The organism is Nocardia sp. BMG111209 (assembly GCF_000381925.1).
Taxonomy (GTDB): Bacteria; Actinomycetota; Actinomycetes; order Mycobacteriales; family Mycobacteriaceae; genus Nocardia.
On the sequence record NZ_KB907310.1, the window covers coordinates 169,173 to 399,858 of the forward strand.

Genomic DNA, 230,686 nt, shown 5'->3' on the forward strand with positions numbered 1-230,686 from the left:
CGGCACACCCTCGTAGACGCAGCCGCCGCAGGTCTCGCTCATGCCGTAGGTGCGCACGATGGTGATGCCGAGTTCCCGGGCGTGTTCCAGCACCGGTTTCGGGGTGGCCGCGCCGCCGACGAGGACCGCGTCCAGTGCGGCCAGCGCCGACACGCTCGCCGGTTCCTCCAGCGCCTTGATCAACTGGGTGGGCACCAGCGAGGTGTACCGCCGCGACCCCTTCATCCCGCCGATCGCGGAGGCCAGCCCGTCGGGCAGGAAACCACCGGAGACGTCGAGCACCGCCGGTTCGATACCGGCCAGGATGCTGCGCAACAGCACCTGGATTCCGGCGATGTGATGGGTCGGCAGCGCGAGCAGCCACTGGCCGGGCCCGCCGAGCCGTTCGTGGGTGGCGTCGCCGCTGGCCCGCAGCGCGGCGGCGGACAGCATCGCGCCCTTCGGCACGCCGGTGGTGCCCGAGGTGGTGACCACCAGGGCCACATCGTCCTCGATGGCATCGCCGGGCTGCAATGCGCTGGACAGCCGGTGGGACTCGCGGCGGTCGCCGGTGGGGATGGGGAGCCAGGCCGGACCGCCACCGTCCAGCGCCTCCCGCAGGTGCGGCAGGACTTCACCCACCGCGGCGCCGGTGGGCATGGGGAGGGTCCGCAGGGTGCTGCTCACGTTCGCGATCGTGTCATGTGTCGAGGGGTCACCAGTCAACGGGTCCGTGGTTCCGGTTTCTCGGGAAGGAGATGGATGGAGGTCGGCCAATCGGACGACGGTGTCCCCAGCGGCCATCCACCGGCGGCGAGCCGGGAGGCTACTCGAGCGATATCGTCCTCGCCCGGTTGCTCTTTGGCAACTCGGGCGATCGCGGCCTCCACCTCGTGCCGGGCGATCTCCTCGTCGTCGCCGCGTTGGTGCACCAGTTCCTCGACGATCGAGTGCACCTCGTAGTCGGTCAGCCGGCGATGCAGGACCGCCAGCAGCGCGACATAGTCGGTCTGCGGGATGCCCTGGGGATATCCGGCCCGCAGCCAGGACAGCACCCGGCTCAGGACCGACTGCGATTCGGGATCGGCCGGGGTCGGGTCGGTCACGTCGTCGCCTTTCTGTGGTCCGGGATCAGGACTGCCCGAACAGGTGGATGCCGAACCGGGTGGCGAGGAAGGCCTTGGCCACGAACAGGACTCCCGCGACGGCGATGCCCAGCACCAGCGCGTAGCAGAGCAGCGCACCCGCCCCGGCGGCGCGGCGCGGCGAGCCGGCGGACGCGGGATCGCGATATCGCGATTGCAGCCGCACGCCGATCGCGAACACCGCAGGCAGTCCGGCGCCGAGCAGCAGGGCCGCGAGTGTGACCCGGCCCAGATCCTTCAGATCGGTCAGCAAGGTGTGCACGCGCGGCCCCTACCCGATCGATTCGGTCATCGGCCGCGGACCGGCCGGGGGATTCGACGGGGGATTCGGCGGTTCGGGGCCCTGCCAGTCGTCGTTGACGTTGTTCGCGTGCACCGGATGGCGGTGCGCTCGCACGAACAGATATCCGGCCAGCAGGACCAGCAGCGCGAAGACGACCAGAACCCCGGCGAGACCGCCGATCCCGTGCGCGACCGTCCGGCACAGCGCGCCGGTGAGCGCGGCGGCCGGCAGGGTCAGCAGCCACGCCACCACCATCCGGCCCAGCACGCCCCAGCGCACCTCGGCGCCGGGCCGGCCGAGACCGGTACCCAGGATCGCGCCGGTGACCGTCTGCGTGGTCGACAGCGGCATACCGAAGTGCGCGGAGGTGAGGATGATGGCCGCGCTGGTGGATTCGGCGGCCAGCCCCTGCGGCGGCGCGATGTCGACCAGCCCCTTGCCGAGGGTGCGGATGATCCGCCAGCCACCCAGCGCGGTGCCGGCGGCGATGGCGACCGCGCAGGCGGTGATCACCCACAGCGGTAGCGAATCCGCCGGCGTCCGGGAGCCGTAGGCGATCAGCGCCAGGAAGATGATGCCCATCGTCTTCTGCGCGTCGTTGGTCCCGTGCGCCAGCGATACCAGCGACGCCGAGCCGATCTGCCCCCAACGGAAGGCGTTGTCCACCACCCGCCGATCGCTGGTCGCGGTGATCCGGTAGACCAGCCGGGTGGCGATCGCGGCCACCAGGGCCGCCACCACCGGAGACAGCACGGCCGGCACCAGGATCTTGGTGACGACACCCTGTTTCCCGGCCGACCAGATCACCCCGTCGAAGCCGACCGCCGCCACGGTGGCGCCGATCAGACCCCCGAACAGCGCGTGCGAGGAACTGGACGGCAGGCCGAACAACCAGGTCAGCAGATTCCAGGTGATGCCGCCGACCAGTCCGGCGAACACGATCTCCAGCAGATCCGCGCCGGCGAGATGTTCCAGCCGGACGATCCCCTCCGCGACGGTGGCCGCGACCGCCACGCTGAGATATGCGCCGACCAGGTTCAGCACGCCCGACAACACCACGGCGGCACGCGGTTTCAGCGCGCCGGTCGCGATCGAGGTGGCCATCGCGTTGGCGGTGTCGTGGAATCCGTTGGTGAAATCGAAGCCGAGGGCGGTGATGACGACGATGATCAGGACGGCGAGTTCAGCGGACACGCCCCAAGTGTTCCCCAGAGATTAGCTGGATCGCCGCTGCGGCGCCGAGTTGTCGGCGAACCGATACCGGCCGCGGCGCTCAGTCCCGGACGGACCCGGGCCCGCGCCGCAGCGGATGTTCGGCCGGCACCTGCACCAGCACGATCGGCACGCCGTCCGGATCGTGCACCCACGCCTCGATCAGCCCCCACGGTTCCTGCTGCGGCAGCCGATCGATCTCGACGTGCCGGTCGGCCAGCCGGGCGATCTCGTCGCCGACGTCGCGCACCTGCAACCACAGCGCCCCGGCGAAACCCGCGGGAGCGCCGTCGTCGCGATGGTGCCCGGCCACCTCGATCAGCGACTGCCCGGCGAAGAACACGGTGCCGCCGGGATACTCCCGCGCGATCGCCAGTTCGAGCGCCTCGCGGTAGAAGACCACCGTTTGCTCGTAGTTCACCGGACGCAGGATTATGCGGCTGCTGAGAATGTCCACATCAGCGAGCGTCGCATATGCGCCCGTCCTGCGGCACGGCTACGGATCACACGCGCATACCGATCGGGCCGGGATCGGAGGTATCCGCTCAGAAGTACCAGGGGAACGGGGACCAGTCCGGGGACCGCTTCTCCAGGAAGGCGTCGCGGCCCTCGACGGCCTCGTCGGTCATGTACGCCAGGCGGGTGGCCTCGCCCGCGAACAGCTGCTGGCCGACCAGGCCGTCGTCGGCGAGATTGAAGGCGTACTTGAGCATTCGCTGCGCCTGCGGGGATTTGGCGAGGATGTCGGCGGACCAGGCCAGGGCCTCGTCCTCGAGCCGGTCGTGGTCGACGACGGCGTTCACCGCGCCCATGTGGTGCATCTCCTCGGCGTTGTAGGTGCGGCCCAGGAAGAAGATCTCGCGGGCGAACTTCTGGCCCACCAGCTTCGCCAGATAGGCGCTGCCGTAACCGCCGTCGAAACTGCCCACATCGGCGTCGGTCTGCTTGAAGCGGGCGTGCTCACGGCTGGCCAGGGTGAGGTCGCAGACCACGTGCAGGCTGTGCCCGCCGCCGGCGGCCCAGCCGTTCACCAGCGCGATGACCACCTTCGGCATGAACCGGATCAGCCGCTGCACCTCGAGGATGTGCAGCCGCCCGGACCGGGCCTTGTCGACGGTCTCGGCGGTCTCCCCGCTGGCGTACTGGTAGCCGCTGCGGCCGCGGATGCGCTGGTCACCGCCGGAGCAGAACGCCCAGCCGCCGTCCTTGGGGCTGGGACCGTTGCCGGTGAGCAGTACCGCGCCGACATCGGAGGTCATCCGGGCGTGATCCAGTGCGCGGTACAACTCGTCGACCGTATGCGGCCGGAACGCGTTGCGCACCTCCGGCCGATCGAAGGCGACCCGCACGGTGCCCTGCTCGATGTGCCGGTGATAGGTGATGTCGGTCAGGTCCTCGAATCCCGCGACGGGCTCCCACAGCTTCGGATTGAACACCCGGCCCATTCTGCCGCTCGCCCACCGCGGTTCGTGCGCCGCCTCGGGTGTGATGTTCCGATCTTTCCGGACTGTCCTGTTGACGCCGTAAGAAGCGGGGATAACGTGCAAGTATGAGCGAACGTGTAGAACCTGTTACAGAAACTGGGGTGGCCGGCCCGGATCGATACGAACGGCACGGCGGATTCCCGAAGGTCGTCCATGCGCAACCCGGCCCGAATTTCGGCCCGTTCGTCGAGGCCATGCGCACCCTGCAGGATCTGGCGGTGTCCGCCGACGCACCCGACGAGGTGTTCGGGCAGGCGCGGGCCAAGGCCCGGGAATTGATCGATCTGCTCGAGCTGTACCGCGCGCCGGAGCTGCAGGGCCCGGCCGGCCGCGTGCCGGAGCTACCCGGCCGCGGCAGCCTGCTGATGCCGCCGTGGACCGTGGTGACCGCCGGGCCGGCCGGTGTGCGGATGCGGGGGGAATTCCGCCGCTATCACCTCGGCGGCAACGGCGCGGTGCACGGCGGCGTGCTGCCGCTGCTGTTCGACGACCTCTTCGGCTTCCTGGTGCACTACGCCGGCCGCCCGATCAGCCGCACCGCATTCCTGCATGTCGACTACCGCAAGATCACGCCGCTGTACACGCCGCTGGAGGTCGCCGGCACCGTCGATCGGGTGGAGGGCCGCAAGACCTTCGTGAGTGCGACCCTGCGGGACGAATCCGGCACTGTGCTGGCCGATTGCGAAGGGCTCATGGTGGAATTGCTTCCGTGGCAACCGTAGCCGGGTCGTAGCCGTGTGTCTGGTTCGTCCGGTGCGTATAGTTGCCTGCGCTCGCTCATCGAAAATTTGAACCGGAGGAACCTGAAAGTGGTTGCAGCACTGTCTGAATCCCTGCTGGATGACGCCAAGCGCTCCGCCTTCCTGGCAGATGCACAGGAGGTGCTCAACGCGGAGGTGTCGGACAAGGGAGGCGCGTCCGGACTCGCTGTCAAGGGTGGCTACGCCGCGATCAAGAAGGTCAGCCCGACGATCGTCGCGGACGCGCTGGAGTCGTTCGCACCGAAGTTCGTCGAGCAGCTCGAGCCGTATTGGGCCGAGTACCAGACCGCCGCCGGCTCCGGCAGCTTCGCGGATCTGCTGGTCTCCAAGCAGGACCAGGTCGCCGAGTCGCTGCTCGCCGTGACCGACTCCCGCGCCGACAAGTCCGATCGTCCGGCCCTGAAGAAGGCCTACTCGGCCCTGCGCTCCTCGGCGAAGAAGAATGTCGTCGAGGCGCTTCCGCGGCTGGGTGCTCTGATCCAGCGGCACGCCGCCTAGTATTTCGCGGCTGTCCTCTCGTCGCGGGAATCGCCGCCGCGGCGTTCTCGCGGCATCCGGGGCTCGTCGTTCAGCGGGCGTGCGCGTGCACACGTCTCGCGCATCCCTTGGACGGCGAGCCGGCCGTGTGTGCCGCGGCGAGCCGGCCGAGTGCTCGGTCCCGCACCTCGTCAACAAGGTTAGCAAGCCTAACTACAGGCCGGTGTGATCGGGTCGACGCCCCGGGACGGCCCGCGGTCTGCAAGGCTCTATTACGTGAATCCCTCGACTGCCCAGGCTCAGGTCATCGTCGACGAGCTGGCGCGCGGGGGCGTGCGGGACGTCGTGCTGTGCCCGGGATCGCGCAATGCGCCGCTGGCCTTCGCGCTCCAGGCCGCCGATGCCGCCGGACGGCTCCGGCTGCACATGCGCGTCGACGAGCGCACCGCCGGGTTCCTGGCCCTCGGTCTGGCCATCGCGGACGGCCGCCCGGTACCGGTGGTGATGACCTCCGGTACCGCCGTCGCCAATCTCGGACCGGCCGTCCTGGAGGCCAACTACGCCCGGCAGCCGCTGGTGGTGCTCAGCGCCAACCGTCCCTACGAGATGCTCGGTACCGGGGCCAATCAGACCGTCGAGCAGTTCGGCTTCTTCGGCAACCAGGTGCGCGCGGCGATCAGCCTGGGCCTGGCCGAGCCCGAGGAGGGCTACCGGCAGCAGAACAGCGTGTGGCGGTCGGCCGTGTGCCGGGTGCTGTCCCAGGCCAGCGGCGCGCGTTCGGGTAACGCCGGTCCGGTGCACTTCGACATCCCGCTGCGCGAGCCGCTGGTGCCCGACGCCTGGGCCGGCGATATCGCGGCGATCGGCCGGGCGGAGGGGATGCCGGCGGGCCGGCCCGACGGCGCGGCCTGGACCACCACCGGCTTCGCCGCCCTGGATCTGCCGCTGGACCTGGACCTCGGCCCGGACACCGTGGTGATCTCCGGCCACGGCAGCGGCGTGCGGCCCGAACTCGCGGGCCTGCCGACCGTCGCCGAGCCGACCGCGCCGCGATCGGGCCCGGCCCTGCATCCGCTCGCGTTACCGCTGCTGCGGCCGAAGCAGGCGATCATCACCGGCCGCCCCACACTGCATCGTCAGGTCTCGAAACTGCTCGCGGATCCGGAGGTCCGGGTGCTGGCGCTGACCACCGGCCCGCGCTGGCCCGACGTCTCCGGCAACGTGATCGCCACCGGCACCCGCGCGGTGGTGCACGGTACCCCGCGGCCGGAATGGCTCGAGCAGTGCCGCGCGGCGGACGCCACCGCCGAACGCGTGGTGCGGGAACAGCTGGCCCGGCATCCGAAACCGACCGGCCTGCACGTGGCCGCGGTGGTGCTGGACGCGCTGCGCGCGGGTGATCAGCTGCTGCTCGGCGCGTCGAATCCGGTCCGGGACGCGGCCCTGGTGTCGGCCCCGCGGCCGGATGTCGTGGTGCGCTCCAATCGCGGCGTGGCGGGTATCGACGGCACCGTCTCGACGGCCGTCGGCGCGGCCCTGCGTCACCCCGGCCGGACCATCGCGCTGATCGGCGACCTGACCTTCCTGCACGATGCCTCGGGCCTGCTGATCGGACCCGGCGAGCCGCGACCGGCCGATCTGACCATCGTGGTCGCCAACGACGACGGCGGCGGCATCTTCGAACTGCTCGAACAGGGCGATCCGCAGTACGCCGGCGTCTTCGAGCGGGTGTTCGGCACCCCGCACGGCATGGATCTGGCGGCGCTGTGCGCGGCCTACCGGGTGCCGCACCGCCAGGTGGATCCCGCCCGGCTGGCCACCGAGCTCACCGGCCACGCGCACGGGATGCGGGTGCTCGAGGTCGCCACCGAGCGGTCCAGCCTGCGCGAACTGCACGCCACGGTCCGCGCGGGCATCACCGAGGGCTGAGCACGGCGGTACCCGTCCGCCGGAGCGGACGGGTACCGGATCGAGCGGGTCAGTATTCCGTATCGGCGTAGTCGGCCGGCAGGTCCTCGTAGCCGCCGCCGGATTCGGTGTCGTAATCGTCCGCCAGCGGCACGGCCACGGACTGTTCGAGCACATCCGCGTCGTCGGCCTCGCGGATCGCGTGCGCGTCCGGGAGCGGGGATCGTGGCGCCGTCCCGGTGTCCGGGGCTCCGAGCGGTGCACCCTCCTCCTCGGGGGCATCCGGATAGGCCGGGACGGACTGTTCGAGCAGATCGGCTTCCGGGACTTCGCCGAGCGTGCCGGCAACGACAGTGCGATCGGTCATCGGGGCTCCTTTCCGCGGGCCGGACGGGCTTGTGCGGCCCATCAGTTCGAGGATGCTCCCCCCGGCCGGGACTGGCAACCAGCCGGCGATCCCGCGCGGGTTCCCGCACCCCCTCATTCCCCGGGCAGCGGTCCGTCGTCGGCCGGATATTCGACCAGGGCCAGCGTGCGAGCCGCCATGAAGCGGGCCGTGCGCACCGCCGTACCGCTGCGGGTGATCTCCGCCACCTCCACGATGCCGCGCGCGATGCGCACCTCGACCCGCCGCCCCGCGCGCGTGGCCGCCACCTCGTATGTGTTAGAACCGCCGCCGGTGTCGACGACGATCTCCACCCGATCGCCCTTCATCACCCGATTCTCCTCGCTGCCAGCGGTTTTCACCGGTCACGAGTCGGTACCGTTCGGCCGGTGCACGCACATTCGCGCGTACACCGGCCGGGTGCGGCGAGGGCTCGGTCAGATGCCGAGGCCGGTGGCCAGCACGGGCCACGAGGTGTGCAGATCCTCCTGCCAGTAACCCCAGGAGTGGGTGCCGCTGTCGCGGTACACGAAGGTGGCCGGGATGTGCAGCGAATCCAGCTTCTTCTGCATGTTCTGGTTGGCCCATTCCACCCCGGCCTCGATCACGCTGCCGAGCGCGACCACCTTCGGGGTGTCCGAGGGCGCCTCCAGGCGGAACTTGCCGCCGGGCATGTCGTAGATGCCGGGGATGCCGTTGCCGGTGGAGAAGAACAGGTTGGTGCCGCGCAGCTTCTCGGCGTTCACATAGGGATCGTTCTCGACCCACAGCGGATTGTCGGTCGGGCCCCACATGTTGCGGGTGTCGCCGCCGCCCCAGGTCTCCACGGTCAGCTTGACCATGTCCTGGCCGACGTGGTCACTGGTCTGGGTCAGGCCGCTGTAGACGGCCGCGCTGCGGAACAGGCCCGGATGCGCGATCACCAGATCCAGGACCGGCACGCCCGACATCGACAGGCCCGCAATGGCATTCACCTTGTTGGTGTCCAGCGCGGCGTCGATCAGCGGGGGCAGCTCGTCGCCGATGTAGGTCTGCCACTTGTTGACCCCGAGCACCGGATCGGTCGCGATCCAGTCCGTGTAGAAACTCCACGCGCCGCCGATGACCTGCACGACGTTGATGTTCTTGTCGGACAGGAACTGCAGCGCGTCGGTGCGCAGCTGCCAGGAGGCGTCGTCGACGCCGCCGCCGGCCCCGTTCAGCAGATACAGCGACGGGCGCGGCGACGAGGTGTCGGTCGGCCGCAGCACATCCACGGGGAAGGTCTTGTTCATCGCCGCGGAATGCACCGAGAGGGTGACGTTGCGGCTGTCCTTCACCTCGACCTTCTCGACATAGGAGCCGTCCGGCGAGGTGATGGCGGGAACCACCACACCGGGGCTGTCGACCGGGTCGGCCCCGGCGGGAACGCCCGCGCTCAGAACTCCCGCAATAACCGTCGCCGCCAAAGTCATCAGGCTGCCGAATCCGAGTCGCAACGCCCAACCCTCACAGATGTCCCGAGCCGCCGACTTGACGGCCCGCGACTGTGATCTAAAACTGAGACGGTTATGTTACGCAAGTGCGGGATTCGGCGCTCGAGCTTTCCGCCGCACGCGGCCGTCGCGAATTCCCGCGCTAGGGTGATTCGTCGTGGCGAAAACTGAGTCGTTCCGAGCCTCGCTGGACAAGCAGCCCCGAGAGGTCGCGTCGATGTTCGACGGTGTCGCGCGCCGGTACGACCTCACCAATACCGTGCTCTCCGGGGGCCGGGATCGGTTCTGGCGGCGGGCGACTCGCTCCGCACTGGCGTTGCGGCCCGGGGAGCGGGTGCTGGATCTCGCGGCGGGCACGGCGGTCTCGACCGCGGAGCTGCGCAAGTCGGGCGCCTGGTGCGTCGCCACCGACTTCTCCCAGGGCATGCTGGCCGCGGGCCGGTCGCGGCAGGTGCCGATGGTCGCCGGGGACGCGATGGCGCTGCCGTTCGCCGACGAGGTGTTCGACGCGGTGACCATCTCCTTCGGGCTGCGCAACGTGGCCGACACCGGACTCGCGCTGCGGGAGATGCTGCGGGTCACCAAGCCCGGCGGCCGGGTGGTGGTGTGCGAGTTCGCCACGCCGGTGATCCCGGGCTTCCGCACGATCTACATGGAATATCTGATGCGCGCGCTGCCCCGGATCGCCCGCGCGGTCTCCAGTAATCCGGACGCCTACGTGTATCTGGCCGAGTCGATCCGGGCGTGGCCGAATCAGCCGCAACTGGCGCTGCGGTTGTCGGACGCGGGCTGGTCCGCGGTGAAGTGGCGCAATCTCACCGGCGGTATCGTCGCGCTGCACCGCGGCTACAAATTCGAGTGAGCGGCACCCTCGCAAGGGCTGTTGACCAGGTCTTTCGTGGTGTTCGTCACACCTCACAGGCACGGCCGGCGATCGTGAGGCGCATCGTCATCTGCCGATAACGTCGGGTAAATTCGGCGCAATCGGTACTCGGGATGATCGGACTCATGTCGGAGTCACCCGAGCCCACGAGCACCACCCGCACGGCGTGTTCGTACTGTGGCGTCGGCTGTGGCATCACGGTCGAGACCCGGCCCGGCGCCGACGGGGCCCCGGTCATCGCCAAGGTCCGCGGCGACCGGCTGCATCCGGTCAACGCCGGCCGGCTGTGCACCAAGGGCGCCACCCACGCGGAGCTGATGCGCGCACCCGGCCGGATGACCACCGCGCACCGGCGGGACGCCCGCGGTCAGGCCGCGGTGCCGGTGCCCGTCGACGACGCGATCGCCGAGGCCGCGGCCCGGCTGCGGGCCGTACTGGACGAGCACGGCCCGGACGCGATCGCGTTCTACGTCTCCGGGCAGCTCTCGATCGAGGCGCAGTATCTGGCGACCAAACTCGCCAAGGGCCACCTGCGGACCGTGCACCTGGAGGCCAATTCCCGGCTGTGCATGGCCAGTGCGGGCACCGGCTACAAGCAGTCGCTCGGCGCCGACGGCCCGCCCGGCTCCTACGACGATCTCGACCGCGCCGACGTATTCCTGGTCAGCGGCGCGAATATGGCCGACTGCCATCCGATCCTGTTCCTGCGCATGGTCGATCGGCTCAACGCCGGTGCGAAACTGATCGTGGTCGACCCCCGGCGCACCGAAACCGCCGCGCGCGCAGACCTTTTCCTGCAGGTCGCGCCGGGCACCGACCTGGCGCTGCTGAACGGCCTGCTGTACCTGCTCGCCGAGAACGGGCATCTGGACGAGGAATTCATCGCCGAGCACACCACCGGCTGGGCGGCGATGCCGGAATTCCTCGCCGACTACCCGCCGGACCGGGTCGCGGAGATCACCGGCCTGGCCGAGGCCGACATCCGCACGGCCGCACAGTGGATCGGCGAGGCCGGGGAATGGATGTCGCTGTGGACGATGGGCCTGAACCAGTCCACGCATGGCACCTGGAACACCAACGCGCTCTGCAATCTGCATCTGGCCACCGGCGCCCTCTGCCGGCCCGGCAGCGGCCCGTTCTCGCTCACCGGGCAGCCGAATGCCATGGGCGGTCGGGAGATGGGCTACATGGGACCGGGGCTGCCCGGACAGCGCAGTGTGCTGTCCGCGGCGGACCGGGCCTTCACCGAGGCCGCCTGGGGCCTGGCGCCGGGCACGATTCGCGACGAGACCGGGCCCGGCACCATCGAGATGTTCCGGGAGCTGGCCGCGGGGAAGATCAAGGCATGCTGGGTCGTCTGCAGCAATCCGGTTGCGACCGTGGCCAATCGGCGCAACGTGATCGCCGGGCTGGAGGCGGCGGAACTCGTGATCGTGCAGGACGTCTACACCGAGACCGCCACCACCGCGTACGCGGACCTGCTGCTGCCGGCCACGTTGTGGTCGGAATCCGATGCGGTGATGGTGAATTCGGAGCGCACCCTGACGCTGTTGCGGCGTTCCACCGATCCGGTGGGCGAGGCGCGGCCGGATTGGCTGCTGATCGCCCAGGTCGCCACCGCGATGGGTTTCGCGGGTTTCGACTACGCCTCCAGCGCCGAGATCTTCGCGGAGATCCGCGGTTTCAGCAATCCCCGGACCGGCTACGACCTGCGCGGTATCGACTACGCCGCGCTGCGCGAGGGGCCGATGCAGTGGCCGTGCCCCGATCCGGCGCAGCGCCGCAACCCGATTCGCTACCTCAACGACGGCCGCAGCCGCGAACCGTTCGTCGACGAATCCGGACATCGGCCGCGACTGGTGTTCCCGACCCCCAGCGGCCGCGCGCAGTTCCATCCCCGCCCGCACCTGCCGGCGGACGAACTGCCGGACGACGACTACCCGTTCGTGCTCAATACCGGCCGGCTGCAACATCAGTGGCACACCATGACCAAGACCGGCCGGGTCGCGAAACTGACCAAACTGACCGGTGATCCGTTCGTCGAGATCCATCCCGCCGACGCCGAACGGCTCGGCGTGCGGGCGGGCGATCAGCTCGAGATCGCCTCCCGCCGTGGACGAGCGGTGCTGCCGGTGCGGATCGAGGACCGCGTCCTGCCCGGCAACTGCTTCGCCCCCTTCCACTGGAACGACGAACACGGCGAGTACCTGACCGTGAACGCGGTCACCAACGACGCGGTCGACCCGGACTCGCTGCAACCCGAATTCAAGGTCTGCGCGGTCGCATTGCGCAAGGTGGCCGCGATGCCGGTCGATCCGGCGGCCGCGCTGTATGCCGCGGCCTCCGCGGGCCCGGGGGCCGGTCCGGCCACGGCGGGATCGCGACCGGCGGTCCATCCGCTGGCCGCCGCGCTCGGCCTGGAAACCACGATCGCGCCGACGTTCACCGAGCTGGAACGGGTCTACCTGTCCGGTTATCTGGCCGCGCTGCACGAGATTCCGGTGCAGGGGCAGCCGGTACTGCCGGAATCGGCGCCGCTGTCGCCGTCGCGCCGAGTCTGGATGAACGGTTTGCTCGCCGGGATGTACTCGCGGGCCGCCGCCTCGGAACCCGAGCCCGCCGTGATGGCGGAGGCGGCTCCCGAAGCCCCGCCGGAGCGTCCGATCACCGTGTTGTGGGCCTCGCAGACCGGTACCGCCGAGGAACTCGCGGCGACCGTCACCACAACCCTCGCCGAATCCGGCTTCCTGCCGAAACTTTCGGATCTGGACTCCTGCGATCCGGCCCAGCTCGGGGGCGACACCCTGGTGATCACCAGCACCTTCGGCACCGGCGGCCCGCCGGACAACGGCGCGGCTTTCTGGGACAGCCTGCGCGACAGCGTCATTCGGCTCACCGGCCTGCGCTACGCGGTGTTCGCCCTCGGCGACTCGTCCTACGACGACTTCTGCGGCTACGGTCGCCGGATCGACGACACCCTGGCGAAACTCGGCGGCACCCGGATGCTGCCGCGGGTCGACAGCGAGCCGGACCACGAGGAGCTGTCCGAGCGCTGGCTCGCCGAGGTACTGGCGACGTTCGGCGGGCCCACCGGTGGGCCCGGAGACCCTCGATCGGCCGCATCGGGGACCGCGGCGGGACCCGCTGTGGGCAGGCCCGGATTGCTGGGGCCGACGGCGAGTGCGGCCGAGCCTACGGCGCTACTGGTGGGTACGGCCGGTCCCGTGGCTGGGCCGGTGAATGCGGTCGAGCCTGTGGGGCAGCTGGTGGGTACGGCGGGTCCCTCGGTGGCTGGGCCGGTGAATGCGGCCGGGCAGACAGCGGCGACGGTGGGCACGAGCGGATCGACGAGTGCGGCCGGACCGGCGGCGACTGCGGCCGCGTCGACCGGGACCCGGCCCGGAAAGGCGCCGGCCGCACCCTTCACCCGGCAGGCGCCGGTGCCCGCCCCGCTCGCGCGCAACGAGTTGCTGTCCCGGCCCGGCGCGGCGAAAGAGGTGCGGCAGTTCGGATTCGACCTGAGTGGGCTGGGTGTCGGCTACGAGGTCGGCGATTCGCTCGGGGTGTGGCCCGCCAACGGCGAGGAACTGGTGGCGGAATGGCTCGCGGTCACCGGATTGGACGGTGATCGGACGGTCACCCCGGACGGCCGGGCCGTGACGCTGGCCGAGGCGCTGCGGACCCGCTACGACATCACCAAGGCCGGATCCGATCTGCTGGCCTTCGTCGCCGCCCGCAATCCGAGTCCCCGGCTGGCGAAACTGCTGCGCCGCGACAACCGCAACGAACTCGACAACTACCTCTGGGACAAACAAGCGGTCGACGTACTGCGCGACTTCCCGGTGGAGGCCGACCCGGTGGACTGGCTCGGTGTGCTGAAAAAGCTTCAGCCACGCCAGTATTCGATCTCGTCCAGTCCGCTGGTGACACCGGCGGAGGTGCAGTTGACCGTCGGCGTCGTGCGGTACGCGCAGCGCGGCGGGGTGTGCTCGACCTTCCTCGCCGACCGCTGCGGCACCGAGCCGGTGCCGATCTTCCTCCAGCGCGCGCCGCATTTCCGGCCGCCGCTGGATCCGAACGCCCCGATGATCATGGTGGGGCCGGGGACGGGTATCGCCCCGTTTCGCGGATTCCTGCACGAGCGCCGGGCGCTGGGCTGCCGCGGCCGCAACTGGTTGTTCTTCGGCGACCAGCACGCGGCCGACAATTTCTATTACCGCGCGGAGCTCGAGGATATGTTCCGCAGCGGCTTCCTCACCCGCCTGGATCTGGCGTTCTCCCGGGATCAGCGCGAGCGGGTCTACGTGCAGCACCGGATGATCGAACACGGCGCGGAGCTGTGGTCGTGGCTGCGCGACGGCGGTCATCTGTACGTCTGCGGTGACGCCGCCCGGATGGCCAAGGATGTCGACGACGCCCTGCTGACCCTCGCCCGCGTGCACGGCAAACTCGACGAGGACGGCGCGCTGGCCTTCAAGAAGCAACTCGCCGCCGAGAAGCGGTATCTCCGCGACGTGTACTGATCCCGCTTCGGCCGGTACAGCGAATTACTGGCAAAGAATTCGTATCGGACCGTTCCCGATCGGCTCGAACGCCGATTTTCGCGTCTAGTCTGACCCCCTGTCAGGCGGCGTCAGCCGCGCGTCGCGAAAGGACGGCAACATGTCGGCTACCGCCTCGCCCGTACCGCCGGAATACGCCGTGGCCCCGGCGCCCGGTCTGCTCGCCACCGATCTCGGCCTCCTGGTGCTGCGCGTGGTGATCGGCGTGATCATGGCCGCACACGGTGCGCAGAAATTGTTCGGCTGGTTCCACGGCAACGGCCTGTCCGCCACCGCCCGGTACTTCACCGCCCAGGGCTATCCGGCCGGGAAGACCATGGCGGTGATCGCGGGCCTCAGCGAGGCGCTCGGCGGGCTCGGCCTGATCCTCGGCCTCCTGACCCCGCTCGCGGCGGCCGCGGTGATCGGCGTGATGATCAACGCGATGGCCACCAAACACGGCTTCTTCGCCCCGCGGGGCTACGAATACGAGCTGGCCCTGCTGGCCGCCGCCGTCGCCCTGGCGCTGACCGGGCCCGGCCGTCTCGCACTCGATCAGGCCCTCCCGATCCTGCGGATCCGCCGCCTGGTCTACGGCATCGCCGCGATCGTCCTCGCCGTCGTGGTCGCGGCGGTGGTGCTGGCCGTGCGCAACTGACCGCACGACCGGATACCCGGGGACCGCGATCGGGTCGTCGCGGGCCCCGGGTACCGTGAACGGGCGGCTCCGCCCCGGTTGAGTCGGGGCGGAACCGCTTTTTTCGTTATCGAGCCGCCGGCATCACGCCGTGCGGTCGAACTCCTCGGCCTTCACCCCGGCGGTGAAGGCCGTCCACTCGGCGCCGGAGAAGGTCAGCGCCGGACCGCTCGGGTTCTTCGAATCCCGCACGCCCACACCGCCTTCCGGCAGCCACGAGACCTCCACGCAGTGGGTGGTCTCGCTGAACGAGCTCTTGAACCAGGACGAGTTCGAGATATCAGTGCTCATGATCGTATTCCTTTGCTACCTGCCGGAGCAGGTCTCGTGTTTCGGATTCCGTGAGAGCCATCGCGCGGATGGCCGCGGACAGCTCGGTGTAGCGATCCACCTCATCCGGTCGCTCGATGTAGATGTCGCTACTGGGTGCACCTTCGCGGTACACGATCGATGGTTCCGATGAACCTCCTTTCGGGTCGGGACGAAAGCTCAGGATCACGAACGGGCCGTGCAGGATTCCCCACGTCAGACCCGCCCGGTACGGATGCACGCGCAGCGTGACGTTCGGCAGCGCGGCGAACTTGTCGAGATGCCGCAGCTGGGCGGCCATCAGATCGGCGCCGCCCACCAGGCGGTACAGCGCCGATTCGTGCAGCAGTACATCGAGGATCAGCGGCAGTTTCTTCCGGGTGAGCAGGCTCTGCCGTTTCAGTCGTAATTCCAGGCGCTGTTCGAGTTCCTCCTCGGGAACCCGATCGTGACAGGCGCCGATCATGGCCTCGGCGTAGTCGTCGGTCTGCAGCAGGCCGGGAATGTGTTCGTTGTAGCAGATCATCTGTTGCGCAGCGGATTCCAGATCGAGATACAGGCCGAAGGTCTCGTCGAAGAGATTGCCGAAATCGTGATACCAGCTCCGCTCCCGCGCCTGTTCGGCGAGGGTGACCGCTCGCCGGGTGTCGCGCGCGCCGATGTGGTAGAGCTCGCACAGGGCGCGAACGTCCTGCTTACGGACTTTCTGCACGCGCCCGGACTCGATCCGTTGCAGCCCTGCGGGACTCAGATCGGTGAGGCCGGAAGCCCGGACGATGGTCAGTCCGGCGGCCGTTCGCGCATCGCGCAGAAAACGTCCCAGCTGCCGCCTGGGCAGCGTCGACGTAGGAATCTCGTCCCTCTTGGTACCCATGGTGCCCCCTGGAAAGTGAATATTCGAAAATTGGCTCACCGCAATATAAATATCCATTCCCTAGCTGCAGCAAATCGAGTGACATCCTGGGGTTTCGCACGACTTCCACCTATTTTCCAATTCCACTGGTCTTTTCGTCCCGGCCGTGGTCTGCTTGGTACCGGCGGCCGGGTGGTGCTGCAGGTTCGGGGCCTCGAAACACCCTCTGCCACGGAATGTACGACAACTTCGGCTGCGAGCCAAGGGTTTTCTCCAAAGTCTTCTCGTGTCGGAGTCCGTCGCCCACCGGCCACCGAACACTTCGACGCCGAATATTCAGAACGGGGGATTTCGAATAATGACTCTTGCCACCGCAATGAATCCGCTAACCCCATCGCCGGCTACCCGCGCCACCCCGCCGCGGCAGCCCGTGGTCGGATTCGTCCGCACCGACATATCCGGTCCGAACACCGAGCGGCACGCTCGCGAGATTCAGAGATATGCCTGGCGCAACGGTTTTCGCCTGCTGTATACGGTGCGGCCTCCGATCGACCACGCCGATCCGATCGGTTACGCCCTCGGTCTCGCGGCCGGCCTCGACGTCCCGGTCATCGTCGTCTTCGACCTCGCGCACGTGGACAACCGCCCCGAACTCGTCTGCGACGACTTCGATCTGGTGACCGTCTGCCCGCCCCAGACCTGGGCCCGCACCGCCGCGGCGGGGTGGTGACGATGCGCCTGCCGACCAAGAACATGGTCATCGCCGCCTGCTGCGGCAACGCCGACCTCGCCCATCCGATCCTCCCCGCGATCGCCCGGTTGTCCGCCCTGCATCGCGACCGGCTCGCCGCCGACCCGGTCGATCTGCGCGGAATAGACTGCGCCCGAGGCACTCTGGTGCGCGAGATCGATCACTGGGTGGCGCTGGAACACCGCCAGCGCCCCGCCGCGTACCTGCACACCGAATCCCTGGGTTCCGTCGTGGACCGGATGACCCGGACCCACGCCTGGGCCTGCCAGCTCCTGTTGTCCGCCAGCGGCGCCGACCTGTCGGTCCACTCGGCCTGGACCGTCCTGGCCGAACTCACCGACGCCTACCAGGATCTGGTGACCGAGGTCGAATGCGGCCGCCGCCGCCTCCCGCTCACCCAGCCCTGGGAGATCATCGCCGCCGACAGCACCCGATCGGGATGCTGGTAGCCCGGCCGGGCGAGACCGTGCCGGTGCGGCGATCCGAGCCGGCCCGGTGGGTCTGGCGGAACCGGTGGCGGAGTTGGAACACTCGTGCGGTGCGGGTGAGTGTGCTGGGACCGGTGCGGGTCGACGATGCGGACGGGACGCCGCTGGTCATCGGTGGTGACCGGGTGCGAATGCTGTTGGCGCGGTTGGCGTTGGCGGGTGGGCGGCCGGTGCCGCCGGAGGCGCTGATCGACGGGCTGTGGGGTGAGCACCCGCCGGCCGCCGCGGCCGGGGCGTTGCAGGCGCTGGTGTCCCGGCTGCGGCGGGCGCTGCGCGCGGCGGGCGCGGTCGAACTCGTGGCCGGGGGTTATCGGCTGGCGGAGGTCGAGGTCGACGCGGATCGGTTCGAGGAGCTGGTGCGGCAGGGGCGGCGGGAGCTGGCCGGCGAACGGGCCGCACCCGCGGCGGCCACGTTCGGGCGAGCGCTCGGGTTGTGGCGCGGTCCGGCGCTGGGAGATGTGCTGGACGCCCCCTTCGCCCGTGCGGCCGCGATCCGGCTCGAGGAGCTGCGAACGGCGGCCGAGGAGGATCGTCTCGACGCCGAATTACGGCTCGGGCGACATGCCGAGATCCTGCCCGCGCTGGAGACGGCGGCGGCCGCGCGGCCGCTGAGCGAACGGCTTGCCGCGCTGCGGATCCGGGCGCTGGCGGCGATCGGGCGGCAGGCCGACGCCTTGGCCGCCTTCGACGAGATCCGCGCGCGGCTCGACGACGAGTTGGGGATCGACCCGTCGCCGGGACTGCGCGAGGCCCACCTGGCGGTGCTGCGCGGTGAGGTGCGGCGGCCGGCACCATCGCCGGAACCGATTGCGGCCCTTCCCGTTCCGCTCACCCCGTTCATCGGGCGGGAGCGGGAACTGCGCGAGGTGCAACGACTGTGCGCCACATCGCGACTGGTCACCGTCGTGGGCCCCGGCGGCGCCGGCAAGACCCGGCTGGCGCTACAGGCCGCGACGAGTATGCCGGAGGTCCGGGTGCACTTCGTATCGCTGGCCGAATCCGGCGCGCCGGATCCGCTGGCCGACGCGATCGCCGGTGCGCTGGCCGCCGGATCGCCGCCGGATCGGCTGCTCGGCCTGCTGGATGTCGGTGCGGCGCTGCTGATCCTGGACAACTGCGAACATGTCCTCGACGCCGTCGCGGCACCGGCCGCCCGGCTGCTCGAGCGGCTGCCGCAGCTGACGATCCTGGCCACCAGTCGCGAGCCGCTCGCGGTGACCGGTGAGGCGCTGTGCCATCTGGACTCGCTCGACGTGCCCGCACCGGATGCGGATCTCCCCGGCATCGCGGAATCGGCGGCGGTACGGCTGTTCCTGGACCGGGCGCGCGCGGCCCGGCCGGATTTCGCGCTCGACGAGCGCACCGCCGAACCGGTCGCGGAGATCTGCCGCCGCCTCGACGGACTGCCGCTGGCGCTGGAAATGGCCGCCGCCAAGCTGCGTTCGATGTCCGTCGAGCAGATCTCCGCTCGCCTCGACGACCGGTTCCGCTTCCTGGGATCCGGTAGCCGGGCCGCACTGCCGCGCCAACGCACCCTCCTGGCGCTGGTCGAATGGAGCTGGGATCTGCTCACCGGACCGGAACGAGTGCTGGCCGGACGTCTCTCGCTGTTCCGTGGCGGCGCGACCGTCGAAGCGGCGCAGGCGATCTGCGTGGACGAGTCGCTGCCGGCGGCGGACCTGCCGTACCTGCTCGACGGCCTGGTCGAGAAGTCGCTGCTGCCGGTACCGTCGGGCGACCCGCCGCGCTACCGGATGTCCGAGACGATCCGCGCCTATGCGGCAACACAATTCGACGCGACCGGAGTGGCGGCCGGACGCTTCGCGGATCACTTCCTCGCCTCGGCTTGCCGGAACGAGCCTCGCCTGCGCACCCGCGAACAGTGCACCGCGATGGCGGTTTTCGATGCCGAGCACGCGAATCTGGAATTCGCGCTGCGCACCGCCCTGGACACCGGCGACGCGAGCCGCGCCGCCGAATTCGTCACGGCGCTGTTCTGGTACTGGGGCCTGCGCGGGATGAGCGCCGGATTCGACACCTACCTCACCGCCGTCCTGAACCTGCCGTTGCCGGATCGCACCCGGGCCGCGCTGCGCGTCGTGCACTCGATGACGAGCGGACTGGCCGAAACCGCACCGGCCGCCGATGCGATCCGCGCACTCCTCGGCGACTGTCTCCGCACCGGGGCAACGGAATACCACCCCGCACTGCCGTTGTGGTTGCCGCTGCTGGCATTCCGCGTCGGCGACACCGAGACCGGCGAACGGGTCCGCATCGAGGCCCTGGCCGCCGCGGACCCGTGGGTGCGTGGCAGCGCGCACCTCTCCCGGCATCTGGCCGCCGTCGAGCGCGGCAGCGGCGACCGGTCCGGCGCGCGAGCGGCCGTCCGCGAATTCGACCAGGCGGGCGACCGCTGGGGCCTGGGCATGGCCTGGCTGGCCGTCGGCCGCGAGCACGCGTTGCGCGGAGAGCACGACGCGGCCGTCACGGCCTTCGAGCACGCGGTCGCCGCCGGGACCGAACTCGGACTCGAGGACGATACCGCCGAAGCCTGGGCCGCCCTGGCCGAAACCCGGATGCGCACGGGCGATCTCGCCGCCGCGGCGCGCGATCTCGACGTCGCCGACCGCCGCGCGGCGACACACGGCCTCACTCGCACGGCCGCGCTACTGCGGCTGAGCCGTGCCGAATTGCACCGTCGCGCAGGTGAATTCGACCGCGCCGAGGCATTGCTCACGACGCTGGCCCAGCGACCGCACCGCCTGCCCTATCCCGAACCGATCGCCGCCGACCTCGTCGCGGGAGCCCGCCTCGCGGTACGGGTGACCGCCGGCACGCTCGCCCCGGCCCGGGAACTACTCGCCGCGGCCGCTCGTGGTGCGGCCGCGCGCGGAACCGCGGCGCTGGCCGACCACGCCCGGGTACTGGCCCACCTACACGACCTGGAGGACGCTCCCGCTCTCGCCGCCGAGACCCTCGGTGCCGCCCAATCGATTCGAGGTGTCCCGGATTCCGGCGACCCGGAAATCCGCTCCCTCGCAACCCGTCTCGCCGACCGCCTGGGCCACGAGACCTTCACCGCACACGTCCGGCGCGGGGCCGAACTGCCCCGCGCCGACGCGGTACGCCTGCTCACCGATCCCACTCCCGTCCCGTCCGAACACTGACTCCTACGGACCCCGGCATCCACCGGCGCTGCCATCGCGAGCGGCCGATCGCGTGGTCAGTCGGCTACTCGGGTGAAAAGCCTTCCGGCCAAGTCGATTCCGACCACCGTTCCCGCCGAGTCCCGGGTGAAGAATCCGCGCTGCCCGGTGAACGCGCCACCGGTGACGATGTAGTCGTCCCCGTCGCCCGGCAGCAGTCCGAAGTCGAACGGCGGATAGTCCGCGGGCAGTTCCGTTTTCGAGGTGGCTCGGATCTCCGGCTTCAACCGGGTCTCCAGCGCCATCCCGTCCGCGGTGGTGCGCACGGTCAGGGTCATCACCTCGGTCGCGTAGTGGCCCACCAGTTCCCGGGCCCGGTCACCGTCGAACGGGATCGGCTCCGGATCACGGTCCACCACACCGAGGTAGTGCTCCAGTGCCCATCGGGTCACCGCTCGGGTGAACGCGACCCCGTCCGGTCCGCTGCACATCACCGTCACGGCGAAGTTGCGCTCCGGCACCAGGAGCAGATCCGCGAATTGGCCGTTGCCCGAGCCGCCGTGCCCGACGGTGTGGACGCCCTCGGATCCGACCGCGCGCAGGAACCAGCACAGCCCGAACGCGTCGCCGAGTGAGCTGCCGCGCAGTGCCACGGTCGGCTGCTGCATGCGCCGCCGGACCTCGAGGGGCAGCACGCCCCGCGCGGCGGCGTCGTCGAGGTCGCCGAGATGCAGCCGCGCCCAGCGCAATTGGTCGGTCACCGTGGAGGCGATGCCGCCGCCGGGATTGTTGCCGCGGGTGTCCTTCCACTGCCGGGCCACCACCACACCGCCGTTGCCGTCCGGATTGTGGCCCACCGCAAAGCGTTTCACCATGGCCTCGGCCGGGCGGTAGCAGGTGTCGCGCAGGCCGAGCGGTTCGAGCGCGAGATCGGTGACGGTCTGTTCGAAGGTTCCGCCGGTGACCTTCTCGACGATCCGGCCCAGCAGGTTGTAGCCGGCCTGGCTGTAGGAGGCGCGATCGCCGACCGCGCCGATCATCTCCAGTTCGCGCATGCGGCCCACATAGGCCGCCAGGGCGTCGTCACCGTCGCCGGTCTCCACGATCAGCCGGATACCGAGGCCCGCGGTGTGGTTCAGCAGATTCCGCACCGTCATCTCGGCGGCCGCCCGCTCGTCGGCGAGTATCAGTTCCGGCACGTATCGCCGCACGGGCGCGTCCAGTTCGATCAGCCCCGCGGTGACCAGATGCATGACGACGGTGGCGGTGAAGGTCTTGCTGACCGATCCGAGCGTGAAGAGGGTGTGCGGGTCGACCGGTAGCGGATTCTCGACGCTGGTCACGCCGTGGCATGCGAACGTTTCACGACCGTCGGCCCACACCCCGACCGCGGCGCCGGGAATGCCGAGACGGGTGGCGGTGGCGGCGACGAATTCGGGCAGTGCGGTGGCGGATACGGCGGGTGTGGACATCGACGGTTCCTTTCGACGGGAAGCGCGGCACCCGGTGTCGGTGGTGAGTGCCCGCTGCGCCCATGACATTTCCGTCCACCGCCGACAGCGCACCGACAGCGCGCTGACAGCCGTCCGGTCCGGGCACCGGGTGCCGCGCGCAGTCACGGTTCGGGTTCATCTCCCCGGATCGGGAAGTTTCCGCTGTGCCACACCGCTGTTCACAAGACGCTGAAGATTTGCCCGATGGGAGGAGTTCTCATCATGCGGAGGAATTACGCGCTCGCCGCACTGTCGGCCGCGTTCATCGCGGGATCCGTGGTCACTGCGGGGGTGTCTTCGGCCGGAACCGGGATGTGCAGCTTCGTCGACATTTCCATCCAGTTCTGCCACACCTCGTTCGAGCACGATCCGAATCCGATGTCCCCCGGACACGGTCCGGGCGCCGGCTTCGGCTCGGAACTGGGCGGTCAGCCGCGGATCCTGGTGGACACCGGCGGCGCTCAGCATGTGCCGGACGGCGTCGTACGCCATCTCGACGCCCCGTAGCCGAGCATTCGCTCGAAGGCGCGCGGACCGGCCGAACGGCCCGCGGCACGCTCTGCGGCAACGCCGCTAGGCGCTCTGCGATAACCCGGCGTGGGCCCCGCCGATCACCTCGGTGTAGTGGCCGACCAGTTCGGTGCAGATCGCGGGCCAGGTCCGGTGCAGAACGGATTTCCGTGCCGCCGCGGCGAATCGGATGCGCAACTCCGGATCGCGCAACGCCGCGACCGCGCTGGGCAGCAGTTCGGTGAAACGATCCACCGGCAACAGATAACCGTTGCGGCAGTGTGCGATCAGATCGCGCGGGCCGCCGGCATCCGGGCCGATCACCGGGATGCCCGAGGCGAGCGCCTCCTGCACACCCTGACAGAACGTTTCATGTTCGCCCGCGTGCACCATCACGTCCAGGCTCGCGTAGGCGGCCGCCAGGTCCGTGCCGCCCAGTTCCCCGGTGAAGATCGCCGACGGCATCAGCTCGGCCAGCCGGGCCCGCTGCGGGCCGTCGCCCACGATGACCAACTGCACATCCGGATCGTCGGCGAGTACCGCGAGCCGCTCCACATGCTTCTCCGGCGCCAGCCGGCCGACGAAGCCGACCACCAGCTTGTCCCCGGCCGACCAGGCGGTGCGCAACTCCTCCGAGCGGGCCGCCGGATTGAAACGTGCGATGTCGACGCCGCGCGCCCAGCGGTGCACCCGCGGGATGCCGTGCCGCTCGAGATCCTCCACCGCCGCCGAGGACGGGGCGAGCGTGCGGGCCGCGCGCACGTGGATGCGCCGGGTCCAGGCCCAGGCCGCCCGCCGCGCCGCGCCGAGTCCGTAACTCTGGGCGAAGCCCGCCACATCGGTCTGATAGATCGCGACGGCCGGCAGATCCAGCCGCAGCGCGGCCGCGACGCCGCCGGCGCCGAGCAGGAAGGGGGAGGCCAGGTGCACCACGTCGGCGTCGAACTCGTCGATCGCCGAGGTGATCACCGGCTGGGGGAGACCCACCGGCAGGGAACTGATCTTCGGCACCATCACCGCGGGCACCCGGATCACCGGGAACCGCCCGTGCTCGCGCGGCGCCGGGGGCCGGCCGCGCAGGCTGTCCGGTGCGATCACCAGGGCATCGTGCCCGTTGCGATCCAGATGATCCAGGACCTGCAAGACGGAGTTCACGACACCGTTCATGTTGGGCAGGAACGACTCCGCAACGATGGCTACGCGCACGCTTCGAGTGTGATCAACCAGACACGCCCGTACGTCACCACGACGTGACGCCTACGCGAAAAATCGGCGAACAATTCCGCCGTCGACGGGCTGCCACCGCGGTCGGCGATCAGGCTGCCGCCACAGTGGCCGATCAGGCTGCCGCCCCGATCGGCGTTCAGGCTGCCGCCATCGTGGTGGATCAAGCCGCCGCCTCGGCGGGCCGGCGCATCGGCAGCCGGGAGGCGGGATCGCGGCGTCGCGCGAACCGGCGCAACACGAACAACAACGGCAGTGCCACCACCCAGCAGACCACGATCACCGACAGGGCCGGGATGATCGCCACCCGGGCATCGCGCCCGGCGACCCGGACCAGTTCGGGATCCTTCTTGCTGTACTCGACATTGATGCGTTCACCGGCGGTGAGCCGGGTGGGGTACAGCACCCCGGTCTTGGGATTGTGGGTGACGCCGTCGGGGGTGACATAGGTGACCGCCGATCGCAGCCGGCCCGCCGACAGCACCTCGCCACTGGTGACACCCTTGTCGGAACTGATCAGATAATCGTCGCGCCAGGCCGCCAGCACCAGCAGCACCGCCAGCACGCTCACCGTGACCGCGGCGACCAGAACCCCGATCCGGGTCCGGCGCAGACGCGTCGGGCCGGACGGCCGTTGATCATCAGACTGGCTGGTTTCCGACACTGCACAAGGCTATTCCATCGCTCCGATAGCGTGTGCGGCCATGTCCCGAAAATTCTGCTTCACCGTGTCTTACCGCGTCCCGGTCGAACAGCTGCACCGGGCGATCCTCAGCGAAGAATTGTGGCGGACGAGATTCGCGGCCGCCCCGACCGCGACCGTCGACGTCTCCCGGCCGGAGGGACCCGGCACCGTCCGGATCCACATGACCGAGCGCGCCCGGCCGGACAAGATCCCGTCGGTCGTGAAGCGGGTGATCGATACGGAGCTCGTGCTCGAACGTGTCGACAACTGGGGACCGCTGACCGGCGGGACCGCGAGCGGCACCTTCACCGGCGCCACCAAGGGCATCACCACCGAGATGGACGGCACCTACGTGCTGCGGGCCACCGCCACCGGATCCGAGATCGAGGTGACCGGCCTCGTGGCCGTCAAGGTGCCGCTGGTCGGCGGGATGATCGAGCCGTTGGCCGAGCAGTTGCTGCACCGGGTGCTCGACAGCGAGCGGAAATTCGCCGAACAACAGCTCGAGGCCGCCGCGACGGCCTGAGCCCGCTCGCCGCTGGTCGCCGTATGACTCGTAGGAGATACCGACCGGCCCCCGCCGCATCCCTCCGGCGCGGGCCGGTGGCATATCCGGATCAATCACCCTCGGGGGTGGCCCACTCACCGTTCGACGGGTCGAATTCGCGGCGTTCCACCAGCACCAGCCAGTTCCCGGAGTTGTCGCGCGCCACGGCCTCGACACCGTACGGTCGCTCCGAGGGCGGCTGCACGAATTCCACGCCCTTGGCGGTCAGTTCCTCGTAGGCCTTGTGGCAGTCCTCGGTGCGCAGGCCGAGTCCGCCCATGGTGCCGCCGGCCAGCGCGCGGCTCACCGCGGTGGCCATACCCTCGTCCAGCGGCGGGCCGGGCAGCATCAGCGTCACCTCCAGCTCCGGATGGTCGGGCTGCGCGACGGTGACCCAGCGGAATCCACCCTCGCCCATGGTCACGTCGGAGGTCTCCACGAAGTCGAGCTTGTCGATGTACCACTGCTTCGCGGCGGTCTGATCGGTCACGTAGACGGTGACCAGGGACACATTGCTGATGATTGCCATGGGTTCACGCTAGGCCGACCGAGGTCCCGCCCGCTTCTCCGAAATTGCGGTCTTCACCGAGCCACGGCCCGATCGTCACCCGGGTGGCGGTTTGCGGTCCGACAGCCCGTGCATGAAGACGAAACAACCCGGGATGCGCGGCGCGCCCTCGGCGGAGAACTTCGCCTGATACGCCGACGGCGACATGCCCACCAACTCGGTGAACTTGCGGCTGAACGACCCCAGGCTGGAATATCCGACCAGCATGCACGCCTCGGTGACCGTGATGTTGGTCGCGCGCAACAGATCCTGGGCCCGCTCGATGCGCCGCTCGGCCAGATACGCCGCCGGCGTGCGCCCGTACACCGCCGCGAAACAGCGCAGAAAGTGGAACTTCGAAACCCCCGCCGCCGCGGCCAGGCCCGCCAGATCCAGCGCGTCGGCATAGTTCCGATCGGCCAGGTCGCGCGCCCGGCGCAGTTGGGGGAGCAGGTCGCGGGGTGGCTCGGTACCCATGGCTCTGATCGTCCGCTAGGCGAACGGCGGTAACCCGTCGAATCGCATCGATACCCGCCCGGCCGTCCGCCAGGCGCGGGCGGTGAGATCGGCGTCCTCGTCGGTGACCAGATTGCCCATCACCCGAACGGCGGTGCGCTGCAACAACTTCGAGCGCATGACCGGCGGCCCGCCGACCGGGACCGCGCGCGGGTGGGTGGCCAGCGCCGCCAGCCGCCGGGCCACCGAGAAGGTGCGGCCGTACCGCGCCCGCAGCGTCTGCGGCCACACCCGGGTCAGGTCCGGCTCGTCCAGCAGTTCGGAGAGCATGTGGCCGCCCTCGAGCCCGTAGTCGATGCCCTCACCGTTGAGCGGGTTCACACAGCCGGCCGCATCGCCGACCAGCGCCCAGTTGCGCCCGGCGACGGTCGACACCGCCCCGCCCATCGGCAACAGCGCCGAGGCGACCTCGCGCGCCTCGCCCTCGAACTGCCACTCCGACCGGCGTTGCGAGACATAGTGCTGCAACAGCGGTTTCAGCGCGATGTGCGAGGGCCGGGCCGCGGTCGCCAGGGAGCCGACGCCGATGTTGACCCGGCCGTTGCCCAACGGGAACACCCAGCCGTAGCCGGGCACCAGATCGCCCTCGGCATCGCGCAGTTCCAGGTGTGAGGTGATCCACTCGTCGTCGCTGCGGCCCGAGTCGATGTACGCCCGCGCGGCCACGCCGTAGGCGTACTTCCGATGCCAGGTGCGGCCGAGCAACTTGCCCACCGGCGACCGCACCCCGTCGGCGACGACCAGTGTGCGGCAGCTCACCGGCCGGGTCACGTCGTCGGCCTGCACCGTGACGCCGGTGACCCGGTCGCCGTCGCGGGCGACCTCGGTCACCCGGGCGCCGTCGACCATCCGGGCCCCGGACCGGACCGCCGTCTCGCGCAACTTGTCGTCGAGTTCGGTGCGAGCGACCGCGCTGCCGTAGCGCGGGAACGAACCGTCCGGCCAGTCCAGCAGCGTCTCGGCGCCGAAACCGCACATCCGCAGCCCGCGGTTGACCGTATGCGTGCGGACCCACTCACCCAGGCCGAGATGCTCCAGCTCGGCCACCGCCCGCGGGGTGAGACCGTCGCCACAGGTCTTGTCGCGCGGGAAGACCGCCGAATCCAGCAGCAGCACATCCCGGCCCGCACGGGCCGCCCAGGCCGCCGCCGCCGATCCGGCCGGCCCCGCCCCGACCACCAGCACGTCGACCTGTCCGGGCAGTGCGCGTGCCGGGCCGGCGGCGCGTTCGCGTTCGGTATCGGGGGCACCCATGCGCCCAATACTTCCAGCCGCCACGCGCGGGTGTCGACGTGCCCGCGCCGATCCGCGCATTCGGCGTGGTGAAGCCTGTGCGCGGGTGCGCGGGCCGCCGGATCGCGGCGATTCGCGCATTCCCGGCACTGTCTGATTCGTCGCAGCACCAAGGTGTTCATCCGGTCCCCGACGGGGACACGCTAGGTTCTGTGGTGTGGGGACGGACGCGGCATTGGGAGACGATATGACTGCATCGGCTGTCAGCGAGGAGAGCACGGTGGTCGCCGGGGTCGATCTCGGCGAACCCGAGCTCGCCGAAACCGTGCGCACCGGTTTGGACCGGGTCGAGAAACTGCTGATCAGCGAGCTGTCCGACGGCGAGGAATTTCTCCAGGAGGCGGCGCTGCACCTGGCCCGCGCCGGCGGTAAGCGGTTCCGGCCGCTGTTCACCATTCTCACCGGGCAGCTGGGCCCGCGGCCGGACGACTCGGATCTGATCACCGCCGCCACCGTGGTCGAGCTGGTCCATCTGGCCACGCTGTACCACGACGACGTGATGGACGAGGCGTCGATGCGCCGCGGTGCGCCGAGCGTGAACTCCCGCTGGGGCAACAACATCGCCATCCTGGCCGGCGACTACCTGTTCGCCCACGCCTCGCGGCTGGTCGCCACCCTCGGCCCGGACGCGGTCCGCGTGATCGCCGAGACGTTCGCCGAACTGGTCACCGGGCAGATGCGGGAGACCGTGGGCGCCAAGCAGTCCCAGGATCCGGTCGAGCACTACCTGCGGGTGGTGTGGGAGAAGACCGGTTCGCTGATCGCGACCTCCGGCCGGTTCGGCGGCACCTTCTCCGGCGCCGATCTCGACCACGTGGAGCGGCTGGCCCGGCTCGGCGACGCGGTCGGCACGGCCTTCCAGATCTCCGACGACATCATCGACATCTCCTCGGTGTCCGAGCAGTCCGGTAAGACGCCCGGGACCGATCTGCGCGAGGGTGTGCACACCCTGCCCGTGCTCTACGCGCTGCGCGACGAGGGCGCCGAGGGCGACCGGCTGCGCACGCTGCTGGCCCGGCCGCTGGAGACGGATGCGGAGGTCACCGAGGCGCTGGAACTGCTGTCGCGGTCCCGGGGCATGGTGCTGGCCAAGGAGAAGTTGCAGGGCTACGCCGATATCGCGCACGCTGAACTGTCCGCACTGCCCGCGGGCCCGGCCAACGAGGCGCTGGACCGCCTGGTCCGGTTCACCGTCGAACGGGTCGGCTGACCGAACATCCCGGCGGCACCGCACCGGGCAGTACGGATCGCGTGCGCGGCGAGAGGAACCAGACGTCGGCGCATATCGTTGACCTGGTGTAACGCAGTCGACGAACGGGGGCGCGAGGCCGACAGAGAGGCGGTTCCGTTTTGCACACGCACGGTTTCGGTAACGGGGTCAAGACCTTCGGGCTCATGGTGGGCCTGTCCGCCCTGATCGTGTGCGCCGGGGCGCTGTTCCGCAGTCCGACCATCCTGTGGATCTCGGTGCTGCTGGCCGTCGGCATGAACGCCTACGCGTACTTCAACAGCGATCGGCTGGCGCTGCGGGCCATGCACGCGCAACCGGTGTCCGAACCCGAGGCGCCGGCGATGTACAAGATCGTGCGGGAGCTGGCCACCGCCGCGCGGCAGCCGATGCCGCGGCTCTACATCAGCCCCACCAACGCCCCCAACGCCTTCGCCACCGGCCGCAATCCGCGGCACGCGGCGGTCTGCTGCACCACCGGCATCCTGCAGATCCTGGACGAACGGGAGCTGCGCGCGGTGCTCGGGCACGAGCTGTCGCACGTCTACAACCGCGACATCCTGATCTCGTCGGTGGCCGGCGCGCTGGCCTCGGTGATCTCCGGCCTGGCCAACCTGGCCTATTTCGCGGGCATCTTCGGCGGCGGCAACCGCGACGGGCAGGGCCCGAACATCCTGGGTGTGCTGCTGGTGTCGCTGCTCGGACCGATCGCGGCCACCCTGATCAAGCTGGCGGTCTCGCGTTCGCGGGAGTACCAGGCCGACCAGGACGGCGCCTCGATCACCGGCGACCCGCTGGCGCTGGCCTCGGCGCTGCGCAAGCTGGAGCGGGGCGTCCAGGCGGCCCCGCTGCCGCCGGAGCCGCAGCTGACCGCCCAGTCGCACCTGATGATCGCCAACCCGTTCCGGGCCGGTGATCGCGCCGCTCGCTGGTTCTCCACCCATCCGCCGATGGCCGACCGGATCCGGCGGCTGGAGGAGATGGCCGGCGGTACCCGGCGCTACTAGCGGTAGTTCACGAACTGCAGCGCGAGGTCGAAGTCCGAGTTCTTCAGCAGCGCGATGACCTGCTGCAGGTCGTCGCGGCTCTTGCTGGTGACCCGCAGTTCCTCGCCCTGGATCTGCGCCTTCACGGTCTTCGGGCCCTCGTCGCGGATCTTCTTCGCGATCTTCTTGGCGTTCTCCGTGGAGATGCCCTGCACCAGGGTGCCTGTGATTTTGTACACCTTTCCGGAGGCGGCGGGCTCGCCCGCGTCGAGGGCCTTCAGCGAGATGTCGCGCCGGATCAGCTTCTCCTTGAAGACGTCCAGCGCGGCCTTCACCCGGTCCTCGGACTCGGCGGTCAGCACGATCTTCTCCTCGCCGGACCATTCGATGCCGGCGCCGGTGCCCCGGAAGTCGTAGCGGGTGGCGAGTTCCTTCGCCGCTTGGTTGAGGGCATTGTCGACCTCCTGGCGATCGACCTTGCTGACGACATCGAATGAGGAATCGGCCACAATGCGCTCCTGTCTGACGGTCGGCGTACTGGAGAATTTCTACCCCGATCACCGGCCGCAGTCGCCCCGGCACCCCGAATTCGCCGGTACCGCGGTCGCTGGCCTGGCGGTTTGCATTCCGGCCGGGTGTTCGTTGTATTCTGCTCTCCGCGCTACCGCAGCGCACGGCAGGTTGCCCGAGCGGCCAAAGGGAGCTGACTGTAAATCAGCCGCGCAAGCTTCGGAGGTTCGAATCCTTCACCTGCCACCCTCAGCCCCCGTGGAGTTCGCTCCACGGGGGCTTTCGGTTACTGCGGGCCGGCTCACCGGCGATGACCGTCGCGGCCCGCGCCGCGCCGCTCGCCGGGGAAATGGCCCTTGACCTCCCGGTTTGGTATCGGGGCGGGAGAGTGTGTAACCTCGTTCAAGGCTTCAGCGCCCCGGTTTCACCGGAGCGCCAGTGGCCGTGCCCCCTTAGCTCAGTCGGCAGAGCGTTTCCATGGTAAGGAAAAGGTCAACGGTTCGATTCCGTTAGGGGGCTCGCCGGATTGCCGGTGCGTGATCGACTCGGCACTCTGAGGCTGCAGAACCACAGGGCCGGGACGACCATCACCGCATTACCGCGCAGATGTATGGCGGTGTAGCTCAGGCGGTAGAGCAAACGACTCATAATCGTTGTGTCGCCGGTTCGAGTCCGGCCATCGCTACCCATACTGAATCGACCCTCAGGTTTCGACCCTCAGGTTGACCGGAAAGAAGGCATATCGTGGCCGCGAAGTCCACCGATGTCCGGCCAAAGATCACCTTGGCCTGCGAAGAGTGCAAGCATCGCAACTACATCACCAAGAAGAACCGGCGTAACGACCCCGATCGGCTGGAGCTGAAGAAGTTCTGCCCGAACTGTGGTTGCCACCGCGCGCACCGCGAATCTCGCTAGTACCACCACGCGAACTGCTGCCGCACGCGACGTTCGTGGTGTGTCTGTCGCGAATGTCGTCATAGAAGAGCGCAGAATCTGTGCCGGAGCAGGGTTCGATCCCGCTCCGGCACTTGGTGTAAGTGCGGTAGTGATCCTCCGCCGATCCCGGGTTGCGGGGTCAGATAGGGACAGCCTTCCGTGACAATCAACACCGAGGAAAGTGGCGTCATGACCGACGAGGCGGCCACTTCCACAGAGTTCGATCCGGCGGCGAACGCGGCAGCCGCGGTCGGTCACCACTATCGGGTCGAGGACCACTACGAGGTGGGCCGGGAGAAGGTGCGTGAGTACGCCCGCGCCGTCCAGGACTACCACCCCGTGCACTGGGACGAGAGTGTCGCGAGCGAGTACGGCTACGACGGCCTGCTGGCGCCGCTGAGCTTCATCTCCCTGGTCGGCATCCTGGCCCAGCGGAAGCTGTTCGAGCACGTGGTCACCGGGTACGACCTGAGTCAGATCATGCAGACCGACCAGATCCTGGAGTTCCACCGTCCGATCCAGGTCGGCGACCAGCTGCTCTGCGATGTGTATCTGCACTCGTTCCGGCAGGCCTTCGGCGGCGACATCATCGTCACCAAGAACATCGTGACCTCCCGCGGCGAACTGGTGCTCACCACCTACACCACCCTGATCGGGCGCAGCGGTACCGATATCGACCCCAACCTCACCGACGCCGTGCGCAACGTCCTCATGCAGGGCACGCCGGAGGCGCCGGACGATCCGCACAGCGCGCCGCCGGTCACCGCCGATGTCGAGGCGCTGCACGCGCCCGCGGCGAAGACCTCCGGCCACGCGCTGCGCTTCGACGATGTCGCGGCCGGCCTGGAGCTGCCGCCGCGCACCGTGCGGCTCACCCGGGGCGATCTGGTCAACTACGCCGGCGTCTCCGGCGACCCGAACCCGATCCACTGGAGCGACGGCGTCGCCAAGCTGGTCGGCCTGGACGACTGCGTCGCGCACGGCATGCTCACCATGGGCCTCGGCGGCGGCTTCGTGACCTCGTGGCTGGGCGATCCGGGTGCGGTCAAGGAGTACAACGTCCGCTTCACCAGCCCGGTCTACGTGCCCGCCGACGCGGCCGCGGAGATCGAGTACACCGGCAAGGTGAAGTCGGTCGATCCGGAGACCCGCACCGCCGTCGTCGCCATCGTCGCGAAGTCCGAGGGCCGCAAGATCTTCGGCCGCGCCACCGCGACCGTCCAGCTGAGCTGAGTCGTACGGCTGACCTGCGACAGGCCGTGGGGCTCGGACCCGATTGGCCTTTCGCGGGGGCGGTGACGTAGACTCGGGCATCTGGGGTTACCAGCCGCTGCGCGCTGCTCTGAGGGGCTGGTTCCAGGCGGACTCGATTCGTGGGGTTCTGCTGGGGCCGGCAACCGCCGGGGCGGCGCGTGTGTTGTGTAACACTGGGAATACAACTCGATAAGACGGTGCTGGACACACGAAGACGTCCGGCCCAAGGGGCGTAGCTCAATTGGCAGAGCAGCGGTCTCCAAAACCGCAGGTTGCAGGTTCAAGTCCTGTCGCCCCTGCACTGGATGCCAGCGACGAGAAAGGATCGACGTGAGCGACGAGCGGGATATTCGCCGCGGCGCGCATGCGCCGGACGAAGGCGATGACACCGCCGCGGTGAGTCGCCCGAGCGGCAAGCGGTCCGCTCGGCGGGCTCGCACGCATTCGTCCGCGAACGTCGACACCGGCTCGGTCGCGACCCTCGAGCGCCGGCCGCAGTCGGCCTCGCGAAAGTCCTCGACCTCGGGCAGTGCCAAGACCGAGAAGTCGGGGAAGAGCGGTAAGGGCAATCCGCTCAAGCGCCTGATGCGGTTCCTGCGCGAAGTGGTCGCGGAACTCCGCAAGGTGATCTGGCCCAACCGCAAGCAGATGGTCACCTATACGAGCGTGGTGCTGGTGTTCGTGGTCTTCATGATCTCGTTCATCAGTGGGTTGGACGTGGCGTTCATCAAGGGTGTCAACTGGCTGTTCGGCTAGCTGACCGTCGACGCCGGCAACCGTCCCGCCGCGAGCGAACAAGGTGGACCATCCGCCGGATTCGCCCCGGCACGCAGAGGATGTACGTGACGACACAGGAAGCGAGTGCCCAGTGAGCACCCCGGAGAACGGCACACCCGACGAATTCCAGACCGACGACGTGTTCGTCGAGGAGGAATCCGGCGACGCCGTGGCGTCCGAGCAGGCCACGGAGGAGCCCGCCCCCCCTGCCGCCGATATCGACGAGGATCCGGTCGCCGCGATGAAGGCGGCGTTGCGCCGGGCCCCCGGTGATTGGTACGTCATCCACTCCTACGCCGGTTACGAGAACAAGGTGAAGACCAACCTCGAGACCCGTGTGCAGAACCTCGGTCTCGAGGACTACATCTTCCAGGTCGAGGTCCCGACCGAGCAGGTCACCGAGATCAAGAACGGCCAGCGCAAGAACGTGCAGCGCAAGGTGCTGCCCGGCTACATCCTGGTCCGGATGGATCTCAACGACGAGTCGTGGGGCGCGGTCCGCAACACCCCGGGCGTCACCGGATTCGTCGGCGCCACCTCGCGCCCCTCGCCGCTGTCGATCGACGACGTGGTGAAGTTCCTGGTCCCGGCCTCGCAGCAGCAGAAGAAGCCGGCCTCCGCCTCGGCCTCCGCGGAGAGCACGGGCGAGACCACGATCGTCAAGCCGACCATCGAGGTCGACTTCGAGGTCGGCGAGTCGGTCACCGTGATGGACGGCCCGTTCGCGACCCTGCCCGCCAGCATCTCCGAGGTCAACGCCGAGCAGCAGAAGCTCAAGGTGCTGGTGTCGATCTTCGGCCGCGAAACCCCGGTCGAGCTCGCGTTCACCCAGGTCGCGAAGATCTAGTCCGCCGCCGGGCCCGATTCGGGCCCGCTCGCCGGCTGCGACTACACTTGCCGGGTTGCGCCCGCTGTTCCCGCTCGTCGTCGGACGGGCGAGTGCGGGCGCGCATTCCGGAACAGGCTTACGGGAATCCGTAAGCATCCGAACCGAGGAACCGAACCAAGGAAGAAAGATGCCCCCCAAGAAGAAGAAGGTCACCGGGCTCATCAAGCTCCAGATCCAGGCCGGTGCGGCCAACCCGGCGCCGCCGGTCGGCCCCGCGCTGGGTCAGCACGGTGTCAACATCATGGAGTTCTGCAAGGCGTACAACGCGGCGACCGAGTCGCAGCGTGGCAACGTCATCCCGGTCGAGATCACGGTCTACGAGGATCGCTCGTTCGACTTCAAGCTGAAGACCCCGCCCGCCGCCCGGCTGATCCTGAAGGCCGCCGGTGTGCAGAAGGGTTCGGCCGAGCCGCACCGGAACAAGGTCGCGCAGATCACCATGGACCAGGTCCGGGAGATCGCCAAGACCAAGCAGGAAGATCTGAACGCCAACGATATCGACGCCGCGGCGAAGATCATCGCGGGTACCGCTCGCTCGATGGGCATCACCATCGCGGAGTAGTCCACCCGGACTCACTCAGGTGGGAGGGCCGGCCAGGCCCGACAACCACGTCTGAACTACTCGAGGACAGAGAATCATGGCAAAACGAAGCAAGGCATATCTCGAGGCGGCCGCCAAGGTCGACCGCGACCAGCTCTACGCGCCGCTCGCGGCCACGCGGCTCGCCAAGGAGACCGCGACCACCAAGACCGACGCGACCGTCGAGGTCGCCGTCCGCCTCGGTGTCGACCCCCGCAAGGCCGACCAGATGGTCCGCGGCACCGTGAACCTGCCGCACGGCACCGGTAAGACCGCGCGCGTCATCGTGTTCGCGGCCGGCGAGAAGGCCGCCGAGGCCGAGGCCGCCGGTGCGGACGCCGTGGGCGCCGAGGACCTGATCGAGCGGATCCAGGGCGGCTGGCTCGATTTCGACGCCGCGATCGCCACCCCGGACCAGATGGCCAAGGTCGGCCGCATCGCGCGTGTGCTGGGCCCGCGTGGCCTCATGCCGAACCCGAAGACGGGCACCGTGACCACCGACGTGGTCAAGGCCGTCAACGAGATCAAGGGCGGCAAGATCAACTTCCGCGTCGACAAGCAGGCCAACCTGCACTTCGTGATCGGCAAGGCGTCCTTCGACGAGAAGAAGCTGGTGGAGAACTACGGCGCCGCGCTGGACGAGATCCTGCGCGTCAAGCCCTCCACCGCGAAGGGCCGCTACGTCAAGAAGGTGACGATTTCGACGAACACCGGCCCGGGCATCCCGGTGGACCCGAACCGCACCCGCAACCTCACCGAAGAGGACGCGTAAGCAGCATCCCCTCGGGCCGGTACGGAATTCCGTACCGGCCCTTGGTTTTCACCCGTTTTGGCAGATGGGCAGGGGTTCGGCTATTCTGATGGACGGTCGTCGACCTGTTCGACGACCGAACCCACATCGTTCTACCGAAGACCGTTGGTCGCTGCCGCGAGGCAGCTGAAGGTCCGGCGATATTGCCGGCGGCCCACGCAGGGAGAGCCGAGGTCGGGAAAATGTGGGCCGTGCCCTGGCACGGTGTCGATATTTTCTTCTGCGCCCCGGGACGCCCTGCGTCCGGGGCGTTTGCTTTGTCGCCGGGCAGTCTCCTCCGGGTGTCGGTAGGCCGAAATACGTACCGACACATCCAGAGAGGAGGCGAAGTATGGCAAAACCCGAGAAGGTCACCGCGGTCGCGGAGATCACCGAGCAGTTCCGCAGCTCCACCGCCACCGTGGTCACGGAATACCGTGGTCTGTCGGTCGGCAAGATGACCGAGCTGCGCCGGTCGCTGGGCGCGAACGCCACCTACTCCGTCGCCAAGAACACCCTGGTCAAGCGCGCTGCCGCCGAGGCGGGCGTGGAAGGCCTGGATGAGCTGTTCGTCGGCCCGACCGCCATCACCTTCATCGAGGGTGAGCCGGTCGACGCCGCCAAGACGCTGAAGCAGTTCGCCAAGGACAACAAGGCCCTGATCATCAAGGGCGGGTACATGGACGGCAAAGCGCTGTCCGTGGCCGAGGTCGAGCGGATCGCCGACCTCGACTCGCGCGAGGTGCTGCTGGCCAAGCTGGCCGGCGCCTTCAAGGCCAAGACCGCGCAGGCCGCCGGCCTGTTCAACGCGCCCGCCTCGCAGGTCGCCCGGCTCGCCGCGGCCCTGCAGGAGAAGCTGGCCGCCGGTGCCCCCGCACCGGCCGACGCTCCCGCGGACGCGGAATAACCCCCATTACCTCTCCTCGCCCGGTCCACACCGCGGCGGGGGCATACATCGGAAGGAAACATCATGGCCAAGCTGTCCACTGAAGAACTGATCGACGCCTTCAAGGAGCTGACCCTGCTCGAGCTCGCCGAGTTCGTGAAGGTGTTCGAGGACACCTTCGAGGTCACCGCCGCCGCGCCGGTCGCCATCGCCGCCGGCGGTGCCGCCCCGGCCGCCGCCGAGGCCGTCGAGGAGCAGGACGAGTTCGACGTCGTGCTCGAGGGCGCGGGCGAAAAGAAGATCCAGGTCATCAAGGTGGTCCGCGAGATCGTCTCCGGCCTGGGCCTGAAGGAGGCCAAGGACCTCGTCGAGAGCGCCCCGAAGCCGATCCTGGAGAAGGTCGCCAAGGAGGCCGCCGAGGCCGCCAAGGCGAAGCTGGAAGAGGCCGGCGCCAAGGTTTCCGTCAAGTAGGACGGTTCCCGCACGGTTCGCGGCGGGCGGTTCCCCTCGGGGAGCCGCCCGCCGCGGCATTTCCGGGGCCGCGGATTGCTCCGGTACGGCCGGATTCGGCGGATCGTGAACTCCGGCGCGGCGGATGTGCGACGGGTTTCGGGCCCGCCGTCAACGTGGTCGGAAACAGAACTTGTTCGCCGCCGGTTGTGGCTTTCACCAGTTCAGACCCGGTAATAAAGAGCAAAACCCTAGTACTTACCCGTCGGTCAGGTAGGGATAGGCTTGACGACCGGTATGCGATACAGTGGCCGAACCCAGTGCGGCGCGTCACACCCCCGTTTCCGAGCGGAGCATGCCGATGGCAGCCGCGGGGGGACCGTTGGAACAGTGTGGAGGTTGGCGTGGGCGTCGAGGTCAGAACTGAGGGCGTGACCAAGTCGTTCGGTTCACAGCGAATTTGGCAGGATGTCACGCTGACCCTGCCGTCGGGGGAGGTCAGCGCGCTGCTCGGACCTTCCGGTACCGGTAAGTCCGTCTTCCTGAAGTCCCTGATCGGCCTGCTGCGCCCGGAGCGCGGCTCCATCTACATCGATGGCACCGACATCACCACCTGCTCCAACAAGGAGCTCTACGAGATCCGCAAGTTGTTCGGCGTGCTGTTCCAGGACGGCGCCCTGTTCGGATCGATGAATCTGTTCGACAACGTGGCCTTCCCGTTGCGCGAGCACACCAAGAAGAGCGAATCCGACATCAAGAAGATCGTCATGGAGAAGCTCGAGCTGACCGGTCTGCTCGGCGCCGAAGGCAAACTGCCGGGCGAGATCTCGGGCGGTATGCGCAAGCGCGCCGGCCTGGCGCGGGCGCTGGTGCTGGATCCGCAGATCATCCTCGTCGACGAGCCGGACTCCGGTCTCGACCCGGTGCGCACCACCTATCTGAGCCAGCTGCTCATCGATATCAACGCGCAGATCGACGCCACGATCCTCATCGTCACGCACAACATCAACCTGGCCCGGACCGTGCCGGACAACATCGGTATGTTGTTCCGCCGCCGCCTGGTGATGTTCGGCCCGCGCGAGGTGCTGCTCACCTCGGAGGAGCCGGTGGTCAAGCAGTTCCTCAACGGCCGCATGATCGGCCCGATCGGTATGTCCGAGGAGAAGGACGAGGCGCAGATGGCCCGCGAGCAGGCCCTCGCCGACGCCGGCCACTACGACAACGGCACCGAGGAGATCGAGGGCATCGTCCCGCAGATGAAGGCCACGCCGGGGATGCCGTACCGGCAGGCCGTCGAGCGGCGGCGCAGTCGCGTCCTCGAGATCATGCACACCCTGCCCCACCCGGCCCAGGTCGCGATCCGCGAATCCATGGAGCAGAACGGCGATACGCAGGTACTTCCCGCCTATACGAGCAACCCTTCAGATTATCCGGGAATGATCTAGTAACCCAGGTATGACACAGGGCAACTAGCGGGTAACATACGCAATCGTGAACAATACCCTGACGCGGCTGCGAACCCCCGTCGAGTCGGGTCTTGCTCAGGCCGGCAACATCTTTGCGTTGCTTCTCGATGTGGGGCGCAAGGTTTTTCGTCGGCCGTTCCAGTGGCGCGAATTCATCGAACAGTCGTGGTTCATCGCGAGTGTGTCGATCCTCCCCGCGGCGCTGGTGGCAATTCCGTTCGGCGCGGTGGTCGCACTGCAGACGGGTTCGCTCATCAAACAGCTGGGCGCCGAGGCGTTCACCGGCGCCACGAGTGTGCTGGCGACCGTGCAGCAAGCCGCGCCGGTCGTCACCGCGCTGATCATCGCGGGGGCAGCGGGTTCCGCGGTCGCCGCCGATCTGGGCTCGCGCACGATCCGCGAGGAGATCGACGCCATGGAGGTGCTGGGCATCGACCCGGTGCACCGGCTGGTGGTGCCCCGCGTACTGGGCATGATGCTGATCGCCGTGCTGCTCAACGGTTTGGTGTCGGTGGTCGGTATCTGCGGCGGCTACTTCTTCAACGTGTTGTTGCAGGGCGGCACCCCCGGCGCCTACCTGGCCTCGTTCTCGGCGCTCGCGCAGCTGCCGGACCTCTGGATCGGTGAGATCAAGGCCCTCATCTTCGGCCTGCTGGCCGGCGTCATCGCGGCCTACAAGGGTCTGCACCCGAAAGGGGGACCGAAAGGAGTCGGTGAGGCGGTGAACCAGTCGGTGGTGATCACCTTCCTGGTGCTGTTCTTCGTGAACCTGGTGCTGACACTCGTGTACCTGCAGGTCGTCCCGGCCAAGGGCGGGTGAACATGGTTGCCACCCAACGCACCCCGGTGGTGCTCAGACAGGCCCGCCGGATCGGCCGCGCGCTGCGCGCCCCGATCGACGTCATCGATCGCGCCGGCGATCAGATGTCCTTCTACTCCAAGGCGATCGCGTGGATTCCCCGCACGCTGGTGCACTACCGCAAGGAGGTCACGCGGCTGCTCGCCGAGGTGACCTTCGGATCCGGCGCGCTGGCGGTCATCGGCGGCACCATCGGCGTGGTCGTCATGATGTCGGCCTCGGTCGGCGTGGTGGTCGGACTCCAGGGTTTCAAGGCCCTCGATTCGCTCGGCAGCGGTGTGCTCACCGGCTTCCTCACCGGGTACATCAACACCCGTGAACTCGCGCCGCTGGTGGCGGCGCTGGCGTTGTCGGCCACGGTCGGCTGTGGTTTCACCGCGCAGTTGGGCGCGATGCGCATCTCCGAGGAGATCGACGCGCTCGAGGTGATGGCCGTACCCGGTGTGCCGTTCCTGGTCACCACCCGCGTCATCGCCGGATTCGTGGCGGTGATCCCGCTGTACATCGTCGGCCTGCTGGGCACGTTCCTGGCTTCCCGGCAGATCAGTGTGTGGTTCAACGGGCAGTCCAGCGGTTCCTACGACCACTACTTCAGCCTGTTCCTGCCACCGGAGGATGTGCTCTATTCCTTCGTGAAGGTGCTGGTGTTCGCCTTCGTGATCATCCTGATCCACTGCTACTACGGCTTCAACGCCAGTGGCGGGCCGGCGGGCGTCGGTGTGGCGGTCGGCCGCGCGGTGCGGGCCTCGATCGTGCTGATCAACATCCTCGATTTCTTCCTCAGCCTTGCCATCTGGGGGACCACCACCACCGTTCGGGTCGCCGGATGAGCGGGCCGGGCCGGAGACGGCAGCGGAGCGTCACCACGCAGGCCCGCCGCTCGTCCGTAGGGGGCAGGGCATGAGCGCCGACGGGGTTCGGTTGTGGCGGGCCACGGAGAAGTGGCGGGTCCGCAGCTTGGGTGTGCTGTTCTTCGCGCTGGCGTTCGCGTTCCTGAGCGTGACCGTCGCCGCCTACAACAAGGTGTGGACGCCGACGACGAATGTCGACCTGATCACCGATACGGTCGGGAACGCGTTGACCCGCAACGCCGATGTGAAGGTCCGCGGGGTCACCGTGGGCGAGGTGCGGTCCAGCGAGTCCACCCACGGCAAGGTCACGCTGCATCTGGCGATCGAGCCGGACAAGGCGGCGAAGATCCCGACCAACGTCACCGCGCGACTGCTGCCGAAGACGTTGTTCGGCGAACGCTATGTGGAACTGGAGTGGCCGGCGCAGCCCAGCGGCCGGACGCTGACCGCGGGCACCACCCTCTACCAGGACGCCAGCGGTAACGCCGTCGAGGTCAGCCAGCTGCTCGACAGCATCCTGCCGCTGTTGCAGGCGGTGCCGCCGCAGTATCTGTCGTCCACCCTCGGCTCGCTGTCGCAGGCGCTGAGCGGGCAGGGCGCCGAACTCGGCGACACCATCGACCGGCTCGACAAGATCTTCCGCGGCCTCAACGGGGAACTGCCCGCGCTGCAGGAGGATCTGCGCAGCTTCGCGAAGGCGGCCGACACCTATGCCGACGCGCTGCCGGAACTGGTCGACGCCTTCGACAACCTGCGCACGCTCAATGCCACCGTGGTGCAGAAGCGGTCGCAGATCGACACCCTGTACCAGGTGCTGACGCCGACCTCCTCGAAGACGGCCGATTTCCTGGTCGCCAATCACGACAACATCATCGACGTCGCCGCCGATTCGCGGGAGGCGCTGGAGCTGCTGGCCACCTACTCGCCGACCTACGCCTGCACGATGCGCAACTTCGCCCAGCTGAAGCCGCGCATCGACGACATCTTCGGCAAGGGCACCGATATGCCCGGCTCCCGGGTGTCGATCTCGGTGGTCAACCCGCGCGGCCGGTACCTGCCCAATCAGGACGAGCCGCGCTGGTTCGACACGCGCGGCCCCGCCTGCCTGCCGGAATATCCGCTGGGTGTCGATTCGGGTCAGTACCCGGGCGGTCCGATCAACGACGGTTCGTATCAGCCGCCGACGCGCGTCCCGGGTGATCCGGACGGCGGATCGATGCCGCCGGCCCAGTTCTCGGTGTACGGCGCGGGCGTCTCGCTGGCCGGTTCACCGGCGGAGCAGCACGCGCTCGGCGCGATCTACGGGGCGGCCAACGGGGTTTCGCCCGATCAGGTGCCCGGCTGGGTCACCCGGATCGCGGCCCCGGCGCTGCGCGGGAGCGAGGTGAGCGTCAAATGAAGGACAAAATGCGCGGTCTCGGCGGCCCGCTGACCAAGCTGGCGATCTTCGTCGTGGTGACGCTGTTCCTGACCGCGGTGCTCGGCCTCAGTATCGCCAACTACACCGGCGGCGGCACCGAGTTCCGGGCCCGGTTCAGCGATGTGACGTCGCTGAACACCGGTGACGAGGTGCGGGTCGCGGGCGTCCGGGTCGGCAAGGTCACCAAGATCTCGATCGTGGACCGCGACCAGGCCGAGGTGCGCTTCGAACTCAACGACCGCAGCTCGCTGCCCGCCTCGACCACGGCCACCATCCGCTACCGGAACCTGGTGGGCCAGCGCTACATCGCGCTCGAGCAGGGCACCGGGCAGCAGGGCCGGATCATCTCCCGCGGCGCGACCATCCCGTTGGAACGCACCCGTCCCGCGCTGAATCTGACCACGCTGTTCAACGGATTCCGGCCGTTGTTCCAGACCCTCACCGCCGACGACGTGAACAAGCTGTCGTACGAGATCATCCAGGTCTTCCAGGGCGAGAGCGGCACGATCACCGAACTGGTGTCGAACACCGCGAACCTGACCAACAAGATCGCCGACAAGGATGCGGTGATCGGCCAGATCGTGACCAATCTGAATCAGGTGCTGGACGCGGTGAGCTCACGCGAGGGCGAACTGGACGATCTGATCGTCAACACCGAGGCGCTGGTCTCGGGCCTGAACGCCGAGCGCGGCACGATCGGCTCCGCGGTGCAGTCGCTGGGCAACCTCGCCTCGGCCACCGCCGATCTGCTGGTCCCGACGGTGCCGACGTTGCAGGGATCGATCGCCGGGCTGAACCAGCTCACCGGCACGTTGAACGACCGCTCGGTGGAGGTGAACGAGACGCTGGCGAATCTGCCGATCAAGATGGAGAAGCTCGGCCGCGCGGCCAGTTACGGCTCGTGGTTCCAGTTCTATCTCTGCGGTATCGATATCGTGGCCGGTCCGGGTGACTCCTCGACGGTGAACGTCCCGCCCGGCCTGCCGACGGTGAATCAGCCGGTGTACACCAACCCCGCGCCGCGCTGTCACGGGAAGGGCGGCCGCTGATGGACGACCGCACATTGCTGGGCCGTCGCAGCCCCGCCTTCATCGGCGGTCTGGGACTGGTTCTGGTCCTGCTGATCACGATGTCGGTGTTCTTCGTGGACCGGCTGCCGATCATCGGCGCCGGGACGCTCTACACCGCCGAATTCTCCGAGGCCGCCGGCCTGAAGAAGGGCAACGAGGTGCGCATCGCCGGCGTCAAGGTCGGCTCGGTGTCGGACGTCCGGCTCGACGGTGATCGGGTGCTGGTCGATTTCCGCACCCGCGACGCCTGGATCGGCGACGAGACCACCGCCTCCATCCAGATCAAGACCGTGCTCGGCCAGAAGTACGTGGCGCTCGACCCGCGCGGGTCCGCGCCGGCCGACCCCGGTAAGCGAATCCCGTTGTCGCGCACCATTTCCCCGTACGACGTGGTGGACGCGTTCAGCGACGCGGCGAAGCAGATCCAGCACACGAACACCGATCAGCTGGCCACCAGCATGCGGGTGCTGTCGGACGCGTTCTCCGGGACGCCGCCGCAGATCCGCGGCTCCATCGACGGTGTCGCGCGGCTGTCGGAGACGCTGGCCAAGCGTGACGACCAGCTGCGCAAGCTGTTCGCCGCCACCAACGCCACGACCAAGGTGCTCGCCGACCGCAACGCGCAGTTCGAGCAGTTGCTGGCCAACGGCGGTCAGTTGCTCGCCGAGCTGAACCTGCGGCAGCAGGCCATCGCCCAGTTGCTGACCGGCGCGCAGACGGTATCCGCCGAATTGAGCACGCTGGTGCACGACAACGAGGAACAGATCGGCCCCGCCCTGACCAACCTGCAGAAGTCGATCGAGATGCTCAACGACAATCAGCAGAACATCTCCCGGACGCTCACCCTGGCCGGACCGTTCTATCACCTGTACGCCGACGTGCTCGGCAACGGCCGCTGGTTCGACGCGGTGATCGTGAACCTGACTCCGCCTGCGCTGCCGGCGATTCCGGGCAACCGCCCGCCGGTGCGAGTGATGGGAGGCAGGTGATGGCCGCCGTGCGCAATCCGTTCCGCCGCGACCTGCGCAGCGCGTTGCGGGAGTCCGGCCGCGCCACCAGAATCGGGCTCGCCCTCGGCATCGTGCTGGTGCTGGTGCTCGCCGGGGTGGGCTGGTGGGCCTTCGGCCAGTACAACCGGACCACCATCACCGCCTACTTCGACCGGTCGATCGGTATCTACCAGGGTTCGGACGTCCGGATCCTCGGCGTGCCGGTGGGCAAGGTGGATTCGGTGCAGCCGCAGGGCGAGCAGGTCAAGGTGGTCATGCACGTCGACCGGCGCTACAGCGTGCCCGCCGATGTGAAGGCCGCGCAGATCACGCCGTCGGTGGTGTCGGATCGCTACATCCAGCTCGCGCCGGTGTACAAGGGCGGGCCGAAACTGGGCCGCACCGCGACGATTCCGAAGGACCGCACGGCCACCCCGGTCGAGGTGGACCGGCTGTACAAGAGCATCACCGAACTGTCGGATTCACTGGGTCCCAACGGGGCCAACAAGGACGGCGCGCTCAACGACCTGGTCCGTACCGGCGCGGCGAATCTGTCGGGCAACGGTGACGCGCTGGCCAACAGCCTCACGCAGCTGTCGCATGCGGCCCGGTACTTCTCCGATGCCCGCGGCGATATCTTCGACACCATCAAGAACCTGCAGATCTTCGTGCACACCCTCGCGGTCAACGACGATCAGGTGCGGCAGTTCAACAGTCAGCTGGCGAGCCTGGCCGGATTCCTCTCCGACGAGCGGTCCGATCTGGGCCAGGCGCTGAATCTGCTCTCGATCGCCCTCGGCGACGTGGCCCGCTTCGTGGACAACAACCGCGATCTGGTGGCGAGCAACGCCGACGCGCTCACCAAGCTGACCAAGACCCTCGCCGATCAGAGCGGCGACCTCGCGCAGGCCCTGCCGGTGCTGCCGCTGGCGCTGAGCAATCTGATCAACGTGCACAACGGCGAGACCGGAACCCTGGACATGCGCGCCAATCTGACCCAGTTGCAGGATCCGTTCGGCACCCTGTGCCAGCTGATCGACCTCGGCAAGCTGGTGCCGGGCGATCCGAAGTTCGACGCGCTCAGCCGCCAGCTGCGTCCGGTCCTCGACCAGTGCAAGACGATCACCGATCAGCTCACCGCGGGCGTGCAGACGCCCTCGCTGGTGCTGCCGTTCGGGATTCTCTCCGGGCCGAACGAGCAGCGTAATCCGGTGCCGGGCACGGTCCCGGGCACCCCGTCGGATCAGGCTCCGCCGTCGCAGGGAGGTGGACAGCGATGAGCCTCCGCAAGGACGGCCGGGCGCTGCGGGCCGCCGGTGCGGCCACGGTATTGAGCGTGTCCGCGGCGCTGCTGAGCTCCTGCGCGGGTGACGGGATCTACAGCATTCCGTTGCCCGGCGGCGCCGATGTCGGCGCGCATCCGATGCACATCGACGTGAACTTCGACGACGTCCTGGATCTGGTCCCGCAGTCGACGGTGAAGGTGGACGGCGTACCCGTCGGCCGGGTGCAGTCGATCGGGGTGGCCGCCGACGGCTGGCACGCGGTGGTGCACACCCTGGTCAACGACTCGGTGCAACTGCCCGCCAACGCGCACGCCGAGGTGCGGCAGTCCAATCTGCTGGGTGAGAAGTTCATCGAATTATCCGCTCCCGCAACCGAACCCGCGCAGGGCACGCTGTCCGACCGGGCCACCATCCCGGTCGAGCGGACCCGGACCGCCACCGAGATCGAGCAGGTGCTCGGCGCGCTGTCGCTGCTGCTCAACGGTGGCGGCGTGGCGCAGTTGCAGCCCATCGTGGCCGAGCTGAACAAGGCCCTGGGCGGACGCGAGCAGACAGTCCGCTCGCTGCTGGAGCAGGCGAACACCCTCATCGACGGGCTGAACAAGCAGGTCGAGGACATCAACCACGCGCTGGACAGCCTGGCCACGCTGTCCACCCGGGTCGGCCGGCAGACCGATCAGGTCGCCGCGATCCTCGACGAACTGCCCGCCGGCATCAAGATTCTCGACGAGCAACGGCCGGAACTGGTCGGGCTGCTGGACCAATTGGACCGGGTCGGCAAGGCCGGTTTCGACGTGCTGGACCACAGCAAGGACAACCTGATCCGGGATCTGCAGGCGCTGCGTCCGACCCTGCAGGAACTGGGCCGGTCGGCGCCGGATCTGATCACGGCGCTGCCGCTGATCCCGACCTACCCGTTCTCGGACGAGGCGATCTATTCCTCCTTCGGCGGTTCGGTCAACACCTGGCTGTCGGTGGATCTGCAGATCGGCAACACATTGGCGAATCTCGGTGTGGGCAAACCGGATCCGGTCTACATCCCGCCGCCGTACGGCCCGGACGTGCCGGTCGATCCGAGCAATCCGTACTACAACGGCAACGGCGCGCGACCGGGCTGGCCGACGGTGTCGTTGCTGCCGCCGCTGTTGCCGCCCGGCATGGTGCCGTCACCGCCCGGTACGGCCCCCGCCGCCCGGAGGGATCCGGTCGGCGCGATCCTGGACCAGTTGGGGGTGCCGCAGAGATGAGCCGCCTGGTACGCAACCAGTTGGTCGCCTTCGCACTGATCGCCGTGCTCGGCGTGGTGTTCGTGGGGGCCAAGTACATCCATCTCGATCACATGGTCGGCATCGGCCAGTACCACGTCCGGGTCAAGATGGCCTGGACCGGCAACCTGTCCACCGGCGCCGAGGTGACCTATCGCGGTGTGCCGGTGGGCCGGGTCGGCGCGCTGGACATCACAGCCGACAGCGCTGTGGTGACCCTGGACATGGATTCCGGCAGGCCGAAGGTGCCCGCGACCGCGACGGCGGTGGTGGCCGACCGATCGGCGATCGGCGAGCAGTTCGTGGATCTGCTGCCGACCACGTCCGGCGGTCCGTACCTGCGTGAGGGCTCGGTCATCGACGGCGCCGAGACGCCGGTGCGAGTGGAGGATCTGCTCGGGAAGGTGAACGATTTCGCCAAGTCGACCGATCTGCCGGCGCTCACGACCACCATCACCGAACTGGGCAAGGCCTTCGACGGGCAGGGCGACAACCTGCGCATCCTGGTCGACTCGCTGAACAAGTTCAGCCAGACCGGGGTCGACTCGCTGCAGCAGACCATCGACCTGATCCGCGATGCGCGGACCGTACTCGGTACCCAGGTGGACCAGGATCCGGCGATCCGGAAGTTCAGCACCGGGCTGGACCAGTTGGCCCAGCAGTTGCGCACCAGCGATCCGGACATCCGCCGGCTGATCGGCACCGGTACCGACGCCGGCAATCAGCTCGGGCAGCTGCTGGACACCAGTGGGCCCGCGCTGACCACTGGTCTGACCAATCTGCGGACGCTGTTGCTGGCCGTCTCGCCGAAGTACTACGCGTTGCGGCCGCTGCTGCAGATGCTGCCGGGCCTGTCGATCGGCGGTTCGGCCACCGCGCCGGGCGACCACACCAGCCACTTCGGCCTGGTGCTCGAGGTCAACGATCCACCGGCCTGCACCCTCGGCTACGAGGCCACGCAGCGCACCTTGCAGCAGATGAAGGCGCAGAACCCGGATTTCGACGACACGCGCGACGATTTCCCGTTCGATCCCACCGTGGGTTGCCACGCCCCGCAGGGCAGCATCGCCGACGTACGCGGCGGTGACCGCGCGCCGCAGGCCGATCCGAGCATCGCCCAGCCGTGGGACGGCAAACCGAAGACCGATCCGGACAAGCTGAACCTGGCCCCGCTGGCCCAGCAGCTGGCTCCGCTGGTGGGGGTGACCCCGAAGCGGTGAGCGCAGGGCGAGTCGGCGGAGCCGACGAGACGACGACGCTAGGGTGTTGCTGTGACCGCTGATCTGCCCGATAAGCCCGATCTGCCCGACCCGGCCGAACCGCCTGTCGAGGCGCCGGAGGGCTCCGCGGAGCAGACGGTGGCCGATGACGACGCCGGTGCGGCGGACCGGGCCGCGTCGCCGTTGCGGTCGATTCTGACGGCCGTATCGGCGATCTGGTTGCTGGCCGCGCTGATCGCCGCGGTGTGGTTCGGATTCGGCTGGGTGCGCGCCGCCTACTTCACCGATGCGCCCCGGGCGCAGGCGCGCGACACCGCACTGGATTCCGCCCGGCAGGCCGCGATCAACCTGTCCTCGATGAATCCGAACGATGTCGACGGTTCCATCGACCTGATGAAGTCGTCGATGACCGGGGCGATGCTCGATCAGCTGACCCAGAACCGCGATCGGATCAAGCAGGCCGCCGAACAGTCCAAGACCAAGATCGATGCGAAGGTGCTGGGCGCCTCGCTGAGCTCCCTGAACAGCGAGCGGAACAAGGCGACCGCCCTGGTGGCGCTGCAACTGACCCAGACCGCGCCGAATGTGCCCGCGGAATCGTTCCGGACCACCTGGTCGCTGGACATGTCCAAGGTCGGCGACGGCTGGAAGGCCGAGCAGGCGAATTCGCTGGGACAGCTGGTCCCGCTGGACTCGCCGAATCCGGCGCAGCCCCCGGCCGGAATTCCCGTACCCCCGGCGTCGCCCGGGGCGCCCGCGCCCCAGCCCGGATCGTAGGAGATGTCGATGGAATCCCGACGGCCGGTCAACCGTGTCTCGCCGCGTCTGCGCCCGTCCGGCCGCCCGTCGGCCCCGTCCACGCCCGCCTCGGCCGGTCCGGCGAACGAGCCCGCCGGCCGCCGCGCCGGGCGGTCGAGGTCCGTACGGCCCGCGCGCGGGCGGGTCGCTGCGCGGACCTCCGCCGATACCCCGGACGCGCCGGTCGCGGAGCGCGGCCGGCGGTGGCGCGGTCCGCGGTCCTGGGCGCTGCCGGTCGGGCTGGGCCTGGTGGCCGCGGTCCTCACCGCCTTCGCGGTGGTGGCGGCATTCCGGCCCGGCGTGAGCGACGGTAACGCGGCGTTCGTGGATACGCAGGCGACCCAGCAGGTGCAGGCCGCCGCGGACAACGCGCTGAAGACCATCTTCTCCTACGATGCCGCGACCATCGCCGGCGACAAGGGCGCGGCCGCGTACAAGGACGGCGTGCACAAGGTCGTGACGGGCAAGATGCTCACCGATTTCGACAAATACGCGGACACCACGGTGTCGGCTATCCAGCAGGCGAAATCGACCGCCACGACCTCCGCCGACCCGATCGGCGTGACTTTGCTCACAGGCGATCGAGCCGAACTGCTGATCGACCTGACGGTCAGCGCGACCCGCAACGGCGTACCGCAGGAGAGCGCTTCGGCTCCGATCGTGCTCCGGATGCAGAAGATCAACGGGCGCTGGCTGGCTGCTGAAATCACCGACAGGTAATTTTCACTTTTGCCATTCCCGCAGCTCATCGGCACGATCTACCGTCGCTGTGGCTGCTGGAGGCCTCGTTCGGGAGCGGTTGCCGCAGCGCTGCCACTTGACGAGTTTCGTCCGACCAGTCACGCTATTCACAACAGCGGCAGCTGGGACTGCGGTCGAGGATCCGTGTGTCGAGCGACCGCCGAAGCCCTGATCGCAGCCAGCGCAGACGGGCACGGCGCGCCGGGGGGCCGGAACTCGATCCGGGTGGTACTTTGACACCCCATCTCTATGGGTGTAGGTTTGGACTTTGCGCTGGCTGCCCTCTGTCCATTCCTTGATCGCACTACGAAAGTTCCACCGCTGAGGTGTTTCAAACACTGAGGTGTTACTTCCGTTGTCTGCTGTTCGGGTTTCGTTCGGGGTGTATCCAGCCGGAATCTGAACGCAAGCAGACAAGCGACGGTTCGTCGCGGTGCCACGTACGTACTGGCACCGCACGCCCGCGCGTGAGGTGCTGGAAGGACGCATCTTGGCAGTCTCCACCCAGACCAAGGCCGGTATTCCCGGAGCCCCGAAGCGGGTGTCGTTCGCGAAGATTCGCGAACCCCTCGAGGTTCCAGGGCTTCTCGATCTACAAACCGAATCGTTCGCCTGGCTGATCGGTTCACCGGACTGGCGGGAACGAGCGGCCGCTCGTGGCGACGTCGCCGATCCGGTCGGCGGGCTCGAAGAGGTGCTCGAGGAGCTTTCCCCGATCGAGGATTTCTCGGGTTCCATGTCACTGTCCTTCTCCGATCCGCGCTTCGAAGAGGTCAAGGCCTCCATCGAGGAGTGCAAGGACAAGGACATGACCTACGCGGCGCCGCTGTTCGTCACCGCGGAGTTCATCAACAACAACACCGGTGAGATCAAGAGCCAGACGGTCTTCATGGGCGACTTCCCGATGATGACCGACAAGGGCACGTTCATCATCAACGGCACCGAGCGCGTCGTGGTCTCCCAGCTGGTCCGTTCGCCGGGCGTCTACTTCGACGACAGCATCGACAAGACCACGGAGAAGACGCTGCACAGCGTCCGCGTGATCCCGTCGCGCGGCGCGTGGCTGGAGTTCGACGTCGACAAGCGCGACACCGTCGGCGTCCGCATCGACCGCAAGCGGCGGCAGCCGGTCACCGTCCTGCTGAAGGCGCTGGGCCTGACCGCGGAGGAGATCGTCGAGCGGTTCGGTTTCTCCGAGATCATGATGTCCACGCTGGAGAAGGACAACACCGCCGGCCAGGACGAGGCGCTGCTCGACATCTACCGCAAGCTGCGTCCGGGCGAGCCGCCGACCAAGGAGTCCGCGCAGACCCTGCTGGAGAACCTGTTCTTCAAGGAGAAGCGCTACGACCTGGCCCGCGTCGGCCGCTACAAGGTCAACAAGAAGCTGGGCCTGAACGCCGGCGAGCCGGTGGTGGGTTCGGTGCTGACCCGCGAGGACATCGTCTCGACCATCGAGTACCTGGTCCGTCTGCACCAGGGCGACAAGTTCATGACCGCGCCGGCCGGCGCCGAGGTTCCGGTCGATGTGGACGACATCGACCACTTCGGCAACCGCCGCCTGCGCACCGTCGGTGAGCTGATCCAGAACCAGATCCGCGTGGGCCTGTCCCGCATGGAGCGGGTCGTGCGCGAGCGCATGACCACCCAGGACGTCGAGGCCATCACGCCGCAGACCCTGATCAACATCCGCCCGGTGGTGGCGGCGATCAAGGAGTTCTTCGGCACCTCGCAGCTGTCGCAGTTCATGGACCAGAACAACCCGCTGTCGGGCCTGACCCACAAGCGCCGCCTGTCGGCGCTGGGCCCGGGTGGTCTGTCCCGGGAGCGCGCGGGCCTGGAGGTCCGCGACGTGCACCCGTCGCACTACGGCCGGATGTGCCCGATCGAGACCCCGGAAGGCCCGAACATCGGCCTGATCGGCTCGCTGTCGGTGTACGCGCGGGTCAACCCGTTCGGTTTCATCGAGACCCCGTACCGGAAGGTCGAGCACGGCCGGGTCACCGACGAGGTCAAGTACCTGACCGCCGACGAGGAGGACCGGCACATCCGTGCCCAGGCCAACTCGCCGGTCGCCGACGACGGCACCTTCCTCGAGGACAAGGTCCTGGCCCGCCGCGGCAACGAGGAGATGGAGTACGTCCCGGCCCGCGAGGTCGACTACATGGACGTCTCGCCGCGCCAGATGGTGTCGGTCGCGACCGCGATGATCCCGTTCCTCGAGCATGACGACGCCAACCGCGCCCTGATGGGTGCGAACATGCAGCGTCAGGCCGTGCCGCTGATCCGTTCCGAATCGCCGCTGGTCGGCACCGGGATGGAGCTGCGCGCCGCGGTGGACGCCGGCGACGTCGTGGTCAACGACAAGCCGGGTGTGGTCGAGGAGGTCTCCGCCGACTACATCACCGTCATGCACGACGACGGCACCCGGCGCAGCTACCGGATGCGCAAGTTCGCGCGCTCCAACCAGGGCACCTGCGCCAACCAGCGGCCGATCGTGGACGAGGGCCAGCGGGTCGAGCGCGGCCAGGTGCTCGCCGACGGGCCGTGCACCGAGAACGGTGAGATGGCGCTGGGCAAGAACCTGCTCGTCGCCGTCATGCCGTGGGAGGGCCACAACTACGAGGACGCGATCATCCTGTCGCAGCGCCTCGTCGAGGAGGACGTGCTCACCTCGATCCACATCGAGGAGCACGAGATCGATGCCCGGGACACCAAGCTCGGCGCCGAGGAGATCACCCGGGACATCCCGAACGTCTCCGACGAGGTGCTGGCCGACCTGGACGAGCGCGGCATCGTGCGCATCGGTGCGGAGGTCCGCGACGGTGACATCCTCGTCGGCAAGGTGACCCCGAAGGGCGAGACCGAGCTGACCCCCGAGGAGCGCCTGCTGCGCGCCATCTTCGGCGAGAAGGCTCGCGAGGTCCGCGACACCTCGCTGAAGGTGCCGCACGGTGAGTCCGGCAAGGTCATCGGCATCCGGGTGTTCTCCCGCGACGACGACGACGATCTGCCTCCGGGTGTGAACGAGCTGGTCCGCGTCTACGTGGCCCAGAAGCGCAAGATCCAGGACGGCGACAAGCTGGCCGGCCGGCACGGCAACAAGGGCGTCATCGGCAAGATCCTCCCCAAGGAGGACATGCCGTTCATGCCCGACGGCACCCCGGTCGACATCATCCTGAACACCCACGGTGTGCCGCGTCGTATGAACATCGGCCAGATCCTGGAGACCCACCTCGGGTGGATCGCCAAGGCGGGCTGGGACGTCACCGACGGCACCGGCACCATCCCCGACTGGGCCTCGGCCCTGCCGGAGGAGATGCTGGGCCAGGAGGCGGACACCAACGTCGCCACCCCGGTGTTCGACGGCGCCCGCGACGCGGAACTGCAGGGCCTGCTCGGCGTGACCCTGCCGAACCGCGACGGTGAGCGCATGGTCAACGAGCACGGCAAGGCGACCCTGTTCGACGGTCGCTCCGGCGAGCCGTTCCCGTATCCGGTCGCGGTCGGCTACATGTACATCCTGAAGCTGCACCACTTGGTCGACGACAAGATCCACGCGCGCTCGACCGGTCCGTACTCGATGATCACCCAGCAGCCGCTCGGTGGTAAGGCACAGTTCGGTGGTCAGCGCTTCGGTGAGATGGAGTGCTGGGCCATGCAGGCCTACGGCGCCGCGTACACCCTGCAGGAGCTGCTGACCATCAAGTCCGACGACGTGGTCGGCCGCGTGAAGGTGTACGAGGCCATCGTCAAGGGCGAGAACATTCCGGAGCCGGGCATTCCGGAATCGTTCAAGGTTCTGCTCAAGGAACTCCAGTCGCTGTGCCTCAACGTGGAGGTGCTGTCCTCGGACGGCGCCGCGATCGAGCTGCGTGAGGGCGAGGACGAGGATCTGGAGCGGGCCGCGGCGAACCTGGGTATCAACCTGTCGCGCAACGAGGCTGCCACGGTCGACGATCTGGCGCAGTAAGCCGATTCGGTCCCCGGGGGCGATTGTCCCCGGGGACAGCGGTCAGCGGACCGCACTGGACTAGCGAACTTGCTCGATACTGAACCCGAACAGGGGAAAGGAAGTTACGTGCTAGACGTCAACTTCTTCGATGAACTCCGAATCGGCCTGGCCACCGCCGAAGACATCCGTCAGTGGTCCTACGGTGAGGTCAAGAAGCCGGAGACCATCAATTACCGCACACTCAAGCCGGAGAAGGACGGCCTGTTCTGCGAGAAGATCTTCGGCCCCACCCGGGACTGGGAGTGCTACTGCGGTAAGTACAAGCGCGTTCGCTTCAAGGGCATCATCTGTGAGCGCTGTGGCGTCGAGGTCACCCGCGCCAAGGTGCGCCGCGAGCGGATGGGCCACATCGAGCTGGCCGCCCCGGTCACGCACATCTGGTACTTCAAGGGTGTGCCGTCGCGCCTGGGCTACCTGCTCGACCTGGCGCCGAAGGATCTCGAGAAGATCATCTACTTCGCCGCGTACGTGATCGTGGGCGTCGACGACGAGCTGCGGCACAGCGAGCTGTCCACGCTCGAGGCGGAGATGGAGGTCGAGAAGAAGGCGGTCGCCGACCAGCGCGACGCGGACCTCGAGGCCCGCGCCCAGAAGCTGGAGGCCGACCTCGCCGAACTCGAGGCCGAGGGCGCCAAGTCCGACGTCCGCCGTAAGGTCAAGGACGGCGGCGAGCGCGAGATGCGTCAGCTGCGCGACCGCGCCCAGCGCGAGCTGGACCGGCTCGACGAGATCTGGACCACGTTCACCAAGCTGTCCACCAAGCAGCTGATCGTGGACGAGGTGCTGTACCGCGAGCTGCAGGACCGCTACGGCGAGTACTTCACCGGCGCGATGGGTGCCGAGGCCATCCAGAAGCTGATGGAGAACTTCGACATCGCGGCCGAGGCGGAGCACCTGCGTGAGGTCATCCGCACCGGTAAGGGCCAGAAGAAGCTGCGCGCCCTCAAGCGCCTGAAGGTCGTCGCCGCGTTCCAGACCAACGGCAACTCGCCGATGGGCATGGTCCTCGACGCCGTCCCGGTGATCCCGCCGGAACTGCGCCCGATGGTGCAGCTCGACGGTGGCCGCTTCGCGACCTCCGACCTGAACGACCTGTACCGCCGCGTCATCAACCGCAACAACCGCCTCAAGCGACTGATCGACCTGGGTGCGCCCGAGATCATCGTGAACAACGAGAAGCGGATGCTGCAGGAGTCGGTCGACGCCCTGTTCGACAACGGCCGCCGCGGCCGCCCGGTCACCGGACCGGGTAACCGCCCGCTGAAGTCGCTGTCCGATCTGCTCAAGGGCAAGCAGGGCCGGTTCCGCCAGAACCTGCTCGGCAAGCGCGTCGACTACTCGGGCCGTTCCGTCATCGTCGTCGGCCCGCAGCTCAAGCTGCATCAGTGCGGTCTGCCCAAGCTGATGGCGCTGGAGCTGTTCAAGCCGTTCGTGATGAAGCGGCTGGTCGACCTGAACCACGCGCAGAACATCAAGTCCGCCAAGCGGATGGTCGAGCGGCAGCGGCCGCAGGTGTGGGACGTCCTCGAAGAGGTCATCGCCGAGCACCCCGTGCTGCTGAACCGCGCGCCCACCCTGCACCGGCTGGGCATCCAGGCCTTCGAACCGCTGCTGGTCGAGGGCAAGGCGATCCAGCTGCACCCGCTCGTGTGTGAGGCGTTCAACGCCGACTTCGACGGTGACCAGATGGCCGTGCACCTGCCGCTGTCCGCGGAGGCGCAGGCCGAGGCCCGCATCCTGATGCTGTCCTCGAACAACATCCTGTCGCCGGCCTCGGGGCGGCCGCTGGCCATGCCCCGTCTGGACATGGTGACCGGCCTGTACTACCTGACCCGTCTCGAAGAGGGCGCGAAGGGCGAGTACCGCGAGGCCGCCACCGACGAGCCGGAGTTCGGCGTGTACTCCTCCGCGGCCGAGGCCCAGATGGCCGTCGACCGTGGCGAGCTCACCGTGCGCTCGCTGATCAAGGTCCGCCTGACCGATCAGCGTCCGCCGCGCGAGATCGAGACGGCGGAGTTCCCGGACGGCTGGCAGCGCGGCGACTCGTGGGCGATCAAGACCACGCTGGGCCGGGTGCTGTTCAACGAGCTGCTCCCGCACGACTACGCGTTCATCAACGAGCAGATGCCGAAGAAGCGGCAGGCGACGATCATCAACGATCTCGCCGAGCGCTACCCGATGATCGTGGTCGCGCAGACCGTCGACAAGCTCAAGGACGCGGGCTTCCACTGGGCCACCCGCTCCGGCGTCACCGTCTCCATGTCGGACGTGCTCGTTCCGCCGGAGAAGGCGGAGATCATGGAGCGCTACGAGGCGCAGTCCGAGCAGATCGAGAAGAAGTACCAGCGTGGTGCTCTCGATCACCAGGAGCGCAACAACGCCCTGGTGAAGATCTGGCAGGAGGCCACGGAAGAGGTCGGTAAGGCGCTGCGCGCGCACTACCCGCCGGACAACCCGGTCATCACGATCGTCGACTCGGGCGCCACGGGTAACTTCACCCAGACTCGTACCCTCGCGGGCATGAAGGGTCTGGTGACCAACCCGAAGGGTGAGTTCATCCCGCGGCCGATCAAGTCCTCCTTCCGTGAAGGCCTGACGGTGCTGGAGTACTTCATCAACACCCACGGCGCGCGTAAGGGTCTGGCCGACACCGCGCTGCGTACCGCCGACTCGGGCTACCTGACCCGTCGTCTGGTGGACGTGTCGCAGGACGTCATCGTGCGCGAGACGGACTGCGCCACCGAGCGCGGCATCATCGTGCGGATCGCGGAGAAGCAGCCGGACGGCTCGCTGATCCGGGACGCGCACGTGGAGACCAGCACCTACGCCCGGACCGCGGCCACCGACATCCTCGACGCCGCGGGCAACGTGGTGGTCGAGAAGGGCCACGACATCGGCGATCCGGCGCTCGAGGCACTGCTCGAGGCCGGCGTCACCGAGGTCAAGGTCCGGTCGGTGCTGACCTGTACGTCGGGCACCGGCGTGTGCGCGATGTGCTACGGCCGCTCGATGGCCACCGGCAAGCTGGTCGACGTCGGCGAGGCCGTCGGCATCGTCGCCGCCCAGTCCATCGGTGAGCCCGGTACCCAGCTGACCATGCGTACCTTCCACCAGGGTGGTGTCGCCGGTGACGACATCACGGGTGGTCTGCCCCGCGTGCAGGAGCTCTTCGAGGCTCGTGTCCCGAAGGGCAAGGCGCCGATCGCGGAGGTCTCCGGCCGGGTGCGGCTGGAGGACGACGACCGCTTCTACAAGATCACCATCATTCCGGACGACGGTTCGGAGGAAGTGGTCTACGACAAGCTGTCGAAGCGTCAGCGGCTGCGGGTGTTCAAGCACGACGACGGCAGCGAGCGCCTGCTCGCCGACAACGACCACGTCGAGGTCGGTCAGCAGCTGCTCGAGGGTTCGGCCGATCCGCACGAGGTGCTGCGCGTGATGGGTCCGCGTCAGGTGCAGATCCACCTGGTCCACGAGGTCCAGGAGGTGTACCGGTCGCAGGGTGTGTCCATCCACGACAAGCACATCGAGGTCATCGTCCGGCAGATGCTGCGCCGCGTCACGATCATCGACTCGGGCGCGACGGAGTTCCTGCCCGGTTCGCTGGTCGAGCGGGCCGAGTTCGAGAACTCGAACCGGCGCGTGGTGTCCGAGGGCGCCGAGCCGGCCGCGGGCCGTCCGGTGCTGATGGGTATCACCAAGGCGTCGCTGGCCACCGATTCGTGGCTGTCGGCGGCCTCCTTCCAGGAGACCACCCGAGTGCTGACGGACGCGGCCATCAACTGCCGCTCCGACAAGCTCATCGGCCTGAAGGAGAACGTGATCATCGGCAAGCTGATCCCGGCCGGTACCGGCATCAACCGCTACCGGAACATCCAGGTCCAGCCGACCGAGGAGGCCCGCGCGGCCGCGTATGCCGTGCCGTCCTACGACGACACCTACTACACCCCGGACGGCTTCGGCCAGACCACGGGTGCGGCGGTGCCGCTGGACGATTACGGGTTCAGCGACTACCGGTAGTCGACCCTCTCGGGTGAGCCGAATCGGCCCCCGCTCCGTATTCCGGAGCGGGGGCCGATTTGTGTTCGGGGTGCGGTGTTCTCGGTGGTAGGCGGCCGTGTGCGGGGTGCGAATATTCGTTTTTCGAGTAGTCGAAAGAATGGAAATCGAAATACGTTGCCGCTGAATTGATTTGTGCACACCACGGAAAGTGTGCGAATGCGATTTGGGCGGAGTGTCGTTCTTTGGCGCGTCGCGCGAGTGGCGTTTAGTGTGGGCAATGCCCGGGAGGTCATCGCCGAATGCGCAGTCGGCAGTCGAGAACGAGATGGAGGTTTCACCGAATGAGCGACACCAGTGTCGAAGACCGACTGACTGCCGTAGAGGCATTCGTGCGTTCGACGGCGACCGATGTCAACGAGTCGAAGATTCGGCTTTGGGGAATGACCCATACGCTGGCCGTGCAAAGTGGTGATGTCGGCGATCTGAAATCTGTCCAGGCCGTCCACACGCGGGACCTCTCCAAGATCGCGGACAGGCTGGACGCGCATGCTGACGGACTTGCGGCGGTCCAGGCCACTCTGGACGTTCACGGCCGGGCCATCTCGGAGATCAAAGCCGTGCAGGCTGTGCATGGCAAGGATATTGGTGAGATCAAAGCCGTGCAGGCTGTGCATGGCAAGGATATTGGTGAGATCAAAGCCGTGCAGGCTGTGCACACCGAAGAGCTCTCTGATATCAAGGTGACCCTGGAGGATCATTCCGGAAAGTTGGAATGGCTCAAAACTGACAGCGATGTGCGGCATAAGCATGTGGTCTCGATGTTGAACAAAATCCTCGATGGAATGAATGAGCTGAAGATTCGATAGTTGCCGCATGCGGGTGGCCCGATTCCGTAGCGGAAGTGGGCCACCCGAGCGGCACGGTGGTGAATTTCTCTCACACCTGATTCCAGATCAGCCGGAGGACGGCGTTGATCGCGTAGATACCGGCGAAGATCAGGGCGGGGGTGAGGGTGGCGGCCGAGTAGAGGGCGAGGGCGGCGCTGCCGAACCAGGCGATCTCGAACACCGCGCGGACGACGCCGTGCAGAGCGTAGGTGGCGTTCTCACCACCGCCGGCGGCGAACAGCGCCCACAGCACCGCGAGGATCGCCGGGGCGCCGAGTCCCGCGACGATCTTGATGATCCAGTTCGGGCTCACCGTGAAGCCCCAGTAGGCGACCGAGCCGAGGGCGCCCAGCTCGAGGAAGAACATCAGGGCGGCATTCGCTCCCTTGGCAACGGTGAGCATTCGAACCTCCGAGTGTGACAGTCGTTCTCTTGTGAGAGCAATGCTCTCTCGGATTGGTCCCGTTTGTCAAGAGCGGTGCTCTCGCGGCGAATCTCGTTCCATCCGTGGGGGTTACGGCTTCGAATACGTGGTGATCGACGCTGCCTGATGAATTGGTTGGGGCTCGGAACGGAGTTGCGGCATGGTTCAGGAACTGATCGCCGCCCTGGTGGGCGCGCTGCTCGCGGTGGTGGTACTGGTTGCGGGGGACCGGATGCGCCCGGCCGCCTGGCGGCAGACCAGCGACGAGGCCTCGGGCACCCTGGCGCTGGACGTCATCAAGACGTTCTTCACCGCCGTCGTCGCCTTCGTCGTGGTCATCTGCTGGCAGCAGTACCAGAACGCGCACAACCACACCGTCACCGAGGCGAAGGGTCTGGTCGAGACCTATTTCGCGGCCCACAACATGGCCGAACCCGATCGGGATCAGGTGCAGCGACTCGTGCGCGGCTACACCGAACAGGTGGTCGGCCCGGAGTGGACCACCATGAGCCGCAACGGCCGCCTCAGCCCGTCCGCGCAGTCGATGCTGGACAACCTCCGCGACGCCGTGGCGCAACAGCATCCGCAGGATCAGGCGGCCACGGACGCACGCGCGTCGGCCCAGGCGGCGCTGGTCAAGGTCGCCGACGCCCGTAGCGACCGCGGCGTGGACGCGGGCCAGGGTGTTCCCGGATTCCTCTTCGTCGCATTGATATTCGGCACGGTGCTGCTGTTGTTCAGTCCGGTGCTCTCCGGCACCCGGGTCACCTGGCGCAGCGTGCTGATGACCGCGGTACTCGGTGTGGTGATCGCCTCGGCGCTGTTGCAAATCCACAACTTCGAAAGGCCGTTCTCCCACACCATCAGCGTTCCGCGCGACGCCTTCGAATTCGCGCTCGCGCGCTACCAGCACATCGGCTGACCATGTTCCCTCGACGAATCGGGTTGATGCCCATGGGTTTCGCGATCGTGCCGGGCGCCGCGCAGGTGGTCGGCGGTTGTGCCGTGGCGATGCTGCTGTCGACGGGTGTGGCCGCGGCCGACCCGGGCCCGATCGCCGGCGTCTCGACCGGCAGCGCCTTGACCGGATCGGGCGGCACAGGCAGCGGTGCGACCGGCTCCGGCGTCGGCAGTGACGACTCCGGCGGTGTGGATTCCGGTAGCGCGCTGAGCCTGCACCCACCGGCTGTGGACGAGACCGCGCGTCGCCAGGAGAAGATCCTGTCCCGCCCGGTGACCCATGCCACGCCGCAGCCCGCCGAACCGGCCGAACCGGCGGACGAGGTCGCGGCCGCCGCACCGGTCGGCCCGGACTCCGGCAGCGTCCAAACCGCTTGTGCCGGTAGCGCGGTCACCGGACTGGGCCTGATCCTGCTCGGGGTACTGACCGGCAGCGGCACCGGTAGCGGCACCGGTGGGAGCAGCCTGGTCGGCACCGGTTCCGGCGGTTCCAGCCTGGTGGGCTTCGGCTCGGGCGGATCCAGTCTGGTGGGTACCGGTTCCAGCGGTTCGGCCCTCGGCAGTGCCGCCGTGGGCAGCGCGGTCACCGGCAGCGCGATCATCACCTGCCTGCTGCCCGGCCCGCCCCCGCCCGTTCCCGAACTGCCCCTACAGATCGGCCCCCCACCAGCACCCGTCCTGCCGATCTTCTTCCCACCGGCCCCCGTGCCCGCCGCACCCGCGCCGCCACCGCCGCCCGCACCCACGCCACCACCCCCGAAATGGCAGGCTCATCCGATCGCCACCGAACAGCCGGCCGCGGACGACGTCGCATGGAATTTGCTGGAACTGATGGCCGTCCTGGTGTCCACGGTGCTGATCGGCGTCCGGACCCGCACCGCCGAAGCCCGCGCACGCCGTCCCGTCTGACCTCTGCCGGTCACCGCTGGTATCGGTCGGGTGGTATCTGGTCGTTGCCGGTCGGGTCGGCATCGGCCGGGCGAGTACCGGATCGGTGTTGGTCGGGCGGGTATCGGGTCGGTGTCGGTCGGCGGGGACCGAGTCTGGTGTCGGATGGTGCGTGGACAAATCCCGATCCCGCCGGGTATGAAAAGTAGAACACGTTTCATTCGCGGCAGGAGTTGGTATGGACAGCGCAACCATGGGTGAACTGGTGATGGCCGGTTTCCGGAAACTGGGATTCATCCAGTTCGCCGGCATCGACAGCGTCGAATACCTGCCCGGCCGCAGCGCCGTCGCGATGGCTCCGCAGCCGGAACATCTCAATCACAACGGGGATCTGCATGCCGCGATCCTGTTCGGGCTGGCCGAGACGGCGGCGATGGGTGCGGCGATCTCCGGAATCGTGGATCTGATGGGGGAGGCGTTCATCGTCGCGCGCGACGGTCGCATCGAGTATCTGGCCCGCGCGAAGGGCGAGGCGGGCCCGATCCGGGCCACCGCGGAACTGACGGCGGCAGAACTGGATCGGGCCCGCTCCGGGATCGAGGGTGGGGAGTCGGTCGAATTGGCGGTGCCGGTGGATCTCACCGACAACACCGGGAAATCCGTCGCCGCGGCGTCGTTCACCGCGGTGATCCGGCCGCGCCGGAAGTAGCCCGGCTCAGCGCTCGCTGTCCAGCATCGCCATCTGTGCCTCGGCGTAGCGTCCGCCCGCCACCTGTTCGGCGGGCACCGCCGCCTCGATCTCCGCGATCTCGTCCTCGGTGAGCCGGATGTCCAGCGCCGCGGCGCTCTCGGACCAGCGCGCCGGGGTCCGGGCGCCGATGACGGGGACGATATCGGCGCCGCGGGACAGGACCCAGGCGATCGCGAGCTGGGCCACGGTCGCGCCGCGCCGGTCGGCGATCGTGGCCAGCGCCTCCACCAGCCGCAGGTTGGCGGTGAGGTTGTCGCCCTGGAACCGCGGGCTGTGGGCCCGGAAGTCACCCGGATCGAAGGTCCGCCGGTCGCGCAGCGAATCGCTGAGCAGGCCGCGGGACAGCACGCCGTAGGCGGTGATCGCGATGCCGAGTTCCCGGGTGGTCGGCAGGATGTCACGTTCGATGCCGCGGGAGAGCAGCGAATACTCGATCTGCAGATCGGCGATCGGATGGACGGCGGCGGCCCGGCGGATCGTCTCCGCGCCGACCTCGGACAGCCCGATGTGGCGGACGTAGCCGGCCTCGACCATCTCGGCGATCGCGCCGATGGTCTCCTCGATCGGCACGTTCGGGTCGAGCCGGGCCGGTCGGTAGATGTCGATGTGATCGACACCGAGCCGTTGCAGCGAATACCCCAGGAAGTTGCGGACCGCGGCCGGGCGGCTGTCGAAACCACCCCAGCTGTTGTCCGGTCCGCGCAGCCCGCCGAATTTGACGCTGAGCAGGTAGTCCTCCCGCTTGCGATCGGCCAGGGCCCGGCCGAGCAGCATCTCGTTGTGGCCGAAGCCGTAGAAATCGCCGGTATCGATCAGATTCGCGCCCGAGTCCAGTGCGGCGTGCACGGTCGCGATCGACTGCGCCTCGTCGGAGGCGCCGTAGGTGCCGGACATGCTCATGCCGCCGAGGCCGATACGGCCGACCAGGGGGCCGGTGAGGCCCAGTTGCACCCGGTCCATCGTGGTTGAGTTGGTCATGTTCCCATCCTGGTCCCTCGATCCCGGGATCCGGCAGAGATGGGGCATCGTGGGATCGGCGATCCCTGTTTGACCCGGATCGGCGATCCCTGTTTGGAGCGCCGGCGGGAGAGGACAGTGGAGCGCATGGACCGCGACGATCTCGCCGATTTCCTGCGCCGCCGCCGCGAGCAGCTGCAGCCGTCCGACGTGGGCCTGCTGCCGGGGGTGCGCCGCCGCACCCCGGGTCTGCGGCGCGACGAGGTGGCGCTGCTGGCCGGGATGTCGACCGACTACTACACCCGGCTCGAGCAGTCCCGCGGACCGCGGCCGTCGGTGCAGGTGCTCGGCGCGCTGGCCCGCGCGCTGCGGCTCACCGACGACGAGCGGGACCACCTGTTCCACCTGTGCGGGCACACCGCCCCGGCTCGCGGCGGCGACCGGCACGTCGGGCCGGGACTGCTGTTCCTGCTGAACAAACTCGACGACACCCCGGCCTGTGTGATCTCGGATCTCGGCGAGGTACTGACCCAGAACCGGATGCACGTCCTCATGTCCGGTGAGCGGCTGCAACACACCGGGCTGGATCGCTACATCGCCTGGCGCTGGTTCACCGATCCGGAGGTCCGCACCCGATTCCCGGACGACGCCGACCGCATCGGCCGCAAACACGTCTCGGATCTGCGCGCCACTGCCGCGCGCCGGGCCGGGGACGCCGACGTCACCGAGCTGGTGACCCGCCTGCGCGCGGCGAGCCCGGAATTCGAGCGACTGTGGAGCGACCACGAGGTCGGCGTACGGCTCAACGACACCAAACGCATCCACGATCCGCGGGTCGGTGTGCTGGACCTGATCTGCGAGACCCTGGTCACGCCGAACGCCACCCAGAAACTGCTGGTCTACTACCCGAGACCGGGTAGCGACGCACAGCAGAAGTTGGACCTGTTGCGCGTCATCGGAACTCAGTCGCTGACGACCGAAAGTGATTCCGCCGAGCGACTTCTGGAACGCGGATAGCCGGAATACGTTGTGTCAGCCGGTGATCCGGCGCTTGCGGGGCCGCAGTCGCAGGTTCGGCAGCGGCGGCGCCGGAATACGCCGATCGGCCGGGTGGCCGGGAACGTCGCCGAAGCGGGTGGTGTCGTGCTGCTCCCAGGCCGTGCGCGCGGCCTCGATCTCGTCGTGACTGCGGGCGACGAAGTTCCACCACATCACCAGATCCTCGGCGAACGGCTCGCCGCCGATCAGCACCGCGTGCGCACCGCCCGGCGCGGTCAGGGATACGGATTCGCGGCCGGCCCCCAGGTACAGCAGCGGGCCCGGCGACAGGGTCACCCCGGCGACGACCGGTTCGCCGGAGACCACCAGCACGGCGTGCTCGAAGGCCGGATCCAGCGGCAGGTCGACGGCCGCACCCGGTTCGAGGGTCAGATCGGCGCCGACGATCGGGGTGTAGGCGACGGCGGGGGAGGTGGCGCCGCCGAGCGTCCCGATCAGTACGGTCGCGCGCAGGCCCGGCAGGTCGAACATCGGCAGTTCGCGATGCTGCTCGAAATGCGGGTCGATCCCGGTGCGGTCGCCGGGCAGCGCGATCCACAGTTGCAGGCCGTGCCCGGCCGGCGCGCCCGGGACGGTGTACTCGGAATGCGCGATCCCGCGCCCGGAGGTCATCAGGTTCAGCTGGCCGGGCTGGATCTCGACATCGGAACCGAGGCTGTCACGGTGCCGGATCCGGCCGTCGAAGGGCCAGGTCACCGTCTGCAATCCGATGTTCGGATGCGGGTCGATATCCGGCGGCAACTCCTCGGCGGGTGCGAGCGAGCCGAAATGGTCCAGGAAGCACCAGGCGCCGACGGTGGGCAGATCCCGTTGCGGCAGAACACGTTCCACGCTCACGCCGCGCACACCCCCGAGCGGCACCACGCGGGCGGGATGCAGATCGGTGCGCGGGCCGGGTGCGGGCGCGGCCTCGCACACCGCCTCCGACGGTGCGACCTCGAGGTCGCTCATCGCTGAATTCCCTTGCCCACCACATGCGCATCGTAGTCGGGGTGCTTGTCCAGCCAGCCCTTGACGAACGGGCAGCGCGCCACGATGCCGCGGCCCCGGCCGATCACGTCGTCGACCGCCTCCCGGACCAGCGCGTTCGCCAAACCCTTACCGGTGTATTCGCTGTCGACCTCGGTGTGCACGAAGATGGTGTCGTGATCTCGCTCACGGAATTCGGCGTAGCCGGCCAGCGTATCGCCGTACCACACCTCGTAACGGTGCTGTGCGTCGTTGCGGACGACGGTCGTCGCCACCGCCTGATCGCTCATGCCTGCGTTCCCCTTCCGTACCCACCCTGCCGACCCCTGGTCGCCCGACTTGTGTTGCCGCGCAAGAGCATACTCACGCGCCGGTCCCCTTCCGCCGGTCGGTGTGCTGGTGAGAGCGGCCGGAGCGGTGCGCGGGCGCATGCCCGGCCGTCGAATCGTAACCATGGTCGCGGCCCTTCGCGCGTGCTGCGCTACCGAATCGAGCGGTCCGCACGGAAAGCAGTGGAAGTGACCATGTTTCGGATTCAGGGCTCGGTGCGCAGCCGCCGGCCGACCTCGTCCAGTGCGATTCCGATCACATCCAACTGCTCGGGAGTCAACACATCGATGAACAATTCGCGCACCATGGCGACGTGCGCGGGCGCGGCCTGCTCCAGTTTGCGGCGGCCGGCCTCGGTGAGTACGGCGTACACCGCGCGCATATCGCTGCGGCAGGAGCGGCGGCGCACCAGCCCGGCCTGCTCCAGCCGGTCGATCTGATAGGTGAGCTTGCTCTTGGAATTCACCAGCGCGTCGGCCAGTTCGGTCATCCGCAACTCGTGGCCCGGCGCGGCCGAGAGCCGGACCAGGATCTCGTATTGCAGATGGGACAGCCCGGCATCGTGTTCCAGCTGCCGGTCGAGTCGCCGGCCGAGCAGACCGGCCGCGGTGAGGAAGGCGATCCAGGCGCGCTGCTCCCGATCGTCGAGCCACCGCGGATCACCGTCCATATTCCGAGATTACCGCCGCACCGGCTCGGAATAACCGCACCGGGTAGCCTGTTGTTCAAATTTGAACTGGTAGATCTCGCAGCTCGGAGCAGTCATATGGAGCCAGCCGCTACGGCGTCGGAGATGCCTCTTGCTACGGCGTCGGGGACGCCAATTGCTACGGCGTCGGAGACGTCGATCGCTACCGTCCGCACCCGCGTGCGGATCCCGCTCACCTTCGGCGACGGCTACTCCGCCCCCGCCGAGGCGGTCACCTTCGACGGACTCAGTGACGGCAGGGAGCATCTTGCCCTGATCCTCGGCGTGCCGCGACCCGGGCGGGTGCCGCTGGTGCGCCTGCACTCCGAATGCCTCACCGGCGACGTCTTCGGCTCGGCCCGCTGCGACTGCGGCCCGCAACTGCGCGAGGCGGTGCAGCGGATCTCCGAGATCGGCGGGGTGCTGCTCTACCTGCGTCAGGAGGGCCGCGACATCGGCCTCTACAACAAACTCGACGCCTACGCCCTGCAGGACGGGGGCCTGGACACCTACCAGGCCAACGCCGCGCTGGGCCTGCCCGAGGACGGCCGCGACTACACCCCCGCGGCCCAGATGCTGACCGCGCTGGGCCTCACCGAGATCGAGCTGCTCACCAACAATCCGGACAAGCCCCGGCAGTTGCTCGCGCTCGGTATCGGCGTCCGCGCGGCGGTCCCCACCGGTGTGCACTCGACCCCGACCAATCTGCGCTATCTGCGCGCCAAGGTGGAGCGCACCGGGCATACCATCCGATTGATCGGCTGAAGGAGAGCACACCGTGGCCGAAATCACCCGCATGCCCGCCCTGTACCTGAGTCACGGCGCCCCGCCGCTGGCCGACGACCCGATCTGGCCCGGCCAGCTCGCCGCTTGGTCCGCCGAACTGCCTCGGCCGCAATCGATTCTGGTGGTCTCCGCGCACTGGGAGGACGCCCCCGTCACCCTCGGCGCGACCACCACGGTGCCGCTGATCTACGACTTCTGGGGTTTCCCGGAGCACTACTACCGGGTACGCTACCCGGCCCCCGGCGCCCCCGAACTCGCCGCGAAAGTCCGTGCGCTGCTGGGCAATACCGTTCACGATGCCCCCGACCGCGGGCTCGACCACGGCGCCTACGTCCCACTGGTCGAGATGTATCCCGCCGCCGACATCCCGGTACTGCAACTGTCCATGCCGACCCTCGACCCCGCCGGGCTGTTCGACCTCGGCCGCGCGCTCGCGCCCCTGCGCGACGAGGGTGTCCTGATCATCGGTAGCGGCTTCTTCACCCACAACCTCCGTGCCCTGCACGCCGAGACCGTCCCCGCCTGGTCCCGGGAATTCGACGAGTGGGGCCGGGAGGCCGTCGCGGCCGGCGATATCGACGCGCTGCTGGATTTCCGCCACACCGCGCCAGGTCCGGCGCTGGCCCACCCCCGCACCGAACATTTCGCACCGCTGTTCGTCACTCTCGGTGCGGGCGAGGCCGATTCGGGCACGCTGCGCTCGACCATCGACGGCTTCTGGATGAATTTGGCGAAACGGTCCGTTCAGCTCGGCTGAGCGTGCCGTCGGCGAGCTGCCGGTTCCGGCCGTCGGGACATCCTCGGCGCGGCGCCGATTTCCCCTACCCTGGGAGCATGGCCAAGGAAATCGATCGTGTCAGGGCCCGCTCGGCCCTGGAGACGATCAAGGAGAGTCCGTTCATCGCCACGGTCGCGATACTGCCCGTGGTCGCCGTGCTCGGTGTGGTGTGGTGGCTGACCAACTGGTTCGTCGCACTCATCGTGCTGGTTGCGCTCGGCGCGGTCGTCGTCGTGCGGGGCAAGCTGCTGAGCTGATCCGCACGGAGCCGGGACGGGCTCAGCGGGGGACGTGGAAACCCAGTAGTTCCCCGGTGCCCGCGTCGGCGCGTGCCCAGGGACGGTCGAATTCCAGCACGGCCAGCGCCGAGGTCGGGAATTTGCGGCTCAGTTCCGTGGCGGGCTCGGATTCGCGATTCGCGGCCAGCTCCCACGCCGTCCACGGCATCCCGGGTGCGTGCCCGACCAGCAGCAGCGTCTGCACCTCGTCGCCGGTGAGCTGGATCAGGTCGACGAGCGTGTGCGGCGTCGCCTCGTAGATCGACGGTTCGAACAGTACGGGCGCGGTGACGCCGGTGGCGGCCAGGGTCTCCCTGGTCCGCACCGAGGTCGAGCAGCGCACCGCGTCGATCTGCGGCTGCGTGGCGCGCAGCCAGTCACCGGCCAGTGCCGCCTCCCGGCGGCCGCGCGGCGCCAGCGGCCGGTCGTGGTCGGCGACACCGGGCGGGTAGCTGGACTTACCGTGCCGCATCAAGATCAATGTGCGTGCCATGGCCTCTACCGTATGCCGGGCAGAGATGTATCTCACTCTCGAGGCACACTGAAGGTGGCGTCACACTGGAATCCACGGATACCAGCGTGGAGCATGCTCCGCATCGAGCCCCGGTGCGGTACATCCCCTGAAAGTTTCGAGGATCTGCGAGATATGGCCTATGTGATCACGCAGCGTTGTTGCAACGACGCCAGCTGCGTCCCCGAGTGCCCGGTCGATTGCATTCGTCCCACTCCGGAGCAACCCGAGTTCGCGACGACCGAGCAGCTGTACATCGACCCCGACACCTGTATCGACTGCGGTGCCTGCGTGGATGCCTGCCCGGTGGAGGCCATCTTCTCCGAGGACGATCTGGTGGCTTCGCTGGCGCGATTCCGCGACATCAACGCCGCATATTTCGAACGGCACCCGCTCGAGTCGAACTTCGAGCCGATCAGCACCCCGGCCCGGCCGCCCAAGGAATTGGGCACCCTGCGGGTCGCGATCGTCGGAGCCGGCCCCGCCGCCTGCTACGCCGCCGACGAACTGCTGCGGCGCGCCGACGTCGAGGTGGAGATGTTCGACCGGTTGCCGACCCCGTGGGGTCTGGTCCGGGCCGGCGTCGCCCCCGACCACGCCGGCACCAAGCGCGTGTCGACCATGTTCGAGAGCGCGTTCCGCCGCGACACCCTGCAGTACTACCTCAACGTCGAGGTGGGGCAGCACGTCAGCCACGACGAGCTGGTCGCGCACCATCACGCCGTGATCTACGCCGTCGGCGCCTCCACCGACCGGCGCCTCGGCGTGCCCGGCGAGGATCTGCCCGGCAGCCATTCCGCGACCGAGTTCGTGGCCTGGTACAACGGCCATCCCGACTACGCCGGCCGTACCTTCGATCTGTCCGGTGAGCGGGCGGTCATCGTGGGCAACGGCAACGTCGCCCTCGACGTGGCCCGGGTGCTGACCATGGATCCCGACGAGCTGGCGAAGACCGATATCGCCGATCACGCCCTCGACGCGCTGCGCGGCAGCAATATCCGCGAGGTCGTGGTGCTGGGCCGGCGCGGCCCGTTGCAGGCCGCGTACACCAGCCCGGAGTTCCTGGCGCTGACCCACCTGAAGGGCGTGGACGTCATCGTCGACGCGGGCGATCTGGAACTGGACGGGGAGAGCCGGGCCCTGCTCGACGATCCCGAGGTCGAGCCGGCGCTGCAGCTGAAGTACCAGCTGGCGGAGGAGTACGCCGGTGCCCCGCGCAATCCGGAGCACAAGCGCATCGTCTTCCGCTACCTGACCTCGCCGACGGCGATCAACGGCACCGACAAGGTCGAGTCCATCGAGTTCGCGCACAACGAGCTCGTGGCCGACGGATCCGGGCATCTGGTGGCTCGGGCCACCGACCGGCTCGAGACGCTGCCGGCCTCGCTGGTGCTGCGCTCGATCGGTTACAAGGGCCGGCCGGTGCCGGATCTGCCGTTCGACGAGCGGGCGGGTGTGGTTCCCAACGCGCAGGGCCGGGTGCTGTCCGGCGACGAGCCGCTCACGGGCGTGTACGTGTCTGGCTGGATCAAGCGCGGCCCGCGCGGCGTGATCGGGTCCAACCGGGTCGACGCGACCGAGACGGTCGAGCATCTGCTGGCCGATTTCGTCGAGGGCAGGCTCACGGCGCCGCAGAGCGACCGGGCGGCGCTGCGGGCGCTGCTGGTCGAGCGGCAGCCGGATCTGGTGGACCGCGAGGGCTGGAAGGCGATCGATGCCGCGGAGAAGACCGCCGGTAAGTCCGGTGGCCGGCCGCGGGTCAAGCTGACCAGTCTGGAAGAGCTGCTCAAGGCCGCCCGGGGCTGATCCGCACCGAGTCTCCGCGCCCCTGCTGTTTCCGGCATCGACCGGAACGGCCGGGGCGCGGACTCAGTTGGGCAGCAGATTGATCATCAGACCGCCCTTGGTGCACACCGAGGGCACCTTCGCGCTGGGCTGGGCCCGGCAGTCCCAGCCCTCGACCGTCTTGCTCAGGTCGGCCTGTCGCACGTAGGCGCCGGCGACGCGCAGCGCCTCGGCGCAGCCGACCGGGCCGCCGGTCCGCTTCACCGCGATGACCGTGCGGGAGACCCCGCCCCGGTCCGTCACGTGACCACAGCTCACGTCGCCGGGTGCGGTGGGCGGCACGGTTCCGGGCGGACCCTCGGTCGCGGTCACCGTGTCCGACACCGTCCCGGTGGAATCCGATCCATGTCCGCAGCCGGTCAGAGCTGCCGTCGCCGCAGCGGCCAGTAGTGCGAGCCGAACCTTCTGCACGCCGAGTTCTCCTCCGTCCGCGGATCACGACGGTGCGGTACCGCCGGGTTCCATCTTGGCAGGCAAACTTCGTGCAAACGGTATTTCGTCAGCCCGGCAGGGGGCCGATACGTACGGTGGTGGTCACCGCGTCGCCGACGATGAACCACAGCCGCAGCACCGGATGGCCCGTACTGCGATCACCGGGTTCGAACCGGCTGCGCACGCTGATGTGCTGGCGGGCCAGGACCGGCGCGACATATTCGATGACCGCGCGGTGCGGGCCGGCCACCAGTTTCGGGAAGTCGACGAGGAAATGTTCCACGGCCTGCCAGTAGGCGGCGTTGTTGACGTGGTTGTACTGGTCGATATCGGTGGCGCGCACCGGAAACGGCAGATCGGTATCGGAGTCCGGCGGGGTCGGATCGGTCAGCCAGGGGCGCCAGCGCAACCGGTGTTCGGCGGTGGTCCGGGCCAGCAGGGCCAGGCCCTCGTCGCTGATCCGGGTCGGCATGTTGGTCGACTCGTTGATGTTGATCCAGAAGCCTTCGCTCTCGACCAGTCCGCCGCCCGCGCTGGTCACCCGCACCCGCATATTCGTCCAGCGGGTCGACATCGCCGAACACCAGCGCCGCAGTTCCACCCGATCCGGCCAGACGATCGGGCGGACCACATCGATGACCGTGCGCCGGACGATCCAATTCGGATCGGTGCGTTCGAAGAAACCGGAGTGGAGCTCCTCCTCGGCGATGTCCTGCAGATAGCGCGCCACGGCATCGAACCGCAGCCGATTGTACGGATCCACATCACCAGCCCGGACAGGCCACGCCGCGGCGAAACCCATGCCCTCCTGGGGAAGCGGGGCGAGTGGCTGATCGAGTGACACTGGAGCTCCTCGCGCTGCACGGATGTGCCGCGTTTTCATGCGTTGTTGTTGCCCCATGACTTTACGGGGCGCACGTCACACCGCCACGGTCGCCTCACCCCCGGTCGAGCCGGGTGATCAGCCCGCAAACATGGGCTTCGGCCGCGGCGCGGGCGGCCGCGGGCCGGCCGGATTCGAGCGCCTCGACGATCCGCCGATGCTCCCGCAGCGCGCTGCGCCGGTTGATCGGCGACTGCCACAGCTCGCCGCGGTACAGATGGGCCTGCGCCTCCAGCCGGGCGAGTTCCCCGGCCAGGACCGGATTTTCGCAACGATCCCGGATGAAGGCGTGGAATTCGAGATCCGCGGCGGTATCGCGATCCGGATCGGCGGCGGCGCGCAGATTCGCCTCCTGCGCGGACAGCAGCCCCGCGAGCAGACCGAGTTCGGCCTCGGTGAGCCGGGTGGCGGCCGCCGCGGCGGCCAGGCCGTCGAGCGCCGATCGCACCGCCAGCACATCCCGGATGCGCCGATCGTCGAGGACGGCGATCCGCGCCCCGGCATTGGGCGAGGTCACCGCCAGACCCTCGGCGATCAACTGCTGCACGGCCTCCCGCACCGGGCTGCGGCTCACCCCCAGCCGCACCGACAGCGCCGGAACACTCAGTGGCGCACCGGGTTCCAGCTCGCCGTCGAGGACCAGGCGGCGCAGCTGCCGATGCACCGCCGGGCCGAGCAGTTCCGGGCCGGTCACGACCGCGGGCGATAGTTGGCCGCCACCCGCGCGGCGATGAAGTCGGCCGCGGTCACCGGCGGATACTCGCCGCGCGGGCCGTGGATCACCGCATCGCGATCGGCCTGGGCGAAGAACGCGATGCTGTACCGGTCGCCCTGATACTCCCCGGCGCCCGGACCGCGCACCCGATGGAAATTCGACGGCAGCAGGTCGTCGCTCCATCGGGTGAGCATGTCACCGATATTGCAGGTGATCAGCGCCGACGACGGGGTGATGGCGGTCCACTGCTGCCCGTCCATCTCGCGGCCCGGACAGACCTGCAGCCCGCCCTGCCCGTCGCGCTGGAAAAGCAGTGTCAGGCAATCGAAATCGGTGTGCGCCCCGGCCCGCCAGCGGTCCGGCGCACCGTACAGCTCCGGCGGGACGGCGAAATAGTGCAGCAGGCGCAGAGTGCACTGATACCGGTCGGAACCCGGATCGTGCGCCGCCGTGAAATGTTCGCGCGGGAAGCCGAGCCGGTCCGCGAAACAGGACAGCACCCGCATCGCCACCGTCCAGCACTGCCGCTCGAATTCGAGTAGCTCCGTGGCGAATTCGGGCAGTTCACCGGCGTCCGGCCAGAGGTCCGTCATATTCGGCCGGGTGATCTGATACGACTCCTTCTGATCGGGCACGCCGATCGACGGCCGCACCTGACTGAGGCTCTCCCAGCCCGCGTTCTTCGCCTTCACCAGTGCGTATTTCGCCTTCACCGGCTCCGGCAGCGCGAAGAACCGCTCGGTCAGCGCGAAGGCGCGATCGATCCGCTCCGGTGTGATGCCGTGCCCGGCCAGCTGGAAGAAGCCGATCTCGGTGGCCGCGGTCCACAGCTCCGCGGTGATCTCCGCACGGCGCGAATCGAATTCGCCGAGATCGATCACCCGGATCTCCCGGTTGCCGGTCTCCCCGCCGAGCCCGCCCATCCGTTTCTCGCGGTCCACTTCGGACAGGTCGTATTCCGTGGTCATGGCAACTCCCGGGACGGTCGTGCGAATACTGTTCAGGCCCCAGTGTCGACCGCGACGATTACATGCAATCGCAACGGTGTTTCGGGAAGGTCACCGCCGATTACATGTCGTGCACGACGCGGTTGCGGACCGCGGCCGCCCGGATACCATTCGCTCGCACTTCCTGTCCCAGCCGAGACCTCGCGCCACCGGCGAGGTCGACCGGAAAGGCGACCACGATGCCGTTCTCCGCGCCGACCCGTGGCTTCCGGCTCCACTACGAGCGCTCGGGCCGAGGGACACCCATCGTGCTCGTGCACGGCAGCCCGGGAGATCACACCGAATATTCGCGTGTGGTTCCACTGCTCGGGGACGACGTCGACGTGGTGACCCCGGACCTCCGCGGTTTCGGAAAATCCGACAAACACCTGAACGACGTGGGTGACGCCTACGCCCTGAGCGGTCAGGTCGACGGCCTCGCCGCGCTCCTCGACGAGTTGCGGATCGCAGACGCGGTGCTCTGCGGGTACGACATCGGTAGCTTCACCGTGCAGGCCCTCGCGCGGAAACGTCCCGATCTGGTCCGTTCCCTGGTGATCGCGCCGCCGGTCATGGGTGTCGGGCGCCGGATTCTCGGGGAGCGTTCGGTCGACGCCTTCCTGCACGCGATCCTCTACAAGACGAGTCTGGTCGAGGATCTGATCGACGGAAGACCCGAGGCGGTCCGTGCCGTACTGCGGGAGAACCTGGTGAAATGGTCGCCGCCCGGGTCGATCGCGTCGGCCGAACTGCTCGATCACCTCACCGAAAACCATTCGGCGCCGGGCGCTTTCCTGGCCGGCATCATGTGGTTCCGGCACCCGGAAGGCAATCCCGTCACCTACTACGCCGCCGAGACCCGGCCGGCGCCCGCCGATCGATTCCCCCGGCACGTCACCGTTCTCTGGCCGGACAGCGATCCGCTCTTCCCCGTCGAATGGAGTGACACGCTCGGCGATTTCTACCGTGACCACGACCTCCACATCATGGCGAACACCGGGCATTTCAGCCCGGTGGACGCCCCGGAAATCTGGGCCCGGCACATCCTCGAGCAGGTGCGGGCCGCGTGATCGCGCCGCACCCGGACCCTGCTGTCAGCCCCTGAGATCGGCTCCGGCGGGCAGGATTTCGGTCGACCGCTCGCGCTCGGGTTCCAGGAAGGCCAGCAGGGCCGACCCCTCGGCCTCGACCTCGTCGCGTTCCGCGGGGGTCCAGGCCCGCAGGGGCGAGATCCGCAATCGGGCCCGGTCGCGGTCGGTGACGACCTTGTAGATCCCCGCCAGAAACCCGTCCACCAGGATCGGCGCGACCTGAGCGGCCATGTGCCGCAACGGCGGTGCGGCCCCGTCCGGCACGATGCGCCGGCGATCCCGGTGTGACAGGTACACGTTGTCGTACCAGCCCAGGAAGCGGACGGGTGCGGGCAGATCCGGATCGGCCAGTTCGGCATCGGCCGGATCGTAGAGAGTGCGGCCGCGCTCGTCGGTGTAGGTGCGCACCCGGTCACCGAGCTGTAGCACCGCCTCCTTGATCCCGACCAGCTTCGACCAGGTCTGGATGTCCATGGTGCTCGCCGGTCCGAAGGCGTACAGATAGCGCAGCACCAGTTCGGCGAGCGGATAGCCGGGCCGCAGCGGCTCGCCCAGCCACGATTCGACCCGCGACCAGGTGGGCCGGCTGTTGTCGCGCCACCGCCCCCGTGGCGGCGTCTGCAGCACCGGCAACTGATACAGCCAGGTCTGCACCACCGGCCCCGGATCCCGGTCCGGATACGCCGCGGCGGCCCGGATCCGCAGTTCGGCGGCCGGTGTGGGCTCGGCGCCGAGGGCCCGCTCACCCCGGGCCCGCACCTCCTCGGGATCCAGCCCGACCATCGCGCCGCCGTTGAAACCCCGGCGGAACGGGATCTTCTCCAGTTCGGGCTGCACATGCGGTGCGATACGCAACGCGTCCGGTGGCGTGACCAGGTGAATCGTCGCTCGCATCAACGTGATGCGGACCAGGCTGCGCGCGGTGAGCCCCTGCGACACCGCCGCCGGATCGAAATCGGCGATGCGGCCGAACAATCCGATGAACGGCGGCGTCACATCCTGGGCCTGCAGGCCGACCAGATGGTCGCACATCTGCGGCACCGACAGCCCGCTGCGCCGCAGCAGGTGCTGGCGCCGCAGCAGCGTGCGGTTGAGGACTCGGTCGGTGAGCGTCATGGTCCGGCCACTGTACGGCCGGGCGCCGACAGCTCAGCGCAGCGTCACGACCACCTTGCCCAGCGCACTCCGGTTCTCCAGGGCGGCAACGGCTTCCGCGGCCCGTTCCAGCGGGAACAGCACCGGCTGCGGCGGCGCGATCCGCCCGGACGCCAGCAGCGGTTCCACCTCGGCCCACTGCTCGGCCAGATAGCCGGGATGCGACAGCACCCAGGCGCCCCAGCCGACGCCGATCACGTCGATGTTGTTGAGCAGCAACCGATTCACCCGCACGGTCGGGATCTCGCCGCCGGTGAAACCGAGCACCAGCAGCCGCCCCGCCGGCGCCAGCGACCGCAGGCTGTCGGTGAACCGATCACCGCCGACGGGGTCGACCACCACATCGACCCCGCGACCGCCGGTGAGCTCCTTCACCGCAGCCGCCCAGCCGTCGGTCAGCACCACGTCGGTGGCGCCGTGGGCCCGCGCCACCGCGGCCTTCTCCGCGCTGCTGACCACCGCGATCACCCGGCCCGCGCCGAACGCCGGCGCCATCCGCAGCGCCGAGGTGCCGATGCCGCCCGCCGCGCCGTGCACCAGCACGGTCTCACCCTCGGCCAGCCGGCCGCGGGTGCGCAGCGCGCAGTGCACGGTCAGATCGTTGAACAGCAGGCCCGCACCGGCCTCCAGCGGGACGGCGTCGGGCAGTGCGAAGACCTGCGCGACCGGGGTCACCGCGACCTCGGCCAGTGCGTTACCCACCATGGTCAGCGCGACCACCCGGTCGCCGGGCCGTACGTGCGCCCCGGCCGGCGCCGCGCGCACGATGCCGGCCACCTCGCCACCCACCACGAACGGCAGCTCGGGCTTGATCTGGTAGAGCCCGCGGCTCATCAGCACGTCCGGGAAGGCCACACCCGCTGCGTGCACGTCGATGACGACACCGTCGGGGGTCGAGGCCGGCTCCGGAATGTCGACGATCTCGATGGACTCCGGGCCTTCGAGCTCGGTGACCTGGGCTGCGCGCATGAATCGGCCTCTCTTCCACAGTTGACGTCGGATTCAAGTTAGCGGATGCGGGTGCGGGCCGGTCGCGGGGAACACATTTCGTTACCCCGACCGGCGGAATCTTGCTATTCTCAGCCAGCCATATCGCAGTCGCCGTCGCCTGCACCACGTGTGTGCCGCTGTCTTCGCTCCAGGGGGAGTCATGGCCGGTAAGAACGATCCGCCTGCCGCCCTGCGGGTCGACACCGTCGCATTGCATACGTTCGCCAAGACGCTGCACGACGAGGCCGCCACCATCGTCGCGCTGGGGTCCGGACTGTCCGATGCCGTCGGCGCACTACCCGGCACCCGATGGGAAGCCACCTGCACGCAGGCGAAAGCCACCGTCGACAAGGCCCTGGGCCGCGTCGGCGAGCGCCTGTCCACCGTCGCCGACAGCATCGAGCACGCCGGAAAGGTCGTCGACGTCACCGACGAGCAGTTCCGTGCCAAGCTGACCACGATCGGACTGCACCCATGACGCTGACCATCCCCGATGTCGAGAAATGGGCGCCGGAGGAGCTCGCGACGGCCGCCACCGCGGTGGGCAAACTCTCCGGCGATCTCGACCGGGCCGTGCTGACCGGCATCACCAAGACCCAGGCCCTGACCTGGGACGGCGCCGCCGCGTCCGCCGCCGCCGACCGCCTCGTCACCGAGAAGAACCGGGCGTCCGCGGTGAGTCAGGCCCTGGTGCAGTTGCAGACCGCCCTCAACCAGCAGGTCGACAATCTGCTGCACACCAAACAGACCGTCCTGGATCTGCGCAATCAGGCCGAACATCCCCCCGGCGCCGGCATCCCCGGCTACGCCGTGAGTCCCACCGGCGCGGTCTCCGCGGAGGCCCGCATCGAATGGATCCGCCGCAGCCGCCGCGGCCCGCACGGCGAGGACCTGTTCACCGAGGACCGGATGCAGGCCATGATCGGCACCGAATACGGCGAGGCCCTGGCCTGGCAGGTGGAGATCATGCGGGCCCTGCAACAGGCGGAAAGTGTTGCGGAGCAGACGATCACCACGGTCGGCCAGGCCGAGCGCACGATCGCCGCCGCACAGGAGGGCCTCGGCGACCCGATCACCGGCGCCGGCGGCGTACTTCCGCCCCCGGCCGCGCCGAATACGGTGCCGGTCGCCGCGGTGGCCCCCGCTCCACCACCGCCGCCACCCCCACCCCCGCCGCCACCGGCCCCGGCGGTGGCCCATCACCAGTCCGGCGGATCACCCGGCCGCATGGGCCTGCATCAGGGCGGTACCAGCCTGAACAGCGGCAGCGTCGGTTTCCCGGGTACCGACGCCGACTACCAGACCGTCTCCTACGCTCGCGACCACTCGCACGGCGCCCAGGGCGACTGGATCCAGCAGGCGATGGACGTGCTGCGCGAAAACGGTTACGACATCAAGGATTCCGACGCGAACCTGATCGCCGCGATCATCCAGCACGAATCCGGCGGCAACCCGCAGGCGATCAACATGTGGGACAGCAACGCCGCCGCCGGTCACCCCTCCAAGGGCCTCATGCAGACCATCGACAGCACCTTCAACAGTCACTCGCTGCCCGGCCACGGCAACATCTGGAACCCGGTGGACAACATCATCGCCGGCACCCGCTACGCCATCGACCGTTACGGTTCGCTGGACAATGTCCCCGGCATTGCCGCCATGCGGCACGGCGGCGGCTACCGGGGCTACTGACCGCCGGTCGTCACCCGTTGCGATACGCCGGGGCGCGGGAGGTGCCCGCCGGGGCGAGGGTGTGCAACAGCGGCAGGCTGCGGCGCGGGACGACCGTGGACAGCACGATCACGCTGTGCGAGCGGACCACCGCGGGGCTGCGGTCGATGCTCAGCAGGACCGACTGCAGGCCGGTGTGGGAGTCGGCGCCGAGCCGGCACAGCACATCCCCGGAACCCGTGGTGGCGTAGGCCTCCAGCACGCCGGGGATGGCCGCCAGATCGGTGGCGACCGCGTCCAGCGCGCCCTGGGCGATCTCCAGGGTGACGAACGCCTGTACGTCGAATCCCGCCGCGGTGACGTCGACCTGCGGGTCGTAGGAGGTGATCACCCCGGATTCCTCCATCCGCGCGATGCGGGCCTGGACGGTCGCGCGCGCGACGCGGGTGCGCCGGGACAGTTCCAGCACGCCGGCCTTCTGGTACTCGTGCATGGCCGTGAGGATCGCGAGGTCCAGTTCGTCCAGTTTGGCGGGCTGGTGCGGCATCGGCGGCTCCGTTCTGTGAACTGTTCAAAGTGTCCAGCAAAAGCCCGGTGCAGGTGGCGTTATTCACCATCGTGTCGAGCGAATTCGGGCGATCTTGCCCAGTCGGCGCCGCGGCGATTTCCTTGGTCCATGACTACCGAGAACCTGCCGAAGATGGGCGAGGTACCCAGCGACAGCGAGTTGCGTCGCCTGGTGGGGCTGGTCGACCACGATTCCGCGCACGATCCCTTCCCGGTGATCGGGTGGGACGCGCTGGTCTGGGTGGTCGGCAATGCGACGGTGTTCGCACACTATCTGCAATCCGCGTTCGGGATGCGGCTCGAGGCGTATTCGGGACCGGAGACCGGCAATCGCGACCACAAGGGTTTCGTATTGCGCAGCGGCAGCGCGCGGTTCGTGATCACCGGCGCGGTCGATCCGGACAGCCCCCTGGTCGCGCACCACGCGCGGCACGGTGACGGCATCGCCGACATCGCGCTCGAGGTGCCCGATGTGGACCGCTGCGTCGCACAGGCCCGCGCCGAGGGGGCGACGGTCCTGGTGGCCCCGCACGACGACGGCGACGAGTTCGGCACCGTCCGCACCGCGACGCTGGCCACCTACGGCGACACCCGCCACACGCTGGTGGACCGCTCCCGGTACGAGGGCCCGTACCTGCCGGGCTACGCCGCCGCCGGTCCCGGCGCCGGACGCGGGTCGCCGCAGGTGTTCCAGGCGGTCGACCATGTCGTCGGCAACGTGGAGCTCGGCCGGATGGACGAATGGGTCGACTTCTATCGCCGGGTGATGGGTTTCCGCAATCTGGCCGAGTTCATCGGCGACGACATCGCCACCGAATACTCCGCGCTGATGAGCAAGGTCGTGGCGAGCGGCAACCACCGGGTGAAATTTCCGCTCAACGAACCGGCCGCGGGCCGCAAGCGGTCGCAGATCGATGAGTATCTGCAGTTCTATCGGGGTCCGGGGGTGCAGCACATCGCGCTGGCCACCGGCGACATCCTGGCCGCGGTCGACGCACTGCGCGCCGCCGGGGTCGAGTTGCTCGCCACGCCGGACGCCTACTACTCCGATCCGGAACTGCGGGCCCGGATCGGTCACGTCCGGGTCCCGGTGGCACAGTTGCGGTCCCGTGGCATCCTGGTCGACCGCGACGAGGACGGCTATCTCCTGCAGATCTTCTGCAAACCGCTGACCGACCGGCCGACGGTGTTCTTCGAACTGATCGAGCGGCACGGCTCGCTGGGGTTCGGCAAGGGTAATTTCAAGGCCCTGTTCGAGGCCATCGAACGGGAGCAGGAGGCGCGCGGCAACCTCTGACCGGCCGTCGCCCGGTCCCGGCTTCGGCTGTCTGCTTTCCGTCCCCGGGCCCAGTAGAGTGCCAGGCATGCGGATCACGTCGGCGATCGTCGCGACGACAGCCATCGCAGCTCTGCTCGCGGGGTGTGGGTCGGGTGACAAGTCGAGCAGTGACGCCCCCGCCGTACGGCCCCCGGCGAAGGTGGCCGCGCTGGGGCCGTTCACCGGTGAGTGCGGCAATGCCACCGACGACGAGGTGCGCGCGCTCGGCGGCCTGACGCAGATCTCCCGGTCGTTCAAGAATTCGGTGGGCTGCAGCTGGCAGTCCGCCGGGATCGGCTCGCCGAGCGTCACCTTCGCCTCCTATCGCGGCAGCCCGATCGGGCGCGAACGGGCCTGGGTCACCGCGCAGGGACGTAATCCGGAGGATATCGACGTCGGCGGGCACAAGGGTTTCCAGGACGCGTCGCCGGACGGTTCCATCTGCGATCTGGCGGTGCAGCTCGGTGACGATTTCTTCGAATGGTCGACCTCCACGGGCCTGTTCCCGTCCCAGGGCGGCAATCCGTGCGACAAGAACCGCAAACTGGCCGAACTGACCGTGCAGAGACTGAAGTGAGGCAGCCGATGAGAGCTCCGGCCGTTGTGGTCGCGGCGCTGGCGGTCGTGGTGGGATTGTCGACGGCCGGCTGCGGGAACACCGTCTCCGGCACGGCGCAACCGGCCGGCGGCAGCGGCGGCGGTGTGAACATGAATTTCGACAAACTGCTGCGTGAATGCTCGGTGGTCCAGCTGGACGAGATCGCCAAGGCGACCGGATCCGCGAGCGCCGACTCGTCGTTCAACGGCGCGGTGTGCATGTGGGATCTCACCGGCGCGCCCGGCGGTGACGGTATGGCCACCCTGAACTGGTACGAGATGGGTTCGCTCACCAACGAGAAGCAGAACAACGATCGCCTCGGTTATCAGACCTCGGACATCAATGTGCAGGGCCGCCGGTCGCTGCAGGTCCGCCGCCCCAACGATCCGGATTCCTGCGGGGTGATGGCCCCGGCCGCCGACACCGGCATCATCGGCTGGTGGATCAACTACCGGCCCGGTGGTCATCCGGACCCGTGCGACGCGGCGAAGAAATTGGCCGAATTGACCTTGAACCTGGCCCGATGACAATGCTTCGGCGGCGTAGCACGGGGGGCCCATTTTTGCCCCCCGCCGCGCCGACAGGTATCGTGGACCGCTGTGCCCGGATGCGTGCGGGCAAGTTGTGAGCAGGACATAAGCCAGCGAGAGCGGCCGACGGTTTCAGCATGTCCCGGAAAAGGGCTCTGAACTGCGCGCGACACGCCCGACCTCGGGGCGCGAGGAACGCGGCAACTGAACACAGACATGAAGTTCCAGACACCTGGTTACTAAAAGGAAAGCCGGTCTATGCCAACCATCAACCAGCTGGTCCGCAAGGGTCGCAGCGACAAGGTCGCCAAGACCAAGACTGCGGCCCTCAAGGGGAGCCCGCAGCGTCGTGGCGTGTGCACCCGCGTGTACACCACGACCCCGAAGAAGCCGAACTCCGCGCTGCGCAAGGTCGCGCGTGTTCGCCTGACCAGCTCGGTGGAGGTCACGGCCTACATTCCGGGCGAGGGCCACAACCTGCAGGAGCACTCCATGGTGCTCGTCCGCGGCGGCCGTGTGAAGGACCTCCCGGGTGTGCGCTACAAGATCATCCGTGGCTCGCTCGACACCCAGGGTGTCAAGAACCGCAAGCAGGCCCGCAGCCGCTATGGCGCCAAGAAGGAGAAGAGCTAATGCCGCGCAAGGGCCCCGCTCCCAAGCGTCCCCTGATCAACGATCCGGTCTACGGATCGCCGCTGGTCACCCAGCTGGTGAACAAGATCCTGCTCGACGGTAAGAAGTCGACCGCGGAGCGCATCGTCTACGGCGCGCTGGAGCAGGCCCGCGACAAGACCGGCACCGATCCGGTGGTGACCCTGAAGCGCGCACTGGACAACGTGAAGCCGTCGCTGGAGGTCAAGCCCCGGCGTGTCGGTGGCGCCACCTACCAGGTGCCGATCGAGGTGCGGCCGGGCCGCGCCAACACCCTGGCGCTGCGCTGGCTGGTCAACTTCGCCCGGCAGCGTCGTGAGAAGACCATGGTCGAGCGTCTGGCCAACGAGTTGCTGGATGCCAGCAACGGCCTGGGCGCCTCCGTGAAGCGTCGCGAGGACACCCACAAGATGGCCGAGTCGAACCGGGCCTTCGCGCACTACCGCTGGTGAGTCGGCTCCCGGATCGCCGCGCAACGGCACCGGGAGGCGAGTCACAGTCGGGCGCGGTGACATCCGAGTAATCGGTGGCGGTGTCGCACGCGAGCGGGGCACTATAATGCCGCGCCCGACGTTGAACAAGTGATGGCCTCGGGCTATGGCCGAAAGCCGATACCGGCCGACGTCATGGTCAGGGTCGTTCCCGATGATCCCTACACAGCTGAACGCCTAAACACAGAGCGGGGAAGATTTCCGTGGCACAGGACGTGCTCACCGACCTCAACAAGGTCCGCAATATCGGCATCATGGCCCACATCGATGCCGGTAAGACCACGACAACCGAACGCATCCTCTTCTACACCGGCATCACCTACAAGATCGGTGAAGTCCACGACGGTGCGGCCACGATGGACTGGATGGCTCAGGAACAGGAGCGGGGTATCACCATCACCTCCGCCGCCACCACCTGCTTCTGGAAAGACAACCAGATCAACATCATCGACACGCCCGGCCACGTCGACTTCACCGTCGAGGTGGAGCGGTCGCTGCGCGTGCTCGACGGCGCGGTCGCGGTCTTCGACGGCAAAGAGGGCGTTGAGCCGCAGTCCGAGCAGGTCTGGCGGCAGGCCGACAAGTACGACGTGCCCCGCATCTGCTTCGTCAACAAGATGGACAAGCTGGGTGCGGACTTCTACTTCACCGTGCAGACGATCAAGGATCGCCTGGGCGCGAAGCCGCTGGTCATCCAGCTGCCGATCGGCGCCGAGGACACCTTCGAGGGCATCGTCGACCTGGTCGAGATGAACGCCAAGGTGTGGCGCGGTGAGACGAAGCTCGGCGAGCAGTACGAGGTCGTGGAGATTCCCAGCGATCTCGCCGAGAAGGCGGAGGAGTACCGGCAGGAACTGCTGGAGGCCATCGCCGAATCCGACGAGGTGCTGCTGGAGAAGTTCTTCGGCGGCGAGGAGCTCACGGTCGAGGAGATCAAGGGCGCCATCCGCAAGCTGACCGTCAACTCGGAGCTCTACCCCGTGCTCTGTGGCTCGGCATTCAAGAACAAGGGCGTACAGCCCATGCTCGACGCCGTGATCGACTACCTGCCCAACCCGCTGGACGACGGTGGCACCGACGGCCATGTCCCGGGCAAGGAAGAGGAGATCCTGCATCGGGACGCGAGCGTCACCGAGCCGTTCTCGGCGCTGGCGTTCAAGATCGCGACCCACCCGTTCTTCGGCAAGCTGACCTACGTCCGGGTGTACTCGGGCAAGGTCGACTCCGGCGCGCAGGTCATCAACTCGACCAAGGGCAAGAAGGAGCGTCTGGGCAAGCTGTTCCAGATGCACTCCAACAAGGAGAACCCGGTCACCGAGGCCCAGGCCGGCCACATCTACGCGGTCATCGGCCTGAAGGACACCACGACCGGCGACACCCTGTGCGATCCGCAGAACCAGATCGTGCTGGAGTCCATGACCTTCCCGGATCCGGTCATCGAGGTGGCCATCGAGCCGAAGACGAAGGCCGACCAGGAGAAGCTGGGCACCGCCATCCAGAAGTTCGCGGAGGAGGACCCCACCTTCAACGTGAAGCTGGATCAGGAGACCGGCCAGACCGTCATCGGCGGTATGGGCGAACTCCAGCTCGACATCTACGTCGACCGGATGAAGCGCGAATTCAAGGTCGAGGCCAACATCGGCAAGCCGCAGGTGGCCTACCGCGAGACCATCACCAAGAAGGTCGAGAAGCTCGAGTACACGCACAAGAAGCAGACCGGTGGTTCGGGCCAGTTCGCTCGCGTCATCATCGCCCTGGAGCCCTTCAAGGGTGAGGACGGCGCGACCTACGAGTTCGAGAACAAGGTCACCGGTGGCCGCGTGCCGCGCGAGTACATCCCCTCGGTCGACGCCGGCATCCAGGACTCCATGCAGTACGGTGTCCTCGCTGGTTACCCGCTGGTCAACGTGAAGGCCCTCCTGCTCGACGGCGCCTACCACGAGGTCGACTCCTCGGAAATGGCGTTCAAGATCGCGGGTTCGATGGCCCTCAAGGAAGCGGCCCGCAAGGCCGGTCCGGTGATCCTCGAGCCGCTGATGGCCGTCGAGGTCACCACGCCCGAGGAGTACATGGGCGACGTGATCGGCGACCTGAACTCCCGCCGTGGCCAGATCCAGGCCATGGAGGAACGCAGTGGTGCCCGTGTCGTCAAGGCGCTGGTTCCGCTCTCGGAGATGTTCGGTTACATCGGTGACCTGCGGTCGAAGACCCAGGGCCGGGCGAACTTCTCCATGGTGTTCGATTCGTACGCGGAGGTTCCGGCCAACGTGTCGAAGGAGATCATCGCCAAGGCGACCGGCGAGTAGTTCATCGGTTTCCTGCACGACCAAGTAAGTACCAACCGCACTGCTGCTAAGTAAGCACCAACAAGTCCAGGAGGACAAAAGTGGCGAAGGCGAAGTTCGAGCGGACGAAGCCCCACGTCAACATCGGCACCATCGGTCACGTCGACCATGGCAAGACCACGCTGACCGCTGCGATCACCAAGGTTCTGGCCGACAAGTACCCGACGCTCAACGCGGCGTTCGCGTTCGACCAGATCGACAAGGCGCCGGAGGAGAAGGCTCGTGGTATCACGATCAACATCTCCCACGTCGAGTACCAGACGGAGAAGCGGCACTACGCCCACGTCGACGCCCCGGGCCACGCCGACTACATCAAGAACATGATCACCGGTGCGGCCCAGATGGACGGCGCCATCCTCGTGGTCGCCGCCACCGACGGCCCGATGCCGCAGACCCGTGAGCACGTGCTGCTCGCCCGTCAGGTCGGCGTGCCCTACATCCTGGTCGCGCTGAACAAGTCCGACATGGTCGACGACGAGGAAATCCTCGAGCTCGTCGAGATGGAGGTCCGCGAACTGCTGGCCGCCCAGGAGTTCGACGAGGAAGCGCCGGTCGTGCGCGTCTCCGGCCTGAAGGCCCTCGAGGGCGACCCGCAGTGGACCCAGTCCGTGCTGGACCTGATGGATGCCGTCGACGAGTCGATCCCGGACCCGGTCCGTGAGACCGACAAGCCGTTCCTGATGCCGATCGAGGACGTCTTCACGATCACCGGTCGTGGCACCGTCGTCACCGGCCGCGTCGAGCGTGGCGTGGTCAACGTGAACGAGGAAGTGGAGATCGTCGGCATCAAGCCGAAGACCACCAAGACCACGATCACCGGCATCGAGATGTTCCGCAAGCTGCTCGACCAGGGCCAGGCGGGCGACAACGTCGGCCTGCTGGTCCGTGGCATCAAGCGCGAGGATGTGGAGCGCGGCCAGGTCGTCATCAAGCCGGGCACCACCACCCCGCACACCGATTTCGAGGGCCAGGCGTACATCCTGTCGAAGGACGAGGGCGGCCGTCACACCCCGTTCTTCAACAACTACCGCCCGCAGTTCTACTTCCGCACCACCGACGTGACCGGCGTCGTGACCCTCCCCGAGGGCACCGAGATGGTCATGCCGGGCGACAACACCGAGATGACCGTCAAGCTCATCCAGCCGGTCGCCATGGAAGAGGGCCTGCGCTTCGCGATCCGCGAGGGTGGCCGCACCGTCGGCGCCGGCCGCGTCACCAAGATCGTCAAGTGACGTTGCCCCGCAACACAACTCGACAGTGACGTTCCCCGGAACGTGACGATCGCACGAGGGCCGCTCCCCCAGGGGAGCGGCCCTCGCTGTTGCTTCGGGTGGTGCTCCCGGCCCAGTTGTGCTGCGGCGATGACCAGGATTACCTTCGCCGCGAACCCACTCCGCGGTCGACCCTGCATTCGTGGTCTGCGAATCAGGGTGCAGGATGTGCTGGAACTCTCGGCGGACAGGGAATCAGCGGATTCGATCCGCGGGGACTGTCCCTGTCTGGAACGGGAAGACATCCGAGCCTGCCCGGCATCCGCTGCGGCCGAGGCGGGTCGTCCGATTCTCCGGACGGGATGAAATTCGCCGATGCCTGCCGTTGTACGGCTGCGAGCCGGCAACTGTTCGAAAAGCGTTGCTGGACAAGTTCATGCCGACCGTGGTCCACGTGTTGACGGTCGGCGAGCGGACAGGGTGTCGTCTCAGGACTCCTCGGTGGCGGCGAGGAGGGCTTCGGCGAAGGCGCGCATCTGGGTGGTGCCGCCGAACCAGGCGGAGACGAGGTCGACGGCCGCGGTGCGGGTGCGGTGGGCGGCGCGGACGAAGTCGGCGAGGGAGTAATCGCCGGATTCGACCTTCTTGGCGATGTTTTCGAGGTTGTGGCTGGCCAGCAGGAGCTGCATCACCAGGTGCACGTCCACGGCCGCGGGGGCGTCGATGAGCGAGTCGGAATTGCGGGCGGGGGCACGGCGGCGGCCGCCCGGCGCGCCGCCGACCACCGGCTCGGGGCGGGTGATCGGGTCCGTGGCCGAAGCCTGGTCGTCCCGGGAGTGCTGCGAGGGCTGGTCCGCAGAGGCGAGAGGCTCACGCGGAGTGGCTGTTTCGCGCGCCGCGGGAGGTGTCCGCGCGCCGAGAGGTTCGCGTTGTGCCACCGGTTTGCGCTGGGCCGGCGCTTCGTGCTGAACCACGGGTTCGCGCTGTGCGACCGGCTCGCGCTGTGCGAGGGGTTCGCGCTGTGCGACAGGCTCGCGTTGTGCGAGAGGTTCGCGTTGTGCGAGGGGTTCGCGATGGGCCGCGGCCTCGCGCTGTGCCAGAGGTTCGCGCTGTGCGACGGGCTCGCGGTGCGCCGCGGCCTCGCGCTGTGCGGCGGATTCGCGGTGCGCCGCAGCCTCACGCTGGGCCAGCGGCTTACGTTCGGCGAGGGGTTCGCGTTGGGCCAGCGGGTCGCGCTGCGGGAGGGCCTCGCGCTGGGCCGAGGGATCACGCTGCGGCAGGGACTCGCGCTGCCCCAACGGATCTCGCTGCGCCAGCGGATCGCGCTGGATGAGCGGTTGACGCTTGGGCAGCGGGTCCGGCGGCGCGAGCGGATCGCGCTGAGGCAGCGGCTCCCGAGTGGCGGGTGGACTCTGCATAGCCGCGGGCTGTCCCTGCGCGCCCGGGTCGGAAGAGTGCCGAGGGTTGTCGGCGGGGGAGATCCGGTGCCGCAGTTCGGGTTGCGGTGTGGCCGGAGTGGATACCTGTTGGGCCGAATGGGATTGCGCGGCAGACAGATCCACCGGGAAGCCGTTGTGTTGTGCGGCAGGTGAGTCCAGTGGTGCACCGAGGCCGTAGCCGTTGTGTTGCGCGGCGGAAGAGTCCAGCGGCGTGCCGGCGCCGAAGCCGTTGTACTGTGCGGCAGGCGAGTTCAGCGGTGCGCCGAGGCCGTAGCCGTTGTGTTGTGCGGCGGGCGAGTCCAGCGGCGTACCGCCGCCGAAGCCGTTGTATTGCGCGGCAGGTGAGTCCAGTGGTGCGCCGAGGCCGTAGCCGTTGTGTTGCGCGGCAGGTGAATCCGGCGGTGTACTCAGGCCGTAGCCGTTGTGCTGTGCGGCGGGTGAATCCGGCGGTGTACTCAGGCCGTAGCCGTTGTGCTGTGCGGCAGGTGAGTTCAGCGGTGCGCCGGGGCCGAAGCTGTTGTGTTGTGCGGCGGGCGAGTCCAGTGGTGGGTTGGCGCCGTAGCCGCTGTGTTGTGTGGATTCGGCTGTGGTGCCGCCGGTTTGGGCCGCGGCGGCCAGTTCGGCCTTCGCGCGCTCGGTGATCGACTCCAGCATCGCCATCACGGTCGCGCTGTGCGGCCCGGACAACTCGGGGATATCCGAACTGCCGGTCGTGGAAGACGCGGGCGCGCTGGGGGTTCCGGAGGTGCCTGGTCCGCCGGACATACCCGGATCACCCGACATGACGGGGGTTCCGGAGAGCCCGGAACTGCCCGGGGAGCCCGGGACGCCGAACGAGGTGCCGGGTGCGCTCGACATACCGGAGGACAGCGGCGCGGCCGGGGCTCCCGGTGCCCCGGGGGTTGCGGGTACACCACCCGTGGCGGGTGTGCTCGAGGTGATGGGAACGCTGGAGGCCAGATTCCATTCGATACCGGATTCGGGTCGGCCCCACTGCACGCCGTCGGTGCGGCCGAGGGCGGTGCGGCCCGTGGTGTGAGCGGAGCCGTTGGCCTCGGATCGCGGATCCGAACCGGTGAGCCCGCCCGATCCCGGACCCGAGTCACCGGCCGAGTTGGTGAGACGGTATCCCGCCGGTCGGCCGCGTTGCGGTTCGGCGAAATTTGCGAAATCGGCGTCCGTCATAGTCGCCATTCTTACTTGCCCGGCCGATTCTGGCGACCAGACGGGCACACGCTGCGGCGATCCACCGGCCGGTTCGCCGGTTGTGCCCGTGCCGCCGGAATCGGTGACTCCGGCCGGTTCGCCCGTCACAGCCGCGGCGCCGGAAGCCAGCGGCCCGTGCGCGGTTTGCCCAGTGCGGCCGCCGCTGCCGTCTCCACGCGCCGCGCCACCACACCCGGTTCGTCGAGTTCGTCCCAGGTCCAGCGGGCCACCGACCAGCCCAGAGCGCGCAACCGGGCCTCGCGGCGACCGGCCGCGGCCGCGGTGTGCAAGGCCCGCTCGGCCGCGTATCCCGGTGGGTCGCCGTCGAATTCGCCCACCACGCCGATCCGCGGGAAGAGGAAATCCACCCGCGCGACGAAGCCCGCCTCGGGGGACAGAATCCGGGCCTGCAACTCCGGCGCCGGAAATCCCGCGTGCCGCAACGCGACCCGGCTGCGCGACTCCCCGATACTCTCGCTGCGCCGGTCCAGGAACCGCACCACCGCCGCGGCATTGCGGTAGCCGGGCCGGTTGTCCAGCCGGTGCAGCTGATCGAGCAACTGGGCTCGGCGGGTGCCGCCGCCGCGCAACGCGCCGTCCCCGCACACCACCGACTGTTCGAACGGCTCGGTGCGGGCCAGGTCGAGAAGGGTGCGCGCGACCGTGGTGCACCGGATGCCGTCCACCACCGTGATCTCCTCCGGCTCGAGCAGCGCGGAGTGCACCAGCAGCCGATCGCCGCGCCGGCCGCCGCTGCGCCGGTTGCGGGTCAGATGCGCGCGGTCCAGCCGTAGCCGCCAGACGGGCAGGCCGTGCAGCACCGCGGCGGAGACATGGCTGACGACAGCGGAATCGGAGGCCGCGGCGACGGTGGCCCGGACCAGCAGCCGATGGCGCTGCGCGGGTGACACCGTGGCGGGCGGAACGGCCAGATAATGCCCGGGCCGCAGGCGATGCCACAGACCGTGGTGGCACAGCCGGTGCAGATCGGTGTCGGACAGGCCGGCGGCGAGGGCGTCCCGGCGGGAAACGGACTGTGGGGTGGCCATATGCCGATCATGGCCACCCCACGGTCCGGGTCACAGCCCCGAAGTCACGAATGTGGACAACTCGGGGGGTGTGAGCAAAATATTCAGCACATCCGCGGTGCGGGAACGCCGTTCAGCCGGGCCGACACCCAGTCGATCGCGAGCGGCATGCCCACCACGGCGGTGGTCATATGTTCCGGGATCGGGATCGGATCCACCTGCAGTCGCACCCCGGCGTCGCAGTACCGGCGATCGGTGTGGTCGATCGCGTCGACCGGCAGCAGCGGATCCGAGGGTGAATGCCATTCGAAGATCGGCATGGTCGGGATGCCGTCGAAGTACTCGAGGCTGTTCTCCTCCAGCACCGCGCGGGCATCGGGATTGTCGATCAGCGCCGTGCTGGCGGCGTATTCCATCGCGGAGTGCCCGGCGCCGGTCGCGATGATGTCGTTGGTGCAGCTGTTGGCCATCCGGCCGCCGACCGCCAGGCCGTTGGCATTCATGTTCTCGCTGATCGGCAGCCGGTCCGGGTACTCCCGTTCCATCCCGATCGCGGCGGCCATCGCCAGCCCGAACGCCGGATGCGAATCGGCGCCCAGCGCGGTCACCATCGTGATCAGGTTCATCGGCACCCCGCCGTAGGCGGCGCCGGCGATGTCCAGATCGGGTGCGTAGGTGGGCTGCAGCGCCGCCGCCCAGGCCGTCGCCATGCCGCCGCCGGAATAACCGGCCATCGCGGCCCGGCTGCGGCCCAGGCCGAGACCGGCCACCTGCTTCACCGCGCGGATGCCGTCCAGCGTGATCTGACCGCCGAGCCGCGCCGCGCCGTAGGCGAGGTTCGGGCCCAGATGGTCGGGCAGCGCCACGCTCCAGCCCTGCAGCAGTACCGAGTTCAGCGCCGGCGCCTCCCGGATGACCAGGTTGGGGTCGTTGCTGTACAGCTCGTGCGAGACCGCGCATTCCGCGCCGAGCGCGTTGATGATGTGCTGATACGACAGCAGTGGTCCGTCGACCACATGGTTGAACGGTGTGATCACCGTGGTGGTCGCGGCGATCGGTCCGCCGCGCGAGTCGGTGGAGCGGAACTTCACCAGATTGACGGTGCTGCCGGGGAAGGTGGCCAGCGGGGGCAGTGCCCGCACGTCCAGGACGTCACCGACCTGGCGGTCCGCCAGGTCCGGTGGGGCGGAATAGAAGGGATCGGGATCCGGAGCGTGGAACAGCGGCGTTGCTCCGGCGGTGGCGGCCATCGCCAGCCCGAGGGCCGTGCCGCCGAGCGCCGCCAGCATGCGGCGCATTCCGCGCCGAGTGCTCCGGGACCGGGACGGTAGAGACGGTTCTGCCTGACGGTTCATCCATGACCTCCACGCGAGTGAAGCAGAATGTGAACTCCGGGCAGTCCGCATTCAAATGGCAACCGCGTGGATTTCCCTGCGACACACCGTCTCGATGTCCGGAAACGCCGTAAAAGTTACCTAGACACGCCGCAACTAGTCGACACGCCAGAGATTTTCACCGGCGAGTCCATGTGCATGGGTGGCGTTTCAGATCTCTCGGCCACACGCTATAGCAAATAGTCAGCAACGCAAGCTCAGCCGAGATGCGTCATCCCGGCGGCGACGACTCGGGAGATGCCCAGTATCTCGTCGGCCGTGGGCAGGCTGAGCCCGTCGAGGGTGTGCAGCCGATCGGTGGTGGCGACGGCGAGCATCGCCGAGACCCACGCGGCCGCGCAGGCGCGCACGGTGCCGGGCTGCACCGGTACCGGCGCGCTGGCCTGCAACACCCGCGCGGTGACGTCGAGCAACTGATCGCGCATGCGGCGCAGTTGCTTCCGGACGTCGGGATGGGTGTCGGCCTCGCGCCACATGATGACCCGCAGCACCGAGGAGTGGTGATCGCGCAGATTCAGCGCGGCATCCAGATTCACCAGGCTGGTGGCCGGATCACCCGGGCTGATCACGGAAGTGATGTCGTCGAGCGGATGCGGTGGGACCCGCTCGGCCATCAGCGCCGACAGGATCGAATCCTTCGTCGGGAAGTAGTAGAAGACCAGCCCTTTCGGCACGCCGGCGGCCACGGCGATGGCCGCCGTCGCGGTCGCATCGAATCCGTGTGCGGCGAAAAGGTTTTCGGCGGCGTCGAGAATGAGCTGACGGGCGTCGCCGTCAACCTTCCGGCTGCGGCGACGCCCCGCTCGATCGGGCTTCGGCACATGCATCAAAGAGCAGTATGCCGTCGCGCCGTTACCTGCGGAAGAGCTGCGACCGCAACGACCACGGTCAGCACGCCCACGATCCATGCGGTCCACGAAGCGCCGTTGAACGCATGGAAGTTCATCACCCAGGGGGCGATGAACAGCAGCACGCCGAGTACGCCCATCGCGTAGTCCGCTCCCGCCTGGGCCGGGTTCGCGAGTTGGGCCAGACCCGTCAGGGCGATCAGGACGCCCAGAACGATGAGGGTCCACAATGCCCGGTTGTTGTGGTCTACCCAGATCGGTGACAGCGCGGTGAAGACGCCGAGCACGACGGCTACGAAGTCCTGCGCGCGACTCTCGGTGAACATTCAGTACCTCCTCGAGGATGGCGAATGATGCCTCCTTCGGTATAACTCTGATTGACCGGCCGATCAATAGTTCCGGCGGGAAAGATTATGCACCGATGTCGGATATGGTGGGCATCACGGAGAGAACGGCACTCTCTTTGGATTAGGGTGAGGTTTCATGCAGCGTACGATCGTGATCGTCGGAGCGGGGCTGGCCGGCCTGCGCGTCGCCGAGGAACTGCGACGGGCCGGGTTCACCGGCGAGGTGGTACTGGTCGGGGACGAGAACCGGCTGCCCTACGATCGGCCACCGCTGTCCAAGCAGTTCGTCCGTGGTGAGGTCGACGACACCACCTTCAAACCGGCCGAATTCTTCACCGAACAGGACATCCGGCTGCGCCTGGGCGTCGCCGCCACCGGACTGGACTCCGCCGCGCGCCGGCTGACCCTGTCCGACGGCGAGGTCCTGGACTACGACGAGTTGATCATCGCCACCGGCCTGCGCCCCCGGCTGATCCTCGGCCTGGCCGAGGGACCGATTCCGGGCGTGCACGTCCTGCGCAAACACGACGACGCGGCCGGTCTGCGCGCCGCGATCCCGAACGCCACGCGCGCGCTGATCGTCGGCGCCGGCTTCATCGGCTGCGAGCTGACCGCCAGCTTCCGCTCCGCCGGCCTGGACGTGGTGCTGGTCGAACCCCAGCCCGAACCGCTGGCCGCGGCCCTGGGTGAGCAGGTGGGCGCGCTCGTGGCGCGCATACACCGCGCCGAGGGGGTCGACGTGCGCGCCGGCGTCGGCGTCACCGAACTGATCGTCGAGGGCGGCGCGGTGCGCGGCGCCCGCCTCTCCGACGGCGAGACCGTCGACGCGGATCTGGTGGTCGTCGGCGTCGGCTCCGTGCCCGTGACCGAGTGGCTCGCCGATTCCGGTGTGCCGCTTGCGGATCCGCGTGCCGGTGGCGGCGTACTCGCCGACGCCGTGGGCCGCAGCACGGTCGAGGGCGTCTGGGCGCTCGGCGACGTGGCCGCGTGGCAGCACGACGGCGGCCCGCACCGCCGCATCGAGCACTGGACCAATGCCGGCGAACAGGCCCGGCTGCTGGCCGCGGCACTGCTCGGCGGCGAGGTGCCGCCCGGCCCCCGGGTGCCCTACGTGTGGAGCGACCAGTACGACATCAAGATCCAGGTGCTGGGTAGCACGCGCGGCGCCGACCAGGTCGAGATCATCGAGGACGACGGCCGCAAATTCCTGGCGCACTATTTCGTGAACGGTGTCCTCACCGCGGTGGTCGGCGCCGGCCGCCCCGCCCAGGTGATGAAGACCCGGGCACAGCTGGTCGAGAACGCCAAGGCGGCCGTCCCCGTGCGCTGAACCGTCACACCGGGGCGATAGGCTCGCGGGGTGATCGTCTCGCTCATCGATTCGGGGCTGGGATTGCTCTCCACGGGAGCGTGGTTGCGGCGGCTGCGGCCGGAACTCGACCTGCTGTTGCAGTTGGATCCGGACGGCGCGCCCTGGGGCCCCAAGCCGGAGCAGTGGGTCACCGACCGGGTGCTGGAGGCCACCCGCCGCGCGCTGCGACTCGGCGCGGAGGTGATCGTGCTGCCGTGCAACACCGCCAGCGTGACCGCGCTGGAACACGTACGCGCCGAGGTCGGCCCGCAGGTGCCGGTGATCGGCACCGTCCCGGCCATCAAACCCGCCGCCGCCGCGTGCCGGACGGTCGCGGTCTGGGCCACCGCCGCGACCACGGCCAGCCGTTATCAGGCCGACCTGATCGCCCGCTTCGGCGGTGCCGCCGAGGTGGTCGGGGTCGCGTGCCACGGCCTCGCCGACGCCATCGATCGCGGCGATCTGCCCGCGATCGACGACGCGATCGTGCGGGCCGTCGCGCAGACCCCGCCCGGCACCGAGGGCATCGTGCTCGGCTGCACCCACTACCCCTTGGTGCTGGACGCGATCCTCGCCGCGCTGCCCGCCGGGGTGCGGTTGTTCGACAGTGCGGAAGCCGTTGCGGCGCAGACTCTCCGGCGCATCGACGCCCTCGGTCGTACCGCGGGCGGCACGGGTGCGGTGACCGTCTTCAACAGCGGCCGGCCGGGCACGCTGCCCGACAGCGCGGCCGCCTTCGAACCGGGCCGCGCCCTGGGCGCCCTCGCCGGGACCGTGGCCTGAGGCGCACGGCCATCCGTTGTCAGAACTGGATTTTCAGATGATCGGTGACCGGGTGGGCCTGGCAGCCGAGAATGTATCCGGCCTCGATGTCCTCGGGATCGAGGATTTCGCAGCTGTCCATTTCCACCTTGCCCGACACGACAGTGCAGGCGCACGAACCGCATTCGCCTTCCTGGCAGGAATACGGCACGTCGATTCCCTTGGAGAGCATGAGATCCACGAGGGTTTGCCGGCGCGGCCACCGCAGATTGTGCGTCTGCCCGTCGAGTTCCACCTCGACCGTCGCCGCGTCCGCGGCTTCCTCGTCGCTCACCTCGACCGGTGAATCGGTCGAGAACGGGTCGCCCGACAGCGAATTGAACACCTCGGCATGGGTTCGGTTGCGCGGCAGACCCAATTGCGCGAGCGCGTCGTGCACGCCGTCCATGAACGGTTTCGGCCCGCACATGTAGGCGCGATGATCGGTGTAGGGGGCGGCCAGCCGGGCCAGCGCCTCCGCACTCGGCAGGCCCTGCAGGGTTTCCAGCCAGTGCACGATCGCCAGGCGCTGCGGGTGTTTGGCCGCCAATTCCCGCAATTCGCCGGCGAAGATCACCGATTCCGGATCGCGGTTGGCATAGATGAGCACCACCCGGCCGCTGCCGCGGGCCAGTGCCGATTTCAGGATCGAGATCACCGGCGTGATACCGCTGCCGGCGGCGAACAGCAGCAGATCCTCGTCGAAATCCTTGACGGTGAAGGTGCCCGACGGCGGCAGCACCTCCAGGGTGTCGCCCGCTCGCAGGTTGTCGCACACCCAATTCGAGGCATATCCGTCGGCGGTCCGCTTCACGGTCACCTTCGGCCGATCGTCGGTGTGCGGCGAACTGGCCAGCGAATAGCAGCGCGCCACCGAGCCGGTCAGTTCGCTGGGAATGCGCAGCGTGAGGAACTGCCCGGACTGGTAGGCGAACCGCTCACGCAGTTCCTCGGGCACCTCGAAGACCACCGAGCAGGCGTCGGCGGTCTCGGGGATCACCGCGGAGATCCGCAGTACGGCCGAGCGCGAGCTGTGCGGTACGTCGACGGTCGTCATGGTGTCCTCTCGGGGCGGGCCGGCGCGCGGCGACAGGCAAAACTAGAACCTGTTCTATTTTGATGATACGTGGCCCTCGCGCTGCCGGACAAGCTGGGCCTCCAGACCGGCCACGAGCACATCCATCCCGAAGTCGTAGGTATACCTGCCGCGCAGGTCGCCGATGTGCCGGAAGGCCCGCTCGACCGGGTCGGGCAGGGTGACCCCCGCCGGGGTGGAGCGGTCGCGCGGGTTCACCCGGGCCCGGCCGAACAGATAGATGTGCACGGTCGCGTAGGCGGACAGGACATTACGGTCGTCGAATCCGGCGTCGAACAGGATCTCCATCACCGAGGCGATGAGATCCAGCTGTTTGCCGAGCATCTGGTCGAGCAGGACGTCGCCGAGGCCCGGATGTTTGCGCAATTTCTCGTCGATCTGATCGATGAGTTCGCGCAACCGTTGCTGCCACGGACCGGAATCCGGTGCGGGGCGGCGTACTCCGGAGAGCGCGGCGGTGACCACCAGATCGAGTAGTTCGCGTTTGTCGGCGACGTAGTAATACGGGGCCATCGGCGAAACCCCGAGTTCCCGGGACAACCGGCGCATCGACAACTTCTCGACACCGTCGGTGCGCACCACTCGCAGTGCGGCCTCGACGATCTCGGATTCCGACAGCGTATTACCGCCCCCGCTGGTCTGCATATGTCCCGCTCCCATGCCACCTCTGATTTGCGGCCGGCCCGATCGGCCCGGCCGCCGACACCGTCGACCACTGTTCACCCGGCTGTTTCCCCCGAAGTCTAGAGCGTGGGTATTTCCCGCGTCCCGGTGTGGTACGACCCACAGTCGTATGCGGTCTGTCCGGCATGTCGCACGCGTTGCCGAGGTGAGGGCGTGAATTCGCCGTGGCTTTCGATCGTGCGCACTCCGAACGGCAATCAGCGCTTAGCATCTCCGGAATGCGCCATGATCGACTGCCCGACGGGTTCGGGGTTCGCATCGATCCTCGGGTGCGCACCTACTCCGGAGGCCGGTTTCTCGTCGGTGGCTCGCCGACCCGATTGCTGCGCCTGGCGCCGGAGGCGGCCGCCCTCATCGGTGACGGATATCTCGAGGTCACCGATACCGAATCGGCCGTGGTCGCCAGGAGGCTGCTCGATTCCGGTGTGGGCAATCCCCGTCCGCGGCTGCTGCCCGCGCTGGAGGACGTGACCGTGGTGGTGCCGCTGCACAACGACGGCGCCGGCCTGCTCCGCCTGCTCTCGGCGCTGCGCGGGCACAGTGTGGTGGTCGTCGACGACGGTTCGGATCGCCCGGTGCGGATTCCGGACAGCCGCGGTCGCTGCCGGGTGACGGTGTTGCGCCACGATCGCCGCAAGGGTGAGGCCGCCGCCCGGAATGCCGGATTGCGCGCGGCCACCACCGAATTCGTGGCCTTCCTGGATGCGGACATGGTCCCGCGCGCGGGCTGGCTCGAGGTGATGCTCGGGCATTTCAGCGATCCGCAGGTGGCGCTGGTCGCGCCCCGGATCGTGCCGCGCGAGCCCGACGCCGGCGTGCTCGGCCGCTACGACCGCACCCGGTTCTCCCTGGACCACGGCCGCCGCGAGGCCGCGGTGACCCCGGACGGCGCGGTGCCGTACGTGCCGGGTGCGGCGCTGCTGGTGCGCCGGCGCGCACTGCTGGCCGAGGGCGGCTTCGACGAGGAGATGCGCTCGGCCGCCGATGTCGATCTGTGCTGGCGGCTGGAGCGTTCCGGCTGGCGGCTGCGCTACGAGCCGGCCGCGCAGGTATCCGGCGATCATCCGGTCTCGCTCCGGGAATGGTTGCGGCGCAAGGTTTCCCAGGGCTGCGCGGTGGCGCCGCTGGCGCGCCGGCACGGCGGGATGGTGGCGCCGCTGGCGGTGCCGTTGTGGCTGGTGGTGGCGACGGCGCTGCTGGCCAGCCTGTCCCGCTGGGGCCTGATCGGCGGCGTGATCACCATGGTCACCGCGCTGATCCGGCTGCGCCGGGCATTCGCCGAACTGGACAATCCGACCCGGGTGGCCGCCATCCAGATGGCCCGCGGCTGCTCGGCCGGGCTGTGGCGGCTGGTTTCGGCGCTGTGCCGGCACTATTGGCCGATCACGGTGCTGGCGATGGTGACCTCCCGGCGGATCCGCCGCACGGCGGTGACCCTCGCCGTGGCCGACGGCCTGGCCGACTGGTTCACCCATCGCGATGTCGGCGGCCTGGATCCGGTGCGCTATCTGGCCTGTAAGCGGCTCGACGATCTGGCCTACGGGACCGGGCTGTGGTGGGGGGCGGTCCGCGCCCGGAAGGTTTCGGCGCTACGCTCGGCCGCGCCGCCGCTGTAGGCACTGTGACCTGGCGGACAAACTCGGCACTTCACGGGTGTCCGGTTTCGTTTCGCCGGTACAGTGCAGGGGGGAGAAAAGGCAAATGGTCAGCAATCCAACCGGCGGCGAGGCCGATCGCGAGCAACACGCGGCCGAGCCGGGATCTCAGCTCGGCGCGCTGGAAACCTATGCCGCACAAGCCCACGGCTTTCTCGCCCTCGGCGGGGAGCGGCTCAATCAGCTGGCCGGCCTGTTGCGCCCGGCGATCCTCGAATCCTGGTTGCGCAGTGTGCGCGGTGGCGTCGATCCGCTGGACGATCTCGACGGTCGCGGGTTGCGCGGCGGTGATCTGCAGCGCTATCGCGACGGTCATCCGATCACCACGGTGATGCCGCTGATCGACAAGCTGCTGTTACAGGACATCGCGCGGATCGGGCTGATCGTGGTGGTGGCCGACCAGTTCGGCCGGGTGCTGTCGGTGCACGGCACGCCGGATCGGGTGGCCGCGGCGGCCGGGACCGGGCTGCGCGAGGGCGACGACCTCAGCGAGCGCCGGGTCGGGACCAATGCCGTCGGCCTGGTGGTACGCACCGGCCGGCCGGTCTGGGTGCACGGCCCGGAACACTTCCTGCAGCGGATGCATCAGCTCACCGGCGCCGCCGCGCCCGTGCACGATCCGGACGGCCGGCTGGTCGGAGTGCTGATGATCGCGGGCGGGGTCCGGGTGGCCCGCCCGGAGATCCTGGCCCTGGTGAAGGCGACCGCGACCGCCGCCGAACTGGATCTGGCGCTGACCGCGAGCCGGGCCGAACCACCCGGCGGCAACGGCCGCGAGCCACGCGGGCGCGAGGCCCTCGCGGAACGGGCGCCGACCCGGCTCGGCCTGGACGTGCTGGGATTGGGCCAGCCCCAACTCATCTCGGACGGCGACCGGCTGCCGGTATCGCAGCGGCAGGCCGAGATCCTGCTGCTGCTCGCCGAACACGCGGAGGGGTTGTCGGCGGATCACCTGGCGTTGCTGCTCGACGACACCGATCTGGACAACGCCACCATCCGCGCGGCCATGTCGCGGCTGCGAGCGGTGGTCGGGCCGCACGTGTTCGGATCCCGGCCGTACCGGCTGCGGGTCCATCTGGTCACCGATGTCGAAGCGCTGCGCGCGGCACTGGATTCCGGTGATGTGGACGCGGCGGTCCGGCTGTACACCGGGCCGGTGCTGCCGCGCTCGACCGCGCCCGGGGTGGTGGATATCCGCGACGAGCTGCGGGTTCGGTTGCGCACCGCGGTGTTGCGATCCGGCGACGCGGCGGTGCTGAGCCGCTGGACCGCCGGCGCCGAGGGCCGCGACGACACCCCGGCCTGGGTGGCGTACCGCGCGGCCGTGGATCGTGGTTCACCGCTGTACGCGCAGATCGAGGCCAAGATCCGGGTCCTGGACCGGCGGCTGGGCGCGGATGCAACGCAGATGCAACGTTTCGGCTCCTAGGCTTCGCGACCGTGACGTGTGACGGCCCGATCCGGGTCGCGCGGATGATCGCGCGCACGTCGGGGTGGGGTCCCCAACCTTCTGGACGATTGACCGAGTCCGATTTGAATGAAAACCTCCCGTTTTATTCTTGCAGGGCCTAGTCTTCGCTGTGCGTGGAGGCAGGGTCGACCTGTCGCCGCGTGACGAAGGGAACCAAGCGCCGGGTCAGGGATTCCGCCGGCCGCCACGTTGGAGGACGATCACAGGGCTGATACCGCTTTCCGCAGGAGCTGGTTGAGCCACCGCGCCGGCTGCACCGGTCCGCACCACATCGGTGACCACGGGTCACCGTGTTCGTATACCCACAATCAGTTTCGCCGCGTATCCGCATGTCCCGGACTGTGTTCCGAGGCGGGTGCACGCGAGTGGAGCCGAAACGTATGAGGTAGTGCGTCCGCTGCTGCCGGTGCCCGCAACAGGTACCGGGGCCTTATTCGTGCTGCCTGAAATCGATTCGGCGACAGTTGATTTCGCCATCGAGGAGGCACCGGTGCAGGATTCGGAGTTGGGTGGGATCACGGCCGGGGGGCCGGGCGACGGCATGCCGGAGCCCGTACCGTTCCCGCTGGCGCCGGCACAGCTCGGGGTGTGGTATGCCCAGCTGCTCGATCCGGACGTGCCGATCAACATCGCGCAATACGTGGATGTCGACGGCGATCTCGATCCTGCTGTGGTGCAAGAGGTTTCGATCGACTCCGCACGCGAGTACGAATCCACCGTGGTGCGACTCGGGGAGAGCGGCGGCCGGCCGCACCAGGTGGTGGATCCGGCTCTGCCGGTGGACATCCCGCTGATCGATCTGCGATCGCAGCGCGATCCGGTTGCGGCGGCCCACGAGTGGATGCGCGCCGACTACACCGCGCCGGTGAACCTGCTCACCGACCGGCTGTTCGCGGGCGCCGTACTGCGCGTGGGTGAACGGCGCTGGTTCTGGTATCTGCGAGCCCATCATCTGGTGCTCGACGGCTACGGAGCGCTCACCAACACCATGCGGGTGGCGCAGCGGTACACCGCGCGCCTGCTCGGCACGGAGCCGGAATCGGTGTCGCCGGGCGGACTTCGGGAACTGGTCGAGGCCGAGCACACCTACCGGGACAGCTCCCGGTTCGAGCGCGATCGCGAGTACTGGGCCGAGCGGATGCGGGGACTCGACGGCGCCACCACGCTGAACGGGCGCAACGCGCCGCGGGCCGCAGGCAATCTGGTGTTCGGCCGCGCGCTGCCCGATGCCGTGGTGCAACACCTCAACGACCTTGCCGCCGCGCATGATTCGACCGCGGCGGTGGTGGTGCTCGCGGCCTTCGCCGGCTATCTGGCCCGATTGACCGATCGCGACGAGGTGGTGCTGAGTCTGCCGGTGACGGCCCGGACCACCGCGGTCGCGCGGCGGTCCGCGGGCATGCTGTCCAACATCGTGCCGCTGCGGCTGGTGGTCGGCGACGTGACGTGGGCCCAACTGTTGCAGGCGACCCGGGTCGAGGTGGCCGGGGCGCTGCGCCGGCAGCGCTACCGCTACGAGGACATCCGCCGCGACGCCGGTCGCGACACCCACACCGCGCGCCGCGCGCTGTTCGGCCCGATCGCGAACATCATGCTGTTCCAGAGCGATCTGACCCTCGGCGATGCCGCCGGCCGCTACCACGTGCTGTCCACCGGACCGGTCGAGGATCTCAGCCTCAACGTGTACTACGGCGACCGCGACAGCGTGCACATCGACTTCGAGGCCAATCCGAATCTGTACGGCACCGACGAGATCGCCCGGCACCACGCACGATTCCTGGGGTTCCTGCAACGGCTGGTCGAACTGGATCCGGCCCGTACGCTCGCCTCGGTCGAGGTGGCCACCGCGCTGGAACGCGAGGTCAGCGTCCGGACCTGGAACGCCACCGATGCCGCGCTGCATCCGGCGGGCGGGCCGGTGCCGACGCTGGTCTCGCTGTTCGCCGCGCAGGCGGCCCGCACCCCGGACGCGGTGGCGCTGCGCTTCGACGGCGAACCCGCGCTGACCTACGGACAGCTGGCCGAGACGGTGAATCGGCTGGCGCGACATCTGATCTCGCGCGGTATCGGGCCCGAGGACCGGGTGGCGCTGCACCTGCGCCGCTCGCCGCGGCTGGTGATCGCGATGTACGCGGTGCTGGCGGCGGGCGCCGCCTACGTGCCGCTGGATCCGGATCACCCGGGCGAGCGCAACCGGTACGTGCTCGCGACCGCGCGGCCCGCCTGCATCCTCACCACCGCGGCCGACGCGCCCGCGGATCCGGCCGGTGAGCTGCTGTATCTCGACGAACTGGACCTCTCGGCACTGCCCGGCGGCCCCGTGTGGGACCGCGAGCGCCGCACGGCGCTGCGGCCGGCGCATCCGGCCTATGTGATCTTCACCTCCGGCTCGACCGGACGGCCGAAGGGCGTCGCGGTCCCGCACGCCGCCATCGTGAACCGGCTGCTGTGGATGCAGGCCACCTACCGGTTGCACGAGCAGGACGTGGTGTTGCAGAAGACCCCCGCGACCTTCGACGTGTCGGTGTGGGAATTGTTCTGGCCCTTGCAGATCGGCGCGACGCTGGTGCTGGCCCAGCCGGACGGGCACCGCGAGCCCGCGGTCCTGCGCGCGACCGTCGCCCGATTCGGCGTCACCGTCGTGCATTTCGTGCCGTCGATGCTGGCCGCGTTCCTGTCCGGGGTGCCCGCGAGCGCGGCGGTGCCCCGTTCGGTGCGACTGGTTTTCGCCTCCGGGGAGGCCTTGACCGCGCCGCTGGCACAGCGTCTGCTCGCGTCCGGGCGCGCGACACTGCACAATCTGTACGGTCCCACCGAGGCCGCCGTGGACGTCACCGCCCACGAGGTGACGGCGGCGGACCGCACCGGGGTCCCGATCGGGGCGCCGGTGGCCAACACCCGGCTCTACGTACTGGATTCGCGGCTGCGGCCGGTGCCCGTGGGTGCTCCGGGTGAGCTGTATCTGTCGGGGGTACAGCTCGCCCGGGGTTATATCGCCCGGCCCGATCTGACCGCCGAACGATTCGTCGCCGACCCGTTCGGCGCGCGTGGGGCACGGCTGTACCGCACCGGTGATCTGGTGCGCTGGACCCCGCACGGCGAACTGGACTACCTGGGGCGCACCGATTTCCAGGTGAAGTTGCGCGGCCTGCGGATCGAACTGGGCGAGATCGAGGCCGTCCTGGGCGCGGTGCCCGGGGTGGCGCGGGCCGTGGTCGTGGTCCGCGCCGAGGCCGCCACCGAACAGCTGGTGGCCTATGTCGTCGAAACCGCACCCGGCAGTGTCGATGTCGCGCGACTGCGCGCGGCCGCGGCCCGGGAGTTGCCCGGCTACATGGTGCCCACCGCCGTCGAGGTGCTGGAAGCCCTGCCGGTCAACGGCTCCGGGAAACTGGACCGGTCCGCACTGCCCGCGCCCGGCCGGCGCGGCGGTGAGCACCGCGCACCGGAGACGGCGGTGCAGCTGGCGGTCGCCGGTGTGTTCACCGAGGTGCTCGGCCGCGAACCGGTCGGCCTCGACGACGAATTCCTGGCGCTGGGCGGCAATTCGCTGGTGGCGACCCAGGTCTCGGCGCGGCTGAATGCCGAGCTGGGGTGCCGGCTGACCGTGCGCGATCTGTTCGACGCCGGCACCGTGGCGCAACTGGCGGAGCTGATCGAGCGGGACCGGGCCGATACCGAGACCGACAGCGGCGTGGTGATCCGGCCGCGTCCGGCGCTGGTCCCGTTGTCGCCTGCCCAGCAACGGATCTGGTTCCTCAACCGGCTCGAACGCGGCGGCGCCGCCTATCACATGCCGTTCGTGGTGCGGCTGACCGGAACGGTGTCGGTGCCCGCGCTGTGCGCCGCGGTCACGGATGTCGCGCTGCGGCACGAGGTGCTGCGGACCGTATTCCCCTGTGACGCGGACGGTATCGCCCATCAGCAGCCGGGGCCCACCGAACCGGTCGAGGCGGTCCGGATCGCGGCCGCCGACCTGCCGCCCGCACTGGACGGATTCGCCACGGCCGGTTTCGATCTGGAGTACGAGCCACCGCTGCGGGCCCGGGTGTTCGAGACCGGTGGTGAGGTGGTGCTGGCCGTCGTCCTGCACCACATCGCCGCCGACGGACTGTCGCTGCCGGTGCTCGCCCGCGATGTGAGCCACGCCTACCGGGCGCGGCTGACCGGGGCCGAGCCCGAATGGACGCCGCTGCCACTGCAATACGCGGATTACGCGGTGTGGCACCGGGATCGGCTGGGTTCGGCCGACGATCCGGATTCGCTCGCGGCCCGGCAGCTGCGGTACTGGTCCGAGACCCTCAGCGGAGCGCCGGACCAGCTCGACCTGCCCGCCGACCGGCCCCGCCGCGCGGTCGCGAGCGGCCGCGGCGCGGTCCTGGAACACGAGATCCCGGCCGAACTGCACGCCGCCGTCACCGAGTACGCGCGGACCCGGTCGGTATCGGTGTTCATGGTGCTGCACGCCGCGCTGGCCGCACTGCTGGCCCGGGTGTCCGGCGGCGACGACATCGTGATCGGCACGCCGGTCGCCGGCCGCGGCGACCGCGCGCTCGACGATCTGATCGGCATGTTCGTGAACACGCTGGTGTTGCGTACCCCCGTGGACGCGGACGCCTCGTTCGCCGCGCTGCTGGAAGGGGTGCGGACCACCGACCTGGCCGCCTTCGCCCACGCCGATCTGCCGTTCGAACAGCTGGTCGAGGCGCTGAACCCGGTGCGTTCCCAGGCCCGGCACCCGCTGTTCCAGGTGCTCTTGTCGGCGGCGGGCCCCGAGCCCGGCCCGCTGGAACTGCCGGATGTGTCGGTGCGCACGAGTACCCTGGACACCGGGACGACCAAGTTCGACCTGCAACTCACGGTCGCCGAGCGCTTCGCCGGTGCCGCTCCCGGGGAAGGTCCGGCACCGGCGGGGATTCGCGCCGAATTCACTTATGCCACCGACCTTTTCGACCCGGCTACCATCGCGGACCACGCGGCCTGGTTCATCCGGTTGTTGCGCGCGGCCGTCACCGACGACACCACCCCGATCGCCGATCTGCCGCTGCTGGACCGCATTCGGCCGGCCGGGATCCTCCCCGGCGGGCACGAGACCTCCGAGGGAACGGGCCACCGGACGCCGACCGGCGAATCCTCGCCACCAATTCGGAGCGATTCCGACTCCGAACGGCGCGATGTGGTGGCGGCTTTCGCGGCGCAGGCGGCACGGACGCCGGCAGCGACCGCGGTCGTGTACGAGGGTGTGGAGCTGTCGTACGCGGAGCTGTCCGCGCGGGTGAATCGGCTGGCGCGGGAACTCGTCTCGCGCGGCGTGGGGCCGGAGACGGTGGTGGCGCTGCACATTCGGCGCTCGCTGGATCTGGTCGTCGGCGTCTACGCGGTACTCGCCGCGGGCGGCGCGTATGTGCCGCTGGATCCGGAACATCCGGCCGAGCGCAATCGCTACGTCGTGAACACCGCGCGACCGGTCTGCGTACTCGTCGGATCGGACGGCCCGGTGACGGATCCGGATCAGGACGAGGTGGCCGGCTGGGGTGTGCCGTTGCTCGCCGTCGACGGGCCCGCGACCCGGCGCCGCGCGGAAACGCCGGTGGCGGACGAGGAACGGCTCGCCCCGCTGCGGCCGGACCATCCGGCGTACGTGATCTTCACCTCGGGATCCACCGGCCGCCCGAAGGGCGTCACCGTGTCACATGCGGCGGTCGCGAACCAGATCGCATGGATCTGCGCCGAATACGGGATCGGGGCCGCGGATGTCGTGCTGTTCCGCACGCCGGCCACCTTCGACGTGTCGGTGTGGGAACTGTTCGCGCCGTTGTGCGCCGGTGGCCGGTTGGTGGTGGCGCCGCACGAGGCGCACCGGGATGTCCGGCGACTGGCCGAACTCGTCGCGGCCCATCGGGTCACGCTGACCTCGTTCGTACCCTCGCAGCTGGCGATGTTCGCCGCCGGCGTCGCACCGGTCGAGATCGCCTCGCTGCGTGCGGTTCTCGTCGCCGGCGAGGCGCTCGCCGGTGAGGTGGCCGCCGCCTTCGGACAGGTGTCGGACGCCCGGCTGCACAACCTGTACGGGCCCACCGAATTCACCGTGCACGCGACGCATGCGCCGGTGGCAGACACCACCGGTCCGGTGCCGATCGGGCGGCCGGTGCGCGGCGGTAGCGCGTACGTGCTCGATGCCCGGCTGCGGCCGGTGCCGGATCTGGTCGCGGGCGAGCTGTATCTGTCCGGGGTCCAGCTGGCCCGGGGATATCACGGGCGGCCGGGGCTGACCGCGGAGCGGTTCGTCGCCGATCCGTTCGGCGCGAACGGCGCGCGCCTGTACCGGACCGGTGATCTGGTCCGGCGGCGCCGTGACGGCGTGCTGGAGTACTTGGGCCGCACCGATTTCCAGGTCAAGTTGCGCGGGCAGCGGATCGAGCTCGGCGAGATCGAGGCGGCGCTCGCGGCCCGGCCCGAGGTGCGGGCGGCGGCGATACGGCTGCACCGGCACGACACCGGTGATCTGCTCGTCGCCTACGTCGTCACCGACCTCGCCGAACCAGGCGCGGTGCTGCCGGAACACCTTCGGGCACAGCTGCCGTCGTACATGGTGCCCGCGGTGTACGTGCGGATGGACGCGATGCCGCTGTCCGCGTCGGGCAAACTCGACCGGGCCGCCCTGCCGGAACCGGTGGTGACGGCCGCGACCTACCGGCCGCCGGTCACCCCCGCCGAACGCGCGGTCGCGGCCGTCTTCGAGCAGGTGCTCGGATTGCCGCGGGTCGGCGCCGGCGACGACTTCTTCGCCCTCGGCGGCAATTCGCTGGTGGCGACCCGCATTTCGGCACGACTGTCGGCCTGGTCCGGCGCCGACGTGCCGTTGCGCGCCCTGTTCGAACAGCCGACCGTGGCGGCCCTCGCGGCTCGCCTGTCGGCGGGCCCGGTGTCGGCGCGGCCGCTGCTGTCGGCCCGGCCGCGGCCGGAATTCGTGCCGTTGTCCTATGCGCAGCAGCGGATGTGGTTCCTGGAGCAGTTCGACGCCGGATCGGCGGTGAATTCGCTGGTCGCCGCGATCCGGCTGGACGGGCGGGTCGACGCGGCCGCCTTGCGGGCCGCGGTCGGCGATCTGGTGGCCCGCCACGAATCGCTGCGCACGATCTATCCGGCGCGCGACGGCGTCGGCTACCAGCTGGTATTGCCCGAGGTCGCCGTCGAATTCCGGACCGCGACCGTCCGGGCGGACGAAGCACGCGCTGCCGTGGCGGCCTTCGCCGCGCAGGGATTCGAGGTCACCGCGGCGGTGCCGTTGCGGTTCGCACTGCTGCGCATCGAACCGGAAACATCCTCGGGCGGAAGCGATCCCGCCGCCGATACGCACCGCCTGGCAGTGTCGCTGCACCATCTGGCCGCCGACGGCTGGTCGATCGCGCCGCTGGTCCGGGATCTGTTGCGGGCGTACCGGCAGCACGCCGGGGACGAGGTCGCGGCGCCGGACGCGCTGCCGGTCCAGTACGCCGACTACACGCTGTGGCAGCGGGAACTGCTCGGCGCCGAGGACGATCCCGAGTCCCGGATCGGCCGCGAGATCGCCTTCTGGACCGCCGAACTCGACGGTCTGCCCGATCTCCTGCCGCTGCCGCTGGACCGGCCGCGACCGGCCACCGCCTCGGGACACGGTGACCGGCTGCACTTCTCGCTGGATCCGGAACTGGTCGCGGGTCTGCGGTCGGTGGCCCGGCAATCCCGCGCGACGCTGTTCATGGTGGTGCACACGGCCTTCGCCGTCCTGCTGGCGAAGCTGTCCGGGCAACGCGACATCGCGCTCGGCACGCCGGTCGCCGGGCGCGGGGATCCACTGCTCGACGACCTGGTCGGAATGTTCGTGAACACCGTCGTGCTGCGCACCGAGATCGCGCCGGAGCGGACCTTCGCCGAGCAGCTCGCCGCCGTCCGCGACCGCGATCTGCGCGCGCTCGAACGATCGGAACTGCCCTTCGAGCGGCTGGTCGAGGTGCTCGATCCGCCGCGCTCCGCGGCCCGGCATCCGCTGTTCCAGGTGATGCTCGACCTGCGCAACACCGACCGCACCCCGCTGCGACTACCGGGCCTGACCGGCACCTGGATCGATATCGACACCGGCACCGCCGAATTCGACCTGCAGCTGACCCTGACCGAACAGCACGACGGCCTGGCGGCGACCTTCGAGTACGCGACCGACCTGTTCGACGCCGCGACCGTGGACGGCTTTGCCCGGCGACTGTGCCGGCTGCTGGAAACCGTTGCCGCCGAACCGGATCGGCGCATCGGCGAGCTCGACATCCTCACTCCGGCGGAAACCGAACTGGTGCTGCGGCGCTGGAACGACACCGATGAGCCGCTGCCCGCCACGTTGCCGGGCAGCGGCGACCCGGCGGCGACGCTGCCGGCGCTGCTGGAGGCGCGGGCGGCCTGTGATCCCGGCCGACCGGCGGTGACGTTCGAGGGCACGACCCTGTCCTACGGCGAATTCGCCACTCGGGTACGGCGGCTGGCCCGCTGGCTGATCGATCGCGGGGTCGGACCGGAAACGCCGGTCGCGCTGTGCCTGCGCCGCTCGCTGGACCTGGTGATCGGTATCCACGCGGTGGTCGCGGCGGGTGGCGCCTACGTGCCGCTGGATCCGGATCAGCCGGCCGACCGCCTCCGGCACATCCTCGACACCGTCAATCCGGTGTGCGTGCTGGTCGCCGGCGCCGAGGGCGAACTGCCGGACCTCACCGCCGTGCGGCTGGACATGCTCGATCTGGCCGAGTATTCCGGTGCGCCGGTGACGGATTCGGATCGGCGGTCGCCGCTGCGCCCGGCCGATACCGCGTACGTGATCTTCACCTCGGGCTCGACCGGCCGGCCGAAGGGGGTCGCGGTACCGCATGCCGCGATCGTCAACCGGCTGCTGTGGATGCAGGCCGAATACGGCCTGACCGCGGACGACGTCGTGCTGCAGAAGACCCCCGCCACCTTCGACGTGTCGGTGTGGGAGTTCTTCTGGCCCTTGCAGGTCGGTGCGCGGCTGGTCGTGGCCGCGCCGGACGCGCACCGTGATCCGGTCGCGCTGAGCGCGCTGATCGCCGAATCCGCGGTCACCGTGGTGCATTTCGTGCCGTCGATGCTGACCGCCTTCCTGGCGGCGGGCGATCTCGCGGCATGCGGATCGCTGCGCCTGGTGTTCGCCTCCGGCGAGGCGCTGTCCGCCGCACCGGCACAACGGCTCCGGGACGCGACCGGCGCGGCCGTACACAATCTGTACGGGCCGACGGAGGCCGCCGTCGACATCACCCGGCACGAGGTGACCGCTGCCGAACCGGATCTCGTCCCGATCGGCCGGCCGGTCCGCAACAGCCGCGGCTACGTGCTCGACGATCGGCTGCGGCCGGTGCCACCGGGGGTCACCGGCGAGTTGTATCTCGCCGGTGTGCAATTGGCGCGCGGTTACGTGGGTCGCGCGGATCTGACCGCCGACCGGTTCGTGGCCGATCCGTACGCGACCGCGGACCGGGCCGGTACCCGGATGTACCGCACCGGCGACCTGGTCCGGTGGACTTCCGACGGTGAGCTGGACTATCTGGGCCGCAACGATTTCCAGGTCAAGCTGCGCGGCCTGCGGATCGAGCTCGGTGAGGTGGAGGCCGCCGCCGCGAGCGCCGCCGGGGTGGCCCGCGCGGTGGCCGTGGTCCGTACCGAGGAGCACACCGGCGATCGGCTGGTCGCCTATCTGGTCCCCGCCGCGGGTGCGGTCGTCGACCTCGGCACGGTGGAAAGCGTTGTCGCCGAACGGTTGCCGTCGTACATGGTGCCGCAGTCGTTCGTCGTGCTGGATGCCCTGCCGGTCAACGGTTCCGGCAAACTGGATCGGGCGGCGTTGCCCGCCCCGGCGATCGAGGAGCGGGTGTACCGCGCCCCCGACACCGCGGAGCAGCGCCTCGTTGCCGGGGTGTTCGCCGAGGTGCTGGGCGCGATCCCGCTCGGTCGCCCGGGAATCGGCCGCGACGACGACTTCTTCGCACTGGGCGGGAATTCGCTGGTCGCCACCCGGGCGGCGGCCCGGCTCGGCGCGGCACTGGAGGCCCACGTCCCCGTGCGGATGCTGTTCGAGGCGCCGACCGTCGCGGCGCTGGCCGCCCGGCTGACGGGATATACCGGGGCCGGCGCGCGGCCGCCGCTGACCGCTCGCACCCGGCCCGCCCGTGTCCCGCTGTCACCGGGCCAGCAGCGCATGTGGTTCCTCGATCGCTATCGGGCCGGTGCGGATTCGGGACCGGCGACGGCGGCGGACAACATCCCGCTGGCCCTGCGCCTGCGTGGCGAGCTCGACCGGGACGCGCTGACCGCGGCGCTCACCGATGTGATCGTGCGGCACGAGTCGCTGCGCACGATCTATCCCGACGGACCCGAGGGGCCCGAACAACTCGTGCTCACCGAGGCGCCCGTGGCGCTGCCGGTGGAACAGGTGACGGCGGCGGAGCTGTCCGGGCGACTCGCCGCGCAGGCGGCGGTCGCGTTCGATCTGAGCGTCGGAATTCCGTTGCGCGCGAACCTGTTCCGGCTCGCACCCGACCATCACGTGCTCGCGATCACCGTGCATCACATTGCCGCCGACGGCTTCTCGCTCGGCCCGCTGGCCCGCGATCTGATCACCGCCTACACCGGCCGCCGGTCCGGGCACGCACCGCACTGGGCGCCGCTGCCGGCCCAGTACGCGGACTACACCCTGTGGCTGCGCGACACATTGGGCGCCGCCGACGATCCCGGCTCCGAACTGCACCGGCAGCTGGACTACTGGCGGACCCGGCTGGCCGGACTGCCCGAACAGCTGGAGCTGCCCGCGGATCGGCCGCGGCCGCCGCTGCCCTCCCATCGCGGCGGCACCCACCGCCTCGGCATCGACTCCGATCTGCACAGCGAGCTGGGCGAACTCGCGCGTAAACACGAGACCACCCTGTTCAGCACGCTGCACGCCGCCCTGGCGGTACTGCTGGCCCGGCTGTCCGGAACCGGCGACATCGCCATCGGCACACCGGTCGCCGGACGCGGGGACGCCGCGCTGGACGAGCTGGTCGGCATGGTGGTCAACACGCTGGTGCTGCGCACCGAGGTCGATGTCCGCAGCCGGTTCGAGACCGTGCTCGACGCGGTGCGGGCCGACGATCTCGCGGCGCTGTCGCATGCGGACGCGCCGTTCGATCAGCTGGTGGAGCTGCTCGCACCGGCCCGGGTGGCGCACCGGCATCCACTGTTCCAGGTGGCGTTGACCTTTCAGAACTTCACCGTCCCCACCTTCGACGCGGCCGGCCTGGACATCCGCCCGGTGCCGCTGGACGCGCCCGCGGCGAAGTTCGATCTGCAGTTCACGGTGGTCGAGCAGTTCGGGTCGGACGGCCGTGCCGGCGGGCTCGACATCGAGATCACCTATGCCGAGGATCTTTTCGACACCGCGACGGTGGCCGTGCTCGCGCGGCGCTTCGAACAGGTACTGGCCGCCGTCGCGGCGGACCGGACCGTGGTGGTCGGCGACATCCAGTTGCTGAGCGCGGAGGAACAGCGCCGCGCGCTGTACGAATGGCCGATCGGCGGTCCCGACGGCGCCGAGATCGGCACGATCGCAACTCGTTTCGCCGCCGTGGCGGCCCTCGATCCGGACGCGGTGGCGGTCCGCGACGGCGAGACCTCGCTCACCTACGCGGAACTGGATGCCTGGTCGAACCGGCTGGCACGGCGGCTGATCGCCACCGGGGTGCAACCGGAATCACTGGTGGCAGTGGCGTTGCCGCGGTCCGCCGAACTGGTGGCCGCGCTGCTCGCGGTGGTCAAGAGCGGCGCCGCCTACCTCCCCGTGGATCCGGCGTATCCGGCCGACCGCATCGAATGGCTGCTCGCCGACGCTCGTCCGGTCTGCGCGCTGACCAGCGGCCGGACCGCGTTGCCGCGCGGCTGGTTCGGCGGACCGGTGATCGATCTGGACACCCTCGCCTGGGATCGCCTGAACTCCGGGCCGATCACCGACGCCGACCGGCGGCGGGCACTGCACCCGGCGCACCCCGCCTACGTCATCTACACCTCGGGCTCGACCGGCACGCCCAAGGGCGTGGTGATCCCGCACCGCAACGTGATCCGGCTGCTCGACAACACCGGGCCCGACTTCGAATTCGGACCCGACGACGTCTGGACGCTGTTCCACTCCTACGCTTTCGACTTCTCGGTGTGGGAGCTGTGGGGCGCGCTGCTCACCGGCGGCCTGCTGGTGATCGTCGACCACGTCGTCACCCGGTCGCCACAACAGTTCCGGCAGTTGCTGATCGACGAGCGCGTCACCGTGCTGAACCAGACGCCGTCGGCGTTCTATCAGCTCGTCGCCGCGGACCTCGCCGAACCGCGGGCGCCGTACCGGCTGCGCCGGGTGATCTTCGGCGGTGAGGCCCTGGAACCGGCGCGGCTGGCCGGCTGGTTCGAGCGGTACGGGCGCACACCGGAATTGGTGAACATGTACGGGATCACCGAGACCACCGTGCATGTCACCCGGCATGTGCTCGACCCCGAGGGCGGGCCGACCGGCCCGATCGGCGGCGCTCTCGCGGGATTGGCCGTGCGCCTGCTCGATTCGCGCCTGCGACCGGTTCCGGTCGGGGTACCCGGCGAGATCTACGTCTCCGGCGGCCAGGCGGCGCGCGGCTATCTGGGCCGTCCCGCGCTCACCGCGGGCCGCTTCGTCGCGGACCCCTACGGCCGCGCCGGTGCGGTGGCCTATCGCTCCGGCGATGTGGCGCGCTGGACCGCGGACGGCGACCTGGAATATCTGGGCCGCGCGGATCAGCAGGTCAACCTGCGCGGATTCCGGATCGAGCCGGGTGAGATCGAGGCAGTACTGCTGACCGCCGACGGGGTGCGCGAGGCCGTCGTGGTCGTGCGGCGCGACGACACCGTCGAGGACGAGCGGCTGGTGGGTTACGTCGTCGCCGACCCGGCGGTGGATCCGGAAGTATTGCGGCGCTGGGCCGCCGCCCGGCTGCCCGAGCACATGGTGCCCGTCGCGATCGTGGTGATCGGCCGAATCCCGTTGACGGTCAACGGGAAGCTCGACCGCGGCGCACTCCCGGCCCCGCACTTCGAGACCGCCGGCCACCGCCGGCCCGCCACCCCGGCCGAGGAGGTGGTGGCCGGCGTCTACGCCGAGGTGCTCGGGGTGGACACGGTCGGCGCCGACGACGACTTCTTCCGGCTCGGTGGCGGTTCGCTGGCCGCGGCCCGGGCCGCCGCGCGCATCGGCGCCGCACTCGGCGTGATCGTCCCGGTGCGCTGGCTGTTCGAATCGCCACGGGTGGCCGACCTGGCGGCGCTGGCGACCGGATCCGGGCGCGCCCGCCCGGCCCTGCGAACCGGGGATCGGCCCGCCTCGATCCCGTTGTCGCCGGCGCAGCAGCGGATGTGGTTCCTCAACCGGTTCGACACCGCGGGATCGGTCCCCACCGCGGGCAATGCCGTTGCGGCGTATCACATTCCGCTGATCCTGCGCCTGACCGGCGCGCTGGACGTGGCGGCGCTGCGGTCGGCGGTCGACGATGTCGTCGGCCGGCACGAATCGCTGCGGACCGTGTACCCGGAAACCGGTTCCGGTCCGGCACAGGTGATCCGCACGCTGGACGCCCCGGTGCTGCGGGGGCCGGAGCGGGTCACGGAAGCAGATCTGGCACAGCGGATCCGGCAACTCGTGACGACCGCCTTCGACGTGACCGCCGAACCCCCGGTGCGGGTGCGGCTGTACGAACTCGACACGGCGGCGGGCGAATACGTGCTCGTCGCGGTGCTGCACCACATCTCGGCCGACGGCTCCTCGGTGGGACCGTTCGCCCGGGACCTGATGTCCGCCTACAGCGCCCGGCTCGACGGCGGCGCGCCGTCGTGGCCGCCACTGCCGGTGCAGTACGCCGATTACGCGGTGTGGCAACGGACGCTGCTGGGTGACGAGAACGATCCGGAGTCGACGGCGGCCGAGCAGATCGCGTTCTGGCGCGCCACGCTCGCGGGACTGCCGGATCAATTGGATCTGCCCGGGGACCGTCCGCGCCCGGCCCGGCAGAGCCTGCGCGGGAGCCGGGTTGCGCTCGCCGTCGCTCCCGACGTGCACGCTCGCCTGCGGCGAGTGGGCCGGGCAGCGGGCGCCACATTGTTCATGGTCGTACACGCCGCGTACGCGGCGCTGCTGGCCCGACTGTCGGGCAGCTCCGATATCGCTGTGGGCGCCCCGATCGCGGGCCGCGGCGACGCTCAGCTCGACGACGTGATCGGCATGTTCGTCAACACCCTGGTGCTGCGGGCCGAGGTTCGTCCCGAGCAGCGGTTCGGCGAACTGCTGACCCGCGTGCGCGCGGCGGACGTGGCGGCCTTCTCCCGGGCCGACGTGCCGTTCGAAATGCTCGTGGAGGCACTGAATCCGCAGCGTTCGACGGCCCGGCACCCGCTAGTGCAGGTGGGCCTGTCGTTCCAGAATCACGAACGGGCCGTACTGCGACTACCCGGGCTGTCGGTGTCGGAATTCGAATGGGACACCGGCACGGCGCAATTCGATCTGCACCTGTTCGCCGTCGATCACTACACCGACACGGGTGCGGCGGCCGGTATCGAGCTCGCGCTCGGATACGCCGAAGATCTGTTCACCGCCGCGACCGCCCAGCGGATCGTGGAACAACTGCTGCGCGTACTGGAGACGGTCGCCGGCGGCAGTGATCCGGTGATCGGCGATCTCGATCTGCTCGGGGCCCGATACACCGAACTGCTGGATGTCTGGAACCGCACCGAGCATCCGGTCGCCGCGGCGACGCTGCCCGGCCTGTTCGGTGCGCAGGCCCGGCGGACCCCGGACGCCGTGGCACTGATCGACGCCACGGGCGAATCCGGGCAGCGATTCACCTATGCCGAGCTCGATGCCCGGATCAACCGGCTGGCCCGGCATCTGATCGCCGCCGGGGTCGGCCCGGAAACCACGGTGGCCCTGGCGATCCGGCGATCGCCCGACTTGGTGGTCGCGATGTACGCGGTCGCCGCGGCGGGCGGCGCCTATGTACCGCTGGATCCCGATCATCCGGCGGACCGGATCACCGCGGTCCTGGCCACCGCGCGTCCGGTCTGCGTGCTGCGCTCCGGAGATGTTGCCGCGGTGCACGATTCGAGCGGCGCCGACCTGCGCGTGGATCGCCTGGACCTGTCCGGATATTCGGCCGCGCCGATCCGCGACAGCGACCGGCTCGCCCCGCTGCGGCCGGCGAACACCGCCTATCTCGTCTTCACCTCCGGCTCCACCGGAACCCCGAAGGGCGTGGCGATTCCGCACTCCGCGGTGGTCAACCAATTGCAATGGCTGCGCGCGGAATTCGCGCTCGGCCCGGAGGACCGCACGCTGCTCAAGACCCCGGCCGGCTTCGACCTGTCGGTATGGGAACTGTGGTCGGCGCTCACCACCGGCGGCGCGCTGATCGTGACCGCACCCGGAGCCGAACGCGACCCGGATGCGCTGCGCGAGACCATGAATCGGCACGGGGTGACCCTCCTGCACGCGGTGCCGTCCCTGGTGAACATGCTGCTGGTGGCGTCGGAACCGCTGCCGCCGACGCTGCGGGCCGTGCTGGCCATCGGCGAGGCGCTGCCGCCCGCGACCGCCGCCGAGTTCCGCGCGCGCGGAACCGCGCGGCTGTACAACCTGTACGGCCCCACCGAGACGGCCGTCTCGGTCACCTCGTACGAGGTGACCGAGGATCACGAGCACACCGTGCCGATCGGCGCACCGGTCTGGAACAGCCGGGTGCACGTGCTGGACGGCCGGTTGCGGCCGGTGCCGATCGGGGTACCGGGTGAGCTGTACCTGTCCGGCGATCAACTCGCCCACGGTTACCGGGACCGCGCGGCGACGACCGCGGAACGGTTCGTCGCCGACCCGTCGCGGCCCGGTCACCGGATGTACCGGTCCGGCGATATCGTCCGCCGGCGGGCCGACGGGATCCTGGAATACCTGGACCGCGCCGACTTCCAGGTGAAGATCGGCGGATTCCGGATCGAACTCGGCGATGTCGAGTCCGCGCTGCTGCGCCGGCCGGGGGTCACGGCGGCCGTCGCGCTGGTCCGCGACGATCGGCTGATCGGCTATGCCGCGGTGCCCGAGGCGAATTCGCGCACCGAGGAGACGCTGCTGCGCGAATTGGCCCGCGAGCTGCCGCGATATCTGCTGCCCGCGGCCGTCGTGGTCGTGGACGCGTTGCCGCTCAACGCGAACGGCAAGGTCGACCGCGGCCGATTGCCGGATCCGCCACGGCCGGAGACGGAATACCGCGCCCCGGCGACACCGGCGCAACGCGCGGTGGCGGCCGGCTTCGCCGATATCCTCGGCATCCCCGAACCCGGACTCGACGACGACTTCTTCCGGCTCGGCGGCAACTCGCTGCTGGCCACCCGGCTCACCGCCCGCCTCGGTGCCCGGCTGCGGGTACATCTCCCGGTCGCCGCCGCCTTCGAGGCGCCGACGGTGGAACTGCTGGCCCGCTGGGCCGAATCCGCCGAACCCGCCGTCGACCGGCCGCCGCTGCGCCGCCGCGAGTCGGACGAGCCCGCGGCGCTGTCCCCGGCCCAGGCCCGGATGTGGGTCCTGAATCGGCTCGATCCCGCATCGTCCGCGTACAACGTGCCGGTGGCGTTGCGGCTGACCGGCGCCGTCGACCTCGCGGCGCTCGACGCCGCGATCCGGGATGTGCTGCGCCGCCACGAATCCCTGCGGACCCTGTACCCGGACACCGCGCACGGACCCGTGCAGGAGGTACTGCCCGCCGAGCGGGTGCTGCCCGAACTGCGGCCGACGGACGTCCGCGGCGCCGAGATGTCGCGCTGGATCGGCGAATTCGCCGCCACCGGATTCGATGTCACCGCCGCGCCACCGATCCGCAGCGCACTGCTGCGGACCGGGACCGACGAATACGTCCTGGTCGTGGTGGTCCATCACATCAGCGGCGACGGCTTCTCGCTGGGCCCGCTGACGGCCGATCTGATCACCGCCTACACCGGCCGGCTCGGCGGCGCCGCACCCGACCGGCCGGAACTGCCGGTGCAGTACGCCGATTACAGCGCCTGGCAGAACGAACTGCTCGGCGCCGACACCGATCCCGGCAGCCTCGCCGCCGATCAACTCGCCTACTGGACCCGCCGCCTCGCCGACGTTCCCGACCTGCTGCCGATGCCCACCGATCGGCCCCGGCCCGCACGCCGCGATATGCGCGGCGCGACGGTGACCGCCGAGGTGGACGCCGACCTCGGCGCCCGGCTGGCCGAATCGGCGGCCCGGCACGGCACGACCCTGTTCACGCTGCTGCACACCGCTTTCGCGGTGCTGCTCGCGAAACTGGCCAGTGTCCGCGACGTCACCGTCGGTGTCCCGGTCTCCGGCCGCGGCGACCGCGCGCTCGACGACCTGATCGGCATGTTCGTCAATACCGTTGCCCTGCACAGCGATATCGATCCGCGGCAGCGGTTCGGGGAACTGCTGCGCCGCACCAGGGACGAGGACCTCGCCGCGTTCGGCCGGGCCGATGTGCCCTTCGATCGGGTGGTGGAGGCGCTCGGCCGTACCCGGACCAGCAGTCACACACCGGTTTTCCAGGTGCTGTTCAGCTTCGCCCACCGCCGTCCCGCCACGGTCGAACTGCCCGGTGCGACCGTCGAGGTGCTCGACGCGGCGATGCCGGAGGCCAAGTACGATCTGCAGCTCACCGTCGCCGAGCGGCCGGGGGATACGGGCCTGGATCTGCGATTCGACTACGCCACCGATATTTTCGACGAATCCACGGTCCGGTGGTATCCGCAACGGCTGCTCGCCGTGCTCACCGCGATCGCCGCGGATCCGGAGATCACGATCCGGGCCGTCGACATCCGCACCGGCGAGGAACGCGCCCGGTCCGGACCCCGCATCGGCGCGGCGGCCGTGCCCGATGCGGCCGGGCTACCGGATCTGATCGCGGCCGCCGCCGCGATCGCACCGGCGGCCGTGGCCCTCTCGCACGACGGCCGCGACATCGAATTCGGCGCGCTGCACGGCAAACTCGACGCCGTCGGCCGGGCGATGGGCGGCGCCGCCACACCCGTGGCGCTGGTCAACATCGCGCTCGCCGGGCTGCTGCCCGGCATCCAGGCCGCCGTCGGCGCCGCCGGACTCGCGGAAATCCTGCAGACCCTGGGCGATCGCGCCCGCGGCTTGATCATCTCGGAAGGAAGTCACTGATGTCCCACACAGAATCGGTTGCCTTCACCCGCTCCGCCGATCGGGCGGCGCTGCGCGACGCGTACGGTATCGCCGACCTTCCGGACCTGATCGACACGGTGGCCGGTCTGGAGCCGGACCGGATCGCGGTGCGGGACAACGGCGTCGAGGTCGACTACGCCGACCTCGCCACCGAGGTGGCGACGCTCGCGGAGGCGACCGGCGGGATGCTCACTCCCGACGCGCTCGTGCAGCTCGCCGTCGCGAACCGGCTGCCCGGACTGCTGGATTCGGATCCCGGCGCGCTGACCGCCGCGCTGACCGGACTACTCGCGGACGCCCTCGACGCCGCCGCGGAGGTGCTGTCGCCCGATCTCGCCCCCGCCGACACCCTCGCCGGCTTGTTCGCGGAGCAGGTCGCGCGGACACCCGAGGCCACCGCCGTCGAATTCCGCGGCGAGGTCCTGACCTACGCCGAATTCGACCGGCGCGCGGAACGGCTGGCCCGGCAGCTGGCGGCACGGGGGGTGCGGCCGGACACGCTGGTGGGCATCGCGATCCGGCGCTCGATCGACCTGCTGGTCGGCATCTACGCCGTCCACAAGGCGGGCGGCGCCTACGTCCCGCTCGATGTCGACCATCCGGCCGAGCGCCTGGAATATGTGCTCGCCGTGGCCGCGCCGGCCCTGCTGCTGACCACCGCCGCCGACCGGCCCGCATTCGACCCGGGCGTCCCGACGCTGTGCCTCGACGACATCGACACGGCCGCACCGGAATCGGAGCGGTTCGACCGGCCGCTGCCGATCGCCCGGCCGGACCACCTCGCCTACGTGATCTTCACCTCCGGGTCGACGGGACGGCCGAAGGGCGTCGCGGTGTCGCATCGCTCGATCGTCGCCAACCTGCGCTGGCGGCAGCGGCGCTACCCGCTGCTCGACGCCGATGTCGTACTCCAGAAGACACCCGTCACCTTCGACGTCTCGGTGTGGGAGTTGTTCTGGCCGTTGCAGATCGGCGCGCGCCTGGTGATCGCCGAACCCGACGGGCATCGCGACCCCGCCTATCTGCGCACCGCGATCGCCTGGAACCGGGTCACCGTGGCACATTTCGTGCCGTCGATGCTCGCCGAATTCGTCTCCGCCGCAGCCGATTCGGGGCACGGTGCCGAGATCGACTCGCTGCGGCTGGTATTCGCCTCCGGTGAGGCGCTGCCCGCCGCCACCGCCGCGGCCTTCCGCGACCTCAGCGGTGCGTCCCTGCACAACCTGTACGGGCCCACGGAGGCCGCCGTCGACGTGACCGGGCACGAGGTCACCGCCGCGGATCTGGCGGGCGTCCCGATCGGCGCGGCCGCCGACGACACCGACCTGCTGCTCCTCGACGACGCGTTGCGGCCGGTGCCCGACGGCGTGGTCGGCGAACTGTATCTGGCCGGGGTGCAACTCGCTCGCGGCTATCTCGCCCGGCCGGTGCTCACCGCGGAACGTTTCGTCGCGGCGCCGGACGGGGCGCCCGGCGATCGGATGTACCGCACCGGCGATCTCGCCCGCCGGCTGCCCGCCCCGCACGGCGGCCCGCGTGAGCTGGAATATCTGGGCCGCACCGACTTCCAGGTGAAGCTGCGCGGACTGCGGATCGAACTCGGTGAGGTGGAGGCCGCGCTGCTGCGGCACGAGGGGATCCGGCAGGCGGCGGTGACCCTGCACCGCCGCCCGTCGGGCGATCACCTCATCGGTTATGTGGTCGCCGGTACCGCCGTGGACACCGCGGCCGTCGTCGCGGGCCTGCGCGACCGGCTGCCCGCCTACATGATTCCCGCGCAGCTGGTGGTCCTGAATCGGATGCCGTTGAGCGCCAACGGAAAACTGGATCGCCGCGCGCTGCCGGAACCCGAGTTCGGCGGTGGCGAACCGGAGTTCCGGGCCGCCGTCACCGCGCCGGAACGCGCGGTCGCGGCGATCTTCGCCGATCTGCTCGGCGTCGAGCGGGTCGGCGCCGACTCGGATTTCTTCGCCCTCGGCGGCAATTCGCTGATCGCCACCCGCGCCATCGCCCGGATCGGCGAGGCACTCGGGACGACGGTCGACGTCCGCGACTTCTTCGACCGGCCGACCCCGGCCGCGCTGGCCGCGCTCGCGGGCCGCGGTGATCGGATACCGCCGGTCGCGGGTCCCCGCCCGGAACGGATCCCGCTGTCCCCGGCGCAGCGCCGGATGTGGTTCCTGAACCGCTTGGCGCGCAGCGGTTCCGGTGAGACGGGCGGCTTCGATCCGGCGGCGGTGGACAACATCCCGGTGGCGCTGCGGCTGCGCGGCGCGCTCGACCTCGTCGCGCTGTCCGCCGCCGTCACCGCCGTACTCGACCGGCACGAGGTGCTGCGCACGAGCTATCCGCAGGATTCCGACGGCGCCCGCCAGCACATCCGGCCCGCGCTCGCCGTGCACGGGGAACCGGTGCCGGTGTCCGTGGACGACCTCCCGGTGGCCGTCCGGGAACTCGCGACCACCGGATTCGACGTCACGGTCGCGGCGCCCGTGCGAATCGTGCTGCTGCGCAGTGCCGCCGACGATCACACCCTGGTCCTGGTGATCCATCACATCGCGGCCGACGGCGTATCGATGGGCATCCTCTTGCGCGACCTGGTCGCCGCCTATCGCGCGCACCTGCGCGGTACCGAACCGGCCTGGCCGGTCCTGCCGTTGCAGTACGCCGATTACGCGCTGTGGCAGCACGCCCGGCTCGGCGCGGATGCCGACGCCGAGTCCGAGGCGGCCCGCCAGATCGCCTTCTGGCGCACCGAACTCGCGGATCTGCCCGCGCAACTCGACCTGCCGGTGGACCGGCCGCGTCCACTGGAGTCCTCGTATCGCGGCGCCGCCGTCGATTTCGAGATCGATAGCGGGTTGCGAACCGCGATCGACCGCCTGGCTGGCCGGTATCGCGCTACCCCGTTCATGGTGCTGCACACCGCGCTGGCGGCCCTGCTCGCCCGCCTGTCCGGCACCACCGACATCGCCGTCGGCTCACCGGACGCCGGGCGCGGCGACCGGGCCCTCGACGATCTGGTCGGAATGTTCGTCAACACCCTGGTGCTGCGCACCCGGGTGTCCGGTGATCGGTCCTTCGCCGAACTCCTCGCCGGCACCCGGGATGTCGCGCTGCGGACCTTCGCCCATCGGGACGTGCCGTTCGAGCGGATCGTGGAAGTCCTGGACCCGCCCCGATCCCGGGGCAGGCATCCCCTGTTCCAGGTGGCGCTGTTCCTGCAGAACCTCCCGGCTACCGCGCCCGAGTTCCCCGGTCTCACCGCGGAACTCGTCGACGCTCCGGTCACGGTCGCCAAATTCGACCTCCAGCTGACCGTTTCGGAGCCCGCCGCGGCGGAGGGGTACCGCGCCGAATTCACCTATGCCACCGATCTGTTCGACCCGGCCACCGTGCAGGAGTTCGCGGCCAAGTTGATCCGGCTGCTCACCGCGGTCACCACCGATCCGGATCGACCGGTCGGCGAGGTGAACCTGCTGGATCCGGGCGAGCTGGACTATGTCACCGAGAGCTGGAACGCCAGCGGGCACCGGGTGCCGGATCGCTTGTTGCACGAGGGATTCGACGCCCAGGTGCGGCGCAACCCGGATGCCCGGGCGCTGATCGCCGGCGACATCGAGGTGACCTACACCGCGCTGTCGGAGCGGGCCAACCGGCTCGCGCGCCGGCTCATCGAGGCCGGCGTGGGCCCGGAAACGCTGGTGGTACTGGCCATTCCGCGCTCGATCGAACTCGTCGTCGCCATGTATGCGGTGCTGCGCGCCGGTGGCGCCTACGTGCCGGTCGATCCGGGGCATCCGGTGGAACGGATCCGGCACGTGGTCGAGACCGCCCGGCCCCGGCTGATCCTGACCACCCCGGGCTCGGGACTGCCTGCGCTGCCGGACATGCCGGTCGAGGAACTGGACGAGGCCGCCCTGGCGGCCCGTCCGGCGACCGGGATCCGGGAGAGCGAACTCACCGCGCCACTGCATCCCGACCATCCCGCCTACGTGCTGTTCACCTCCGGCTCGACCGGACGGCCGAAGGGCGTCGCCGTCACCCATCGGGCGATCGCGAACCAATTGGCCTGGATGCAGGACGAATACGGCCTGCGCGCGTCCGATGTGTACCTGCAGAAGACGCCGGCCACCTTCGACGTCTCGCTGTGGGGCTACTTCCTCCCGTTGCGGGTGGGCGCGACCCTGGTCCTGGCGGGCCCGGACGGGCACCGCGACCCCCGGCAGCTGGCCGAACTGACCGCGCGGCACCGGGTCACCGTCACCGACTTCGTACCGTCGGTCCTCGCGGTGTTCGCCGCGCACGCCCGGCCCGCCGAATTGTCCACGCTGCGGGACATCTTCGTCATCGGTGAGGCCTTCCCGCCGGAGACGGCCGCGGCGGTGCGGGCGGTATCGGCCGCGCGGCTGCACAACCTGTACGGCCCGACCGAGGCCGCGGTGTCGATCACCTCGCGGGAGGTCACCGCCGCCGACACCCGGGTGGTGCCGATCGGCGAACCGGAGTGGAACAGCCGCGTCTATGTGCTGGATGCCCGGTTGCATCCCGCGCCGATCGGCGTTCCGGGCGAGTTGTACCTCGGCGGTGTGCAATTGGCGCGCGGCTATCACGGCCGGCCCGATCTGACCGCCGACCGCTTCGTCGCCGATCCGTTGTCGGGACACGGTGAACGGCTCTACCGCACGGGCGATCTGGCGCGCTGGACCACCGACGGTGAACTGGTGTATCTCGGGCGCACCGACTTCCAGGTCAAGTTCCGCGGTCAGCGCCTCGAACTCGCCGAGATCGAGGCGGCGCTCCTGGCCGATCCCGGTGTCGGCCGGGCCGCCGCCCGGCTGATCGGCGGGGAGACCGGCGATCGGCTCGCGGCCTATGTCGTCGCGGCGGCGGGCCACGAGGTCGATCCGGAGTCGCTGCGCGCCGCCCTGGCCGGCCGGCTGCCGTCGGGGCTGGTCCCGACGACGGTCACGGTGCTGACCGAATTCCCGCTGAACAGCAGCGGGAAGCTCGACCGGGACGCGCTGCCGATCCCGGAGGTCACCGGCGGGGACTACCAGCCACCCCGGACACCCGCCGAAATCGCGGTGGCACAGGTGTTCTCGGAGATCCTGCGCCGCGGGCAGATCGGCCGCGACGACGACTTCTTCGCCCTCGGCGGTAACTCCCTGGCCGCCACCCAGGTCACCGCCCGGCTCGGCCGGGTGCTCGGCGCGACGGTCCCGGTGCGCGCGCTGTTCGAGGCGCCGACGGTCGCCGGCCTGGCCGGCGCCGTCGCCGATGCCGCCCCGGCGCGGCTCGCGCTGACGAAACAGGTTCGGCCCGAACCGGTTCCGCTGTCCATGGCCCAGCAGCGGATGTGGTTCCTCAATCGGTTCGAACTCGGCGGCGGCGCCGAAACCGCTGCCGCCTATCACATTCCGATGGCCGTCCGGCTGACCGGCGCGCTCGACGTCGCGGCCCTGCGCTCGGCCGTGGCCGATGTGGTGACCCGGCACGAGGTCCTGCGCACCTCGTACCCGGACCGGGACGGTGTGCCGCATCAGCTGATCCATACCGGACCGGCGGCGGCCGCGGAGATCGTCGTCGCCACCGCCACGGCGGCGGATCTGCCGGAGCGGATCGAACGGCTGGTCGGGGCCGGCTTCGACGTCACCCGCGAGATACCCCTGCGCATCGGGCTTTTCGAGCTCACCCCCGGTGACCACGTGCTCGTGCTGGTGGCGCACCACATCGCCGCCGACGGCTGGTCGACCGGCCCGCTCGTCCGCGACCTCATGACCGCGTACGCCGCCCGGTCGGCCGCGACGGCGCCGGGCTGGGCCGAATTGCCCGTCCAGTACGCGGATTACGCGATCTGGCAGCACGCGGTACTCGGCGGCGAGGAGGACCCGGGCAGCGTCATCGCGGCCCAGGCGGCGTTCTGGCGCGGCGAATTGGCCGGTATCCCGGACGAACTGGTGCTGCCCGCCGATCGGCCGCGGCCCGCGCGGCCCTCCTTCGGCGGCGGCCGGGTCCGGTTCACCGTGCCCGCCGCGGTCCGTGATCGGTTGCAGCGGGTCGCCGCCGGCGAACACGCCACCCTGTTCATGACCCTGCACGCCGCCCTGGCGGTCCTGCTGTCCCGGCTGGCCGCGACCGAGGACGTCGTGATCGGTTCCGCGGTCGCGGGCCGCGGTGAGGCCGAACTCGACGATCTCGTGGGCATGTTCGTCAACACCCTGGTCCTGCGCACCCGGGTGTCCGGCGCCGCGAATTTCCGGCAGGTGCTGGCCGGGACGAGAGCCGCGGACCTGCGGGCGTTCGCCCACGCCGATCTGCCGTTCGAGCGGCTCGTGGAACTGCTCGACGTACCGCGGTCCACCGCACGCCATCCGATCTTCCAGGTCGCGCTCGCCGTCGACGATCTGCCGGTGGCCGCCGTCGAACTGCCCGGAATCACCGCGGGCCCGGTCGATCTCGCGGTCGGCGCGACCAAGGTGGACCTGTTCCTCACCGTCCGGAACTCCGGCGCCGGACTGGATGCCGAATTCACCTATGCCCGCGACCTGTTCGACGAGGCCACCGTCGAGTCGTTCACCGCGCGGTTCCAGCGCCTGCTCGCCGGGATCGGCGCCGATCCCGAAGCGCCCGTGGGTGATCTGCGACTGATCGATCCGGCGGAGTACCGCGCGCTGACCGTGGATCGGCTCGCCGGACCGCCCCCGGGCGCGCTGCTGCCGGATCTGCTGACCCGCGGTCTGGCCGCGGGCCGGGATCGGATCGCGATCCGCGCCGAGGGCCGCTCGATCACCTACGGCGAACTCGACGCGCAATCCTCGCGGCTGGCACGGGTTCTGATCGGTCGCGGGGTCGGCCCGGAACGGCTGGTCGCCGTCGCCCTGCCGCGCTCGGCCGAGCTGGTGATCGCGGTCCTGGCCGTCGCCAAGGCCGGCGGCGCGCACGTGCCGGTCGATCCGACGCATCCGGTGGATCGCCTGCGGCACATGGTCACCGACGCCGCGCCCGTGCTGGGCGTCACCACGACCGCCTACGCGGATCGGCTACCCGACGAGGTGTCGTGGCTGGTACTCGACGCCCCCGCCACCCGGCAGGAATGCGACGGGGTCGCGGCCGGGCCGATCCGGGACGCGGAACGCACTGTGCCGGTGCGGATCACCCATCCCGCCTATGTCATCTACACGTCGGGATCGACCGGTACGCCCAAGGGCGTCACCGTGACCCACACCGGTCTGGCCGCGCTGGCCGAGTACGCGCGGACCACCTACGGCCTGCGGCCGGGTCACCGGTTCCTGCAACTGTGCTCACCGAGCTTCGATCCCTCGGTGCTGGAATGGATCTCGGCCCTGTCGGCCGGCGCCACGCTGGTGATCGTGCCGCCGCGGATCATCGGCGGCCCGGAGCTGGCCGCACTGCTGCGGTCGGAGTCCGTCACCCACGCGATCTTCACTCCCGCGGTCCTGAGCACGGTCGACCCGGAGGGGCAGGGCCAACTCGAGGTCGCCGTCGTCGGTGGCGATGTCACCACGCCGGAACTGCTGGCCAAATGGCATTCCGGCCGTCGCTATCTGAACACCTACGGTCCGACCGAGGCGACCATCGCGGTCTCCAGCGCGCAGTTGGCCCCCGGCCGGCCGCTGACCATCGGCACCCCGCTGCCCGGGGTGACCGCCCTGGTGCTCGACGCCCGGCTGCACCCGGCCCCCATCGGGGTGGCCGGTGAGCTGTATGTCGCCGGACCCAGTGTGGCACGGGGGTATCGGAACCGGCCCGGTCTCACCGCCGAGCGGTTCCTGCCCGATCCGTGGGGCGCGCCCGGCGACCGGATGTACCGCACCGGCGATGTGGTCCGGTGGGTCGAGTACGACGGCCGCCGCGAACTGGAATACGTCGGGCGGACCGACTTCCAGGTGAAGATCCGCGGGGTCCGCATCGAACTGGGCGAGATCGACGCGGTGCTCGCGGCCCATCCCGGGGTCGATTTCGTCACCACGCTCGGCCGTGAACACAGTTCGGGCGCAACGATTCTCGTATCCTATGTGCTGCCGCGGCCGGGCGCCGCGCCGGAACCGGCCGAGCTGACCGAATTCGCCGCGCGCAGCCTGCCCTCGCATCTGGTGCCCTCGGGAATCGTGATCCTGGACAAGATCCCGCTGACCCCGGTGGGCAAGCTGGATCGCCGGGCGCTGCCGGAACCGGTGGTGACGGTCGCGGAGTACCGGCCACCGATGGGCCCCGCGCAGAACCTGGTGGCCGGGATCTTCGCCGCGGTCCTGGCGGTGGCGCGCGTCGGCGCCGACGACGACTTCTTCCTGCTGGGCGGCAATTCGCTGTCCGCGACGCAGGTTTCGGCGCGGCTGGCCCGCGCCACCGGGACCGTGGTCCCGGTGCGCACCGTCTTCGACGCGTCGACCGTGCGCGCACTGGCCGCGCGGATCACGCTGCCGGACAACGCCTCCGGCCCGGCGCTGCCCGCGCTGACCCGGGCGCCGCGCGACGCGGCGATTCCGGTGTCGATCGCCCAGCAGCGGCTGTGGTTCCTCAACCGGTTCGACGCCGGCGGCGCGGGGTACAGCATCCCGTTCGCGCTGCGCCTGACCGGAGATCTGGACGTCGCCACGCTGCGCGCCGCCCTCGGCGACGTGATCGCCCGGCACGAGACGCTGCGCACCCGCTATCCCGAACGCGACGGTGTCGCCGTACAGGAGATCCTTTCCGCCGCGGACTGTTCCGTCCCGCTGGAGCTGTTCTCCGCCCCGGCCGCGGAGGTGCCCGCAACCCTGGACGCGGTGGTGCGGCGAGGATTCGACGTCACCACGGAGGTGCCGCTGCGCATGGCGCTGGTGCGGCCCGCCGATGCGGACGGGGTGCACATCCTGCTCGTCGTCGTGCACCACATCGCCGCGGACGGCTGGTCGGCCGGCCCGCTGACCCGCGATCTGGTCACCGCCTATGCCGCCCGCAGCGCCGGGGCGGCGCCCGGCTGGGCCGAATTGCCCATCCAGTACGCCGATTTCGCGATCTGGCAGCGCACGGTGCTGGGCCGCGCCGACGATCCGGGCTCGATCCTCGCCGCGCAACTGGACTTCTGGACCCATGCGCTGCGCGGGGTACCGGATGTGCTGGAACTGCCGACGGATCGGCCCCGCCCGGCGGTGGCCGGCCAGCGGGCCGGCGCGCTGAGCGGGCGGATCGATCGCGATCTGCACCGCGCGGTCCTCGCCCTGGCGGATGCCCGGCGGGTGACCCCGTTCATGGTGCTGCACAGCGCATTGGCGCTGCTGCTGGCCCGGTTGTCCGGCACCGGGGACATCGTGATCGGGACGCCGGTGGCCGGTCGCGGCGAGGAGGCCCTCGACGACCTGGTCGGCATGTTCGTCAACACCCTGGTGCTGCGCACCGGGATTCGCCCGGAGGCGACCGTCGCGGAGATCCTGGACTCGGTCCGCGAGGCCGATCTCGCGGCCTTCGACCATGCGGCACTGCCGTTCGAGCAGGTCGTGGACGCGGTGAATCCCGTTCGGTCCCAGGCACATGCGCCGCTGTACCAGGTGATGCTGACCCTGCAGAACCAGGCGCCGATCGACCTGCGCCTGCCGGGCCTGGCGATCGAACCGGTCGACGCCGCGATCGCACCCATCGACCTGGACCTGGACTGGACGCTGGCCGCCGCGCACGACGCCACCGGCGCGCCCGCGGGTATCGACATCCACCTGCACTACGCGGCGGACCTGTTCGATCCGGCCACCGTCTGCGGCCTGCTCGCGATGTACGAGCGGGTGCTGTCCGCGATGGTGGCCGACACCCGCACGGCGGCGGCCGATGTGGATCTCGTCGGTACCGCCGGGCGCCGGCTGCTGCTGGTGGAGCGCAACGCCACCGGCCGCGAGCTGAACCCGGAAACCCTCGCGGATCTGCTGGATCACCGCGCGACCGCCACCCCGGGGGCCACGGCGGCGGTGTCCGGGAACGCCTCGATCAGCTACGGCGAACTCGACATCCGATCGAATCGGCTGGCCCGCGCCCTGATCCGGGCGGGTGTCGGCCCCGACACCGTCGTCGGCCTGGCGGCGCAGCGCGGCATCGATATGGTGGTCGCGGTCCACGCGATCGTGCGGGCCGGCGGCGCCTACCTGCCGATCGATCCGGACCATCCCGCCGATCGGGTGGCGCGCACCCTGACCGCCGCCGGCGCGCGGCTGGTGCTGACCGCCGGTGGCGCGAATCCCGCACTGCCGGAACAGGTCCGGCGTCTGGACGCCGCCGATCCGACGGTGGCCGGATTGTCCGGTGAGCGGGTGCGCGACACCGACCGGCGCGGGCCGCTGCGGCCGGGCAACCTCGCCTACGTCCTGTTCACCTCCGGATCCACCGGACAGCCGAAGGGCGTGGCGACCGATCATCGCGCGATCGTGAACCAATTGCGCTGGCTGGAGCACCGATACGAGGTGACCGCCGCCGACCGGATCATGCAACGCGCCCCGCTGACCTTCGACGTCTCGGTGTGGGAATGCTTCCTGCCCGCGGTGGTCGGCGCGCCGCTGATCCTGCCGCGGCCGGGCGGCCATCTGGACCTCGGCTATCTGGCCGACCTGATGACCGAACACCGGATCACCATCGCGGAGCACGTGCCCTCGGTCCTCGCGGCGCTGGTCGCGGAGGGCCGCGGCGAGGCGCTGCGCTCGTTCCGCCACCTGCACACCGGCGGCGAGGCGCTGACACCGGAATTGCGTTCCGCGCTGCGGGGATTCGTCACCGGCGCGGTGCACAACGCGTACGGGCCCACCGAGGCGGCCATCTCCACCGTATTCCACGAATTCACCGATGCCGACGGCGAATTCGAGGTCGCGATCGGCCGCCCCTGCTGGAACACCCGCGCATACGTCCTCGACGCCCGGCTGCGGCCGGTGCCGCCGGGGGTCGCCGGCGAGCTGTATCTCGCCGGGGTGCAGCTGGCCCGCGGATATCACGGACAGGGCGGCCTGACCGCCGAGCGATTCGTCGCCGACCCGTTCGGCGACGGGGGCGCCCGGATGTACCGCACGGGCGATCTGGCGCGCTGGAACGCCGCCGGTGCCATCGTCTATCTGGGCCGCAACGACTTCCAGATCAAGCTGCGCGGCCAGCGCATCGAACTCGGCGAGATCGAGGCGGCGCTGACCGGCCTGCCCGGCGTCGCGAACGCCGCCGTGGTGGTGGCGCGGGACCGTGCGGGCACGGACGCCCTCGTCGGATATGTCACGGGCACAGCCCTGTCCGCGGCGACCGTCCTCGGCGGACTCCGGGACCGGTTGCCGTCGGCCATGATTCCGGCGTATATCGCGGTTCTGGACGCCATGCCGCTCACCACGGTCGGCAAACTGGACCGCCGGGCATTGCCGCCGGTCGAATTCAATGCTCCCACGGTCGCATTCCGCGCACCGCGGGAAGGCGCCGAGGCGGTGCTCGCCGCCCTGGTCACCGATCTGCTCGTGGCGGACGCGCCGATCGGCGCGGACGACGACTTCTTCGGCCGCGGCGGCAATTCGCTGCTGGCGATGCGACTGGTCGCACGGGCGAACGCGACGCTGGGCTGCGCGCTGACCGTGCGCGAGGTGTTCGAGGCGCCGACGGTGGCCGGGCTCGCCGCGCGGGCGGTCCTCGGCGCGGACCGGCCGGCCGGACCGCGCGCGGTACCGCGTCCGGGCCGGATCCCGTTGTCGGCGGCCCAGACCCGGATGTGGTTGCTGAACCGGCTCGATCCGGAGTCCGCCGTCTACAACATCCCGATCACCATGCGGCTGACCGGCGCCCTCGACCTCGCGGCCCTGCGCGCCGCCGTCGCCGATCTGATCGGCCGGCACGAGACGCTGCGCACCCGCTATCCGGCCGACGAGCAGGGCCCGGCCCAGCTGGTGCTGCCGGTCGACGCGGTCGCCCCGGGCCTGCTCGAGGTGTCCGAGGTCACCGCGGCCGCGGTGCCCGAGGCCGTGGCCGATACCGCCGCAATCGGATTCGATCTGCGCACCGAGGTGCCGTTGCGGATCCGGTTGTTCCGGATCGGATCCGCCGATCACGTCCTGGCCGTGGTCGTGCACCACATTGCGGCGGACGGCGTGTCGGCCGGGCCGCTGGCCCGCGATCTGATGGTGGCGTACAGCGCGCGGGCGGCCGCGGCCGAGCCCGGCTGGTCGCCGCTGCCGGTGCAGTACGCCGATTTCGCCCTGTGGCAGCGCGATGTGCTCGGCGAGCCCGGCGATCCGGATTCGGTGCTGTCGCGGCAGTTGGCGTACTGGCGGTCCGAACTCGCCGGTGCGGCGCCGGTACTGGAACTGCCGGCCGATCGGCCCCGCCCGCCCGTCGCCTCCGGGCGGGGCGCGGCCGTCGAGTTCGACCTCGACGCGGCGACCACCCGCGCGATCGCGGAACTGGGCCGCGCGCACGGGGTGTCGCCGTTCATGGTGGTCCACACCGCGTTCGCGGCGCTGCTGTCGCGCCTGTCCGGCGCCACCGACATCGCCGTCGGCACCCCGATCGCCGGACGGTCCGCCGCCGAACTCGACGACCTGGTCGGCATGTTCGTCAACACGCTCGTGCTGCGCACCCCGGTCCGGCCCGGGGACACCTTCGCGCAGCTGCTCGCCACGGTGCGCGAGGCCGACGTCCGGGCCTTCGCCCACGCCGACGTGCCGTTCGAACTGCTCGTCGACGAACTCAATCCGGTTCGCTCCCAAGCACATTCACCGATCGTCCAGACGCTGCTGACCTACGAGCACCGCGACGACACGGTGCTGCGACTGCCCGGACTGGAGGTCACGGCGTACGAATCGCCGATCCGCACCGCGCAGTTCGACCTGTCGCTGGCGCTGACCGAACTCGCCGCGGGGACCGAGACGGTGCTGCACGCGGTACTGGGCTATGCGACCGACCTCTTCGACGAGGCCACCGTCGCCGCGTTCGCGCGGCGGTATCGCCGGGTCCTGGCCGCCGCCGTCGCCGATCCGTCGGTCGCGGTGGGCGACATCGACCTGCTGGAACCGGCCGAACGCCTGCTGGTGCTGGCGAATCGGAACGCGACCGACTACGACGTGAACCGGCTGGTGCTGGGCAAGGCCGCCGGGACCCGGGAGCTCACGCTCGCCTCGATGTTCACCGACCGGGCCGAGCGCGACCCGGCGGCCGTGGCCCTCACCTTCGAGGGGTCGCAGCTGACCTACGCCGAATTCGCCGGACGGGTGAACCGGCTGGCCCGCCACCTGATCGGCCTGGGCGTCGGCCCGGACACGCTGGTGGCGTTGCACATTCGCCGCTCGGTGGAACTCGTGGTCGCCATGTACGCGGTGACCGTGGCCGGCGGCGGATACCTGCCGCTGGATCCGGACCATCCCCGCGACCGCACCGAATACGTGCTGGCCGTGGCCGATCCGCTCTGCGCGCTCACCACCGCCGCGGACGACGCCGATCTGGGTGTGCCCGCGATCCGGGTCGACGAACTCGACCTGTCGGACCTCGACGCGGGGCCGGTGCCGGACACCGACCGCCGGGCCCCGTTGCGCGGCGGCCACACCGCGTACGTGCTGTTCACCTCGGGATCGACCGGACGCCCGAAGGGGGTCGCGGTGACGCACGAGGCGATCGTCAACCGCCTGGTCTGGATGCAGGACGAATACGTCCTCGACGAGGACGACGCGGTGTTGCAGAAGACGCCCGCCACCTTCGACGTCTCGGTCTGGGAGTTCTTCTGGCCCTTGCAGATCGGCGCGCGCCTGGTGCTCGCCGCCCCGGACGGCCACCGCGATCCGCGGTACCTGGCCGAGCTGATCGCCGCCGAACAGATCACGGTCGCCCACTTCGTGCCGTCGATGCTCGCGGTGTTCCTCGCCGACGAGGCGGCCGCGCGGTGCCCGAGCCTGCGCCACGTGTTCTGTTCCGGCGAGGCGCTGCCCGCGGCGGTCGCGCAGCGGCTGCGGGCCGCCGGTGCCGCGCAGGTGCACAACCTGTACGGCCCCACCGAGGCCGCGGTCGACGTCACCGCCCACGAGGTGACCGACGCCGATACGCTGACCGTCCCGATCGGCCGGCCCGTGTTCAACACCCGGGTCTACGTCCTCGACGCCCGCCTGCGGCCGGTGCCCCCGGGCGTACCCGGTGAGTTGTACCTCGCGGGTGCGCAATTGGCGCGCGGGTATCTCGCGCGGCCGGGAACCACCGCGGAGCGATTCGTCGCGGATCCGTTCGGCACCGGCGGCCGCCTCTACCGCACCGGCGATCTCGCGGCCTGGACCCCGGCGGGCGAGCTGGAATACCTGGGCCGCACCGACTTCCAGGTGAAGCTGCGCGGCTTGCGGATCGAGCTCGGTGAGATCGAATCGGTGCTCACCGCACTGGATTCCGTCGCGCAGGCCGCCGTGGTCGTGCACGCCGATCCGCACACCGGCGATCATCTGGTGGCCTATGTGGTCGCCACGGCCGGCGCCGAACTCGCCGTCGACACCGTCACCGCCGAGGCGGCCCGGCGGCTGCCCGCGTACATGGTCCCGTCGGTGGTGACCGTATTGGAACGGTTGCCGCTGAACAGCTCCGGCAAACTGGATCGCCGCGCGCTGCCCGCCCCGGTGCTCGCGGCGCGTCGCTTCCGGGCGCCGGGCACCGCCGCGGAGTCGGCGGTCGCGGCCGTCTTCGCCGAACTGCTCGGTCTGGAGCGGATCGGCGCCGACGACGACTTCTTCGAATCGGGCGGCAACTCGCTGCTCGCGACCCGGGTGGCGGCGCGGCTCGCCGACGCCTGGGACGCGGACGTGCCGCCGCGAATGCTGTTCGAGCACAGCACCGTCGCGGCGCTGGCGCGGGCGGTCGCGGCCCGCACCGGCACCGCCACCGCCCCGCCGCCGGTCGCCCGGCCGCGCGCGGAGCTCGAGCCGTTGTCCCCGGCGCAGCAACGACTCTGGTTCCTCAACCGCCTCGATCCCGAGGGCTCGGCCCACCACATCGCGGTGGTCCTGCGGCTGCGCGGGGCCCTGGACGCCACGGCCCTGGCCGCGGCGTGGGCCGATGTGGTGGCCCGGCACGACACCCTGCGCACGGTCTACCCCGAGGTGGACGGCCTCGGATATCAGCGCATCGGCGTCGCGGGGGCTGCCCTCACCGATCTCGCCGGCGCGGAGGTCGTCGCCGAATTCCTCGGCGCTCCTTTCGATGTCACCGCGAGCGTGCCGGTGCGGATCGGCCTGGCGCCGGTCACGGACGAGGAACATCTGCTCGCCGTGGTGCTCCACCACATCGCCGCCGACGGCTTCTCGCTGGGCCCGCTCGCGGGCGATCTGGCCGTCGCCTACGCGGCCCGGCGGGCGGGCCACCCGGCCGATCGGCCCGAACCGGTCGTGCAGTACGCCGATTACGCGCACTGGCAGCGCGAATTGCTCGGCGACGAGACCGATCCGGCATCGCGCGCCGCGCGCCAGCTGGCGTACTGGCGGAGGCGCCTGCACGGGATGCCCGCCGAACTGGTGCTGCCCGCCGACCGGCCCCGGCCGCTCGCGCCGTCGCATCGCGTCGCACATCTCGAGATTCCGCTCGAGCCGGCCCTGATCGCCGCCCTCGGTGAACTCGGGAACCGTTACGAGGCAACGCCGTTCATGGTCACCCAGGCCGCGTTCGCGGCGCTGCTGGCACGGTGGAGCGGCAGCGACGACATCGCGATCGGCACGGCGGTCGCGGGCCGCGGCCGCCCCGAATTCGACGATCTCGTCGGCATGTTCGTCAACACCCTGGTGCTGCGCACGCGCGTCGACGCCGCGGAATCCTTCGCGGCGCTGGTGGATCGGGTTCGCACCGGCGCGCTCGACGCCTTCGCCCACGCCGACGTGCCGTTCGAGCGTGTGGTGGAGGCCCTCGATCCGCCGCGATCGGCCGGGCGGCATCCGCTCGTGCAGGTCCTGCTGGTGTTCCAGAACCTCGCGCCGATCACGCTCGAGCTGCCCGGCCTGACCGTCTCCGACACCGGGCTCGAGGTCTCCGCCGGACAGTTCGACCTGCAACTCACCGTCACCGGCGACGACTTCCGATTCAGTTATGCCACCGACCTTTTCGACGCCGGGACGATCGCCGTCCTGGCCGCTCGCTTCGTCCGCCTGCTGGCCGCGGTGACCACCGATCCGGCCCGGCCGGTCGGCGACGCCGCACTGCTGGACGCGGACGAGCGCACCGCGCTGATCGCCGCGGGTACCGCCGTCCGGCACGAGGTGTTCCCGCCCGAACTGGTCCCGGACGAATTCGAGGCCCAGGCGGCGAGCACCCCGGATCGGATCGCGGTCCGCTGCGTCACCGGACGCGATCTCGCCGCCGCCGAACTGAGCTACGCCGAACTCGACGGCCGATCCAACCGGCTCGCGCGCCTGCTCGCCTCGCTCGGCGTCGGCCCCGAGACCCTGGTGCTGCCGCGGGTCGGCCGGGGCACCGAACTGGTCGTCACCGTCTACGCCGTGCTGAAAGCCGGTGCCGCCGTGATACTTCCGGGCACCGCGGGGGAGCCGCCCGCGTCGGCGCGGGTGGTGACCCTCGGCGCCGGATCCGGGGACGAGATCGGGCTCGGCGCTCACGACCCGTCCCACTTCTCCGCGGAACCGCTCGGCGATGCCGATCGGACGGCGGCGCTGCGGCCCGGCCACGCCGCCCTGGTGGTGCCCGCCGAGCCGGACACCGGTGTCCCGGGCGCCGCCGTGCTGACCCATGCGGCGCTCGTCGACCACTTGTCCTGGCTGCAACGCGAATTCGAGCTCGGCGCGACGGATGTCCATCTGCCGCATCCGGATTCGATCTGGGGATTGCTGGCGGTGCCGCGGGTGGGTGGCACGATCGTCGTGACCGGCGACGCCGACCCGTGGCCGGACAGCGCGACACTGGCGGCGCTGATCGCGGATCACGAAGTCTCCGTGCTGGATCTGCCGTCCGGGCACACCGGGCCGATCCCGGGTGACGACCGTGGCACCTCGCTGCGACGGGTGATCCGCCTCGGCCTACCGGCCGCGGGTCCGATCCCGGGCGAATCGCCGGTGGACGCGCTGTATCCGCGGCCCGAAGCGCCCGCGGCCCTGACCCACCTGCTCACATCCGGTGCCGACGGGAGCGCGCTACTCGGCCGCCCCACAGCCAACAGCCGCGCCTACCTCCTCGACGCGCGTTTGCGCCCGGCGCTGCCCGGCGCGGTGGGCGAGCTGTATCTGGCCGGTGACCGGCTGGCCCGCGGCTACCACGACCGCCCCGGCGATACCGCGGCGCGATTCCTGCCCGATCCGTTCGACCCGGCCGGTGCCCGCATGTTCCGCACCGGTATTCGGGCGCGATGGCAGGACGGGACGACGGTGCTCGCCGAAGCCGTTCCGGCCGACCCGATCGGCGGCGATCCGGTCGCGACCGTCATCGAATATGCTTCGCCCGGAACAGGTTTCGAACGAGCCGTGGCCGATGTGTACCGCGAGGTGCTCGGCCGCACCCGGGTCGGCGCCGCCGACGACTTCTTCGCCCTGGGCGGAAATTCCTTGGTGGCCACCAGGGTCGCCGCGCGCCTGGCCGATCGGCTCGGTCGCCGGGTCACGGTCCGGCAGCTGTTCGACACCCCGGTGGTGCGCGACCTGGCGGCGGCACTGACCGGCGGGCCCGCGGCCGAGGCCGACGCGCCGACACCGAATACCTTCCGGCCGCAACAGATTCCGCTGTCCCCGGTGCAGCGGGCGATGTGGCTGGTGAACCGCCTCGACCCGGCGTCACCGGCGCACAACATCCCGGTCGCGGTCCGGATCCTCGGTGATCTCGACCACGAGGCGATGCGAACCGCCTTCCTGGATGTCGTCACCCGGCACGAGCCGCTGCGCACGCGGTACCCCGCGGACGCGGACGGCACGCCGTATCAGCTGGTGCTGCCGCCGGATTCGCTGGCGCCGCACTTCGACGTCGACCCGGTGTCGCCGGCGCCGGATCGGCTCGCCGCCTTCATCGCCACCGGATTCGACGTGACCGCCGAACCCCCGGTCCGTGCCCTGCTGCTGCGGGAATCCGCGGACACCCACGTCCTGGTGGTCGTGCTGCATCACATCGCCGCCGACGGACTGTCGCTGAATCCGCTGCTGCGCGACCTGATCACGGCCTACGTCGCCCGCCGCACGGACGGCGCACCGGCCTGGGCGCCGCTGCCGATCCAGTACGCCGACTACGCGCTCTGGCAGCATCGCCGCCTCGCCGAGACCGCCGACGAGCAACTCGGCTACTGGCGGGAGGCCCTGCGCGAACTGCCCGGCGATCCCGTGCTGCCGACGACCCGGCCCCGGCCGGCGGTCGCCTCCAAGCGCGGGGCGACGGTGCTCGGACGTCTCGGTGACGGCCTCGGGGTCCGGCTGGCCCGGACGGCCGCGCGGCACAACGCGACCGAGTTCATGGTGCTGCACGCGGCCCTGGCGGTACTGCTGGCCCGGCTGTCCGGCACGGACGACATCGTGATCGGCACACCGGTCGCCGGGCGCGGCGCGGCCGCGCTCGACGACCTGGTCGGCATGTTCGTCAACACCGTCGCGCTGCGCACCCGGCCCGCCGCGCACCGCGCCTTCGCCGCGCTGCTCGCCGAGACCCGCGAGGCCGACCTCGCCGCCTTCGAACATGCGACGCTGCCGTTCGAGCGGCTCGTCGACGACCTCGGGGTGCCGCGCACGCAGGCGCGCCATCCGCTGTTCACCGTGACCCTGAGTCATCAGACCGCGCAACGGGTTTCACCCGCGCACGCGGTGCCCGGCCTGGTGCTGGAACCGGTCGGGTTCGACGAGCCGGTGGCCCGGTTCGATCTCCAGTTCACCGTGGGCGGCGAGATCGACGACGAGGGCTATCTGCCGATCGAACTGAACTACGCCACCGATCTTTTCGACGAATCCGCGGCGGCCGATCTGCTGCGCCGGTTCGGCCGGATCCTCGGCGCGGTGACCACCGATCCGGAGATGCCGATCGGTGCGATCGACATCCTCGGCCCCGCCGAGCGCGAGCGGCTGTTGCGCGCGCACGCGCCGCGGCCGGTGCCCGGCTTCACCCTGGCCGATCTGATGGCCGCGGCGGTCGCACCCGATCCGGCGGCCGTCGCGATCGTCTGCGGCGGAAGGGAACTCGCGTATCACGCGGTCGACGAGCAGTCCAACCGGCTGGCCCGGCTGCTGCTCGAATCCGGGGTCGGCGCCGAGGATTTCGTCGCCATCGCGATTCCGCGCAGCGCCGAATGGCTGCTGGCGGTGTGGGCGGTCGCCAAGACCGGCGCCGCCTTCGTCCCGGTCGACCCGACCTATCCGGCCGACCGGATCCGCCACATGCTGACCGATTCCGGCGCCACGATCGGCCTCACCCTGGATCGGCATCGCGCCGGGCTGCCCGGCGACGCCGCCTGGCTGGCCCTGGACTCCGCCACGACGGCGACCCGCCTGCACGGCATCCCCGCCGGTGCGATCGAGCCCGCCGAACGGCCGCGGCCGGTGCGGATCACCAACCCCGCGTGGATGATCTACACCTCGGGATCCACGGGCGTGCCGAAGGGGGTCGTCGCCACCCACGCCGGCCTCGCCGGAGTGGCCGTGGCACAACGGGAACGCTATGCCGTCACCGCCGCCGCGCGAGTATTGCACGTCGCCTCACCGAGTTTCGACGCGGCGATGCTGGAACTGCTGCTGGCGCTGGCCGCCGGTGCGGCCATGGTGGTCGCGCCCGCCGGGGTCTACGGCGGCGCCGAACTGACCGAACTGATGCGCGCCGAGCGGGTCACCCACACCTTCCTCACCCCGGCGGTGCTGGCGACCCTGGATCCGGATCGGCTGCCCGGCCTGCGGCAGTTGACCGTCGGCGGCGAGGGTTACGGTCCGGACCTGGTGCGGCAGTGGGGGGCCGACCGGAACTTCCACAACACCTACGGCCCCACCGAGACGACCGTCATCACCCATATCAGCGCGGCGCTGCAGCCCGGCGACCCGCTCGTGCTGGGTACGCCGATCCACGGCATGTCGGCAGTGGTGCTGGACGCCCGGTTGCAGCCGGTGCCCGTCGGGGTGGCCGGTGAGCTGTATCTGCGCGGGCCCGGTCTGGCCCGCGGCTACCACGCCCGGCCGGGCCTGACCGCGCAACGATTCGTGGCCGATCCGTACGGCCCGGCGGGCGGCCGGTTGTACCGCACCGGCGATCTGGTGCGCTGGGCCCTCGGCCCGGACGGCCCGGTCCCGGAATACCTCGGCCGCGGCGACCAGCAGGTGAAGGTGCGCGGTCTGCGCATCGAACTCGGCGAGATCGATACCGTCCTGGCGGGGCACCCGTCGGTCGGCTTCGCGGTGACCGTGGGCCACACCGATACCACCGGCACGGTCCGGCTGGTCTCGTATGTGGTTGCGGCGCCGGGCTGTTCGGTGGATCCGGCGGCGCTGCTCGCCCATGCCGGCCGCGCCCTGGCCGCCTACATGGTGCCCGCGGCGGTGACCGTCCTGGACACGATCCCGCTGACCCCGGTCGGCAAGCTGGACCGGAAGGCGTTGCCGGAACCGGTCTTCCGATCGGCGGCCTTCCGGCCGCCGGTCACGGTGGCCGAATGCGCGGTGGCGGAGACGATCGCCGACCTGCTGGGTCTCGACGTCGCCGGGATCGGCCTCGACGACGATTTCTTCGTGCTGGGCGGTAATTCGCTGACCGCGACCCAGCTGGCGACCCGCCTGAGCGCGCGGCTGTCGGCGGCCGTCGGGGTGCGCACCGTCTTCGAACACGCCACGGTGGCGGCGCTGGCCGCGGCCGTGGGTTCCGGGGGCGACGGATCGGCCCGGCCCGTGCTGACCGCGCGGAACGACGCGGGCCCGATCCCGCTGTCGCCGGCGCAGCAGCGCATGTGGTTCCTCAACCGGTTCGACCGGCAGTCCACCGCCTACAACATCCCGCTCACCGTGCGGCTGACCGGGGAACTGGACCCGGCCGCCCTGCGGGCCGCGGTCGCGGCCGTGATCACCCGGCACGAGACGCTGCGCACCCTGCATCCGCTGTCGGAAACCGGTCCGGTACAGGTGATCCTGCCGCCGGATGCGGCACAGGCGCCCGCCCTGCCCATCGTCGACGTGTCCGCCGCGCACCTGACCCTGGCGATCACCGACTTCCTCGGCGACGGATTCGACCTGACCCGCTCGGTTCCCGTGCGCGCCCGGCTGTTCCGGGTGTCACCGGCCGAACACGTGCTGGTGGTGGTGATCCACCACATCGCGGTCGACGGCTCCTCGCTGGTGCCGCTGGCCCGCGATCTGGCCGCCGCCTACGTCGCGCACCGGCTCGGCGCCGCGCCGCAGTGGCCGCCGTTGCCGGTGCGCTACGCCGACTACAGCCGCTGGCAGCGGGAACTGCTCGGCGCCGAGGACGATCCGGAATCCGTGCTGTCGCGGCAATTGCGTTTCTGGACAACGACATTGGCGGGCCTGCCCGACCAGCTGTCCCTGCCGGCGGATCGCCCGCGGCCGCCGGTGGCCGACACCCGCGGCGGCCACGTCGATTTCACCATCGACGCGCAGTCGCACGCGCGACTGACCGCACTAGGTCGCGCGCACGGCGCGACCCTGTTCATGGTGGTGCAGGCGGCCTTCGCGGTACTGCTGGCCCGCCTGTCCGGATCCGCCGACATCGCGGTCGGGACCCCGGTCGCCGGTCGCGGCGACCGGGATCTGGACGACGTGGTGGGCATGTTCGTGAACACCCTGGTGCTGCGCACACCCGTCGACGCGGCCGCCGGTTTCGCGGAACTGCTGGATCGGGTGCGGCGCGCGGACGTGGCGGCCTTCGAACACGCCGAGCTGCCCCTCGACCGATTGGTCGAGATGTTGCAGCCGGAACGATCCACCGCCCGGCATCCGCTGTTCCAGGTCGGTTATTCGTTCCACAACCAGGCCGAGGCCGATTTCGCGCTGCCCGGCCTGACGATCACCACCGTCGACGTCGAAACCGAAGTGTCGCAATTCGATCTGCACCTGGTGGTGACGGATCGCTACGATGCCACCGGCGCACCACTGGGCGCGGCCGCCACCCTCACCTACGCCGTGGCGCTGTTCGACGAGTCGACCGTGGCCGGATTCGCCGGCCGGTTGCAGCGGCTGCTGTCCGCCGTCTGCGCGAATCCGGAACTGCCCGTGGGTGATCTGCCCCTGCTCGACGAGGCCGAGGTGCGGGCCCTGCTGGCCGGGGCCGCGACCGGGCCGGTGTCGGCGCCGGATACGGTCGTCGCCGCCTTCGAGGCGCACGCGGCCCGCACCCCCGGCGCCGTCGCGATCGTCGCCGACGGCACGGCAGTGCGCTACGGCGAGTTCGCTTCCCGGGTGCACCGGCTGGCCCGCGTCCTGATCGGGCGCGGCGTCGGACCGGAGACACCGGTGGCGCTCGCCCTGCCGCGCGGCGTCGATCTGCTGGTCGCCTTGTACGCGGTGGCGACCGCGGGCGGGTACTACATTCCGCTGGATCCGGCGCATCCCGCCGAGCGGACGGCCGCCGTACTCGCCGCCGCCGCACCGCATCTGGTCCTGACCTCGCGGCGTTCGCCGATGGCGCTGCCCGCGAACAGTGTTGCGGTACTGGATATCTCGGCCGTAGATCCCGGAATCGACGACGGCCCGGTGACCGATGCCCAACGGCTCGCCCCGTTGCGCCCGGCGCACACCGCCTACGCGATCTTCACCTCCGGGTCGACCGGCACCCCGAAGGGCGTGGCCGTCCCGCACGCCGCCGTGGCCCACCAGATCGACTGGGTGCAAACGGAATACGGCCTCGGCGCCGACGACGCGGTGCTGTGGCACACCTCGGCGGCCTTCGATCTCTCGGTGTGGGAGATCTGGTGGGCGCTGCGGGCCGGGGCCCGGATCGTGCTAACCCCGCCGGACACCGGGACCGATCCCGCCGCGCTGCTGCGGCTGCTGGAGACGGCCGGAGTGACCACGCTGACGCTGGTGCCGTCGCTGCTGGCGATGCTGACCGAGGTCGCCGGTGACCGGCTGCCGCGATCGCTGCGCCGGCTGTTGGTGATCGGCGAGGCGCTGCCCGCCGCGACCGCCGAACGGGCCCTGGCCCGCACCACCGCCCGGCTCGACAACCTGTACGGACCGACCGAGGCGGCGGTCTCGGTGACCCGGTACCGCACCGGAACCGGCGAGCGGCGTCCGGTCGTGCCGATCGGCGTACCGGAACCCGGTGTGCGCGCACACGTCCTCGACGACCGGCTGCACCCGGTCCCGGCGGGTGTCGTCGGCGAGCTCCATCTCGGTGGCGTGCAACTGGCCCGGGGCTATCTCGGCCGGCCCGACCTCACCGCGGAACGGTTCGTCGCCGATCCGTTCGGGGCGCCGGGCGAACGGCTCTATCGCACCGGCGATCTGGTGTACCGGACCGCCGTCGGCGAACTCGTCTACGTCGAACGCCGGGACTTCCAGGTCAAGATCCGCGGCCACCGGATCGAACTCGCCGAGATCGAGCACGCGCTGCGCGCCCGGCCGTCGGTGACCGACGCGGTGGTCACGGCCCCGCGGGGCACGATGCTGGTCGGCTATCTGACGGCCACGGATCCGGTCGATCCGGCGGAACTGCGTGCGGCGCTGGCCCGGACGCTGCCCGGCTACATGGTGCCGCAGGTGATCCTGCAACTGGAGTCGTTGCCGCGCAACGTCAACGGCAAGGTGGACCGGGCAGCGCTGCCCGCGCCGCAACCGCCCCGGCGGGAATTCCGCGCCCCGGTCACGGATCTCGAACTGACCGTCTGCGTCGCCTTCGCGGAGGCGCTCGACGTCGAGCGAATCGGGCTGGACGACAGCTTCTTCGAACTGGGCGGTAATTCGCTGCTGGCGACCCGGCTGGCCGCGCGGCTGACCGAACTGCTGGGCGAACAGATCCCGGTGCCCTGGCTGTTCGCCGCACCCACCCCCGCGGGACTGATCGCGCACCTGGTGAGCCGGCGCGACGATCGCGGCCGGATCGACGCCGGCGCCGCGTTCGACGTACTGCTGCCGTTGCGGCCGATCGGCCCCGGCGGTGTGGTCGCGGGCCGGGAGCCGCTGTTCTGTGTACATCCGGTGAGCGGTCTGGCCTGGTCCTTCGCGGGGCTGGCCGCACATCTGGAGTCCGACCGGCCGCTGTACGGATTGCAGTCGCCCGCACTGGATCCCGCGGCCGTGATACCGGATTCGATCGAGCAGTGGGCGGCGCGCTACGTCCGGGAGATCCGCGCGGTGCAGCCGGAGGGCCCGTATCACCTGCTCGGCTGGTCGCTCGGCGGCGTGCTCGCCCACGCGGTCGCGGTGCGGTTGCAGGCCGAGGGACAGCCGGTGGCCCTGCTCGGCGTCCTCGACAGCACGCTGGGCGCCGCCGGGGAGCCGGCCGCGCTACCGCTCGGCGAACTGCTCGGCGGATTGCTGGGCGACGGAGACGATCTCGGCGCGGACCCCGAACGGATCACCGACATCGCGGATCTGGCCGGACATCTCGCCGCCGGACCGGAGCCGTTCGCCTCGCTCGGCGCCGAGCGGCTCGCGCGGCTGGCCGACGCCGCGACCGGTGCACTGCGACTGCTCGGCGAGTACCGGCCGCGACCGTACAAGGGCACGCTGCTGTATTTCACGGCCGCCCTGGACGATCCGACCGGCGCCACCGGCGCGGCCGGCTGGGCCGAGGCCGTCGACGGCGTGGTGCGCAACCACGCCGTGCAGGCCACGCACTGGCGGATGACCTCCGACGCGGCCCTCGCCCGCATCGGCCGGGTCGTCGCCGCACATCTCGAGCGCCGGGAGAACCGTTCCGGCCACGACTGATTCACCTCCGCCGGGCCTGTGACCCGGCACACGAACTCGGGGCCGTCTCGCGCCCCGCACGGCAGCCCGGTGGACCTCACCGTGGCCGGCCGCATCCGGAGAAAGAGAAGGAAATATGACCGCAGCCGACATCATCTCGATCATCACGGCACTGCTCGCCACTGGTTCGAGCATCAAGTACACGCCGTAATCCCTGCTCACGACAGCCAATTCGACCACAGCAAAGGAACAACGAATCATGACCGGTAGCGCCGAAGCCCTCGCCTCCGCCTTCTCCAGCATCTTCACCGGTAGTGCCACCGGAAGTGCCGGATTCTCCTCGATCCTCACCGCACTCGCCAACGTGATCGCCACCGGATCCTCGGTGTCGGTCGGCTGATGTTGCGGGGCTGCGGAATTCGCGGCCCGACCCCGGACATTCGCACCGCGGCGTGACTCCACGATCGCGTACCCGGCACGTCGCGGTGCTCCCGGACTCCCTTATCGTCAGCCTGACGATTACAATCGCGGCCATGGGCAATGCTTTTCGCCTGAACGCCGCAGTGTCGGTCGAGCTGGTGGTGCTGACACTCGGTACTCGCACCGTGCCGAACGATACTCTCTGCGCGCTGCTCGTTCAGCGCCTGTATGCCCCGTTCCGGGGCCGATGGGCGTTGCCCGGCGGATTCGTGGAGCCCGACGAGAGCCTCTCCGGGGCCGCGGTCCGGGCGCTGCGCGAGGAGACCAACATCCGGGCCGCCCGGATCCACCTGGAACAACTGGCCACCTACGGTGAGCCGGGCCGCGATCCGCGCGGGCGGGTGATCGGCGTGGCCTATCTGGCGCTGATCCCGAATCTGCCCGCTCCGTCGGCGGGTACCGAGGTCAGCGCCGCGGCGATCTGGTCCGTCGAGCAGGTGCTCGCCGATCGGGGCCGGTTGGCGTTCGACCATCACCGGATCCTCACCGACGGTGTCGAACGGGCCCGCGCCAAACTCGAATACTCCCCGCTGGCGACCGCGTTCTGTGGCCGCGAATTCACCGTCGCCGATCTGCGCCGGGTGTACGAGGTGGTGTGGGGGACCGATATCGACCCGCGCAACTTCCACCGCAAGGTGACCACCACCCCCGGCTTCGTGGAGGCCACCGGCCGCTCCACCAGCCGCGACGGCGGTCGCCCGGCCCGGCTGTACCGAGCCGGACCGGCTCGGGCACTGCACCCGCCGATGATGCGGCCCTCCTGAGCACCGTCCCGGACGGGGCTATCAGCGCGCCGTGACCGGCGGAGATCACCGCGGTCGGCCCGATTCACGCTGCGCCCCACAGCATATTCACAGTGTCGGACCGATGACCGCCGCGAACCCGCCCAATACGCTCACCCGGTACGGGTGAATCGGATGTGAGGGAGGGCAGCAGATGGTGTCGATCTCCGGCGTCGCCGGCGAGGTGGATCGGTCCGCGGATCGGACGGTCCGGATCGAACGGGCGACCCCGGCCGGCGCCGCGCCGCGCTGGGCCCGGCCCGGACTCGCCGGGCTGCTGGTGGCGACGGCCGTGCTGTATCTGTGGGGGTTGCGCGGCGCGGGCTGGGCGAATCCCTACTACGCCGCGGCGGTGCAGGCGGGCACCCGCAGCTGGAAGGCATTGCTGTTCGCCGCGCTCGACCCCGGCAACGCCATCACCGTCGACAAGCCGCCGGCCGCCCTGTGGCTGATGGCGTTGTCCGGCCGCCTGTTCGGCTTCGGATCCTGGTCGATGCTGGCGCCGCAGGCGCTGCTCGGCGTCGCGACGGTGGCGCTGCTGTACGCGACGGTCCGGCGGTGCAGCGGGCCCGCGGCCGGGCTGCTGGCCGGTGCGGCGCTGGCGCTGACCCCGGTGGCGGCGCTGATGTTCCGCTACAACAATCCGGACGCCCTGCTCACCCTGCTGGTGGTACTGGCCGCCTACGGTGTGGTGCGCGCGCTGGGTTCGGAGCAATCGCGCTGGTGGAGCGCGGGCACCGGCTGGCTCGTATTGTCCGGCGCGGCAATCGGATTCGGTTTCCTCACCAAGATGATGCAGGCGTTCCTGGTGCTGCCCGCGCTGGCGCTGGCGGTGCTGGTGGCCGCGCCCTGGAGCCTCGGTGCGCGGGTGCTGCGGCTGCTCACCGCCGGCGTCGCGGTCGTCGTCTCGGCGGGCTGGTACGTGGCGCTGGTACAGCTGTGGCCCGCGGGCTCCCGGCCGTATATCGGTGGCTCCACCGACAATTCGCTGTGGCAGCTCGCCGTCGGCTACAACGGCCTCGGCCGGCTGCTCGGCCACCACGGCCGCGCGGCCGCGAACACCCACGGCGGCCCGGCCGGACAGCACACCCCGTCGCATTTCGCGGCCATGTCCGGTGGCGAATCCGGGATCACCCGCCTGTTGCGCGACGGCCTGGCCACCGAATACGGCTGGTTGCTGCCGGTCGCGATACTGGGCCTGGTGGCCGGGTTGTGGCTGACCCGCCGCGCACCGCGCACCGATCCGGACCGGGCGGGCCTGCTGCTGTGGGGTAGCTGGCTGCTCGGCGCCGGCGCGGTGCTCAGCTTCATGAAGCAGTCCTTCCACACCTACTACACCGTCGAACTCGTCCCGGCCGTCGCGGCACTGTCCGGTATCGGCGTCGTATTGCTGTGGCGCGCCCGCGACCGATGGCCGGCCCGGCTGACCCTGGCCGCGATGGCGGTGACCGGCGCGGCCTGGAGTTTCGCCCTGCTCGACCACACCCCGCACTGGCTGCCGTGGCTGCGCTGGACCGTACTGATCGTGGCCGTGGTCACCGCGGCGGTGCTCGTGCCGGGCGGTCGCGCGATCGGCGGTGGCAACCTCGCCGGTGACTCCGGCCGGACCGCCGACTACGGTGATCGTCCGATGCGCGGTGGTGCCGGTTGGCATCGCTACGTTATGCCCGTGATCGCTTGTGCCGCAATACTTTCTGTTCTCGCGGGCCCGGCGTTCTACACCGTCCGGACCGTGGCCCTGCCGCACGTCGGCGGCAGTCCGTACTCCGGTCCGGTCCGGCCGGGCGCCGGTGGCCGTACGATGGCGCCGGACGCACCGGAATTGGATGCGTTGCTCGCCACCGCGGTCGGAAGTCGCTGGGCCGCAGCGGCAGTCGGGTCCGCCGATGTCAGTTCGATCGAATTACGCACGGGCGCATCGTTGTTGGCGATCGGCGGATTCAGCGGACGGGACGATTCGCCGACCGTGGCGCAGTTCCGCCGGTATGTCGCAGACGGGCAGGTGCGGTACTTCCTGCACCGGCCGCGCACAGACCGGCCGGGCCGGTCGGACGACCCGGCTTCGACCGGGGCGCAGATCACCGAGTGGGTGCAGGCCCACTACACCGCGCAGCATGTCGACGGCGTGGACGTCTACGACCTGACCGCCGAGCCGCGCGCCTGAGCCGGATCAGGGCAGGACGGCGCCGTCGGCGTCGCGGGGCAACGGGTGCCCGAAGAGGATGACCTCCATCAACTGCACCACCCGGTCCTGCGGAGCGCCCCCGGCGTCGTCCTCGCCGAAGTACCGGCCCAGGTCGACCACCAGCGCGAATCCGGCCTGTACCAGGATGCGGGCCTGTGCGTCGGACAGATCCGGCCGCACCGCCACCAGCAGGCGCACCCACTCGGCCACGATCAGCCGCTGCACGTTGCGCAGCATCGTGCGCTCCTCGGCCGGTACGTGGCCGAATTCGGCGTAGTACACGTAGGTCAGCGCGCGTTCGGTGAAGCATCCGGACACGTACATGTCGATCAGCATGGCCAGCGCCCCGGCCGGGGTGCGGGAGGAGGCGGTGGCCGGTCCGATGGCCGCGGACATCCGGTCGGCGGCCCGCCGGAACGCCGCCGCCAGCAGATCGCTCTTGCTGCGGTAGTAGCGGTACACCGCCGAGGCCGCCGACAGATCCGCCGCCTGCGCGATGTCCTCCACACTGACGTTCGGATAGCCACGCTCGTGGAAGAGTTCGACCGATTTCCTCAGCAGCAGTTCGTGTTTGAAGGACTGCGGAATCTCCACCGCGCGAGGTGCCCGGTAACCGGCTGCGGCATCGGGGAGTTCGGCCTCGAACAGTGCCCACGCGGCCGAATTCAGCACGGCCGTCAGCGATTTCACCGGCAGGGCGGCATGGTGATCGCCGATGCTGGAGATCACGCTCATCACGGCCACCGCGCGCACGGTCCGGTCCCGGCGCGGCAGGCCGGGCCGTAACTCGCCGAGCAGATTGCGCAGCACGGTCACCGCGCCGGCGAACTGCTTGTCGAGTACGGCGCGATCGGTGTCGTCCAGGTAGCGCCGCTCCCAGCGGGCCAGGGCCACCGTGGGCCGGTTGCTGACGGTATCGGCGATGACGGCGTCGACGACCAGCTCGAGCCGCTCCCGCACCGGCAGGCCGCCCGCCTCCTCGGGCAGGCTCACCGCCGCGCTGGTCGCCGCGCCCAGCCGCAGCAGTTCCTCCCGGAACAGCGCGTACTTGCTGGGATAGTGCCGGTACAGGGCAGCGGAGGAGATGCCGACCCGGGCGGCGATGTCCTCCATGCTGACGCCGTGGTAGCCCAGCGAGCCGAAGGCGGCGGCCGAGGTGGCCGCGATCTGCGCGCGCCGATTCTTCGGCCGGCGCCGGATCACCCGCTCCGGCGGATCGCCGCCGGGTGGGTCGCTGCGCGGGCCGGCGCCGCGCTGTGCGCGGCTCACGATACTGACCTGTCACTCATGTCCATGTCATGGTAGCCAGGCGCTACGACGGCGCCGCCGCGCGCCACCTGCGACGCCTCGCGGGCCCACCGCGCCGCCCCCGATCCGGGGTCCGCGGCCCGCCCGCTATCCTCACCATGAAAGATCAACTGTGGCAAGCGTATTCGAAACCGGTACGCGCGGCCCCGTGGATATCGAATCGGCATCGTTTCGGTTCGTTGTGCGGTCGCGGTACGGGGGCCGCGCCGTAGTCTGCTGCGGATCACCCTCACCCTGCCGGAACGGAGTGCCGATGCGCACGATGGACATCGAGCGCACCATAGCCGCCCCCATCGACGACGTGTTCGATTGGCTCAGCGATGTCACCAACTATCAGCGCGTGCCGTTCATCCGGCGCGTCACCCTGGTCCGGCCCGGCGCCGTCGCCGAGCACGGCGTCGGCGCGGTGCGCCTGATCGTCACCCCGCTGTACCGGGTGACCCAGGAGATCACCGAATACGATCCGCCGAAATGGGTCGGCTACCGCAATCTCAATACCTTTCCGCCGCAGTTCCATCAGGACGGAAATCTGACCTTCACCGAACTGCCCGGCGGTACCAGAGTGCACTGGCACACCGAATTCGTCGTCACCACACCGATATTCGGCCCCGTGTACACCCTGTTGCTGGTGGCCGGCTTCGCGATGGGGCTGCGCCTGGTACTCGGTACCGCGGATCGCGAACTGCGCGGCATCTGACCGCGACGGCTCAGGCCAGGGCGGCCCAGGCCATGTGGCGCAGGATCGGCCGCGCCCGGGTGGCCAGGGTGGCCGGCGCGCTGTGCGGGGTCGAGTTGATCAGCCCGAAGGCGGCATGCGCCTGCACCCGGGCGGCCGGCTCCGACAGGCCGGGATGCAGTTCGCGCAGCACCGACACCCAGACCTCGACATATTGCCGCTGGGTCCGGCGCACCTGACGCTCGGCGGATTCGGGCAGATTCTTCAGGTCGCGGTCCTGGATGCGGATCAGCTCCGGCTCGCCGAGGGCGAAGTCCAGATGGAAGTCGATCAGGCCGGACAGCGCCTCCAACGGCGACGCCGCCCGGTCCACCACGGCCCGGCCGCCGGTGAGCAGCCGCTCGCTGACCCCCACCAGCAGTTCGACCAGCAGCGCCTCCTTGTTCGGGAAGTGCCGGTACACCGCCGGGCCGCTGATCCCGGCCGCGGCGCCCAGATCGTCGAGCCGGACCCCGGGGAAGCCACGATCGGCGATCAGTCGGGCACCCGCCGCCAGCAATTGTTGCCGGCGCTGTGCCTTCAACTGCTCCCGGCGCGTGGGGGCGACAGCATCGCTGCTGGTCATCGCTCCTCCTCGCGGTAAATCTGGACATCTCGGTTAGTCAAGATTATCTTGGATTCCAGTTATTGGCGATTAACCGATCGGGCAAGGTGGCGTGATGACGGTTTCGCAGGACGTCCGAGCCGGCTATCGGCCGGCACACCTGGATTTGGTGGACGATCTCCGCGCGCGGCTGGCCGCGGTGGCGCTCGGCGGTCCGGCACGGGCCCGGGAGCGGCATGTGGCCCGCGGCAAACTGCTGCCACGGCAGCGGGTCGATCGGCTGCTCGATCCGGGCAGCCCGTTCCTGGAGTTGTCGCCGCTGGCGGCCACCGGGATGTACGACGACGATTCGCCCGGTGCGGGCATCATCACCGGCATCGGCCGGGTGTCCGGCCGGGAATGTGTGATCGTCGCCAACGATGCGACGGTCAAGGGCGGCACCTACTACCCGATGACCGTGAAGAAGCATCTGCGGGCGCAGGAGGTCGCGCTCCAGAATCGGCTGCCCTGCCTCTACCTCGTCGATTCCGGTGGCGCCTTCCTGCCCCGGCAGGACGACGTGTTCCCCGACCGCGAGCACTTCGGGCGCATCTTCTACAACCAGGCGACCATGAGCGCCCAGGGGATCGCGCAGATCGCCGCGGTCCTCGGCTCGTGCACCGCGGGGGGCGCCTATGTGCCGGCGATGAGCGACGAGGCGGTGATCGTCCGCAATCAGGGCACGATCTTCCTCGGTGGCCCGCCGCTGGTGAAGGCCGCCACCGGTGAGGTGGTCACCGCGGAGGAGCTCGGCGGCGGCGAATTGCATTCGCGCGTCTCGGGTGTCACCGATCATCTGGCCGAGGACGACGAGGACGCGCTGCGGATCGTGCGGCGCATCGTCGCCACGCTGGGCCCGAAGTCCCCGACCCCCTGGGAGATTCGGCCGGTGGTACCGCCGCCCGCGCCGCCGGAGGAGCTGTACGACGTGGTCCCGGTGGACCTGCGCACGCCCTACGACGTGCGCGAGGTGATCACCCGCACGGTCGATGGCGGCGAATTCCAGGAGTTCAAGGCCGAATACGGCCGCACCCTGGTCACCGCGTTCGCGCGCATCCACGGCCACCCGGTCGGCATCGTCGCCAACAACGGCGTGCTGTTCGGCGAATCCGCGGTCAAGGGCGCACATTTCATCGAATTGTGCGACAAGCGGCAGATCCCCTTGGTGTTCCTGCAGAACATCACCGGTTTCATGGTGGGTCGTGACTACGAGGCCGGCGGTATCGCCAAGCACGGCGCCAAGATGGTGACCGCGGTCGCCTGCGCGCGGGTCCCGAAACTCACGGTGGTGATCGGCGGTTCGTACGGCGCCGGCAACTACTCGATGTGCGGTCGCGCGTATTCGCCTCGGTTCCTGTGGATGTGGCCGAATGCGCGGATCTCCGTGATGGGCGGCGAGCAGGCCGCGTCGGTGCTGGCCACCGTGCGCGCCGAATCGCTGCGCGACGAGTGGAGTCCCGAGGATCAGGAGGCCTTCAAGGCGCCGATCCGGGAACAGTACGAACTACAGGGCAATCCGTACTACTCGACCGCGCGACTGTGGGACGACGGCGTCATCGACCCGGCCGACACCCGCACCGTGCTCGGCCTGGCGCTGTCGGTCTGCGCACAGGCCCCCTTGGACCCGGTCTCCTACGGCGTTTTCCGGATGTGATGAGAATGCTGCACAAATCCCACCCCGTCCCGTTCGACACCGTGCTGATCGCCAATCGCGGCGAGATCGCGGTCCGGGTCATCCGGACCCTGCGCGACATGGGAATTCGCTCGGTCGCCGTGTACAGCGACGCCGATGTCGATGCCCGGCACGTGCACGAGGCCGACGCCGCGGTGCGGCTGGGCCCGGCCCCCGCGCGGGAGAGCTACCTGGACATCGACCGGGTCGTCGACGCCGCGGTGCGCGCCGGCGCGCAGGCGGTGCACCCGGGTTACGGCTTCCTGTCGGAGAATCCGGCCTTCGCCGCGGCACTCGGCAAGGCGGGCATCGTCTTTCTCGGCCCGCCGACCCACGCCATCGAGATCATGGGCGACAAGATCGCGGCCAAGAACGCGGTCGCGGAATTCGGGGTGCCGGTGGTGCCGGGCATCGCCCGCCCCGGGCTCACCGACGACGAATTGATCGCCGCCGCACCGGAAATCGGCTTCCCGGTGCTGGTGAAGCCGTCCGCCGGTGGCGGCGGCAAGGGGATGCGGCGGGTCGAGCGGGCCGAGGAGCTGCCCGCCGCGCTGATCAGCGCGCGCCGCGAAGCGGCGTCCTCCTTCGGTGACGACACGCTGTTCCTGGAGCGGTTCGTCAGCCGCCCCCGGCACATCGAGGTCCAGGTCCTCGCCGATCAGCACGGCCACGTCCTGCACCTCGGCGAGCGGGAGTGCAGCCTGCAACGCCGGCACCAGAAGGTGATCGAGGAGGCCCCCTCGCCGCTGCTGGACGCGGCCACCCGGGCCCGCATCGGCGCCGCGGCCTGCAACACCGCGCGCAGCGTCGACTATGTCGGCGTGGGCACCGTGGAATTCATCGTGTCCGCCGACCGGCCGGACGAGTTCTTCTTCATGGAGATGAACACCCGTCTGCAGGTGGAACATCCGGTGACCGAGCTGATCACCGGCGTCGATCTGGTGGAGTGCCAGGTGCGGGTGGCGGCCGGGCAGCAACTCGCCGCCGCGCAGGAGGACATCCAGCTCACCGGCCACGCCGTCGAGGCCCGGGTGTACGCCGAGGATCCCGGCCGCGACTTCCTCCCCACCGGCGGAACGGTTCTGGCGCTGTCGGAGCCGACCGGCCCCGGGGTGCGGGTGGATTCGGGCCTGCGGACCGGCAGCGTGGTCGGCAGCGACTACGACCCGATGCTGTCGAAGGTCATCGCCTACGCCCCCGAACGGGCCGGCGCGATCGCGAAACTCGATCAGGCCCTGGCGGAGACGCTGGTGCTCGGGGTGCGGACCAATACCGATTTCCTGCGCTTCCTGCTCGCCGACCCCGACGTGCTGGCCGGCCGGCTGGACACCGGGCTGCTGGATCGGCGCGCGGTCGACTTCCGCGCGGCCGCGGTCACCGACGCGCAGTTCGTCGCCGCGGCGGTCTCGGACTGGTTGCGGCGCTGGCCGAGTACGCCACAGGATCCCTGGGCCGAGCCCAGCGGCTGGCGGCTCGGCGTCGCCGCGCCGGTGACGGTGCGGCTGACGGCCGGGGACCGGACCGTGCACGTCGCGATCACCGGCCGGCCCGACCACGCGCAGGTGCGGATCGACGACGGTGAGCCCAGGCCGCTGCGAGCCGAATTCATCGGCGACACACTGACTGTCACGGTCGACGGGGTGCGCGGCGGTTATCGGGTGGCCACCCACGAGGGCCAGCTGTGGATCGCCGACGCCACCGGCGTGGTGGCCGTGCGCGAGGTCGCCGAGGTGAGCGTCCGCGCCGGTGCGGAGCAGGTCGGCGACGCCGAGATCCGCAGTCCCATGCCGGGTTCGGTGATCGCGGTGGCGGCCGCGGCCGGCGCCGAGGTCGCCGCCGGCGCCCCGGTGGTCGTGGTCGAGGCCATGAAGATGGAGCACACGCTCACCGCGCCGATCGCCGGAACCGTCGAGCTGCTGGTGAAGACGGGCGCACAGGTACAGGTCGACCAGGTACTGGCCCGGATCCTGCCCGCCGCCGCGCCGGCCACGGACGAAGCACCCGCCCCCGACGGGAAGGAATCCCAGTCATGACCGACTTTCTGTCCACCGGCACACTGCCCGACGAGTATCGCGATCTGGCGCTCACCGTCCGCGACTTCGCGCAACGGGTCGTCGCCCCGGTGTCCGCGAAACACGATGCGGAGCACAGCTTCCCGTACGAGGTGGTCGCCGGGATGGCCGATATGGGCCTGTTCGGGCTGCCGTTCCCCGAGGAGTACGGCGGCATGGGCGGCGACTATTTCGCGCTGTGCCTGGCCCTCGAGGAACTCGGCAAGGTCGACCAGAGCGTCGCCATCACGCTGGAGGCCGGGGTTTCGCTCGGCGCGATGCCGGTGTATCGCTTCGGCAACGAGAAGCAGAAGCTGGAATGGCTGCCGCAGTTGGCATCCGGCCGCGCGCTCGGCGCCTTCGGGCTCACCGAGCCGGGCGCGGGCAGCGATGCCGGTGGCACCCGCACCACGGCCGTACTCGACGGCGGCGAGTGGATCATCAACGGCAGCAAGCAGTTCATCACCAACTCCGGCACCGACATCACGCGGCTGGTGACGGTGACGGCGGTGACCGGCGTCGTCAACGGCAAGAAGGAGATCTCGACCATCCTGGTGCCGGCCGGCACCCCGGGATTCGTCGCCGAACCCGCGTACAACAAGGTCGGCTGGAACGCCTCCGACACCCATCCGCTGAGCTTCACCGACGTCCGGGTGCCCGAGGAGAATCTGCTCGGCGAGCGCGGCCGCGGCTACGCGAACTTCCTGCGCATCCTCGACGAGGGCCGGATCGCGATCGCGGCGCTGTCGGTCGGCGCCGCCCAGGGCTGCGTCGACGAGAGTGTGCGCTACGCGCGGGAGCGAGAGGCGTTCGGGCAGGCCATCGTTCGCAACCAGGCCATCGCCTTCAAGATCGCCCGGATGGAGGCGCGCGCGCACGCCGCCCGCACCGCCTACTACGACGCGGCCGCGTTGATGTTGTCCGGCAAGCCCTTCAAGAAGCAGGCCTCGATCGCGAAGCTGGTCGCCAGCGAGGCGGCGATGGACAACGCCCGCGACGCCACCCAGATCTTCGGCGGCTACGGTTTCATGAACGAATACGCTGTCGCCCGGCACTACCGGGACAGCAAGATTCTGGAGATCGGCGAGGGCACCACCGAGGTGCAGCTGCTGCTGATCGGACGGGAGCTGGGATTGTGAGCGAGCCTGCGAGCGAATCCGCCACGCTGCGCCGGGTGGTACAGCGCGGCCTGTGGTTCGAGGAGTTCGAGACCGGTGTGGTGTACGAGCACCGGCCCGGCCGGACCATTACCGAGGCCGACAACGTGCTGTTCACCACGCTGACGATGAACACCCAGGCGCTGCACCTGGACGCGGCCTTCGCCGACGCCCTGCCGCCGTTCAACCAGCGGCTGGTGAACTCCATGTTCACGCTGTCGACCGTGGTCGGCCTGTCGGTGGCGCAGCTGACCCAGGGCACCATCGTCGCGAATCTCGGTTTCTCGGAGATCGCGTTCCCCAAGCCGCTGTTCCACGGCGATACGCTCTACGCGGAAACGCTGATCACCGACAAGCGGGAATCGAAGAGCCGTCCCGGCGAGGGCATCCTGACCTTCGCGCACACCGGCCGCAATCAGCACGGTGACGTCGTGGCCACCGCGGTCCGCAAGACCCTGGTCCGCAAACGTCCGGCCGATTCCGAATAGCCCGAGAATGTTAGTGTCGAAAACTGAGAACCTAGTTTTCGGGAACGGAGAATCGCGATGACGTGGGAGCTGCCCGGCCCGGCCTGGTTGTTCTGCCCGGCGGACCGGCCGGAACGGTACGCGAAGGCCGCCGCCGCGGCCGATGTGGTGATCGTCGACCTGGAGGACGCGGTCGCCGCGGCCGACAAGGAGGCCGCCCGCGCTGCCCTGGTCTCGACCCCGCTGGATCCCGAGCGCACGGTGGTCCGGGTCAACGGCGCCACCACCGCCGACCACGCCCTCGACCTCGAGGCGCTGGCGCGCACCGGCTACCGCCGCGTCATGCTGCCGAAATGCGAATCGGCGGAACAGATCTCGGCGCTCGCACCGTACGAGGTGATCGCGCTGGTGGAATCGCCGCTGGGTGTGCTGACCATCGCCGATGCGATCCGCGCCGACAACGCGATCGGCGCCATGCCCGGTGCGGAGGATCTGGTGGCGGGCCTCGGCGGCACCGGCAGTCGCCGCGCCGACGGCAGCTACCGCGACGTCGCGGTCCAGTTGCGCTCGACGGTGCTGCTGGCCGCCAAGGCGTACGGCCGGTTCGCCCTCGACCTGGTGTATCTGAACATCCGCGATCTGGACGGGCTGCGGGCCGAGGCCGAGGACGGCGTGGCCAGCGGCTTCGACGCCAAGGTCTCCATCCATCCCAGCCAGGTGGCCGTGGTGCGCGCGGCGTACACCCCCGCTCCCGACGAATTGGACTGGGCCCGGCGGGTTCTCGCCGAGGTGCCGAACCATCGCGGCGTATTCGCCTTCGAGGGCCGCATGGTGGACGGCCCGGTCGTCGCGCACGCTCAGCGCATCCTGCGCCGGTCGGAGGCGTCGATCGCGTCCTGACGCCCTGCTGCTCCGCGCATCCCGGCGACCTACTCGCGGTCGTTTCCGCCCGAACCGTGTCGGCCACGCCGGCATGGCGGAAAATGGGACCGGGCGTGTGCGGTCCGGGACCGTCGCGGGCCGCCACCCGGACGGCCCGCGGGCCGGGTGGACAGGAAGCGAGCGTGCGATGAGCGTGGAACCGCAGTGGATGCCGACGGAGCGGGACATCGCCGAGGCGAAGCTGACCGATTTCGCGCGGTTCGCCGCCGGACGGACCGGATCCTCGCTTCCGGACTACGACGCGTTGTGGCGATGGTCGATCGCCGACCCGGCCGCCTTCTGGGGCGCGGTGTGGGCGTACTTCGACCTCGGACCCGAACCCGGCACGGTGCTGGCTTCCACGGAAATGCCGGGCGCGCAATGGTTTCCGGACGTCCGGCTGAACTATGTGGATCGGGTGCTTCGGCAGGCCCGCACCGATCGCCCGGCGATCGTGCACACGTCCGAGGACGGCTCGCTGACCGAGATGTCGTGGGCCGAAATGCTCGGCAGGACCGCGTCGTTCGCGCGCACGCTGCGGGAACTCGGTGTGTCCGTGGGTGATCGGGTGGTCGGCTACCTGCCCGACATCCCGGAGACGGTGATCGCCTTCCTCGCGACCGCGAGCCTCGGCGCGATCTGGAGCGCCTGTGGTCAGGACTACACGGCGAAGGCGGCCCTGGACCGGCTGGGTCAGCTGGAACCGGCCGTACTGGTCACCGCCGACGGCTACCACCACGGTGGGAAGGCCCACGACAGGCTGGCCGACATCGCGGCACTGCGCGCGGGACTGCCGCGCCTCGCGGCGACCGTGCTGGTGCGCCGGCTCGGCGCCGGGATACCGGGAACCCTCGACTGGTCGGCCGTCGCCCCGGCCGCGGCGGGCGACCGTATCGCAGACCCCGCGCCTCACCCTCGTCCGGACTCCGCGTCCGGCGCCGGCGATCCGATCGAAACCTCTCCTGTCCCTGCCGGATTCCGCACCGAACCGGTGCCGTTCGATCATCCGCTGTGGGTGTTGTACTCCTCCGGTACCACGGGTAAGCCGAAGGGGATCGTGCACGGCCACGGCGGGATCCTGATCGAGAACCTGAAAGCCGTTGTCCTGCAATCGGATATCGGGCGCGATGACGTGTTCTTCTGGTTCACCAGCCCGTCCTGGATGATGTGGAACTTCCGGGTCGCCGGTCTGCTGTCCGGCGCGACGATCGTCACCTACGACGGCAGCCCGGCCCATCCGGCCCCGGATGCGTTGTGGGCGTTGGCCGCCCGCACCCGCACCACCGTCCTGGGCCTGAGCCCCGGCTATCTGCTCGGCTGCATCAAGGCCGGTGCGGTGCCGCGTCGCGATCACGATCTGTCGGCGCTGCGGAGCGTGGGCGTCACCGGGTCCGCGCTGCCCGTATCGTCGGCGTTGTGGCTGCGCGACGCGGTCGGCGAACGCGTCCGGGTGAATTCGGTCAGCGGCGGCACGGATGTGGTGGCGGCGTTCATGGGCGGCACACCGACGGTCCCGGTATGGCCGGGCGAACTCTCGGCCCCGTCCCTGGGGGTGGCCCTGGACTGCTGGGACGAGGCGGGTGCCCCCGTCCGCGGCGAGGTGGGTGAACTGGTGGTCACCGCGCCGATGCCGTCGATGCCGGTGTCGTTCTGGCACGACCCCGACGGAACCCGTTATCGGGACGCGTATTTCGACAAGTATCCGGGGGTCTGGCGACACGGCGATTGGATCACGATCACCGAACGCGGCAGCGTCGTCGTGCACGGCCGCTCCGATTCGACCCTGAACCGGCACGGCATCCGGATGGGTTCGGCGGACATCTACCAGGCGGTGGAGGGTCTCCCGGAGGTCACGGAGGCCCTGGTGATCGGCGCCGAACAACCCGACGGCGGCTACTGGATGCCGCTGTTCGTCACCCTCGCCCCCGGCGTCGAACTCACCGACGAGCTCCGCCGGACGATCGCCACCGCGATCCGCACGGACGTCTCACCCCGCCACGTCCCCGACGACATCATCGTGGCCCCCGGCATCCCCCACACCCGCACCGGCAAGAAGCTGGAAGTTCCGATCAAGAAGCTGATCCAGGGCGGCGACCCGTCGACAGTGGTGGCCCGCACCGCCGTCGACAACCCCGAGCTACTCGACTGGTACGCCGCACTCCGGCCATCCGGTGATCCGGGCGGTGTGACCGAGGCTCGTTGAGGTATGGGATCTGTTCGGCGCCAAGGTAACTCGCGCTCAGACGGTCGCCGTCGTGTCCTCGAGCCGGCCGTCGACCATCCGGTGGACCGCCGCCATCCGGCTCAGGTGGGTGCGGTCGTGGGTGACCAGCAGGGTGGCGGCGCGGTGGTCGCGGACCACCTCCACCAGCAGGTCGATGATCGCGGCGCCGCGATCGGAATCCAGTGCGCTGGTCGGTTCGTCGACGACCAGCAGGGCCGGGTCGCGCATCAGGGCGCGGGCGATGTTGACTCGTTGCCGCTGGCCGCCGGACAACTGATCGGGCCGTTTGTGCTCGTGGCCGGTGAGGCCGACGCGGTCCAGCAGATCCGCTGCCCGGCTTCGCGTTTCGCGTCTGCTCCGGGGCGGGTTGAACAGCCGGTCGCCGAGGTGGGCCGTCACCTCGAGTTGCTCGGCGGCGGTGAGTGCGGGGATCAGATTCGGCTGCTGGAAGACGATGCCGATCGACCTGCGGCGCAGCGTCGTCGCCTCGGTGCGGCTCAGTGTCGCGAGATCCACACCGGCATCACCCGTTTCGAGCATCACGGTGCCGGAGTCGGGTCGTACGAGGGTCGCCACCGCCGCCAGCAGGCTGGACTTCCCCGAGCCCGAGGGACCGGTCACAGCGGCGATCTCACCTCCGGCGACATGCAGATTCACCCGATCCAGCGCCGTGACGCGGCCGGAACCGTCCGGGTAGGTGAGGGTGAGGTCGGATACGGTGAGCGAGACCATCGCAACTCCTGTCGAGCCATCACGAACGTGAGTTCCATCGAATATGCTGTGGTGCAATGTAATTGGGTGTGCCGGCTCATCGTGCGCGCTGTAGTGCGACGAGCGGATCGGCCGTCACCAGGAAGCGCAGTGCGACGGCCGCGCCCAGCAATCCCAGGCCGATCAGTGCCGCACCCGGTACCAGGGTTGTCGTCGTCGACAGCGTGAAAGGCACTCGCGCCCCGACGATTCCGCTCGCGACGGCGGTCAGGCCGATACCGATGCCGACGCCGGCGAGCAGCAGGACCAGCGCCTGCCCCAGGGCGTCCCGCACCAGCGATCCGGTCGTCGCGCCCAGCGCCTTCAACGTCGCGACGTCGGGGACGCGCTGAATCGTCCACACCGTGAAGAAGGCGCCGATCACCGCCGCCGAGATCGCGAACAACAGCAGCGTCATCAGGGTCAGCGAGGTGTGTTCGGCCTGATAGGCGCTCAATGCCGAGAGCGCGCCGGGCACCGTGGTGGTGCGGGTGTGCGCCACGGCGTTCACGGCCGCGAGGTCCGGCACCCCGGACACGACCAGTACCGTCGCCACGCCACCGCGCGGATCCAGGGCCCGCCAGTCCGGCAGCGTCAGCCAGACCACCGGGCTGTGGCTGTACCAGTCGTCCCCGCCGACGGCCGCCACGGCGAAGGATGCCGCGCCGATGGTGACGGTATCGCCCGTCGTGGCCCGGAGCTGCTCGGCGGCCGCCGTGCTCAGTACCACCGTGCCGGAGGTAGCGAGACGGTTGCCGAAACTCGGGCCGCCGACCCCGAACAGCGCCACCGGCACCGGGGCCGCACCGCTGCGAGCCGCCGGCGCGCGGCCGATGCCGACCGGATCGACATGGCCGCCGGCCCGTTGCCAGACCGCCAACTGCTCCGGGCCCAGCGCGGAGGAGTCGAAGGACGGCGCCGCGCCCGTGTCGGCGAACACCACGGCATCGCCGTGCAGCCGCTGCACGGTCGCGATGTTCCGATGGGCGAGCCCGGCGGTCAGTCCGCTGAGGAAACTCACCAGCAGTGCGACCAGGATCACCACCACGGCGATGAGCAGGAATCGGCCCTTGGCGGCCCGCAGATCTCGCAGTGCGACGTACATGACCCGAGCCTGCCGCGGATTCCCGGGCACGCCATCGACCCGTCGCACCGTTGTCCGCCGTCCCGAGGCAGGAGCGTCCACCGTCCCAGGGGTGGAGACCGTTGCGACTTTCGATGGATGCCGTACCGATAACCCCGCATAAGCTGGCACCGTGCACCAGTCCCCGTTGGCTCCCGTCTTCGCCGCCCTGCAGGTCGGGCTGCACATCCTGGTCGTGGCGCTCACGGCGGTGGCGGCCGGGCTGGCGCTGGTTCCCGGTACGCCGCACCGGCTCGGGATCGTGGCGCTGATCGTGGCCTTTCTCGTCGTCTACTTCGCCGGCGGCGCCACGCTGCGCGGCCGGCCGGTCGCCGCGCGGGTCTGGCTGGGTGTGCTCACGCTGTTGTGGCTCGGCATGGTCGCGCTGGTCCCGGACTCGATCTACCTCGTATTCGGCCTGTTCTTCCTGTACCTGCATCTGCTGCCGCGGGCGTGGGGGGTGGTCGCCGTCGTCGCCGCGACCGTCGCGGCGGTGGTCGGGTTCGCGGTGAAGCGCGGCTGGACCGTCGACGGCGTGATCGGCCCGGTGCTCGCTGCGGTGATCGCCGTCGCGATCGGTCTCGGCTACCGGGCGCTGGTCCGCGAGGCCGACGACCGGCAGCGGCTGATCGACGAATTGCTCGCCACCCGGGCCACTCTCGCCGAACGCGAACGCACCGCCGGCAAGCTGGCCGAGCGGGAGCGGCTGGCCCGGGAGATCCACGACACCGTGGCCCAGGGCCTGTCCAGTATCAAGCTGCTGCTGCACGCGGTCGAGCAATCCGCACCGGATCACCCTGCGCTGCAACAGATCCGGCTGGCCCGCGAAACCGCCGCGGACAACCTCGCCGAAACCCGCCAGCTGATCGCCGAACTCACCCCGGCGGCGCTGGACGGTCAGTCCCTCACCCAGGCTCTGGAACGCATCGCGCGGCGCGCCGACGCGCCGGGCCTGCACGGCCAGGTCCTGGTGGAGGGCACGCCGGAGCGGTTGCCGATGCCGATCGAGGCGGCGCTGCTGCGGGTGGCCCAGGGCGCGGTGTCGAACGTGGTCCGGCACGCCCGCGCGCAGCGCATGCGCATCACCCTCACCTACGCCGACGACGCGGTGCACCTCGACGTGGTCGACGACGGTATCGGCATCGCGCCGGAGGTGTTCGCACGCAGCACCTTCGGCCTCAACGCCATGCGCGGCCGGGTCGAACAACAGGGCGGCAGCATGGAGGTGGAATCCGAACCCGGCCACACCGCGGTGACAGTGTCGTTCCCGCTGGAGGCTTCGGCATGATCCGGTTGCTGCTCGCCGACGATCACGCGATCGTCCGGGCCGGGCTGCGCGCCCTGCTGGAATCCGCGCCCGATGTCATCGTCGCGGGCGAGGCCGCCACCGCCGAGGAGGCGGTGGCCGGATGCGGCGCCGGCGGTATCGATCTCGTGCTGATGGACCTGCGCTTCGGACCGGGCAAGTCGGGTGTCGACGCCACCGCGGCACTGCGCGCCCTCCCCGAGCCGCCCCATGTTCTGGTGGTCACCAACTACGACACCGACGCCGACATCCTGGGCGCCATCGAGGCCGGGGCCTGCGGTTACATCCTCAAGGACACCCCGCCCGCCGAACTGCTCGCCGCCGTGCGCGGCGCGGCCACCGGCGAGAGCGTGCTGTCCCCGTCGGTGGCCTCCAAACTCATGACCCGCGTCCGCAAACCGGACACCACCCTCAGCCCCCGCGAGATCGAGGTCCTCACCCTGGTCGCCGACGGCCACTCGAACCGCGAGATCGGCCGCCGCCTGTTCCTCAGCGAGACGACGGTGAAATCCCATCTGGTGCACATCTATTCGAAGCTCGGCGTGAAATCCCGGACCTCGGCGGTGGCCCGCGCCCGGGAACTCGGCGTGATCTGAACGCGCGCAACGACTTTCACGAGCCACGAAATCAGTGCAGCGTCAACGGGATCGCCGATCCGAGGTGGGTCAGTTTCTCCGGGTTGCGGACGTAGTACAGGCCGGTGATGCGGCCGGCCGCGACGTGGATCGCCATGACCCCGTCGAGTTCGCCGTCCAGGTGCAACAGCAGGGCCGGGCTGCCGTTGGCCACAGTGGGCTCGACGGTGAGGGATTCGGCGGTGCGGCGCAGGCCGCCGGTGAGGAAGCGCAGGACCCGGTCCGCGCCGACGACCGGACGCAGGGCGGCCTGTTTGTGGCCGCCGCCGTCGCTGAGCGCGACGACGTCGGGGGCGAGCACGTCCAGCAGGCTCCGGAAGTCCCGGGTCTCCAGCGCGTGCCGGAACGAGTCCAGGGCGGCCCGGGTCTCGGCGGGGGAGACCACCGCGCGGGGGCGGCGGGCGTCGACGTGGTTGCGGGCGCGGTAGGCGATCTGCCGGACCGCGGCCGGGCTCTTGCCGAGGGTTTCGGCGATCTCGTCGTAGTCGATCCCGAACGCCTCGCGCAGCACGAACACCGCGCGCTCGGTCGGCGCGAGCGTCTCGAGCACCAGCAGCAGGGCCATCGAGACGCTCTCGGCCAGTTCGACGTCCTCGGCGACGTCCGGTGTGGTCAGCATCGGTTCCGGCAGCCACTGGCCCACGTAGGCCTCCTTGCGGCGTTGCAGGGTGCGCAGCCGGTTCAGGGCCTGCCGGGTGGTGATCCGGACCAGGTACGCGCGATGGTCGCGTACCTGATCGAGGTCCACCCCGGTCCACCGCAACCAGGTCTCCTGCAGCACGTCCTCGGCGTCGGCGGCCGAGCCGAGCATCTCGTAGGCGACGGTGAACAGCAGGTTGCGGTGGGCGACGAAGGTGTCGGTCGCCGGGTCCGCGGCATGGTCGGGCACGTCTCGATCCTCGCCCCGCGGCCCGGCCCGGTCAGAACCGGCCCCAGGCGATGAACGCCGCGAGGGCCAGATAGCCCAGGTTGAGCACGACCAGCGGGTACTGGCCGAGGCGGCCGTGGGTGATCATCGCGCCGATCATCAGCGCCACCCAGCACAGCGCCGTCACCGGCACCAGCACCGGCGCGATGTCCAGCAGCCGGGGCAGGATCAGGCCCGCCGCGGCGAGCAGTTCGAGGATCCCGAGCGTCCGGACGAAGCCGGTCGCGGCGTGGGCGGTCCATTCCCCGCCGTGCGCCGCGGCCAGCTTCTCCTTGGGCAGGAACGTCTTGGTGATACCGCCGGCCAGGGCGACGGTGGCCAGCAGTCCGGTGGTGATCCACAGTGCGATGTTCACGATGTTCTCCTCGCTTCAGAGTTCGCCGTGAAGACACCGCTGCCACGCCGGCCGTAACAGCCTGTGGCGCGGATCACCTCCCGGATCAGTCCAGGCGCAGCGTGGGCGCGTACATCTCCACCCAGGTGTGCAGGTCGATGACATGATCCAGGCCGGCGCGCACGAACGGGTCGAGACCCACCGGATCGAGTCCGGACACCCGGCGCACCCAGTCGCGGTCCACCAGATCGAATACCGGCGAATCCCGTTGGTCCAGGATCTCTTTCGCCTGTCGCTGCAGGGCGGCGGCGTACCCCGGGTCCTGGGTGGAGGGGTAGGGGCTCTTGACCCGTTCCACCACCGACCGCGGCAGCACGTGTTCGGTGGCGTGCCGCAGCAGGCTCTTCTCCCGCCCGTCGAAGGTCTTCAGCGACCAGGGCGTGTTGTAGACGTACTCGACCAGCCGGTGATCGCAGAACGGCACCCGGACCTCCAGGCCGACCGCCATCGACATGCGGTCCTTGCGATCCAGCAGTTGGCGGACGAATCGGGTCAGATGCAGGTGGCAGATCGTGCGCATGCGGTGTTCGAGTTCGTCCTCGCCGTCGAGATGTTCCACCTCGGCGACCGCGGTGGCGTACTGGTCGGCGATGTACTCCGGCAGGCGCAGCCGCGGCCGCAGCTCGGGATTGAGTATGTTCCAATGGGATTCGGTCAGCATGGAACTGAATGCCATCCACGGGAAGGTGTCCGCCTTGCGCACCACCTCGTCGTGGAACCAGCGAAAGCCGCCGAACACCTCGTCCGCCGATTCCCCGGACAGCGCCACCGTCGACTCGGCCCGGATCGCCTCGAACAGCAGGAACAACGAGTTGTCCATATCGCCGAGGCCCGCCGGGATGTCGCGGGCGCGGATCACCCGCCGCCGCACCCCGGGATCGGCCAGATGTTCCGGATTCAGCATCACGTCACGGTGTTCCGAGCCGACCAGCGCGGCCACCTCGCGCACGAACGGCGAATCCGGGGTGTCGCGCATCTCGTCCGGGACGAAATTCTGTTCCTGGTTCAGGAAATCCACCGAGAAGGTGCGGACCCGTTCCCCGTCGCGGGCCAGCCGCTGCGCCGCCAGTCCGGTGAGCGCGCTGGAATCCAGTCCGCCCGAGAGCAATACGCAGCGCGGTACATCCGCGATCAGCTGCCGGTCCACGATGTCGGTGAGCAGCTCGCGCACGGTGGCCACGGTGTCGTCGCGGCCGTCCGGATGCGCCACGGCCCGCAACCGCCAGTAGGTGCGGGAGCGGATTCCGTTGCGGTCCACCGTGACCAGCGTGCCCGGCAACACCTCCGACATGCCCTGCCACATCGCCCAGCCGGGGGCCTTGGTGAAGGCGAACAGTTCCCGCAACCCGGCCAGATCGACGGTGCGCGCCGCCAGCGGATTCGCCAGGATCGCCTTCGGCTCGGAACCGAACAGCACGCCGTCGCGGGTCGGGAAGTAGTAGAAGGGCTTGATACCCATACGATCCCGGACCATCAGCAGTCGTTCGGTGCGCTGATCCCAGATCGCGAAGGCGTACATGCCGTTGAGGCGGTCCACCAGGGCGTCACCCCATTGCAGGTAGGCGCGCAGCACCACCTCGGTATCGCTGTCGGTCCGGAACCGGTGGCCGGCCGCCGCCAGTTCGGCGCGCAGCTCGGCGAAGTTGTAGGTCTCACCGGAATAGACGATCGCCACATCGCCCGCCGGGGTGTCCAGGGTCATGGGCTGACGCCCGCCGGGCAGGTCGATGATCGCCAGCCGCCGATGCCCGAGGGCGGCGTGTGGCCGGAGGTGGACGCCGACGTCGTCGGGGCCGCGACAGGCCATGGTCTCGGTCATGGCGTCGATGATTTCTCGCCGATCGGCCGGATCGGAGTCGAAGGATACCCAGCCGGTGATACCGCACATCTCACAGCCTCCACAATTGGTTAGCTACAGCAACTATGCGTAACTCCGTTGTAACACAGTGGCATTCGACTGCAAACCGGTGAAAGTTCGCGCGCCACAGGCGAACTCCTCGCAATCGGCGCGGCAAACATCGCGGCCGGTCCGGTACGTCCGGGTTGCCGGACTTCGCTCCGGCGGCGTCGTACGGTAGGAAATATGTTCACCATCAGCGATCCGAAGGTGCGCGAGTTCCTCACCGAGGGCACCCGCACCGCCAAGCTTGCGGTGACGTCATCCGACGGGCGGCCGCTGATCAATCCGGTGTGGTTCTTCCTCGACGGCGACGAACTGGTGTTCAACACCGGCAAAGGCACGGCGAAGGGCCGGGCGATCATGCGGGATCCGCGGGTCGCGCTCTGCGTCGACCTGGAGGCGCCGCCGTACGGCTACCTCCAGGTGCAGGGCGTCGCCACCGTCTCCGAGGACCCCGGGGAGCTGCTGCGCACCGCCACGGCGATCGGCGGCCGCTATATGGGCGCCGGGCGGGCCGAGGAGTTCGGCCGGCGCAACGCGGTACCGGGGGAACTCGTGGTCCGGGTGCGGCCGGACCGGATCCTCGGCGGTTTCAACATGACCGGGTAGCGGTTCGGCCGGGCCGGCGCGGTGCATACACTGCGACGACGCCGGCCCGGCTGCGGAGAGGACCGATCATGACCGTGCATTTCATCGGGGCGGGCCCGGGCGCCGCCGACCTGCTGACCGTGCGGGCGGTGCGGCTGCTCGGGAGTGCGCCGGTCTGCCTGTACGCGGGCACCTATCTCGATCCCGAGGTGCTCGCGCACTGCGCCCCCCGCGCCGAACTGATCGATACCCGGCATCTGGACCTGGACCGGATCACCGAACTGCTGGTCCGGGCTCATGCCGAGGGTAAGGATGCGGCACGGTTGTGTTCCGGCGACCCGTCGCTGTACTCGGCCCTGACCGAGCAGACCCGCCGGCTGGACGCCCACGGCGTGCCGTGGGATGTCACCCCGGGCGTGCCCGCCTACGCGGCGGCCGCGGCCCGGCTCGGCGCCGAACTCACCGTGCCGGAACTCGCGCAGTCGGTCGTGCTGACCCGGACCCGGGCCCGATCGACCGCGATGCCCGAGTCGGAGGCACTGGCGAATTTCGCCCGCACCCGCGCCACGCTGGTGCTGCATCTGGCGATCACGCGGATCCGGGTGCTCGCGGCCGAACTGACCGCCGACTACGGCGCCGACTGCCCGGCGGTGGTCGTCTACCGGGCCAGTCAGCCCGAGGAGCTGGTCCTGCGCGGCACGCTGGCCGATATCGCCGACCGGGTGGAGCAGGCCGGATTGCGGCAGGCGGCGGTGATACTCGTGGGCCCGGCGCTGGCGAGCGCGCCGGGATGCGCCGAATCCCATCTGTACGACCCGGCTCGCGAACGTCACACCCTCCCCGGATGACCGGATCGGGCCAGGTCGGAGGGTATGGGCGGAGTGTCCGAATCGATTGCCGTACTCGGAGTTTCGGCTATCTTGGCGCGAGGTCCAGCTATGATGCACGTCGGCTATGAACCTTCCGCTTCGAAGCCCGTGCGGGGACGGTAGATTGGTCCGGTGGTCAGCAGCAACGTTCAGCGAGTGGTCCATCCGTGGCCGTCGGGCATGGCCGGTCCGATGTAACGGCACCGGCCCATGGGGCGGATACGTCCTGTGAGCGTTTTTGTCTGATTGAAATTCGAAGTGTGTCCCGACCGCGGGCGCCACGCTGGTACAGGTGAGCGTCGCTGTCGGTGTGCCATTGGGGAGCGCCACGCGGGTGTTCCGGAAGCGAGGTTGACGGTTGGACCGGCTGGATTTCGGCGGAAACGGCGAAGCTGGCAACGAGGTAACCACGCCGGTTTCGGGGGAGGATCTCTTCCCGCTGTCGCCGGCGCAGCTCGGTATCTGGTATGCCCAGCATCTGGATCCCGAGGTGCCGATCACGATCGCGCAGTACGTGGATCTGCGTGGCGCGCTCGATGTGGAGGTGCTGAGTCGCGCGGCGCTGGAGGCCTCGCGTGAGCTCGGGTCCGGATTGTTGCGGATCGTCGAGCGCGACGGTGAGCCCTGGCAGTACGTCGACATCGACTTCGACGACCGGGTCGGTTACGTGGATCTGCGCGGGGAGTCGGATCCGGAAGCCGCGGCCCTGGCGTGGATGCGGGCGGAGTACGGGCGCCCGCTGGATGTGTTGTCGGATCGCCTGATCCGCTCGGTGGCGTTGCAGCTGTCCGGCGAGCGCTGGTTCTGGTACGTGCGGGCGCATCACATCGCGATGGACGGCTTCGGCGCGATGGTGAACGTGCAGCGGATCGCCGAGCGCTACACCGCGTACGTATCCGGGGCCGAGGTTCCGGATGTGAAGATCTCCGGGCTGCGGTCCCTGGTCGAGAACGAGCTCGCCTACCGCGAGTCGCCCCGGTTCCGGTCGGATCGCGAGTACTGGGCGCAGAAGGTCGCCGGGCTCGAGGCCGGGTCCGGGCTGACCGGGCGGTCGGCCCCGCCGGCCGCGGCCAACCGGATCGCGTCGGCGGCCCTGTCCGAGGCCCGGCACGCGGAGCTGGACGCGGCGGTGGCCCGGTTCGAGTCGTCGCCCGCGGGACTGCTGCTGGCCGCCTTCGCGGCCTATCTGGCGCAGTGGACCGGGACCGACGAGGTCATCCTGAGCCTGCCGGTGACCGGTCGCGTCACCGCGGCGATGCGCCGCGCGGGCGGCGCCACGTCGAATATCGTGCCGCTGCGGCTGCGGGTCGGCCACACCACCACGATCGCGGAACTGCTGGCACAGGTGACCGTCGAGGTGTCCGGGGCGCTGCGGCACCAGCGCTACCGCCACGAGGACATCCGCCGCGACGCCGCCGGCGACGGCGTGGTGTCGACCGAGTTCTTCGGTCCGTGGGTGAACATCATGCTGTTCCACGACGAGCTCACCCTGGGTGACCTCTCGGGACAGATGCATGTGCTGTCGACCGGGTCGATCGAGGATCTCGGCGTCAACTTCTATCAGACCGAGGGCGGCACCCGCACCCGCATCGACTTCGAGACCAACCCGAACCTCTACACCGACGCCGAGACGCGCCACCACCACGAGCGGTTCCTCGACTTCTTCCAGCGCTTCGCCGCCGCCGGGGCCGATCGGGCCGTGTGGTCGCTGCCGATCACCACCGGCAGCGAACTCGACCGCACCCTGGCGGCCTGGAACGACGCCGACCACGACGTCCCGGACACCACGCTGCCCGAGTTGCTGGACCGGCAGATCCGGGCCACCCCGAAACATCTCGCGGTCGCCTTCGAGGACGACACGCTGAGTTACGCCGAATTCGGCGCGCGGGTCAACCGGCTGGCGCGGCGGCTGATCGCCGACGGCGTCGGGCCGGAATCGCTGGTGGCACTGGGGATGCGGCGCTCGCTGGACCTGGTCGTCGGCATGCACGCCGTATTGCGGGCCGGTGGCGCGTATGTGCCGATCGATCCGGATCATCCCGCCGACCGGACCGCCTACATCCTCGACAGCGCGGATCCGGTGTGCGTGCTCACCACCACCCGGGACGGGCTCGAACTGCCGGTCACCGTGCGGCGCGTGGATATCGACACCCTCGACGTCTCGGACTTCTCCGACGCGCCGATCGTCGACGCGGACCGGCTCGCGCCGTTGCGGCCGGACAACACCGCCTACGTGATCTACACCTCCGGTTCCACCGGCCGGCCCAAGGGCGTCGCGGTCACCCACCACGCGATCGTCAACCAGCAGCTGTGGATGCTCGACGAATACGCGTTCACCACGGCCGACGTCTATCTGCAGAAGACCGCGACCACCTTCGACGTCTCGCTGTGGGGCTACTTCCTGCCCCTGCTGGCCGGTGCGACCCTGGTCGTCGCCGATCCGGACGGACACCGCGATCCGCTGTACGTCGCCGATATGATCGACCGGTTCGGGGTCACGGTCACCGACTTCGTGCCGTCGATGCTCACGGTGTTCACCGCACATGCCACGACCATCCAATGTGCTTCGCTGCGTGCGGTTTTCGTGATCGGCGAGGCGCTGCCGCCGGAGACCGCGGCGGCGTTCCGGGCGATCTCCGACGCCGGACTGCACAACCTCTACGGTCCCACCGAGGCCGCGGTCTCGGTAACCTATTGGGAGGCAACGGAAGCCGATACGACCACGGTACCGATCGGTGTCCCGGAATGGAATGTCGAAGTCTACGTGCTGGATTCGCGGCTGCGTCCGGCCGCGATCGGCGCCCCGGGTGAGCTCTATCTGGCGGGCCGGCAGCTGGCCCGCGGCTACCGCGGCCGCCCGGACCTGACCTCGGACCGGTTCGTCGCGAATCCGTTCTCCGACACCGGCGATCGGATGTACCGCACCGGAGACCTGGTGCGCTGGAACGATTCCGGCGCCATCGAGTACATCGGCCGCACCGACTTCCAGGTGAAGTTCCGCGGCCAGCGCATCGAGCTCGGCGAGATCGAGACCGTACTGCTCGCGCATCCGGCCGTGAGCCAGGCCGTGGTGCTCGTCGCCGACACCGCCACCGGACAGCAGCTGGCGGCGTATGTCGTTGCCGCGCCGGGCTTCTCACCCGAAGCGGCGGAGCTGACCCGATTCGCCGCCGGGCAGCTGCCCGCCTACATGGTGCCCGCGTCGGTCGTACTGCTGGACGCGTTCCCGTTGAACACCTCCGGCAAGCTGGACCGGAAGGCGTTGCCGGAGCCGGTGTTCAGCGCCGACGCGGCCGGTTACCGGGCCCCGCGCACCCAGGCGGAGGAGATCGTCGCCGGGGTGTTCGCGGACGTGCTCGGCCGCCCCCGGGTGGGCGTGGACGACAACTTCTTCGAACTCGGCGGCAACTCGCTGGTCGCCACCCAGGTGGTGGCGCGCATCTCGGCCGCCTTCGGCATCCGGGTCGGCGTGCGCGCGCTGTTCGAGACCCCGACCGTGGCCGGGATCGCGGCGCGCGCGGAATCGGCGTCCCCGGCGACGGAGAGTCGTCCGCCGCTGGTCGCCCAGCGGCTGTCCGGGGTGCAGGCCCCGGCGCGGATGCCGCTGTCGCTGGCGCAGCAGCGGATGTGGTTCCTGAACCAGTTCGATCCGAGCGTCCCGACCTACAACCTGCCGTTCGTGGTGCGGCTGCGCGGCCGGGTCGACATCGACGCGCTGACCGAATCGCTCTACGACGTCGTGGAGCGCCAGGAGGCGCTGCGCACGGTGTTCCCCGAATCCGGGGACGGCGGTTTCCAGCAGATCGTGCCGATGGACGAGGTCGACCTCGGCGTCGAGGTGCTGCCGGTCGCCGAGGCCGAATTGCCCGGCATCCTGGCCGAATTCGCGTCGGCCGGCTTCGACGTCACCAGCGAGCTGCCGATCCGGGTGCGGGTCTACCGGATCTCCGGCAGCAACGGGCACGGCCCGGACTACGCCGTCGCCTTCGTCGTGCACCACATCGCCGCCGACGGTTTCTCCTTCGGCCCGCTGGCCCGCGACGTGACCGCCGCCTATCTGGCGCGCGCGGCCGGACAGCCGCCGGCCTGGCAGCCGTTGCCGGTGCAGTACACCGACTTCAGCCTGTGGCAGCGGCGCGTGCTCGGGTCCGAGGACGACGCGTCGTCCACCGCGGCGCGCGAAATCGATCACTGGCGTGGCGCTCTCGCCGGTCTGCCGGATCAGCTGGACCTGCCCTCGGATCGGCCGCGGCCGCCGGTGCAGAGCTTCCACGGCTCCCGGATCACCTTCGAGATCGATCCCGCCACCCATGCCCGGCTGTCGAGCCTGGCCCGCGGCCGGGGCGTCACGCTGTTCATGGTGCTGCACTCGGCGCTGGCGGTGCTGCTGGCGCGGTTGTCGGGCACCACCGACATCGCGATCGGCACCCCGGTCGCCGGTCGTGGCGAACAGGCCCTCGACGACCTGATCGGCATGTTCGTCAACACGCTCGTGCTGCGGTCCGCGGTCGACGGCGCCGAGTCGTTCACCGAATTCCTCACGCGCACCCGCGATACCGATCTGGCCGCGTTCGCCCATGCCGACGTGCCGTTCGAGCGGCTGGTCGAGGTGCTGAACCCGACCCGGTCGCAGGCGCGGCATCCGCTGTTCCAGGTGATGCTGTCCTTCCAGGAGCTCTCGCACGCGACGCTGCGGATGGGTGACCTCGAGGTCACCGCCGACGAGCTCGAGGTCGACATCGCGAAGTTCGACCTGCAGTGGACGCTGACCGAACAGCACGGCGCCCAGGGCGAACCCGCGGGCGTATCCGTCGTGGTCTCCTACGCCACCGATCTGTTCGACGCCGCCACCGTCGCCGAATTCGGCCGCGGCTATCTGCGTGTGCTCACCGATGTGCTGGCGCAGCCCGAGGCCCGGGTGCGCGACATCGAGATCATGGACGCCGCCGAGCGTGCCACGATCCTCGAGCAGTGGAACCGCACCGCTCACGAACTGCCCACGGCCACCACGGTTCTCGATCTGTTCGAGCGGCAGGTGCGGCTGCGGCCGCAGGCCGGCGCGCTGATCTTCGATCCGGGCGAACGGTCCGGCGGCGAATACGGCCCGGCTGCCGAGCTGTCCTACGCGGAATTCGCCGCGCGGGTGAATCGCTTGGCGCGCAAGCTGATCGACGACGGCGTCGGCCCCGAATCGCTGGTGGCGGTGGGCATCCGCCGCTCGATCGACATGCTGGTGGCGATCTACGCGACGCTGACCGCGGGCGGCGGCTACGTGCCGATCGATCCGGACCATCCGGCCGAGCGCACCGACTATGTGTTGCGCAGCTCGAATCCGGTGTGCCTGTTGACGACCCACGCCGACGAGGTCGACGTGCAGCTCGACGACTGCCCCGTCGTGTACCTCGACGAGCTGGAACTCGGTGCGGGCAGCGCGTATTCGGACGCGCCGATCGCGGCCGGCGAGCGCCGCGGGCAGCTGCGCGGCGACAACACCGCCTACGTGCTGTACACCTCCGGATCGACCGGCCGCCCCAAGGGCGTCGCGATCCGGCACTCCGCGGTACTCAACCAGATCGCCTGGATCACCGCCGAATACGGCATCGACGACACCGATGTGGTGTTGCAGAAGACCCCGGTGACCTTCGACGTGTCGGTGTGGGAGCTGTTCGGCAGCCTCGCCGTCGGCGCCCGTCAGGTGATCGCCGCCCCCGACGGGCACCGCGATCCGATGTACCTGTCCGAGATCATCGGGCGGCACCGGGTCACCCTGACCTCGTTCGTCCCGTCGATGCTGTCGGTATTCGCCGCCAGCGCGTCGGCAGCCGAAAGTTCTTCGCTGCGTGCGGTTCTGGTGGCCGGTGAGGCGCTGCCGCCCGCGATGGTCGCGGCGTTCCGCAAATTCTCCACCGCCGCCGTGCACAACCTGTACGGCCCCACCGAATTCACCGTGCACGCCACCGCGGCGGCGATCACCGACGCGGTGCCCACGACGGTGCCGATCGGCCGTCCGGTCTGGAACGCGCAGGCGTACGTGCTGGACGAGGGCCTGCGGCCGGTGCCCGCGGGGGTCCCCGGTGAGCTCTATCTCGGTGGCGCGCAGGTGGCGCGCGGCTATCACGGCCGGGCCGACCTCACCGCGGAACGGTTCGTGGCCGACCCGTTCGGCGCACCCGGCAGCCGCCTCTACCGCACCGGTGACCTGGTGCGCTGGGCCGGAAACCGGTTCTCCGCCAACGCCGCCGGCGCGCAGGGTGTGCTCGAGTACATCGGCCGCACCGACTTCCAGGTGAAGTTCCGCGGTCAGCGCATCGAACTCGGCGAGATCGAGACCGCGCTGCTGGACCATCCGGCGGTGAATCAGGCCGTCGTCCTGGTGATCGACACCGTGGCCGGCGATCAGCTGGTCGCCTATGTGGTCACCACGCCGGGTCCGGTCGACCTGGACAACATCAAGAACGCACTGCACCGCACGCTGCCCGCCTACATGGTGCCGTCGGCGATCGTGGTGCTGGAAGCCTTCCCGCTCAACGCCTCCGGCAAGCTGGACCGGCGAGCGCTGCCCGCACCGGTCTTCGAGGTGCGCGAATTCCGTGCTCCCACAACGCCGATCGAGGAGATCGTCGCCCAGATCTTCGGCGAGGTACTCGGCATCGTCCGGGTCGGCGTCGACGACGACTTCTTCGAACTGGGCGGCAACTCACTGATCGCCACCCAGGTCGCCTCCCGGCTCGGTACCGCACTGGACACCCGGGTGCCGGTGCGCATGCTGTTCGAGGCGTCGACGGTCGCGGCGCTGGCCGCGCGAATCGAGTCGCATGCCGGGGACGGTGCGCGTAAGGCGTTGGTGGCGCGGCAGCGGCCGGAGGAGGTTCCGCTGTCGTTGGCGCAGCAGCGGATGTGGTTTTTGAATCGTTTCGATAGTGGTAATGCGGTCAATAATATTCCGGTTGCTATTCGGTTGTCGGGTGAGTTGGATGTGGCGGCGTTGCAGGTGGCGGTGATCGATGTGATCGATCGTCATGAGTCGTTGCGGACGGTGTTTCCGGAGACGGGGAATGGTCCGGTGCAGGTGGTGTTGGATGCGGCGCAGATTGTGCCGGATTTGACGCCGGTGCCGGTGACGGAGGGGAATTTGATCGATCATCTGGTCGAGTTGGCGTCGATGGCGTTCGATGTGACCAGTGAGGTGCCGTTGCATGCGCGGTTGTTCGAGGTCAGTGAGACCGAGTTCGTGCTGGGGATGGTGGTGCATCATATTTCTGCTGATGGTTGGTCGATGGGGCCGTTGGCGCGGGATGTGATGGTGGCGTATGCGGCGCGGACGTCGTGGGAGCAGCCGGCGTGGGCGGCGTTGCCGGTGCAGTATGCGGATTATGCGTTGTGGCAGCGGGAGGTTTTGGGGTCGGAGGAGGATGGGGGGTCGTTGATTTCGGGGCAGATCGGGTATTGGGTGGGGCGTTTGGCGGGGGTGCCGGATGAGTTGGTGTTGCCGTGGGATCGTCCGCGTCCGCCGGTGGCCAGTTATCGGGGTGGGACGTATCCGTTTGTGGTGTCGGCGGGGTTGCAGCGGCGGTTGGTGGAGTTGGGGCGGCGGGAGAATGCGTCGTTGTTCATGGTGATGCATGCGGCGTTGGCGGTCCTGTTGGCGCGGTTGTCGGGGACGGGGGATATTGCGGTGGGGACGCCGGTGGCGGGGCGTGGTGAGGCGGCGTTGGATGATTTGATCGGGATGTTTGTGAATACGCTGGTGTTGCGGGTGCCGGTGGCGGCGGGGGCGGGGTTCACGCAGGTGCTGGCGGGGGTGCGGGATGCGGATTTGCAGGGGTTCGCGCATGCGGATGTGCCTTTTGAGCGGTTGGTGGAGGTGTTGAATCCGTCGCGGTCGCAGGCGCGGCATCCGTTGTTCCAGGTGATGTTGACGTTCCAGAACACGCGGCAGGCGAGTTTGGAGTTGCCGGGGTTGCGGGTGTCGCCGGTGGAGTACGACTCGCGGTTGGCGAAGTTCGATTTGCAGTTGACGTTGCAGGAGGTGGCGGACCGTCATGGGGAGGTGGCGGGGATGTCGGCGGAGTTCTCGTATGCGCGGGATTTGTTCGATGAGGCGACGGTGGCGGGGTTCGCGGCGCGGTTGGATCGGATTCTGGCGGCGGTGGTCGCCGATCCCGGCGCGCCGGTGGGGGATATCGATGTGTTGTCCACCGATGAGCATGCGCGGGTATTGACCCTCTGGAACGACACCCACCACGCCCTCCCCGGCGCGGAGGCGGCGGTGCGTGGCGGGAAGCGTTCCCGTAAGGGCGGCAAGGGTTCTCGTGCCGCGATCGTGCCGGGGCAGCCCGGCAGCCCGGAGACGCTGGTGTCGCTGTTCGAGCGGCAGGCCGTGGCGACGCCGGATGCGGTGGCGCTGGTGTTCGAGGGTGAGCAGCTCACCTATGCCGAGTTCGCGGCGCGGGTGCACCGGCTGGCGCGGCGGCTGATCGCGACCGGGGTGGGCCCGGAATCGCTTGTCGCGGTGGCGATGCGGCGTTCGCTGGACCTGCTGGTCGCGGTGTACGCGACGCTCGAGGCCGGTGGCGGTTATGTGCCGCTCGACCCGGACCAGCCCGCCGACCGCACCGACTACGTGCTGCACACCGCACGTCCGGCGGCGGTCCTCACCACCGGCCGCGACGACTTCGTCACCGGCCACAATCTGCCGGTCCTGGAGATCGATGCGCTCGATCTGAGCGGCTACTCGGATGCTCCGGTCACCGACAGCGAGCGGACCGGCCCGCTGCGGCCCGTCCACACCGCCTATGTGATCTTCACGTCGGGGTCGACGGGTCGGCCGAAGGGTGTGGCGGTCACGCATGCGGCGATCGTGAACCGGTTGTTGTGGATGCAGTACGAGTATCCGCTGACGGCCGTGGATGTGGTGTTGCAGAAGACTCCGGCGACGTTCGATGTGTCGGTGTGGGAGTTGTTCTGGCCGTTGCAGACCGGTGCGCGGCTGGTGATCGCCCGTCCGGACGGGCATCGCGATCCGGTGTATCTGGCCCGGGTCATCGCCGAACACGGTGTCACGACCGCGCATTTCGTGCCGTCGATGCTGTCGGTGTTCGTGTCGGCACTGGACACCGCCGCGGTGGAACCGCTGGGTGTCGCCGCGGTGGAACCGCGCGATGACTCCGCGGTGGAACCGCGCGATGACTCCGCGGTGGTGTCGCCGGGGAGTTTGCGGCAGGTGTTCGCTTCCGGTGAGGCGTTGCCGGCGGCGACGGCGCAGCGGTTGCGGGAGTTGACCGGTGCGCGGTTGCACAATCTGTACGGGCCGACCGAGGCCGCGGTGGATGTCACGTATCACGAAGTGGCCGCTGCGGATACGGTGACGGTGCCGATCGGCCGGCCGGTGTGGAACACGCGGGTGTATGTGCTCGACGCCCGGTTGCATCCGGTGGCGCCGGGCGTGCCGGGTGAGTTGTATCTGGCGGGTGCGCAGTTGGCGCGGGGGTATCTCGGGCGGGCGGATCTGTCGGCGGATCGGTTCGTGGCCGATCCGTTCTGGGAGTCCGGTGAGCGGATGTACCGTACCGGTGATCTGGTGGCGTGGACCGCCACCGGTGAGCTGAACTATCTGGGCCGCACCGACTTCCAGGTGAAGTTGCGCGGCCTGCGCATCGAACTCGGCGAGATCGAGGCGGCACTGCTCGGACAACCGGGCATCGCACAATCGGTCGTGGTGGTTCGCCACGACGCGCACTCCGGTGACCAGCTCGTGGGTTACGTGGTGCGCGAATCCGGCGCGGTGATCGCGGTCGACGCGGTGAAAGCCGCGCTCGCGCAGTCGCTTCCGGCCTACATGATCCCGGCCGGGATCGTCGTGCTCGACGAGTTCCCGCTCAACGCCTCCGGCAAACTGGACCGCCGGGCCCTGCCCGCGCCGGTGTTCGCGGTGGGCGGATACCGCGCGCCGTCCACGCCGATCGAGGAGATCGTCGCCGGCGTCTTCGCCGATCTGCTCGGCGTCCCGCGCGTCGGTGTCGACGACGACTTCTTCGAACTCGGCGGCAACTCGCTGGTCGCCACCCAGGTCGTGGCACGCCTGTCGGCGGCGCTGCGGACCGAGGTCGGTGTCCGGACCGTCTTCGAGGCGCCCACCCCGGCCGCGCTGGCCGCCCGGGTCGAATCGCATGTCGGTTCCGGTGTGCGGCAGGCACTCACGGCCCGTCCGCGACCGGAACACCCGCCGCTGTCGCTGGCGCAGCAGCGGATGTGGTTCCTCAACCGCTTCGACGCCGGCTTCGGCGACTCCGCCACGGCCGCGTCCTACAACGTCCCGGCCGCGGTACGGCTTTCCGGCAGACTGGATCTCGGCGCGCTGCGCGCCGCGATCGCCGACGTGGTGACCCGGCACGAGACGCTGCGCACGATCTACCCGTCGCACGACGGGATCGCGTATCAGCAGGTGCTGCCGTCCGGCCGGGCCATCCCGGAGCCGGACATCGTCGAACTCACCGGCGCCGACCTGTTGCCCGCGATGTACGAATTCACCGGCCGCGGTTTCGATGTCACCGAGCAGACCCCGGCGCGGCTGCGGTTGTACCGGCTCGACGCGACCGAACACGTGCTGGTGCTCGTCGTGCACCACATCGCCACCGACGGTTTCTCGATGACACCGCTGGTGCGCGATCTGATGACCGCGTACGTCGCCCGCAGCGCGGGCTCCGAGCCGGGCTGGGTGCCGCTGCCCGTCCAGTACGCGGATTACGCACTGTGGCAACGGGATATCCTCGGCTCCGAGGACGACCGGCGCTCGCTGATCGCACAGCAACTGGCGTACTGGCAGGACGAACTGGCCGGGCTGCCGGACGAGTTGCGACTGTCCACCCGGCCGCGGCCCGCCGTCGCCGGATACCGTGCCGGGACATACCGATTCCAGGTTCCCGGCGATCTGATCGAGGCGCTCAACCGGGTCGGGCACGCACACGGCACCACGCTGTTCATGGTGGTGCACAGCGCCTTCGCCGCCCTGCTGGCGCGACTGTCCGGCACCGACGACATCGCGGTCGGCATCCCGGTCGCGGGCCGCGGTGACCGCGCCCTCGACGACCTCGTCGGTATGTTCGTCAACACCCTGGTGCTGCGCGCCCGGGTCGACTCCGGCGCCAGCTTCGCCGAACTGCTCGCGCAGGTGCGCGAGCACGATCTGCAGGCGTTCGCGCACGCGGACGTGCCGTTCGAGCGGCTGGTGGAGGTGCTCAACCCGGCGCGGTCGCAGGCGCGGCATCCGCTGTTCCAGGTGATGCTGTCGTTCCAGAACCTGGGCCGCACCGCTCTGGAACTGCCGGGCCTCGCGGTCACGGCGCTCGACCTCGACCAGCCGGCCTCGAAGTTCGATCTGCAACTGACGCTGAGTGAGACCGACGGCATCGGTATGTCCGCCGAACTCACCTATGCCGCAGACCTTTTCGATGCCGACTACGCCGCCATCTTCGCCGAGCGGTTCCTGCGGATCCTGGACGCGGTCGCCTCCGATCCGACCGAATGCGTCGGCGACCTGCCGCTGCTCGACGAGCTCGAACACGCGCTGGTGTTGCAGCAGTGGAACGACACCGAATTCCCGCTGGACGCGGCGCTGCCCTCGGTCTCCGACGATGCCGCCGCGACGCTGGTGTCGTTGTTCGAGGCGCAGGTGGCGCGCAGTCCGCAGACGCCCGCGGTCAGCTTCGAGGGGACGACTCTGTCCTATGCCGAGTTCGCGGCGCGGGTGCGGCGGTTGGCGCGGTGGCTGATCGAGGCGGGTGTGGGGCCGGAATCGCTGGTGGCGCTGGGGATGCGACGTTCGCTGGATCTGGTGGTGGGGATGTATGCGGTGTCGGCGGCCGGTGGTGCGTATGTGCCGCTGGATCCCGATCATCCGGCCGAGCGCATCCGCTACATTCTCGACACCGCGCGGCCGGTGTGTGTATTGACCTCGGGTACCGGGCTTTTCGCCGATGTGGCGGAGACCGAGGGTGAGATCCGGATCGATCTGCTGGACGTGTCGGGGTATTCGGACGCGCCGTTGACGGATGCGGATCGGCGGGCGCCGTTGCGGCCGTCGAACACCGCGTACGTGATCTTCACCTCGGGTTCGACCGGACGGCCGAAAGGCGTCGCCGTCACCCACGACGCGATCGTCAACCGCCTGGTCTGGATGCACGCCCAATACGGGCTGGCCGCCTACGACGTGGTGTTGCAGAAGACGCCCGCGACCTTCGACGTGTCGGTGTGGGAGTTCTTCTGGCCCTTGCAGGTCGGCGCGCGGCTGGTCGTCGCGAAGCCGGACGGCCACCGCGATCCGGTGTATCTCGCGGATCTGATCGTCGCGGAACGCGTCACCGTCGCGCACTTCGTGCCGTCGATGCTGGCCGTCTTCGTCGCGGCCGGACCCAAGGTCGCCGAATGCACCAGTCTCACCAACGTTTTCGCCTCCGGTGAGGCGTTGCCCGGCGCCGTCGCGCAGCAACTGCGCGCGTTGACCGGGGCGCGGGTGCACAACCTGTACGGCCCCACCGAGGCCGCCGTCGACGTCACCTATCACGAGGTGACCGACGCGGACACCGGTTCGGTGCCGATCGGTGCGCCGGTGTTCAACACCCGGGTGTATGTGCTGGATGCGCGGTTGCGTCCGGTGCCGGTGGGTGTGGCCGGTGAGTTGTACCTGGCGGGTGCGCAGTTGGCGCGCGGCTACGTGTCGCGGCCGGATCTGTCGGCGGATCGGTTCGTCGCCGATCCGTTCGCGGTCGGTGAGCGGATGTATCGCACCGGTGATCTGGTGGTGTGGACCGGTGTCGGTGAGCTGGAGTACCTGGGGCGCACCGATTTCCAGGTGAAGGTGCGCGGCCTGCGCATCGAACTCGGCGAGATCGAGGCGGAGCTGCTGTCCGCCGCCGGGGTGGCACAGGCGGTGGTCGTCGTCCGCTCGGACGAGCGTCTCGGTGATCAGCTGGTCGGGTACGTGGTGCCCGCCGGTGACGCGGTGGTGGACGCCGACGCGCTGCGGGTACAGGTGGCCCAACGGCTTCCGGCGTACATGGTGCCGGCGGCGGTGATGGTGCTGGATTCGTTCCCGCTCAACGCTTCCGGAAAACTGGATCGGCGAGGATTGCCGGTGCCGTCGTTCGCGGCGGCGGTGTTCCGGGCGCCGGCGACGATGGTGGAGCAGGCGGTCGCGGCGACGATCGCGGAGGTTCTCGGGCTCGACGAGTCGGCCACCGCGGTGGGTCTGGACGACGATTTCTTCGCGCTGGGCGGTAACTCACTGCTCGCGACGCAGGTGGCGGCGCGACTGAGCGCCGCCCTGGACACCCAGGTGGCGGTGCGGCTGCTGTTCGAGGTGTCGACGGTGGCCGGACTGGCGGCACGACTGGAGTCCCGGGCGGATACCGGTACCCGGGCGCCGCTGGTGCCGCAGCCGCGTCCGGCGGCGGTAGCGCTGCCCGACGGCGGGTCGGCGGTGCTGGTGCCGTTGTCGCCCGCGCAGCAACGGATGTGGTTCCTCAACCGCTTCGACAACCGCACCGCCGTGAACAACATCCCGGTGGTGCTGCGGCTGACCGGGACTCTCGACACCGCCGCGCTGACCGCGGCGGTGCGGGATGTGGTGTCCCGGCACGAAACCCTGCGCACGATCTACCCGGAACTCGAGGGCGTCGGCTATCAGCAGGTGCTGCCGATGTCCGCCGTCACGATCGATCTCGCCGCCGAAGCGGTCGCCGCGGCGGATCTGCCGGGCCGGATCGCCGAGGTGGCGAGCGGGTATTTCGATGTGACCCAAGAGATTTCGTTCCGGGTCGCCCTGTTCGATACCGACGGTGCCGGTGCCGAACACGTGGTGGTGCTGGTGTTGCATCACATTTCCGGTGACGGTTTCTCGTTGCGGCCGTTGTTGCGGGATGTGGTGGCGGCGTATGCGGCGCGGTCGGCGGGTGAGGTGCCGGTGTGGTCGGCGCTGCCGGTGCAGTACGCGGATTACGCGGTGTGGCAGCGGGAGGTGCTGGGTTCGGTCGAGGATCCGGGGTCGCTGGTATCGCGGCAGCTGGGGTACTGGGTGGATCGGCTGGCGGATGTGCCGGAGCAGATCGAGTTGCCGGTGGATCGGCCGCGGCCGGAGGTGGCGTCGAATGCCGGTGGCGTGTACGGGTTCTCGGTGGACGCGGGCCTGCATGCGCGGCTGGTGGAGTTGGCGCGTGCGCGTGGTGTGACCGTGTTCATGGTGATGCACGCGGTGCTGGCGGTGTGGGCGGCGCGGTTGTCCGGCGGCCGGGATGTCGCGGTGGGGACGCCGATCGCCGGGCGTGGGGATCAGGCGCTCGACGATCTGGTGGGGATGTTCGTGAACACGCTGGTGTTGCGGACCGAGGTGTCGCCGGAGGCGTCGTTCGCGGGCCTGCTGGAGCAGGTGCGGGCGGTGGATGTGGCGGCGTTCGCGCATGCGGAGGTGCCGTTCGAGCAGCTGGTGGACGTGGTGTCGCCGGTGCGGTCGCAGGCGCGGCATCCGTTGTTCCAGGTGGCGTTGACGTTCGAGGCGACCGGTGCCGGTGAGGCGGCGCGGGTGATGCTGCCGGGGCTGGATGTCGCGGTGGTGGACGTACCGGTGTCCACGGCGAAGTTCGATGTGCAGTTGACCGTGGGTGAGGCGGTCGGTGGCGGGCTGGCGTTGTCGTGGAACTACGCGACGGACCTGTTCGATCCGGAGACGATCACCGCGTTCTCGGAGCGGTTGCTGCGGATCCTGCGGACGGTCGCCGACGATCCGACGGTGATCATCGGCGACATCGACCTGCTCGACGAAGCCGAACATCACAACGTCACCGAGCGGTGGGTGTCCGCCGGAAAGGACGGCGGCGCAGGCGTTTTCGCGGACCGCGACCGGACCCTGTCCACGCTGTTCGACGCCGCGGTGGCCACCCACGGCGACCGGATCGCGGTGCGCTACACCGACGACCGGCTGACCTACGCCTCCCTGGACCAGCGCGCGAATCAGCTGGCGCGCCACCTGATCACGCTCGGCGCGAGCCCGGACTCCCTGGTCGCGGTGGTACTGCCGCGTTCGGCGGATCTGGTGGTGGCACTGTTGGCGGTGATCAAGTCCGGTGCCGGGTATGTGCCGATCGATCCGTCGTATCCGGCGGATCGGATCGAGTTCGTGCTCGGGGATGCGCGGCCGGTGGCGGTGATCACCGACCGCAGTGTGAATGTGGTTCTGCCGGTGGGGTTGCCGGTGGTGGGGATGGACGAGTTCGGGATGGATGTCCCGGATGTCGTCGATGCGGGGGAGGGTCCGGTCACCGACGCGGATCGCCTGTCGCCGTTGACTGCTGATCATGTGGCGTATGTGATCTATACGTCGGGGTCGACCGGCCGCCCGAAGGGGGTCGCGGTCACCCACGCGAATGTGGTGCGGTTGTTCGCCAACACCGATCGGATGTTCGGGTTCGGGCCCGAGGACGTGTGGACGTTGTTCCACTCCTACGCCTTCGACTTCTCCGTCTGGGAACTGTGGGGCCCGTTGTTGTACGGCGGGACGCTGGTGGTGGTCGACTACTACACCTCCCGCTCCCCGGAACAGTTCCTGGAACTGCTGCGCACGCACCGGGTCACCGTGTTGAACCAGACCCCGTCGGCGTTCTATCAGTTGGCTGCCGCGGACGCGGCCCATCCGGCGGGACCGCCGTTGGCGTTGCGGTATGTGGTGTTCGGTGGTGAGGCGCTGGAGTTGCGGCGCCTGGCGGACTGGGTGTCGCGGCACGGTGACGGGTCCCGGGGTGCGGGGCCGCGGCTGGTGAACATGTACGGGATCACCGAGACCACCGTCCATGTCTCGCATCGGGTGCTGGACGCGGACACGATCGCGGCGGCGACGGGTTCGGTGGTGGGGCGGGCGATCCCGGGCCTGCGCGTGTATGTCCTCGACGACCGCCTGCATCCGGTGCCGGTCGGGGTCGCCGGGGAGATCTATGTCGCCGGTCCGCAGTTGGCGCGGGGGTATGTGGGACGAGCGGATCTGACCGCGGCCCGGTTCGTGGCGAACCCGCTGGGCGGGCCGGGTGAACGGCTGTACCGCGCAGGGGATGTCGCGCGCTGGAACCGCCACGGCGACCTGGAATACCTCGGCCGCGCCGATGATCAGGTCAAGGTGCGCGGGTTCCGCATCGAGCTCGGCGAGATCGAAGCCGCGATCACCGCACAACCCGGTGTCACCCACGCCGCGGTCATCGTCCGCGAGGACACACCCGGCGACCAACGCATCATCGCCTACCTCGTCGGCGCGGTCGATGTCGATGCCGTGCGGGACGGGGCCGGGGAGCGCCTGCCCGCTTACATGGTGCCGTCCGCGTTCGTGGTGCTCGACGCGATCCCGTTGACCGTCAACGGAAAACTCGACCGCCGCGCGCTGCCCGCGCCGGCGGCCCGGACCCGGGCGTTCCGCGCGCCGGAAACCCCGGTGCAGGACGCCGTGGCCGCGGTGTTCGCGGATGTCCTCGGCCTGCCGCGGGTGGGTCTGGACGACGACTTCTTCGCCCTGGGCGGCAACTCGCTGATCGCCACCCGGGTCGCCTCGCGGATCGGCGCCGCCCTCGGCATCTCCGTCGGGGTGCGCGCCCTGTTCGAGGCCGCGACGGTGGAAACCCTTGCCGCGCGGCTGGAATCGCACACCGGTGACGACCGGGACCGGCGCCCCGCGCTCGTCGCCCGCCGCCGCCCGGCGGGACAGCTGGTGCCGCTGTCGTTCGCGCAGCAGCGCATGTGGTTCCTCAACCAGTACGACAAGGCCTCCGCCGCTTACAATCTGCCGCTGGCGATCCGGCTGTCCGGCGAACTCGACACCGCCGCACTGGAATTGGCGATCGTCGATGTGCTGCGCCGGCACGAGTCGCTGCGCACCCGCTATCCGGAGCACGGCGGCGTGCCGATGCAGCAGGTGCTGCCCGCCGAACAGGTCACCCTCGATCTGCGCGGATATCCGGTCGCCGATACCGAACTGCTCACCGCCGTCACCGAATTCGTATCCACCGGATTCGACGTCGCCGAGCGGGTCCCGTTGCGGGCGCGGCTGTTCCGCGTCGACATGGGCGTACAGGCCACCGTCGCGGGCGCCGAACACGTACTGGTGGTGGTGGTCCACCACATCGCGGCCGACGGCTTCTCCATGGGCCCGCTGGCCCGGGACGTGATGGCCGCGTACACCGCGCGCACCCAGGGCAGTGTGCCCGGCTGGGCGCCGCCGGCGGTGCAGTACGCCGACTTCGCGGTCTGGCAGCGCGAGGTGCTCGGCTCCGAGGACGACGCGCAGTCGCTGCTGGCCCGGCAGGTCGGGTACTGGCAGCAGGCGCTCGCGGGCATCCCCGACGAACTGACCCTCCCGGCCGACCGGCCGCGGCCGGCGGTCGCCTCGCACCGGGGCGCCACCCTGCACCGCACGCTGTCGCCGAATCTGATCACCGCGCTGGAAGATGTTGCGCGCAAACAGGGTTCGTCGCTGTTCATGGTGATGCACGCGGCGGTCACGGTGCTGCTGGGCCGGTTGTCCGGCGGCGACGACATCGCGATCGGCACCCCGGTGGCCGGCCGCGGCGAACAGGCCCTCGACGACCTGGTCGGCATGTTCGTCAACACCCTCGTGCTGCGCACCGCGCTGGATCCGGCCGAACCGTTCACCGGCCTGCTGGACCGGGTCCGGCACACCGATCTCGAGGCGTTCGGCAATGCCGACGTGCCGTTCGAGCGGCTGGTGGAACTGCTGGCGCCGGAACGGTCCCAGGCCCGCAATCCGCTGTTCCAGGTGATGCTGGCCTTCCAGAATCTGGACCGCACCACCCTGGAGCTGCCGGGTCTGACGGTGTCGCCGCTGGATCTGGAAGAGAACATCGCCCGCTTCGACCTGCAGTTCACGCTGTCGGAGATGCCGACCGTGGTCGCGACCGAGGTGTCCGGCACCGACGGTACGGGCCGGTCCGACGACACCCGCCACGCCGGTATGGCGCTGGCGCTGACCTACGCCACCGATCTGTTCGACGAGAGTTCCGTCGCGGAACTGGTGCAGCGCTGGGTACGAGTGCTGGAAACCATCGCCGCCGATTCGGAGACCCTGGTCGGCGCGATCGATATCCTGGACGCGGCCGAGCGCGCGGATCTGGTGGCGCGCACCGGACTTCCCGCCGAACCGGTTCGCACCCTGCCGGAACTGCTGGCCGCCGCGGTCGCGGCGAATCCGGACGGTCCGGCGGTGGTCTTCACCCCGCTCGACGGTTCGCCACGGCGCAGCCTGTCCTACACCGAACTCGACGAACGCTCGAACCGGTTGGCGCGCTTGCTGATCGAGCGCGGCATCGGCGCCGAGGATCTGGTCGCGGTCGCCGTGCCGCGCTCGGACGAGTCGTATCTCGCCGAATGGGCGGTGTCCAAGGCCGGTGCGGCGTTCGTGCCGATCGACCCGACCTATCCGGCGGACCGGATCGCGCACATGGTCACCGATTCCGGATCCCCGGTGGGCCTGACGGTTTCGTCGGTGCGCGCCGAACTGCCGGAGTCGGTCGACTGGCTGGTGCTGGACGAACAGCCGCTCGACGGTTACCCGGCCGCCGCGGTGACCGAGGCCGATCGGGTGCGGCCGCTGCGGGCGGAACATCCGGCCTACGTCATCTACACCTCCGGATCCACCGGCCTGCCCAAGGGTGTCGTCGTCACACACGCCGGCCTGGCCAACTTCACCGCCGAGCAGAACGTCCGCTACGACGTCGGCACCGATACCCGCGCACTGCATTTCGCGTCGCCGAGCTTCGACGCCTCGATGCTGGAATTCCTGCTCGCGATCGGCCGCGGCGGCACGCTGGTGGTGGTGCCGCCCGGCATCTACGGCGGCGAGGAGCTCACCGAACTGATCCGCCGGGAGGGCGCGACCCACACCTTCCTCACCCCGTCGGTGCTGGCCTCGCTGGATCCGGCGGCCCTCACCGAGATGCACGCCGTCGTCGCCGGCGGTGAGGCCGTACCGGCCGATCTGGTGGCGAAATGGGGTGCGGCGCCGGACGGTTCGAGCGGTGCCGGCGGTGGCCGCCGCTTCTACAACGGTTACGGTCCCACCGAGACCACCATCATGACCAATATCAGCGAGCCGCTGACGGCGGGCGATCCGGTCGCCATCGGCGGTCCGATCCGCGGCATGCAGTCGCTGATCCTGGACGCGCGGTTGCGGCCGGTGCCGGTGGGTGTCGCGGGTGAGCTGTATCTGTCGGGCATCCAGCTGGCGCGCGGTTATCACGCGCGGCCGGGCCTGAGCGCGGAACGGTTCGTGGCCAATCCCTACGCCGGTGGCGAGCGGATGTACCGCACCGGCGACGTGGTGCGCTGGACCCAGCACGGCGAGGTCGAATACGTCGGCCGCTCCGACTTCCAGGTCAAGGTCCGCGGTTTCCGCATCGAACTCGGCGAGATCGACGCGGCGCTGGCCTCGCACGGGACGGTCGACTTCGCGGTCACCGTCGGCCACGAGAACGCGGCGGGCGTCACCTCGCTGGTGTCGTATGTGGTTGCCGCGCACGGTGTCCCGATCGACACCGCGGTGCTGACCGAACACGTCGAACAGCGGCTGCCGGGCTACATGGTGCCGTCGTCGATCATGGTGATCGACCGGATCCCGCTGACCCCGGTCGGCAAGCTGGACCGGAAGGCGTTGCCGGAGCCGGTCTTCGCCGCCGAGGTGTCGTTCCGGGCGCCGCGGTCGACGGTGGAGCAGACCATCGCCGAGGTGTTCGCCGAGGTGCTCGGCGTGGACCGGGTCGGTATCGACGATTCGTTCTTCGCCCTGGGCGGCGATTCGATCGTGTCCATCCAGCTGGTGTCGCGGGCGAAGGCGCGCGGCGTGGTGTTCTCGCCGCGCGACGTGTTCGAGCAGCGGACTGTCGCGGGCCTGGCCGGCGTCGCCGACGCCGCCGGTGGCGCGGACCGGCCCGCGGTCCTCGCGGAGCTGCCCGGCGGTGGTGTCGGCGCGATGCCGCTGACCCCGGTGGTGCGGTTCATGGTCGAGCGGCCGGGCTCGCTGCGCCGCTTCAATCAGTCACTGGCACTGGAACTTCCGGTGGGGATCGACCGCGCCGGGATCGTGGCCACGGTGGCGGCCGTCGTCGACCGGCACGACATGCTGCGGGCACGGTTGCGCCGGCACGCCGGCGCGGAGTGGATCGTGGAGACGGCGGCGCCGGGCGCCGTCGAGGTCGACGCGCTGATCGACCATGTGGTGTTCGACGCGAGCGTCGACGACGCGCGCCTGACCGAGATCGCCACGGCGGCATTGGATGCCGCGGTGGGCCGGTTGGATCCCGAAGCGGGCGTGGTGATCCGGTTCGCCTGGTTGCAGCCGTCCGCCGGTGGCCCGGACGGCGCGGGCGACCGCGCGGGCCGCCTGCTGGTGGCCGCGCACCACCTGGTCGTCGACGGTGTGTCGTGGCGAATCCTGGTGCCGGACTTCGTGGCCGCGTGGGGACAGATCGCGGCCGGTCGGCCGGCGGTGCTGCCACCGGTCGCGACCAGCATGCGCACCTGGGCGCACGCCCTGCAGCGTGCGGCCGTGGACCGCGCGGGCGAACTGGACCGCTGGCGTGAGGTGGTCGACGGACCGGATCCGCTGCTGACCACCCGGGCCTTCGATCCGGCCGTGGATGTGACCGGAACCATCGCGAAGCATCGCGTCGAGGTCTCCGCGGAGGTCACGCGGGCGTTGCTGACCACGGTGCCCGGACTGTTCCACGGCGGCGTCAACGACGGCCTGCTCACCGCGCTGGCCCTGGCCGTCGCGAAGTGGCGGGACCAGGGCGGCGCGCGCGGCGCCGGAGCCGTTGTGGCCGGGGACGATTCGGTGCTGATCCGGTTGGAGGGGCACGGTCGCGAGGAGGAGGCGGTGCCGGGCGCGGATTTGTCGCGCACGGTGGGCTGGTTCACCTCGATCTTCCCGGTGCGGTTCGACCTGGCCGGTATCGACGTCGATGCGGCGCTGGCCGGTGGGCCGGCGATGGGCCGCGCGATCAAGGCCGTGAAGGAACAGCTGCTGGCGGTGCCGGGCAAGGGCCTCGGCTACGGCATGCTGCGTTACCTGAATCCCGAGACCGCCGACCGGCTTCCGGTGCGGTCGCCGGGCCAGATCAGCTTCAACTATCTCGGCCGGATCTCGGATTCCGCTGTCCCGGAAGCCCTCCGGGGCTTCGGCTGGGTGCCCGCTCCCGAACTCGGAGAGCTGGGCGCCGGTTACGACGCGGATATGCCGGCGATGGCGCCGATCGATGTGAACGCGATCGTGGCGGGGGATCGGTTGTCGGCGCAGATCGGTTATCCGGCAACGTTGTTGGATGCGGCGGCGGTGGCGGAGTTCGGTGGGTTGTGGGTGCGGGCGCTGGAGGCGGTGGCGCGGCATGCGCAGTCGCCGGAGGCGGGTGGGTTCACGCCGTCGGATTTCCCGTTGGTGCGGTTGCGGCAGGCCGATATCGAGGTGGTGACGCGGCGGTTCCCGGCGGTGGCCGAGGTGTGGTCGTTGTCGGCGTTGCAGGCGGGGTTGTTGTTCCATGCGCAGCTGGCGGCGTCGTCGGTGGATGTGTATACCGCGCAGGTGGTGCTGACGTTGTCGGGCCGGGTGGATCCGGGCCGGTTGCGTAATGCGGCGCAGGCGTTGCTGGATCGGTACGACAGCCTGCGCACCGCCTTCGTCACCGACGGTGACGGCACCCCGATCCAGGTCGTCGTCGACGGCCTCGATGTGCCGTGGGCCGAGTACGACCGGTCGGCGACCGGTCGCGCGGAGGACCTGGTCATCGCGGATCGGCAGCAGCGCTTCGACGTGGCGGCGCCGCCGTTGATGCGGTTCACGTTGATCCGGACCGGTACCCGGGAATGGCAGTTGGTGGTGTCGAATCACCACATCCTGCTCGACGGCTGGTCGATGCCGTTGCTGATGCGGGATCTGCTGATGCTGTACGCCACCGGTGGTGACACCACCGCGTTGCCGAGTGTGCGGTCCTATCGCGGATTCCTGGAATGGCTTGCCCGCCAGGATCATTCGGCGTCGTTGACGGTGTGGCGGCAGGCGCTGGCGGGAGTGTCGGAGCCGACGCTGCTGACCCGCCCGCAGTCCGGCCGGGAGATCACCAGTCTGGCCGGGGAGCATTTCTTCGAGCTCGGCGAGGCCGCGACCGCGCGATTGGTCGCGGTGGCCGCCGAGCTGGGTGTCACCGTGAACACGGTGGTGCAGACCGCGTGGGGTGTGCTGCTGGGCCGGTTGACCGGTCGTGACGACGTGCTGTTCGGTACCACGGTGTCCGGCCGGCCCGCGGGGCTGTCCGGGGTGGAATCCATGGTCGGCCTGTTCATCAACACCGTTCCGGTCCGGGTCGCCTTCGATCCGGCGGAGTCCGTGCGGTCGCTCCTGACGAGAGTGCAGGGGCAGCAGGCGGATCTGCTGGACCACCACTACGTGGGCCTGGCCGATATCCAGGCCGTGGCCGGGATCGGCGGGCTGTTCGACAGTCTCGTGGTGTTCGAGTCGTATCCGGTGGACGCCGAGGGCATTCAGCGCCAGGCCGCCGATATCGACGGTATGGCCGTCACCGGGCTGCACGCCGCCGACGCCACGCACTACCCGCTGACCCTGATCGCACAACTGGATTCGCGGCTGCGGATCCGGGCGGGCTATCTGCGCGACCTGTTCGACGAGCCGACCGTCACCACCCTCGCCGAACGGCTGATCCGGGTGCTGAGCGCGGTCGTCGCGGAACCCGGTGTCGCCGTGGGCGATATCGATCCGCTCGACGCCGCCGAACGCCGCACGATCCTGGCCGACTGGAACGACACCGATTTCGACGTCGCGACCGTACTGGCGGGCCGTCCGGCCACGCTGGCCGCGTTGTTCGCCGATCGGGCCGCGCGTACTCCGGACGGGACCGCGGTCACGTTCGAGGGGACGAGTCTGTCCTACGCCCAGTTCTCGGCGCGGGTGAACAAGCTGGCGCGCTGGCTGATCGAACGTGGTGTGGGCCCGGAGTCGTTCGTGGCGCTGGGTATGCGGCGGTCGATCGATCTGGTGGTCGGCATGTACGCGGTGACCGTCGCCGGTGCCGCGTATGTGCCGCTGGATCCGGATCATCCGGCCGAGCGCACCGAATACATCCTCGCCACCGCGGATCCCGTCTGCGTGCTGACCGCGGGGACCGATCTCGACGTCGACACCGCGCAGGTGCGCATCGATCTGCTGGAACTGTCCGGTTATTCGATCGCGCCCGTGACCGACGCGGACCGGCGGCATCCGCTGCGCCCGGCCGACACCGCCTACGTGATCTTCACCTCGGGTTCGACGGGCCGGCCGAAGGGTGTGGCGGTGCCGCATGCGGCGATCGTCAACCGCCTGGTGTGGATGCAGGCCGAGTACGGCCTGACCGCGGACGATGTGGTGTTGCAGAAGACCCCCGCGACGTTCGACGTGTCGGTGTGGGAGTTCTTCTGGCCCTTGCAGATCGGCGCACGCCTGGTCGTCGCGAAACCCGACGGGCACCGCGATCCCGAGTACCTGATGCAGGTGATCACGGCCGAGGGTGTGACGGTCACGCACTTCGTGCCGTCGATGCTGGCGGTATTCGTTGCGGCGCTGGCCGAGTCGGCCGGCCTTGCGGTGGCCACCGGGAACGACGGGCTGTGCCGGTCGTTGCGTCTGGTGTTCGCCTCCGGTGAAGCGCTGGGTGCCAAGCCCGCTCAGGCGATCACCCGGTTGACCGGGGCCCGGGTCCACAACCTGTACGGCCCCACCGAAGCCGCCGTCGACGTCACCCACCACGCGCTGACCGACCTCGATCTCGACACCGTCGCCATCGGCCGCCCCGTCCACAACACCCGCGTCTACGTCCTCGACAACCGGCTGCGGCCGGTCCCCGCCGGGGTCCCCGGCGAGCTGTACCTCGCCGGTATCCAGCTCGCCCACGGCTACGTCGCCCGCCCCGACCTCACCGCCGACCGCTTCGTCGCCGACCCCCACCAGCCCACCGCCCGCATGTACCGCACCGGCGACCTCGTCACCTGGACCGGCACCGGCGAACTGGAATACCTGGGCCGCACCGACTTCCAGGTCAAACTCCGCGGCCTGCGCATCGAACTCGGCGAAATCGAAACCGCCCTCACCGGACTCGACGAGATCGCCCAAGCGGTCGTGATCGTCCACACCGACCCCTACACCGGCGACCAGCTCGTCGCCTACCTCACCCCCACCGGCGGGCACCACATCGACGTCGACGACATCCGCGAGGAACTGGCCCGCCGTATCCCCGGCTACATGGTGCCCGCCACCTTCATGGTCCTGGACACGCTGCCGCTCAACGCCTCCGGCAAACTCGACCGCAAGGCCCTGCCCGCACCCACGGTCGAAGCGGCGGTGTTCCGGGCCCCCACCACCCCGGTACAGGAGATCGTCGCGACCGTGTTCGCCGAGGTCCTCGGCGCCGACCGGGTCGGACTCGACGACGACTTCTTCGCCCTCGGCGGCAACTCCCTGATCGCCACCCAGGTCGCCGCCCGCCTGTCCACCGCACTGCACACCCGCGTCGGCGTCCGCGACCTGTTCGACGCACCCACCGTCACCGCCCTCGCCGCCCGCACCGAAACCCGCACCGACACGAGCAACCACGCACCGCTCGAGCCGCAGCAGCGCCCCGACCGGGTGCCGTTGTCGCTGGCCCAGCAGCGCATGTGGTTCCTCAACCGGTTCGATCCGGAGTCGGCGGTCGACAACATCCCTGCGGCCGTACGGCTTTCGGGCCTGCTGGACCGGCAGGCGTTGCAGATCGCGGTGGCGGACGTCCTGGCCCGCCACGAATCGCTGCGGACCCACTATCCGGAATCCGACGGTGCGCCGTATCAGCAGATCGTGCCGACCGGACGGGTCATCCCCGATCTGACCCCGATCGAGGTCACCGAGGCCGAACTGCCGCAACGGCTCTCGGAGCTGGTGCTGACCGCCTTCGACGTGACGACCGAGGTGCCGTTCCGGGCCCGGCTGTTCGAGATCAGCCCCACCGAGCACATCCTCGGCCTGGTGGTGCATCACATCTCGGCGGACGGTTTCTCGATGGGCCCGCTGACCCGGGACGTGATGGCCGCCTACGGCGCCCGCGTCGACGGCGGCGAACCCGCCTGGCAGCCACTGCCGGTCCAGTACGCCGACTACGCGCTGTGGCAGCGCGAGGTCCTCGGCAACGAGGCCGACCCGGAATCGGTCATCGCACAACAGATCTCGTTCTGGCGCGACACCCTGCGCGGCCTGCCGGAACAGCTGGACCTGCCGGCCGACCGGCCGCGTCCGGCGGTCGCCTCCGGCCGCGGCGCGACCCACACCTTCCGCATCGACGCCGACGTGCACGCGCGGCTGGCCGAACTGGCCCGCGCGCGCGGCGCGACGCTGTTCATGGCGACCCATGCCGCGCTGGCGCTGCTGATGTCGCGGCTGTCGGGGGAGACCGACATCGCGATCGGTACCCCGGTGGCGGGTCGTGGCGAGCGCGCGCTCGACGACCTGATCGGCATGTTCGTCAACACCCTGGTGCTGCGCACCGAGGTGGACGGTGGCGTTGGCTTCGGTGACCTGCTGGAGTCGGTGCGGGCGGCCGACCTCGCGGCGTTCGGGCACTCCGACCTGCCGTTCGAGCGGCTGGTGGAGATCCTGAACCCGGCGCGGTCGCAGGCGCGGCATCCGTTGTTCCAGGTGATGCTGTCGTTCCAGAACACCGGGCAGAACTCGCTGGAGTTGCCGGGCCTGACGGTCAGCGGGGTCGACCTGCCGATCGATACGGCGAAATTCGACCTGCAGCTGGTGCTGACGGAACAGGCGCAGGTCGCGTCCGCGAGCGGTAACGGCACGCCGGCGCCGGGCGGCATGGTCGCCGAATTCATCTACGCCACCGACCTTTTCGACGCCGAGACGATCACACGGTTCGCTCGCCGGTTCCAGCGGCTGCTGAAGGCCATCGTGTCCACCCCGGACCGGCCGATCGGCGACTTCCCGCTGCTGGACGCCACCGAGGCGTTGCAGGAACTGCGGGTGTGGAACGACACCCGGCACGAGATCGGTTCGGCCGCAACGCTGATCGACCTGTTCACCGCACAGGTGCGGGCCACCCCGGATGCCGTGGCGATCGTGGACCGCGAGGCCGGGCAGACCCTGACCTACGCCGAGTTCGCGGGCCGGGTGCACCGGCTGGCGCGTCGCCTGGTCGAGGCCGGGGTGCGGCCGGAAAGCCTGGTCGCGCTGGGCATGCGGCGATCGGTGGATCTGGTCGTCGCCGCCTACGCCGTGCACGCGGCCGGCGGTGGTTATGTGCCACTGGATCTCGATCAGCCCGCCGAGCGCATCGGATATGTGCTGGCCACCGCGCGACCGGTCTGCGTACTGACCACCGCGCGGGACGATTTCGCGACCGAGGCGCCGACGCTGAACGTCGACGAACTCGACCTGACGGCCTACTCGGACGCCCCGCTGACCGACGCGGAACGGCACGGCACGCTGCGGCCGTCGCATCCGGCGTACGTCATCTTCACCTCCGGTTCCACCGGCCGGCCCAAGGGCGTGGCGGTGCCGCACTCGGCCGTCGTCAACCAGATCCGCTGGATCACGGGCGAATACGGCATCGACGAGCGGGATGTGGTGCTGTTCAAGACCCCCGCCACCTTCGACGTGTCGGTGTGGGAGCTGTTCGGCCCCTTGGCGGTCGGCGGCCGGATGGTCGTGGCGAGTCCCGACGGGCATCGCGATCCGCAGTACCTGGCCGAGGTGATCGCCGCCGAGCAGGTGACGATGACCTCGTTCGTCCCGTCGATGCTCACCGTATTCGCCGGGGCGGTCGGCGAGACGGCATCCGATGCGCGGCTCCCCGCGGGTGCCGGACGGGCGTCGATCTCGTCGCTGCGCGCGCTGCTGATCGCCGGTGAGGCGTTCACCGGCGAGACGGTGGCCGCGTTCCGCCGCATCGGCGACGCGGCGCTGTACAACCTGTACGGCCCCACCGAATTCACCGTGCACGCCACCCACGCGCCTGTCGCACCCGAGGTCCGCGGCGCGGTGCCGATCGGCCTGCCGGTGTGGAATGCCCAGGCGTACGTGCTGGATTCGCGGCTGCACCCGGTGCCGCCGGGGGTCGCGGGCGAACTGTATCTCGCGGGCGACCAGGTGGCGCGCGGCTACGTCGGCCGGGCCGACCTGACCGCGGATCGGTTCGTGGCCAATCCGATCGGGGAGATCGGCTCCCGCATGTACCGCACCGGTGACCTGGTGCGCCGGTCCGCGGGTGGCGCCATCGTCTACCTGGGCCGGACCGACTTCCAGGTGAAGCTGCGCGGTCTGCGGATCGAGCTCGGCGAGATCGAATCCGCGCTCACCGCGGACGATTCGGTGGCGCAGGCGGTCGCGGTGGTGCGCTCCGACGAGCACACCGGCGACCGGCTGGTCGGCTATGTGGTCGGCGACGAGGTGGACGTGGACGCGCTGCGAGCGCGGCTGACGGACCGGCTGCCCTCCTATATGGTGCCTGCCGCGATCGTGGTGCTGGATGCGCTGCCGCTCAACGCGAACGGCAAGCTGGACCGCCGGGCGCTGCCCGATCCGCCGTTCCTGTCGCAGGAATTCCGTGCTCCCACCACGCCGATCGAGGAGCTGGTGGCCTCGGTCTTCGCCGAGGTGCTGGGCCTGGCGGCGGCACGGGCCGATACCGCCGCGCTGCGGCCGGTCGGTCTCGACGACGACTTCTTCGATCTGGGTGGCAATTCGCTGATCGCGACCCAGGTGACCGCGCGGCTCGGCGCCGCGCTGGACACCCGCATCCCGGTCCGGTTGCTGTTCGAGGCGCCGGCGGTGGGTCTGCTGGCCGCCCGGCTGGAGAGTCACGCGGGGGCCGGCGGCCGCCGCGCGCTGGTGGCCGGCCCACGGCCGGAACGGATTCCGCTGTCGCTGGCGCAGCAGCGGATGTGGTTCCTCAACCGGTTCGATACCGGGAGCGGAGCGACCGCGACCAGCACAGCGAGCGCGGCCTACAACCTCCCGCTGGCGGTGCGGTTGCGCGGCGACCTCGACGTGGACGCGCTGCGGCAGGCCGTCGCGGATGTCGTCGATCGGCACGAGGTGCTGCGCACGGTGTATCCGGAGACCGCCGACGGCCAAGGCGTTCAGGTGATCCTGCCTGTGGGCTCCGAATACCCTGTGTTGCAACCGATTCCGATCACCGAGGCGCAGTTGCCGGATCGGATCGGCGAACTGGTGCTGGGTGGTTTCGACGTCACCGCCGAGGTGCCGGTGCGGGCGGGCCTGTTCCGGATCGACGGACCGGTGCCGGACCATGTGCTGGTCGTGGTGGTGCACCACATCTCCGGTGACGGCTGGTCGATGCGACCGCTGGCCCGGGACGTGATGATCGCCTACGCGGCGCGCTCGCACGGTGCGGCGCCGGGCTGGGCGCCGCTGCCGGTGCAGTACGCGGATTACGCGCTGTGGCAACGGGAGACGCTGGGTTCCGAGGACGACGCGCAGTCGCTGATCGCCGGGCAGGTCGGCTACTGGTCCCGGTCGCTGGCCGGACTGCCCGATCAGCTGGATCTGCCATCGGACCGGCCGCGTCCGGCCGTCGCCTCGAATCGTGGTGGCGTACACGAGTTCTCGGTCGACGCCGAGGTGGTACGGGCCGCGCACGCGGTGGCCCGCGAACACGGCGCGAGCCTGTTCATGGTGGTGCACGCGGCCTTTGCGGCCCTGCTGGCCCGGCTGACCGGCGCCGACGACATCGCCGTCGGCACCGCCGTCGCCGGTCGCGGTGAGGCCGTCCTCGACGACGCCATCGGCATGTTCGTCAACACGCTGGTGCTGCGGACCGCGGTACCGGCGGGCGACACCTTCGCGGCCGTGCTGGCCCGGACGAAGGATGGCGACCTGGCCGCGTTCGGGCAGGCGGATCTGCCGTTCGAGCGGCTGGTGGAGATCCTGAACCCGGCGCGGTCGCAGGCGCGGCATCCGTTGTTCCAGGTGATGCTGTCGTTCCAGAACACCGGCGCGGCCTCGTTCGAACTGCCGGGCCTCGAGGTGGCCGCGGTGCCGCTGGACGTGGTCACCGCGAAGTTCGATCTGCACCTGAACCTGACCGAGCGCTTCGCTCCCGACGGGGCAGTGCTGGGTATGGACGCCGAATTCGCCTATGCCACCGATATGTTCGACGCGCGCACGGTCGCGGGTTTCGCGCAGCGGCTGCTGCGGGTGCTGGCGGCGGTGGCCGCCGATCCGGCCGTCGTGGTCGGCGATATCGACTTGCTCGACGCCGACGAGCGCCGATTGGTGCTCGGCAACTGGAACGCGACCGCCTACGACGTCGAGCGGCTGGTACTCGGCAAGGCGGCCGGTACCCGGGCGCTGACGCTGCCGTCGATGTTCGCCGCGCAGGTGGCCCGCACCCCGGACGCGATCGCGCTGACGTTCGAGGGGACGAGTCTGTCCTACGCCGAATTCGCCGGACGGGTGAATCGGCTGGCGCGGCACCTGATCTCGCTCGGTGTCGGCCCGGATGTGCCGGTGGCGCTGGGTATGCGGCGCTCGATCGAGCTGGTGCTCGGCATGTACGCGGTGAGCGTGGCCGGTGGTGTGTACGTGCCGCTGGATCCGGATCATCCGGCCGAGCGGACCCAGTACGTGCTGGAGACCGCCGCCCCGCTCTGCGTGCTGACGACCGCCGCCGACGCGGACACCGTCCCGGCCGGTGCGTTGCGCATCGACGAACTCGACCTGTCCGGATATTCGGACGCGCCGGTGTCGGACGCGGATCGGCTTGCCCCGCTACGTGATTCGAACGCCGCGTACACGATCTTCACCTCCGGTTCGACCGGCCGTCCCAAGGGCGTGGTCATCGGCCACCGGGCGATCGTCAACCGCCTGGTGTGGATGCAGGACCAGTACGACCTCGACGAGACCGATACCGTCCTGCAGAAGACGCCGGCCACGTTCGACGTCTCGGTGTGGGAGTTCTTCTGGCCCTTGCAGGTCGGCGCGCGCCTGGTGGTCGCCAAGCCCGACGGGCACCGGGATCCGGCGTACCTGCTCCAGGTCATCGCCGCCGAGCGGGTCACCACGGCGCATTTCGTGCCGTCCATGCTGTCGGTGTTCGTCGCCGCCCTGGACGCCGCCGGAGACGCTGCCGCGCAGGCTCTCTCGCTGTTCCGGGTGTTCGCCTCCGGCGAGGCGCTGCCCGCCACCACGGCCCGGCGCCTGGTCGAACTGACCGGCGCCGGCCTGCACAACCTGTACGGTCCGACCGAGGCCGCCGTCGACGTCACCTATCACGAGGTGACCGACGCCGACACCGCGTCGGTGCCGATCGGCCGCCCGGTGTTCAACACCCGTGTCTACGTGCTGGATTCGCGGTTGCGGCCGGTGCCGCCGGGTGTCGCGGGCGAACTGTATCTCGCGGGCGTGCAGCTGGCGCGCGGCTACGTGTCGCGCCCGGACCTGACCGCGGACCGGTTCGTGGCCGATCCGCACGGCACCGGTGAGCGGATGTACCGCACCGGCGACCTGGTGAAGTGGACCCCCGGTGGCGAGATCGAATACCTGGGCCGCACCGACTTCCAGGTGAAGCTGCGCGGCCTGCGGATCGAGCTCGGCGAGATCGAATCCGCGCTCACCGCCCTCGAATCCGTCGCGCAGGCGGTCGTGGTTGTCCGGTCCGACGACCGGCTCGGCGACCAACTGGTCGGCTACCTGGTGCCGGCGAGCCCGATCGACCCGGATCGGGTGCGCGCCGAACTGACCGACGCGCTGCCCGCCTATATGGTGCCGTCGGCGTTCGTGGTGCTGGATGCCTTCCCGCTCAACGCCTCCGGCAAGCTCGACCGCCGCGCGCTGCCCGCGCCGGTGTTCGAGGCGAAGGTCTTCCGCGCGCCGTCCACGCCGATCGAGGAGATCGTCGCCGGAACCTTCGGTGACGTCCTGGGTGTCGCGCGCGTCGGCGTGGACGACGACTTCTTCGAACTGGGCGGCAACTCGCTGATCGCCACCCAGGTGACCGCCCGCCTCGGCGCGGCCCTCGATGTGCAGCTCGCCGTGCGCGATCTGTTCGAGGCGTCGTCGGTGGCGGCGCTGGCCGCGCGACTGGAATCCGGCGTCGGCACCGGCCGGCACCGGCCACCGCTGGTGGCAGGCGAACGACCGCAACAGGTTCCGCTGTCACCGGCCCAGCAGCGGTACTGGTTCCTCAACCAGTTCGACACCACCACCTCCGCGGTGGACAACATCCCGCTGGCGGTGCGGCTGTCCGGCGCACTGGACGTGGCCGCGCTGGAACGCGCCATCGGCGACGTGATCTCGCGGCACGAGGTGTTGCGGACGGTCTATCCGCGCTCCGCGGACGGTCCGCACCAGGTGATCCTGTCCGCCGCCGAGGTCGCGCCCGCGCTGGCGCCGGTCGAGGTCGGCGAGGCCGAATTGCTGGACCGGATCATCGGATTCGCGCTCACCACCTTCGATGTCACCGTCGAGGTACCGCTCGCGGTGGCGCTGTTCCGGGTGCTGGACACCGCGGACGACGCCGACCAGCACGTGCTGGCCTTCACTGTCCACCACGTGTCCGCGGACGGATCCTCGATGGGACCGCTGGCCCGGGACGTGATGGCCGCCTACGCGGCCCGCGTACAGGGCGAGGCGCCGCAGTGGCAGCCGCTGCCGTTGCAGTACGCGGACTACGCGCTGTGGCAGCGCGCGGTACTGGGTATCGAGGACGATCCGGAATCGGTTGCCGCCCACCAGGTCGCCTACTGGAAGGCGGCCCTCGGCGGCCTGCCCGATCAGCTGGAGCTGCCGACGGACCGGCCGCGGCCCCCGGCACAGTCGTTCCAGGGCAAGGCGATTCGCTTCGAGATCGATCCGCGGCGGCACGCCGACCTGCACGCGCTGGCCCGCGCCAACAACGCGTCGCTGTTCATGGTGGTGCACGCGGCGCTGGCCGTGCTGCTGGCCCGGCTGTCCGGGACCGGCGACATCGCCGTCGGCACCCCGATCGCCGGTCGTGGTGAGCGCGAACTCGACGATCTGATCGGCATGTTCGTCAACACCCTGGTGTTCCGCACCGCCGTGGACGGCAACGCCACCTTCGCCGATCTGCTGGCCGAGGTGCGCGAGCGCGACCTCGAGGCGTTCGCCAACGCGGACGTGCCGTTCGAGCGCCTGGTGGAGGTGCTCAATCCGGTGCGGTCGACCGCGCGCAATCCGCTGTTCCAGGTCGGCCTGTCGTTCCAGAACCTCGCCGAGACCGCGTTCCAGCTGCCCGGCCTGGCGGTGAGCGCGGTGAACTTCGACTCCCAGCTGGCCAAGACGGATCTGCACGTCACGCTGTACGACCGGTACGCCGACAACGGCGCACCGGCCGAGATCGTCACCGAATTCGGTTACGCCGTCGACCTGTTCGACGAGGCGACGGTGCAGGGCTTCGCGGATCGGTTCGTCCGGGTGCTGGACGCGGTGGTCGCGGACGCGGGTGTGCGGGTCGGTGACATCGAACTGCTCGACGCGGACGAGAACACCCGGATCCTGCGGTCCTGGAATGCGACCGGGCATCCGCTGCCGACGGCCGACGCGACGCTGGCGGCATTGCTGGACGCGACGGTCGCGGCGCATCCGGACGCGGTCGCGGTGGTCGCCGACGAATCCGGTTCCGGTGCGCCGCAGGAGATCCTGACCTATGCCGAGCTGGACGCGCGGGTGAACCGGCTGGCCCGGTACCTGCTCGACCTCGGCGTCGGGCTCGAGGACCGGGTGGCGCTGGCGATGCCGCGCTCGGTGGACCTGATCGTGGCCATGTACGCGGTCACGAAGACGGGTGCGGCGTATGTGCCGATCGACCCGTCCCAGCCCGCCGACCGGGTCGAGTACATCCTGCGTACCGCCGCCCCGGCCTGCGTCCTCAGCACGTCGACGGCCGAGGCCGTGGTGAACCGCGCCATCCGGGTCGACGAGCTGAACCTGTCCCGCTACGACGACGCGCCGATCGAGCCGGACGAACTGTTCGATCCGTTCGGCCCCGGCAACACCGCGTACGTGATCTTCACGTCCGGTTCGACGGGCCGGCCGAAGGGTGTGGCGGTGCCGCACGCGGCGGTCGTCAACCAGTTGCTGTGGAAGACCGCGGAATTCGGTCTCGGCGTCGCGGACGCGGTGCTGCTGAAGACCGCGGCGAGCTTCGACCTGTCGGTGTGGGAGTTCTGGACCGCCGCGGCGTCCGGCGGCCGGGTGGTCGTCGCCGCCGCGGACGGCCATCGGGATCCGGCATATCTGAACCGGCTGCTGCGATCCGCGGAAGTCACGACGTTGCATGTGGTTCCGTCGATGCTGGATGCGTTGTTGACGGAATCGAATGGCGCGCTGGGTGTTTCGTTGCGTCGGGTGTTGGCGATCGGTGAGGCGTTGCCGGCGGCGACGGCGCAGCGGTTCCGGCGGGGTAATTCCGCGGAGTTGTTCAATCTGTACGGTCCGACCGAGGCGGCGGTGTCGATCACCAGTCATCGGGTGACCGATGCGGATGTGGTGTCGGTGTCCATCGGTGCGCCGGAATGGAATTCGCAGGTCTACGTCCTCGACGCGCGACTGCGCCCGGTACCGGTCGGTGTCTCCGGCGAGTTGTATCTCGCCGGTGCGCAGTTGGCCCGCGGCTACTTCGGCCGCGCGGATCTGACCGCGGATCGGTTCGTGGCCAACCCGTTCGGCGCGACCGGTGCGCGGATGTATCGCACCGGTGATCTGGTGGCGTGGAATGCCGGCGGTGAGTTGGAGTATCGGGGCCGGACGGACTTCCAGGTGAAGATCCGTGGTTTCCGGATCGAGCTCGGCGAGATCGAGGCCGCGCTGCTGCGGCAGCCGCACGTCACCGCGACCGCGGTGGTGGCGCACACCGATCCGCACCTCGGCGACCGCCTCGTCGCCTACGTCGTGGGTGATCCGGAACGGCTCGAGACCACCGTCATGCAGACCGCCCTGGCGGCGGAACTGCCGTCGTACATGGTGCCCGCCGCCTTCCTGGAACTCGACGGGCTGCCGCTGAACGCGAACGGCAAACTCGACCGGAAGGCGTTGCCGGAGCCCACCTTCGAGAAGGCGGTGTTCCGGGCGCCGGCCACCCCGATCGAGCAGATCGTCGCCGACAGCTTCGCCGACGTGCTGCGCATCCAGCCCGGCACCATCGGCCTCGACGACGACTTCTTCGCCTGGGGCGGCAATTCGCTGCTCGCGACCCAGGTCGCCGCCCGGCTCGGTGAGGCGCTGAACGCGCGGGTGCCGGTGCGCCTGCTGTTCGAGGCCTCCAGCGTGGCCGCGCTGGCGACCCGCGTCGAACAGCACGCGGGCGCCGGTGGCCGGAAGGCCCTCACGGCCGGCCCACGGCCGGAACGGATTCCGCTGTCGCTGGCGCAGCAGCGGATGTGGTTCCTCAACCGGTTCGCCGCCGGGGAACACGATTCGACCTCCGCGGCCTACAACGTGCCGGTCGCCGTGCGGCTGTCCGGCGCGCTGGACGTACCGGCGCTGCAGGCGGCGGTCCAGGACGTGGTGGCGCGGCACGAGATCCTGCGGACGGTGTACCCGCAGACCGACAGCGGCCCGGTGCAGGTGATCCTGCCGGTCGCGGACGCGGTGCCCGCCGTCGAGATCCGCACGGTGCCGGTCGAGGGTATCGAGGCGGCGATCGTCGACCTGACCAATACCGCCTTCGACGTCACCGCCGAGGTGCCGATGCGGGTGGCGCTCTACCGGATCGCCGGAACCGCCGCCGAATTCGTCCTCGCCATGGTGGTGCACCACATCTCCGGCGACGGCTCCTCGATGGGCCCGCTGACCCGGGATCTGGTGGCCGCGTACGCGGCCCGCGCGACCGGCTCCGCACCCGCGTGGCCGCCGCTGCCGATCCAGTACGCGGACTACAGCATCTGGCAGCGCGAACTGCTCGGCGACGAACAGGATCCGGGTTCGGTGGCCGCCAAACAGGTCACCTACTGGCGGCAGGCGCTGGCCGGTCTGCCGGATCAGCTGGATCTGCCCTCGGATCGGCCGCGCCCGCCGGTGCAGTCGTTCACCGGTGGCCGCGTCGAACTGCAGGTGAACGTCGAAACCCACCGGGCGCTGGTCGAATTGGCGCGCGGCGAGGGCGCCACGCTGTTCATGGTGATGCACACCGCGCTGGCCGTGCTGCTGTCGCGGTTGTCCGGCACCGACGACATCGCGATCGGCACCCCGATGGCCGGTCGCGGTGAGGCCGCCCTCGACGATCTGATCGGCATGTTCGTCAACACCCTGGTCTTCCGGACCCGGGTGGACGCCGGTGAGTCGTTCACCGGACTGCTGGCGCGCCAGCGGGAGACCGATATCGCGGCGTTCGCCAATGCGGACGTGCCGTTCGAGCGCCTCGTGGAGGTGCTGAACCCGGTCCGGTCGACGGCCCGGCATCCGCTGTTCCAGGTGGGCCTGTCGTTCCAGAACCTGGCCCGCACCGAGCTGGAACTGCCCGGATTGCAGGTGGCCGGCGTCGACTTCGACACGCACATCTCGCAATTCGATCTGCACCTGATCGCGACCGATCGCTACGGCGACACCGGGCGGCCGGAGGGCATCAGCGGCTTCTTCACCTACGCCACCGATCTGTTCGATCGGGATACGGTGCAGGGCTTCGTGGATCGGTTCGGCCGCCTGCTCGACGCCATCGTGTCCGCGCCGGCCGTCGCGGTCGGCGACTACGAACTGCTCGATACCGCCGAGCGGGATCGGGCGCTGCTGGCCCGCAATGCGACCGGGCACGAGCTGCCGGATGACGCCGAGCAGGCGACGCTGGCCGCACTGCTCGCCGCGAGCGTGGCGCAGCGGCCCGGCGCGGTGGCGCTGGTCGGCCCGGACGGCGCCGAGATCACCTATGCCGAACTCGGTGATCGGGTGAATCGCCTGGCGCGGCACCTGATCTCGTTCGGGGTCGGCCCGGAGTCGCGGGTGGCGCTGGCGATCCGCCGGTCGGTGGATCTGGTGGTCGCGATGTACGCGGTATCGGCCGCCGGCGGCGCGTATGTGCCGGTGGATCCCGATCAGGCCGCCGAGCGGGTGGCCTACATCCTCGAGACCGCCGACCCGGTGTGCGTGCTGACGAATACGGAGACCGCGTTCGCCGCGGCCCCGGATCGCGCGATCATCGAGATCGACCGGATCGATACGGCCGCCGTGCCGGGCGATCCGATCACCGACGCGGACCGCCCCGAGTCGCTGCATCCGGCGAATACCGCGTACGTGATCTTCACGTCCGGTTCGACGGGCCGGCCGAAGGGTGTGGCGGTGCCGCACGCGGCGGTCGTCAACCAGTTGCTGTGGAAGACTGCCGAATTCGGCCTCGGCGCCGACGACGCGGTACTGCTCAAGACCGCGGCGACCTTCGACCTCTCGGTCTGGGAGTTCTGGTCGGCGGCGGTGTCCGGTGGCCGGTTGGTGATCGCGGAGGCCGACGGCCATCGGGATCCCGGCTACCTCAACGAGCTGATGCGGTCGGCCCGGGTGACCACGTTGCATGTGGTTCCGTCGATGCTGGATGCGTTGTTGACGGAATCGAATGGCGCGCTGGGCGAGTCGTTGCGTCGGGTGTTGGCGATCGGTGAGGCGTTGCCGGCGGCGACGGCGCAGCGGTTCCGGCGGGGTAATTCCGCGGAGTTGTTCAACCTTTACGGCCCCACCGAGGCAGCGGTGTCGATCACCAGTCATCGGGTGACCGACTTCGATGCGGTATCGGTGTCCATCGGTGCGCCGGAATGGAATTCGCAGGCGTATGTCCTCGATGCCCGGCTGCATCCGGTGCCCGACGGCGTCTCCGGTGAGTTGTACCTGGCCGGTGCGCAATTGGCGCGCGGCTACTTCGGCCGGCCCGACCTGAGCGCGGATCGGTTCGTCGCCGACCCGTTCACCCCGGGTGCGCGGATGTATCGCACCGGTGATCTGGTGGCGTGGAATGCCGGCGGTGAGTTGGAGTATCGGGGCCGGACGGACTTCCAGGTGAAGATCCGTGGTTTCCGGATCGAGCTCGGCGAGATCGAGGCCGCGCTGCTGGCGCTGCCGGAGGTCGCGCAGGTGGCCGTGCTGGCGGTATCGGATGCGCGCACCGGTGATCGCCTGGTGGCCTACCTGGTGCCCGGTGACGCGGAAGTCGATGTCGCGGTGGTGAAGTCGGCGCTCGCGTCGACACTGCCGTCGTACATGGTGCCCGCGGCGTTCGTGGTGCTCGAGGCGTTGCCGCTGAATGCCAACGGCAAGCTGGATCGGAAGGCGTTGCCGGCGCCCGAGTTCGAGGTCACCGCGTTCCGCGCGGCCGCCACCCCGATCGAGGAAGTGGTGGCGTCGGTATTCGCCGAGGTGCTCGGGGTCGAGCGCGTCGGCGCCGACGACGACTTCTTCGCGCTCGGCGGCAACTCGCTGCTCGCCACGCAGGTCGCCGCCCGGATCGGTGCGGCACTGGACACCCGGGTCCCCGTGCGCACGGTGTTCGAGGCGTCGACGGTGGCCGGACTGGCCGCCAAGGTCGAGGAACACGCCGGCGCCGGCGGCCGTCCGCCGTTGGTGGGTGGTGTGCGTCCGGATCGGGTGCCGTTGTCGTTGGCGCAGTCTCGGATGTGGTTCTTGAACCAGTTCGATACGGCGTCGGCGGTGAACAATATTCCGGTGGCGATCCGGTTGTCGGGGTCGCTGGATGTGGCGGCGCTGGGTGCTGCGGTGTCGGATGTCGTAGGGCGGCACGAGATCCTGCGGACGATGTATCCCGGTGGTGCCGGTGGTCCGGTGCAGCGGGTGTTGCCGGTGTCGGCGATGCCGGTGAGTGTCGTCCCGGTCCCGGTGACCGCGGCGGATGTGCCGGGTGCGGTGGCCGGGGTGGTGTCGGCGGGTTTCGATGTGACGGTGGAGGTGCCGTTCCGGATCCGGTTGTTCGAGGTGACCGACACGGCGGGTGAGTTCGTGTTGGTGTTCGTGGCGCATCATATTGCCGCGGATGGCTGGTCGATGGGTCCGTTGACGCGGGATGTGATGGTGGCGTATGCGGCGCGGTCGGCGGGTGGGGTGCCGGGGTGGGCGCCGTTGGCGGTGCAGTATGCGGATTACAGTGTGTGGCAGCGGGAGTTGCTGGGTTCGGAGGATGATCCGGCGAGTTTGTTGTCGGGTCAGGCGCGGTTCTGGCGGTCGGCGCTGGCGGGGGTGCCGGATGAGTTGAATCTGCCGGCGGATCGGGGTCGGCCGGCGGTGGCGTCGTTTGCCGGTGGCCGGGTGGTGTTCCCGATCTCGACGCAGACGCATCGGGGTTTGGTAGGGGTGGCGCGGTCGCAGAATGCGACGTTGTTCATGGTGGTGCATGCGGCGTTGGCGGTCCTGTTGGCGCGGTTGTCGGGGACCGGGGACATTGTGGTGGGGACGCCGGTGGCCGGTCGTGGTGAGGCCGAGTTGGATTCGGTGATCGGGATGTTCGTGAACACGCTGGTGTTGCGGAGCCGGGTGACCGGTGGGGAGTCGTTCGAGCAGTTGGTGGCGGCGACGAAGGACGGTGATCTGCAGGCGTTCGCGCATGCGGATATCCCGTTCGAACGCCTGGTGGAACTGGTCAACCCCGAACGATCCACCGCACGCACACCCCTGTTCCAGGTCGCACTGTCCTTCGAGAACCTGCCGGAGAGCACCTTCGAACTGCCCGGATTGCGGGTCAGCGCGGTCGATTTCGAGGTCGACACCGCCAAATTCGATCTGTCGCTGACGATCCGGGAATCCGCGGACGCCGAGAACGGTATGTACGCCGAATTCTCGTTCGCCCGTGATCTTTTCGACGACGCCACGGTCGAGGTGTTCGCGCAGCGATTCACCCGGCTGCTGGAAGGTATCGTCGCGGCGCCCGAGTCGGCGGTCGGTGACCTGCCGCTGCTGTCGGACGACGAGTACCGGCTGCTCACCGAGGTGCACGGCGACGACGTCATGGCCACCGGCCTGCTGCCGGACCTGATGACCGAGGGCCTCAAGCTGGGTCGTGATCGGCTTGCGGTGCGGTATCAGGGTCGTTCGGTGACCTACGGTGAGCTCGACGACCTGTCGTCGCGGCTGGCTCGCGTGCTGATCGGACGTGGTGTCGGACCGGAGAAGCTGGTCGCGGTGTCGCTGCCGCGCTCGTTCGAGATGGTGCTCGCGGTCCTGGCGATCACCAAAGCCGGTGGCGCACACATCCCGGTCGACCCGACCTATCCCGAGGATCGGGTGCGGCACATGCTCACCGACTCCGCCGCGGTCCTCGGTATCACCGCCACCACGTATGTGGATCGGTTGCCCACCGATGTGGATTGGCTGGTGCTCGACGACCCGGCCACCGACATCGCCTGTGCGGCAATGTCTTCGGCGCCGGTGACGGACGCGGATCGGTTGTCGCCGTTGCGGATGACCCATCCGGCGTATGTGATCTACACGTCGGGGTCGACGGGTAAACCCAAGGGTGTCACCGTCACCCACGCCGGTCTCGGTGGTCTCGCCGATGTCGCGACCGGGTTGTACGGGCTGGAACCGCATCACCGGTTCCTGCACATCTGCTCGCCGAGCTTCGACCCGTCGGTACTGGAATGGGTGTGCGCCTTCTACATCGGCGCCACCCTGGTCATCACACCCCCGGACATCATCGGCGGCAGTGATCTCGCGGACCTGCTGCGCGCCGAGCAGGTCACCCACACGATCATCACCCCGGCCGTGCTCGGCACGATGGACCCCGACGACCAGGCACAGTTGCTGGTCACCTCGGTCGGTGGCGATGTCACCACACCGGAGTTGCTGGCGAAGTGGCAGCCGGGCCGTAAGTACTTCAACGCGTACGGGCCGACGGAGACCACGATCATCTCCACGTATGCCCGCCTGTATCCGGGTGATCACATCACCGTCGGTACGCCGGTGCACGGCATGTCGGCGCTGGTGCTGGACAACCGGTTGAACCCGGTGCCGCCGGGTGTGGCCGGTGAGCTGTATCTGGCCGGTGGTGCGGTGGCGCGTGGCTACCATCAGCGGTTCGGGCTGACCGCGGAACGGTTCGTGGCCAACCCGTACAGCCTCGACGGCTCGCGGATGTACCGCACCGGTGACGTGGTGCGGTGGTATCCGAAGCCGGACCACCACACCACGGCCACGACCACCGACGCGGTCGCGCGGTCGTGGGAGCTGGATTATGTGGGGCGCAGCGATTTCCAGGTGAAGATCCGCGGGTTCCGTATCGAACTCGGCGAGATCGACGCCGTCCTGTCCCGCCACCCCGACGTCGACTTCGCCTTCACCATGGGCCGCGACACCGCCGCCGGCGCGACGATCCTCGCCTCCTACGTGAAACCGGTCCCCGGCCACACCATCGACGTGACCGAGGTCAGCGACCACGTCGCGGCGATCCTGCCCCCGCACATGGTGCCCGCCGCGATCACCGTCCTCGACGAGATCCCGCTCACCCCGGTCGGCAAACTCGACCGCCGTGCCCTGCCCGAACCGGTCGTCGCCGCCCGCGACTACCGCGCCCCGGCCACCGAGATCGAGACGATCCTCGCCCAGGTGTTCACCGAGGTCCTCGGCACCGACCAGATCGGCCTGGACGATTCGTTCTTCGCCCTCGGCGGCGACTCCATCCTGTCCATCCAACTGGTCTCCCGCGCGAAGGCCCGCGGCATCGTCTTCACCCCCCGCGACGTCTTCGAACGCCGCAGCATTGCCGCGCTGGCCGAAATCGCCACGCGCGGTGGCGAATCGGCGCAGCGGACGCTGGCGGAACTGCCGGGTGGCGGGGTCGGCGACATCCCGTCGACGCCGATCCTGGCGTCGATCCTCGCCGACGGGTCGGCGTTCCAGCGGTTCTCGCAGACGATGGCGCTGCGGGTACCCGAGGGCATCGACCGGCCGACGCTGGTCGGCACCCTCGCGGCGGTGATCGACCATCACGACGCGCTGCGAGCGCGGTTGCGCGGCAACACCTCCGACGGCTGGGTGTTCGAGACACTGGCGCCGGGTGCGGTCGACGTCGACGCGCTCGTGCACCGGGTGGAACTGCCCGGCGATATCGACGAGACCGACCTGTCGCGGCGCGCCAGTGCCGAATACGACGCCGCGCTCGGCCGGCTGGATCCCTCGAATGCGGTGATGCTGCAATTCGTCTGGTTCGCCTTCACCGGTACGCGCCGGGATGTGCTCCTGGTCGTCGGGCATCACTTCGCGATCGACGGCGTGTCCTGGCGCATCCTGATCCCGGACTTCGCCATCGCCTGGTCGCAGCTGTCCGCCGGTCAGCCGGTGAGCCTGCAACCGACCGGAACCTCGCTGCGCCGCTGGGCCCACGCCCTGGTCGACGCCGCGGCCGAACCGCAGCGGGTCGCGGAACTGCCGTTCTGGCAACAGGTTTCGCAGACCCCGGATCCGCTGCTGGGCAGCCGGGCCTTCGATCCGGCCGTCGACACGTTCGCCACCCTCGACCGGGTGCGGGTGACCCTGCCCGCGGCGGTGACCGAGGCGGTGCTGACCGCGATCCCGGGCCTGTACCGGGGTGGCGTCAACGACGGCCTGCTGTCGGCGCTGGCGCTGGCGGTCAGCCGCTGGCGCGGCGAATCCGCCGGTGGCGCAACGCTGGTCAAACTCGAGGGCCACGGCCGCGAGGAGGAGGTCGTCCCCGGGGCGGACCTGTCCCGGACGGTCGGCTGGTTCACCAGCGCCTATCCGGTACGCCTGGACCTGGCCGGCGCCGATCTCCGCGACGCGTTCGCGGGCGGAAAGGCCCTCGGCGACATCGTGAAATCGGTGAAGGAGCAGTTGCTCGCCGTACCCGACAAGGGTCTCGGCTACGGCATGCTGCGCCACCTCAACCCGGAGACGGCGGATCGGGTCGGCGGGGCCGGTCAGATCAGCTTCAACTACCTGGGCCGGGTCTCCACCGGCGCGGGCGCGGCGGCGGACGCGGACGAGATGTCCACGCAGCTCGCCGAACTGGGCTGGGCGCCGGTCGCCGATCTGGGACAGCTGGATGCCGAGATGGATCCGGACATGCCCGCCAACGCGACGCTCGACATCAACGCGATCGTCACCGACGGCCCGGACGGCCCGGAACTCGGCGCCTCGTTCGCCTTCCCGACCGGCCTGCTGACCCGGGATCGCGTGCAGGAGTTCGCCGATATCTGGGTCGCCGCGCTGACCGCGCTGGCACGGCACGCGCAGCGGCCCGACGCGGGTGGCCGCACCCCCTCGGATCTGCCACTGCTGCAGGTCACGCAGTCGGATATCGACGAGTGGGAGCGGACCTACCCGACCCTGACCGATGTCTGGCCGCTGTCGCCGCTGCAGTCCGGCCTGCTGTTCCATGCCCAGCTGACGCAGTCGACCGTCGACGTCTACACCATGCAGGCCGTCGTCGATCTCGGCGGCAACCTGGACGTGGCCCGGCTGCGGGTGGCGGCGCAGAGCCTGCTGGACCGCTACCCGAACCTGCGCACCGCCTTCGTCACCGACTCCGACGGGCGGCCCGCACAGGTGGTGCTGGATCGGCTGGAGGCGCCCTGGTACGAGGTGGATCTCACGAATCTGCCCGAGGCGCAACGGCTTCCGGCGCTGCAACAGCAGGTCGCGGCCGACCGGGAGCGGCACTTCGACCTCGCCGTCGCCCCGCAGCTGCGATTCACCCTGTACCGCAGCGGATCCGAGCAGTGGCATCTGGCCATCACCACCCACCACATCCTGCTCGACGGCTGGTCCATGCCGCTGCTGATGCGGGACATGCTGGTGCTGTACGCGGTCCACGGGGACCGGTCCGCGCTGCCGCGAGTGGCCTCCTACCGGAACTTCCTGAGCTGGCTCGCCGGCCGGGATCGGCAGGAATCGTTGCGGGCGTGGTCGAATGCGCTCGCCGGACTGGACGAGCCGACCACGCTGGCGCCGACCGCCCGTACGGCCGAGCACTACGAGACCGGCAAGGTGTCCGTCGAACTCGACGCGGACCGCACCCGCCGGCTCGCCAAGCACGCCGCCGAACTCGGTGTCACGGTGAACACCTTGGTGCAGGCCGCCTGGGGTGTGCTGCTCAGCCGCCTCACCGGCCGCGACAACGTGGTGTTCGGCGCCACCGTCTCCGGTCGTCCGGCCGAACTGCCCGGCGTGGAATCCATGGTGGGCCTGTTCATCAACACGCTGCCGGTGCGGGTGCGGGTGGACGACCGGCTGTCGGTCGCCGATCTGCTGCAACGCCTGCAGCACGAGCAGGCCGACCTGCTGGACCACCACCATGTCGGCCTCACCGAGATCCAGCGGATCGCCGGTGCCGGAGCGCAATTCGACACTCTGCTGGTGTTCGAGTCGTATCCGATGGACAAGGACGCGATCGCCGCGGCCAGCGCCATCGACGGCATGTCGGTGACCGGGGTGGGCGTCAACGACGGCACCCACTACCCGCTGACGCTGCTGGTCACCGCCGACAGCGGTATCGAACTGACCTGGAAGTACCTGACCAGCCGGTTCACCGCCGAGGAGGTGCGCACGCTGGCGGCCCGGATGATCCGGGTCCTGGAGGCGCTGCTCGCCGATCCGGCGACCCCGGTCGGCGACATCGACATCCTCGATCACGCCGAACGGGCCCGGATCCTGGCCGATTCCGGGGTCACCGGCGCCGACACCGCGCCGGAGCCGGTGCGGGTGGGTGCGCGCACGGTGGCGAAGGCGCTGGCGGCGGTCGTCGAGGAGGATCCGCAGGCGCCGGCGCTGCTGGCGCCCGGCGAGGGCGGTGGGGCCGAAATCGCTTACAGCACGGTCGATTCCCGGTCGTCGCAGCTGGCCCGGGTATTGATCGGCCGCGGGGCCGGTCCCGGCGATATCGTCGCGATCGCGCTGCCGCGCTCGCTCGACGCGACGGTCGCGTTGTGGGCGGTGCAGAAGGCCGGTGCGGCGGCCCTGTTCGCGAACGGGCTGACCTTCGGCGAGATCATCGCCGCGGGAGCCGGATTCGGCATCACCCAGGAACCGGCCGCGAGCTCGGCGCGCTGGCTGGTGCCGAGCGATCCGAGGATGCAGGCGGAACTGGCTGCGACCCCGGCACATCCGGTGTCCTACGCCGACCGGGTACGCCCGCTGGACGAGGAACATCCGGCCTTCGTGGTGCGCGACGCCACCGGCTCCTGGCTCACCCTGAATCAGGAGCAGGCCCTGGATCGCGCCGACGCATTGCGCGCGGAGTACGGCATCGACTACGAATCGACCACGTACACCACGGAATCCGCGGGCCCGGCCGCGGTGGCCGAATTCCTGGCGGTCGCCACCGCGGGCGCGCTGTCGGTGCTGCCCGACGGTGAGGTCGCCGACGATCTGGCCGAGGGTGAGGTCACCCACTGGTTCGTCGGCGCCGGTGAACCGACCACCGCCGCGGGTGCGGATGTGCGGGTGATCGTCGCCGAGTAGGCGGCACGAACGGCGCGGGCCGGTGCGGATCATCGTGATCCGTACCGGCCCGCGGTCTTTCCGGCGATGCCCGTCGCTGTGCCGCGATCTCGATAGCAGTACGCTATCGCTCGCGGATGCCTTGTGTTACTACTCGATTCCGGTGGTATGTGTCACCGGTGGGAACGGGTAGCGCGGTACTGCCGACGCGCGCCGCGATCGCAGGGATGCTCGAAGGCGTCACAGCAGGTCGACGGGGCACCGTGATCGGGCCCCCGGGTAGGAAGAGATGGACCAGATTCTGTATTGGGACGCCGTGGCGCTGGAGTCGGAACGCCTGGCGGGCAACCATATCGAGGGTGGCACGGGTACGCCCGTGGGCACGTCCCGGGCGCTGGCGATCGCCCGGGTGGCGATGCACGACGCGCATACGAGCGCCGTGGCGGCCGGCCATGCCACCTATCTGACCGGGGTGCCCGCCGCCCCGGTCGGCGCGTCGCCGGACGCGGCCGTCGCGGTCGCCGCGCACACCACGCTCACCGCGTTGTATCCGAGCCAGGTGCCACGGCTGGACCGGGCGTTGCAGCATGCCGGACTGCGGGGCCGCGGCCTCGCGGCGGGTACCGCGCACGGCCTGTCCGTCGCGCAGGAACTGCTGACCCGGGTCGACGACCCGGACCTCAGCGCCTGGATCTGCCGGTCGTTCGCCGTCGACGTGGCCGGCTGGATCGATGACCGGGCGGCCGACGTGCGCTGAGAACCTCAACGCGCCAACGGAATCCGCATCGCCTCCGCCATCACCCGGGCCCCCTCGTCGTTGAGGTGCAGACCGTCGCCGTAGTCGAGATCGGCCCGGATGAAGTCGGGCCGCGCCGGATCGGCCACCGCCGTGGCGATATCGAAGACGGCGTCGAAAACATCGGTGCCCGAGAGCCATTCGTTGACCTCGCGCCGGATCGGCAGCGCGGCCTCGACCTCGATGCCCGGATAGATCACCCCGGCGAACGGCCCGATCGTGTTGGCGTACACCCGAAGTCCTGCCTCGTGGGCGCGGCGGGCCAGCTCCCGGTATCCGGCGATCAGCGCGGCGGCCGGCGCGGCGCCGTTCAGGGCGAGATCGTTGATACCGAAATTCACCACCACATCGGTGACGCCGGGTGTCGCGAGCACGTCGCGATCGAACCGGCCCAGCCCGCGCTCGCCGACCTCGTCGGTCAGCAGGCGGTTGCCGGCGATGCCCTGGTTGACGATCCAGCCCCGGGTGAGCCGCTCGCCGAGCGCGTCCACCGAGCGCCGGTTCGTGCCGGTGGTGGTGCCGGAACCCTCGAACCACGAGTCGCCGAAGGCCACGACCACCGGTGTGCCCGCCTCGGCCAGCACGTCGACACCCGTGACGTAGAACCGTGATTCGATCACCTCGGCGCCCGGCAGATCCGCGTCCGCGGTCAGGTCGCCCGCGGCGACGTAACCGAATTCCATCGGCTTGTGGCTGGAGGTCGCGAGGCCGGTGGCCTCGGGCAGGTACAGGCTCAGGGCCAGGTCGTCGCCCGCGGTGGTGGCGAGATCGACCGCGTCGCTGACGATTTCGGCCCCCGGCGCCAGAGTGATGCGCTCGGCCCCGGCGAATCGCAGGGCGGCGCCGGTCTCACCGGCGATCTCGGCCCCGGACTTGCGCAGCGCGATCCGTGCCGCGCCGATCACCAGCGGCGTACGGCCGTACCGATTGCTGAGGTGTACGCGCAGGCGCGTGCCGCCACCGGCGAGGTGCAGCACCTGCCGCACCGTCCGATCGTCGAATCCGCGCGGGACGGTCAGCTGTATCGCTTCGTACGGGCTGATCACCGCGGACCGGAATCCGGCGAGCCAGGTGGATGTCATGACAGCCTCCAGATAGTTGACGCGAGGAATATCCGCACAGCAAAGATAGGAGTGAGATATTCCCCGTGTCAACTATCCCGCTCGCAACGATCGGCTAGGCTGAGGGTATGAGCGTTGAGGACATGGGCACCGCGGACCTGTTCGACGACCCTCGGCTCACCGAGATCGGCCTGTTGTTCGAGGCCACGAACGGAATCCGGAACAAACTCGAACCGGTCTGGACCACGCACGGGCTGTCGGTGCCGGACTTCACCGTGCTGATGCGGCTGAGCCGGTCGCCGCGCTATCGGCTGCGGATGACCGATCTCGCCGCGCAGGGCCGGATGTCGACCAGCGGCGCCACCCGCCTCGTCGACCGGCTCGAACGCAACGGGCTCGCCCGCCGCGAACCGGATCCGGTGGATCGGCGCAGCGCCTACGCGGTACTCACCGCGGCGGGCGCGGCCCGGATCGCGGCGGTCCTGCCGGAATATCTGGCCGTGCTCGACGAATGGTTCGTCGATGTGCTGAGCGCGGAACAGCGCGCCGCCATGAGTTGTGCGCTGCGTATCCTGCGGGACGCGACCTTCCCGGACGCGGCCCGGGTGTCGGACTGATGCCCGGCCGGGCGGTCAGCCGATCGCGCCGGCGGCCAGTGCCGCCTTCCAGCCGCCGTATTCGCTGATGTCCTTGGCCGCCGCGGCGGCCGCTCCGTCGCAGGTGAATCCGGTGTGCCAGGTACCGTCGGCGAGTTCGACCGCGCCGAGTTGCATGGGGGCGGGTAGTGCGGCGAGGAATCGGCCGAGGGCCGCGGGGGACAGGATCCAGCGTTCGCCGGACACCGGCACACCGGCCTCACCGTCGGGTACCCGGGTCACCGCCGGTTTGGGCGGGACGGTGTCGAGCGCACCGAGGCGGTAGCGCGGTGCGGTCCGCACCGGACCGGCCCAGCGCGCGCCGAGTTCGGTGAGCTGACGTTCCAGCGGCTGGCCGCGCAGATGTGCCCCGAAGACGACCAGTTCCTGGGTCGCGGCCACGTCCAGCGGCCATGCGGGTGCGACGGAGTCGGCGAATTCGGTGCCGCCGTGCGGGATTCGGGCCGCGACGTCCAGCGCCACCGCGTCGGCGAAGGCGCGGGCGAAGACGGTGACCCCGAACTGTGCCTCGCCCGCCGTGCCGGCCGGCACCGCGACCGCGCACAGATCGAACAGATTGCAGAAGTTGGTGTACGTGCCCACCAGGGAATTCGCGCCGATCGGGTCGGCGGCCACCTCGGCGATCGTCGGCTGGCCGGGGGCGGTCGGGGCGAGCAGGACATCGGCGCCGGCCAGCGCGGCCGTCGCCGCCGCCCGCAGTCGCTCCAGTTCGGCCAGATCCGATACCAGCCGGTGCGCGGGCAGATCGCGGGCGCCCCGGATGATCGCCCTGACCGTGGGGTCCACCGCCTCGGGCTGCGCGTCGACGAATGTGCCGACGGCGGCGTATCTTTCGGCGACCAGCGCGCCGCCGTACAGCAGGCGCGCGGCGGCCAGGAAGGGTTCCGGGTCGACCGTCACGATCCGTGCGCCCTGCTCCCGCAGGGCCGTCACCACCGCCTCGAAGGCGAACCGGTTCGGCTCGTCCAGTTCCGGGAGCGAATCGAACACGGCGACAACGGGTTCCGGCGGGGCGGCCAGTGGCGTATCGGCAGGCCAGGGCCGGCCGGCGGCGCCGGTGGCCATCGCCGCCATGGCCCGGTTCGCGGTGGGCAGATCGCGGGCGAAGATCGTCACGCAGTCGTAGGACCGGCAGGCGGGTACGACACCCTCGGTCGACACCACGCCGACCGTCGGTTTGATGCCGACGATGCCCTGGAAGGCGGCGGGCACCCGACCCGAACCGGCGGTGTCGGTACCGATCGCGATATCCGCCGCACCGGACGCCACCGCGACCGCCGAGCCGGAACTCGAACCGCCGGAGACGTATTCGGGCCGTCGCAGATCGGGGACCGCTCCGTACGGGGAGCGCGTGCCGACCAGGCCGGTGGCGAACTGGTCCAGATTGGTCTTACCGGCCACCACGGCGCCGGCCGCCCGCAGCGCCGCCACCGCGGCGGCGTCCCGCTCCGGCGTATAGGCGAATTCGGGACAGCCCGCGGTGGTGGGGATTCCGGCGACGTCGACGTTGTCCTTCACCGCCAGCCGCAATCCGGCCAGCGGTCCGGTCGCGACCGCGCACTCGGCGCCGACCTCGGCTTCGGGCCGCCGATGGATCCACATGCTCATCTGCTCTCCTCATCGGTCGCCAGTTCCCCGGCGGCTCGCCACGAATCCAGTTCGGTACGGAAGGCTTCCGACTGCCGGGTGCGGAAATCCGCGATGGAGTCGGCGTTCTCGGTGAGGAACCGGCGGTAGTCGGCGAGCCGGAACTCGCCGTCGGTGGTGCGGAGATCGCACTTGCCGGCGGCGAAATCGGCGCGCAGGTCCAGCAATTCGTCCGCCGAGACCGGATACCAGCGGATGCGATCGAAATATCGCAGCAGCCAGGGATCTTCGCCGGCACCCGGGGAACGATGGTTCCAGACCTGGGTGGTGCGGCCGACGAACTGATAGCCGCCGGGACCCTCCATCCCGTAGATGCACAGGTAGGCGCCGCCGATGCCGACCGCGTTCTCCGGGGTCCAGGTGCGGGCCGGGTTGTACTTGGTCGTGACCAGCCGGTGCCGGGGATCGGTGGGGGTGGCCACCGGCGCACCCAGATATACGTCGCCGAGGCCCAGCACCAGGTATTCGGCGTCGAAGACGGTGTCGTACACGTCCTGCACCGAGGCGAGACCGTTTGCGCGCCGGATGAATTCGATGTTCCAGGGGCACCAGGGCGCGTCCGCGCGCACGCCGTGCATGTACCGGGTGATCGCCTCCCGGGTGGCCGGATCGTCCCAGGACAGCGGCAGGTGCACGGTCCGGCTCGGCACCACCAGTTCGTCGGTGCCCGGCAGCGCCGCCTGCGTCTCGGCCAGCAGGCCCAGCAGTTTCGCGGTCGGCAGCCGATCCGGGTCGATGCGCACCTGCAGCGACCGGATCCCCGGGGTGAGTTCGGTGATGCCCGGCTCCGCCCGCCGCAGCAACAGCTCGTGCAACGCCTGCACCCGGGCCCGTAACTCCAGATCCAGTGTCATATCGCCGTATTCGACGAGAACACCGTCGTTGCCGGCCCGGCGGTAGGTCACCGCGGTGCCGTCGCCGGTCTCGGCGCGGGCCAGTACGCCGTCGTCGCCGTCACCGCCGTCGGACAGCACGACCGGCCAGCCCGCGCGGCGTTCCGGTCCCAGCGCCCGCAGCGAGGCGGCCCGCTCGGCGCGGACCGGGACGAAACGCACCCGGTCGCCGGGCGTGAGCTGACCCAGCTTCCAGCGCTCGGCCGCCACGACGGTCACGGGGCAGACGAATCCGCCGAGGCTCGGCCCGTCCGGGCCCAGCAGGATCGGCGTATCGCCGGTGAAGTCCAGCGCGCCGACGGTATACGCGGTGTCGTGGATGTTCGACGGATGCATACCCGCCTCGCCGCCGTCGGTGCGTGCCCACTGCGGCTTCGGCCCGACCAGCCGCACCCCGGTGCGATCGGAGTTGAAGTGCACCTCGTAGTCGGTGCCCAGGATGGTGTCGAAGTCGTTGCGGGTGAAGAACTCCGGCGCACCGTGCGGTCCCTCGGTGACCGCGAGCTCCCAGCGCCGGGTGAACACCGGCTGCTCGTCGGCGGGCACACCGGCCGTGCCGCCCGCGGGGGCGGCCCGCACCGTCAGTTCGTCACCGGCCGCCAGCGCGCGGCCGGTGCCGCCGCCGAACTTGCCGAGCGTGAAAGTCGCCGCGCTGCCGAGATATTCGGGTGCCGCCAGGCCACCGGCGAACAGTACGTAGCAGCGCATACCCGGCCCGCGTACGGCGCCCACGTCCAGCACACCGCCCGCGGGTACCTCGACGGTCCGCCACTGCGGCACCGGCCGCCCGTTCACGGTGACCGGTACCGGGGCCCCGGTCACACATACCCGCGTCGCCCGTTCGAACCGCAGGGCCGGGCCGGCCAGCGTGCATTCCAGACCCGGTGTGCCCTCGGGGTTTCCGAGCGCGCGGTTGCCGAGCCGGAACGAGAGATCGTCCATCGGGCCCGACGGCGGTACCCCGACGTGCCAGCGACCGACCCGTCCGGGCCAGTCCTGCACCGTGGTCAGCATTCCCGGCCGCGACACCTCGCACCGTCCGGACCCGTGGCTGCCCGCGGTCGCCTCCGGCAGCGTGAATGCGGTACTCGCCGCGACGGCGGTGTCCGGCCGATCGCCGGGCCCGTCGCTCTCGGCCGACGCGCGGCGGGACTCGGTCGCGGGCCCGAACTCGTTGTCCGGCACGGCGATCTGTGGTGAACGGCCGCTGGTGGGCGTCGCCCGGCGGACCGGGCCGGTTGCCGGTCGGCGGGTGTGCAGGAGCCGTCCGGCGGCGCCGAACGAGGTGCGATCGGTCATGGTGGCGGGCCTCCTGGGCGCGGATCCGGGTCTGCGGTGGTGGAAGTGGTGGCGATCTACTGTGTGACCACCATGCGCACCGGTGTCGGGTCGAAACCGTTGCAGGGGTTGTTGATCTGCGGGCAGTTGGAGACCAGGACCAGGGTGTCGATCTCGGCCCGCAGGGTGACCTTCTTGCCGGGGGCCGACAATCCGTCGACGATGCCCAGGGTGCCGTCGGCCTCCACCGGAACGTTCATGAACCAGTTGATGTTCGACACCAGATCCCGTTTACCGAGGCCCCATTGCAGCGCGGCGGTCAGGAAGTTCTCCACGCAGGCGTGCTGGTGGCGGGTGTGATGCCCGTAGCGCAGCGTGTTCGACTCCTGTGAGCAGGCGCCCGCGACGGTGTCGTGATTGCCGACCTCGTCGGCGACCACGGTCATCAGCGGGGTCCCGGCGTCGGTGCGCAGCACGCTGCCGGTGGTGAGGAAGATGTTGCGCTGCGCGGCGATCGTGGCCTGGGCGCTGTAGCGGTCGGTGTGGTCGGCGGCCGAGTACAGCAGGCAGTCGACGGCCTGGTTGCCGTGCAGGTCGACGATCTCCAGTCGTTGCCCGGCCCGGATCACGGCCGACCAGGGGGCGCGGGCGGGGACGATCTCGTCGCTGACGACGGTGCGGGTTTCGGTGGTGGTCACGCGAATACCTCCGGGGTGCGGGCGGCGTTCCAGGCCTGTTCGGTGTTCTCCACGGCCCGTTGATATTCCGGGTCGCTGTTGTGCACCCGGGCCAGCTCGTCCGGGGCGGGCCAGGCGACGATGTCGAGATCCGTTGCGGGCGTGGGGTCCAGCGGATGTTCGGCGTTGGCGATCAGCAAGGTCACCGGCAGGTGGACGAGCAGGTCCACCATGGCGCCCGCACCCGCGCCGCCGGTGCTGACCAGCCCGCCGTCCGCCTCGACCCGGATACCGCGGAAGAACGACACCGTCGGGCCGATATCGCGCGGTTCCAGGCCGTGTTTCGCGCCTGCCAGCCGAAGGGCTTGCCGCGCGGCCGGACTCGGTCCGCACAGGGCGTCGTGCCGGGCCGAACCGTCGGCGATCACGGTGGCCAGGATCCGGCCCTGATCCGACAGCAGCGGATGGCCGGCGCCCAGATAGGCCTGCCACGGCACCTTCACGGTATCGGCGACATTCAGCCGCTCCCACGGGGATTCGGCACGCAGCAGCAACAGGTGGGCACACGCCGCGCCGCCGGGGTCGCCGAGCCGGACCCGGGTGCCGCGGCCGAGCACGACGGTGCCGTAGCCGCCGGCCGGAATGCGCTGCGCGAACGTGATCGCGGCGGGGTCGATATCGGCGGGCAGGTCCGGGGCGGCGCCGGCCGCGGCGGCGGCCTGTGCGCGGGCATGGGCGCGGGCGCCGGAGGTGTCTGCGGTCGCTGTCACGGTGGCTCCGTTCGTGCGTGCGGCGGGACGTTATTTCCTGTCGATTGACAGTTTTCCCGATCGGACGTCTCCGGTGGTGACGGCCGTGTATCCATCGGCCCGATTCGTGTTACGACTGCGTTGCGGATATTCCTGTCGGGTGACAGGAACGGATGCGACGGGGCCGGAACGCGGCAGCGGGTGGTGGCCCCGGCAGTGGCCACCACCCGCGGTGCGCGCGATACGTCAGGCGAGTTGCGGTGCGGGGGAGGGTGTCTCGATCGCCGAGCCCCGGCTGCCGAGGACGCGGTGCACGACGGCGCCGACGAGCAGGGTCAGGGCGACGAACAGCGGTGCGGCCCAGAGCATCCACCAGCTACCGCCGCTCGGGTCGTAGACCGCGGCGCGCGGCCACGCGAGGTTCACCGCCATCGCGATGCCCCAGAGCACCGCCAGCGCGTTGATCGGGATGCCGAACCGGCCCAGGCCGAACAGCTTTCCGTCGGACTCGTCCGTGGCGACGTCGGCGGGCCAGCCCTTCACCCGGCGGATCAGCAGCGGCACCGTCACGAAAAGGTAAGCCAGATACAGCATCACGATGGTGACGCTGCCGAGCACGGTGAAGACCGCGGCGTTGCCGAGGTTCAGCAGCAGCAGTGCGATCGACAGCACGCCGATCACCACCGACGGCAGCACCGGGGTGCCGAACCGCGGATGGACGCGGCCGAGCTGCTTCGCGAACGGCAGCCGGCCGTCGCGGGCCATCGAGAACATCAGCCGGGATCCGGCGGTCTGGATCGCCAGCGTGCACACCGTGATCGCGATCGCGACGCAGCAGAGCACCACCTTGCCGACCGGGGTGGCCAGCTTGGCATCGATCACGTACGCGAGCCCCTCGGTGGCGAGGTGTCCGTCGTCCAGGCTCGGCGCGGCCGTCAGGGCGGCGAGCAGCATGAGCCCGCCGCCGATTCCGGAGGCGGCCAGTGCGGTCAGGATGGTGCGGGGCGCGACCCGGCGCGGATTCCTGGTCTCCTCGGAAAGCTCACCGGCGGAATCGAATCCGACCATCACGTACGCGGCCATCAGGCCCGACACCAGGAATGCGGCCCAGTACGGCCCGGCCGCGGCGCCCGAGGTGTGCATCACCACGGCCGGTCCGCGATCGGCATGTGTGAAGAACAGTGCGATCACCGCGATCACGCCGACGATCTCGACGGTGACGCCGATGGAGTTGATCCGCGACATCCAGTCGATGCCGACCACATTGATCAGGGTGGTCACCACCAGCAGGATGCTGCCGAGGATCACCGCATTGGTCGCGCCGGATGTGGTCGCGAGCGCGGTGTCGCCGCCGACCAGCTGGAATCCGGACCAGATCGAGGGCAGTACCACCTGCAGCGCGATCGCGGCCGCGGCGGCGGTGACGATCTGCGCGACGATCATCTGCCAGCCCGCGAACCAGCCGACCACCTCACCGGCCAGTCGACGCGACCACTGGTAGATACAGCCGGAAATGGGGTAGCGCGCGGCCAGTTCGGCGAAGTTCAGCGCCACCAGGAACTGTCCGGCGAACACGATCGGCCAGGTCCAGAAGAAGGCCGCGCCGCCGAAGCTGTAGCCGAAGCCGAAGAACTGGAAGATCGTCGTCAGGATCGAGACGAAGGAGAAGCCCGCCGCGAAGGAGGCATAGCGTCCGAGTTTACGGTGCAGGACCGGCTGATAGCCGAATGTCTCCAGGTCGGCGTCGTCGGACTGGTGGGCGGGTGGGGCGAGGGTCGTGGCCATGGCGGGATCCTTCGGCTGCGGCCAATATCTGTCGGCTGAAAGTTTTCCAATCTGGATCGCGGTTCCGGTGACGCCGATGTATCCGTCTCGAGACTCGCCGTAACTTCTGCGTTACCACAGTTTCTGTCAGATGACAGAAATCTCTCACCCGGCTCCGGAGGTGGCGTGCGGGTAAGAATGGGAGGCGTGACGCACCTCGGACCCGGCCGCCCGCGCCTCGAGCCCCGCCGGCGGCAGGGCCAGACACCGCGCGCGGAGATCCTCGACGCCGCGGCCGAACTGTTCACCACCAACGGCTACGCCAGCACCTCCACCCGCAGCATCGCCGACGCGGTGGGCATCCGGCAGGCGTCGCTCTACCATCACTTCGCCGCGAAGGACGATATCCTCGACGCGCTGCTGGGTGAAACGGTCAGCGCGGCACTGGAATTGGGCAGGCAGGTGAGCGACCGGCCGGAGCCCGCGGTGGTCCGGCTGTACGCTCTGGCCCTGTTCGACGCACGCCAGCTGTGCACCTCCCGCTGGAATCTCGGTGCGCTGTACCTGCTTCCGGAGCTGCGTTCCCCGCGTTTCGCGCAGTTCCGGCTGCGCCGCGACGAACTGCGTGGCCACTACGAGCGACTGGCGGCCGTGGTGCAGGCCGGGACCGACGCGGTACGTGGCGCGTACGTCCTGCCGTTCCGGCTGGTCGAGACGGTCATCAACATCCGTTCCGACGACGGCAGCGCGCCCGAGTACGCGGAACATCTGATTCCGCGGGCGATGTTGCACCTGCTCGGACATCGCGGCGATCCGGACGAGATCGCCGCCGCCGCGGCGGTTCTGCTGGATTCGCTCGGATCGGCCTGAGCGTCTGAGTAATCCGAGGTCGTGCCCGCGAAGGCGCATTGACCTCCGCAATAGACTGGCTATCTGATGTCCGATAGGTCTGGTTGGCGGGAATTGGCAATCGGAACGGCGTGAACAGGTGGCGTGTGGCCCGGACGTGACTTCATATCGCCCTGCCAGTGATATGTCGCAAAATTCGGGCAAACGTGCCGCTAGACTCACGCGAAACCCCGCCAACTCCAGTCGACGGAGCAATCAATGACGAACGTGGAGCTCGAACCGGCCCGTACGGTCCGCGGGCGCTCGCTCGCCCTCATCGCGCTCGCGCTCGCGTTGGCGCTGGTGGTACTCGACGGCACTCTGGTCGGCGCCGCCCTGCCGGTGATCATCGGCAAGCTCCATCTGAATTTCGCGCAGGCGCAATGGGTCAACGGTATCTACGCGATCGTGTTCGCGGCGCTGCTGATCACCGGTGAACGGCTCGGTCACCAATACGGCTGGCGCACCATCATCGGCGCCGGGCTGGTGCTGCTGATGCTCGGCAGCGTGCTGGCCGCCGTCGCGCACGCGCCGTCCACGCTGATCTGGGGCCGGATCGTGCAGGGTGTCGCGGCCGCCGCGATCCTGCCCGGGGTGTATTCGATCGCCAACGCGCGCTATCGCCGGCGGCGGGCCGGCGGGGGAGCGCTGCTGGTCGCGGTCGCGGCGGCGGGACCGCTGCTCGGCGGCTGGCTGTCCACCTCGTTCGACTGGACCTGGGTGTTCCTGCTGAACGTGCCGGTCGGGCTGATCGCGCTGGTGCTGCTGATCCTGTGGGTGCCCGATACGTTCAGCCGCGATACGGCCCTCGACCTCGACGTGGACGGCTTCCTGCTCGCCGGCGCGGGCTTCGGCCTGGTGATGTTCGGGCTGATCCAGGGGCCCACCTTCGGCTGGTGGCGGCCGCTGCGCGACTTCCCGATCCTCGGGCTCACCTGGTCGACGCGGGCGACGATGTCACCGACGCCGGTGCTGCTGGTGGTGGGCCTGTTCCTGTGCCTGCTGTTCGCGCTGTGGGAGCGGCACCGGGTACGTGCGCGACGGCCGGCGCTGATCGACGTGAACCTGTTGCGGCTGCCCGGTTTCCGCTGGGGTGCGCTGGTCACGCTGCTGCTCGCGATCACCAATTTCGGTCTGCTGTTCGTGCTGCCGCTGTATCTGGTGAACGTGCTGGACATGACGACCCTGCGCGCGGGCGCGGTGCTGTCGGCCGTCGCGCTCGGCGTACTGCCGGCCGCCCGATGGTCCGATGCGATCGCGCGCTGGTGCGGCGCGGTGCGTACCGTGCGGCTCGGGCTCACCATCGACGTGATCGTCGTCGCGGTACTCGGCCTGGTGCTGAGCACCGGGCTGTCCGGCTGGTGGGTGGCCCTGCTGCTGCTCTGCTACGGCTTCGGACTCGGGCTGATCGGGGCGCGGTTGTCCCGGATCGTGATGTCGAAGGTGCCGCCGGGCGAGGGTGGTCAGGCCGGGGCGGCGCAGTCGACGGCACTGCAGATCGGCGCCGCGCTGGGCACCGCGATCCTGGGCGGGGCGCTGTCGATCGCGTTGTCCAAGGATCTGACCCACCGTCTCGACCTGACCCGGATGCCGCGCGTGACCGGCGCCCGGCTCGCCGAGGCCACCCGAGACTCCGTCGGCATCGCCATCCCCGGCCTGCGACGGCACGGCGGCGCCGACGCCATCGTGTCCGCCCTGGCGCACGCCTTCACCGACGCCACCCGCACCAGCCTGCTCACCGGCGCGATCGTGCTGCTGATCGGCCTGCTCGCCGCCGCCCGAATCCCCGCGCCCACCTGGGAGTTCCGGCCCGTGCGCCGGGGGCTCGCGGCGGCCGGCCAGGCGGTGTCCGGGGGTGCGGCGAAATCCTCGGGCGAGGAGACCGAGGTTGCCGAGACGGCATCGGAGGCCGATGTGGTGGCGGTGACGGAGACCGAGATCGTGATCGCGGAGACCGCGACGGCCGACAACGCGGCGGCGACGGTCGGGGAAGCGGAGGTGACCACCGTGGGAGAATCGGCAGAAACCGTTGTGGCGGAGCCTGTTTCCGAGCCATCGGAGCCCGCCGCGACCGGTGCGGTGCAGCCCCCGAGGGGCCGGCACGCGGCGGTGGAACCCGAGCAGACCGATTCCGGCGCAACCGAATCCACCGAGACCGAGACCGAGGCGGAGGCGGACGAGGAGTCCGACGATGCCTCGGCACTCGGCGCCCATGCCGAGGACGCCGCCACCCGCGGTGCCCGCGACGAATCGTGACCGGGGTCTACCAGTCGATCAGATCGAGTTCGTGCAATCGCCGGAACACCAGCATCGACCCCGGCGCCACCTCCGGCATCGCGGCGTACTCCCCGACGGTGAAATAGCGCAATTCCGCGATCTCACCCGTGGCCCGCGGCTCCCCGGTCAGATCCGCCACATAACAGGTCATGTGCAGCGCGGTCCCGGGCGCGTGCCCGTACGCCTCGCATTCGAACACCCCGAGTTCGGCGACGTCCGTGACATCGACACCCAACTCCTCGCGCACCTCCCGGTGCAGCGCCTGCACCGCCGATTCGCCCGGATCGAGTTTCCCGCCGGCCATGTAGAACACACCCTTACCGGCCGAACGCGCCTGCAACAGGCGCCGATCCCGGATATGAGCGAGCGCGGCGGTCCGAATCATCGTGACTGTCATGGCCTTCCGATGTCGTTCAACGAGTCGACGGTGGAGCGAGTTTCCAATGTTGTTGGAGCGCACGGGCGATCTCCGGCAGAATGGTGACCGGAATTCGCTTGTAGCGCAACATCCTTCGTATTTCCAAAACCTGTTCCCGCTTACGCTGTTCGTACGGATTCGAAATCGGCCGCACCACCGGCGGTATGGTCAGCAACACCAGTTCGCCGTGCCGTTCGTCCCCGCCACTGAGATCCAGCGCCAGCGACCACCGGGCCCGCTCGTCCATCGCGAACCGCCCCGCCACCACCCGATCCCATTCGATACTGGACTCCGCCCACGGCGTCCGCCGATAGATGGCCCGCTCGGTGAGCACGATGACATCCCGCCCGAACAGCACCACCAGCAGCGCGATCCCCCCGGCCGCCCCGGCCCCCAACCCGGTGAACACCCGATTCAGCCCGAACACGACCACGATCACCGCACACACACCCACGGCCACCAACACACCCAGACAGCTGTAGAGCAGTGCCCGCCACCCGGGCACCACCCCCGCACGCACCATCCTCATCACGTCCTCCTGCGTACCGGGTGATCACGCTACTCGGTCGACAGGACACCGTCCCGCCAAGGTGTTACGGCCGTGTGCGGCCGTATATTCGTGATCGTGCCCGATCAACCGGGACGCGAACAGTGCGCGGCGTTGCCCGCTGTTGCGCCGATCCGGTCAATCGGTGAGCAGATCCCGCAATTGATCCACGATGTCGTCGACCTGGGTGTCGCTGGGCCGTTCGATGGTGATCTCCCGATCGCCGTTGCGCACTGTCACCGAGGTCGCGCGGTTCCGGTTCAGGAACTGCTCGACGATGCCGCGGATCGTCAGCGACGCGGCGCCGAGTGCGCCGCCCGATACCGCCAATGAGCCGATGGCCAAGGCGATTCCGGATTTCGTGCCCGCCGGCCCGGCCTCGGTCGCGGACGTCACCGCGACCCCCGGAATCTCCCGCAGGTCCGTCGCCAGCTCCTGGGTCAGCCGATCCAGGCGCTCGTCGTCGAGTTGTTCGGCGGTCAGTACGAACAGCGCTTCGGTCATTGTCTGCCCCCTGGCGTCGTCGGCCGCCACCGCGGCCTGCCGATCACTGTAGCCGGGATATCCGGCCGCTTTCCCTGTTCCGTGCGGCCTCGGCCGCTGCCGCGAACGTCATCCGCGATCGGCGATCTGGATCGGTTCCGGTTCGCGGAATCGGCCGATCAGGGTGCCGCGGCCGGGTGGCAGGGCGGTGGTGTGCAGGTCGCCGAACAGGGCGCCCTCGTCGCCGGCGGCGCTCAGGACGATCGTGCCGGCCGAGATGTCCCACAGCAGGCCCAGTACGCGTTCGTAGCGGGCGCGGGCCAGGCCGGTGTGCGCGCGGGCCAGGATCAGGTGCAGTCCGATGTCGTGGGCCATCGGCAGGAATTTCAGCAGTGGTTCGAGCGGATCGCTGCCGTCGGCCACGACCCGCTCGTAATCGTCGACGAGTACATAGATTTCGGGGCCGTTCCACCAATCGCGGGCCGGTAGTCGTGCGGGCGGGATCTCCGGGCCGGGGACCCGTGCGGTGAGCAGGTCCACGAGTTCGGCGATGGCCCGGGGCACGGTCGACGCGGTCGGGCAATACGCCGCCGGCCGTGCGGATTCCACCACGTCGGCCAGCGTGCGGCGATAGTCGACGAGCAGGATGCGGGCCTGTTCCGGGGTGGAGTTCTCGGCGAGACCCAGTGCTACCGTGCGCAACAACGTGGTCTTGCCCGCGCCCGGATCCGAGAACACCAGCAGATGCGGGCGGTCGTCGAAATCCCAGAGCAGGGGCGACAATTCGGTCTCGCCGAGGCCGAGCAGCAGATGGGTGGCATCCTGCTCGGGACCTCGGCCGCGCGCCAGGTCGAGCAGATGCTCGTACGTGATCCGTTGCGGCAGTAGTCGTATCGGCGGGGCCTGCCGGGATCGGTAATCCTTGCGCAGGTCCTCCACCGCCCCGGCGAGACCTGCGGCCAGATGATGGGGATCGGTATCGCTGTCCAAACGCGGTAGGGCCGTGAGCATCTGGAGTTTCTCCGGCGACAGGCCGCGGCCCGGACGGTCGGGCGGCACCAGCCCGGCGGCCTGCCGATCCAGTTCGGAATCGGCCGGATCCCCGAGCCACAGCTCGATGCGGACCGCGTTCTGCAGGCCCGGTCCGCCACGGCTCCACGGCGACATCGTGGTGAGCAGATGAATGCCGTACGAAATGCCCTGGGCGGCAAGGTGGGTGACGGATTGTTCGAGGGCGGGGAAGTCCTGGCGGAGCGTGTCGAGGCCGTCGACGACGAGGAAGACGTCCCCGTGGTCGTCCGCTTCGACCGCGCCACCCGCCGGTCCGCGGGCGGCCCGGCGTTTCCGGAAATCCGCCGTCGAGGTGATGCCCAGATCCCGGAAGTACCGTTCCCGGCGCGCGAGCAGTGCGGTCAGCTCGGCGAGCGTACGGCGGATCCGCTCGATGTCCCGGCGGCCGGCGACCGAACCCACATGCGGTAATTCGGCCAGCGCGGCCAAGGCGCCGCCGAAGTCGAGACAGTAGAACTGCACCTGTTCGGGGGTGTGGGTCGCGGCCGCGGCCACGATCAGGCTGCGCAGTACGGTCGACTTGCCCGAGCGCGGCCCGCCCACGACCGTGACGTGGCCGCTGTCGCCGGACAGATCGACGGTCAGTACCTCGCGACGGTGCTCGCGCGGCCGGTCGACCCAGCCGATCGGCAACCGCAGATGGCTGCGATTGGCCGAACGCGGCGAATTCTCCTCCTGCAGAAGGGTTCCCACGGTAGGCGAGATCAGCAGCGGCGGTTGCCACATCCGGTACGCGGCGGGTGCCCCGAGCCGGTCGACGGTGGCGACCAGCGATTCCGGCAACAGCAGATCGAGGGGATCCGCACCGTCGGTGATGCCGGGGCGGGCGGTGGACGCCGACCGGAAACGGGTGGTCGCGCCGGTGGTGGTCCGCAGATAGCCGTGGCCCGGCGTGCTGGGCAGATAGTTCGCGTCGGGGCTGCCGAGGACGAATCGGGACTCGTCGTCGGTGAAGGTGCGCAGCACGATCCGGTAGGACAGGTATTTGTCCAGGGTGCGCAGCAGCACCTCCTCGGGCTGGTAGGTGCCCAGTAGCAGATGGATGCCCAGGGACCGGCCGCGGCGGCCCACCTGGATCAGCGCGCCCACGAACGGGGAACCCCCGGCGAGCAGTTCGACGAACTCGTCGATGACGATGACCAGGGCGGGTAACGGATCCAGCGGCGCGCCCGCCGACCGGGCCTGCTCGTACTCGGCGCGGGTCGTGCAGCCCTCGGCGCTCTGTACCAGCTGCCGGCGGCGTTCCATCTCGTACTCGACGACATCCTGCAGACGGTCGAGCAGGGACGGGTCCTGGTCGAGGTCGTGCACCCGTCCGGCCACATGCGGCAGGGTGGCCAGCGGTTCGAAGGTCGAATCGCCGGCGGCGTCGACGAGCAGGAAGTTCACCCGATCCGGGGGATAGGTCAGCGCCAGCCCGAGCACGATCGTGCGCAGCAGTTCCGACTTGCCGGATCCGATGGCGCCGACCACCAGGCCGTGCGGACCGGCTCCGGCGTCGGTGGCGGGTCCGATGTCCAGTTCCACCGGATCGCCGGTGTACGTCACGCCGATGGGGATCCGCAGGCCCGAAGGCGGTGCGTCCCGCCAGCGTTGCCGGATATCCGGGTCGATCAGCCGGTGCAGGTGCACGAAGTCGGCGTGCAGCTCGAGCTCGAGCGGTTGCCGAGAGCTGCTCGCGGACGCGAATCTGGCGACCAGATCCTCGGCGCCGTCCGGGAGGTCGGCCGCACGCACCGCACCCGATGGAATCGGCCGGATACCCGGTAGCGCGATCCGCACCGTCTCGGACCCGGTCAACGCCCAGCCGGGCTGTTCGGGCAGCAGTGCGGCCCGGTCGATGTCGATCCGGGAATCGCCCGGCCGGAACAGCCGCAGTTCGATGCGGTTGGCCAGTGACTCGGCCATCCAGTCGGGCACCTCGGTCCAGTTCCGGGCGGTGGCGACCAGGTGCACCGCATACTCCGGGCCGGTGTCGGCGATCTCCTGCACGGCCGGCACCAGATCGGGCCACTGCCGCGCGAAGGCACCCCAGCGATCCACGAACAGGAACAGGTCCGGCACCGGTCCTTCGTCCGGGAGCGGTCGCCGATGGCGCAGCTCGGTGGGGGACGCGATGTGATGGAGCCGGTACAGTCGGCGCCGGTTGCGGATCTCGTCGATCAGATCCTCCACCAGGGCTGCTGCGGCCTGCTCGGACCCGTCCTCGGATCCCGCGACGCTCGCCACGCTGCCGATACTCGGCAGCCCTCGGATCGAGCCGAGCCGATTGTCGGATTCCAGGACGTGGATGCGCGCGTCGGCCGGCGAGTGGGTGAGCGCGAGCGATGCCGCCAGGGTGCGCAGCAGGGTGCTCTTGCCGGACCCCGCGCGGCCGACGAGGAGCAGGCCGTTGCGAGGCCCGGCGAAATCGATGGTCGCGATCGTGCCCGCGACGCCTCCGGGCTCCTGCTGCCGCCCGAAGGGAACATCCAACGGCCTTGTGCGCCACCAATCCTCGGCTCGCAACCCGCCACCCGGCAGGTGTTCCAGGTGACCGAGCAGCCCGCCCAGCGGTACCGGCGCAAGGCTGTCGGCGAGATTCGCGGGTGATCGCCGGGCCCGGGCGATGTGGATCTCCTCGGACGCCACACAATAGTGCTCGGGTGTCTGATTCGCCGCCCGCGTGCCGACCTCCTTGGCGATGTACTGCCACAGGTCGTGGGTGGTGACCGCGCTGGTACGGGCGGCCGCCAGCATGCGGATCCCGGACACCATGGCCCCCGTGAACATCGACAACGGTGTCGAACGCGGTGCGGCGCGTTTCCCGTCCTCGGCCGCCTGGACCGAATTCGATGCCATCAGTACGCAGATTCCCTTGCCGGCGGCCAGCTCGTTACCGACGATATCCAGCGCCGAGACGCCCTTGAGCACGTCGTCGCCGAGAAATGCGCCGCTGTAGCAACAATCGAGCACGATGAACTTCGTCGCCGCCGGTGATTCGCGGATGAGATCCTTGACGAACGACGAGGACACCGCCGAACTGCTCAGTAGATCCGAATCGGTGTTGCTGGCGGCCAGATAGAGATTGTGGCCGCGCCGAATTCCGTGCCCCGAGAAATAGAACATCACCATGTCCTCGGGCTCGGCGTGCCGGAACAGCCGTTCGGCGCTGCGCTCGATCTCCGCCTTCGACTCGTTGATCAGCAGCTCGACCGGTCCGAAGGCCCCCACCTCCGGATTGCGCAGTAATTCCTGAAGTTCCGTGGCGTCGGAGACCGGCGCGGACAACTGTGGAATTCCCGGCGAATAATATGTGTCGTTCGCGACGAGCAGCGCGATCCGCCTGCCCACCATAAGCTTGCCTCCCCCGCCCGAACCGCCGCGGCAACACGGCGTACCGCCACCCTACCGCGTCGTGGATTCCGTTCGCCGCCAACGAACTGCGGGGCTTGCCACCCACGAAAAACTTTGTTTTGCCGGTCCTGCTCGTTGCTATCGTGAAGAGGGCTTCGGACCGTCGGAGCCGGACGCGGGGATGCTCATGGTGGATGAACAGCAACAGGGGTCGCCGTTCGTCCGTTCGATGTCCACCCGGGTGGCGCGGCGCGCTTCGTCCTACGCCGCCGTCGTGGACCGGTTCCTGGCCGAACCGGCGGCTGCGCGGCGCCGGGCCGGTGAGCAGGAGTTGCTCGACTCTCTCAATCGGAACGTGGAATCCCTTGTCGTGCAGTACGATCCGCCCAGCATCCGCCGCAACAGCGACAGTCTGGTGTTCGGCCACATCTATTCGAGCATCCCCCGTTCCGCGCAGCGAATCGCGGTGTCGCCGGAACTGCTCGCGGCGCTACTGGCCGCGGAGGTCGAATACCGGGGCCCACTTCGGTTGAGTCGCACCCAGAATCGCCAGCTCGCGGAGGTCTACGAGCGGCTGGGTACAGCCATGGCCGTCCTGTTGCCCGGTCACGCCGCACTGGCCTTCCGTCGCGGCGGCAGCCTGTACCGCCAGGACGAGGACTCCGACGGTGAGGATCGGTGCAGCCTGAACCTGGCCCGGTCGCGGCGCCGGGCGCAGCCGGTGTGGCTGCGCCGGTTCGGCGGCTTCCTCCCGGACCTGTTGTGCGGCTACGGTTATCGGCCGTACCGAATTCTGATCTGGGTGTTCGTTCAGGTCGTTGCCTGCACGGCGGTGGTTCGTGCGCTGTCCACCGAATCGACGCTGTCGATCGTGTACGACTGCTGTACCAACTTCCTGAACCCGCTGGGCCCCGGCGACACCGCCGGACTGGAGGGAGCCGAACGGTTCGTCTTCGTCGTCGAGGCCTATGCCGGCACCCTCACCACGTCGGTGTTCTTCGCTCTGATGGTGCGACGCTGGTTCCGTACGTGATCACCAGTCGCTGCTGCTGATCTTCGAATTGCGCAGGGCGTGCAGTGTCGCGGTGGTCATCCGGTCGCGCAATTGGCCGACCCGCGCCGTCCACTGCCGGGTGAAACCCGGATCCGCTTCCAGCTGTGCCCACGGTCCCCGCAGCGCCGCGGGGGTATGGGCGCCCGGCATCCACAGTGGCGCAAGCTGTTCCAGAACCGGGGCGAGTTGATCGAGCAGCCGGCCCACTTCCTGGTCGACCGGGCCGAAGCGGTCGGCCACCTGTCCGATCGTGGTCAGCAGCCAGTCGTGGACCGCGAGATCCTCGCAGAAGCGTTGTGCCGCCGCAACCTCCGGCGCGGGCACGATCAGCCGTACCGAGCGTTGGGAATCGGTGTCGAGCCGGAAGACGAAGCCGGGACGCTCGCCCGGGGCGCCGATCTCGACCGCCCAGCGCAGTCGTGTGGTACCGGCCCGGAAGGGCACGCCCTGATCCAGCCGGGGGTCCACTCGCACGGAGGTGGACATCCGCTGGCTGATCGACGTCAGGTCGAGCCGGTCGCCGCCCCCCGGCCGCAGAAATCCGTCGGCGAGCCGGGCGCCGGCGTCGGCGCCCAGTTTGCTGACCGCCTCCACGGTGCCGGGCATGCTCAGGTAGTGCGACCAGGGCTGGCGCGCACGGTTTTTCGTCGGTATCACCCGAGACATCGTGGAACTCTGCAGGATTCGGCCACCCACCACGACCACATGTGCGGCCACGGTGCCGATGATGTGTACCTGTTTGCCCAGCGCCGGGATCAACAGGCAGTCCACCCCCTCCACCCGGTTCGGTGAAACGACCAGTGGCACGGGGCGTTCCCGCGAGGTCACCGTGCTGCCGGGTTTCACTGCACCGAGCAGTTCCACGACCGCGGACGTATCCAGGACGTTGCGGGAGGGCAGCAGACAGGTGTGGATCTCCCCGAGCACACTCACGGTGTGCTCGGCCGCGCCGACGACGGCTGAGGACATGTCACACCCCGCGAACCGGAGCGATGGCGCCTCCGCCGACCTCGTCGAGGAATACATGGGTGAGACGCTTGCCGACCTCGTCGGGGACGATGATCTGCTCGCCCGCACCGCGTTCGACGGTCAGTTGCAGCACCTCCTGGTCGATGTCGACATGATCGACGATGGTGCGCACCGCATGCTCGATCTTCAGATAATCCTGCGGCAGGATCGACAGGGCCCGATAGGCGGCGAACGGCTTGGCCTCCGGATTGAGCTGGATCACCGCCGGCATCTCCCACCACGTGTCCGGCCAGATGATGTCCTGATCCCACGGCTGCGGCCGGCGCTGCGGCTGCTCCGCATGCTCGGGCGACCCGCGCGGCGGCTCCGGCGGCCGGCCGACCAGATCCCACGGCTGCGGCTGGACCACGGCGCGTCCCTCGTAGCGGACCATACCCAGCCGCAGCAGTTGCCAGACCGCGGCGAGATACGGGCACGACCAGCGGGTGAGTTCCTCACCGTCCTTACCCACCTGGGTGTTCCACATCTCGACATCGAGAAATATCGAATGCTCGCGCCGGCCCAGTTCCTCCGGCGGGCGGTACTGCGCCGCCTGCATGGCCTGGGTGGCCTCGAAATCGGAGGACCGCTGGCCGTTGCACAACCAGCCGGATTCCACGTCCGGCGGCCGCCGGCCGGTCGTGTTCTCCAGCGGCTCCGCGACGACCCAGCGCGAGATCATCTCCGCCAGCCCGATCTGCTGACCGGTGGGGATACCGTCGGTGTAGGTCGGAGATTCCCAGCATCCGGCTTCCCGGGCCAGGTAGTCGATGCGTAGACCGCATTCGTGAGCGATGCCCAAGATTTTGTGGAGTATGGCGTTGGGGTTGGTACCCGGTCCGAAATAGTCGTCGATCAGGAAACAGGTGCTCACGCGGATGGCGGAGCCGAAAGTCGCCTTCGCGTCTTCGACGTACAGATCGACCAACCGGGCCACCCGGCGGAACTGAGCGCGAATGGCATCCTGGCCGTTGATCAGATCCTTCATGTAGAAGTGCCCGGTCTCGATCGACAGATGGGAGAGTTCGACCCCGGCGACGCGCACCTGGTCGGTCGTCTCGCTGTAGACCGCACTCTCGTTCATGTCAGTAGACCCTCTCCCACGTCGCGTCATCGGTGAGGCCGGTCGCCAATTCGGTGAAGGCGGTGACCGTTTCCTGGTTGGCGATCTTCGCCGCGACGTCGGCGTCGAGGATCACCTGTTCGCGCCATTGCAACACCGGCTCCATAGGGGTCTTACCCAACATGACGCTGAATCCCAGCCGATTGGTCTTCGCCAGCGTTTCCAACGCCTCGTTCTGGCGGCGCAGCCAGGCCCACTGCGGTCCGCGACCGGGACCCGGGGACTCCTTCATCGAGGGCACCGCGGTCCGGATGTAGCGCACGGCCTCCAACAGCCGGCCGGTGTCGTGCCCACACCGGCCACCTGTCTCCAGCAGCCCGTTCGGGCCGTGTACCAGGCCGTTCGCGGCGAGAATGTGTTGCCGGGTCCACCGATGGAAGACCAGCCACCGCGCCACCACCTCCCCGAGTT

At 69.7% G+C, this 230,686-nt stretch carries 138 protein-coding genes and 4 tRNA genes (2 of these 142 only partly in view); 84 read left to right on the top strand and 58 right to left on the bottom strand.

All coding sequences use genetic code 11. From position 1 onward, the window contains the following. The 6 genes from menE to G361_RS0139145 form a co-directional block, all read right to left on the bottom strand. On the bottom strand, positions 1–639 hold the 5' portion of the coding sequence (menE, locus tag G361_RS0139120; protein WP_036496670.1) for an o-succinylbenzoate--CoA ligase. Its footprint begins 495 nt before the window's first position; only the first 639 of its 1,134 coding nucleotides appear in the window; its start codon is at positions 637–639; the stop codon falls past the left edge of the window. Positions 640–701: 62 nt separating this feature from the next. Then, a complete protein-coding gene (locus G361_RS46250) occupies positions 702–1,085 on the bottom strand; it encodes a DUF3349 domain-containing protein (protein ID WP_019932610.1) in 384 nt (127 codons plus the stop codon). A gap of 25 nt (positions 1,086–1,110) precedes the next feature. After that, positions 1,111–1,386 (bottom strand): hypothetical protein, encoded by a 276-nt coding sequence (locus tag G361_RS0139130; RefSeq protein WP_019932611.1) that lies wholly within the window; start codon positions 1,384–1,386, stop codon positions 1,111–1,113. Between the two features lie 9 nt (positions 1,387–1,395). After that, a complete protein-coding gene (locus G361_RS0139135) occupies positions 1,396–2,601 on the bottom strand; it encodes an inorganic phosphate transporter (protein ID WP_019932612.1) in 1,206 nt (401 codons plus the stop codon). A gap of 79 nt (positions 2,602–2,680) precedes the next feature. Continuing rightward, positions 2,681–3,076, bottom strand: a complete 396-nt coding sequence (locus G361_RS0139140) for a VOC family protein (RefSeq protein WP_026344060.1) — start codon at positions 3,074–3,076, stop codon at positions 2,681–2,683. A gap of 88 nt (positions 3,077–3,164) precedes the next feature. Next, positions 3,165–4,064: a 1,4-dihydroxy-2-naphthoyl-CoA synthase gene (locus G361_RS0139145; RefSeq protein ID WP_019932614.1), complete on the bottom strand. Its 900-nt coding sequence runs from the start codon at positions 4,062–4,064 to the stop codon at positions 3,165–3,167. 104 nt (positions 4,065–4,168) lie between these two features. Between G361_RS0139145 and G361_RS0139150 the strand changes: the two genes are divergently transcribed. The 3 genes from G361_RS0139150 (at position 4,169) to menD (ending at position 7,270) form a co-directional block, all read left to right on the top strand. Then, positions 4,169–4,825 carry a PaaI family thioesterase gene (locus G361_RS0139150; RefSeq protein ID WP_036496586.1) on the top strand — a complete coding sequence of 219 codons (657 nt, stop codon included), beginning with the start codon at positions 4,169–4,171 and terminating at the stop codon, positions 4,823–4,825. An 87-nt stretch (positions 4,826–4,912) separates the two neighbouring features. Next, complete coding sequence (locus G361_RS0139155) at positions 4,913–5,362, top strand: DUF6918 family protein (RefSeq protein WP_019932616.1); 450 nt, start codon at positions 4,913–4,915, stop codon at positions 5,360–5,362. Positions 5,363–5,617: 255 nt separating this feature from the next. Continuing rightward, complete coding sequence (menD, locus tag G361_RS0139160) at positions 5,618–7,270, top strand: 2-succinyl-5-enolpyruvyl-6-hydroxy-3-cyclohexene-1-carboxylic-acid synthase (RefSeq protein WP_026344061.1); 1,653 nt, start codon at positions 5,618–5,620, stop codon at positions 7,268–7,270. A 49-nt stretch (positions 7,271–7,319) separates the two neighbouring features. On the opposite strand, the gene G361_RS0139165 is transcribed toward menD, so the two are convergent. The 3 genes from G361_RS0139165 to G361_RS0139175 all read right to left on the bottom strand — a co-directional run bounded on the left by G361_RS0139165 (position 7,320) and on the right by G361_RS0139175 (position 9,088). Next, positions 7,320–7,616, bottom strand: a complete 297-nt coding sequence (locus tag G361_RS0139165; protein WP_019932618.1) for a hypothetical protein — start codon at positions 7,614–7,616, stop codon at positions 7,320–7,322. 113 nt (positions 7,617–7,729) lie between these two features. Next, positions 7,730–7,963 (bottom strand): hypothetical protein, encoded by a 234-nt coding sequence (locus G361_RS0139170; RefSeq protein ID WP_036496674.1) that lies wholly within the window; start codon positions 7,961–7,963, stop codon positions 7,730–7,732. Between the two features lie 108 nt (positions 7,964–8,071). Then, positions 8,072–9,088: an alpha/beta hydrolase family protein gene (locus G361_RS0139175; RefSeq protein WP_026344062.1), complete on the bottom strand. Its 1,017-nt coding sequence runs from the start codon at positions 9,086–9,088 to the stop codon at positions 8,072–8,074. Between the two features lie 178 nt (positions 9,089–9,266). Here G361_RS0139175 and G361_RS0139180 point away from each other — a divergent pair, with 178 nt between their 5' ends. From G361_RS0139180 to G361_RS0139190, 3 genes are all read left to right on the top strand, one after another. Beyond that, positions 9,267–9,971, top strand: a complete 705-nt coding sequence (locus G361_RS0139180; RefSeq protein WP_019932621.1) for a demethylmenaquinone methyltransferase — start codon at positions 9,267–9,269, stop codon at positions 9,969–9,971. A gap of 134 nt (positions 9,972–10,105) precedes the next feature. After that, complete coding sequence (locus G361_RS0139185; protein WP_019932622.1) at positions 10,106–14,515, top strand: molybdopterin-dependent oxidoreductase; 4,410 nt, start codon at positions 10,106–10,108, stop codon at positions 14,513–14,515. A 139-nt stretch (positions 14,516–14,654) separates the two neighbouring features. Continuing rightward, positions 14,655–15,191: a DoxX family protein gene (locus G361_RS0139190; RefSeq protein WP_026344063.1), complete on the top strand. Its 537-nt coding sequence runs from the start codon at positions 14,655–14,657 to the stop codon at positions 15,189–15,191. Positions 15,192–15,314: 123 nt separating this feature from the next. On the opposite strand, the gene G361_RS0139195 is transcribed toward G361_RS0139190, so the two are convergent. Then, complete coding sequence (locus G361_RS0139195) at positions 15,315–15,521, bottom strand: DUF397 domain-containing protein (RefSeq protein ID WP_019932624.1); 207 nt, start codon at positions 15,519–15,521, stop codon at positions 15,315–15,317. Next, positions 15,511–16,413 (bottom strand): helix-turn-helix transcriptional regulator, encoded by a 903-nt coding sequence (locus G361_RS0139200; RefSeq protein ID WP_019932625.1) that lies wholly within the window; start codon positions 16,411–16,413, stop codon positions 15,511–15,513. The genes G361_RS0139195 and G361_RS0139200 overlap by 11 nt, the downstream gene beginning before the upstream one ends. 514 nt (positions 16,414–16,927) lie before the next feature. Here G361_RS0139200 and G361_RS0139205 point away from each other — a divergent pair. From G361_RS0139205 to G361_RS0139215, 3 genes are all read left to right on the top strand, one after another. Further along, positions 16,928–17,122 (top strand): hypothetical protein, encoded by a 195-nt coding sequence (locus G361_RS0139205; RefSeq protein ID WP_155982055.1) that lies wholly within the window; start codon positions 16,928–16,930, stop codon positions 17,120–17,122. Between the two features lie 2 nt (positions 17,123–17,124). Beyond that, positions 17,125–17,592, top strand: coding sequence for a DUF4254 domain-containing protein (locus G361_RS46255; RefSeq protein WP_052173006.1), 468 nt, complete (start codon positions 17,125–17,127; stop codon positions 17,590–17,592). A gap of 89 nt (positions 17,593–17,681) precedes the next feature. After that, positions 17,682–20,798 (top strand): BTAD domain-containing putative transcriptional regulator, encoded by a 3,117-nt coding sequence (locus G361_RS0139215; RefSeq protein ID WP_026344064.1) that lies wholly within the window; start codon positions 17,682–17,684, stop codon positions 20,796–20,798. Between the two features lie 56 nt (positions 20,799–20,854). On the opposite strand, the gene G361_RS0139220 is transcribed toward G361_RS0139215, so the two are convergent. After that, complete coding sequence (locus tag G361_RS0139220) at positions 20,855–22,249, bottom strand: serine hydrolase (RefSeq protein WP_019932629.1); 1,395 nt, start codon at positions 22,247–22,249, stop codon at positions 20,855–20,857. 243 nt (positions 22,250–22,492) lie between these two features. Between G361_RS0139220 and G361_RS0139225 the strand changes: the two genes are divergently transcribed. Continuing rightward, on the top strand, positions 22,493–22,777 hold the full coding sequence (locus G361_RS0139225; RefSeq protein WP_019932630.1) for a hypothetical protein: 285 nt from the start codon (positions 22,493–22,495) through the stop codon (positions 22,775–22,777). Between the two features lie 66 nt (positions 22,778–22,843). On the opposite strand, the gene G361_RS0139230 is transcribed toward G361_RS0139225, so the two are convergent. Together G361_RS0139230 and G361_RS0139240 are read right to left on the bottom strand one after the other, a co-directional pair. Beyond that, positions 22,844–23,986 (bottom strand): glycosyltransferase family 1 protein, encoded by a 1,143-nt coding sequence (locus G361_RS0139230; protein ID WP_019932631.1) that lies wholly within the window; start codon positions 23,984–23,986, stop codon positions 22,844–22,846. Between the two features lie 181 nt (positions 23,987–24,167). Continuing rightward, positions 24,168–24,668, bottom strand: a complete 501-nt coding sequence (locus G361_RS0139240) for a DUF3592 domain-containing protein (RefSeq protein WP_019932633.1) — start codon at positions 24,666–24,668, stop codon at positions 24,168–24,170. A 64-nt stretch (positions 24,669–24,732) separates the two neighbouring features. Between G361_RS0139240 and G361_RS0139245 the strand changes: the two genes are divergently transcribed. Beyond that, positions 24,733–25,215 carry a DUF2505 domain-containing protein gene (locus G361_RS0139245; protein WP_231387242.1) on the top strand — a complete coding sequence of 161 codons (483 nt, stop codon included), beginning with the start codon at positions 24,733–24,735 and terminating at the stop codon, positions 25,213–25,215. 91 nt (positions 25,216–25,306) lie between these two features. Here G361_RS0139245 and G361_RS0139250 read toward each other — a convergent pair whose 3' ends face one another. The 3 genes from G361_RS0139250 to G361_RS0139260 all read right to left on the bottom strand — a co-directional run bounded on the left by G361_RS0139250 (position 25,307) and on the right by G361_RS0139260 (position 27,553). Beyond that, positions 25,307–25,759: a VOC family protein gene (locus tag G361_RS0139250; protein WP_026344066.1), complete on the bottom strand. Its 453-nt coding sequence runs from the start codon at positions 25,757–25,759 to the stop codon at positions 25,307–25,309. Between the two features lie 81 nt (positions 25,760–25,840). Beyond that, positions 25,841–26,260, bottom strand: coding sequence for a helix-turn-helix transcriptional regulator (locus tag G361_RS0139255; RefSeq protein WP_019932636.1), 420 nt, complete (start codon positions 26,258–26,260; stop codon positions 25,841–25,843). Positions 26,261–26,275: 15 nt separating this feature from the next. After that, entirely contained in the window at positions 26,276–27,553 is a 1,278-nt protein-coding gene (locus tag G361_RS0139260; RefSeq protein WP_019932637.1) for a geranylgeranyl reductase family protein, read from the bottom strand. A 226-nt stretch (positions 27,554–27,779) separates the two neighbouring features. On the opposite strand from G361_RS0139260, the gene G361_RS0139265 reads away from it, so the two are divergent. Together G361_RS0139265 and htpX are read left to right on the top strand one after the other, a co-directional pair. Then, positions 27,780–28,802: a polyprenyl synthetase family protein gene (locus G361_RS0139265; RefSeq protein WP_026344067.1), complete on the top strand. Its 1,023-nt coding sequence runs from the start codon at positions 27,780–27,782 to the stop codon at positions 28,800–28,802. Between the two features lie 140 nt (positions 28,803–28,942). After that, positions 28,943–29,827, top strand: coding sequence for a zinc metalloprotease HtpX (htpX, locus tag G361_RS0139270; protein WP_019932639.1), 885 nt, complete (start codon positions 28,943–28,945; stop codon positions 29,825–29,827). On the opposite strand, the gene G361_RS0139275 is transcribed toward htpX, so the two are convergent. Continuing rightward, the gene (locus tag G361_RS0139275) at positions 29,824–30,315 is read right to left on the bottom strand and encodes a YajQ family cyclic di-GMP-binding protein (protein ID WP_019932640.1); all 492 of its coding nucleotides are present in this window, start codon (positions 30,313–30,315) and stop codon (positions 29,824–29,826) included. The genes htpX and G361_RS0139275 overlap by 4 nt on opposite strands. 166 nt (positions 30,316–30,481) lie before the next feature. On the opposite strand from G361_RS0139275, the gene G361_RS0139280 reads away from it, so the two are divergent. From G361_RS0139280 to G361_RS0139405, 26 genes are all read left to right on the top strand, one after another. Next, positions 30,482–30,562: transfer RNA gene (locus G361_RS0139280), tRNA-Tyr, on the top strand. Between the two features lie 200 nt (positions 30,563–30,762). Then, positions 30,763–30,835: transfer RNA gene (locus G361_RS0139285), tRNA-Thr, on the top strand. A 93-nt stretch (positions 30,836–30,928) separates the two neighbouring features. Next, positions 30,929–31,001: transfer RNA gene (locus G361_RS0139290), tRNA-Met, on the top strand. A 59-nt stretch (positions 31,002–31,060) separates the two neighbouring features. After that, positions 31,061–31,231 carry a 50S ribosomal protein L33 gene (gene rpmG / locus G361_RS0139295; RefSeq protein WP_019932641.1) on the top strand — a complete coding sequence of 57 codons (171 nt, stop codon included), beginning with the start codon at positions 31,061–31,063 and terminating at the stop codon, positions 31,229–31,231. 210 nt (positions 31,232–31,441) lie between these two features. After that, positions 31,442–32,485, top strand: a complete 1,044-nt coding sequence (locus tag G361_RS0139300) for a fused (3R)-hydroxyacyl-ACP dehydratase subunits HadA/HadB (protein WP_019932642.1) — start codon at positions 31,442–31,444, stop codon at positions 32,483–32,485. Between the two features lie 247 nt (positions 32,486–32,732). Then, a tRNA-Trp gene (locus tag G361_RS0139305) sits at positions 32,733–32,805 on the top strand. A gap of 31 nt (positions 32,806–32,836) precedes the next feature. After that, the gene (gene secE, locus G361_RS0139310) at positions 32,837–33,262 is read left to right on the top strand and encodes a preprotein translocase subunit SecE (protein WP_019932643.1); all 426 of its coding nucleotides are present in this window, start codon (positions 32,837–32,839) and stop codon (positions 33,260–33,262) included. Positions 33,263–33,374: 112 nt separating this feature from the next. Beyond that, complete coding sequence (nusG, locus tag G361_RS0139315; RefSeq protein ID WP_019932644.1) at positions 33,375–34,130, top strand: transcription termination/antitermination protein NusG; 756 nt, start codon at positions 33,375–33,377, stop codon at positions 34,128–34,130. A gap of 169 nt (positions 34,131–34,299) precedes the next feature. Further along, a complete protein-coding gene (gene rplK, locus G361_RS0139320; protein WP_019932645.1) occupies positions 34,300–34,734 on the top strand; it encodes a 50S ribosomal protein L11 in 435 nt (144 codons plus the stop codon). 76 nt (positions 34,735–34,810) lie between these two features. After that, on the top strand, positions 34,811–35,524 hold the full coding sequence (gene rplA / locus G361_RS0139325) for a 50S ribosomal protein L1 (RefSeq protein WP_019932646.1): 714 nt from the start codon (positions 34,811–34,813) through the stop codon (positions 35,522–35,524). A 370-nt stretch (positions 35,525–35,894) separates the two neighbouring features. Continuing rightward, positions 35,895–36,449, top strand: a complete 555-nt coding sequence (rplJ, locus tag G361_RS0139330) for a 50S ribosomal protein L10 (RefSeq protein WP_019932647.1) — start codon at positions 35,895–35,897, stop codon at positions 36,447–36,449. 63 nt (positions 36,450–36,512) lie between these two features. Further along, positions 36,513–36,899, top strand: a complete 387-nt coding sequence (gene rplL / locus G361_RS0139335; protein WP_020647653.1) for a 50S ribosomal protein L7/L12 — start codon at positions 36,513–36,515, stop codon at positions 36,897–36,899. A 383-nt stretch (positions 36,900–37,282) separates the two neighbouring features. Continuing rightward, positions 37,283–38,323, top strand: coding sequence for an ABC transporter ATP-binding protein (locus G361_RS46260; protein WP_052173007.1), 1,041 nt, complete (start codon positions 37,283–37,285; stop codon positions 38,321–38,323). A gap of 46 nt (positions 38,324–38,369) precedes the next feature. Then, positions 38,370–39,164 carry an ABC transporter permease gene (locus G361_RS0139345; RefSeq protein WP_026344068.1) on the top strand — a complete coding sequence of 265 codons (795 nt, stop codon included), beginning with the start codon at positions 38,370–38,372 and terminating at the stop codon, positions 39,162–39,164. 2 nt (positions 39,165–39,166) lie between these two features. Further along, a complete protein-coding gene (locus tag G361_RS0139350; RefSeq protein ID WP_052173008.1) occupies positions 39,167–40,033 on the top strand; it encodes an ABC transporter permease in 867 nt (288 codons plus the stop codon). A 70-nt stretch (positions 40,034–40,103) separates the two neighbouring features. Next, entirely contained in the window at positions 40,104–41,453 is a 1,350-nt protein-coding gene (locus G361_RS0139355; protein ID WP_019932653.1) for an MCE family protein, read from the top strand. An 8-nt stretch (positions 41,454–41,461) separates the two neighbouring features. Further along, entirely contained in the window at positions 41,462–42,523 is a 1,062-nt protein-coding gene (locus G361_RS0139360) for an MCE family protein (protein ID WP_026344071.1), read from the top strand. After that, positions 42,523–43,533, top strand: coding sequence for an MCE family protein (locus tag G361_RS0139365; RefSeq protein WP_019932655.1), 1,011 nt, complete (start codon positions 42,523–42,525; stop codon positions 43,531–43,533). Before G361_RS0139360 ends, G361_RS0139365 begins: the two co-directional genes overlap by 1 nt. Next, complete coding sequence (locus tag G361_RS0139370; protein ID WP_019932656.1) at positions 43,533–44,813, top strand: MCE family protein; 1,281 nt, start codon at positions 43,533–43,535, stop codon at positions 44,811–44,813. The genes G361_RS0139365 and G361_RS0139370 overlap by 1 nt, the downstream gene beginning before the upstream one ends. After that, a complete protein-coding gene (locus G361_RS0139375) occupies positions 44,810–46,066 on the top strand; it encodes an MCE family protein (protein WP_019932657.1) in 1,257 nt (418 codons plus the stop codon). Before G361_RS0139370 ends, G361_RS0139375 begins: the two co-directional genes overlap by 4 nt. After that, the gene (locus G361_RS0139380; protein WP_019932658.1) at positions 46,063–47,304 is read left to right on the top strand and encodes an MCE family protein; all 1,242 of its coding nucleotides are present in this window, start codon (positions 46,063–46,065) and stop codon (positions 47,302–47,304) included. Before G361_RS0139375 ends, G361_RS0139380 begins: the two co-directional genes overlap by 4 nt. 51 nt (positions 47,305–47,355) lie before the next feature. Further along, positions 47,356–48,081 carry a hypothetical protein gene (locus G361_RS46265; RefSeq protein ID WP_019932659.1) on the top strand — a complete coding sequence of 242 codons (726 nt, stop codon included), beginning with the start codon at positions 47,356–47,358 and terminating at the stop codon, positions 48,079–48,081. Positions 48,082–48,090: 9 nt separating this feature from the next. Next, a complete protein-coding gene (locus G361_RS0139390) occupies positions 48,091–48,822 on the top strand; it encodes a hypothetical protein (RefSeq protein ID WP_026344073.1) in 732 nt (243 codons plus the stop codon). Positions 48,823–49,315: 493 nt separating this feature from the next. Then, positions 49,316–52,816 carry a DNA-directed RNA polymerase subunit beta gene (locus G361_RS0139395; protein ID WP_019932661.1) on the top strand — a complete coding sequence of 1,167 codons (3,501 nt, stop codon included), beginning with the start codon at positions 49,316–49,318 and terminating at the stop codon, positions 52,814–52,816. A 108-nt stretch (positions 52,817–52,924) separates the two neighbouring features. Further along, positions 52,925–56,878, top strand: a complete 3,954-nt coding sequence (locus G361_RS0139400; RefSeq protein ID WP_019932662.1) for a DNA-directed RNA polymerase subunit beta' — start codon at positions 52,925–52,927, stop codon at positions 56,876–56,878. 323 nt (positions 56,879–57,201) lie between these two features. Next, the gene (locus tag G361_RS0139405; protein WP_019932663.1) at positions 57,202–57,726 is read left to right on the top strand and encodes a hypothetical protein; all 525 of its coding nucleotides are present in this window, start codon (positions 57,202–57,204) and stop codon (positions 57,724–57,726) included. Between the two features lie 70 nt (positions 57,727–57,796). Here G361_RS0139405 and G361_RS0139410 read toward each other — a convergent pair whose 3' ends face one another. Further along, on the bottom strand, positions 57,797–58,150 hold the full coding sequence (locus G361_RS0139410) for a YrdB family protein (protein ID WP_019932664.1): 354 nt from the start codon (positions 58,148–58,150) through the stop codon (positions 57,797–57,799). 181 nt (positions 58,151–58,331) lie between these two features. On the opposite strand from G361_RS0139410, the gene G361_RS0139415 reads away from it, so the two are divergent. From G361_RS0139415 to G361_RS0139425, 3 genes are all read left to right on the top strand, one after another. After that, positions 58,332–59,093: a DUF4239 domain-containing protein gene (locus G361_RS0139415; protein WP_019932665.1), complete on the top strand. Its 762-nt coding sequence runs from the start codon at positions 58,332–58,334 to the stop codon at positions 59,091–59,093. A 32-nt stretch (positions 59,094–59,125) separates the two neighbouring features. Continuing rightward, a complete protein-coding gene (locus G361_RS0139420) occupies positions 59,126–60,040 on the top strand; it encodes a hypothetical protein (protein ID WP_019932666.1) in 915 nt (304 codons plus the stop codon). 217 nt (positions 60,041–60,257) lie between these two features. Continuing rightward, the gene (locus G361_RS0139425) at positions 60,258–60,728 is read left to right on the top strand and encodes a PaaI family thioesterase (RefSeq protein WP_019932667.1); all 471 of its coding nucleotides are present in this window, start codon (positions 60,258–60,260) and stop codon (positions 60,726–60,728) included. Positions 60,729–60,734: 6 nt separating this feature from the next. Here G361_RS0139425 and G361_RS0139430 read toward each other — a convergent pair whose 3' ends face one another. Beyond that, the gene (locus G361_RS0139430; protein WP_019932668.1) at positions 60,735–61,730 is read right to left on the bottom strand and encodes an aldo/keto reductase; all 996 of its coding nucleotides are present in this window, start codon (positions 61,728–61,730) and stop codon (positions 60,735–60,737) included. Between the two features lie 144 nt (positions 61,731–61,874). Between G361_RS0139430 and G361_RS46270 the strand changes: the two genes are divergently transcribed. Then, the gene (locus G361_RS46270; RefSeq protein ID WP_036496688.1) at positions 61,875–62,744 is read left to right on the top strand and encodes a helix-turn-helix transcriptional regulator; all 870 of its coding nucleotides are present in this window, start codon (positions 61,875–61,877) and stop codon (positions 62,742–62,744) included. Positions 62,745–62,759: 15 nt separating this feature from the next. Here the strand turns inward: G361_RS46270 and G361_RS0139440 are convergent, their stop codons facing one another. The 3 genes from G361_RS0139440 to G361_RS0139450 all read right to left on the bottom strand — a co-directional run bounded on the left by G361_RS0139440 (position 62,760) and on the right by G361_RS0139450 (position 64,755). After that, positions 62,760–63,737: a pirin family protein gene (locus G361_RS0139440; RefSeq protein WP_019932670.1), complete on the bottom strand. Its 978-nt coding sequence runs from the start codon at positions 63,735–63,737 to the stop codon at positions 62,760–62,762. Then, positions 63,734–64,045 (bottom strand): GNAT family N-acetyltransferase, encoded by a 312-nt coding sequence (locus G361_RS0139445; RefSeq protein ID WP_019932671.1) that lies wholly within the window; start codon positions 64,043–64,045, stop codon positions 63,734–63,736. The genes G361_RS0139440 and G361_RS0139445 overlap by 4 nt, the downstream gene beginning before the upstream one ends. A gap of 245 nt (positions 64,046–64,290) precedes the next feature. Next, positions 64,291–64,755 (bottom strand): MarR family winged helix-turn-helix transcriptional regulator, encoded by a 465-nt coding sequence (locus tag G361_RS0139450; RefSeq protein ID WP_019932672.1) that lies wholly within the window; start codon positions 64,753–64,755, stop codon positions 64,291–64,293. A gap of 198 nt (positions 64,756–64,953) precedes the next feature. Between G361_RS0139450 and ribA the strand changes: the two genes are divergently transcribed. The 3 genes from ribA (at position 64,954) to G361_RS0139465 (ending at position 66,594) form a co-directional block, all read left to right on the top strand. Further along, complete coding sequence (ribA, locus tag G361_RS0139455) at positions 64,954–65,538, top strand: GTP cyclohydrolase II (protein ID WP_019932673.1); 585 nt, start codon at positions 64,954–64,956, stop codon at positions 65,536–65,538. A gap of 31 nt (positions 65,539–65,569) precedes the next feature. After that, positions 65,570–66,316, top strand: coding sequence for a dioxygenase (locus tag G361_RS0139460; protein ID WP_036496689.1), 747 nt, complete (start codon positions 65,570–65,572; stop codon positions 66,314–66,316). A gap of 77 nt (positions 66,317–66,393) precedes the next feature. Next, the gene (locus G361_RS0139465) at positions 66,394–66,594 is read left to right on the top strand and encodes a hypothetical protein (protein ID WP_019932675.1); all 201 of its coding nucleotides are present in this window, start codon (positions 66,394–66,396) and stop codon (positions 66,592–66,594) included. 22 nt (positions 66,595–66,616) lie between these two features. On the opposite strand, the gene G361_RS0139470 is transcribed toward G361_RS0139465, so the two are convergent. Next, positions 66,617–67,108 (bottom strand): histidine phosphatase family protein, encoded by a 492-nt coding sequence (locus G361_RS0139470; RefSeq protein WP_019932676.1) that lies wholly within the window; start codon positions 67,106–67,108, stop codon positions 66,617–66,619. Positions 67,109–67,261: 153 nt separating this feature from the next. Between G361_RS0139470 and G361_RS0139475 the strand changes: the two genes are divergently transcribed. Further along, positions 67,262–68,932, top strand: coding sequence for an FAD-dependent oxidoreductase (locus tag G361_RS0139475; protein WP_019932677.1), 1,671 nt, complete (start codon positions 67,262–67,264; stop codon positions 68,930–68,932). A gap of 63 nt (positions 68,933–68,995) precedes the next feature. On the opposite strand, the gene G361_RS0139480 is transcribed toward G361_RS0139475, so the two are convergent. The 4 genes from G361_RS0139480 to G361_RS0139495 all read right to left on the bottom strand — a co-directional run bounded on the left by G361_RS0139480 (position 68,996) and on the right by G361_RS0139495 (position 71,969). Next, a complete protein-coding gene (locus tag G361_RS0139480; protein ID WP_155982057.1) occupies positions 68,996–69,382 on the bottom strand; it encodes a hypothetical protein in 387 nt (128 codons plus the stop codon). Between the two features lie 88 nt (positions 69,383–69,470). Continuing rightward, positions 69,471–70,247 (bottom strand): acyl-[acyl-carrier-protein] thioesterase, encoded by a 777-nt coding sequence (locus G361_RS0139485; protein ID WP_026344075.1) that lies wholly within the window; start codon positions 70,245–70,247, stop codon positions 69,471–69,473. Between the two features lie 94 nt (positions 70,248–70,341). Further along, positions 70,342–70,980 carry a GntR family transcriptional regulator gene (locus G361_RS0139490; protein ID WP_019932680.1) on the bottom strand — a complete coding sequence of 213 codons (639 nt, stop codon included), beginning with the start codon at positions 70,978–70,980 and terminating at the stop codon, positions 70,342–70,344. Further along, entirely contained in the window at positions 70,977–71,969 is a 993-nt protein-coding gene (locus G361_RS0139495; protein WP_019932681.1) for an isopenicillin N synthase family oxygenase, read from the bottom strand. The genes G361_RS0139490 and G361_RS0139495 overlap by 4 nt, the downstream gene beginning before the upstream one ends. A 218-nt stretch (positions 71,970–72,187) precedes the next feature. Here G361_RS0139495 and G361_RS0139500 point away from each other — a divergent pair, with 218 nt between their 5' ends. Further along, positions 72,188–73,057 carry an alpha/beta fold hydrolase gene (locus G361_RS0139500; RefSeq protein ID WP_019932682.1) on the top strand — a complete coding sequence of 290 codons (870 nt, stop codon included), beginning with the start codon at positions 72,188–72,190 and terminating at the stop codon, positions 73,055–73,057. 24 nt (positions 73,058–73,081) lie between these two features. Here G361_RS0139500 and G361_RS0139505 read toward each other — a convergent pair whose 3' ends face one another. Continuing rightward, on the bottom strand, positions 73,082–74,194 hold the full coding sequence (locus G361_RS0139505) for a winged helix DNA-binding domain-containing protein (protein ID WP_019932683.1): 1,113 nt from the start codon (positions 74,192–74,194) through the stop codon (positions 73,082–73,084). 33 nt (positions 74,195–74,227) lie between these two features. Beyond that, positions 74,228–75,202 carry an NADPH:quinone oxidoreductase family protein gene (locus G361_RS0139510; RefSeq protein ID WP_019932684.1) on the bottom strand — a complete coding sequence of 325 codons (975 nt, stop codon included), beginning with the start codon at positions 75,200–75,202 and terminating at the stop codon, positions 74,228–74,230. Between the two features lie 181 nt (positions 75,203–75,383). Here G361_RS0139510 and G361_RS0139515 point away from each other — a divergent pair, with 181 nt between their 5' ends. Both G361_RS0139515 and G361_RS51335 read left to right on the top strand, forming a co-directional pair. Continuing rightward, positions 75,384–75,701: a hypothetical protein gene (locus tag G361_RS0139515; protein ID WP_019932685.1), complete on the top strand. Its 318-nt coding sequence runs from the start codon at positions 75,384–75,386 to the stop codon at positions 75,699–75,701. Continuing rightward, positions 75,698–76,912, top strand: a complete 1,215-nt coding sequence (locus G361_RS51335; protein WP_019932686.1) for a transglycosylase SLT domain-containing protein — start codon at positions 75,698–75,700, stop codon at positions 76,910–76,912. Before G361_RS0139515 ends, G361_RS51335 begins: the two co-directional genes overlap by 4 nt. A gap of 10 nt (positions 76,913–76,922) precedes the next feature. Here G361_RS51335 and G361_RS0139525 read toward each other — a convergent pair whose 3' ends face one another. Next, positions 76,923–77,438 (bottom strand): Lrp/AsnC family transcriptional regulator, encoded by a 516-nt coding sequence (locus G361_RS0139525; RefSeq protein WP_019932687.1) that lies wholly within the window; start codon positions 77,436–77,438, stop codon positions 76,923–76,925. A 129-nt stretch (positions 77,439–77,567) separates the two neighbouring features. Between G361_RS0139525 and hppD the strand changes: the two genes are divergently transcribed. The 8 genes from hppD (at position 77,568) to G361_RS48925 (ending at position 84,968) form a co-directional block, all read left to right on the top strand. Continuing rightward, on the top strand, positions 77,568–78,755 hold the full coding sequence (hppD, locus tag G361_RS0139530) for a 4-hydroxyphenylpyruvate dioxygenase (protein WP_019932688.1): 1,188 nt from the start codon (positions 77,568–77,570) through the stop codon (positions 78,753–78,755). Positions 78,756–78,822: 67 nt separating this feature from the next. Then, positions 78,823–79,353 (top strand): DUF3558 domain-containing protein, encoded by a 531-nt coding sequence (locus G361_RS0139535; protein ID WP_019932689.1) that lies wholly within the window; start codon positions 78,823–78,825, stop codon positions 79,351–79,353. Positions 79,354–79,361: 8 nt separating this feature from the next. Next, on the top strand, positions 79,362–79,901 hold the full coding sequence (locus G361_RS0139540) for a DUF3558 domain-containing protein (RefSeq protein ID WP_036496593.1): 540 nt from the start codon (positions 79,362–79,364) through the stop codon (positions 79,899–79,901). A gap of 261 nt (positions 79,902–80,162) precedes the next feature. After that, positions 80,163–80,537 carry a 30S ribosomal protein S12 gene (gene rpsL, locus G361_RS0139545; protein WP_019932691.1) on the top strand — a complete coding sequence of 125 codons (375 nt, stop codon included), beginning with the start codon at positions 80,163–80,165 and terminating at the stop codon, positions 80,535–80,537. Beyond that, positions 80,537–81,007, top strand: coding sequence for a 30S ribosomal protein S7 (rpsG, locus tag G361_RS0139550; protein WP_019932692.1), 471 nt, complete (start codon positions 80,537–80,539; stop codon positions 81,005–81,007). The genes rpsL and rpsG overlap by 1 nt, the downstream gene beginning before the upstream one ends. 242 nt (positions 81,008–81,249) lie before the next feature. Next, positions 81,250–83,352 carry an elongation factor G gene (gene fusA, locus G361_RS0139555; protein ID WP_019932693.1) on the top strand — a complete coding sequence of 701 codons (2,103 nt, stop codon included), beginning with the start codon at positions 81,250–81,252 and terminating at the stop codon, positions 83,350–83,352. 80 nt (positions 83,353–83,432) lie between these two features. Continuing rightward, positions 83,433–84,623, top strand: a complete 1,191-nt coding sequence (tuf, locus tag G361_RS0139560) for an elongation factor Tu (protein WP_019932694.1) — start codon at positions 83,433–83,435, stop codon at positions 84,621–84,623. 129 nt (positions 84,624–84,752) lie between these two features. Then, positions 84,753–84,968, top strand: a complete 216-nt coding sequence (locus G361_RS48925) for a DUF433 domain-containing protein (RefSeq protein ID WP_081635794.1) — start codon at positions 84,753–84,755, stop codon at positions 84,966–84,968. Between the two features lie 122 nt (positions 84,969–85,090). Here G361_RS48925 and G361_RS51665 read toward each other — a convergent pair whose 3' ends face one another. The 5 genes from G361_RS51665 to G361_RS0139585 all read right to left on the bottom strand — a co-directional run bounded on the left by G361_RS51665 (position 85,091) and on the right by G361_RS0139585 (position 90,843). Next, positions 85,091–87,226, bottom strand: coding sequence for a hypothetical protein (locus G361_RS51665; RefSeq protein ID WP_026344077.1), 2,136 nt, complete (start codon positions 87,224–87,226; stop codon positions 85,091–85,093). A 125-nt stretch (positions 87,227–87,351) separates the two neighbouring features. Further along, a complete protein-coding gene (locus G361_RS0139570; protein ID WP_019932695.1) occupies positions 87,352–88,296 on the bottom strand; it encodes a type IV toxin-antitoxin system AbiEi family antitoxin domain-containing protein in 945 nt (314 codons plus the stop codon). Between the two features lie 83 nt (positions 88,297–88,379). Beyond that, positions 88,380–89,573 (bottom strand): lipase family protein, encoded by a 1,194-nt coding sequence (locus G361_RS0139575; protein ID WP_019932696.1) that lies wholly within the window; start codon positions 89,571–89,573, stop codon positions 88,380–88,382. Positions 89,574–89,866: 293 nt separating this feature from the next. Beyond that, positions 89,867–90,496: a TetR/AcrR family transcriptional regulator gene (locus G361_RS0139580; RefSeq protein ID WP_019932697.1), complete on the bottom strand. Its 630-nt coding sequence runs from the start codon at positions 90,494–90,496 to the stop codon at positions 89,867–89,869. Further along, on the bottom strand, positions 90,496–90,843 hold the full coding sequence (locus tag G361_RS0139585) for an SPW repeat protein (RefSeq protein ID WP_019932698.1): 348 nt from the start codon (positions 90,841–90,843) through the stop codon (positions 90,496–90,498). Before G361_RS0139585 ends, G361_RS0139580 begins: the two co-directional genes overlap by 1 nt. Positions 90,844–91,000: 157 nt before the next feature. Here G361_RS0139585 and G361_RS0139590 point away from each other — a divergent pair, with 157 nt between their 5' ends. Beyond that, entirely contained in the window at positions 91,001–92,194 is a 1,194-nt protein-coding gene (locus G361_RS0139590) for an NAD(P)/FAD-dependent oxidoreductase (RefSeq protein WP_019932699.1), read from the top strand. Between the two features lie 30 nt (positions 92,195–92,224). After that, positions 92,225–92,998, top strand: a complete 774-nt coding sequence (locus tag G361_RS0139595) for a glutamate racemase (protein ID WP_019932700.1) — start codon at positions 92,225–92,227, stop codon at positions 92,996–92,998. Between the two features lie 19 nt (positions 92,999–93,017). Here the strand turns inward: G361_RS0139595 and G361_RS0139600 are convergent, their stop codons facing one another. Together G361_RS0139600 and mftR2 are read right to left on the bottom strand one after the other, a co-directional pair. Beyond that, positions 93,018–94,073 (bottom strand): ferredoxin--NADP reductase, encoded by a 1,056-nt coding sequence (locus G361_RS0139600; RefSeq protein WP_019932701.1) that lies wholly within the window; start codon positions 94,071–94,073, stop codon positions 93,018–93,020. Between the two features lie 54 nt (positions 94,074–94,127). Continuing rightward, positions 94,128–94,772 carry a mycofactocin system transcriptional regulator MftR2 gene (mftR2, locus tag G361_RS0139605; RefSeq protein WP_231387244.1) on the bottom strand — a complete coding sequence of 215 codons (645 nt, stop codon included), beginning with the start codon at positions 94,770–94,772 and terminating at the stop codon, positions 94,128–94,130. Positions 94,773–95,014: 242 nt separating this feature from the next. On the opposite strand from mftR2, the gene mftF reads away from it, so the two are divergent. From mftF to G361_RS0139640, 7 genes are all read left to right on the top strand, one after another. Continuing rightward, on the top strand, positions 95,015–96,412 hold the full coding sequence (gene mftF, locus G361_RS0139610) for a mycofactocin biosynthesis glycosyltransferase MftF (protein WP_019932703.1): 1,398 nt from the start codon (positions 95,015–95,017) through the stop codon (positions 96,410–96,412). 85 nt (positions 96,413–96,497) lie between these two features. Continuing rightward, positions 96,498–97,880, top strand: a complete 1,383-nt coding sequence (locus G361_RS0139615; RefSeq protein ID WP_019932704.1) for a GAF domain-containing protein — start codon at positions 96,498–96,500, stop codon at positions 97,878–97,880. Between the two features lie 532 nt (positions 97,881–98,412). Then, on the top strand, positions 98,413–116,193 hold the full coding sequence (locus G361_RS46275; RefSeq protein ID WP_231387245.1) for a non-ribosomal peptide synthase/polyketide synthase: 17,781 nt from the start codon (positions 98,413–98,415) through the stop codon (positions 116,191–116,193). Continuing rightward, complete coding sequence (locus G361_RS46280; RefSeq protein WP_036496594.1) at positions 116,193–141,023, top strand: non-ribosomal peptide synthetase; 24,831 nt, start codon at positions 116,193–116,195, stop codon at positions 141,021–141,023. Before G361_RS46275 ends, G361_RS46280 begins: the two co-directional genes overlap by 1 nt. A 238-nt stretch (positions 141,024–141,261) precedes the next feature. Continuing rightward, entirely contained in the window at positions 141,262–141,402 is a 141-nt protein-coding gene (locus tag G361_RS50025) for a hypothetical protein (RefSeq protein ID WP_019932705.1), read from the top strand. A 133-nt stretch (positions 141,403–141,535) separates the two neighbouring features. After that, a complete protein-coding gene (locus G361_RS0139635) occupies positions 141,536–142,246 on the top strand; it encodes an NUDIX domain-containing protein (RefSeq protein ID WP_019932706.1) in 711 nt (236 codons plus the stop codon). Positions 142,247–142,418: 172 nt separating this feature from the next. Then, the gene (locus tag G361_RS0139640) at positions 142,419–144,428 is read left to right on the top strand and encodes a glycosyltransferase family 39 protein (RefSeq protein WP_019932707.1); all 2,010 of its coding nucleotides are present in this window, start codon (positions 142,419–142,421) and stop codon (positions 144,426–144,428) included. Between the two features lie 6 nt (positions 144,429–144,434). On the opposite strand, the gene G361_RS0139645 is transcribed toward G361_RS0139640, so the two are convergent. Beyond that, positions 144,435–145,718 (bottom strand): TetR/AcrR family transcriptional regulator, encoded by a 1,284-nt coding sequence (locus tag G361_RS0139645; RefSeq protein WP_019932708.1) that lies wholly within the window; start codon positions 145,716–145,718, stop codon positions 144,435–144,437. A gap of 292 nt (positions 145,719–146,010) precedes the next feature. On the opposite strand from G361_RS0139645, the gene G361_RS0139650 reads away from it, so the two are divergent. Continuing rightward, complete coding sequence (locus tag G361_RS0139650) at positions 146,011–146,454, top strand: SRPBCC family protein (protein ID WP_019932709.1); 444 nt, start codon at positions 146,011–146,013, stop codon at positions 146,452–146,454. Between the two features lie 10 nt (positions 146,455–146,464). On the opposite strand, the gene G361_RS0139655 is transcribed toward G361_RS0139650, so the two are convergent. Continuing rightward, on the bottom strand, positions 146,465–147,058 hold the full coding sequence (locus tag G361_RS0139655; protein ID WP_019932710.1) for a TetR/AcrR family transcriptional regulator: 594 nt from the start codon (positions 147,056–147,058) through the stop codon (positions 146,465–146,467). 94 nt (positions 147,059–147,152) lie between these two features. On the opposite strand from G361_RS0139655, the gene G361_RS0139660 reads away from it, so the two are divergent. The 6 genes from G361_RS0139660 to G361_RS46285 all read left to right on the top strand — a co-directional run bounded on the left by G361_RS0139660 (position 147,153) and on the right by G361_RS46285 (position 155,547). Beyond that, positions 147,153–148,730: a carboxyl transferase domain-containing protein gene (locus G361_RS0139660; protein WP_019932711.1), complete on the top strand. Its 1,578-nt coding sequence runs from the start codon at positions 147,153–147,155 to the stop codon at positions 148,728–148,730. Between the two features lie 5 nt (positions 148,731–148,735). Further along, positions 148,736–150,781 carry a biotin carboxylase N-terminal domain-containing protein gene (locus G361_RS0139665; protein WP_019932712.1) on the top strand — a complete coding sequence of 682 codons (2,046 nt, stop codon included), beginning with the start codon at positions 148,736–148,738 and terminating at the stop codon, positions 150,779–150,781. Next, complete coding sequence (locus tag G361_RS0139670; protein ID WP_019932713.1) at positions 150,778–151,938, top strand: acyl-CoA dehydrogenase family protein; 1,161 nt, start codon at positions 150,778–150,780, stop codon at positions 151,936–151,938. The genes G361_RS0139665 and G361_RS0139670 overlap by 4 nt, the downstream gene beginning before the upstream one ends. Next, positions 151,935–152,444, top strand: a complete 510-nt coding sequence (locus G361_RS0139675; RefSeq protein WP_019932714.1) for a MaoC family dehydratase — start codon at positions 151,935–151,937, stop codon at positions 152,442–152,444. The genes G361_RS0139670 and G361_RS0139675 overlap by 4 nt, the downstream gene beginning before the upstream one ends. A gap of 57 nt (positions 152,445–152,501) precedes the next feature. Continuing rightward, positions 152,502–153,323, top strand: coding sequence for a CoA ester lyase (locus tag G361_RS0139680; protein WP_019932715.1), 822 nt, complete (start codon positions 152,502–152,504; stop codon positions 153,321–153,323). A gap of 169 nt (positions 153,324–153,492) precedes the next feature. After that, positions 153,493–155,547, top strand: a complete 2,055-nt coding sequence (locus tag G361_RS46285) for an acetoacetate--CoA ligase (RefSeq protein ID WP_019932716.1) — start codon at positions 153,493–153,495, stop codon at positions 155,545–155,547. A gap of 36 nt (positions 155,548–155,583) precedes the next feature. Here G361_RS46285 and G361_RS0139690 read toward each other — a convergent pair whose 3' ends face one another. Beyond that, positions 155,584–156,300 carry an ABC transporter ATP-binding protein gene (locus tag G361_RS0139690; protein ID WP_019932717.1) on the bottom strand — a complete coding sequence of 239 codons (717 nt, stop codon included), beginning with the start codon at positions 156,298–156,300 and terminating at the stop codon, positions 155,584–155,586. 76 nt (positions 156,301–156,376) lie between these two features. Continuing rightward, the gene (locus G361_RS0139695) at positions 156,377–157,423 is read right to left on the bottom strand and encodes an ABC transporter permease (RefSeq protein ID WP_019932718.1); all 1,047 of its coding nucleotides are present in this window, start codon (positions 157,421–157,423) and stop codon (positions 156,377–156,379) included. A 151-nt stretch (positions 157,424–157,574) separates the two neighbouring features. Between G361_RS0139695 and G361_RS0139700 the strand changes: the two genes are divergently transcribed. Both G361_RS0139700 and G361_RS0139705 read left to right on the top strand, forming a co-directional pair. After that, the gene (locus G361_RS0139700; protein WP_019932719.1) at positions 157,575–158,729 is read left to right on the top strand and encodes a sensor histidine kinase; all 1,155 of its coding nucleotides are present in this window, start codon (positions 157,575–157,577) and stop codon (positions 158,727–158,729) included. After that, a complete protein-coding gene (locus G361_RS0139705; RefSeq protein ID WP_019932720.1) occupies positions 158,726–159,343 on the top strand; it encodes a response regulator transcription factor in 618 nt (205 codons plus the stop codon). Before G361_RS0139700 ends, G361_RS0139705 begins: the two co-directional genes overlap by 4 nt. Before the next feature lie 31 nt (positions 159,344–159,374). On the opposite strand, the gene G361_RS0139710 is transcribed toward G361_RS0139705, so the two are convergent. The 3 genes from G361_RS0139710 to asnB form a co-directional block, all read right to left on the bottom strand. Further along, positions 159,375–160,271 (bottom strand): RNA polymerase sigma-70 factor, encoded by an 897-nt coding sequence (locus G361_RS0139710; RefSeq protein ID WP_019932721.1) that lies wholly within the window; start codon positions 160,269–160,271, stop codon positions 159,375–159,377. Positions 160,272–160,302: 31 nt separating this feature from the next. Continuing rightward, positions 160,303–160,665 carry a DoxX family protein gene (locus tag G361_RS0139715; RefSeq protein WP_019932722.1) on the bottom strand — a complete coding sequence of 121 codons (363 nt, stop codon included), beginning with the start codon at positions 160,663–160,665 and terminating at the stop codon, positions 160,303–160,305. A gap of 85 nt (positions 160,666–160,750) precedes the next feature. Further along, positions 160,751–162,592 carry an asparagine synthase (glutamine-hydrolyzing) gene (asnB, locus tag G361_RS0139720; protein WP_019932723.1) on the bottom strand — a complete coding sequence of 614 codons (1,842 nt, stop codon included), beginning with the start codon at positions 162,590–162,592 and terminating at the stop codon, positions 160,751–160,753. Positions 162,593–162,787: 195 nt separating this feature from the next. Between asnB and G361_RS0139725 the strand changes: the two genes are divergently transcribed. The 4 genes from G361_RS0139725 to G361_RS0139740 all read left to right on the top strand — a co-directional run bounded on the left by G361_RS0139725 (position 162,788) and on the right by G361_RS0139740 (position 209,306). Next, on the top strand, positions 162,788–163,213 hold the full coding sequence (locus G361_RS0139725; RefSeq protein WP_019932724.1) for a PPOX class F420-dependent oxidoreductase: 426 nt from the start codon (positions 162,788–162,790) through the stop codon (positions 163,211–163,213). Between the two features lie 68 nt (positions 163,214–163,281). Beyond that, positions 163,282–164,040, top strand: a complete 759-nt coding sequence (cobM, locus tag G361_RS0139730) for a precorrin-4 C(11)-methyltransferase (protein ID WP_019932725.1) — start codon at positions 163,282–163,284, stop codon at positions 164,038–164,040. Positions 164,041–164,419: 379 nt separating this feature from the next. After that, positions 164,420–208,570, top strand: a complete 44,151-nt coding sequence (locus G361_RS0139735) for a non-ribosomal peptide synthase/polyketide synthase (protein WP_019932726.1) — start codon at positions 164,420–164,422, stop codon at positions 208,568–208,570. A gap of 268 nt (positions 208,571–208,838) precedes the next feature. Then, positions 208,839–209,306 (top strand): hypothetical protein, encoded by a 468-nt coding sequence (locus G361_RS0139740; RefSeq protein WP_019932727.1) that lies wholly within the window; start codon positions 208,839–208,841, stop codon positions 209,304–209,306. A gap of 5 nt (positions 209,307–209,311) precedes the next feature. Here G361_RS0139740 and G361_RS0139745 read toward each other — a convergent pair whose 3' ends face one another. Continuing rightward, positions 209,312–210,427, bottom strand: coding sequence for a GDSL-type esterase/lipase family protein (locus tag G361_RS0139745; protein ID WP_019932728.1), 1,116 nt, complete (start codon positions 210,425–210,427; stop codon positions 209,312–209,314). 107 nt (positions 210,428–210,534) lie between these two features. Between G361_RS0139745 and G361_RS0139750 the strand changes: the two genes are divergently transcribed. Then, positions 210,535–211,023 carry a MarR family winged helix-turn-helix transcriptional regulator gene (locus tag G361_RS0139750; RefSeq protein ID WP_231387246.1) on the top strand — a complete coding sequence of 163 codons (489 nt, stop codon included), beginning with the start codon at positions 210,535–210,537 and terminating at the stop codon, positions 211,021–211,023. Between the two features lie 15 nt (positions 211,024–211,038). Here the strand turns inward: G361_RS0139750 and atzF are convergent, their stop codons facing one another. From atzF to G361_RS0139775, 5 genes are all read right to left on the bottom strand, one after another. Then, positions 211,039–212,670 carry an allophanate hydrolase gene (atzF, locus tag G361_RS0139755; protein WP_019932730.1) on the bottom strand — a complete coding sequence of 544 codons (1,632 nt, stop codon included), beginning with the start codon at positions 212,668–212,670 and terminating at the stop codon, positions 211,039–211,041. Then, a complete protein-coding gene (locus tag G361_RS0139760) occupies positions 212,667–214,901 on the bottom strand; it encodes a 5-oxoprolinase/urea amidolyase family protein (protein WP_019932731.1) in 2,235 nt (744 codons plus the stop codon). The genes atzF and G361_RS0139760 overlap by 4 nt, the downstream gene beginning before the upstream one ends. Before the next feature lie 56 nt (positions 214,902–214,957). Next, complete coding sequence (locus tag G361_RS0139765) at positions 214,958–215,578, bottom strand: urea amidolyase associated protein UAAP2 (protein ID WP_019932732.1); 621 nt, start codon at positions 215,576–215,578, stop codon at positions 214,958–214,960. Further along, a complete protein-coding gene (locus G361_RS0139770; RefSeq protein ID WP_019932733.1) occupies positions 215,575–216,327 on the bottom strand; it encodes a DUF1989 domain-containing protein in 753 nt (250 codons plus the stop codon). The genes G361_RS0139765 and G361_RS0139770 overlap by 4 nt, the downstream gene beginning before the upstream one ends. Positions 216,328–216,552: 225 nt before the next feature. Further along, complete coding sequence (locus tag G361_RS0139775) at positions 216,553–218,091, bottom strand: amino acid permease (protein ID WP_019932734.1); 1,539 nt, start codon at positions 218,089–218,091, stop codon at positions 216,553–216,555. 186 nt (positions 218,092–218,277) lie between these two features. Between G361_RS0139775 and G361_RS0139780 the strand changes: the two genes are divergently transcribed. Continuing rightward, complete coding sequence (locus G361_RS0139780) at positions 218,278–218,940, top strand: TetR/AcrR family transcriptional regulator (RefSeq protein WP_019932735.1); 663 nt, start codon at positions 218,278–218,280, stop codon at positions 218,938–218,940. A 237-nt stretch (positions 218,941–219,177) separates the two neighbouring features. After that, positions 219,178–221,214, top strand: coding sequence for an MFS transporter (locus G361_RS46290; protein ID WP_019932736.1), 2,037 nt, complete (start codon positions 219,178–219,180; stop codon positions 221,212–221,214). A 7-nt stretch (positions 221,215–221,221) separates the two neighbouring features. Here the strand turns inward: G361_RS46290 and G361_RS0139790 are convergent, their stop codons facing one another. From G361_RS0139790 to eccCb, 4 genes are all read right to left on the bottom strand, one after another. Further along, complete coding sequence (locus G361_RS0139790) at positions 221,222–221,632, bottom strand: NUDIX domain-containing protein (RefSeq protein WP_036496597.1); 411 nt, start codon at positions 221,630–221,632, stop codon at positions 221,222–221,224. A gap of 16 nt (positions 221,633–221,648) precedes the next feature. Next, complete coding sequence (locus tag G361_RS0139795) at positions 221,649–222,182, bottom strand: hypothetical protein (RefSeq protein ID WP_026344080.1); 534 nt, start codon at positions 222,180–222,182, stop codon at positions 221,649–221,651. Positions 222,183–222,338: 156 nt separating this feature from the next. Then, complete coding sequence (locus G361_RS0139800; RefSeq protein WP_019932739.1) at positions 222,339–222,704, bottom strand: hypothetical protein; 366 nt, start codon at positions 222,702–222,704, stop codon at positions 222,339–222,341. A 108-nt stretch (positions 222,705–222,812) separates the two neighbouring features. After that, complete coding sequence (gene eccCb / locus G361_RS47600; RefSeq protein WP_052173011.1) at positions 222,813–227,090, bottom strand: type VII secretion protein EccCb; 4,278 nt, start codon at positions 227,088–227,090, stop codon at positions 222,813–222,815. 181 nt (positions 227,091–227,271) lie between these two features. Here eccCb and G361_RS0139810 point away from each other — a divergent pair, with 181 nt between their 5' ends. Beyond that, entirely contained in the window at positions 227,272–228,123 is an 852-nt protein-coding gene (locus G361_RS0139810) for a hypothetical protein (protein WP_019932740.1), read from the top strand. Here the strand turns inward: G361_RS0139810 and G361_RS0139815 are convergent, their stop codons facing one another. The 3 genes in view from G361_RS0139815 to G361_RS0139825 are tightly spaced (at most 1 nt apart) and all read right to left on the bottom strand, a layout consistent with a single transcriptional unit that may run on beyond the window. Continuing rightward, positions 228,124–229,113 (bottom strand): SCO2521 family protein, encoded by a 990-nt coding sequence (locus tag G361_RS0139815; RefSeq protein WP_019932741.1) that lies wholly within the window; start codon positions 229,111–229,113, stop codon positions 228,124–228,126. Position 229,114: 1 nt separating this feature from the next. Further along, the gene (locus G361_RS0139820) at positions 229,115–230,236 is read right to left on the bottom strand and encodes an SCO2522 family protein (protein WP_019932742.1); all 1,122 of its coding nucleotides are present in this window, start codon (positions 230,234–230,236) and stop codon (positions 229,115–229,117) included. Between the two features lies 1 nt (position 230,237). Further along, positions 230,238–230,686, bottom strand: partial view of an SCO2523 family variant P-loop protein gene (locus G361_RS0139825; RefSeq protein ID WP_019932743.1) — the final stretch only. The gene runs 469 nt beyond the window's last position; 449 of the gene's 918 nt are visible here — the last part of the coding sequence; the start codon falls outside the window, past its right edge — the gene reads right to left on this strand; it ends in the stop codon at positions 230,238–230,240.

Excerpts from the sequence above, each read along its gene's own strand:
- G361_RS0139145 (WP_019932614.1), bottom strand. The coding sequence starts at position 4,064 with ATGGGCCGGGTGTTCAATCCGAAGCTGTGGGAGCCCGTCGCGGGATTC.
- G361_RS0139150 (WP_036496586.1), top strand. The coding sequence starts at position 4,169 with ATGAGCGAACGTGTAGAACCTGTTACAGAAACTGGGGTGGCCGGCCCG.
- G361_RS0139165 (WP_019932618.1), bottom strand. The coding sequence starts at position 7,616 with ATGACCGATCGCACTGTCGTTGCCGGCACGCTCGGCGAAGTCCCGGAA.
- G361_RS0139170 (WP_036496674.1), bottom strand. The coding sequence starts at position 7,963 with ATGAAGGGCGATCGGGTGGAGATCGTCGTCGACACCGGCGGCGGTTCT.
- G361_RS0139175 (WP_026344062.1), bottom strand. The coding sequence starts at position 9,088 with ATGACTTTGGCGGCGACGGTTATTGCGGGAGTTCTGAGCGCGGGCGTT.
- G361_RS0139185 (WP_019932622.1), top strand. The coding sequence starts at position 10,106 with ATGATCGGACTCATGTCGGAGTCACCCGAGCCCACGAGCACCACCCGC.
- G361_RS0139190 (WP_026344063.1), top strand. The coding sequence starts at position 14,655 with ATGTCGGCTACCGCCTCGCCCGTACCGCCGGAATACGCCGTGGCCCCG.
- G361_RS0139195 (WP_019932624.1), bottom strand. The coding sequence starts at position 15,521 with ATGAGCACTGATATCTCGAACTCGTCCTGGTTCAAGAGCTCGTTCAGC.
- G361_RS0139200 (WP_019932625.1), bottom strand. The coding sequence starts at position 16,413 with ATGGGTACCAAGAGGGACGAGATTCCTACGTCGACGCTGCCCAGGCGG.
- G361_RS46255 (WP_052173006.1), top strand. The coding sequence starts at position 17,125 with ATGCGCCTGCCGACCAAGAACATGGTCATCGCCGCCTGCTGCGGCAAC.
- G361_RS0139220 (WP_019932629.1), bottom strand. The coding sequence starts at position 22,249 with ATGTCCACACCCGCCGTATCCGCCACCGCACTGCCCGAATTCGTCGCC.
- G361_RS0139225 (WP_019932630.1), top strand. The coding sequence starts at position 22,493 with ATGCGGAGGAATTACGCGCTCGCCGCACTGTCGGCCGCGTTCATCGCG.
- G361_RS0139255 (WP_019932636.1), bottom strand. The coding sequence starts at position 26,260 with ATGGGTACCGAGCCACCCCGCGACCTGCTCCCCCAACTGCGCCGGGCG.
- G361_RS0139260 (WP_019932637.1), bottom strand. The coding sequence starts at position 27,553 with ATGGGTGCCCCCGATACCGAACGCGAACGCGCCGCCGGCCCGGCACGC.
- G361_RS0139265 (WP_026344067.1), top strand. The coding sequence starts at position 27,780 with ATGACTGCATCGGCTGTCAGCGAGGAGAGCACGGTGGTCGCCGGGGTC.
- G361_RS0139300 (WP_019932642.1), top strand. The coding sequence starts at position 31,442 with ATGACCGACGAGGCGGCCACTTCCACAGAGTTCGATCCGGCGGCGAAC.
- rplK (WP_019932645.1), top strand. The coding sequence starts at position 34,300 with ATGCCCCCCAAGAAGAAGAAGGTCACCGGGCTCATCAAGCTCCAGATC.
- rplA (WP_019932646.1), top strand. The coding sequence starts at position 34,811 with ATGGCAAAACGAAGCAAGGCATATCTCGAGGCGGCCGCCAAGGTCGAC.
- rplJ (WP_019932647.1), top strand. The coding sequence starts at position 35,895 with ATGGCAAAACCCGAGAAGGTCACCGCGGTCGCGGAGATCACCGAGCAG.
- rplL (WP_020647653.1), top strand. The coding sequence starts at position 36,513 with ATGGCCAAGCTGTCCACTGAAGAACTGATCGACGCCTTCAAGGAGCTG.
- G361_RS0139350 (WP_052173008.1), top strand. The coding sequence starts at position 39,167 with ATGGTTGCCACCCAACGCACCCCGGTGGTGCTCAGACAGGCCCGCCGG.
- G361_RS0139355 (WP_019932653.1), top strand. The coding sequence starts at position 40,104 with ATGAGCGCCGACGGGGTTCGGTTGTGGCGGGCCACGGAGAAGTGGCGG.
- G361_RS0139360 (WP_026344071.1), top strand. The coding sequence starts at position 41,462 with ATGCGCGGTCTCGGCGGCCCGCTGACCAAGCTGGCGATCTTCGTCGTG.
- G361_RS0139365 (WP_019932655.1), top strand. The coding sequence starts at position 42,523 with ATGGACGACCGCACATTGCTGGGCCGTCGCAGCCCCGCCTTCATCGGC.
- G361_RS0139370 (WP_019932656.1), top strand. The coding sequence starts at position 43,533 with ATGGCCGCCGTGCGCAATCCGTTCCGCCGCGACCTGCGCAGCGCGTTG.
- G361_RS0139375 (WP_019932657.1), top strand. The coding sequence starts at position 44,810 with ATGAGCCTCCGCAAGGACGGCCGGGCGCTGCGGGCCGCCGGTGCGGCC.
- G361_RS0139380 (WP_019932658.1), top strand. The coding sequence starts at position 46,063 with ATGAGCCGCCTGGTACGCAACCAGTTGGTCGCCTTCGCACTGATCGCC.
- G361_RS0139390 (WP_026344073.1), top strand. The coding sequence starts at position 48,091 with ATGGAATCCCGACGGCCGGTCAACCGTGTCTCGCCGCGTCTGCGCCCG.
- G361_RS0139405 (WP_019932663.1), top strand. The coding sequence starts at position 57,202 with ATGAGCGACACCAGTGTCGAAGACCGACTGACTGCCGTAGAGGCATTC.
- G361_RS0139410 (WP_019932664.1), bottom strand. The coding sequence starts at position 58,150 with ATGCTCACCGTTGCCAAGGGAGCGAATGCCGCCCTGATGTTCTTCCTC.
- G361_RS0139415 (WP_019932665.1), top strand. The coding sequence starts at position 58,332 with ATGGTTCAGGAACTGATCGCCGCCCTGGTGGGCGCGCTGCTCGCGGTG.
- G361_RS0139420 (WP_019932666.1), top strand. The coding sequence starts at position 59,126 with ATGGGTTTCGCGATCGTGCCGGGCGCCGCGCAGGTGGTCGGCGGTTGT.
- G361_RS0139425 (WP_019932667.1), top strand. The coding sequence starts at position 60,258 with ATGGACAGCGCAACCATGGGTGAACTGGTGATGGCCGGTTTCCGGAAA.
- G361_RS0139430 (WP_019932668.1), bottom strand. The coding sequence starts at position 61,730 with ATGGACCGGGTGCAACTGGGCCTCACCGGCCCCCTGGTCGGCCGTATC.
- G361_RS46270 (WP_036496688.1), top strand. The coding sequence starts at position 61,875 with ATGGACCGCGACGATCTCGCCGATTTCCTGCGCCGCCGCCGCGAGCAG.
- G361_RS0139440 (WP_019932670.1), bottom strand. The coding sequence starts at position 63,737 with ATGAGCGACCTCGAGGTCGCACCGTCGGAGGCGGTGTGCGAGGCCGCG.
- G361_RS0139445 (WP_019932671.1), bottom strand. The coding sequence starts at position 64,045 with ATGAGCGATCAGGCGGTGGCGACGACCGTCGTCCGCAACGACGCACAG.
- G361_RS0139450 (WP_019932672.1), bottom strand. The coding sequence starts at position 64,755 with ATGGACGGTGATCCGCGGTGGCTCGACGATCGGGAGCAGCGCGCCTGG.
- G361_RS0139460 (WP_036496689.1), top strand. The coding sequence starts at position 65,570 with ATGCCCGCCCTGTACCTGAGTCACGGCGCCCCGCCGCTGGCCGACGAC.
- G361_RS0139465 (WP_019932675.1), top strand. The coding sequence starts at position 66,394 with ATGGCCAAGGAAATCGATCGTGTCAGGGCCCGCTCGGCCCTGGAGACG.
- G361_RS0139470 (WP_019932676.1), bottom strand. The coding sequence starts at position 67,108 with ATGGCACGCACATTGATCTTGATGCGGCACGGTAAGTCCAGCTACCCG.
- G361_RS0139475 (WP_019932677.1), top strand. The coding sequence starts at position 67,262 with ATGGCCTATGTGATCACGCAGCGTTGTTGCAACGACGCCAGCTGCGTC.
- G361_RS0139495 (WP_019932681.1), bottom strand. The coding sequence starts at position 71,969 with ATGACCACGGAATACGACCTGTCCGAAGTGGACCGCGAGAAACGGATG.
- G361_RS0139500 (WP_019932682.1), top strand. The coding sequence starts at position 72,188 with ATGCCGTTCTCCGCGCCGACCCGTGGCTTCCGGCTCCACTACGAGCGC.
- G361_RS0139505 (WP_019932683.1), bottom strand. The coding sequence starts at position 74,194 with ATGACGCTCACCGACCGAGTCCTCAACCGCACGCTGCTGCGGCGCCAG.
- G361_RS0139510 (WP_019932684.1), bottom strand. The coding sequence starts at position 75,202 with ATGCGCGCAGCCCAGGTCACCGAGCTCGAAGGCCCGGAGTCCATCGAG.
- G361_RS0139515 (WP_019932685.1), top strand. The coding sequence starts at position 75,384 with ATGGCCGGTAAGAACGATCCGCCTGCCGCCCTGCGGGTCGACACCGTC.
- G361_RS51335 (WP_019932686.1), top strand. The coding sequence starts at position 75,698 with ATGACGCTGACCATCCCCGATGTCGAGAAATGGGCGCCGGAGGAGCTC.
- G361_RS0139525 (WP_019932687.1), bottom strand. The coding sequence starts at position 77,438 with ATGCCGCACCAGCCCGCCAAACTGGACGAACTGGACCTCGCGATCCTC.
- hppD (WP_019932688.1), top strand. The coding sequence starts at position 77,568 with ATGACTACCGAGAACCTGCCGAAGATGGGCGAGGTACCCAGCGACAGC.
- G361_RS0139535 (WP_019932689.1), top strand. The coding sequence starts at position 78,823 with ATGCGGATCACGTCGGCGATCGTCGCGACGACAGCCATCGCAGCTCTG.
- G361_RS0139540 (WP_036496593.1), top strand. The coding sequence starts at position 79,362 with ATGAGAGCTCCGGCCGTTGTGGTCGCGGCGCTGGCGGTCGTGGTGGGA.
- rpsL (WP_019932691.1), top strand. The coding sequence starts at position 80,163 with ATGCCAACCATCAACCAGCTGGTCCGCAAGGGTCGCAGCGACAAGGTC.
- rpsG (WP_019932692.1), top strand. The coding sequence starts at position 80,537 with ATGCCGCGCAAGGGCCCCGCTCCCAAGCGTCCCCTGATCAACGATCCG.
- G361_RS48925 (WP_081635794.1), top strand. The coding sequence starts at position 84,753 with ATGACCAGGATTACCTTCGCCGCGAACCCACTCCGCGGTCGACCCTGC.
- G361_RS51665 (WP_026344077.1), bottom strand. The coding sequence starts at position 87,226 with ATGACGGACGCCGATTTCGCAAATTTCGCCGAACCGCAACGCGGCCGA.
- G361_RS0139570 (WP_019932695.1), bottom strand. The coding sequence starts at position 88,296 with ATGGCCACCCCACAGTCCGTTTCCCGCCGGGACGCCCTCGCCGCCGGC.
- G361_RS0139575 (WP_019932696.1), bottom strand. The coding sequence starts at position 89,573 with ATGCGCCGCATGCTGGCGGCGCTCGGCGGCACGGCCCTCGGGCTGGCG.
- G361_RS0139580 (WP_019932697.1), bottom strand. The coding sequence starts at position 90,496 with ATGCATGTGCCGAAGCCCGATCGAGCGGGGCGTCGCCGCAGCCGGAAG.
- G361_RS0139585 (WP_019932698.1), bottom strand. The coding sequence starts at position 90,843 with ATGTTCACCGAGAGTCGCGCGCAGGACTTCGTAGCCGTCGTGCTCGGC.
- G361_RS0139590 (WP_019932699.1), top strand. The coding sequence starts at position 91,001 with ATGCAGCGTACGATCGTGATCGTCGGAGCGGGGCTGGCCGGCCTGCGC.
- G361_RS0139600 (WP_019932701.1), bottom strand. The coding sequence starts at position 94,073 with ATGACGACCGTCGACGTACCGCACAGCTCGCGCTCGGCCGTACTGCGG.
- mftR2 (WP_231387244.1), bottom strand. The coding sequence starts at position 94,772 with ATGGGAGCGGGACATATGCAGACCAGCGGGGGCGGTAATACGCTGTCG.
- mftF (WP_019932703.1), top strand. The coding sequence starts at position 95,015 with ATGCGCCATGATCGACTGCCCGACGGGTTCGGGGTTCGCATCGATCCT.
- G361_RS0139615 (WP_019932704.1), top strand. The coding sequence starts at position 96,498 with ATGGTCAGCAATCCAACCGGCGGCGAGGCCGATCGCGAGCAACACGCG.
- G361_RS46280 (WP_036496594.1), top strand. The coding sequence starts at position 116,193 with ATGTCCCACACAGAATCGGTTGCCTTCACCCGCTCCGCCGATCGGGCG.
- G361_RS50025 (WP_019932705.1), top strand. The coding sequence starts at position 141,262 with ATGACCGGTAGCGCCGAAGCCCTCGCCTCCGCCTTCTCCAGCATCTTC.
- G361_RS0139635 (WP_019932706.1), top strand. The coding sequence starts at position 141,536 with ATGGGCAATGCTTTTCGCCTGAACGCCGCAGTGTCGGTCGAGCTGGTG.
- G361_RS0139640 (WP_019932707.1), top strand. The coding sequence starts at position 142,419 with ATGGTGTCGATCTCCGGCGTCGCCGGCGAGGTGGATCGGTCCGCGGAT.
- G361_RS0139650 (WP_019932709.1), top strand. The coding sequence starts at position 146,011 with ATGCGCACGATGGACATCGAGCGCACCATAGCCGCCCCCATCGACGAC.
- G361_RS0139655 (WP_019932710.1), bottom strand. The coding sequence starts at position 147,058 with ATGACCAGCAGCGATGCTGTCGCCCCCACGCGCCGGGAGCAGTTGAAG.
- G361_RS0139660 (WP_019932711.1), top strand. The coding sequence starts at position 147,153 with ATGACGGTTTCGCAGGACGTCCGAGCCGGCTATCGGCCGGCACACCTG.
- G361_RS0139665 (WP_019932712.1), top strand. The coding sequence starts at position 148,736 with ATGCTGCACAAATCCCACCCCGTCCCGTTCGACACCGTGCTGATCGCC.
- G361_RS0139670 (WP_019932713.1), top strand. The coding sequence starts at position 150,778 with ATGACCGACTTTCTGTCCACCGGCACACTGCCCGACGAGTATCGCGAT.
- G361_RS0139680 (WP_019932715.1), top strand. The coding sequence starts at position 152,502 with ATGACGTGGGAGCTGCCCGGCCCGGCCTGGTTGTTCTGCCCGGCGGAC.
- G361_RS46285 (WP_019932716.1), top strand. The coding sequence starts at position 153,493 with ATGAGCGTGGAACCGCAGTGGATGCCGACGGAGCGGGACATCGCCGAG.
- G361_RS0139690 (WP_019932717.1), bottom strand. The coding sequence starts at position 156,300 with ATGGTCTCGCTCACCGTATCCGACCTCACCCTCACCTACCCGGACGGT.
- G361_RS0139695 (WP_019932718.1), bottom strand. The coding sequence starts at position 157,423 with ATGTACGTCGCACTGCGAGATCTGCGGGCCGCCAAGGGCCGATTCCTG.
- G361_RS0139705 (WP_019932720.1), top strand. The coding sequence starts at position 158,726 with ATGATCCGGTTGCTGCTCGCCGACGATCACGCGATCGTCCGGGCCGGG.
- asnB (WP_019932723.1), bottom strand. The coding sequence starts at position 162,592 with ATGTGCGGTATCACCGGCTGGGTATCCTTCGACTCCGATCCGGCCGAT.
- G361_RS0139725 (WP_019932724.1), top strand. The coding sequence starts at position 162,788 with ATGTTCACCATCAGCGATCCGAAGGTGCGCGAGTTCCTCACCGAGGGC.
- cobM (WP_019932725.1), top strand. The coding sequence starts at position 163,282 with ATGACCGTGCATTTCATCGGGGCGGGCCCGGGCGCCGCCGACCTGCTG.
- G361_RS0139740 (WP_019932727.1), top strand. The coding sequence starts at position 208,839 with ATGGACCAGATTCTGTATTGGGACGCCGTGGCGCTGGAGTCGGAACGC.
- G361_RS0139745 (WP_019932728.1), bottom strand. The coding sequence starts at position 210,427 with ATGACATCCACCTGGCTCGCCGGATTCCGGTCCGCGGTGATCAGCCCG.
- G361_RS0139750 (WP_231387246.1), top strand. The coding sequence starts at position 210,535 with ATGAGCGTTGAGGACATGGGCACCGCGGACCTGTTCGACGACCCTCGG.
- atzF (WP_019932730.1), bottom strand. The coding sequence starts at position 212,670 with ATGAGCATGTGGATCCATCGGCGGCCCGAAGCCGAGGTCGGCGCCGAG.
- G361_RS0139760 (WP_019932731.1), bottom strand. The coding sequence starts at position 214,901 with ATGACCGATCGCACCTCGTTCGGCGCCGCCGGACGGCTCCTGCACACC.
- G361_RS0139775 (WP_019932734.1), bottom strand. The coding sequence starts at position 218,091 with ATGGCCACGACCCTCGCCCCACCCGCCCACCAGTCCGACGACGCCGAC.
- G361_RS46290 (WP_019932736.1), top strand. The coding sequence starts at position 219,178 with ATGACGAACGTGGAGCTCGAACCGGCCCGTACGGTCCGCGGGCGCTCG.
- G361_RS0139790 (WP_036496597.1), bottom strand. The coding sequence starts at position 221,632 with ATGACAGTCACGATGATTCGGACCGCCGCGCTCGCTCATATCCGGGAT.
- G361_RS0139795 (WP_026344080.1), bottom strand. The coding sequence starts at position 222,182 with ATGAGGATGGTGCGTGCGGGGGTGGTGCCCGGGTGGCGGGCACTGCTC.
- G361_RS0139800 (WP_019932739.1), bottom strand. The coding sequence starts at position 222,704 with ATGACCGAAGCGCTGTTCGTACTGACCGCCGAACAACTCGACGACGAG.
- eccCb (WP_052173011.1), bottom strand. The coding sequence starts at position 227,090 with ATGGTGGGCAGGCGGATCGCGCTGCTCGTCGCGAACGACACATATTAT.
- G361_RS0139810 (WP_019932740.1), top strand. The coding sequence starts at position 227,272 with ATGCTCATGGTGGATGAACAGCAACAGGGGTCGCCGTTCGTCCGTTCG.
- G361_RS0139815 (WP_019932741.1), bottom strand. The coding sequence starts at position 229,113 with ATGTCCTCAGCCGTCGTCGGCGCGGCCGAGCACACCGTGAGTGTGCTC.
- G361_RS0139820 (WP_019932742.1), bottom strand. The coding sequence starts at position 230,236 with ATGAACGAGAGTGCGGTCTACAGCGAGACGACCGACCAGGTGCGCGTC.